This window comes from Pseudomonas sp. ADAK13 (assembly GCF_012935715.1).
Classification (GTDB): domain Bacteria; phylum Pseudomonadota; class Gammaproteobacteria; order Pseudomonadales; family Pseudomonadaceae; genus Aquipseudomonas.
The window spans coordinates 3,938,856-4,169,541 of record NZ_CP052860.1; the positions used below are offsets into that span (position 1 = coordinate 3,938,856).

Here is a 230,686-nt window from a genome sequence, read left to right on the forward strand (position 1 = left end):
GGTTTCGCCGATGCCGGTGATATGGCCGCCGGTGCCGATGCCGCTGACGAAGTAGTCCACCCGCTGCTCGCCGAAGGCACGGATGATTTCCCGAGCAGTGGTGTCGCGGTGGGTTTGCGGGTTGGCGCCGTTGCGCTGCTGGTTGAGCATCACGTAGCTGGGGTTTTCCAGCTGCAGCTCCATGCACTTTTCACCGTGGGAATTGTTGCCCAGGCGGCTGTCCGACAGCACCACCCTGGCGCCATAGAGGCGCAGCAGTTTCTGCTTCTCGGGGCTGTAGTTGTCGGGGATCACCAGCACCACTTTGTAGCCCAGCACGTTGCCGGCCATCACCAGTCCGATGCCGGTGTTGCCACCGCTGGGCTCGATAATGGTTTGCCCTGAGCCACGGATCAGAATGCCCCGGCGCTCGGCGTCGAGGATCATGCCCAGGGCGATGCGCGCCTTGTGGCTGCCGCCGGGGTTGAGGGACTCCAGCTTCGCGTAGACCTCAATGCCGAGGTCTTCGGAAAACTGTTCCAGGCGCACGATGGGCGTTTGGCCAATCGCGTCGAGTATCGAGTTATGCAACATCAAGTAAGAACCCATGGCCGCTGATCAGTACAAAGGCATGTCGGGTTCGACGTCGCGAACCCAGTGTTTCATGCCACCTTGCAGTACTTTGGTGTTGGCGAATCCGGCTGCCAGCAGGGTAGTGGCGGCTTGTTCCGCACGCGTTCCGGCGTAGCAGATCAGGTAGTGCGTGTTGTCACGGCTGAGGGTGGCGAGTTGCCCGTCGAGTTCGGCCAGCGGGATGTGCACCACGCCTGGCAACTTGCACACTTCCAGTTCGCTGGCATCGCGCACGTCCAGCAACACGTCGGCCTTGCTGTGTTGTTCGAGCAGTTGCTTGAGCACCCGTGGCTTGATGTAGCGCTCTTCGGCCAACGACGGCTGGCTCGGCACGGCATCCGCACACACGGCAGGTGCGACGGATTGGCTGTGGCGCAGTTCCGAGCAGCAAGGGCAGTCGGCGCGGCGCTTGAAGCGGATCTCGCTGAATTTCATCGCCAGTGCATCAAAACGCATCAGCCGGCCCGACAACGGTTCGCCGATGCCGATCAACAGCTTGATCGCCTCGGTGGCCTGGATCATCCCGACCACGCCGGGCAATACGCCGATGACGCCGCCGGCGCTGCAATTGGGTGCCAGTTCCGCCGGCGGGGCCTGTGGAAACAGGCAGCGGTAGCACGGCCCGCCTTTATAGTTGAGCACGCTGATCTGCCCGTCGAAACGGTAGATGGCGCCGTACACCAACGGTTTGCCCAGTTGTACGCAGGCATCGTTGACGAGATAGCGGGTTTCGAAATTGTCGGTGCCGTCGATCACCAGGTCATAGGCGCCCACCAATTCCAGGGCGTTGTCGGTGTTGAAGGCGGTGTCGTAGGTGTTGATCTGGATGTGGCTGTTCAGGTCCTGCAAGCGCCGCCTGGCGGACTCGACCTTGGGTAGGCCCAGGGTGCTGTTGCCGTGGACGATCTGGCGTTGCAGGTTGCTGCTTTCCACCACGTCGAAATCCACCAGCCCCAGGGTGCCGATACCTGCGGCCGCCAGGTACAGGCTGATGGGCGAACCGAGGCCGCCGGTGCCGATGATCAGCACGCGGGCTTTCTTCAGGTTCAGTTGGCCTTCGCGACCGACGCCGGGCAGGGTGATGTGGCGCACGTAGCGCTGCACTTCTTCGTTGCTCAGTGAGTCGACGTCCATGCCGCCGGACGTGGCCAGCAGTACTTCGATTTTTGCTTTCTCGGGCAACGGGTCGTTGGCGTCGATCAGCGCTTCCTCGGAGGTGAACAGGAAGTGTTCCTTGAGCTGGTTGTTCTCGTAGAGCAGGTGCGCCCGTAACTGCGGGTGCTCGGTGCACAGGTTTTCAATGACTTCGCGCAATGTCGATCCGGCACCCTCAAGGGTCGATGCTGGCAGCTTGGCCACGCGGACCAGGATGTCGGGGAAAGAGACAGCGTTCATGCACAACTCCGTTTGCAGGTCGTTGAAGGGGTTTTGGGCGAAGCGCTTGCCATCCCAGGCAAACAGCTTGGAACCTTGGGTCTTGCCCTGGCGAACATCCACCACCAGGTAGCTCACGGGGTAGATCGGCTCGCCCATGAAGAGGGCCTTGTCCTGGTCTTCGTCGCTGAAATACGCGCCGACGTCAGGGTGGGAGTGGTAGATCACCACCACCGGGTTATCACTGCGAAACGCCTTGTTCATCATCAGCGTGTCGGCCACCGAAAAGGTGTAGCCGTTGGCAGCACTGCGTGAATACATCTCGGGGTTCTTGCGGTGCAGTTCGTTCTGGATATTGCTGCCCAGGTACACGCTGCCATCGGCGAAAACGAAACCGCAGCATTCCTCGGGGTAGCTGCGGTCGGCGTGGGCGTAAATCTGCTCCAGGGCGCTTGGGCTCAGGACCTTCATCTCAGTTTTTCTTCGCCAGGAGCTTTTCGATGGGCAGCTTGGTAATCGCAAAACCGGCCAGCAGGATCGCCGAATACATCATCAGGTCCCTGGAAATCTGCACGCCTTCGTACCAGGCACCGATGATCACCGCGAACACCGGGAAGATGATGAACACGAAGGACAAAATGATCGGGCTCAGGCGCTTGAGCAGCATGAAATACACGATAAAACCGCCCACCGAGGCCACCAGGCCGAGGTAGAACAGCGCACTCCAGGAGCGCAGGGTGATGTCTTCGAAGGTCGGGGTTTCAAACCACAGGCCGGCGACAAACAGCATCATCCCGGCGATGCCGATGGGCAGGGTGTTGTAGGTGATCACGCTGATGGCGCTGCCTTGTTTCTTGGTAATCACGTAGCACAGGGCATGCATGATCGCGGCGGTCAGAATCGCCAGCACCCCGAAGAACTCGGCATGGTCCAGGTGCAGGCCCTGGCTCTTGATGATCATGTACAGGCTGCCGAAACCGATGGCGATACCGACCACCTGGGAAAAGTAGATGCGTTCACGCAGGAACAGCGCAGAGAAAATCAGGATAAACACCGGCATGCAACTGAACAGCAGCGCGGTGAGGCCGGACGAGACATGCATCTCGCCATAGTTGAGCAGGTAATACGGCACGCTGAAGTAGGACAGCGTCACGAATACGAAGAACCAGCGGCTTTCCCGGGGAAACAGGATCGGCTCGCGGCGCACCCAGGCAAAACACAGGAACAGCGGAAAGGCGATCAGAAAGCGCAGCCCGGCGGAGGTCAGCGGCGGCACGCTTTCCACGGCGATCTTGATGCCCAGCCAGGTGGTGCCCCAGCTCAGGCACACGATCAGGAACATCACACTGGTAATCAGCCCAGCCAACCACTGCTTGTGAGTTTTTGTTTTTTCAGCGTTTTCGAGAACGGCGGACATTGGCATCGTGACATTGCTTCCATGAGACCGAATTGACCTCTATATTGAGTGCCTTGATTCGGTGATTGAACCCGTAAAAGCACACTATTAGGGCGAATGATGGCTGTCAAAACAAATATTGACATGGTGTCAATTATGCGAGAAGGACTCTCCAGCGGGCAGGGCGTGAAGTACAAACGCCTGTCCGATGTCATGGAGCGGGGCATTCTTGAAGGCTTGATTGAACCGGGAAGAAAACTGCCGCCCCATCGGGTGCTTTCCGACAATCTGGGGGTGACCATTGGCACCATCAGTCGCGCCTACGGTGAGCTGGAACGGCTGGGGTTGGTGGTGGCGCGGGTAGGTGACGGCACCTTCGTGCGCAAGCGTGGGATGGAGCGTCAAAGGGATGAAGGCTTTCGCAACTTCAGCGACGAGCCGCGGCAATACTTTGATATGAGCCGCAACATGCATATCCCGGGGCAGGAGACCACGTTCCTCGCCCAAAGCTTCCAGACACTGGCCACCAACGCCAAGTTTTTGCAGGACATCAGCGCCTACACCCCGGACGCCGGGTTGCCGCGCTACCGTGCGGCGGGCGCGCAGTGGCTGGTGCAGCGGGATTTCCATCCGATTCCCGAGCAGGTGATTTGCGTGAACGGCGGCCAGCACGGGCTGCTGTGCGCATTGATGGCGCTATTGCGGGCCGGCGACACGGTGGTCACCGAACAGTTGACCTACCCGGGGCTGATCACCGCCGCGCGCATGCTGGGGATACGCCTGATCGGCCTGGAAATGGACGAAGAAGGGCTGTTGCCGGGGGCGCTGGATGAGGTGTGCCGCAATCACCGGGTTTCAGCGTTGTACTGCACGCCGACCATCCAGAATCCTACGACGGCGGTGCTGTCGGTCGCGCGCCGTGAGGCGCTGGTCAAGGTCTGCCGTGAACACAACCTGCTGATTCTCGAGGACGAGGCCCACGGCGTGTTGGTGGAAGATCGTCCGCCGCCCCTGAGCCATTTCGCGCCGGAACGTACAATTCTGATCAGCAGCCTGAGCAAGGCAGTGTCGGCGGGGTTGCGTGTGGGGTACGTGCATGCGCCACCGGCGCTGGTCAGCCGGATTTCCGCGGCGCTGCGCTCAACCTGCTGGATGGCCACGCCGGTGACCCTGGAACTGGCCACCCAATGGATCGAAAATGGCACGGCGGAGCACCTGCTGCACCAGCAGATCCAGGAAATCAGCCGACGCAAGGCGTTGGTGGAAGGGTTGCTGATCGGCCTGGAATATCGCACCCATCTCAATAGCCCGCACTTCTGGATCGAAGTCCCGGAGCCTTGGCGCGCGTCGGAAATCGAGGCGGAGTTGAAGCAGAATAATTACCTGATTGCCACAGCCGAAGCATTTGCGGTGGGCCAGACGGCGGTGCCGCAGTTTATCCGGGCAAGCATCTGCAACACGTCGGGGGATGATCAGCTGTTGCTGGCAGGGTTTGATGCGCTGGCGACGGCGCTGGGGCAGGGCGGGGGGAGATTCCACTTGTGAAGATAGACCCTTGTGGCGAGGGGGCTTGTCCCCCGTTGGGCGGCGCAGCAGCCCCAAACCTGCCGACGCCGTTCTGTCTGAGAGACTGCGGTGGCGTTACTGGGGCCGCTTCGCAGCCCAACGGGGGACAAGCCCCCTCGCCACAGGGGATCAGTGGTGTCTGAACAACCGGTTACTTGAACCGCCGCTCCACCCCTTTCTCCACCAGAATCTTCGCCGAAATCTCTTCCACCGAAAAATGCGTGGAATTGATGTGCGCAATATTCTCCCGGCGGAACAGATTTTCTACTTCCCGCACTTCAAATTCGCACTGCGCATAGCTGGAGTATCGGCTATTGGGCTTGCGTTCATTACGAATCGCCGTCAGCCGGTCCGGGTCAATGGTCAGCCCGAACAGCTTGTGCTGGTGCGCGCGCAGGGCGGCAGGCAGTGTCAGGTGCTCCATGTCGTCTTCGGTCAGCGGGTAGTTGGCCGCGCGAATCCCGAATTGCATGGCCATATAGAGGCAGGTCGGCGTCTTGCCGCAGCGGGACACGCCCACGAGGATCAAATCAGCCTTGTCGTAGTAGTGGGTGCGGGCGCCGTCGTCGTTGTCGAGGGCGAAGTTCACCGCCTCGATCCGCTCCATATAGTTGGAGTTGTGACCAATGGAGTGAGATTTTCCGACAGAGTATGACGAATGTTCACTTAACTCTTGTTCCAGCGGCGCCAGGAAGGTAGAGAAGATGTCGATCATGAAACCATTGGAGGTCGCGAGGATCTCACGGATGTCCTGATTGACGATGGTGTCGAAAATGATCGGACGAAATCCGTCTTTTTCGGCCGCCAGATTGATTTGTTGTACCATGGCTCGCGCTTTATCCACGCTATCGATATAGGGTCGCGTGAATTTGCTGAAGGTAATGTTTTCGAACTGCGCCAACAGGCTTTGACCCAGGGTTTCGGCTGTGATGCCGGTGCCGTCGGAGATAAAGAAAGCAGATCGTTTCATTTGAGCCTTGGGCCTTAAGCTGATGACGAATCTTGGATATGATAGGCGCGATTTTGCCGTCCCGCAGTGGGCCGCATTCTCACTTATTTTCCAGGTCCAGGCCACAAACGCCGGTAACCGCTCCTACTGAGCCGCCGGCGTCCTGAGCTTTTCCAACACAGAAAGTGGAGAGATCACCTTGGTAGAGTACGTAGTTTCCCTCGATAAGCTCGGCGTCCATGATGTAGAGCACGTAGGGGGCAAGAACGCATCCCTGGGCGAGATGATCAGTAATCTTGCGGGCGCCGGTGTATCGGTTCCAGGTGGTTTTGCCACCACCGCCCAGGCTTACCGTGATTTCCTCGAGTTGAGCGGCCTCAACGATCAGATCCATGCCGCCCTCGATGCGCTGGACGTCGATGACGTCAACGCCCTGGCCAAGACCGGCGCCCAGATCCGTCAATGGATCATGGAAGCCGAGTTCCCCGAGAAGCTCAACGCCGAGATCCGCACCGCGTTTGCCACGCTGTCGGCCGGTAACCCGGACATGGCCGTCGCCGTGCGCTCCTCGGCCACCGCCGAAGACCTGCCAGACGCCTCCTTCGCCGGTCAGCAAGAAACCTTCCTGAACATCCGCGGCGTGGAAAACGTGATCCGCGCGGCCAAGGAAGTGTTCGCCTCGCTGTTCAACGACCGCGCCATTTCCTACCGTGTACACCAGGGTTTCGACCACAAGCTGGTGGCCCTGTCTGCCGGTGTGCAGCGCATGGTGCGTTCGGAAACCGGCACGGCCGGCGTGATGTTCACCCTGGACACCGAGTCGGGCTTTCGCGACGTGGTCTTCATCACCGGCGCCTACGGCCTGGGCGAAACCGTCGTACAAGGTGCGGTGAACCCGGACGAATTCTACGTCCACAAACACACCCTTGAAGCCGGCCGCCCGGCCATCCTGCGCCGCAACCTGGGCAGCAAGGCGATCAAGATGATCTACGGCGACGAGGCCAAGGCCGGTCGCTCGGTAAAAACCGTTGATGTCGACAAGGCCGAACGTGCGCGTTTCTGCCTCACCGACGCCGAAGTCAGCGAATTGGCCAAACAAGCGATGATCATCGAAAAGCACTACAAGTGCCCGATGGACATCGAATGGGCCAAGGACGGTGACGACGGCAAGCTGTACATCGTTCAGGCCCGCCCTGAAACCGTGAAGAGCCGCACCTCGGCCAACGTCATGGAACGCTACCTGTTGAAAGAAACCGGCACCGTACTGGTGGAAGGCCGTGCCATCGGCCAGCGCATCGGCGCCGGCAAGGTGCGGATCATCAAGGACGTGTCCGAGATGGACAAAGTCCAGCCAGGCGACGTGCTGGTCTCCGACATGACCGACCCGGACTGGGAACCGGTGATGAAACGCGCCAGCGCCATCGTCACCAACCGTGGCGGGCGTACCTGCCACGCGGCGATCATCGCCCGTGAGCTGGGGATCCCGGCAGTGGTCGGTTGCGGCAACGCCACCCAACTGTTGAAAGACGGCCAGGGCGTGACTGTGTCCTGCGCCGAAGGCGACACCGGCTTCATCTTCGAAGGTGAACTGGGCTTCGACATCAAGCAAAACTCCATCGACGCCATGCCGGACCTGCCGTTCAAGATCATGATGAACGTCGGCAACCCGGACCGCGCCTTCGACTTCGCGCAGTTGCCGAACGCTGGTGTGGGCCTGGCCCGCCTGGAGTTCATCATCAACCGCATGATCGGCGTGCACCCCAAGGCACTGTTGAACTACGACGGCCTGCCGCCGGACATCAAGGAAAGCGTCGACAAGCGCATCGCCGGCTACAACGACCCGGTGGGCTTCTACGTCGAGAAGCTGGTGGAAGGCATCAGCACCCTGGCGGCGGCGTTCTACCCGAAAAAGGTCATCGTCCGGCTGTCGGACTTCAAGTCCAACGAATACGCGAACCTGATCGGCGGCAAGCTCTACGAGCCGGAAGAAGAAAACCCGATGCTGGGCTTCCGGGGCGCCTCGCGTTACATCAGCGAAGCCTTCCGCGACTGCTTCGAGCTGGAATGCCGCGCCCTCAAGCGCGTGCGCAACGAGATGGGCCTGACCAACGTCGAAATCATGGTGCCATTCGTGCGCACCCTGGGCGAGGCGAGCCAGGTGGTGGACCTGCTGGCTGAAAACGGCCTGTCCCGTGGCGAGAACGGCCTGCGCGTCATCATGATGTGCGAGCTGCCGTCCAACGCCATCCTGGCTGAAGAGTTCCTGGAATTCTTCGACGGCTTCTCCATCGGCTCCAACGACCTGACCCAGCTGACCCTGGGCCTGGACCGCGACTCGGGGATCATCGCCCACCTGTTCGACGAGCGTAACCCTGCGGTCAAGAAGCTGCTGGCCAACGCCATCCAGGCGTGCAACAAGGCTGGCAAGTACATCGGGATCTGCGGCCAAGGCCCTTCCGATCACCCCGACCTGGCCAAATGGCTGATGGAACAGGGCATCGAAAGCGTCTCGCTGAACCCCGATTCCGTACTGGAAACCTGGTTCTTCCTGGCTGAAGGTCAAGCTCAGGCGTAAGACGCAACCTCAAAAAGTGCCGGTCAATCGTTAGGGTTGGCCGGCATTTCTCATTCTGTACAGGGCGGAACTCCTTCCGGACGCCGCCCTTTTTTGTGCAAGAGCATTATGCAAAGCAGCAGCAACCTGTTTCCTGTCGCCTTGATCAGCGCTGAGCGTCGTGGCGACCTGAGTGAAGATGTGTATCGCCTCAAGCCCGGCAACAGCCCTGACGGCACCGTCGAGCTGGCCGTGACCCGCCTGGGCCTGGCCGATGTCCCGGAAAACCGGGGCGTGCCGGTGGTTTTGTTGCATGGCAGTTTCTCCAACCGACGCTTTTGGTATTCGCCCAAGGGGATCGGCTTGGGCGCTTACCTGGCGCGCGAGGGGTTCGACGTCTGGATCCCGGAAATGCGCGGCCACGGGCTGTCCCGACGTAACCACGACTACGCCAAAAACCGCGTTGCCGACTATGCTCGCTACGACTTGCCGGCCATTGCTGCCTTTGTGCGTGAGCAAAGTGGGCAGATTCCCCACTGGATCGGGCATTCCCTGGGTGGCACAACCCTGGCTGCGGCCCTGGGTGGGCAGCACCTTGGCGCGCCGGCAGTGGCCTCGGTGGCGCTGTTTGGCTGCCAGGTCAGCCGTACCCATTGGCCGTTGAAACTGCCACCGTTGGAATGGACCGGTCGCCTGCTCTTGAAACGCTTTGGCCAATTGTCTGGCTCGCGGCTGAAGCGCGGCCCCGAAGACGAACCGGCAGGTGTGCTGATTGAAGCCATGCGCTGGAATGGCCTGTTCGGCCGCTTTGGCGAAGGGAAGCAGGATTGGTGGAAAGGCCTGGCAGCGGTCGACGTGCCGCTATTGGCGGTGAGCGCTGCCGGCGATCACCAGGACCCGGACTGGGCCTGTCGCAAACTTTTCGAGCAAGTCGGCTCCGAGCATCGCCAGTACCTGTGCCTGGGGCGCCGGCAAGGGTTCAGCGGGGATTTCGGGCACGTCGAGATGCTCGTCAGCAAGGCTGCCCAGGCTGAAGTGTGGCCGTTGGTGAGGCGTTGGCTGAAAGATCCGCTTACACCTTTGGCGGGGGCGCAGTCGCAGGAACTTGCTGTGGTTTGAGCGCAAGGCTCTATCAGGGGCGTTTCGCTTGTTTGCCGTAGCGGCTAAGATATGACGCGTTGGGTGGTTCTGGTCATATTCAGTCGCGCAGTGGGTCTTGCGTTGCTGTCGGATGGGCCTGACTATTCGGCCCGGATTAAAGAACCTTCATGGCAAAGCGTTTCCAGATGTAAGTAAACAGTGGGATGTTTGACACTTTCTTTCACCTACAGGAGTTTCTCGATGAACCATTACCTTACCCCCGACCTGTGTGACGCCTACCCGGAGTTGGTGCAGGTGGTTGAGCCGATGTTCAGCAATTTCGGCGGCCGAGACTCCTTTGGTGGCGAGATCGTGACCATCAAGTGCTTTGAAGACAATTCCCTGGTCAAGGAACAAGCCGAACTCAATGGCGCCGGCAAGGTGCTGGTGGTCGACGGTGGTGGTTCCCTGCGCCGTGCGTTGCTGGGCGACATGATTGCCGAGAAAGCCGCGAAAAACGGCTGGGAAGGGCTGGTGATCTACGGCTGCATCCGCGATGTGGACGTGATTGCCCAGACCGATTTGGGTGTACAGGCCCTGGCCAGCCACCCGATGAAGACAGAAAAGCGTGGTATCGGCGATTTGAACGTGGCGGTGACCTTCGCTGGCGTGACCTTCCGCCCGGGTGAGTACGTGTACGCCGACAATAACGGTGTGATCGTCTCCCCCAGCCCGCTGAAAATGCCTGAATAAATAGCAGTAGCCGACAGGGGTGAGGATGTTCGAGGAAGAAAACGCGCAGTGGGGGCTGGTGCATGCCCTGGTGCTGGACGGTAAGGGTGGTGCGCGTTCGATTGCCCGGACAGAGCTTGATGAGCTGCAACTGCAGCCTCAGGAAAGCCTGTGGCTGCATTGGGACCGTAGCCATCCCCAGACCCAGACCTGGTTGCGCAAATCCAGCGGCTTGAGCGAGTTCGCGTGTGACCTGCTGCTGGAGGAAAACACCCGCCCACGCCTGTTGCCGCTGCCGGACGCCGAACTGCTGCTGTTTTTACGCGGTGTCAACCTGAACCCCGGCGCCGAACCGGAAGACATGGTCTCGGTGCGTATCTTTGCCTCGGCGGCGCGGGTGATTTCCCTGCGCTTGCGCCCGTTACGTGCAACGGATGAGCTGCTGGTGCAGTTGGCGGATGGCAAGGGGCCGAAAACGTCGTCGGAACTGGTCCTTTATATGGCGCAGTACCTGACCAACAAGGTCCAGGATCTGGTCAGTGATCTGTCCGAAATCGTCGATATCGAAGAAGAAAAACTGGATGCCGACGAACGGTATACCCCGGAGCATGGCAGCGTTTTGCAGATCCGTCGGCGCGCCGCCGGGCTGAAACGTTTCCTGTCGCCGCAGCGGGATATTTTTGCGCAGTTGACCCGGATCAAACTGCCCTGGTTCTGCGACGACGATGCTGACTACTGGAACGAATTGAACAACAGCCTGACCCGTTACCTGGAAGAGCTGGAATTGGCCCGGGAGCGCGTGGGGCTTGTGCTTGAGACCGAAGACCGGCGTTTGAGCCTGCGCATGAACCGCACCATGTACCGCTTCGGGATCATCACCGGGATCTTCCTGCCGATGAGTTTCCTGACCGGTTTGCTGGGGATCAATGTGGGGGGAATTCCGTTCTCTTCCAGCCCTTACGGGTTCCTGATTGCCTGCCTGATGATGGTCACGGTGGCGGTCGGGCAGTGGTGGTTGTTTCGACGTTTACGTTGGGTCTGACCTGAATGTGACCTGAACGTGGAAAGAGGTCATGTGACCCGAAGAATTTTACCCTCGTCTTTTAAATCACTTGCGAGAGGTTTTTATGCACGATCCGTTCGAACAGTCTTTGCGTGACATGCTGAATGCTTCGCCGTCCAACCGGGACGACGATGCTTGCCTGGGTCGCGTTTTGAAAACCGCCAACCGCCAGGTCGGGGCGGGGGACCTGTTCGGTCTGCTCGGCCGCTGGTTGCCGGCATTGATGATGGCCCTGAACAACGGTTCGGCCCATGTTTCACCGGTTTCCCGTCGTAAACCTCTTGCTCGCACTGCTGATAAGGCTGAATGAATATGGAACTCGATCTCTGGACCCAGAGTCTGGTAACTGCAATGACTGCGCTGTGGACCAAGGTGGCGAATTTCATTCCCAACCTGTTTGGTGCCCTGGTGGTGGTACTGCTGGGTTTTGTCGTGGCCAAGCTGCTCGACACCCTGCTCTCCAAATTGCTGGCTAAACTGGGTCTCGATCGACTGATGGGCGGTACCGGCCTGACCAAGATTCTGGGACGTGCCGGGCTGCAAGTGCCGATCTCGACATTGATCGGCAAGATCGTTTATTGGTTTGTTTTGCTGATTTTTCTGGTTTCTGCGGCTGAATCCCTTGGACTTGAGCGAGTTTCAGCTACGCTCGACATGCTGGCGCTGTATTTGCCGAAGGTATTCGGTGGCGCGCTGGTGCTGCTCGTAGGGGTTTTGCTGGCGCAACTGGCCAATGGCCTGGTGCGCGGCGCGGCTGAAGGGGTAGGGCTGGATTACGCCAGCGGCCTGGGGCGAATCGCTCAGGGCCTGGTGATTATCATCAGTATTTCGGTCGCGATCAGCCAGTTGGAGGTCAAGACTGACCTGCTGAACCATGTGATTGTGATTGTTTTGATTACCGTTGGTCTGGCCGTTGCGCTGGCCATGGGACTGGGAAGCCGGGAAATTGCCGGGCAGATTCTTGCGGGAATCTATGTGCGTGAGCTGTATCAGGTTGGGCAACAAGTGCGTGTGGGCGAGGTCGAAGGGCAGATCGAGGAGATCGGCACGGTTAAGACAACAGTGCTGACCGACGATGGCGAACTGGTGTCGCTTTCGAATCGGATCCTGCTGGAACAGCATGTGACTAGCCGCTAACCCGGCAAACCCTGCTAATGTACGCCGCCGCAAACCTGGGTATCCAGGCTGAGGCGGACATTGACCTGACTGTCGGCACGACTTGTTTTGAATAAAGCCCAAACGCTGTCCACGCGCTATGACCCCCGTGAGCTCTCTGATGAGGAGTTGGTCGCGCGCTCGCACACGGAGCTGTTTCACGTAACACGCGCGTACGAAGAATTGATGCGCAGGTATCAACGCACTCTGTTCAACGTTTGTTCAAGGTATTTAGGGAACGATAGAGATGCGGATGATGTCTGTCAGGAAGTGATGCTCAAGGTGCTATACGGCCTGAAGAACTTCGAGGGCAAATCGAAGTTCAAGACATGGCTTTATAGCATCACGTACAACGAGTGCATCACGCAGTATCGGAAGGAACGGCGAAAGCGTCGCTTGATGGACGCTTTGAGTCTGGACCCCCTTGAGGAAGCGTCTGAAGAGAAGGCGCCAACCCCGGAAGAAAAGGGCGGACTCGATCGCTGGTTGGTGCATGTGAACCCGATTGACCGGGAAATTCTGGTGCTACGATTTGTCGCAGAGCTGGAATTTCAGGAAATCGCTGACATCATGCATATGGGTTTGAGTGCTACAAAAATGCGTTACAAACGTGCTCTTGATAAATTACGTGAGAAATTTGCGGGCAGTACTGAAACTTAGTGCGTGGCAAATATCTCTTACGTGTAGGCAAGTTCTGTTAGACTTGTCGCCGAGTTGTCCCCCGGTATGTGGGACTGCTTTACAATCACCAGATGGGGATTTAACGGATGAAACTGAAAAACACCTTGGGCTTGGCCATTGGTACTCTTATTGCTGCTACTTCCTTCGGCGCTCTGGCACAAGGTCAAGGCGCAGTTGAAGGCCAGCTGTTCTACAAAAAGCAGTTCAACGATAGCGTCAAGCATATCGAAGACGGCTACAATCCTGGCGCAAGCATCGGTTACTTCCTGACCGACGACGTGTCGATCAACCTGAACTACGACACTACCAACCACACCCGTTCGAACGACGGTACCGGTAGCCAGAAGATCAAGGGTGATACCGGCAGCGTTACTGCCCAGTACCACTTCGGTCAAGCTGGTGTCGACTCCCTGCGTCCATACGTAGAGGGCGGTTTCGGCCACCAGAGCCGTACCAACGTAGAAGCTGATGGTCACAAAGGTCGCGATCAATCGACCCTGGCTATCGCTGGCGCTGGTGTGAAGTACTACTTCACCGACAACCTGTTCGCACGTGCTGGTGTTGAAGCTGACTACGCACTGGACAACGGCAAGTGGGACTACTCCGCACTGGTTGGTCTGGGCGTAAACTTCGGCGGCAACGCTGGTAAAACTGCTCCAGCTCCTACCCCGGCACCAGCTCCAGAGCCAGTTCCAGAGCCAGAAGCTCCGGTTGCTCAGGTTGTTCGTGTTGAGCTGGACGTGAAGTTCGACTTCGACAAGTCGGTTGTTAAGCCTAACAGCTACGGCGACGTGAAAAACCTCGCTGACTTCATGAAACAGTACCCACAAACCACCACCGTTGTTGAAGGTCACACTGACTCCGTCGGTCCTGACGCTTACAACCAGAAGCTGTCCCAGCGTCGTGCTGACGCTGTTAAGCAAGTCCTGGTCAAAGACGGTATTGCTCCTAACCGTGTAAGCTCGGTTGGTTATGGCAAATCCCGCCCAGTTGCTGACAACGCAACTGAAGCTGGCCGTGCTATCAACCGTCGCGTAGAAGCCTCGGTAGAAGCACAAGCAGCTCAGTAATTACTGAGTTGTAGAAAAAAGCCCGGCTTAGGCCGGGCTTTTTTTCGCCTGAAATTTGCCTCAGGCAGTCGCGCTGGCCAGAGCCTCAACCGCCTGTGCCGGCTGGACAACCTGGCCAATCACCAGGATTGCCGGGCTCTTGAGCGAAAATTCGTGCGCATCGTCCTGCATCCGGGCAAGGCTGCTGCGGCACTCACGCTGCTGTGGCAACGAGGCGTTTTCGATCATCGCCACCGGCATGTCATCGCTCATGCCACCCTCCAGTAACTGCTGTCGAATCTCCCCCAGCTTCGCCACGCCCATATAGATCACCAGCGTCGTGCCGCCCTCGGCCAGTCCTCGCCAATTGAGGCTGCTGTCGTCTTGCGTGTGGGCCGTGACCAGCGTGACGCCACGGCTGACTCCGCGCAACGTGAGCGGAATATCACAGTGAGTGGCCCCGGCCAGTCCCGCCGTAATGCCGTTGACCAACTCCACCTCCACCCCTTGTTGCCGGAGCCATGCCGCCTCTTCGCCGCCACGACCAAATATGCACGGGTCGCCACCCTTGAGCCGCACCACGCATTTGCCTTGGCGGGCATAGCGCAACATCAGGCGGTGGATAAATGCCTGGGGTGTGGAACGGCAGCCGCCGCGTTTACCCACGGTGATCAGCCGTGCAGCGGGGCAATGCTCCAGTAGCGCCGGGTTGACCAGATCATCGATCAGCACCACATCGGCTTCCCGCAGGGCTCTCACCGCCTTGAGTGTCAGCAGCTCCGGATCGCCGGGGCCTGCGCCCACCAGCCAGACTTTTGCGCTCACATGCTTTCCTCACACCGTGATTGCGATTGGCTGCGTGCCACTCGCCAACAGCCGTTTTATTTCCGGCACACAGGAGCCGCATTGCGTGCCGCAACCCAGCTCCTGTTTCAGCCCATTCAGGTCCAGGCCCCGGGCAATCCCGGCGCAGACCGCGCTTTCGCTGACGTTCTTGCAGTTGCACAACGTCTTGTGACGGGTCGAACCGCCCCCGGGTGGCGCACTCAATGGCGCCAGCAGCCAGCGTCGTAATGGGTCATCGGTACGACCCTCCAGCCACAGGCTTTGCAACCAGTGGCGAGCCAGGGTTTCGCCGGCGAGGCGGATCGCGGTGATGCGGCCCTTTTCGATTTTTACCCGCTTGCCAATGGAGCGCCGCGGGTCGTCGTAGGCCATGACCGGGCCGTCATTGAGGCCCAGCAATTGGTCGATCTGCTTAAGCAGTTCAAGGGCGGGCGCCTCGTGATGTGCTGCACGAATCAGCAGCGCGGGCCGCTCCCGGCCAGTCAGGCTCAGGCTGACGTAGGCAAAGCCCTCACACAGCGGGCGCAACGCTTCGAAGTGTTGCTGCACATCGCCTTCAATCAGCGCAAACAAATGCCAGGGCAGTTGCACCGCCTCCAGGCGTACGCCGCTGTGTTTGAGTTCCGGCTGTTTGGACAGCGGGTCGAACGCCGGCTGGGTGAGCGCATTCACACCGCCTTTGAGAAAGCGATCGCCCCAGTGCATTGGCAGAAACGCCTGGCCGGGACGTACGCTGTCATCGCTGTCGACGGCCACAATTACGCTGCCGCGCCGGCTTTTCAGGCTGATCAGGTCGCCTTCCTTCAAGCGATACCGGCGCAGTTCATCCGGGTGCAGGCTGACCAGCGCTTCACTGACATGCCCGAACAGCTGCGCAGCGGTGCCGGTGCGGCTCATGCCATGCCATTGGTCCCGCAGGCGTCCGGTGATCAGGGTCAGCGGGAAGCGCGCGTCACGCTGCTCCTTGGCGGCGCGATAAGGGTCGGCCACAAAGTGCGCGCGGCCCGTCTCGGTTGGAAAAACACCATCGGTATACAGGCGTGGGGTGCCGCTCACCGCGTTGGCTGGAAATGGCCATTGCTGCGGGCCGATCCGGTCGAGCAGGGCGTGACTGATGCCCGACAGGTCCAGGTCGCGTCCACGGGTCAGCAGTTTGAATTCATCAAAGATCTGCGCCGGCTGCTCAAAGGCAAAAAGACCCGGTTTTCCGGGACAAAGACGTCGCTCCAGGCGCTGGGCAAAATCCACTGTGATTGCCCAGTCCGGCCGAGCTTCCCCGGGTGGGGTAATGGCCCGTCGAACGTGGGAAATACGCCGCTCGGAGTTGGTGATCGTGCCTTCTTTCTCGCCCCAGCTCGCCGCCGGTAACAACAGGTCGGCGAAACGCGCCGTCTCGGTTGTACGAAAAGCTTCCTGCAGCACCACGAACGGACACGCCTCCAGGGCCTGGCGCACGCTGTTCTGGTCGGGCAGGGATTGGGCAGGGTTGGTGCAGGCAATCCACAGGGCCTTGATCTTGCCGGCCTGTATCTGTTCAAACAGCTCGATGGCGGTCAGCCCGGTGCTGGCAGGCAGTTGTTCTACACCCCAATACGCGGCCACTTCTGCCCGATGTTCCGGGTTGGACGCCTCGCGATGGCCGGGCAGTAATTTCGACAAGCTGCCGGTTTCCCGCCCACCCATGGCATTCGGCTGACCGGTCAGGGAGAAGGGACCGCAGCCGGCGCGGCCAATGGTGCCGGTTGCCAGGTGCAGGTTAATCAAGGCGCTGTTCTTCGCGCTGCCCGCCGTGGACTGGTTAAGCCCCATGCACCACAACGACAGAAAACTCGCCGAGGTGCCGACCCATTCCGCGCACAGGCGCAGTTGCTCGACACTGATGCCGCACAGCTGCGTGACCATGTGTGGCGTGTAGTCGTGAACCAGGCGTTTGAGCTCGACCAGGCCGTCGGTGTGGGCCTGGATAAAGTCGCGGTCGATCCAGTCCTCCCACAGCAACAAGTGCAAGATCCCATGGAACAACGCGACATCCGTACCCGGCAAAATCGCCAGGTGCAGGTCCGCCAAGTCGCAGGTGTCGGTGCGCCGGGGATCAATCACCAGCACTTTCATCTGTGGCCGACGGGCTTTCGCTTCTTCCAGGCGTCGGAACAAAACAGGATGCGCGTAGGCCATGTTACTGCCGACGATCATCACGCAGTCGCTCGACTCCAGGTCCTCATAGCTGCACGGCGGCGCATCGGCGCCCAGGCTGCGCTTGTAGCCGACCACCGCTGAAGACATGCACAGCCGCGAGTTGCTATCGATGTTGTTGGTGCCCACCAGCGCCCGCGCCAGTTTGTTGAAGCTGTAGTAGTCCTCGGTCAGCAACTGCCCGGAGATATAGAACGCCACGCTGTCCGGCCCGTGTTCAGCGATGGTCTCGGCGAACACATTCGCCGCGTGTTCCAGGGCGGTGTCCCAATCGGTGCGGCTGCGAGCCAGGCCTTTGCCCAGCCGCAGTTCCGGGTACAACGCGCGGGCCGCGAGGTCGCCGGTCAGGTGCAAGCTCGACCCCTTGCTGCACAGCTTGCCAAAGTTGGCCGGGTGGCTCGGATCACCGCTGACGCCGAGGATCTGCGAGCCGTCATGTTCGATCAGCACGCCGCAGCCGACCCCGCAGTAGCAGCAGGTCGAAGCGGTGGTCTGGCGGTTCATCAACCGGCGTCCCGCAGCGCCAACATCACCCGACCGTTTTCCACGCGGGCCGGGTGGTGATGGGCGCAACCAATGTCCGGTGCCTGGGCCTCACCGGACGCCAGGTCGATCTGCCAGTTATGCAGCGGGCAGGCCACGCGTTTGCCGTAGATCAGCCCTTGGGACAGTGGCCCGCCCTTGTGCGGGCAGCGGTCGTCGAGGGCGAACACTTCGTCGTCACTGGTACGAAAAATCGCGATGTCGCCTTTTGGCCCGGTGATGATGCGCGAGCCCAGGGCGTTGATTTCTTCGAGGGCGCAGATATCCAGCCAGTTCATGCCGGCACCTCCAGCAGTTTGACGGGGATGGTGTCGAATTCCTTTTTCAGCAGCGGCTGTTCCAGGCGTTCTTTCCACGGGTCCTGTTCGAACGACAGGGAGAATTGCAGGCGTTCATTGAGCGCCTGGCGCCGCGCCGGGTCTTCCAGCACGGCCTTCTTGATGTGCTCCATGCCCACCCTTTGCAGGTAGTGCACCGTGCGCTCCAGGTAGAAGGCTTCTTCCCGGTAAAGCTGTAGGAAAGCGCCGTTGTATTCGCGCACTTCTTCGGCGGTTTTCAACTTGACGAAGAACTCGGCGACCTCGGTCTTGATCCCGCCGTTACCGCCGATGTACATCTCCCAACCCGAGTCGACGCCGATAATTCCCACGTCCTTGATCCCTGCTTCCGAGCAGTTGCGCGGGCAACCAGACACCGCCAGTTTGACCTTGTGGGGCGACCACATATTGAACAGGTCGTGCTCCAGTTCGATCCCCAGTTGCGTGGAGTTTTGCGTACCAAAGCGGCAGAACTCACTGCCCACGCAGGTCTTCACGGTACGGATGGATTTGCCGTAGGCGTGGCCGGACGGCATATCGAGGTCTTTCCACACACCGGGCAAATCCTGCTTCTTGATGCCCAGCAAGTCGATGCGCTGCCCGCCGGTGACCTTGACCATCGGCACGTTGTACTTGTCTGCCACATCGGCGATGCGCCGCAGCTCCGAGGGATTGGTCACGCCGCCCCACATCCTCGGGACGACCGAGTAGGTGCCGTCTTTCTGAATATTGGCGTGGGCCCGTTCGTTGATCAGGCGCGATTGCGGGTCGTCTTTTGCCTCGCCGGGCCAGGTGGAAATCAAGTAATAGTTGAGTGCCGGGCGGCAAGTGGCACAGCCGTTCGGGGTGCGCCAGTTCAGGTAGCTCATGGTGCCGGCGATCGTCAGCAGGTGCTGGTCGCGGATGGCCTGGCGAATCTGCCCGTGGTTGAGGTCGCTGCAGCCGCAGATGGCTTTTTCGCTTTTTGGTTTGACGTCTGCCGCGCCGCCTACGGTGTTGATCAGGATCTGTTCCACCAACCCGGCGCAGGAGCCGCAGGAACTGGCGGCCTTGGTGTGCTTCTTCACGTCGTCGACGCTGAACAGCCCGTGTTCCTGAATCGCCTTGACGATGGTGCCCTTGCACACGCCGTTGCAGCCGCAGACTTCGGCGCTGTCGGCCATGCTCATGGCTTTGTCCTGGCCTTGATGGCCTACATCGCCGATGGCGTTTTCGCCAAACATCAGGTGATCGCGGATCTCGCCAATAGCGTGGTTCTCACGGATCTGTCGGAAATACCAGCCACCGTCAGCGGTGTCGCCGTATAGGCAGGCACCGACGAGGATGTCGTCCTTGATCACCAGCTTCTTGTAGACACCGCCAATCGGGTCGGAAAGGGTGATGGTCTCGGTGCCTTCGCCACCCATGAAGTCGCCGGCGGAGAACAGGTCGATGCCGGTGACTTTCAGTTTGGTCGAGGTCACCGAGCCCTGGTAGCGTGCGAAGCCCAGCTGCGCCAGGTGATTGGCGCAGACTTTGGCCTGCTCGAACAGCGGTGCCACCAGGCCGTAGGCGATACCGCGATGGCTGGCGCATTCGCCGATGGCATAGATGCGCGGGTCGTAGGTTTGCAGGGTGTCGTTGACCAGAATCCCACGGTTGCACGGGATGCCGGATTTTTCCGCGAGTTCGGTGCTGGGGCGGATGCCGGCGGCCATTACCACCAGGTCCGCCGGTATCACGTCGCCATTTTTGAATTGCACCGAGCCGACGCGACCGTTGCCAGCGTCATGCAACGCCTGGGTTTGTTCCTGCAGGCGGAACACCAGGCCACGGCTCTCCAGTTCGGTTTGCAGCAGTTGGCCGCTGGTCTTGTCCAGTTGCCGTTCCAGCAGCCACTCGCCGATATGCACCACAGTCACGTGCATGCCGCGCAGCATCAGGCCGTTGGCAGCCTCCAGGCCCAGCAGGCCGCCGCCGATCACCACGGCGTGCTTGTGGGTCTTGGCGGTGTCGATCATGGCCTGGGTGTCGGCGATGTCGCGGTAGCCGATTACACCCTGCAACGTATTGCCGGGGATCGGCAGGATAAATGGCGTGGAGCCGGTGGCGATCAGCAGGCGATCGTACTCGGCCTCGCTGCCGTCTTCGGCGATGACTTTGCGTTTGACCCGGTCGATCTGCACCACTTTGCGGTTGAGCAGCAGCTTGATGTTGTTATCGAGGTACCAGCTCAAATCATTGAGCACGATCTCTTCGAAGGTCTGCTCACCGGCCAGCACCGGCGACAGCAGGATGCGGTTGTAATTGGTGTGGGGTTCAGCGCCGAAGACGGTGATGTCGTACAGGTCGCTGCTCAGCTTGAGCAATTCTTCAAGGGTGCGAACCCCGGCCATGCCGTTGCCGATCATCACCAGTTTGAGTTTCTTCATGTCGTTCTCCGCAGTGGCTCGACAAATCGTGCGCAACAAAAAAAGGCGTCCCCGCTACGCAAGTAGCGAGGACGCCTTTGTCCTGGTCCCGTTCTCTCGGGAAGCTCGACCTTCGACGTTGAAGGCGCGGCTATATGTGTGTTGATGGGAAAGCTAATGCAGTGGTTGTGCCAAGTAGCGGTTTGGCCTGATTTGTTGAGCCCGGCGTCCAAATATCGAGGAATTTCGCCTCTTAGTGGTGCAACAGCCAGTACAACAGCACCAGATTGATCAGCAACGACAGCACGGCCAAGGTTTGCCAGACCTTGAGCGGTTCGCGCTCCAGCAGCGGTTTTGGCCGCATGCTCAACTCGCGTCGGTCTGCCTGCTCCAGCACCCGCAACCACTCCTCGGCGGTTTCGTAACGTTGTTCAGGCTGAGCGGCGACTGCGCGTTCCAGGCTCTGTTGCAACCCGTCGGGCAGGTCGGGGCGGTAACGGCTGGCGCTGACCGGCGTGGTGAACCTGGGGCGTTGGAATGCTTCGATTTCGCCGTAGGGATAATGCCCGGTCAGCAGGTAATACAAAGTCACGCCGACGCTATACAGATCCTGCTGCGGCGTAGGGCGTTCGCCATTGAAGGCTTCCGGCGCGATAAAGCTCGGCGTGCCTGGCAACAGGTGCGCGCGATCCTCGGAGAGCCCGGGGCAGTAGGCCAGGCCGAAGTCCAGCACGCGCAATTCGCCATCGTCACCCAGCAGCAGGTTTTCCGGCTTGATGTCGCGGTGCAGGATCTGCCTGCGGTGCAGCAGCCCGACCGCGCGCAACAGGCGCTCGGTCAGGGATTGCCACTGCGCCAGGGGTAATGGGCCCTGGTGTTTGAAGAGTTCGGCCAGGGTTTGCCCGGCGTATTCACGCATCACGTAGTACAAATGCTGACGGCCGCTGGCCGGATGGACTTCAGGAAACGCGCGGCCAGCGACCCGGCGCAGGAACCATTCCTCCGACAGCAGGGCCTGGGCGGCGAACACGTCGTCGTCATGGCTGACCGGCAAGGTCTTCAGCAACCAGGCCTGTTGCTGGGCGTCGCGTACCCGATAGAGCAGGGACTGACGACTTTGCCCCAGCAGCGCTTCCACCTGCCAGCCTTCGAAGTGTTGCCCGATTTTGAGGGGCGGCGGCAGTGGCCATTGCTGCAACTGCACCAGTGCATCCCCGAGGGTGGCGGCGCCGAGCTGGTCGACCCGCACCAGCACAGCGCTGGCATTGTCCTGGCTGCCCGCCAGGTGCGCGGCGCTGACCAGGGTGTTCACGGCCAGGTCCAGATTTGACTGTTCCCGCAGGATCGCGCCAATGGCGTGATCCCCCAGGGTCGCCCACACGCCGTCGCTGAGCAGCAGAAAACATTCGCCCGCCCGCAACTCGCCGTCGAGAAAATCCAGCACCAGGTGTTGATCCAGGCCCATGGCGCGCTTGAGCACATGCTGCATGCCCGGTTGTTCCCACACATGCTCTTCGCTGAGGCGTTGCAACTCGCCATCGAGCCAGCGATACACCCGGCAATCACCCACATGGGCCAGGGTGAAACGCTGCCCGCGAAACACCAGGGCGCTGAGGGTGGTGAGTAGTGGCAGGCCGCCACCGTTGGCCTGCAACCAGCGATTCTGCGCCACCAGCAAGCGCTCCAGCGCCTGGGCCACGCCCCAGGTTTGCGGCGTGGCGTAGTAGTCCAGGGCCAGGGCCTGCAAGGTCGAGCGCGCGGCCAGTCCGCCATCGGCACACTGGCTGACGCCGTCGGCGATGGCACACAGATAACCTTTGCTGGCGGCCAACTCAGGGGCGGGAGTGACCAGGCGCACGGCGTCCTGGTTTTCCTGCCGTGGGCCGGTGGCGCTGGCCTGGGCGAAGCTCAGTTGCAGGGTCATCAGACGCGTGCAGCCGTCACCGCTGCCGAGCCCCAAGTGGTTCTCCAGCGACGTTTAACGCCATACAGGCCGAACCAGGCCAGCACGCCCAGGCTGGCGAACAACCACAGCGCCAACTGATAGCTGCCGGTGCTTTGCTTGATCGCGCCCATGCCCGCCGCCAGAGCAAAGCCGCCGATACCGCCGGCCATGCCGATCAGGCCGGTCATGACGCCGATCTCCCGGTGAAAACGCTGGGGCACCAGTTGGAAGACTGCACCGTTACCGGCACCCAAACCGAGCATGGTGCACACGAAAAGCGCCAGTGCTGCGTAGGAACTTGGCAGGTTGAAACCCACCGCCGCGATGCAGATCGCTGCCACGCCGTACATGCCGAGCAGGGTGCGAATCCCGCCAAAACGGTCAGCCAGCGCGCCGCCCAATGGCCGCATCAGGCTGCCACCAAACACACAGGCGGCGGTGTAGTAACCCGCAGTCACCGGGCTCAGGCCGTATTGGTCGTTGAAGTAACCGGGCAGCGCACTGGCCAGGCCGATAAAGCCGCCGAAGGTCACGCTGTAGAAGAACATGAACCACCAGCTGTCGCGGTCGCCCAGGGCTTTGAAGTAGTCAGCCATGGATTTGGCCTTGGGCCGTTGCGGGGCATTGCGGGCGAGCCAGGCGAAGACGATCAGGGTCAGGACCAGCGGGATCAGCGCGAAGCCAAACACATTGCTCCAGCCAAACGCGGCGGCGAGCACCGGAGCCAGCAAGGCCGCAAACACCGTCCCGGAGTTGCCGGCGCCGGCGATGCCCATGGCCTTGCCTTGGTGCTCGGCGGGGTACCACTGGGACGCCAGGGGCAAGGCAACGGCGAACGAGGCACCCGCCATGCCGAGGAACATGCCCAGCAGCAGGGCTTGTTCGTAGCTGTGGATCCCCAGTTTCCAGGCGCCGAAGAGGGCGCAGATGACAATCACCTGGCCAATCAGGCCGGCGGTTTTGGGCGAGAGTTTGTCGGCCAGCATGCCCATCAGGAAGCGCAGCACGGCGCCGGCCAAAATGGGCGTGGCCACCACCAGGCCGCGTTGTTGGGTGGTGAGATGCAGGTCAGCGGCGATTTGCACCGCCAGAGGGCCCAGCAGGTACCAGACCATGAAGCTCAGGTCGAAATACAGGAACGCGGCAAACAGGGTCGGGGTATGACCGGATTTCCAGAAGCTTGATTTCATCACGCACCTCAGCGGTAAAGGGGTCTTATGAGAAGGCCTGGTGATGGAACGGCTGTGGCCGCCCCACCGGCCCCGGGCTATGGGGCCAAAACGAAAAAACGCCGCCACCGGGTTCGCGTGGGCAAACCGGATGTGCGACGTCTTTGTCGTGGATGGGGCAACCGCCGTTGGCTACCTGTGGGGATTCTTTAGCAAGAGGTGGGCCAACAGGGGTTGGGTTTTTTGATTGTGTACATATCCGTTGCTGCGGTAACGGCGGCTTATGGTTCCGCTCCACCGTACCTGCTTGCGGCCATCGTGGTTAACGGGGCCCGCAGATCAAGATCAAAAGCAGATCAACAGCACGGCGGCCTGAAAGCCGACCTGAGTGTTAAAAGCCAGATCAAAAGCCAAGGCAAGTGCAGAGCTGCTTTTCTGTGGGAGCTGGCTTGCCTGCGATGCAGACAACTCGGTACATCAGATACACCGAGGCGATGCCATCGCAGCGATGCGGCGACCCGATAAGCCAGCTCCCACATTTGGACCGTGCCCGCTGTAGATTTTGATCTTGATGTTGCCTTTGCTTCACACCACTCAAGCCGGCCTGTAGGCCGCTGTGTTCTTGATCTGCTTTTGATCTTGATCTTAGGCGCCCCGTTAAACCACGCTGGCCGAACGCAGGTAGTACGGAGCGGGTAAACCGGCAGGACGCCGGTTTAGCCGCGACGGGGCAGGGACGCCCCGTCGCGGCGGCCCGCGGAGTAGTACCGGCGTGAGGGCACACCGAGCCTGAGCGAGGTGCCGAGTGGTGGGGCAAGAGCGTTTTGCTTACTTTTGCGCTTTTCAAAAGTGAGCCGCTGTAAGAGCGGAACCAATAGTGGCCGTTACCTAAATAACGGATATACACCCCTCACCCCAACAACTCACTCATGGCAATAATCTGCTCCGCCACCTGAATCAGCTTTTGCTGCCGACTCATCGCCTGACGCCGCATCAGCGTGTAGGCCTCTTCCTCATTACACCCCTTCATTTTCATCAACAGCCCCTTGGCCGTTTCGATCCGCTTACGCTCAGCCAACTGCTGATCCCTGGCCTGCAACTGCGCGCGCATCGCCTGGTCACTCTCAAACCGCGCCATCGCCACATCCAGGATCGGCTGCAACCGCTGCGCCTGAATCCCCTCGACAATATAGGCACTGACCCCGGCCTTGATCGCCTGTCGCATCACCCCCGGATCATGCTCGTCGGTAAACATCACAATCGGCCGCGGCTGATCCCGGCTCACCAGCACCACCTGCTCCATCACATCGCGCCCCGGCGACTCGGTATCGATCAAAATCACATCCGGGCGCACCGCTTCAACCCGCGCCGGCAGATCGATCGTCAGCCCCGACTCATCGATTACTTCAAACCCGGCCTCGGTCAACGCGGCCTTGAGCCGCCCCACCTTGCGCGGCGTATCGTTGATCAACAGGATTCGCAACATAAGGTCCTCCTGTCAGCGCAAGGCTTGGCGGCTGACAACATCTGTCATGGCATGCAGGCGAAAGCTGCGGGCATACCCGGCCGGGTCCGAACCGTCCCAAACCTTTCCGTCGATCAACTGGCTGCTGCGCATGGCCTCGCCACCGGCCGGCACACCTACGGCGCTGGCCGCCTGGCGATAGATATCCAGTTGCTGCACGCGCCGGGCGACGCCGAGGTAATCCGGGTCTTCGCGCAGCAGGCCCCAGCGACGGAATTGGGTCATGAACCACATGCCATCCGACAGGTAGGGCAGGTTGACCGCGCCGTCGCCATAAAACCGCAGCGCGTGAGGATCCTGCCAGTGGTTGCCGAGGCCGTCGTCATAGTTGCCCAGCAAGCGCGGTTCGATGCAGTCGAGCGGTGCGTCGAGGTAGTGCGGGGCGCTCAGCAATTGCGCGGTGGAGCGGCGGTTTTCCGTGCTTTCTTCGATAAACCGGCTGGCTTGCAGGATCGCCATCACCAGCACCCGGGCGGTATTGGGGTACTGCTCGACAAACGCCTGGGTGCAGCCGAGGACTTTTTCCGGGTGATCCGGCCAGATCGCCTGGGTGGTGGCCAGGGTGAAGCCCTGGTTTTGCTTCACCGCACTGGCGCACCACGGCTCACCCACACAAAACCCGTCGATGCGCCCGGCTTGCAGGTGAGCCACCATTTGCGGCGGCGGCACCACCACGCTGTCGACATCCTGCAACGGATGGATGCCTTGGCTGGCCAGCCAGTAATACAACCACATGGCGTGGGTGCCTGTGGGAAAGGTCTGGGCGAAGGTGAGTTTTGTTCGGCTTTGGTGCACGTGGCGGTCCAGTGCCTCAGGACTGGTCACCCCCAACTGTTGCAGGCCACGGGACAGGTTGATGCTCTGGCCATTCTGGTTCAGGCCCATCAGCACCGCCATGTCGGTGGGCGCTACGCCGCCGATGCCCAGGTGCACGGCGTAGATCAGGCCATACAGGCTGTGGGCCGCGTCCAGTTCGCCGCTGACCAGGTTGTCCCGCAGACTGGCCCATGACGACTGGCGTTTGAGGTTCAGTGTCAGGCCATAGGGCTGGGCGAAGCCCTGGGTGGCGGCGACTACCACTGAGGCGCAATCGCTCAGGGCCATGAAGCCCAGGTTGAGGCTGCTCTTTTCCGGAGCATCACTGCCGTTGACCCAAGCCAAGGGATCATTCATCTGTATGTACCTTTCATAAAAAAACGCCGCTCCGTCGGGCCACGCACGGAGGAGGCCCGGGGTAACGACGTCTTTGTCCTGAACCCGTTCCGCCGTTGGCGCGGGCTGCGATAGGCAAGGCAAAGCAAGGCACATGCCACGCACCGGGTAAGCCCGGCAGGCCGTCAGCTTCCCGTCAGGATTGAAACCGGCCTGGCTCCCAGTATGGCCGCTCCTTGATCCCGGGCTTTGCAGGCATGTTCATCAACCGCCATCGTATTGCGACTGTGTTTTTCTGGCTGTTGGTGCTGGGCAGTCCCCGGGTGCTCGGGGAGCCGTACGAGGCCCGTGATGAGAACCTGCACACGTTTTTTACCGCGTTGTCCTTGCCGTTGGGGCAGCCGATCGTGGTCAGTCAGGCGGCGGCCCGCAAGCGCATCAGCGGGACGTTCGATTTCGATTCGGCCCAACCGCTCCTGGCGTCGGTTGCCCGGCAGCACGGTTTGATCTGGTACAGCGACGGCCAGGTGCTTTACCTGTATGACGCCGACGAGGCGAAAAGCTCGGTGGTAACCCTGCGGCATATTTCGGTCGATATGTTGCGCGGGTTCATGCGCCGCTCCGGGCTCGACGAGGCGCGCTATCCGCTGCGTGCGAGTGCGGCGCGGGTGTTCTACGTGTCCGGGCCGCCGAACTACGTCGACCATGTGCTGCGCCTGGCACAGCTGATGGACCGCCAGCGTGCGGAGCTGCGCATGGGGCCGCAGCGGATCGGAGTGGTGCAGGTGCTCAACACCCACGTTGCCGACCGCGAGTACGACATGGGGGACAAAACCGTCACGGTGCCGGGCATGGCTTCCATGATCGAAAAACTGCTGGCCGTCGAGCAGAAGAGCGCATCCCCACGGCAACCCGGATTACTCGCCGACAAGACTATTTCGGTGTTGGCGTACCCGGACACCAACAGCTTGTTGATCAAGGGCAAGCCTGCGCAGGTGAGCTTTATCGAAAACCTGGTGGCGGAACTGGACGTGCCGAAGCGTGCGGTTGAGGTTTCATTGTGGCTGGTGGATGTGGACCGCGACGAGCTCAAGAAGGTGGGCGATGCCCTGCACAATGGGCCCGACAAGCCTCCGGCAAGCCGCGTAATGGCACCCGTCGAGGACGATGTGTTCATGAAACGGATCACGGCACTGGAGCAGCGTCGACGAGCGAAGGTCACGGCGTTGCCGGTGATTCTGACCCAGGAGAATGTGCCGGCGGTTTTCAACGATAACCAGACGTCCTACCTGCCCCGGCCGGGTGAGAACAGTGATGAGTGGCAACCGGTGGTCTACGGCACACAGGTCAGTGTGCTGCCGCGCTTCGCCGAGGCGAATGAAATCGAGATGCAGCTCATCCTCGAAGATGGCCGCCAGATGGGCAAGGCCGGCAGTCGCGACAAACGCTCGGCGGCGGTGGAACGCATGGGGATCAGCACCGTAGTGCGTGTGGCTCCGGGCCGGCGGTTGCTGGTGGGGGATTTTCAGCGTGAAACCGGCGCGGCCTTGTCCGGGCGCTACTACGGGCCTATGGCCAATAGCGTGCGGCTGTTTGTCATCCAGGTTGCGCCGGTGGGTGGTGCCTCGCACACAGGTGGCGGACCGGGGCAGGCACCGCCGTTGACACCCTCCCAGCATGAGCGCGTGAAGCGGGCATTTACCCGCGTATCCGAGGGATAAACCATTGACCGTCCAATCAGGACTGGCGGTCTCGAAAAGTCTTACATAGCCCGTCTGAAAAATACCGTGCCTGTGGGCCTTTGCCTCTCCTACACGACGGGTGAGCTTTTTATAGTCGCGACCTTGCAGGAGGGCCCGTGTCGGAAATGGGGGGAGTCAGGTGCAGAGGTGTGAATGGCAGGGGTGATGGAGGGGGGAATGGCGGCGCCTATGGTCTTTGATCGGTGGACGTTGCACAGCGACGGCAGGCTGACCGGCGAAGACTCGGATATTCAACTGCCGCCCAAGGAGGGGCATGTGTTGCGCCTGTTGTTGGCGTCGGCCGGTGTGCTCGTGACCAAGGACCAGTTGCTGGAACGGGCATGGCCCCATAACGATGCCACCGAGGAGTCCCTGACCCGTTGTATCTGTTCACTGCGCAAGTATTTGAAGGAGGGCAGGGGGCTGATCAAGACGGTGTATGGCAAGGGGTATCGCGTGACCTGTTCGGTCAACGCGGCGAGCCAGGTCTGTTCCTCCTGCGGTCGGGGCCAGGCATGAAAGGCGTCTGGCGCAAGGGGCTGTTGCTGCTCACGGTCTGCTTTGGCCATGAAGCCCGGGCGTATTGCTGGGCAGAGGCCGCCAACCGATATGGCATTGAGCCGGAGCTGCTGCAGGCCATCGCTGCGGTAGAGTCGGGTTATCGCGCCGAGGCCATGAACCACGCCAACAACAACGGCACCCGTGATATCGGGTTGATGCAGATCAACAGCATTCACCTGCCGCGCCTGCTCAAGGAAGGCATCACCGAGCAACGCTTGCTGGATGAGCCTTGTTTATCGGTGGAGGTGGGTGCCTCGATCCTGGCCGAGTTTATCAAGCAGTTCGGTTACAACTGGACGGCGATCGGTTCCTACAATGTGGGGGGCGGCCCCGGGCCCCGTCGTGAAGAGCTGCGTCTTCGCTATGCGCAAAAGATTTGGGTTCGCTACGAGCAACTGATGGCGCACCGCAACTGATGATTGGACGTCACGCCTCGCATGCAGCCCGTCACCCCGGCTATAATCGCCGCCACCTTTCGCCGCCATCCGAGTCAATCCCGCCCATGTATACCCTGGCCCGCCAGCTGTTGTTCAAACTCTCTCCGGAAACCTCCCACGATCTGTCCCTGGATTTGATCGGGGCCGGTGGCCGCCTGGGGCTCAATGGGCTGGTGTGCAAGGCGCCGGCGAAAATGCCGGTGTCGGTGATGGGGCTCGATTTCCCCAACCCGGTCGGCCTGGCGGCTGGCCTGGACAAGAACGGTGCAGCCATCGACGGTTTTGCGCAGTTGGGTTTTGGCTTTGTCGAAATCGGCACGGTGACCCCTCGGCCGCAACCGGGCAATCCCAAGCCGCGGATCTTCCGCCTGCCGGAAGCCGAGGCGATCATCAATCGCATGGGCTTCAACAACCTGGGTGTGGATAACTTGCTGTCGCGGGTCCAGGCGGCGAAGTACAAGGGCATCCTGGGGATCAACATCGGCAAGAACTTCGACACGCCGGTAGAACGTGCCGTGGATGACTACCTGATTTGCCTGGACAAGGTCTACGCCCACGCCAGCTACGTCACAGTCAACGTCAGCTCCCCGAACACCCCGGGGCTGCGCAGCCTGCAGTTTGGCGACTCCCTCAAGCAATTGCTCGAAGCCTTGCGCCAGCGCCAGGAAGACCTGGCTGTGCGCCACGGCAAGCGCGTGCCGTTGGCGATCAAGATTGCCCCGGACATGAGCGATGAAGAAACCGTGCTGGTGGCCCAGGCCCTGGTGGACTCGGGCATGGATGCGGTGATCGCCACCAACACCACCCTGAGCCGCGTCGGTGTCGAAGGCCTGGCCTTTGGTGACGAGGCGGGCGGCCTGTCCGGTGCGCCGGTACGCGACCAGAGCACCCACATCGTCAAGGTGCTGGCGGCCGAGCTGGGTGGGCGCTTGCCGATCATTGCGGTGGGTGGCATCACCGAGGGCAAGCACGCGGCCGAGAAAATCGCCGCAGGTGCAAGCCTGGTACAGCTGTATTCCGGCTTTATCTACAAGGGCCCGGCGTTGATTCGCCAGTCTGTGGATGCAATCGCCGCACTGCCAAGAGGTTAATCGCCGCCCATTAAAAAGGGCTCCTTGAAGGAGCCCCTGGGCCGAAGCCCGCCGCCCGGATGGGGCGTGCGTGGTTAAGGTGTTGCGTATTCGTGGTGGTGTCGGAATTAAATGCCCTTGATTAGCCGACGGCGTGAAGTTCGTTGAGTCTGTGGATTCCCGCAGTGCCAGTCATACCGTCCCAGTTGTCGCCGCGTCCTTCTCGCCAGCCGTTGATCCAGGCTTGGCGTACCGACGGTAGAGTAAATGGGCAAAGCTCACGGGATTTGCCATGAACGCCATATTGATATCCGCGTAAAAATGCTCTTTCCAACGGATCACGCTTAAGTCTTCTCATAGGGTGTTTCCCTCACTTGTTGACTGTCTTGATATCCTTCGGCCTCGTCCGAGGCCGGGCAGAGTTTTTCTGCCGTTGGTGGGCTCGCTGCCGGCGTGGCGAGCCTATGTGTCGGCGTCGTTACGGCGCCAACCTGTGTTGAGTTCTAACCAATAGGTCACATGGATTCAATGATCGTTTTGTCATAAGCACGTAACGATAATGATGCTATAGCCATAAGCTGGGATGGCTTTTCGCCCCTTTTATTGGGCAAACCCCGCTATGATGTGCCCTTCAAAGAGGATGGGTTTAATCCTTTGGTGAGAATGCCCGTCTGTTGCAGTCGGTTATTATTCGACGAAGGGTCAGAATATTTCTTTTTGTTGCACCCAATCCATGAACTGCCCCGTCAATAAAGGCCCATAAGGCCTGTAGCCGGGGTGGAACGGCACATTCGTGCCACACGAGCGCTCTTCAAGAAAAGCGCTTGATTGAAAACCGAACGCGCGATGCGTCGCCCGTTCACTTATTGCTGAAAAGCCTGGAATGCCCCATGTCGGACCGTTTTGAACTCTTCCTCACTTGCCCCAAGGGCCTCGAAGGCCTGCTGATCGAGGAAGCCGTCGGGCTTGGCCTTGAGGAAGCCCGCGAGCACACCTCGGCCGTGCGCGGCATGGCCGACATGGAGACCGCCTACCGCCTGTGCCTCTGGTCGCGCCTGGCCAACCGCGTGTTGCTGGTGCTCAAGCGCTTCCCGATGAAGGACGCCGAAGACCTCTACCACGGCGTGCTGGACATCGAGTGGGAAGACCACATGCTTGCCGACGGCACCCTGGCCGTTGAATTCAGCGGCCATGGTTCGGGCATCGACAACACCCACTTCGGCGCGCTGAAGGTCAAGGATGCGATTGTCGACAAGCTGCGCACCCCGACCGGCGAACGTCCGTCCATCGACAAGATCAACCCGGACCTGCGCATTCATCTGCGCCTGGACCGTGGCGAAGCGATCCTGTCCCTCGACCTGTCCGGCCACAGCCTGCACCAGCGCGGTTATCGCCTGCAGCAGGGCGCTGCGCCGTTGAAAGAAAACCTGGCGGCGGCGATCCTGATTCGTTCCGGCTGGCCGCGTATTGCTGCCGAAGGCGGCGCGCTGAGCGACCCGATGTGCGGCGTCGGTACCTTCCTGGTGGAAGGCGCGATGATCGCCGCCGACATGGCGCCCAACCTGAACCGCGAGCTGTGGGGCTTCACCGCCTGGCTTGGTCACGTTCCGGCGCTGTGGAAGAAACTGCATACAGAGGCCAGCGAACGCGCCGCTATCGGCATGGCCAAGCCACCGCTGTGGATCCGTGGTTACGAAGCGGACCCTCGCCTGATCCAGCCGGCCCGTAACAACATCGAACGCGCAGGCCTCAGCCACTGGATCAAGATTTACCAGGGCGAAGTCGGCACCTTCGAGCCTCGCCCGGACCAGAACCAGAAAGGCCTGGTGATCTGCAACCCGCCGTACGGCGAGCGTCTGGGTGATGAAGCCAGCCTGTTGTACCTCTACCAGAACCTCGGCGAGCGTCTGCGCCAGGCGTGCCTGGGCTGGGAAGCGGCGGTGTTCACCGGTGCCCCGGACCTGGGCAAGCGCATGGGCATCCGCAGCCACAAACAGTATTCGTTCTGGAACGGCGCCTTGCCGTGCAAATTGCTGCTGATCAAGGTCACCCCGGACCAGTTCGTCACCGGCGAGCGTCGCACCCCGGAGCAGCGCCAGGCCGAACGCGAGCAGGCCGCCTACGATCAGGCGCCGACCGAGCCGCAAGAGCGTCAGTACAACAAGAACGGTAACCCGATCAAACCCGCCCCGGCCCCTGTGGTCGAGCAGGCGCGCTTGAGCGAAGGCGGGCAGATGTTTGCCAACCGCCTGCAAAAGAACCTGAAGCTGCTGGGCAAGTGGGCCAAGCGCGAAGGCGTCGATTGCTACCGTGTGTACGATGCCGACATGCCGGAATACTCCATGGCCATCGACCTGTACCACGACTGGGTTCACGTCCAGGAATACGTGGCGCCGAAGTCCATCGACCCGGAAAAAGCCTCGGCCCGCATGTTCGATGCCCTGGCGGCCATTCCCCAGGCGCTGGGCATCGACAAGAATCGCGTGGTGGTCAAGCGTCGCGAACGCCAGAGCGGCACCAAGCAGTACGAGCGCCAGAGCGCCCAGGGCAAGTTCACCGAAGTCAGTGAAGGCGGCGTCAAGTTGTTGGTCAACCTGACCGATTACCTGGACACCGGCCTGTTCCTCGACCATCGCCCAATGCGCATGCGCATCCAGAAAGAGGCGGCCGGCAAGCGCTTCCTCAACCTGTATTGCTACACCGCCACTGCCAGTGTGCACGCCGCCAAGGGTGGCGCGCGCAGCACCACCAGCGTCGACCTGTCGAAAACCTATCTGGACTGGGCACGCCGCAACTTCTCCCTCAACGGTTTCTCCGACAAGAACCGCCTGGAGCAGGGCGACGTCATGGCCTGGCTGGAAGCCAGCCGCGATGAGTTCGACATGATCTTCATCGACCCGCCGACCTTCTCCAACTCCAAGCGCATGGAAGGCATCTTCGACGTGCAACGTGACCACGTGCAGTTGCTGGACCTGGCCATGGCGCGCCTGGCGCCGGGCGGCGTGTTGTACTTCTCGAACAACTTCCGCAAGTTCCAGCTGGAAGACAACCTCGTCGAGCGATATGCCGTCGAGGAGATCAGTGACAAGACCATCGACCCGGATTTTGCGCGCAACGCCAAGATCCATCGGGCGTGGAAAATCAGCGCTCGCTGATCGCTGCCTGCCTGAAGCCGCAAGCTTGGATTATTCCGGCCTTGCGGCTTTTTTGCGCTGGTCAAACGCCAGTCCTGTGGCTATAACTTAAGGCCTGGCCAAAGTGACGCACCTGCACGCTGGCGTTTCGAGTCTTGTCTATGCCGCTGCACGCCGTCCGCCCGAAAATCCTAGGCTTTATCAGTGAGCAGGTGTCGGCGTGGCTGGTGGCGGTAGTGGTGTTTCTGACGGGAATCGCACTGACGGTCATCGTCGCCTGGACCGCCTCCGATCTCTATCAGCAGCAGCTGCGCCAGCGCTTCCAGTTGCTGGTCAACGAGCGTTACAGCCGCCTCCAGGAACGTTTCGAGGACCAGGAGCAACGCCTGGGCAGCCTGCGGCGGTTCTTCGTCAATTCCAATACAGTCTCCCGCGCAGAGTTCGACGGTTTCGCGCAGCCTTTGCTGCTGCGTACCCGCGCCTATGCCTGGGCGCCCCGGGTGTTGCGTGACCAACGCAGTGCGTTTGAGCAAGAGGTGACGGCTGAGCGCCGCGCGAGCTTCTCCATTCGCGAATTGAACACGGCCGGTGAACTGACCCCGGCCAGCCAGCGCGATGAGTATGTGCCGGTGCTGTACAGCCAGACCCAGAGCCTGCTTGGCTCGCCGTTGGGGTTTGACCTGCTGGCCCAGCCATTGCGGCGCTCGGCGGTGGAGCGTGCGCAACAGTCAGGGAAAATGGCCGTGTCCCAGCCCATGCAACTGGTGGGTGTGGAGCCGGCCTACGCCATGGGCGTGCTGCTGGTGGCGCCGGTCAGCCGGGCACCGACGACACAAGTGCCCGTCAGCGAACCTTACGGTTACGTGATGGCGGTGATCAGCATGCGCCAACTGGTGGCCGATGGTTTGCCCAAGGCTGACCGGGACAACCTGGTGATACAAATCGTCGACACTTCCGACGCAGAAAAACGAGTGCTGTACGAATCCAGCAATGCCCTGGCAGACAGCGACCTGGTAGCCGCACGCCGGCTGACCCTGGGTGACCACATCTACGCCTTGAGCCTGCGCCCCAGCCAGGTGTTCCAGCAGGGCAATCATTCTTCGTTGATCAGTATCCTGGTCACGGGCAGCCTGCTGAGCCTGTTGCTCAGTGCGTTGCTCTATGTGTTGGTCAGTCAGCGCCAGCGCGCCTTGAAACTGGTGGAGCAGCGCACGGCCCAGTTGCGTCAACGTGAACAGGAGCTGCGGGGCACCCATGGCCAGTTGCGCAGCGTGCTCAATGCGGCGACCCAGGTGGCGATTATTGCCACTGACCTGCGCGGCGTGATCACCACTTTCAACGCCGGCGCCGAGCAGATGCTGGGCTTTGAGGCGGACGAGGTACTGGGCCACCTGACCCTCGAAAGCCTGCACCTGGCGCCCGAGCTGGAAGCCCGCGCTGTGCAGTTGAGCGCAGCGCTGGGCAAGCGCATTCCGCCCGGCCAGGCGATGCTGGTGGACAGCGCCGATACCGTTCACGAAGCCCGCGAGTGGACGCTGGTGCGCAAGGGGGGCAGCCAACTGACGGTGAACATGCTCGCCACTGTGTTGCTGGATGAGCACGGCCTGTGGGTCGGGCACCTGGCGATCTGCCTGGATGTCACCGAGCAGAAGCGCGCCTATGAGGCACTGGCCGCACGGGATCGGCTGCTGAAGAAACTCAGTGCCCATGTGCCCGGCGGCATTTTCCAGTTCATTCTGGAGCCGAACGATGTCTCGCGTTTCATTTATGCCAGCGACGGCATTCGCGATATCTACGAAATCGAGCCGGCGCTGTTGCAGCAGGATGCGAGCAAGGTGTTCGAGCGGATTCATCCTCAGGACGTTGAACGGGTACGCGAGTCCATTCGGCTGTCTACCTTGCAACTGAGCCATTGGCGTGAAGAGTACCGGGTGCTGCTGCCCCAGCGCGGGCTGCGCTGGATTCGCGGTGAAGCGACCCCGGAAGAATTGCCCGGCGGTGGTACGTTATGGCATGGCTATGTATCGGACATTTCCGACCTCAAGCGGGTCGAGGAAGAGCTGCGGGCGTTGTCGATTACCGACTCGTTGACGGGGATTCACAACCGGCGTTATTTCCAGGACCGATTGAAGGCCGAGATGACCCGGGTCAAGCGCGCCTCGGGGGCATTGTCGGTGATCATGCTCGACATCGACCACTTCAAGCGCATCAACGACCAGCACGGCCACGCGGCGGGCGATGAGGTGCTCAAGCAATTGTGCCGGCGCATCAGCCAGCGGTTGCGACGCACGGATGTGTTTTGCCGGCTGGGGGGCGAGGAGTTTGTGGTGTTGTGCCCCAATACCGATGGCAGCCAGGCCTTCAGTGTTGCCCTGGAGTTGTGGCAAGCGTTGCGCAGCACGCCGATGGACGGTGTGGGGACGGTGACGGCGAGCTTCGGGGTGGCCAGTTGGCGCGTCGAGGAGGGCGTTGACGGCTTGTTGCTGCGGGCGGATTCGGGGGTGTATGCGGCGAAGCAGGCGGGCAGGGATAGGGTGGAGGCAGAACGGTTGCCGGCTTGAACGTTGTGGTGAGGGGACAAGCCCCCTCACCACAGTGAACGGCATTGAAAGCGCTAGAGGACCGGCGCAGCCGTCGCCAGCTTCGGCTGGCGGTACAGGTCCAGCAGCACCTGGTCCAGCACCGAAGACGCGCCCCACGGTTTCGGATCGTTGAGAATCGCCACCACCGCCCAGGTATTGCCATTGTTGTCGCGACTGAACCCGGCGATCGCCCGCACGGTGTTCAGGGTACCGGTCTTGACGTGGGCTTCACCGCGCATGGCGGTGGTCTTCAGGCGTTTGCGCATGGTGCCGTCGGTGCCGGCAATCGGCAGCGAGCTGATGTATTCCGCCGCGTACGGGCTTCTCCACGCCGCTTGCAGCATGGTCGCCATCTCACGGGCGCTGACTCGCTCGGCACGGGACAGGCCGGAGCCGTTCTCCATCACCAGATGCGGCGCGGTGATGCCTTTTTTCGCCAGCCACTGGCGCACCACGCGTTGGGCTGCCTTGGCGTCGTCGCCGTCGGCATCGGTGCGGAACTGCGCGCCCAGGCTCAGGAACAGCTGCTGGGCCATGGTGTTGTTACTGTATTTGTTGATGTCGCGGATGATCTCTGCCAGGTCCGGCGAGAACGCCCGGGCCAGCACTTTGGCGTTCTTTGGTACCGGCGCCTGGATATCGCGGCCCTGGATGCTGCCGCCCAGTTCCTTCCAGATCGCCCGAACAGCACCGGCGGTGTAGGTGGCGTGGTCCAGCAACGACAGATAGGTCTGCGAGCTGCAGCCATCCGCCAACTGGCCGCTGACGGTCACGGTGACGCTGCCATCGGCGGCGGTCATCGGGCTGTAGCGCACATCGCCCGTGCATTGCTTGGCGTTGGAAACCTTGACCTGGTTGTCGATGCGGATGCTCGCAATCGGTGGCTCCACCGAGACCAGCACTTTGCCCGAGTCATTACGGGTGACGAAGCGCAGGGCCTTGAGGTTGACCATCAGGGCATCGGGCTTGACCAGGAACGGCTTGTTCTCGTCGTTGCCGTCGTCATTGAACTCCGGCAGTTGCGGCGGGATGAAGAAGCCGCGGTCCAGTACCAGGTCGCCGGTCACTTGCTGCACGCCATTGGCCCGCAGGTCGCGCATCAGCAGCCAGAGTTTTTCCATGTTCAGCTTGGGGTCGCCGCCGCCCTTGAGGTACAGGTTGCCGTTGAGGATGCCGCCGCTCAGGGTGCCGTCGGTGTAGAACTCGGTTTTCCACTGATGGTTGGGGCCGAGCATTTCCAGGGCCGCGTAGGTGGTGACCAGCTTCATGGTCGAGGCCGGGTTGACCGATACATCGGCATTGAACACGGTAGGCGTGCCCGGGCCATTGAGGGGAATCATCACCAGGGACAAGGCGTTGTTTTGCAGCTTGGCTTTCTGGAGGGCTTCCTGGACCTTGGGCGGCAGGGAAGTGTTGATCGGGGCGGCGGTAACGGAAAAGGCCAGGGGGAGCAGAAAACCGGCCAGCAACAATGGACGCAAAGATTTGATCATAAGAATTAAAACCCTACTGCTGAGGGGTAAAAAGGCGAGGGGTATGTACGAAAAATCCCTCAATGGTCATGAAAGTGTCGGCATTATGCCCCAAGGCAGTTGCACTTGTGGCTGAACGATAGCTGCTATTCGCGGTTTTTTTTACGGGCACTCTGCCGCCCGTCCCAGAGAATCGGGCAAAGGCCGGCTTAAACTGCTAAAGTGCCGCCCGTTATTACTTAAGAGGATTGTTCCAATGGCGACTAACCGTTCCCGGCGTCTGCGCAAAAAACTGTGCGTTGATGAATTTCAAGAGCTGGGTTTCGAACTGAACCTGGACTTCAAAGAAGGTTTGGACGATGAAGCGGTTGACGCTTTCCTCGAAGCATTCCTGACCGAAGCGATGGACGGCAACGGCCTGGACTACGTCGGCGGTGATGACTTCGGTCTGGTTTGCAAAGCCACCCGTGGTTCGGTCAACGAAGAGCAGCGTGCCGCTGTTGAAGCGTGGCTGAAGGCTCGTCCAGAGCTGACCCGCGTTGAAGTCAGCGCCCTGTTGGACGCTTGGCATCCAGAAAAGCCGATCAACCCGGCAGTCTGATGTCATGAAAAAGCGACCCGCCCGGGTCGCTTTTTCGTTTCCGGGTCGTAAAAAGTCAGGCCTTGCGCCAGTTCAGAATCACCAGCGTCAACACCCCCGCCACAATCCCCCAGAACGCCGAACCGATGGAAAACAACGTCAGCCCTGACGCTGTGACCATAAAGGTGATCAGCGCGGCTTCACGCTCCTTCGGCTCATTCATGGCGATGCTCAGGCCATTGATGATCGAGCCAAACAGCGCCAGTGCCGCAATCGACAGCACCAGTTCCTTGGGCAGGGCGGCGAACAGCGCGGCCAGCGTTGCGCCAAACACCCCGGCAACCCCGTAGAAAATCCCGCACCAGACCGCAGCGGTATAGCGCTTGTTACGGTCTTCATGGGCGTGGGGCCCGGTGCAGATCGCCGCGCTGATGGCCGCGAGGTTGATGCCATGGGAGCCAAACGGCGCAAGCACCAGCGAGGCCAGGCCGGTGGTGGTGATCAGGGGCGAGGCGGGCACGTTATAGCCATCGGCCCGCAGCACCGCGACCCCCGGCATGTTTTGCGAGGTCATGGCCACCACGAACAGCGGGATGCCGATGCTGATGGTCGCCGCCAGAGAGAAGTGTGGCGTGGTCCACACCGGCGTCGCCACTTCCAGGTGGAAACCGCTGAAGTCCAGCAACCCCATCAGCCCGGACAACGCCGTGCCGATCAGCAGCGCGGCGAGCACGGCATAACGCGGCGACAGACGCTTGATGACCAGGTAAGTGAAGAACATCCCCAGTACCAGCCCGGTACGGTGCTGCGCGGCGACGAAAATCTCGCTGCCGATCTTGAACAGAATCCCCGCCAGCAAGGCCGCCGCCAGGGAAGCCGGGATGCGCTTGACGAGCTTTTCGAAGCTGCCGGTGAGCCCGCAGATCGTCACCAGCACCGCGCAGGTGATGTAGGCGCCGATGGCTTCGCCGTAACTCACGCCGCCCAGGCTGGTGATCAACAGCGCCGCGCCCGGGGTCGACCAGGCAATGGTGATCGGCGTGCGGTAGCGCAAGGACAGGCCGATGCTGCACACCGCCATGCCGATGGAGATCGCCCAGATCCACGAGGAAATCTGCGCCGTGGTCAGGCCGGCGGCTTGTCCGGCTTGAAACATCAGCACCAGGGAGCTGGTGTAGCCGGTCATCATGGCAATGAAACCGGCGACGATGGCCGAAGGCGAAGTGTCGGCCAGTGGGCGTAATCGCGCTTGGGGGACGTCTGACATGGGGCGGTGTTCCTTATGCCTGGGGCTTTTTGTAGGAGCGAATGCAGAATCAAGCCTAAACTCAAACGTAACGATTCATTGCAATACAGCCGGCGCCGCAAACAGCCGTACAGTGTGTTGGCGCAATGGGTTGTGTACAATGTGCGCTGATTTTACGCGATACTTGCCAGCGACCCTCTGTGCCGTATTACAGTCAACGTCAATTCGCCGCCGTTCTCCCGACCCGAGTGCCCATGAACGAACAGTTGCAGCCCCTCAAGAAACAACCGCGAGCCGGTAAGGCCGGTCGCAGTGGAACCCAGGACGATATCGTCTACGCGCATATCTTCGAGGCGATCCTCGAACAACGCCTGGCGCCCGGTACCAAATTGAGTGAAGAAGCGCTGGGCGAAATCTTTGGCGTGAGCCGCACCATCATTCGCCGCGCGCTGTCGCGCCTGGCCCATGAAGGCGTGGTACTGCTGCGGCCCAATCGCGGCGCGGTAGTGGCCAGCCCGAGTGTCGAGGAAGCCCGCCAGGTGTTCCTCGCCCGGCGCCTGGTGGAGCGTGCGATCACTGAGTTGGCGGTGCAGCATGCCACGGCCGAGCAACTGGCCGAGTTGCGGCAGATGGTCAACGACGAGCGCGACAGCTTTTCCCGTGGCGATCGCGGCGCGGGTATCCGGCTTTCCGGCGAGTTCCACCTGAAACTGGCCGAAGCGGCGAAGAACGCGCCGCTGATCAGCTTCCAGCGCAGCCTGGTGTCCCAGACTTCGTTGATCATCGCCCAGTACGAAAGCGGCAACCGCTCGCACTGTTCCTACGATGAGCACACCCAGTTGATCGACGCGATCGAAGCGCGGGATGCGGATCTGGCCGTGAACCTGATGATGCACCACATGGATCACATCGACAGCAAACTCAACCTCGACGAGGAAAGTGCGTCGGATGACCTGCATGCGGTGTTCTCGCATTTGTTGCAGACCAAGAAGCCGGGGCGCTCGTCTGTAAAGTTGTAAACCCGATCAAAAATGTGGGAGCTGGCTTGACTGCGATAGCATCACCTCGGTATCACTGATACACCGAGGTGTCTGCATCGCAGGCAAGCCAGCTCCCACATTTGTTTTGGGGTGTTTGCTGAATCAGCGTTGGTGCACCAATTGCCCCGCCGCATACGTCTGCAACACCGCCCGGTCATCCCCCAGCGTCATCAACACAAACAGCGTCTCGGCGATGTTATTGGCCTGCTTCAGGCGATAGCTGAGCAGTGGCGTGGCGTTGTAATCCAGCACCAAAAAGTCTGCGTCAGTGCCCGGTTGCAACGTGCCGATCTTGTCTTCCAGCCGCAGCGCCCGCGCACCGCCCAAGGTGGCCAGGTACAGCGACTTGAACGGGCTCAACCGCGCGCCTTGCAACTGCATCACCTTGTAAGCTTCGTTCAGGGTTTGCAGCAGCGAGAAGCTGGTGCCGCCACCGACATCCGTACCCAGGCCGACATTCAGCTTGTGCTTCTCGGCCATCGGCAGGTTGAACAACCCGCTGCCCAGGAAGAAGTTCGACGTCGGGCAGAACGCGACTGCCGAACCCGCTTCCGCCAGCCGTGCGCATTCGTCGTCACACAGGTGCACGCCGTGGGCGAACACCGAGCGCTCGCCCAGCAGTTTGTAATGGTCGTACACGTCCAGGTAGCCGCTGCGCTCCGGGAACAGTTCCTTCACCCATTCCACTTCCTGCAGGTTTTCACTGATGTGGGTCTGCATATACAGGTCCGGGTATTCCCCCAGCAACTGCCCGGCAAGGGTCAGTTGTTCGGGCGTACTGGTCGGTGCGAAACGTGGCGTCACCGCGTAGTGCAAACGGCCCTTGCCATGCCAGCGCTCGATCAGTGCCTTGCTTTCTGCGTAGCCGGATTCCGCGGTGTCGGTCAGATAGTCCGGCGCGTTGCGGTCCATCATCACTTTGCCGGCGATCATCCGCAGGTCGAGCTTCTCGGCGGCTTCAAAAAACGAGTTCACGGACTGCGGGTGCACGCTGCCGAATACCAGCGCGGTGGTGGTGCCGTTGCGCAGCAGTTCCTTGATGAAAATCCCCGCGACTTCTTCGGCGTGGGCCTTGTCGGCGAACTGGCTTTCACACGGGAAGGTGTAGGTGTTGAGCCAGTCCAGCAACTGCTCGCCATAGGCGCCGACCATGCCGGTTTGCGGCAGGTGAATGTGGGTGTCGATCAGGCCGGGGGTGATCAGCGCGTCCTGATAATGGGTGACCTCGATGTCGGCGGGCAGGCTGGGGAGTAATTCGCTGGCGTGGCCGAGGGCGCTGATCTGGCCGTTGTCGATCACCAGCAGGCCGTCTTCGAAATACTCGTAGGAGGCTTCGATTCCTACCTCGGCAGGGTCGGCGATGCTGTGCAAGATGGCGGCACGGTAGGCTTTTCGTGTCAAAGGCATGGTCGTCTCAGTTAGTCGCTTGGCTGCGGCGCGAAACCGGCAGCAGTTTGGCAATGGGTTCGGCGCTTGCAGTGTGCTGGCCGAAGTTGGCGTTATAGGTGGCGATGATTTCGCCGGCGATGGAGATGGCGATTTCCACAGGCAATTTGCCTTTGACCTCAGTCAGCCCCATCGGGCAATGCATGCGTTGCAGTTGCGCGGTGTCGAAACCGCGATCCCGCAGGCGATGTTCGAACTTGACGCGCTTGGTCTTCGAACCGATCAGGCCGAAGTAGGTGAAGTCATTGCGCTTGAGCAGGGCGGCGGTCAGTTCCAGGTCCAGGGCGTGGTTGTGGGTCATGACGATGCAGTAACTGCCCACAGGCAAGTTGTCGATTTCATCCACCGGCTCTTCGCTGACGATTTTACGCACGCCCTGAGGGATGTGTTCCGGGAATTCCTGTTCCCTGGAATCGATCCAGCGCACCCGGCACGGCAGGCTGGCCAGCAACGGCACCAGCGCGCGGCCCACGTGGCCGGCGCCGAACACCGCGATCTGCGCCTGCACCTGGCCCATCGGTTCGAACAACAAAACCGTCACGCCGCCGCAGCACTGGCCCAGGCTGGCGCCGAGGCTGAAGCGCTCCAGGTGGGTGTTCTGCTGGCCGCGCACGAGCATGTCCCGGGCGATCTGCATGGCCTTGTATTCCAGGTGCCCGCCACCGATGGTGTCGAACGTGTGGGCGGCACTGATGACCATCTTTGAGCCGGCATTGCGTGGCGTGGAGCCGAGCTCTTCGATGATGGTCACCAGCACGCAGGGTTCACCCTGGTTCTGCAGGTCGGCGAGGGCGCTGATCCAGTTGTTCATGTTTACCTCAGCATCTCTGTTGTCAGTTCGACCGCTATCGCAGGCAAGCCAGCTCCCACATTTGATCGGGTTCACACATCAAAATGTGGGAGCCGGGCTTGCCCGCGAAGGCAGCGCCTCGGTCTAGAGCGAAGCCAGCTCGGTTTCGGTTTCCACAGCTTTTGCGGCGGTCAGTTGGCGCATCTGCTCACAGCCCCACAACACCCGCTCCGGGGTCGCCGGTGCATCAATCTTCGGCTGATGGCGATAGTCACCCAGGCTCGCCACGGCATCCTTGATCGCACACCACGAGGCGATGCCGAGCATGAACGGCGGCTCACCCACGGCCTTGGAGTGGAACACCGTGTCTTCCGGGTTCTTGCGGTTTTCCACCAGCTTCACCCGCAGGTCCAGCGGCATGTCGGCCACGGCCGGGATCTTGTAGCTGGCCGGGCCGTTGGTCATCAGCTTGCCCTTGTTATTCCAGACCAGCTCTTCCATGGTCAGCCAGCCCATGCCCTGGATGAAGCCGCCTTCGACCTGGCCGATGTCGATGGCCGGGTTCAGCGAGGCACCCACATCGTGCAGGATGTCGGTGCGCAGCATTTTGTATTCGCCGGTCAGCGTGTCGACGATCACCTCACAACAGGCCGCGCCGAAGGCGAAGTAGTAGAACGGCCGACCGCGTGCCTGGCTACGGTCGTAGAAGATTTTCGGAGTCTTGTAGAAACCGGTGCTCGACAGCGACACCTGGGCGAAATACGCCTGCTGGATCAGCGCCTCAAACGTCAGGATATGATCGCGAACCCGCACATGCCCGTTGTGGAATTCAACGTCGGCCTCGCTGACTTCATACTTGCGCGCGGCAAATTCCACCAGGCGTTGCTTGATGGTTTCGGCAGCATTCTGCGCGGCCTTGCCGTTCAAGTCGGCACCGCTGGAAGCGGCCGTCGGCGAGGTGTTGGGCACCTTGTCGGTGTTGGTGGCGGTGATCTGCACGCGGTCGATTTCCACCTGGAATATCTCGGCCACCACTTGCGCGACCTTGATGTTCAAGCCCTGGCCCATCTCGGTGCCGCCGTGGTTCAGGTGGATGCTGCCGTCGGTGTAGATGTGGATCAGCGCACCGGCCTGGTTGAGGAAGCTGGCGGTGAACGAAATCCCGAATTTCACCGGGGTCAGCGCCAGGCCTTTTTTCAGGATCGGGCTGTTGGCGTTGTAGCGACGGATCGCTTCGCGGCGCTCGGCATACTGGCTGCTGTGTTCGAGTTCGGCGGTCATCTCTTCGAGCATGTTGTGCTCGACGGTCTGGTAGTAGTGGGTGACGTTGCGCTCGGTCTTGCCGTAGTAGTTGGCCTTGCGCACGGCCAGCGGATCGAGCGCAAGGTGGCGCGCAATGGCGTCCATCACTTCCTCGATGGCGACCATGCCCTGGGGCCCGCCGAAGCCACGGTAAGCCGTATTGGACGCGGTGTTGGTCTTGCAACGGTGACCGTTGACCGTGGCATCGCCCAGGTAATACGAGTTGTCGGAGTGGAACATGGCACGGTCGACAATCGAGTTCGACAGGTCCGGCGAGCAGCCACAGTTGCCCGCCAGGTCCAGATTGATACCGTGCAGGCGGCCGGTGTCGTCGAAGCCCACGTCGTACTCGATGTAGAACGGGTGGCGCTTGCCGGTCATCAGCATGTCTTCGACCCGTGGCAAGCGCATTTTGGTTGGCTGGCCGGTGAGGCGTGCGACCACCGCGCACAGGCACGCCGGGCTGGCCGCCTGGGTTTCCTTGCCGCCAAAACCACCGCCCATGCGGCGCATGTCGACGACGATTTTGTTCATGGACACGTCGAGGACTTCGGCCACCAGTTTCTGCACTTCGGTAGGGTTTTGCGTGGAGCAGTAGACGATCATGCCGCCGTCCTCGGTCGGCATCACCGAAGAGATTTGGGTTTCCAGGTAGAAGTGTTCCTGGCCACCGATGTGCAGGGTGCCCTGGATACGATTTTTTGCGGTCGCCAGCGCGCCGGCGGAATCACCGCGTTGGTGCGTATGGCTGTCCAGCACGAAATGCTTTTTGCGAAACGCCTCGACCACGTCCAGCACCGGCTCCAGGTCTTCGTATTCGATCACGGCGGCCATGGCGGCTTTGCGCGCGGTTTCCAGGTCGCGGGCGGCAACCGCCAGCACCACCTGGCCGACAAACTGCACAGTGTCGATGGCCAGCAGCGGGTCACCGGGCATCAGCGGGCCGATGTCTTTCAGGCCCGGTACGTCTTCGTGGGTGATGACGATGCGCACGCCGTCGAAGGCGTAGCAGGGCGCGGTGTCGATGCTGATGATCTTCGCGTGGGCGCGGTCCGACATGCGTGCATACAGGTGCAACTGGTTGGGGAATTCCAGGCGATCATCGATGTACTGCGCCTCGCCCGAGACGTGCTTGGCGGCGCTGTCGTGCTTGACGCTGCGACCGACTCCGCTGGTCAGGTCCTTGGCAAACAGTTCGGCGAGTTCGGCCTGGGATTTTTCCACGGCGTGATGGTTAGACATAAGCGGTCACCCGAGTCTGGATGTGCGGCGTTTGCAGTTCGATGAAGTATTTGCGCAGCAGGTTCTGTGCGCTGAGCAGGCGGTATTCCTTGCTCGCACGGAAGTCCGACAGCGGGGTGAAATCTTCGGCCAGCGCAGCGCAGGCTTTTTCCACGGTGGCGGAATTCCAGGTGGCACCTTTCAGCACCGCTTCGCAATTCTTCGCACGTTTCGGGGTGGCGGCCATGCCACCGAACGCAACCCGGGCGTCGCGGATAACGCCGTTATCGATCTTCAGGTTAAAGGCGGCGCAGACTGCGGAAATGTCATCGTCCAGGCGCTTGGACACCTTGTAGGCACGGAACAGCGGCACGCCTTTGGGCACGATGATTTTTTCGATGAATTCGCTGTCCTGACGCGCGGTGACACGGTAGTCGATGAAGTAGTCTTCCAGGGCCAGGGTGCGGCGGGTGTTGCCCTTGCACAGCACGATCTGCGCACCGAGGGCGATCAGCAGCGGCGGCGAGTCACCGATGGGCGAGGCGTTGCCGATATTGCCGCCCAGGGTGCCCTGGTTGCGGATCTGCAGCGAGGCGAAGCGGTGGAGCAGTTCGCCGAAGTCCGGGTATTCGTTATTGAGGGCCGTGTAGCAATCGGACAGCGACGTGGCCGCGCCGATCTCCAGGCGGTCGTCAAAGCTTTCGATGCGCTTCATTTCTTCGATATTGCCGACGTAGATCATCACCGGCAGCGTGCGGTGGAACTGGGTGACTTCCAGCGCCAGGTCAGTGCCGCCCGCCAACAGCCGGGCTTGTGGGTACGCGTCGTAAAGGTCGGCCAGGTCGGCGACGGTCAACGGCACCAGGCAACGTTTGTCGCCGCTGTTCAGTTCACCGGTTTGCGTCGGGGCGATGGCTTTCAGGCGGGCGATCGTCTCGGCCTGGCGGCTGTCGAACTGGTCTTGGGGTTTGTTGCAGCAGGCCTGTTCGGCAGCCGCGAGAATCGGGCGATAGCCGGTGCAGCGGCAGAGGTTGCCGGCCAGGGCTTCGTGGGCTTTCTGGCTGTCGGGTGCATCACTGTTCTTCTGCAGGGCGAACAGTGACATCACAAAGCCCGGGGTGCAGAAGCCGCATTGCGAACCGTGGCACTCCACCATGGCTTGTTGCACGCTGTGGAGTTGGCCCTGGTGCTTGAGGTCTTCGACGCTGATCAGTTGTTTGCCGTGCAGGGACGAGACAAAGGTCAGGCACGAGTTGAGGCTGCGATAGCGAATCTGCTCCGCGCCCTGATCGTCGGTGTGCAACTCGCCGACCACCACGGTGCAGGCGCCACAGTCGCCGCTGGCGCAGCCTTCCTTGGTGCCGGATTTGCCCAGGTGCTCACGCAAATAGTTGAGCACGGTCAGGTTCGGGTCCAGGGCGTGCTCGCTACGGAGCTCCTGGTTTAGTAAAAACTGGATCACGGAAGGCCTCGCAGACTCATTATTGTTGTTAACCGCTTTGCGCCGAATCTAGTCATGTCTGACTTTTCGGTCAACGATTTTCTGACCGAAAGGTCAAGAAAATGCGATCTCAACATCTTTAATTATGGTCCAGTTCTCTGGAACCGCCGTTTTTGGGGGCTTCTGGACTTTAACGGCTGCTTATTTCATGCCAAATTCTGGTTTGTGGGCCCAGCGCCATCAGCGGGCATTTGCGCTACACTGCCGCGCTTGTACCGATAGACGATTTTGAAGGGAAAACATGACGTTCAAGGCGCCGGATAGTCTTGCCGAGCAAATCGCTCACCACCTCGCCGAACGTATCATTCGCGGCGACCTCAAGCCTGGGGAGCGGATCCAGGAGCAGAAGGTCACACTGGCGCTCAATGTCAGCCGTGGCTCCGTGCGCGAAGCCTTGCTGATCCTTGAGCGCCGGCACTTGATCGCGATCCTGCCGCGCCGTGGCGCCCACGTCACCGAGCTGACTGCCCACAAGGTGCAGAGCCTGTGCACGCTGATGGGCGAGCTGTACATCCTGCTGGGCAACGCCGTCGCCGCCGGCTGGCAGACCCAGGCCGACATGGCGCCGTTCGTGCAGATCCAGCAGCGCCTGATCGCCAGCTTCGAGCGCCAGGACATCCGCGCCTTCGTCGAAGAAAGCTTCAACGTGATGCGCGCCGCCTATCCGTTCGCCAACAATCCGTATTTGCAGGAAACCGTCGAGAACCTGCAGCCGGCGATGAACCGCGCCTATTACCTGGCGCTGGATCAACGCAAGGCGTCCATGAGCGAGTACCTGGTGCTGTTTGAGCAATTGCTCGCCGCCGTGCTGGCCCGTGACCTGCCGCAGATTCGCCAGGTGCTCTCGGCTTACGGCGAGCGCAGCTGCTCGCTGGTCATCGCTGCGTTGGCGGACGCCTAAGCGTGCGGCTCAAGTGCATCAAACTGGCGGGGTTCAAATCCTTCGTCGACCCGACCACGGTGAACTTCCCCAGTAACATGGCGGCAGTGGTGGGGCCCAATGGCTGCGGCAAGTCGAACATCATCGACGCCGTACGCTGGGTGATGGGCGAGAGCTCCGCGAAAAACCTGCGTGGCGAGTCGATGACCGACGTCATCTTCAACGGCTCCACCAGCCGCAAGCCGGTGAGCCAGGCCAGCATCGAACTGGTGTTCGACAATTCCGACGGCACCCTGGTGGGCGAGTACGCGGCCTATGCGGAAATCTCCATTCGCCGCAAAGTCACCCGCGACAGCCAGAACAGCTACTTCCTCAACGGCACCAAGTGCCGCCGCCGGGACATTACCGACATTTTCCTCGGCACCGGCCTGGGCCCGCGCAGCTACTCGATCATCGAGCAGGGCATGATCTCCAAGCTGATCGAAGCCAAGCCGGAAGACCTGCGTAACTTTATCGAAGAAGCGGCCGGCATCTCCAAGTACAAGGAGCGCCGTCGCGAGACTGAAAACCGCATCCGCCGTACCCATGAAAACCTCGCCCGCCTGACCGACCTGCGTGAAGAGCTGGAGCGCCAGTTGGAGCGCCTGCACCGCCAGGCCCAGGCCGCCGAGAAGTATCAGGAATACAAGGGCGAAGAGCGCCAGCTCAAGGCGCAACTGTCGGCCCTGCGCTGGCAGGCACTGAACGATCAAGTGGGCCAGCGCGAAGCGATCATCGGCACCCAGGAAATCAGCTTTGAGGCCCTGGTGGCCGAGCAGCGCAATGCCGACGCCAGTATCGAGCGCCTGCGGGACGGTCACCATGACCTGTCCGAGCGCTTCAATCTGGTGCAGGGGCGTTTCTATTCGGTGGGCGGCGATATCGCTCGGGTCGAGCAGAGCATCCAGCACGGTCAACAACGTTTGCGCCAATTGCAGGATGACCTCAAAGAAGCCGAACGTGCGCGCCTGGAAACCGAATCCCACCTGGGCCACGACCGCACCTTGCTGCTGACCCTTGGGGAAGAGCTGGACATGCTCACCCCCGAGCAGGAAGTCACCAGCGCTGCCGCTGAAGAAGCCGCTGCGGCCCTGGAAGAATCCGAAACCACCATGCACGGCTGGCAGGAGCAGTGGGACACTTTCAACCTGCAATCCGCCGAGCCCCGCCGCCAGGCTGAGGTGCAGCAGTCGCGCATCCAGCAACTGGAAACCAGCATGGAGCGCCTGGCCGAGCGTCAGCGGCGTTTGGTGGAAGAGCGCGTGCTGCTCGCCGCCGACCCGGAAGATGCGGCGATCCTGGAGTTGAGCGAGAAACTGGCCGAAAGCGAAATGACGCTGGAAGAGCTGGAAGCCAGCGAAGAACAACAAGTGGAGCGCCTGGAGCAATTGCGTCAGCAACTGCAGCAAGCGACCCAGGCACAGCAGCAGGCCCAGGGCGATTTGCAGCGGCTCAACGGCCGGCTGGCCTCCCTGGAAGCCTTGCAGCAAGCGGCGCTCGACCCGGGCACCGGCACGGCGGAATGGCTGCGCGATCAACACCTGGCCGAGCGCCCGCGCCTGGCCGAAGGCCTGAAGGTTGAAGCCGGTTGGGAGCTGGCGGTGGAAACCGTGCTCGGCGCCGACCTGCAAGCGGTGCTGGTGGATGATTTTGGCGGCTTTGACCTGGCGGGGTTTGCCCAGGGCGATCTGCGCTTGCTCAGCCCGGCGGCGGACGGCACCCGTGTGCCGGGCAGCCTGCTGGACAAGGTCGAGGCGGCGATTGATCTGTCGCCCTGGCTGGGCCAGGTCAAACCGGTGGACAGCCTTGAGCAGGCCCTGGCCCAGCGCGGCCAATTGGCGGCGGGGCAAAGCCTGATCAGCCGCGATGGTTTTTGGGTTGGCCGGCACTTCCTGCGGGTGCGTCGCGCCAGCGAAGCGGAAAGCGGTGTTCTGGCCCGTGGCCAGGAAATCGTCAACCTGACCGCCGAGCGCGAAGAGCGCGAAGCGACGCTTGAGTCCCTGGAAAACCAGCTGCAAACCCTGCGCGCTACCCAGCGCCAGCAAGAGACCGGCCGTGAACACCTGCGCCGCCTGTTGCAGGACGAAGCGCGCCAGCAAGGCGAATTGAAAGCCCAGCTCTCGGCGAGCAAGGCCAAGGTCGAGCAACTGACCCTGCGCCGTACTCGTCTCGACGAAGAAGTGGCGGAGATGGGCGAGCAACGCGCCCTTGAACACGAACAAGTCGGCGAAGCGCGCCTGCAATTGCAGGAAGCCCTCGACAGCATGGCCCTGGACACCGAGCAGCGCGAGTTGCTGTTGGCCCAGCGCGACAGCCTGCGCGAGCGCCTCGACCGGGTGCGCCAGGAAGCCCGCCAGCACAAGGACCACGCCCATCAATTGGCCGTGCGCCTCGGTTCCCTGCGTGCGCAACACGACTCCACGCGCCAGGCCCTTGAGCGTCTCGAGATGCAGTCCGAACGCCTGACCGAAAAGCGCGAGCAACTGAGCCTCAACCTGGAGGAGGGCGAAGCCCCGCTGGAAGAGCTGCGCCTGAAGCTCGAAGAGTTGCTCGACAAGCGCATGACCGTCGACGAAGAACTCAAGACTGCACAAATCGCCCTGGAAGACGCCGACCGCGAGCTGCGCGACGCCGAAAAACGCCGGACCCAGGCCGAGCAGCAGTCGCAACTGATCCGTGGCCAGCTCGAACAGCAACGCATGGAATGGCAAGCCCTGACGGTGCGCCGCAAAACCCTGCAAGACCAGTTGCTGGAAGACGGCTACGACCTGCACGGCGTGCTCAATACGCTGACCGCCGAGGCCAACGAGAAAGACGCCGAAGAAGAACTTGAACGGATTGCCGCGCGCATTCAACGCCTCGGCGCAATCAACCTCGCCGCCATCGACGAGTACCAGCAGCAGTCCGAACGCAAACGTTATCTGGATGCGCAGAACGCCGACCTTGTCGAAGCCCTGGACACCCTGGAAAACGTGATCCGCAAGATCGACAAGGAAACCCGTAATCGCTTCAAAGATACCTTTGATCAGATTAATGGCGGTTTACAGGCGTTATTCCCGAAAGTTTTCGGTGGTGGCAGCGCTTACTTGGAACTGACGGGCGAAGATCTACTCGATACAGGGGTAACGATCATGGCGCGGCCTCCGGGCAAGAAGAACAGCACCATCCATTTGTTGTCCGGTGGCGAGAAGGCACTGACGGCATTGGCCCTGGTATTTGCGATCTTCAAGTTGAACCCGGCGCCGTTCTGCATGCTCGACGAAGTTGACGCCCCGCTGGATGACGCTAACGTTGGACGGTATGCCCGACTGGTTAAAGAGATGTCCCAGACGGTGCAGTTCATCTATATCACCCACAACAAGATCGCCATGGAAATGGCCGATCAGTTGATGGGCGTGACGATGCACGAGCCGGGCTGTTCGCGGTTGGTGGCGGTGGATGTCGAAGAGGCGATGGCGCTGGTGGAATCCTGAGTCGCACTCGAAGGAGGATTTTGAGCAGGACGTAGGGTGATTTACCGGTCTGGGAAAAGTGGCAAATGGACATATTTGTTCAAGGCATTTTGACAGACGGTGTAAAGTTATCTTTGGTCGTGCTAGTTTAATGTCAAATTTTCGTATGCGTGGGCAAAACGTCATTCAGAACATAGAGTTGGCGCCACGTTTTAAAGCGGTTTGCACGGTGCTAAACCCCTTATTTTTCAGCATTTTTTATTAGAGGCACGGGATTACATGGAAATCGGTCTGCGCGAGTGGCTGATCGTCATCGGCATTATTGTCATTGCCGGTATTCTTTTTGATGGCTGGCGCCGGATGCGCGGCGGCAAGGGCAAGTTGAAATTCCGCCTGGACCGCAACCTGTCCAATTTGCCGGACGACGACGGCAGCGCCGAGCTGCTGGGGCCACCGCGTGTCCTGGATAACCATAAAGAGCCGCAACTGGACGAGCACGACCTGCCGTCGATGAGCGCACCGGTGCGTGAAGCCCGCGAGCCCAAGCGCGGCAAGCGTGCTGCGGCCAGCGAACCCGCTCAGGGCGACCTGAACCTGGACTTGGACGAAGGCCCGAGCTTCAGCAGCCGTGACGATGACTTCCCGGATGAAGCACCGACCAAGAGCGCCTATAAAGAATCCGTCAAGGACCAACCGGCTGCCGAAGAGGTGCTGGTGATCAGCGTGATCTGCCGTGACGCCGCCGGCTTCAAGGGCCCGGCCTTGCTGCAGAATATTCTGGAAAGCGGCCTGCGTTTTGGCGAGATGGATATTTTCCACCGCCACGAAAGCATGGCCGGCAACGGTGAAGTCCTGTTCTCCATGGCCAACGCGGTCAAGCCGGGCATCTTCGATCTGGACGACATCGACCATTTCAGCACCCCGGCGGTGAGCTTCTTCCTCGGTCTGCCAGGCCCGCGTCACCCGAAACAAGCGTTCGACGTGATGGTGGCTGCCGCCCGCAAGCTGTCCCAGGAACTCAACGGCGAACTCAAGGACGATCAACGCAGCGTCCTGACCGCCCAGACCATCGAGCATTACCGTCAGCGCATCGTCGAGTTCGAGCGTCGCGCCCTGACACAGAAGCGCTGAGGTTCAAGCTTAAGCGTTGCCTGTAGAATCCATGCACTAACATATTGAGCAGCTTCGGCTGCTCTTTTGCTTTATGAGAGAACACCCATGACCGCCGCCCACACCCGCATCCTCGAACTGCGCGCTGAACTGGATCAGCACAACTACCGTTACCACGTCCTCGACGAACCGAGCATCCCGGACGCCGAGTACGACCGGTTGTTCCACGAGCTCAAGGCCCTGGAAGCCGAGCACCCGGACCTGGTCACCCGTGATTCACCGACGCAGCGGGTCGGCAGTGCGGCATTGTCTGCATTCACTCAGGTGCGTCACGAAATCCCGATGCTCAGCCTGGGCAACGCCTTCGATGAAAGCACCATGCTGGAATTCGATCGCCGGGTGACCGAAGGCCTGGACCTGCCGGCAGGCGACCTGTTTGGCGGTGGCGCGGCAGTGGAATACAGCTGCGAGCCGAAGCTCGATGGCCTGGCGGTCAGCCTGCTGTATCAGGACGGTGAACTGGTGCGTGGCGCCACGCGCGGCGATGGCACCACCGGTGAAGACATCAGCGTCAACGTGCGCACCGTGCGCAATATTCCCCTCAAGCTGCAGGGCAGCGGCTGGCCGGCGACCCTGGAAGTGCGCGGCGAAGTGTTCATGTCCAAGGCCGGTTTCGAACGGCTGAACGCCACGCAACTGGAAGTCGGCGGCAAAACCTTCGCCAACCCGCGCAATGCGGCGGCGGGCAGCCTGCGCCAGCTGGATTCGAAGATCACCGCCAGCCGTCCGCTGGAATTCTGCTGCTACGGCGTGACCACGGATATCAGCGACACCCACATCGGCAATCTGCAACAGCTGAAGCAGTGGGGCATGCCCATCAGCCATGAGCTGAAGCTGGCCAAGGGGATTCAGGATTGCCTCGACTACTACCGCGATATCGGTGAGCGCCGGAATGCCTTGCCGTATGAAATCGACGGTGTGGTGTTCAAGGTCAACAGCATTGCCTACCAACGGGAACTGGGCTTCCGTGCCCGCGAACCGCGCTGGGCAATCGCTCACAAATTCCCGGCCATGGAAGAGCTGACCGAACTGCTGGACGTTGAATTCCAGGTCGGCCGCACCGGCGCGGTAACGCCGGTGGCGCGCTTGAAACCGGTCAAGGTCGCCGGTGTGACCGTGTCCAACGCAACCCTGCACAACATGGACGAAGTGGCGCGCCTGGGCTTGATGATCGGCGACACCGTGATCATCCGCCGTGCCGGTGATGTGATCCCCCAGGTGGTGTCGGTGGTCACCGAGCGTCGCCCGGAAAACGCCCGCGCGGTGCAGATCCCCGAGAGCTGCCCGGTGTGCGGTTCCCACGTGGAGCGCACGCAACTGGTCAAGCGCAGCAAGGGCAAGGAAACCGTCAGCGAAGGCGCGGTGTATCGCTGCGTCGGGCGCCTGGCCTGCGGTGCGCAACTCAAGCAGGCGATCATCCATTTCGTGTCGCGCCGCGCCATGGACATTGATGGCCTGGGCGACAAGACCATCGAGCAACTGGTGGACGAGAAACTGATCGGCTCGCCGGCAGACCTGTACAAGCTCAAGTACGAGCAGATCATCGACCTGGAAGGCTTTGCCGACGTTTCCAGCAAGAAGCTGATCACCGCCATTGAAAACAGCAAGACGCCGACCCTCGCACGGTTTATCTACGCCCTCGGCATTCCCGATGTAGGCGAGGAGACCGCCAAGGTGCTGGCGCGCTCGCTGGCGTCCCTGGAGCGGGTGCAGCAGGCCTTGCCGGAAGTGCTGACGTACTTGCCGGACGTCGGCCTGGAAGTGGCCCACGAGATTCACAGCTTCTTTGAAGACAGCCATAACCAGGAAGTGATCGGTGCCTTGATCTCCAGGGAGGAGTGCGGCCTGGAATTGCAGGAGCAGGGCGAGCTCAGCGCTGAATTCGCCGCCAGCACCACGCTGGGTGGCTTGCTCGACAAGCTGCACGTGCCGTCCGTAGGCCCGGGTGCGGCGCAGAAGCTGGCAGACAAGTTTGGCTCCCTGGAAGGCGTGATCAAGGCCGATTGGCTCGACATGCGCCAGGCGTTGCCGGAGAAGCAGGCCAAGGCCGTACGGGATTTCTTCGACATCGAAGAAAACGCTAATCGTGCGCTGGCCATCGAGCAGCAGCTCAAGGACTTCGGCATGCACTGGCAGAGCGAGAAGAAGGTCGTCGAAGGCTTGCCCGAGGCCGGTCACACCTGGGTGCTCACCGGCTCCCTGGAGCTGATGAGCCGTGATGTCGCCAAGGAAAAACTCGAAAGCCTCGGCGCCAAGGTGGCGGGCTCGGTGTCGGCGAAAACCCATTGCGTGGTGGCCGGGCCGGGCGCCGGCTCGAAGCTGGCCAAGGCCAGTGAGTTGGGTTTGAAAGTGCTGGATGAAGAGGCGTTCGTGGCGTTCCTCGCCCAGCACGGCATAACCGTTGCCTGACGCTCATCCTGTAGGAGCCGGCTTGCCGGCGATGGCGTTTTCAAGATCGCCATCGCCGGCAAGCCGGCTCCTACATTCGTGGGAACGATCATCGGCAGGAAATGATCTAGTCTTGGGCAGCCCAGGGAGAGATCGCCATGTACCGCTTCTTCGAACAACTCAGTTCGCGCATTGCCGCACCGTTCATGGCCGAGACCTCGCGCAACAGCAAGGTCTGGCAGTGCCGCTGTGGGCAGTCGCTGTTCTTTCGCAACAGCCAATGCCTGGCCTGTTCGGCGCTGCTGGGTTACCAGCCGGCGCAGAGCCGCCTGTCCTCCCTGCAGCCCGGCCCGAACGCCGACACCTGGCTGCTGGACGCCGACCCTGAAGCTGGCGTATTTCGTCGCTGTGCCAACCTCGACAGCCCGGCTGCCTGCAACTGGCTGGTGCCTTCCGACAGCGGCCAGGCCTTGTGCGTGGCCTGCAGCCTGAACCGCACCATCCCCGACCTGTTGATCCCTGAAAACCCCGAGCGCTGGCGCAAGGTCGAAACCGCCAAGCGCCGTCTGGTCGCGCAACTGATCAGCCTGGGGTTGCAGGTCATCCCCAAGACCGTCGATGAAGACACCGGCCTGGCCTTCGATTTTGTCGGCATCGACCTGGAAGGCAACGCGCCCACCACCGGCCACGCCAATGGCCTGATCACCCTCGACATCAAGGAAGCCGACGACGCCCACCGCGAAAAAATCCGTGTGCAGATGCGCGAGCCTTACCGCACCTTGCTCGGGCATTTTCGCCATGAGGTCGGCCACTACTACTGGGACCGCCTGATCGCCAACAGCCACTGGCTGGAGCCATTCCGCACGTTGTTCGGTGACGAGCGCGCCAGCTACGCCGACGCCCTTGAGCAGCACTATCAGAACGGCCCGCGCCCGGACTGGCAGCAAACCTGCGTCAGCGCCTACGCCACCATGCACCCCTGGGAAGACTGGGCGGAAACCTGGGCGCATTACCTGCACATGATGGACGCCGTCGACACCGCGCTGGGCTTCGGCATGAGCGCGCGCGAAATGGACCTGGATTACCAGCCGTTTCCCGTCAGCACGCTGTATGACCCTGAACATCCCGGCGGCGCGGCGTTCCTGTCATTCGTCAATGCCTGGATCGAACTGGCCGGCATGCTCAACGAACTGTCCCGCAGCATGGGCCAGCCGGATTTCTATCCGTTCGTCCTGCCGCCGGCGGTGATTGCCAAGCTGCACTTCATTCACCTGGTGATCCAGCAAGAGGGCGGCAGGGCGGATGAGGTGCTTCAGGCCCAATAGGCAAGTGCTTGAAGCCCTTCATATTTTTAATCCCGCGCGAACGGTTGTAACTTCCGATGAGATCGGTACAATGGCCCCGCTTGCCGAGAGGCGAGCGTCGTTATGGTGACCCCATCGGTCCCCCCGCAACGATTACCCGTGAACCTGGTCAGAGCCGGAAGGCAGCAGCCACAGCGGGAACATTGTGTGCCGGGGTGTGGCTGGTGGGGTTGCCTCCATAACGCCACCCTCCTTGATTCAGAAAAATACGCTTATGAGACCCTTCGCTGACAATCGTCAAGTGCGAAGCGATTTCTGCTGTTCGTCCGTTGACAAAGCGCTCACCCGCCGCATAGCAATCGTTATCGAAAAAAGACTGTGAGTGCCCTTTCACAACTTCAAGAATCCACTCTGGACAACCCAATTTCGCCTTGTTAGTTTGCGCCAGCGACATATTTCTAAATATGTCGGCGGCCCATGGATGATATTAAAGTGATGGCGCTTTATGGCTCATTCACCCCAACTAACAAGGATGTCGGTAATGAAAAGCCTGCAAGGGTTGCCTACTCTCATCAGCGCTTCCGTCGGGGCGCCGGGCAAAGCCCGCAACTTGCCCGCCGACGTTCAGTGCGTCCAGTACTTGTTCAACTTGATCATTCCCAAGTTGGGTTTTCCCCTGGCCGAAAACGGCAAGTGCGACGGCCAACTGGTGCAGTGCATCAGCCAGTATCAGTTCCGCTACCTCAAGTACGCTCACCCGGATGGTGTTATCGACCCCACCGGGCGCACCTTCAATAGCCTGATCGAAGAGGCGGTGAAGGTGCCGGTCAAGCCGCACCCGACCCTGCGCATTCCGACCTTCCTGAATGTGTTCGGCAACACCAGCTCCGACATGGTCCAGGCGACCGTCAATAATTACCTGGACCGCATGCGGGCAATGATCGAGGCCGAGCGGCGCAACCGGCAGATGATGCTCCAGGCCACGTGCGACGGCGGGACGACGCTGACGGACACGGATTTCCAGAACGCCGCCACGCAGTTGGGTAACGGCATATCCGTCAATATCATCAAGGCCTTCGCCACGGTGGAGTCGGGCGGGCGCTCCGGCTTTGGGCCGGCAAAGTTGCCGGTGATTGCCTTTGAAGGGCACCACTTTCGCAAGTACACCCACCATAAATACGATCAGACCCACCCGCTGTTGTCGTACCCCTACGTGAAGAAGGCCGGGCCCCAGTGGAAGGCCAATAACAAGGACCAGACCAAGGCCTGGGAAACCATGGCCACCGCCTTTGCATTGGATCAGGAAGCGGCCTTGAAGTCGGCCTCCTGGGGCATGTTTCAGATAATGGGCTCCAACTTCACGGCATGCGGTTATAAAACGGTGTTTGAATTGGTGGTGGCGATGAAGATTAATGCCGGGCATCAACTGAAGGCCTTCCTCGGTTTTTGCAGCCAGAGCCCGGCACTGGTCAAGGCCATGAAGAACAAGGATTACGCCGCCATGGCGCTGAACTATAACGGCAAGGATTATGGCGACTATGACCAACGCATCAAAAAAGCCTACGAAGCACTTGAAGGGAAAAAATAGAATGCCGTTCAAACATTGCCTGTCCCGGTTGTGGGTTGCCTCTTTCGTGTGTGTGGTGGGTACGCCCGTGTTTGCCGCCACGTTGCACTCGGGCAAGTACGAAGGGCTGATGCTGGCCGTGACGCCTGAGCATCAGGTGGAAGGTTTTTATTCTGAGGAGATGGGCGAGGGCGTGACCCGCACGTGCACGTTCTTCCTGCAGGGCAAGGTCGATGGCGCGAAGGCGTCGGTGTCCACGTGGCTGGATGCGGCGTATCCGGGAACCGTCGCTGCGTCCTCGGACGGTGTGACGCTGACCGTGGAGAAGGGCCGTGAACACCCCGGCTGTGTCAGCGTGTTGATGCCCGAAATTGCCACCGGCCTGGACCTGACCCAGACGGCTGCCAAAAAGTGGATTGGCTTGGTCACTGTCTCGGCCGACAAGGCCTTCCTGCAGAAAACCCCGGACGCCAAGGCCAGTCATGCCTACGTGGTCAAGGACGATGTGGTCGCGGTGCTGGCGTTCAAGGATGGCTGGGCTCAGGTGGAGTACATCAATGGCGAGGGCCGCTCTTCCAAAGGCTGGATCAGCCAGGACCAATACGCCAGGTTGGCCCCTGCGAAAAGCTGAAGCTGTTCTGTGAGCCGCGGTGTGCCAGGCACGCCGCGGCTTTTTTATGCCCGCGAATCAGGCCTTGTTGCGGTTGAACAGTTTGCGGATGACGGCGAACAGCGCCACGACGCCGACTACCAGGAATTTCTTCGCCGCCAGCAGGAAGATGCCGATCTTGGCGAACAGCCCGGCCTTGGCGGCGATCCCGCCGGCAACCAGTGCCGCGAGGCCGTAGGTCGCGAGTTTGTCGGTCTTCGGGTTGAAGTCGGTGTACAGGTTGCCATCGGTGAAGTTGGTAAAGGCCAGGACCTTGGGCAGTTCCTGCTTGATGGTGGCCAGGTCGGACATCCCGGCGACGGCGTTGAGTTCCAGCACGCCTTCACGGCCCAGCACGCGGATGCTGTAGTTGAGGGTGGTCTGCTTGGCGTCGTCGGCCTTCAGTTCACGGGCCCAGTACATCTTGTGGGTGGTGTCGTCATAGTGCGGCGGCTCGGCCCAGCCCAGCAGGTGCAGGCCGGCGTAACCCTGTTTCTGGCGCGCCTTGTTGTCTTCGACGTCTTCTTCCTGCATTTGCTTGAGCAGTTCGGTGTAGTCGATTTTCGCGGCGTCTTCGTCCGAAATGTGCCCGTCGGCCTTGTAGCTGACGATCACGCCCCAGCCGCGCTCAGACAATGGGCTGACGGCTTTCGGCACGATCATGCCCAGGGTCTTGAAGCCCGGTGGGTTGCCCCAGCCATCGGTCAACAGGCGCTCGGTGTCTGCGGGGTCGAGGTAGTAGAACTCATCGTTGAGCTTGAGGGTCGCAATGTCGCCGGGCAGGGTGACCGTGCCGGTCTTCTGCTTGAGAGACGCCAGAAAGTGCTCGGCGGTTTCGGGAGCTTCGGCGGGGGCGGTGGCTTCAACAGGCGCCGGCGTGGGGGAGGCAAAAGCGGGTGCGACAGGCAGGCTCAGAGCGGCCGCCGCCAACACCAGGCGGAAGTAATTCATGGTAGTCCCTTACAATTTGAATTAATTTCGCGGCAGGATAGCTGAAACATGTTGCAACGGGTTAGCCGAATGTTTCCCGCAGCAGCCCGGCAAATGCATCTCGCGCCAGGTGGCGCTGGGTGTCCTTGTGCCAGAACAGCAGGTTGTCCACCGCCGCCAATTCGTCAAAACGATAGGACGTCAATTGGTTGGCCTGCTCGTAGCGCGCCAGGATGCCTTCCGGCGCCAGCGCCACGCCAATCCCTGCGCTGACGCAGCCAATGATCGTGCCCCAACTGGCATAGCTGGCGATGGCCGGCTTGATGTCGTGGGGCTTGAGCCAGTTTTCCAGGGCGGCGCGGTACGGGCAGCCGGGCGGCCAGACCAGCAACGTGCGGCCGGCCAGGTCCCGGGCATCCTCGATCGGCGCGCTGGAAGCGCTGGTGATCAGCACCAGGCGCTCGCTGTAGACCACGCTTTGTTCGAGCTTCGGGCGTTTGCCGCCGGCGGCCACCAGCGCGGCATCGATGCGGTGGTGTTGCAGGTCATCGAGTAGCTGAGCCCAGGCGCCGGTTACCAGTTCCAGCTCCACTTGTGGATAACGTCGATGGTATTCGGCCAACAACGGCGGCAACCGGCCACTGGCGCTGGATTCCACCGCGCCGATGCGCAGTTTGCCGCGGGGAATTGCGTTGCTGTCGACGGCGCGCTTGGACTCTTCCACCAACGCCAGGATGCGTTCGCAGTAGTCGAGAAACACTTCGCCGGCCGCACTGATCGCCAACCCGCGCCCGGCACGAATGAACAGCGGGGTGCCCAACTCGCTTTCCAGCTGCTTGATGCGCGTGGTGATGTTGGACGGCACGCAGTGCAATTGCAGGGCGGCCTGGGCCACGCTGCCGGTTTGCGCCACGGCTTTCACCATTTTCAGTTGGGCCAGTTCCATCGCTCAGTTCCAGTGATTACAGAAGTCAGAAACGGTTAATTGTCCTGCGCCTTGGCGGGGCCAAGACTGACGGCATTCCCACTGCTGGACGCCGTTCATGAATGCCCCGTCACCTGTAAAGCTTACGCTAGTCACTGCCAGCGTCATCCTCTGTTGGGCGTATTCGCCGATTGGTGTGCATATGGCCTTGCTCAGCTACAGCCCGGGCCAGTTAGCCTTGGGGCGGTTCTTGATTGCTTCGGTATTGATGGCCGGTGTGGCATTGGTCATGAGGATCGAGCGGCCACGCCTGCGGGACTTGCCGTGGCTGCTGGTGCTGGGGTTCTTCGGGATTTTCCTGCACCACCTGACCATCAACTTCGGCCAGCAATTTGTCACGGCTGCCGCGTCCAGTGTGCTGGCGCAGTCGGTTCCGCTGTTTACGGTGCTGGTGGCGTTTTTCGGGTTGAAGGAGCGCGTCACCGGTTGGCGCTGGGGGTGCGTGCTGTTGGGGTTGAGCGGGGTGCTGGTGGTGATCTGGGGCGAGCATGGCCTGGGCGAGATCGACCCCCGTGGCTTGATGATCCTGGTGGCGGCGCTGTCGTGGAGCCTCTACTTCACCCTTCAGAAACACTATTCCCGGCGCTACAGCCCGCTGACCACCGTGTGCTACACGGTGTGGTCGGGCACCTTGCTGCTGTGTGTCTATTTGCCGGGGTTGCCGGCGGTGGTGTCGCAGGCATCCACGCAAGCCGATTTAGCGGTGTTGTTGCTCGGCGTGTTCCCCAGCGCCATGGCTTACCTGGCGTGGGCCTATGTGTTGCGGCATGTCGAGGTCAGCCGCGCTTCGGTGGCGTTGTACCTGGTGCCACCCGTGGCGATGGTGATGGCCGCCACGTTGCTGGGCGAGCAGGTTTCGCTGCGCGTGGTGCTGGGTGGCCTGATCGTGCTGGCCAGTGTCGGCGCCATCAGCCTGGAAGGGCGCTGGCGCCGCAAGCCGCTACGGGTTCACGGTGAACACCCGCAGACGGTGACCGTCGGGATCCTGGGCGACAAAGGTGTAGCCGAAGTCCGCCTCGACCGGTGACTGGATGATGCTCAGCCCCAGGTCCGCCCAGCGCGCGTGCAGTTCATCGACCGTTGCCACATCCACCACGCAGAATCCCACCTCGCCACCGCCGACCGTGGCCTGGGCTGCGGGCTCGACGGTGTGGCGCGACCACAGGCCGAGCTTTACGCCGTTGTCGAGGATGAACAGGGCAAAGGTCGGCCCCAGTTCCACGGGCGGCTTGTCCAGCAGGCGGCTATAGAGGTTGGCACTGGTGGCCGGGCTGTCGACGTACAACAAAAAGTAATGGGCAATGCTATTCATGATGACTCCCTGGAATGGCGCAGCAATGGCGCGGCTCAGTCCCTAGTCTAAGGGGCTGTCCTGTCAGTTCATGTCAGGAGTCATCCAGCAAAGAGCAGACAGTCTCGCTGTCTGCTCTTTTTATTGCGTGCACTTGTGTTACGAGCTCTAAGGCTTGGACAAGGCCTGGTCTACCGCTGCGATCAGCTTTCCCAGATCCTTCGGGGTGGCTTTATGAATGACACCGAACAGATAAGCGCGCTGTTCCTCCTCGTCGACCAGGTCTGCGAAAAAGACTTTCAGCTTCACTCCCAGCGCCTCTGCGAACAAGAACAGAGCCTCGACGCTGGGTGTATAGGTGCCGGTTTCGAAGCGGCTGATGGTTTTAGGGTCAAAACCGGTTTTTTCACCTAGTTCAGCCTGAGTAAGCCCTGCGACCTTGCGGTAACGTCTGATGGCCGGACCCAAACTTGAAATGTGCATCGCTCAATTCCCATTTAGAATCAAGAACTTAACGATAAATCTTAAAATTAGACAACCGCACGTACCATCACCTTTTCTTGCAAAATGTGATGTAATTCGTAGAATCGGCATCTAGGACAAGTATTTGGTGGTCTCGTTTCAGAAGGCAGGTTTATGAAACAGGAAATCATTGCTTTCTCCTTACTCTCATAAATGTGCTCCTAAAACGGACGCTTGGCAGGGACCGAAATGTCGCTCGTCAGTGCCACGCATCATTGCGCCTCACGTGCCGGATACCCGAATTAAAGCCTAGTTGATCATCACTGAATGGATGGTGAATTGCTGTGCAAAATCGTGGGTTTGCGTACCTTTGCGGCCAACCAGCCGATCGACGGCGCAGCCCGACTGGAAATACGAATCCACCTGTCCTGCCTACCCGGTGGTCCAGAGAGCGATCGAATGCTGTCCATGGAGCTTTAACGTGCGTCTCAATTTGCCGGTCACTGCTGTTGAACAGACTTTTGGGGAGCAGCAACGGCTAATTTCCGCGACTGACGTCAACAGCCACATTACCTACTGCAACGCCGAGTTTGCCGCCATGAGCGGCTTTACCCAGGCCGAGCTGATCGGCAGCACCCACAACCTGGTGCGCCACCCCGACATGCCGCCCGCCGTGTTCCAGCTGATGTGGAGCTACCTCAAGGCCGGGCAGAGCTGGATGGGCGTGGTGAAGAACCGCTGCAAGAACGGCAACTATTATTGGGTCAGCGCCTATGTGACGCCGATTCTCGAAGACGGGCGCCTGACCGGCTACGAGTCGGTGCGGGTCAAGCCCACCCGCGAACAGGTGCGGCGCGCAGAGGCGCTGTACGCACGTTTGCAGGCCGGTGGTGCGGCGGTCTCGCCCGCCCGGCGCCTGGCATCGGTGGCCCGGGCCATGGCCTTGCCATTGGTGGCCGCCGTGGCCAGCCTCGCCGCCTTCCAATGGGCTCCAGGTGTGTGGGCTCAGGCGTTGACTGCCGGTTTGTTTCTCGGCGTAGGCGTCTGGGGGCATCAACGCTTGGGACTGCAGCTCAAGCGGATTGTGCAGAACACGCCCAATACCTTTTCCGACCCCATCAGCGCCATGACCTACAGCGACGCCCTGGGCCCGACCGCGCAGTTGGAAATGATCCTGATCAGCGAAGAGGCACGACTTAAGACTGCGCTTACGCGCCTCAGCGACCTGGCCAACCAGATGGCCGAAGCGGCCGCCCATTCCAGCGTGCTGTCCAGTACCACCGAATCGGCGCTGCTGGAACAGCGTGCCGAGACCGACATGACTGCCGCCGCCATGACCGAAATGGCCGCGTCCATCGCCGAAGTGGCGGTGCATGTGCAACAAACCGCCAGCGAAGCCCACACCGCCAACACCCTCGCCGAACAGGGCAGCCAGGTGGCCGGTACTTCCCGCGAGGCGATCCAGTTGCTGGCCGGCACCGTCACCCAGATCAACCAGGCCGTAGGCAACCTGGCCGGGCAGACCCAGCAGATCCAGGTGGCTGCGAGCATGATCCAGGCGATCGCCGACCAGACCAACCTGCTGGCGCTCAACGCGGCCATTGAAGCGGCCCGCGCCGGCGAGCAAGGCCGCGGCTTTGCGGTGGTGGCCGATGAGGTGCGTGCACTGGCGGGCAAGACGCGGGAGTCGACCCAGCAGATCCAGGGCATCATCCAGAACCTGCGGGCCGGTGCCGATGAGGCGGTCGAGATCGCAAGCCTGGGCATTCACGAAGCCGAGCAGGGCGTGCAGCACGTGCTTGAGGCGCAGCAGGCGCTGCAAGGCATTCGCCACGCGGTGGAACGTATTACCGACATGAGTCAGCAAATGGCTGCTGCCTCACAGGAACAATCCCACGTCGCCGAGGAAGTGTCACACCAGATCAATAACGTCGCCGCCACGGTGCAAAAGACAGCGGGCAATGCCAACGCTGCAGTCACCCGTGGCCGGGAACTCGAAAGCATCTCTTCCGGGTTGCGCGCCCTGGTCGAGCGGTTCAACCGCTAGCCACAGTGAGCCTGACTCATGGACGAGAAATACCGCAGGGCCGTGGATGCAGCCGCCATTTTCTCCGAGACTGACCTGGCGGGCTGCATCACTTACGTCAATGACCAGTTCTGCGGCATGTCCGGTTACGGGCGTGACGAGTTGCTGGGGCAAAACCACCGGATCCTCAGTTCCGGGCTGCACCCTGCGGCGTTTTTCCAGGGCATGTGGCAGGCCATCAGCGAAGGCCGGGTGTGGCGTGGGGAAATCTGCAACCGGGCCAAGGATGGGACATTGTATTGGGTCGACAGCACCATGGTGCCGCTGCTCGATGAGCAGACCGGCCGCGTGCAGAAGTACGTGTCGATCCGCTTTGATGTCAGCGAAAAGCGTCAACTGCTGCACACCCTGCAATGGCGGGTCGGCCACGACGTGCTGACCGGCTTGCCGAACCGTGCCTACCTGTCCGAGTTGCTTAACCAGTCCCTGGAATTCTCCCGTAACGAAGACATCCCGCTGGCGCTGTGCATGCTCGACCTGGACGGCTTCAAGGCGGTCAACGACGGGTATGGGCATGCCTGCGGCGATTTGCTGTTGGTGGAGGTGGCTACGCGGCTGCGGGAGATTATTCGCGGCGAGGACGTGGTCGCGCGGCTCGCCGGTGATGAGTTTGTGCTGATCCTGCGTTACGTGCGTGATATCGATGAGCTCAACGGTGCCTTGCTGCGCATCCTCAAGGCGATTTCCGAGCCGTACTCGATCCAGGGTGCCGAGCTGAACGTGTTCGCCAGCATCGGCGTCACGCTGTTTCCCCTGGATGACGAAGACGCCGACACCTTGCTGCGTCACGCCGACCAGGCGATGTACGTGGCCAAGCAGAGCGGGCGCAACCGTTACCAGTTGTTTGATGTGTCCCTGGAGCAAGAGGTCAAAGCCAGCCACCAGACGGTGGAGCAGATTCGCCAGGCCCTGGCGGCGGGGCAGTTGTGCCTGCACTACCAGCCCAAGGTCAACTTGCGCTGCGGCACGGTGGTGGGGTTTGAAGCGCTATTGCGCTGGCAGCACCCCGAGCGTGGCCTGGTGACGCCGGGGGATTTCCTGCCGCTGATCGAGCAGACCGACCTGATTGTCGACATCGGCGAATGGGTGATTGACCAGGTGTTGGGGCAGATGCACCAGTGGCAGGTACATGGGCACTGGTGGTCGGTGAGCGTGAATATCGCGGCGCGGCATTTCCAGCGCGAGGATTTTGTCGAGCGGCTGCAAGACTTGCTGGCGCACTATCCGCAGGTGGAGCCGCACCGGCTGGACCTGGAGATAGCCGAGTCGGTGGCCATCGACAATATCCAGCGCGTCACCCAGCACCTGGAAGCCTGCCAGGCCCTGGGTGTGCAGTTTTCCCTGGATGATTTTGGCACCGGCTATTCGTCCCTCAGCTACCTCAAGCGGCTGCCGACCCAGACCATCAAGATCGACAAGTCGTTCGTGCGCGACATCCTGCACGACAAGGACGACCTGGCGCTGACCAAGGCCGTGATCGGCCTCGCCCGGGCGTTTGGCCGCGAAGTGATCGCCGAGGGCCTGGAGACCCTGGAGCACGGGCAGCTATTGATGCGCATGGGTTGCGAAGTGGCCCAGGGCTATTTCATCGCCCGGCCGATGCCGGCGGTGGAGGTGCCGGGTTGGGTTGAAGGGTTTGCGCCGCCGCTGCAGTGGCAAAAGCTCGAGTGATGTTTACTGTGGCGAGGGAGCTTGCTGTGGCGAGGGAGCTTGCTCCCGCTGGGCTGCGTAGCGGCCCCAAGATCTTTGGGAGCGCTGCGCACTCCAGCGGGAGCAAGCTCCCTCGCCACAAGGTCGATCAGGTGATCTTAAGGGGCCGGGGCGCTGTTCCCGGTGTACAGCCGGATGATTTCATCGATCTCGCCGGACATTTTCATCCGCAGCAACGTGCGCAGGATCTGTTGCCCGGGCACCTGCGGGTCGTTGCGCACGTAACAGCCCAGGCTTTGTTCTTCGATCACGGCCACTGTGTGCAGGCGCTGTGTGGGCGGTAATTGCTGGTTAAAGCGGTCGAGGATCCATTCATTGCTCACCGCATAATTGAATCGCCCGGCCGCGAGCTTCTGCAACACCTGCTCCTCACTGCGGCTGTCCTCGCGGCTGAGCTGGCCCCTGGCGAAGCGTGGTTCCAGGGTCGGGTAGCTATAGCCGAGCACCGTGCCGATGTGTTGCGATGCCAGACTGTCCAGGCGCACTGACAGCGGTGGCACCTGCGCGGCGACCAGCACATTGCGTTGCACCATCAGCGGGAGGCTCCAGGTGTAGTCGCCCGACAGGTTGTTCAGCCACGCCGGCGTCACGTAGCAGCGCACATCAACGTCCCCGCGCTCCATGGCGGTGTCGATGCGCGCACGGGGCAGCACCACGAATTTCGCGGGGCGCCCGACCTGGGTGGCCAGGCTCAACATCACGTCATACAAAATGCCCTGGGTCGGCTGGCCCTGGTCGAGTTGCACCATGGGCATGGTCCAGCTGTCGGAAATGGAGAAACGCAGAGGTGCGGGGGCCGCCAGGCTGACCGTGGCAATCATCCACAAGGCGCCCAGGACTGCGCGCATAAACGCTCCGGCTTCAGCCATTTAAAGGCTTGGTTAGACCAGCTTAGTCAGATTAGACGAGCGTGCCGGATGCAATTTCCCCCTTGCTCCGCTAGCATTACCCGCTTCCGCTTCCCAGTTGCGACGGTTTTCGATGAGTTATCAGGTTCTTGCACGTAAATGGCGTCCGCGCTCGTTCCGCGAAATGGTCGGCCAGACCCATGTGCTCAAGGCTCTGATCAATGCCTTGGACAGCCAGCGGCTGCACCACGCCTACCTGTTCACCGGTACCCGCGGTGTGGGCAAGACCACCATTGCCCGTATCATCGCCAAGTGCCTGAACTGTGAAACCGGCATCACCTCGACGCCCTGCGGTACCTGCTCGGTGTGCCGGGAAATCGACGAAGGGCGCTTTGTCGACCTGATCGAGATCGACGCGGCCAGCCGCACCAAGGTCGAAGACACCCGCGAGCTGCTCGACAACGTGCAGTACGCGCCGAGCCGCGGCCGCTTCAAGGTCTACCTGATCGACGAAGTGCACATGCTCTCCAGCCACTCGTTCAACGCGCTGTTGAAAACCCTGGAAGAGCCGCCGCCCTACGTCAAATTCATCCTGGCCACCACCGACCCGCAGAAACTTCCTGCAACGATTTTGTCGCGGTGCCTGCAGTTCTCCCTGAAAAACATGACCCCGGAGCGGGTGGTCGAGCATTTGACCCACGTGCTGGGCGTCGAGAACGTGCCGTTCGAAGACGACGCCTTGTGGCTGTTGGGGCGTGCCGCCGACGGCTCGATGCGCGACGCCATGAGCCTCACCGACCAGGCCATCGCCTTTGGTGAAGGCAAAGTCATGGCGGCCGATGTGCGGGCGATGCTTGGCACCCTGGACCACGGCCAGGTGTTCGACGTGCTGCACGCGCTGATCGAGGGCGACGCCAAGGCGTTGCTCGAAGCCGTGCGCCATCTGTCCGAGCAAGGCCCGGACTGGAATGGCGTGCTCTCGGAAATTCTCAACGTGCTGCACCGCGTCGCCATCGCCCAGGCCTTGCCTGAAGGTGTCGACAACGGCCATGGCGACCGCGACCGCGTGCTGGCCCTGGCCCAGGCGCTGCCGGCCGAAGATGTGCAGTTCTACTACCAGATGGGCCTGATTGGCCGACGTGACTTGCCGTTGGCACCTGACCCGCGCGGCGGCTTCGAAATGGTCCTGCTGCGGATGCTGGCCTTCAGGCCCGCCGACACGGCGGATGCGCCGAGACAGCCGCTAAAGCCAGTGGGGATCAGCCAGGCCACAGTTGATTCCGCCAAACCAGTGGCTGGCCCGGCTGTTGTCGCGCCAGTGGTTTCGCCGCCTGCGCCGGTACCGGCCCCGGTAGTTGCCGAGCCCGTAGCGCCTGTGGTCGTGCCTGAACCGGTGGTTGAGCCGGCGCCTGTGCCAGAAGTCGACTTGCCGTGGAACGACCCGGTAGAAGCCGAAGTCGAGCTGCAGCCTGCCGTCGAGCCGGTACTGGAAACCGCCGCCGAGCAACCCGAACTGACGCCGATGCCGTCGCCAACCCCGGACAGCGTGGTGCCGGACGCTCCCGAGTGGGTGTCGGCCCCGGTGCCGGAGCCGACCGTCGCTCAAGTGGACGCCGCTACCCCTGGCACCGACCTCGACGACGAGCCGCCGCTGGACGAAGACTACATCGAGCCGGACATGGACTCGGCCTACAGCTACCTGGACGACCTGGCCAGCGAGCACACCGCCGAGCCCGCCCCGGAGCCCGAACCTGAACCCGCTGCGATGCCGGCCACCGGCCTGGCGTTGCAATGGCTGGAACTGTTCCCGAAACTGCCGATTTCCGGCATGACCGGCAGCATCGCCGCCAACTGCACGCTGATTGCCGTGGATGGCGACCATTGGTTGCTGCACCTGGACCCGGCCCACAGCGCCCTGTTCAACGCGACCCAGCAGCGTCGGCTCAACGATGCCCTGAACCAGTTCCACGGACGCACGCTGACCATCAGCATCGAGCTGATCAAGCCCGAGCAGGAAACCCCGGCCCAGGCCGCTTCCCGTCGCCGGGTCAACCGCCAGCGCGAGGCTGAAGAGTCGATCCACGGTGATCCGCTCATCCAGCAGATGATGGAGCAGTTTGGCGCGGTGGTGCGTCACGATACTATTGAACCTGTAGAAGCCCCGGTTCCCCAAGCGTCGTAAGCCGGGGCCAATAATTGATCCACGTACTTTTGAGGTGATTCCCATGATGAAAGGTGGCATGGCCGGCCTGATGAAGCAGGCGCAGCAGATGCAGGAAAAGATGGCCAAGATGCAGGAAGAACTGGCCAACGCCGAAGTCACCGGTAAAGCCGGTGGCGATATGGTCAGCGTCGTGATGACCGGTCGTCACGACATCAAGCGCGTGAGCATCGACCCAAGCGTATTGCCGGGTGTTGGCGAAGATGACCTGGAAATGCTTGAGGCGCTGTTCGCCGCGGCCGTCAACGACGCCGTGCGCAAGATCGAAGCCAACAGCCAGGACAAAATGTCCGGTGTGACCGCTGGCATGCAACTGCCACCGGGGATGAAGCTGCCGTTCTGACCGGCAAGCCCGCGACTGAAAATGCCAGGCCCCGTGCCTGGCATTTTTTTTGGGGGTAAGCTGATCGAACGCGTAACGCTTGAATGCTGTCTGCACCCTATACCGTTGAATTCAATCACCGATAGAAGGAGCCTCGCTGATGACCGAAGCATTGACCCTCAACCAGCGCATCGTGCTGGTCTCACGCCCTCACGGCGCACCGGTGCCGGAAAATTTTCGCCTGGAACGCGTCGCGCTGCCGGAACTGGCCGACGGCCAGGTCCTGCTGAAAACCCTTTACCTGTCTCTGGACCCGTACATGCGCGGGCGCATGAGTGATGCACCGTCCTACGCCGCACCCGTAGAAATCGACGAGGTGATGACCGGTGGCGCTGTCAGCCGTATCGAGCAATCCCGCAATCCCAAGTTTGAAGTGGGTGACCTGGTGGTCGGCTCCACCGGCTGGCAGAGCCACAGCATCTCCGATGGCCGCAACCTGATTCCGGTGCCCAAGGGCCTGGCCAGTCCGTCCATGGCCTTGGGTGTGCTGGGGATGCCCGGCATGACCGCCTACATGGGTCTCACGGACATCGGCCAACCCAAGTCCGGGGAAACCCTGGTGGTGGCGGCGGCTTCCGGTGCGGTGGGCTCGGTGGTCGGCCAGGTGGCGAAGATCAAGGGCCTGCGGGTGGTCGGCGTGGCCGGTGGCGCCGACAAGTGCCGTTATGTGGTGGATGAGCTGGGCTTTGATGCGTGCATCGATCACAAGGGCGACAACTTTGCCGAGGAGCTGGCCCAGGCTTGTCCCAAAGGCATCGACATCTACTTTGAAAATGTCGGCGGCAAGGTGTTCGACGCGGTGGTGCCGCTGCTGAATGCCAAGGCGCGCATTCCGTTGTGCGGCCTGATCGCCGGCTACAACGCCCACGAAGCCCCCAGCGGCCCTGACCGACTGCCTGCGCTGCAGCGCACGTTGCTGACCAAGCGTGTGCGGATCCAGGGCTTTATCGTGTTTGATGACTACGGCGATCGCCAGCCGGAGTTCCTCAGTGCCATGGCGCCGTGGGTGCGGGACGGCAAGATCAAGTTCCGCGAGGACGTGGTGGAAGGTCTGGAGCAGGCGCCTGAAGCCTTTATCGGCTTGCTGGAGGGACGTAACTTCGGCAAGTTGGTGGTGCGCGTCGCACAAGATTGAGCATTTGACGCTAATCCGGGGCGCGGGTATAAACCGCGTCTCGTTGTTTTGTCGGACCTTTCCCCATGAGCTTCAGCCCCCTGATTCGTCAACTGATCGACGCCCTGCGTACTTTGCCGGGCGTGGGCCAGAAAACCGCCCAGCGCATGGCGCTGCAACTGCTGGAGCGTGATCGCAGCGGCGGCTCCCGACTGGCCCAGGCCTTGAGCCAGGCCATGGAAGGCGTAGGCCATTGCCGCCAGTGCCGCACCCTGACCGAGGAAGAACTCTGCCCGCAATGCGCCGACCCGCGCCGCGACGACACGCTGCTGTGCGTGGTCGAAGGGCCGATGGACGTATACGCGGTGGAGCAGACCGGTTACCGCGGGCGTTACTTTGTGCTCAAGGGCCATCTGTCGCCACTGGACGGGCTGGGGCCGGAGGCCATTGGTATTCCGCAGTTAGTGACACGGATCGAAGAGCAGGGCACCTTTGTCGAGGTGATCCTCGCCACCAACCCAACGGTGGAAGGCGAAGCGACAGCCCATTACATCGCGCAGTTGCTGACCAACAAAGGCCTGATCACTTCGCGTATCGCCCACGGCGTACCGCTGGGTGGCGAGTTGGAACTGGTGGATGGCGGGACCTTGGCGCATTCATTTGCCGGGCGTAAGCCGATCGCCCTGTAACAAACACCGCAGGACAAAAATGTGGGAGCGGGCTTGCTCGCGAAAGCGGTGTATCAGTCAACAGATGTATCGACTGAACTAGCGCATTCGCGAGCAAGCCCGCTCCCACATTTGTTTTGTGGCGTTCAGGAGTCTTTCTTCTTGCTTGATAACCAAGCAAGCGCTTGGTAAGTTCGCTCCACCTTCCCGTGGAGCTTGCCGATGTCTGCCTATCAGGAATACTTCGACCCCAGCCACCAATTGGTCCGTGACAGCGTGCGACGTTTCGTCGAGCGCGAGATGTTGCCGGGTATCGAGCAGTGGGAAGAAGCCGAGAGCTTCCCCCGGGAGCTGTACCTCAAGGCTGGCGCGGCGGGGATCCTCGGCATCGGTTACCCCGAAGCCCTGGGCGGCAGCCACGAAGGTGACCTGTTCGCCAAGGTCGCGGCCAGCGAAGAGCTGATGCGCTGTGGCTCCGGCGGCGTGGTAGCGGGCTTGGGTTCACTGGATATCGGCTTGCCACCCATCGTCAAATGGGCCCGGCCTGAAGTACGTGATCGTGTCGCACCGCAGGTCTTGTGCGGCGAGAAGATCTGCGCCCTGGCCGTCACCGAGCCCGGCGGCGGCTCCGATGTCGCCAACCTGCAAACCCGCGCTGTGCGCGACGGCGACCATTACCGGGTCAGCGGCAGCAAAACCTTTATCACCAGCGGCCAGCGCGCCGACTTCTACACCGTGGCAGTGCGCACCGGTGGGCCGGGGTTTGCCGGTATCAGCCTGTTGTTGATCGAAAAGGACACCCCCGGATTCACCACCGGTACACCGCTGAAGAAAATGGGCTGGTGGGCGTCGGACACTGCCGAATTGTTCTTCGATGATTGCCGCGTACCCGTAGGCAATCTGATCGGTGCCGAGAACATGGGCTTCGCCTGCATCATGGGTAACTTCCAGAGCGAGCGGCTGGCCCTGGCCTTGATGGCCAACATGACGGCGCAGATGGCCCTGGAGGAAAGCCTGGAGTGGGCGGCCCGGCGCGAAGCGTTTGGTAAGCCTATCGGCAAGTTCCAGGTGCTCAAGCATCGCCTGGCGGAAATGGCCACGGCGGTGGAAGTTTCCCGGGAGTTCACCTACCGCCAGGCCGCCAAGATGGCCGCAGGCAAAAGTGTGATCAAGGAGATTTCCATGGCCAAGAACCTCGCCACCGATACCGCCGACCGCGTGACCTTCGACGCGGTGCAGATCCTCGGCGGCCAGGGTTACATGCGCGGCAACCTGGTGGAGCGGCTGTATCGCGACAACCGCATCCTGTCCATCGGTGGCGGGACTCGGGAAGTGATGAACGAAATCATCAGCAAGCAGATGGGCTTGTAACCCGGATCAACGGTCCGTCAGCGCAAACTGCGTCAGGCAGAACGTAGGAATGCCCATGTCTTCCAGACGCTGGGACCCACCGAGCTCCGGCAGGTCAATGATCGCTGCCGCTTCGAAAATCCGTGCGCCCATGCGCCGTGCCAGGTTGGCCGCTGCGATCAGCGTGCCGCCTGTGGCAATCAGGTCATCGAACATCAGCACCGAATCACCTTCGCACAGGCTGTCGGCGTGCACTTCCAGGAAGGCTTCGCCGTACTCGGTCTGATAACCCTCGGCCAGCACGTCAGCCGGCAGTTTGCCTTGCTTGCGGAACAGGATCAGCGGTTTGTTCAACTGGTAGGCAATGATCGAACCGATCAAAAAGCCCCGGGCGTCCATCGCGCCAATGTGCGTGAACTCGGCCTCGACGTAGCGATGAACGAAGGTGTCGGCCACCAGGCGCAAGGCCTTGGGCGACTGGAACAGCGGCGTGATGTCGCGAAAGATCACCCCAGGCTTGGGGAAGTCGATGACTGGGCGAATCAGGGATTTGATGTCGAACGAATCGAAGACCATCGTCGAGGAGTCCTGGGGCGGAAAACGGACTCGAAGTATACCTGCGACCCAGCCGATTGGCGCGGCCACAGGTGTCTGGGTCAGCCGTCGAGCGAACCGCCAGCCAAAGCGCAGAGCTGGATCGGGTCAAGGATGTGCACTTCCTTGCCCTCGGCTGCAATCAACTCGTTCTGCTGGAAGCGGGTGAATACGCGGGACACGGTTTCCACCGCGAGGCCCAGGTAATTGCCGATTTCGTTGCGCGACATGCTCAGGCGAAACTGGTTGGCCGAGAAACCCCGGGCACGGAAGCGCGCGGAGAGGTTGACCAGGAACGTGGCGATCCGCTCGTCGGCGGTTTTCTTCGACAACAGCAGCATCATCTGCTGGTCGTCGCGGATTTCCCGGCTCATCACGCGCATCAACTGACGGCGCAATTGTGGCAACTGCAGGGCCAGTTCATCCAGGCGCTCGAACGGGATTTCACACACCGAGGTGGTTTCCAGGGCCTGGGCCGACACCGGGTGAATCTCGGTGTCCATGCCCGACAGCCCGACCAGCTCGCTGGGCAGGTGGAAACCGGTGATCTGCTCTTCGCCGCCATCGCTCAGGCTGAAGGTTTTCAACGCACCCGAACGTACTGCATAAACGGAATCAAACTTGTCGCCCTGGCGAAACAGGAACTCGCCTTTCTTCAGTGGGCGACCGCGTTTAACGATCTCGTCCAGCGCTTCCATGTCTTCCAAATTCAACGAAAGTGGCAGGCAGAGGGGGGCCAGGCTGCAATCCTTGCAATGAGCCTGGCTATGAGCGCGCAGTTTAACTGGCTCGGACATTTCTTAAATCCTTGTGGGAAAACACACATAAGACGTAAGGGTAACGCACTGGGGGGCGATCAGGCCAGCGTGTACAAAAAAGCAGCAGCGGTATAAAGAAAGTTGTATCGATGTCGATACAAGGGTGTCACTCCAAGAGCCGGAGGCTCAGATCATGCTTTCCATTAGCGCAACCAACCCTGCCATTGTTTCTTCGCTAACCGTGCCTGATGCGAAAAAAGATACCGATGCAGACGATAAAGACAAATCGTCTTCTACCGATCGAGCCACTGACACCAAGCCCCAAGGTCTAGTCGTGGATATCTCGGGGGCCGGGCTGAAAGCCTCCAAGGCCAGCACTAACTCGAACAAGGACATTGACGACAGCAACCTGAAAGACAACATCAAGCAGCTGTTGAAAATGATTCGCGAGATGAGAAAGCAGCTCGCCGAGAAGATGGCTCAGCTTTCTGCTGCCATGTCCGACGCCTCCAAGACCCCGCAGGCAAGGCAGGCCAGAGTGGCTGCCTTGCAGAGTGATATCGCGTCATTGCAGGCCGGCTTGATGACGGCCCAGTCACAGTTGACGAAGGCCTTGAAAGACGAGTCTCCTGAGTCGCAGCTGGAAGCAATGGCCCTGCTGGCGAAGTAGGACAGGTTCAGATCACCCGCGAAAATCGTTGCCGATTCTGGTGTTCCAGATAGGCATCGAACACCATGCACACCGAGCGCACCAGCAGGCGTCCCGCCGGTAATACGCGGATGCCCTGTGGGTCGACTTCGATCAGCCCGTCCTCGGTCATCGCTTCCAGTTGCGGCCAGAGTTCGTCGAAATAGCCGCGAAAATCGATGTTGAAGGCCTGTTCGATCTTCTCGAAATTCAGGCTGAAATTGCAGATCAACTGCTGAATCACTTCCCGTCGCAGCCGGTCATCCGTGGTGCATAACAACCCACGGCTGGTGGCCAGTTGCGCGCCGGCGAGGGCGTTCTGGTAGTGATTCAGGTCGCTGCTGTTCTGGCAGTACAGGTCGCCAATCTGGCTGATCGCCGACACCCCGAGCCCGATCAAGTCGCAATGCCCGTGGGTGGTGTAGCCCTGGAAGTTGCGTTGCAGGGTGCCTTCTTCCTGGGCGATGGCCAGTTCGTCGTCCGGCAGGGCGAAGTGGTCCATGCCGATGTAGCGGTAGCCGGCCTGGGTCAACTGCTCGATGGTGGTTTGCAGCATCAGCAGCTTTTCGGCCGGGGAGGGCAGGTCGTCGGTGTTGATCCGCCGCTGGGGCATGAAACGCTCCGGCAGGTGCGCATAGTTGAACACCGAGAGCCGGTCGGGTTGCAGGCTGATGACTTCCTGCACCGTGCGGGCGAAATTCAACGGTGTCTGCCTGGGCAGGCCGTAGATCAGGTCGATGTTGATCGAACGAAACTGCAGGGTGCGCGCGGCGTCGATCACCGCCCGGGTTTCTTCCAGGCTTTGCAGGCGGTTCACGGCCCGCTGCACTTCGGGGTCCAGGTCCTGCAGGCCGATACTGACGCGGTTGAAACCCAGCTCACGCAGCAGGCCCATGGTCGCCCAGTCGGCTTCCCGCGGGTCGATTTCAATCCCGTAGTCGCCGGAATCATCGTCCAGCAGGTTGAAGTGCTGGCGCAGCCGGCCCATGACCTGGCGCAGTTCGTCGTGGCTGAGAAAGGTCGGGGTGCCGCCGCCAAAATGCAGTTGCTCCACCGGCTGTTTCGGGTCGAGGTGACAGGCCACCAGCTGGATTTCCTGCTCCAGGCGCTGCAGGTAGGCCTGGGCCCGCCCGCGGTCCTTGGTGATGACCTTGTTGCAGGCGCAGTAGTAGCAAATATTCGCGCAGAACGGCACATGCACATACAGCGACAAGGGCCGTGCGGCCTTGCGACTGTCGCGCAGGGCGTGGAGCAGGTCGAAAGTGCCGACCTGGCTGTCGAATTGTACGGCGGTGGGGTACGAGGTGTAGCGCGGCCCCGCCAGGTCGTAGCGGTGAATCAGATCAGCGTCCCAACGAATGGCGTCGAGCATGCGGGCGTTCCCCCGGATAGGCTAGTGGGCCGAGTCTAGGGGCTGGGTGCAGGGGCCATCTTGATTTGCATCAACGGGGAGCGGCGCTATGCCACATGGCCTTTTAATGGCCCATTAGCCAGTGCTGATGGGGGCCTGGCAGTGTCCACAGGCCAAACACAATCACCAGCAGGCCTCCGGTCATGCGCACGCTGCGTTTGCGCAACAGAGCGGTGACACGCTCGGCTGCGAGGCCGGTGGCCAGCAGCACCGGCCAGGTACCAAGGCCAAACGCGAGCATCAGCACTGCACTGTCCAGCGCATTGCCTTGGCTGGCCGCCCACAGCAGGGTGCTGTAGACCAGGCCGCACGGCAGCCAGCCCCAGAGCGCGCCCAGCAGCAAGGCCCGGGGCAGGCTGGACACCGGCAACAAACGGTTGGCAACCGGCTGGATATGGCGCCACAGGCCGCGCCCGAGGCTTTCGATGCGGGTCAGTCCGCTCCACCAGCCGGCCAGGTACAAGCCCATGCAGATCAGCAGCAGGCCGGCGAGGATGCGCATGAACATCGCGGCCGGGCTGTTGGCCACCGCCCAGCCGGCCAGGCCGATCAACAGGCCGGCGGTGGCGTAGCTGAGGATGCGTCCCAGGTTGTAGGCCAGCAGCAGGCGAAAGCGCCGACTGCGTTGCTCCTTGGGTATCGCCAGGGTCAGCGCGCCCATCAGGCCGCCGCACATACCCAGGCAATGGCCGCCGCCCAGCAGGCCGAGGATCACCGCCGAGACCAGCAGGGGCGCCAGTTCAAGCATGGGGCGGGTCTTTGGGCTTGGGCGGTTGCTCGGGGCCGTTGGTTTCATCGACGGCGGCCAGGTGATTCGGGTCCTGGTCGTCGAACAGCACGCTGTGGGCCGGGCCGTCCAAATCGTCGTACTGGCCGCTGTCCACCGCCCAGAAGAAGATGTAAATGGCGATGGCCACGATCAACAGTGCCGCCGGGATCATCACGTAAAGAGCTGGCATCTGCACTCCATGCCCGCGCGGCTCAAGCCGGCAGCGGACGGGTTACGGGGGCGGGGCTCGCGGCTGGCGTGCTCGGCATGCGAGTCAGGCGCAGGGCGTTGAGCACCACGGTCAACGAACTGAGGGACATGCCGATCGCCGCCCAGATCGGGGTGACCCAGCCGAGGGCGGCAAACGGCAACATCAGGCCATTGTACAGCCCGGCCCACAGCAGGTTTTCAATGATTACCCGACGGGTGCGCCGGGCCAGGGTAAAGGCTTGTACCAGGGCGTCGAGGCGGTTCGACAGCAGCACCGCGTCGGCGCTGGTCTTGGCCAGGTCGGTGGCCGAGCCCATGGCCACGCTGATATCGGCAGCGGCCAGCACCGGCACGTCGTTGACGCCATCGCCGAGCATCAGCACCTTGCGACCTTCCTTGTGCAGTTGTTGCAGCATGTGCAGCTTGTCGTCGGGGCGCAGGCCGCCGTGGGCTTCATCGATGCCCAGTTCCGCAGCGACACTGGCGACCATCGGCGAGCTGTCGCCCGACAGCAGCAACGTGCGCCAGCCCCGGGCTTTGCAGGCCGCGAGCAAGGCGGGCGCGTCACTGCGCAGGCGGTCGTCCAGGACAAACCAGGCCAGGGCACCTTGGGTGTCGCCCAGCAGCAGCCATTGGCCGGCGTCCTTTGGCGAGTCGGGGAGGGCACAACCACTCAGTTCACAGACAAAACCCGGCTGGCCAATGCGCAGCTGGCGTTCGCCGACGCGCCCTTCCAGGCCCAGGCCCGGTGTGCTGAGCACTTCATCTGCCGCCAGGGGGGCACGGCCGAATGCGCGGGCGATCGGGTGTTCGGAACGTTGTTCCAGCGCGGCGGCAAGGCTCAGGCATTCGTCGCTGCCCAGCACGCCCAGCGGACGAATCGCGCGCAAAGCCAGGCGGCCTTCGGTGAGAGTGCCGGTCTTGTCGAAGATCACCGTGTCGATCTGGTTCAGGCCTTCCAACACGTGGCCCCGGGTCAGCAGCAAGCCGAGTTTGTGCAGGGTGCCGGTGGCCGCCGTCAGGGCGGTGGGCGTGGCCAGGGACAGGGCGCAAGGGCAGGTTGCAACCAGCATCGCCAGGACAATCCAGAAGGCTCGCGATGAATCCAGCTCCCACCACGCCAGCCCGATGACTGCGGCCGCGATCAACGAGCACAGCAGGAACCATTGAGCGGCGCGGTCGGCGATTTCCGCCAGCCGGGGTTTTTCCGCCTGGGCCCGTTCCAGCAGGCGCACGATGGCCGACAGGCGCGTGTCGTGGCCCAACGCGCGGACTTCGACGGTCAGCGCGCCTTCCACATTGAGCGTGCCGGCGGTGACTGCATCGCCGACCTGTCGTGGTTGCGGCAGGTACTCGCCGGTCAGCAGGGATTCGTCGATGCTCGACTGGCCGTCGAGGATTATGCCGTCTGCCGGCAATACCGCGCCCGGGTGTACCAGAACCCGATCACCCAAGGCGAGCTCGCTGAGCAGGATGCGTTCACTCTGGCCATCGGCACTCATGCGCAGGCACGAGGCCGGCAGCACGTTGACCAACTGTGCGGTGGCCGCCGCCGTGCGTTCCCGGGCGCGGCGCTCCAGGTAACGCCCGGCGAGCAGGAACAGGGCAAACATGCCGACCGCATCGAAATACAGTTCTCCGGTGCCGGTGATGGCGGTCCAGATTCCGGCCAGGTAGGCACCACCAATGGCCAGGGACACCGAAACATCCATGGTCAGGTGGCGGGTACGCAGGTCGCGCATCGCGCCCTTGAAGAACGGCGCGCAGCTGTAGAACACGATCGGTGTGGTGAGAAACATCGCGACCCAGCGCAGGATCACATGCAGCTCCGGGCTCAGGTCGATATTGAATTCCGGCCACGTGGCCATCGTCGCCATCATCGCCTGGAACCACAGCAGCCCGGCCACGCCCAATTGGCGCAAGGCCAGGCGGTTTTCGCTGGCCAGCTGTTCGGCTGCGCGGTCGGCTTGGTACGGGTGGGCGGCGTAGCCGATGTGGCGCAACTCGCCGAGCAGTTGGCTCAGCGGCAATTGCCCGTCGGCCCAGCGCACGTGCAGGCGATGGTTGGACAGGTTCAGTCGCGCTTCGGCCACGGCGGGCAGGCTGCGCAGGTGTTTTTCGATCAGCCAGCCACAGGCGGCGCAGCTGATGCCTTCCATCAACAAGGTAGCTTCCGACAGATCGCCGTCGTGGCGTACGAAGGGTTTTTGCACATCCGCACGGTCATACAGCGCCAGCTCGTCCACCAGTTGCACCGGCAGCGCCTCGGGGTTGGCCGAGGCTTCGCTGCGGTGCTGGTAGTAGCTTTCCAGGCCACCGGCGACAATCGCCTCGGCCACCGCCTGGCAGCCCGGGCAGCACAGTTCGCGGGGCTCGCCGAGGATCACGGCAATGAACCGGCTGCCGAGGGGAACGGGCAGTGCGCAGTGGTAGCAAGGGGTTGGGGTGGTCATGGCTCAGTTCCGATGATCGTTCCCACGCTCTGCGTGGGAACGCCTCGCTGGACGCTCCGCGTCCGCTCTTGTGACGCGGAGCGTCACGGGCTGCATTCCCACGCAGAGCGTGGGAACGATCGAACAGGTACGGTGCTATTTTTTCAGGTCTTCAGCACCCTGCAGCGGCTCGTCGCCCAGCAGCAAGTCCTTGTCATGGCTGACCTGTTCTTCTTCAAACATGCGCCAGGTCCGGTCGCCTTCCACGCCGAGCAATTCGACGAAGCGGCGGCCTTCGACCTTATCGGTCACCTGGCCAATGTAGCGGCCGGGTTCGCTGTCGCTGCGGGTCAGGATGATCTTGCGGTCCTTCTCCGGCTGGGTCGGTGAAATCAGGTTGAGTTCCAGGGTGCCGGGCCCGCTGTTGCCGGTGAGGTGCAACTCGACCTCGCCGGTCAGTTCGTCCAGATGCACCTTGGCGCGCAGTTGCAGGGTCTGGGCCAGCAACTCGCGGTCCAGGGAGCGATTGATGCCTTTGCCGGCCTCGTAGTAGTTGTCGTTGACCAGGTTGTCGGGGTTGTTCACCGCGATGGTCACCATGGACAAGGTCAACGTTACCGAGCACGCCAGGATCCCAATGATGATCCAGGGCCAGAGGTGCTTGTACCAGGGGCTTGCGGCAGTAGCTGCGGGCATTGTTGTGCTCTCTATTAACGAACTTGTGGGCCGATGAATCGGCTCTTGGCTTCAATGTGAACGCTTTGGTCATCAGCGTCCCTGAGGATGAATTTCACCTCGTTGGTGCTCGACGGCAGTTGCTCGGGTGCGCTCGACAGCTCCACCGGCATGCTGAAGATTTCCCCGGCAGCCACCTTGATCTCGCGCCGGCCTTGCAGCTTGAGGTCTGGCAGGCCAGCGGCGTCGAGCACGTAGGTGTGGTCGCGCTGGTCCTTGTTCATGATCTTCAGGCTGTAGACGTTTTCGATCCGGCCTTCGGCGTTTTCGCGGTACAGCACGCGGTCCTTGCTGACATCGAAACCCACCAGCGAACGCATGAAAAACGCGGCCACCAACAGACTGATCATCGCCAGCAGTACCAGGGCGTAACCGATCAGGCGCGGGCGCAGCTTATGGGTTTTCTGCCCCGAGAGGTTGTGCTCGGTGGTGTAGCTGATCAGGCCGCGAGGATATTCCATCTTGTCCATGATGTTGTCGCAGGCGTCGATGCAGGCGGCGCAGCCGATGCATTCGATTTGCAGGCCGTCACGGATGTCGATACCGGTGGGGCACACCTGCACGCACATCGTGCAATCGATGCAATCCCCCAGGCCTTCGGCCTTGTAGTCGATGCCTTTTTTGCGCGGGCCACGGGCTTCGCCACGGCGCGGATCGTAGGAAACAATCAGGGTGTCCTTGTCGAACATCACGCTTTGGAAGCGCGCATACGGGCACATGTAGATACACACTTGCTCCCGCAGCCAGCCGGCGTTGCCGTAGGTGGCGAGGGTGAAGAAACCGACCCAGAAATACGACCAGCCATCGGCCTGGCCGGTGAAGAAATCGAACACCAGTTCACGGATCGGCGAGAAGTAGCCGACGAAGGTCATGCCGGTGACAAAACCGATGATCAGCCACAGGCTGTGTTTGCTGAACTTGCGCAGGAACTTGTTGGCGCTCATCGGCGCCTTGTCCAGCTTGATGCGTTGGTTGCGGTCGCCTTCGGTGACCTTTTCGCACCACATGAAAATCCAGGTCCACACGCTTTGCGGGCAGGTGTAACCGCACCAGACACGGCCGGCGTACACCGTGATGAAGAACAGGCCAAACGCCGCCACGATCAGGATGCCCGACAGCAGGATGAAATCCTGGGGCCAGAAGGTCGCGCCAAAAATGAAGAACTTGCGTTCTGGCAGGTTCCACCAAACGGCCTGATGGCCACCCCAATTCAGCCACACGGTACCGAAGTACAGGAGGAACAGACCGGCGCCACCGAGCATCCGCAAATTGCGAAACAAACCGGTGAAGGCGCGGGTGTAGATTTTCTCCCGGGACGCGTAGAGATCGACGGTGTTGTTCGAGTTTTTGGCAGGCGGGGTAACGTTCTGTACCGGTATTTGGTTGCTCATCATTGCATCCCACGGCGGTGGAGATTTGCCTCGGCCAGTACGTGCCAACCGGGGTCAAAATAGGGGTGTTGCAGTGGCGTAATGATACGCCCCTGATCCCCTTCAACGGGTGCGACCTTTGGTCGCGTTGGGGGAAATCATTTGATGGTGTACGTGATCTGGATCAATTGACTTGTGAAGTATGGACGGTTTTTGCAGCCTTACCGGTCATTCGTCCCATGGATTGATCAACGCGACACCGCTGGATTGAAAGTCACTGATGTTGCGGGTAACCACTGTCAGCCCATGAACCAGCGCGGTCGCAGCGATCAGCGAGTCACATTCGTTTGCTTGGTCTGGCACATGCAAGCTGGCACAGCGCAGGGCAACTGCTGCATCAATTGGCAGGATCCGGGCATCAAACGCCGGCATTACCTGGCGCTTGAGCCATGTGCGCAAAACCTTCCCCTGAGCGGGATCACGCCGCTCCATTCGCAGGACCCCTGTTTCCAGTTCCTTCAAGGTAATGGCTGAAATATACATCCGTGGTGCGATGACACTTTTGGCCCAGGCGACCACGTTTGCATCGGCCTGGGGTTTGCGCAGTTCAGAAATCACATTGGTGTCGAGTAGATACATCAAGAGAAGTCCACGGGTCGATGAATGATCACGGCGCGTTCGGTTTCGAACTCGATATCGGCCGCTTCTGGCATCACCAACAGGTCAACGATGTCGGCATTGAGGCCTGTCAGTTTTTGGTAGTCCTCAATGCTTAGCAGTACATGGGCAGGCTTGCCCCGATCAGTGATAAAAACCGGGCCCTGGCGGGCGGCTTTTTTGGCACCGCTTGTGTCTTGATTGAATTCACGGCTGGAGATGGTGGTGATGGTCATGGGGGCTAGCCTCCTCATGGGGTGCGAATGTAGATACGTTACTACTGAGGTTTTTCTTGATCAACCTCAAATGTAGATACGTTGCTAGGTAGCGCCGGATTTTTTGGATTGAAATCAAAAACGGCCCCGCCAATCTTCACTGGCGGGGCCGTTTTTTATTGCCTTTCTGCCTTACTCGGCTTCAGCCGCCTTATCCCCATGGGACAGGCTGTAAACATACGCCGCCAGCAAGTGCACCTTGTCATTCCCCTGCAACTGCTCCTGCGCAGGCATCTGGCCCTGGCGGCCATAACGGATGGTCTGCTGCAGTTGCGCGAAGCTCGAACCGTAGATGAACGCGCCCGGATGCGTCAGGTCAGGTGCGCCCATCGCTGGCGTACCCTTGCCCTGCGGACCGTGGCAGGCCACGCAGTTGGCGGCGAACAGTTTCTCGCCATTGGCCACGTCCGCCTTGGCACCTTCCGGCAGTTTGCGCCCGTCGAGGTTGGTCACCACAAACCCGGCCACGTCGGCCACGCCTTGCTCGCCAATGACTTCGGCCCAGGCCGGCATCACCGCGTGGCGGCCTTTCATGATGGTTTCCTTGATGGTCGCCGGCTCACCGCCCCAGCGCCAGTCGGCGTCGGTCAGGTTGGGGAAACCGTAGGCGCCCTTGGCGTCGGAACCGTGGCACACCGAGCAGTTGGAGGCGAACAAACGGCCGCCCATCTTCAAGGCTTGCGGGTCCTTGGCCACTTCTTCAATCGGCATGGCTGCGAATTTGGCGAAGATCGGCCCGAACCGGGCGTCCGACTTGGCCATTTCCTTTTCCCATTCGTGCACGCCGGTCCAGCCGGTCTGGCCGTTGGCAAACGGGGTTTGCTTGTCGTTGTCGAGGTAGGCGTAGCCCGGCAGCAGGCCTTTCCAGTTGCCCAGGCCGGGGTACAGCGCCAGGTAGCCGAGGGCGAAGATGATGGTGCCGACGAACAGCATGAACCACCATTTGGGCAGCGGGTTGTCGTACTCCTCGATGCCGTCGAACGAGTGGCCAACGGTTTCATCGGTTTGCTCGGCGCGCTGGCCCTTGCGGGTCGACAGCAGCAGCCAGGTCAGGGCGAAAATGGTACCCAGACTGAGGACTGTGACGTACAGACTCCAGAACGTAGTCATTCTTTGTTACTCCTAGACGCTTCTACGACGTGCTTGATGGCTTCGGGATCATCCGCGAAGGGCAGCAACGTCGCGTCTTCAAACTCCGACTTGCGCTTGGGGCTGAACACCCACAAGGCCAGGCCGATAAAGGCCACCATCACGACAACGGTGCCCAGGCCTCGAATCATCCCGATATCCATCCAGATCACCGTTTGCTTTTGATGATGGTGCCAAGGCCTTGCAAGTAGGCCACCAGTGCGTCCATTTCGGTCTTGCCCTTCACGGCCGCGGCCGCGCCGGCGATGTCTTCGTCGGTGTAAGGCACGCCCAGGGTGCGCAAGACTTCCATCTTCTTGGCGGTGTCCTTGCCGTCGAGTTTGTTTTCGACCAGGAACGGGTACGCTGGCATTTTCGACTCGGGCACCACGTTGCGCGGGTTGTACAAGTGCGCACGCTGCCAGTCATCGGAGTAACGACCGCCGACACGGGCCAGGTCCGGGCCGGTACGCTTGGAACCCCACAGGAACGGGTGGTCCCACACGCTTTCACCGGCCACCGAGTAGTGGCCGTAGCGTTCGGTTTCGGCGCGGAACGGACGGATCATCTGCGAGTGGCAGCCGACACAACCGTTGGCGATGTAGACGTCGCGGCCTTCCAGTTCAAGGGCGGTGCGCGGCTTCATGCCTTCCACCGGCTTGTTGGTCACGTCCTGGAAAAACAGCGGAACGATCTGGGTCAGGCCGCCGATACTCACGGCGATGACCATGAAGAAGGCCAGCAGGCCGATATTCTTCTCGACTACTTCATGCTTCATCAGTGAGCTCCCACAACGGCGATCTTGGTAGCGGCTTCGGCTTCTACAGGGTCGGAGGCACGCACGGTGCGCCACACGTTGTAGGCCATGAACAGCATGCCGCTGGCAAAGATCGCACCGCCCAGGGCGCGCACGATGTAACCCGGATGGCTGGCTTGCAGCCCTTCGACGAAGGAGTAGGTGAGGGTGCCGTCATCGTTGATTGCACGCCACATCAGGCCCTGGGTGATGCCGTTGACCCACATCGAGGCGATGTAGAGCACGGTACCGATGGTGGCCAGCCAGAAGTGCGTGTTGATCAGGCTGACGCTGTGCATCTGCGCACGGCCGAACAGTTTCGGGATCATGTGGTACAGCGCGCCGATGGAGATCATCGCTACCCAGCCGAGAGCGCCGGCGTGTACGTGGCCGATGGTCCAGTCGGTGTAGTGGGACAGCGAGTTGACGGTCTTGATGGCCATCATCGGGCCTTCGAAGGTCGACATGCCGTAGAACGCCAGGGAGACCACGAGGAACCGCAGGATCGGGTCGGTGCGCAACTTATGCCAGGCGCCCGACAGGGTCATCATACCGTTGATCATGCCGCCCCAGCTCGGGGCCAGCAGGATGATCGACATCGCCATGCCCAGGGACTGGGCCCAGTCCGGCAGTGCGGTGTAGTGCAAGTGGTGCGGACCGGCCCAGATGTACAGGGTGATCAGTGCCCAGAAGTGCACGATGGACAGGCGATAGGAGTAGATCGGACGCTCGGCCTGTTTCGGCACGAAGTAGTACATCATCCCCAGGAAGCCGGTGGTGAGGAAGAAGCCTACGGCGTTGTGGCCGTACCACCACTGGATCATCGCGTCGGTCGCCCCGGCGTAGGCCGAGTAGGACTTGAAGAAGCTCACCGGCAAGGACGCGTGGTTGACGATGTGCAGCATCGCCGTCACCAGGATGAACGCCCCGTAGAACCAGTTGCCGACGTAGATATGCTTGGTCTTGCGCTTGACGATGGTGCCGAAGAACACCACTGCGTAGGTCACCCAGACGATGGCCAGCAAAATGGCGATCGGCCATTCCAGCTCGGCGTATTCCTTGGTGGTGGTGTAGCCCAGCGGCAGGGTGACGATCGCGCCAACGATGACCGCTTGCCAGCCCCAGAAGGTAAAGGCAGCCAATGCATCGGAAATCAGTCGCGTTTGGCAGGTTCGCTGCACGACGTAGTAAGAAGTGGCAAACAGTGCACATCCGCCGAAGGCGAAAATCACCAGGTTGGTGTGCAACGGGCGCAGGCGTCCAAACGTCGTCCATGGCAGGCCAAAATTCAACTCTGGCCAAACCAGTTGCGAGGCAATGAAAACGCCGAGCCCCATGCCAAGGATCCCCCAGACCACCGTCATGATGGCGAACTGGCGGACTACCTTATAGTTATAAGCAGTCGGACTGATTGCTGTGCTCATTCTAAGGTTCCACGGTTTAGGTTTTTTTATAGGGTAAAAATCGGTCGCAAGTATGGAGAAAGCAAGATTCCATTGCAACGCAAGGTGACCTGCGTCAATGCGTTCCAAACCAGATTCTGCGCCCTTTCCATGTTTGGCGTAAGGACAAAATTCAGGGTTAAAAGCTGACGACTTGGACAGGATTTTAGAGGGGTCGAAGGTACTTGTAACTAGGTGTGTGTAAACAAGCGGCCCGGGTGACGAATGGTCAGTGGCACGACAGCCGGTAAGTACCAGCCTTTGCGCCTGTCATCGAGCAGAAATGTTTCAACCCATCGAGTGCAAGTCGGCCATCGACCGGCCAATGCCGGTCCACTGTGCAAACAAGCGTAGACCCGAATGGCAGGAGGGGAAAGTCAGCGATCGGAAGGGTGCGACAATGGGTCGCAAAAAAGCCGCACCTGAATCAGGCGCGGCGTTTGGGTATTGCTGGATTACTCGGGTTGGCTGTCAGGCGTTGCGCCATCGGCATTGTGGGACAGGCTGTAAACGTAGGCGGCCAGCAGGTGCACCTTGTCATTGCCTTGCAGCACTTCCTGCGCAGGCATCTGGCCTTGGCGGCCGTGGCGAATGGTTTGCTGCAACTGTGCCAGGCTGGTGCCGTAGATAAAGCCGCTTGGCTGCGTCAGGTTCGGTGCACCCATGGCTTCCACGCCATGGCCTTGCGGGCCGTGGCACGCCACGCAAGTGGTGCTGAACGCGACCTGGCCTGCGGCGACATCCGCCGTGCTGTCGGCTGGCAACGGCAGGCCCGCCAATTCGTGGCGCACATAGGCGGCGACGTTTTTCACACCGTCTTCACCCAGTACTTCACCCCAGGCCGGCATCGCGGCATGACGGCCATTCAGGATGGTCATCTTGATTGCATCCGCCGAACCGCCCCAGCGCCAGATGTTGTCTGCCAGGTTCGGGAAGCCGTAGGCGCCCTTGGCGTCCGAGCCGTGGCACACCGCGCAGTTGGAGGCAAACAGGCGGCCGCCCATTTTCAGCGCTTGCGGGTCCTTGGCGACTTCCTCCACGGGCATTGCTGCAAATTTGGCGAAGATCGGCCCGAATTTGGCGTCGGCCTTGGCCATTTCCTTGTCCCATTCCTTGGTCTGGGTCCAGCCGTCTTCATAGCCCGGCAACACGCCTTTCCAGTTGCCCAGGCCCGGGTAGAGGATCAGGTAGCCGACGGCAAACACCAGGGTGCCGGCGAACAGCATGAACCACCATTGCGGCAGCGGGTTGTCGTACTCCTCGATCCCGTCGAAGGCGTGGCCCATGGTCTGGTCCACGCTGCCCTTGGTCTCGCCCTTGCGGGTGCCGATCAACAGCCAGGTCAGGCCGATCAGGCTGCCGAGGGTCAGTACACAGATCCATGTACTCCAGAAGGTAGTCATGGCCGGTTGCTCCTTGTTGCAGGCTCTTCTTGAGCGTCGGGGGTTGGCGGTAGCGGTTCATCGGCAAACGGCAGCAGGCACGCCTCGGCGAACTCCGAATTGCGCCGGGCATTGAATACCCACAGCGACAGGCCGATGAAGGCGATGGCCACGACCAGCGTGCCGAGGCCGCGGATGGTTCCAGCATCGAATTCAAATCCCATGGCTCACCTCTTGCTCTTGATGGCAGTGCCGAGCACTTGCAGGTAGGAAACCAGCGCGTCCATCTCGGTCTTGCCCTTGAGGGTGGCCACGGCGCCGGCGATGTCGTCGTCGGTGTACGGCACGCCCAGGGTGCGCATCACTTTGAGCTTGGTCTCGGTGTGGCTGCTGTCGACCGGGGCGGTGACCATCCATGGGTAGGCCGGCATCTTCGATTCCGGTACTACGTTGCGCGGGTTGTACAAGTGCGCGCGGTGCCAGTCGTCCGAGTAGCGCGCGCCGACGCGGGCCAGGTCCGGCCCGGTGCGCTTGGAGCCCCACAGGAACGGGTGATCCCACACGCTTTCACCGGCGACCGAGTAGTGGCCGTAGCGCTCGGTCTCGGCGCGGAACGGGCGGATCATCTGGGAGTGGCACTGCACGCAGCCTTCGCGGATGTAGATGTCACGGCCTTCCAGTTGAAGCGCGGTGTAGGGCTTCATGCCTTCCACCGGCTTGTTGGTCACGTCCTGGAAGAACAGCGGCACGATCTGGGTCAGGCCGCCGATGCTCACGGCGAGCACCATCAGCAGCATCAGCAGGCCGACGTTCTTTTCAATGGTTTCGTGTTTCATCATCGACTCCTCAGGCCATCTGCGCGGCGTTGGCGACTTCGGCAGGCTGTGCCGAACGCACGGTGCGCCAAGTGTTGTAAGCCATCAGGAACATGCCGCTGAGGAAGATCGCGCCGCCTACCAGTCGCACGATGAAGCCCGGGTGGCTGGCCACCAGGGTTTCGACGAAGGAGTAGGTCAAGGTGCCGTCTTCGTTGACCGCACGCCACATCAGGCCCTGGGCGATGCCGTTGACCCACATCGAGGCGATGTAGAGCACGGTGCCGATGGTGGCCAGCCAGAAGTGCGCGTTGATCAGGCCGAGGCTGTACATCTGCTCGCGACCGAAGATTTTCGGGATCATGTGATACAGCGCACCGATGGAAATCATCGCCACCCAGCCGAGGGCGCCGGCGTGTACGTGGCCGATGGTCCAGTCGGTGTAGTGGGAGAGGGCGTTGACCGTCTTGATGGCCATCATCGGCCCTTCAAACGTCGACATGCCGTAGAACGCCAGGGACACCACCAGGAAGCGCAGGATCGGGTCGCTGCGCAACTTATGCCAGGCGCCCGAGAGCGTCATCATGCCGTTGATCATCCCGCCCCAGCTCGGTGCCAGCAGCACCAGGGACATCACCATGCCCAGGGACTGTGCCCAGTCCGGCAGCGCGGTGTAGTGCAAGTGGTGCGGGCCTGCCCAGATGTACAGGGTGATCAGTGCCCAGAAGTGCACGATGGACAGGCGATAGGAATACACCGGACGCTCGGCCTGTTTTGGCACGAAGTAGTACATCATCCCCAGGAAGCCCGCAGTGAGGAAAAAGCCTACCGCGTTATGCCCGTACCACCACTGCACCATGGCATCCGTCGCACCGCCGTACAGCGAGTAGGACTTGGTCAGGCTGACCGGGATTTCCAGGTTGTTGACGATATGCAGGATGGCCACAGTGATGATGAACGCACCGAAGAACCAGTTACCGACGTAGATGTGCTTGGTGTTGCGCTTCATCACCGTGCCGAAGAACACGATGGCGTAGGCCACCCAGACGATGGTGATCAGGATGTCGATCGGCCATTCCAGCTCGGCGTATTCCTTGGAGCTGGTGTAGCCCAGCGGCAAAGTGATCGCGGCCAGCACAATGACCAACTGCCAGCCCCAGAAGCAGAACTGGGCGATCTTTGGCGCAAACAGTTGCGTTTGGCAGGTGCGTTGCACCGAGTAGAAGGAACTGGCAAACAGCGCGCAACCGCCGAAGGCGAAGATCACCGCGTTGGTGTGCAGCGGGCGCAAGCGGCCGAAACTGGTCCAGGGCAAATTGAAGTTGAGTTCGGGCCATACCAACTGGGCGGCGAGAAAAACCCCGAGCCCCATGCCGACGATGCCCCACACCACCGTCATAATGGCGAATTGGCGGACCACCTTGTAGTTATAGGCGGTACTTAAAGTAGTGTTCATGGTTCCCCATCCACGGTTCAACCCAAGCAAATGCGGCACTTGGGCTGGAGTTATAGGCAGACTAAAAAGCGAGGCAAGCATGGGCAAAGAGCACAAGGCCAGTATTGACGGGGATCAATGGGCGCAGTGTGTGCGGGAACGCGGCTGGTTGTGGAATGCCGCGACAGGGTCTATCGCGCGCGCGCCGGTGACGCTGATCCTGGCCCACGGTGCAGGTGCGCCGATGGACTCGGGCTTTATGAATGACATGGCTGCACGCCTTGCCGGGCATGGCGTGAACGTGTTGCGCTTCGAGTTTCCCTACATGGCCCAGCGTCGTGTGGACGGCGGCAAACGTCCGCCCAATCCGGCCCCGAAATTGCTGGAATGCTGGCGCGAGGTGTATGCCGAGGTGCGACGTCATGTCGCTGGGAAACTGGCGGTTGGCGGCAAGTCGATGGGCGGGCGGATGGCCAGTCTATTGGCGGATGAATTGGGCGCAGATGCGCTGGTGTGCCTGGGTTATCCGTTCTATGCGGTGGGCAAGCCGGAGAAGCCACGGACCGAGCATCTGGCCGGGCTGAAGACGCCGACGTTGATTGTGCAGGGCGAGCGGGATGCACTGGGCAATCGGGCGGCGGTGGAGGGGTATGTGTTGTCGCCGGGCATCGAGGTGATGTGGCTGGTGGCGGGGGATCATGATTTGAAGCCGTTGAAGGCGTCGGGGTTTAGTCATGAGCAGCATCTGGAGGCTGCGGCGGTGAAGGTGGCCGGGTTTCTCGCGGATCTTGAGTGAAACCTGTGGCGAGGGAGCTTGCTCCCGCTGGAGTGCGCAGCGCTCCTGTTTTGGGGCCGCTACGCAGCCCAGCGGGAGCGAGCTCCCTCGCCACAATTGAATCAATTACCGGTTGAAGCGCTCTACCAGCGAATACTGGGTATTCGCCGTATGCGTCAGCTCTTCACTCAACTGTGCCGAGTTCAGGGCCTGTTCCGATGTCTGGTCCGCCAGCAGCGCAATGGTGCTGATGTTGCGGCTGATCTCCTCAGCCACCGAGCTCTGCTCTTCAGTCGCTGCAGCAATCTGCGCCGTCATGTCGGTGATGTGCGCCACTGCTTCGCTGATCCCGATCAGCGCCTGATCCGCTTCCATCACCCGCGCGACACCTTCCTCTGCCTGGCGATGCCCGGCGTCCATGGTCTGCACGGCGGCGCTGGCAGTCTGCTGCAACTTGGCGATCAGCGCATGAATCTGCCCGGTGGACTCGCTGGTGCGCTGGGCCAATTGACGCACTTCGTCTGCCACCACCGCAAAGCCCCGGCCCATCTCACCGGCACGGGCCGCTTCGATGGCCGCGTTCAGTGCCAGCAGGTTGGTCTGGTCGGCGATGCCCTTGATCACATCCACCACGCCGCCGATCTCGTCGCTGTCCTTGGCCAGTTGGGTCACGGTCACGCCGGTTTCGCCGACGGCAACCGACAGGCGCTGAATCGCCTCGCGGGTTTCACCGGCGATATCACGGCCACGCCCGGTCAGGCGATTGGCTTCCTGAGTGGCATCGGCGGTGCGTTGCACATGGCTGGCAACTTCCTGAGTCGTCGCGGCCATCTGGTTGACGGCCGTGGCTACCTGTTCAGTCTCCACCCGCTGGCGCTCAAGACCGCTGGAGCTGTTGTGCGCCAGGGTGTTGGACTGTGCCGCCTGGTCGTTGAGGTGCTCGGCGGTGTCCTGCAAGCGCGTCAGACACGTCTTCAGGCGCGCTTCCTGGCTGAGGATCGACATCTCCAGGCGCGCCTGGGCGCCGCGGCTGTCGGTGTACATCTGTGCGATCAACGGGTCGGATGTGGTCTGCTCGGCCAGGCGCAGCAAACGCTTGAGCCCGCGCTGTTGCCAGCTGAGGCCCAGCAGGCCGAGCGGCACCGAGAGCGCGGCGGCCAGGGCAAACCCCCAGTGGGAATTGAGCCAGACGCCAATCAGAAAGCTCAACTGGCTGACCAGGATAAACGGCAGCCAGTCCTGCAACACCGGCAGCCACTTGTCGCGGCGCGGAATGGCTGGCTTGCCCTGGTTGATGCGCTGGTAAAGCGCTTCGGCACGGCGGATCTGCTCGGCGGTGGGCTTGACCCGCACCGACTCGTAGCCGATCACCTGGTTGCCGTCGAAGACCGGTGTCACATAGGCGTTGACCCAATAGTGATCACCGCTCTTGCAGCGGTTCTTGACGATGCCCATCCATGGCAAGCCTTGTTTGAGCGTGGACCACATGTGTGCGAACACTGCCGCCGGAACATCCGGATGACGAACCAGGTTGTGCGGGGCACGCAGCAGTTCGTCATGGGAAAACCCACTGATCTCGACGAAAGCGTCGTTGCAGTAGGTGATCACGCCTTTGGCATCCGTGGTGGAGATCAACCGTTGCTGAGCGGGGAAGGTACGTTCGCGCTGGGTAACGGGTTGGTTATTACGCATGATTGTTCAATCCGCAAGGCTTTGACAGGTTGTCGACCGTCGCGGGGTTTTATTTAACTTATTTTTGCAACAATCGACTCAGCCTCAGCCCGCCAGCATCGGATAGGTAAACAACCCGAAATGCAGCAGGTTAAGCCCGAAGTGCGTAACGATCGCCGCGCCTAACCCGCCAAAGCGATACGCCAGGCCGTAGCCCAGGCCGGCGATGGTCGCCAACAGCGTCCACTGCCAGCCCGCGCCCAGGTGCACCAGGCCGAATAGCAGTGCTGCCAGCAGCAGCGCGAGGTTTTCACCATAGGGCAATTGCTTGAATCGCCGGCTCAGGCCGCCCTGGATATAGCCGCGAAACAGCGCTTCCTCCACCAGAGTCACCAGCAGCAGGTTGTTCAGCACCCAGAGCCACGCCTGTTCCGGCCATTTTGGCGCCCAACTGATGACGCCCAACAACGCAGCGCCACCCAGTGCGGCAATCGCAGTAAGGGTCAATGCCATCGCCGTCGCATAGATCGACAGGCGCAGGGAGCGCCGCGCCACAATCCACGGGCACGCCAGCAGCAGCCAGAAGCCGATCAGCGGCTTGTCCTGGTTCAAATACATCGAGAACGGCACGGCATCATCAGTAAAGCGCTGCGGCGCGATCCCGCGTCCGTTGTAAAAACCCGGCAACCAGTGCATTGCCAACCCCAACGCGAGCACGATAAACAAACCGTGGCCCAAATATCGCACCCAAGGGTTTCGCTGTTGGCGCACGGCAAACCCGGCCAACAGCAACATGGCGACGGACAACCCCGCCATTAAACCCAGTTGCCCGAAGCTCAAGGCAAGTACATAGCCGATGGAAAGAAGCGCCAGGTACAGCCATGGCATCGCGAGCATGGGAAATCCTTGTGACTATCAAATCTGAGGCCGGCAGTATAACGACCGTCTTGCGCCGCAAAAATGAAAACACCGCCTTTGTAGGCGGTGTTTTGTGTCGCGCGTGTCAGTTACGAGGCAATCAATTGCCGCAACACGTAGTGCAGGATCCCGCCGGCCTTGAAGTACTCGACTTCATTCAGGGTGTCGATGCGGCACAGCACCTCGACTTTCTCGCTGCTGCCATCTTCCCGGGTGATCACCAGTGTCAGGTTCATGCGCGGTTCGATCTCGGCATGGGTCAGCCCCAGGATGTCGATTTTCTCCTTGCCGGTCAGCTTGAGGGCCTTGCGGTTCTGGTCCAGCTTGAACTGCAGTGGCAACACGCCCATGCCCACCAGGTTGGAGCGGTGAATCCGCTCGAAGCTCTCGGCGATCACCGCCTTGACGCCCAGCAGGTTGGTGCCCTTGGCGGCCCAGTCGCGGCTTGAGCCGGTGCCGTATTCCTGGCCGGCGATCACCACCAGCGGGGTGCCCGACGCCTGGTACTTCATGGCGGCGTCGTAGATCGGCATTTTCTCGCCGGTAGGGATGTAGATCGTGTTGCCACCTTCTTCCCCGCCGAGCATTTCGTTGCGGATGCGGATGTTGGCGAAGGTGCCGCGCATCATCACTTCATGGTTACCGCGACGTGAGCCGTAGGAGTTGAAGTCCCGCGGTTCGACCCCTTGCTCGCGCAGGTATTTGCCGGCCGGGCTGTCGGTCTTGATGTTACCGGCGGGGGAGATGTGGTCGGTGGTCACCGAGTCTCCCAGCAGTGCCAGCACGTTGGCGCCCTTGACGTCCTCGATCACCGGCAGTGGCCCGCCAATGTCATCGAAGAACGGTGGGTGCTGGATGTAGGTGGAATCCTTTTGCCAGACGTAGGTAGCGGCCTGTGGCACTTCAATGGCTTGCCACTGTTCGTCGCCGGCAAACACCTCGGCGTATTCCTTGTGGAACATCTGGGTGCTGACTTGCGCGACGGCGTCGGCAATTTCCTTGCTGCTGGGCCAGATGTCCCGCAGGTACACCGGTTTTCCGTCGGAGCCGGTGCCCAAAGGTTCGCTGCTGATGTCCATGCGCACGGTGCCAGCCAGGGCGTAGGCCACGACGAGGGGCGGGGAGGCCAGCCAGTTGGTTTTCACCAGTGGGTGCACCCGGCCTTCGAAGTTACGGTTGCCCGAGAGTACCGAGGCCACGGCCAGGTCGGCTTTCTGGATGGCTTTCTCGATCGGCTCGGGCAGCGGCCCGGAGTTGCCGATGCAGGTGGTGCAGCCATAACCCACCAGGTCGAAGCCCAGCTTGTCGAGGTACTGGGTCAAGCCCGCCGCTTTATAGTAATCGGTGACCACTTTCGAGCCGGGCGCCAGGGAGGTTTTCACCCATGGCTTGCTCTTCAGTCCTTTCTCCACGGCCTTTTTCGCCACCAGGCCGGCGGCCATCATCACGCTCGGGTTGGAGGTGTTGGTGCAGGAGGTGATCGCCGCGATCACCACCGCGCCGTTTTTCAGGCGATAGGTCTGGCCTTCGAAGTCGTAATCGGCTTCACCGATCAGGTCGGCATTGCCGACGGCCACACCACCACCGCCTTCACTTTCCAGGCGGCCTTCTTCTTTGTTGGTCGGTTTGAATTGCAGGTCGAGGAAGTCGCTGAAGGCCTGCCCGACGTTCGGCAGAGAGACGCGGTCCTGCGGGCGTTTAGGCCCGGCCAGGCTGGCTTCGACGCTGCCCATGTCCAGGGCCAGGCTGTCGGTGAAGATCGGTTCCTGGCCAGCGTTGCGCCACAGGCCCTGGGCTTTGGTGTACGCCTCTACCAGTTTGACGGTTTCTGCAGGACGGCCCGACAGGCGCAGGTAGTCCAGGGTCACCTCATCGACCGGGAAGAAGCCGCAGGTGGCGCCGTATTCCGGGGCCATGTTGGCGATAGTGGCACGGTCGGCCAGGGGCAGGTCAGCCAGGCCATCGCCATAGAATTCGACGAATTTGCCGACCACGCCTTTTTTACGCAGCATCTGGGTGACGGTCAGCACCAGGTCGGTGGCGGTGATGCCTTCTTTCAGCTTGCCGGTGAGCTTGAAGCCGATCACTTCCGGGATCAGCATCGATACCGGCTGGCCGAGCATCGCGGCTTCCGCTTCAATCCCGCCCACGCCCCAGCCCAATACGCCGAGGCCGTTGATCATGGTGGTGTGGGAGTCGGTGCCTACCAGGGTGTCGGGGAAGGCGTAGGTGCGGCCGTCTTCATCCTTGGTCCACACGGTGCGGCCGAGGTATTCCAGGTTGACCTGGTGGCAGATGCCGGTGCCTGGCGGTACCACGCTGAAGTTGTCGAAGGCGCTCTGGCCCCAGCGCAGGAAGGCGTAGCGTTCGCCGTTGCGCTGCATTTCGATGTCGACGTTTTCCTGGAAGGCGCCGGTGGTGGCGAACTTGTCGACCATCACTGAGTGGTCGATCACCAGGTCTACCGGTGACAGCGGGTTGATGCGCTGTGGGTCACCGCCGGCCTTGGCCACCGCGGCGCGCATGGCGGCGAGGTCGACCACGGCGGGAACGCCGGTAAAGTCTTGCATCAGCACCCGGGCCGGGCGGTATTGGATCTCGCGGTCGGAGCGGCGCTCCTTGAGCCAGGCGGCAATGGCCTTGAGGTCGGCGCCGGTGACGGTTTTTTCGTCTTCCCAGCGCAGCAGGTTTTCCAGCAGCACCTTGAGGGACATTGGCAGCTTGTCCAGATCACCCAGGCTCTTGGCGGCTTCGGGCAAGCTGAAGTAGTGATAGGTCTTGTCGTCGATCTGTAGGGTTTTAAGGGTTCTCAGGCTATCAAGGGATGACATTACATGACTCCTTATGGTCCGCACGGCTACGGACCTGACGGGACGAACAGAGCTTACAAATTAGCCCTGTTTTAAGTAGCTGGCTAATTACTGGACTCTATCAATAAGTCCAAGGTTCCGAACTCGGCTATCATGCGCGCGTTTTCATGACAGGCATTGCGCTATAGCAAGCCCGTGATCCAGGAGAGTTGATGAACACCCTTTTTATGCACTGCCGCCCGGGTTTTGAAGGCGAAGTCTGTTCCGAGATCGCGGAACACGCCGCGCGCCTGAACGTTGCGGGCTACGCCAAGGCCAAGACCGGCAGCGCCTGCGCCGAATTTGTGTGCACCGAAGAAGACGGCGCCCAGCGCCTGATGCGCGGCCAACGCTTTGCCGAGCTGATCTTTCCAAGGCAGTGGGCGCGTGGGGTGTTCATCGATTTGCCGGAAACCGACCGCATCAGCGTCATCCTGGCGCACCTGCGGGATTTCCCGGTGTGTGGCAGCCTGTGGCTGGAAATGGTCGACACCAACGATGGCAAGGAACTGTCGAACTTCTGCAAGAAATTCGAAGGGCACCTGCGCAAGGCGCTGATGGCTGCCGGCAAGCTGGTGGAAGACGCCGCCAAGCCGCGCCTGTTGCTGACCTTCAAGAGCGGTCGCGAAGTGTTCATGGGCCTGGCCGAGTCGAACAACTCGGCGATGTGGCCGATGGGCATTCCCCGCCTGAAATTCCCCCGGGACGCGCCAAGCCGCTCGACCTTGAAGCTGGAAGAGGCCTGGCACCACTTTATCCCCCGTGATCAGTGGGACGAGCGCCTGCACAGCGACATGACCGGCGTCGACCTCGGTGCAGCGCCGGGCGGCTGGACCTGGCAACTGGTCAACCGCGGCATGCTGGTGACCGCCATCGACAACGGCCCGATGGCCGAGAGCCTGATGGACACCGGCCTGGTGCAGCACTTGATGGCCGATGGCTTCGTCTACACGCCCAGGCAGCCGGTGGACTGGATGGTCTGCGACATCGTCGAGAAACCGGCGCGCAACGCGGCCTTGCTGGAAACCTGGATTGGCGAGGGACATTGCCGCGAGGCGGTGGTCAACCTGAAGTTGCCAATGAAGCAGCGCTATGCGGAAGTCAGGCGCTTGCTCGACCGGATCGCGGAAGGCTTCAAGGAGCGGGGCATTCGGGTGGAGATCGGTTGCAAGCAGCTGTACCACGACCGTGAAGAAGTGACTTGCCATTTGCGTCGGCTGGATGTGAAGAAGCCAAAGGCCCGGTAAACCGCCTCCTGTAGGAGCGAGCTCGCTCGCGAAAACCTTGAGGGCGCCGCTGACTACCTGGCGCCCCGCGTTACCGTTAAAATGCCGGCCTGTTTAGGAGTAAACCATGAGCCTGACCCCTGATTTACCCGTCGATGCCGTTCTCGACGCCACCGGCCTCAACTGCCCGGAACCAGTGATGATGCTGCACCAGCACATCCGCGACCTGGCGCCCGGTGGGTTGCTCAAGGTGATCGCGACCGATCCGTCGACCCGCCGCGATATCCCCAAGTTCTGCGTGTTTCTTGACCACGAACTGGTGGACCAGCAGGAACAGGCCGGCACTTACCTGTACTGGATCCGCAAGAAGTCCGCTTAAACCCGGCGAATCCGCTTGCGTGCACTGCGCACCAGGCGGATCACCAGCATCGCCGCCGCACAGCTCAGGCCCACGATCAGGCCCTGCCACAAGCCACTCGGGCCGCCGGCCTGGCCTAGCCAGTCGGTCAGCCCCAGCGCGTAGCCCACCGGCAAGCCCACGCCCCAATACGCAAACAGCGTCAGCACCATGGTCACCCGCGTGTCCTGATAACCGCGCAGCGCACCGGCGGCCGTGACCTGGATCGCGTCCGAGAACTGAAACAGCGCCGCAAACACAATCAGCATCGCCGCCACCTGGATCACCAGCGGGTCCTGGGTGTAAATGGTGGCGATCTGTTCGCGAAACAGCAGCATCAGGCTGCAGGACAGGCAGGCGTAAACCAGCGCCGTGCCCATCCCCACACCGGCGGCGAAGCGCGCTTCACGGGGTTCGCCACGGCCCAGGGCCTGGCCCACGCGTACGGTGACCGCCATGCTCAGGGAGTAGGGGATCATGAACACCAGCGAGCTGAAGTTCAGCGCGATCTGGTGCCCGGCCACCACCGTGGCGCCGAGGCTGCCGATCAGCAGCGCGATCACCGCGAAGATGCTCGACTCGGCAAACACCGCAATTCCGATCGGCAAGCCAATGCTCAATACGCGCTTGATCACCGACCACTGCGGCCAGTCAAAGCGCTTGAACAGCTCACTGCTCTGATAGACCGGCGCCCAACGGGTCCAGGCGGCGAGGCCGAACATCATCACCCACATCACGATCGCCGTGGCCCAGCCACAACCGATGCCGCCCATGGCCGGCACGCCGAAGTGGCCGTAGATAAACACATAGTTCAGCGGAATATTCAGCGCCAGCCCGCACAGGCCCATGACCATGCTCGGCCGGGTGCGGCCCAGGCCGTCGCTGAAGCAGCGCAGCACGTAATACAGCGCAATCGCCGGCATGCCCGAGGCGATGCCGTGCAGGTAGCCCATGCACGGCTTGATCAGCTCGGGATCGACCTTCATCAGGTGCAGGATCGGTTCGGCGCTGATCAGCAACAGCAGCGCGGTAATCCCCACCACCAGTGCCAGCCACATCGACTGGCGCACCAGCGGGCCGATTTCACCGTGAGTGCCGGCGCCAAAACGCTGGGCGACCTTCGGCGTGGTGGCCAGCAGGGTGCCGGTCATCAGCAGGTATATCGGGATCCAGATGGAGTTGCCCAGGGCGACCGCCGCCAGGTCCCGGGCGCTGACACGCCCGGCCATCACCGCATCGACAAAACCCATGGCGGTGGTCGCCAGTTGCCCGATCATGATTGGCAGGGCCAGGGCCAGCAGATTACGCACCTCAAGGCTGACGCGGGCTGGGCGGGAGAGGGCGGTGGTGGTTGCGGCAGTGTTCACGTACGGATGTCCAGAGAGGCGGAGCGCAGGACGGCGCATTCTACGCCCTGACGTGTTGGTCAGGAAAAAACCTGTGTTGTGGATTTGTAAGCACAGCCCAGAGCAAATATTGCTGTTTGTGGCGAGGGAGCTTGCTGTGGCGAGGGAGCTTGCTCCCGCTGGGCTGCGCAGCAGCCCCAGGACCGGCAACCGACGTGTACCTGAAAAAACATGTTGCTTCATTTGGGAGCGCTCCGCACTCCAGCGGGAGCAAGCTCCCTCGCCACAAGGAAAACCGCTGTACACTGCTGATCCGCGAAAGGAGCCTGCCATGCTGATTGTTGCCGACGAAAATATCCCGCTGCTCGATGCATTCTTCGAAGGAATTGGCGAGATTCGCCGGGTCCCGGGGCGGTCCATCGACCGCGCAACCCTTGAGCAGGCCGATGTGCTGCTGGTGCGCTCGGTGACCAACGTCAACCGGGCGTTGCTCGAAGGCACGCCGGTGCGGTTTGTCGGTACCTGCACCATCGGCACCGACCACCTCGACCTCGAGTACTTCCAGCGTGCCGGCATCCAGTGGTCCAGTGCCCCGGGTTGCAACGCCCGTGGCGTGGTCGACTATGTGCTGGGCAGCCTGCTGACCCTGGCCGAGATCGAAGGCGCCGACCTGGCCCAGCGTACCTACGGCGTGGTGGGTGCCGGTGAGGTCGGCGGGCGCCTGGTCAAGGTGCTCAAGGCTTTGGGCTGGAACGTGTTGGTGTGCGACCCGCCCCGGCAGATCGCCGAGGACGGTGATTACGTCAGCCTGGAACAGATTGTCGAGCAGTGCGATGTGATCAGCCTGCACACGCCGCTGAACAAATCCGGCAACGGTTCGACCTGGCACCTGTTTGACCGCGAGCGTCTCAATCAGCTCAAGCCCGGCGCCTGGCTGATCAACGCCAGCCGCGGCCCGGTGGTGGACAATGCAGCCCTCAAGGACGTGCTGTTGGAGCGCGAAGACCTGCAGGCGGTGCTGGATGTGTGGGAAGGCGAGCCCCAGGTGGATGTCGACCTGGCCGACTTGTGTGTGCTGGCCACCCCGCACATCGCCGGCTACAGCCTGGACGGCCGGCAGCGCGGCACGGCGCAGATCTACCAGGCGCTTTGCCGGTATCTGGGCCAGGAGCCAACCATTCAACTCAGCGACTTGCTGCCGGAACCCTGGCTGGCTGAGGTCAGCCTTAACGCCAATACCGACCCGGCCTGGGCGCTGGCGGCCCTGTGCCGTGGCGTGTACGACCCGCGCCGTGATGACGCGGACTTCCGCCGCAGCCTGGTAGGCACCGTGGACGAACAGCGCAAGGCGTTTGACCAACTGCGCAAGCACTACCCGCCGCGGCGTGAGATTGATGGCCTGAAGGTACGGGTCAGCGGCGAGTCTGCCGCCCTGTCGAATATCGTGTCGGCGTTGGGCGCACAGGCAATCTGAAGGCATAAAAAACCCGGCCCTCAGGGCCGGGTTTAAAAGAGCGTGGGCGAATCAGCCTCGCTTGGCAGGCTTGACCAATTTCTGCTCCAGTTCTGCGCAAGCGCTCTGGATCATCTCTTCAGTGATTTGCACTTCGCGGCCTTGAGCGTCGATGTACGAGCAAGGCAACTGCTGCGGCTGGCGGATCACTTCAATCTTGGCGTTGCTGCTGTTTTGCAAGGACATGGCCCGTCTCCTCATCAGGTTGTGTACCTACTTTAAAACCCCCGCGTGACCGCGTTGTTACAACTCCTTACACGGTCAGCGGATCGAATGCCCAGTCCAGCAGAAACCGCTACGAATTTCCAGCCAGGCCTTAGACCGATAGCCTCTAGGGGCTATGTTCGGTAAGCATAATTAACCTGACTCATTGTGATTCGCCCAAGTTCCCCCCATGTAGCTATGCAGGTTCCCGTCTCCAACCCTCAGGTGAAACCCTCCATGCTCTCAGCCCGTCAACGCCGCGCGATTCGCCTGGCCAGTCGCTTTGTCGCACCCTACCGCTGGCAGGCCCTGGGGGCCTTGTTGGCGTTGATCGTCACCGCCGGCATCACCTTGTCCATGGGGCAGGGCATCCGCCTGCTGGTGGACCAGGGCTTCATGACCCAGTCACCGCACCTGCTCAACCAGTCCATCGGCCTGTTCATGATCCTGGTGATTGGCCTGGCCGTGGGCACCTTTGCGCGGTTTTACCTCGTGTCGTGGATCGGCGAGCGGGTGGTAGCAGATATCCGGCGGCAAGTATTCAACCACTTGATCTACCTGCACCCGGGTTTCTATGAAAACAACCGCAGTTCGGAAATCCAGTCGCGCCTGACCACTGACACCACCTTGCTCCAGTCGGTGATCGGCTCCTCGCTGTCGCTGTTCCTGCGCAACGCCTTGATGGTGATTGGCGGGATCGTGCTGTTGTTTGTCACCAATCCCAAGCTCACCAGCATCGTGGTGATCGCGCTGCCGTTGGTGCTGGCGCCGATTCTGATCTTCGGTCGCCGGGTGCGCAGCCTGTCGCGCCTGAGCCAGGACCGTATCGCCGACGTCGGCAGCTACGTGTCCGAGACCCTCGGCCAGATCAAGACCGTGCAGGCCTACAACCACCAGGTGCAGGACGAGCAGCGTTTTGCGCTGACGGTGGAAGAGGCTTTCACCACTGCCCGCAAACGTATCCTGCAGCGCTCGTGGCTGATTACCCTGGTGATCATGCTGGTGCTGGGCGCCGTGGGTGTGATGCTCTGGGTGGGCGGCATGGACGTGATTGGCGGGCGGATTTCCGGTGGTGAACTGGCGGCGTTCGTGTTCTACAGCCTGATCGTCGGCAGTGCTGTTGGTACCTTGAGTGAAGTGTTGGGCGAGCTGCAGCGCGCGGCCGGTGCGGCCGAGCGAATTGGCGAGCTGTTGCAATCGAGCAATGAGATCAAGGCACCCGAGGCCGGCGTGATCAAGCTGCCGGAGCGCGTCAGCGGCCGCCTGGACATCCAGGACCTGCGCTTCTCCTATCCTTCGCGCCCGGATCGTTTTGCCATCGACGGCTTGAGCCTGAACATCAATGCCGGCGAAACCCTGGCCCTGGTCGGCCCCTCCGGTGCGGGCAAATCAACCCTCTTCGACCTGTTGCTGCGTTTCTATGACCCACAGCAAGGCCGCATCCTGCTGGAAGGGCAACCGCTGACCGAGCTTGATCCGCTGGACCTGCGCCGCTGTTTCGCTCTGGTGTCCCAGAGCCCGGCGCTGTTTTTCGGCACCGTTGAAGAAAACATCCGCTACGGCAACCCGGCGGCCACCTCCGCCCAGGTCGAAGAGGCGGCGCGCATCGCTCACGCCCACGATTTCATCCTGCAAATGCCCGACGGCTACCAGACTCACCTGGGCGACGGTGGCCTGGGGCTCTCCGGCGGCCAGCGCCAACGCCTGGCCATCGCCCGGGCGTTGCTGGTGGATGCGCCGATCCTGTTGCTGGACGAAGCCACCAGCGCCCTGGATGCCCAGAGCGAACACTTGATCCAGCAAGCGCTGCCGCAGTTGATGGAAGGGCGCACCACGCTGGTGATTGCCCATCGGTTGGCCACGGTGAAGAACGCTGACCGGATTGCCGTGATGGACCAGGGGCAGCTGGTGGCGGTGGGTACGCATCAGCAACTGATCGCGAGTAATCCGCTGTATGCGCGGTTGGCTGCGTTGCAGTTCAGCGATGGCGAGTCCAGCGTCCACTAAATACCCGCCCATAAAAAAGCCCGCATATGCGGGCATTTTTATGGGGTGCGTTACTTACTGATCATCAAAATACCGCTCATGCCAATCCACCAGCGGCTGTGGTGCATTGAGCTTTTGCCCGTAGATCACCGAATACGACAGCACGTTCTGCACATACTGGCGGGTTTCGTCGAACGGAATGCTCTCCACCCACACGTCGAAACTCAGGTGGTCGGCACCGCGCAGCCATTGGCGTACACGGCCGGGGCCGGCGTTGTAGGCGGCGGTGGCGAGCACACGGTTACCGTTGAACTGAGCGTGGACCTGGCTCAGGTAGGCCGCACCGAGCTGGATGTTCTTGTCCGGGTCGAGCACCTGCTGTTGCGAGGCCAGAGGAATGCTGAACTTGCGCGCAGTCTCCTTGGCGGTGCCGGGCATCAGTTGCATCAGGCCGGTGGCGCCAACGCCGGAGCGGGCGTCGTCCATGAAGGCGCTTTCCTGGCGGGTGATCGCAAACACCCAGCTCGAATGCACGCCGCGGATCTTGGCTTCACGCACCAGGGTGTCGCGGTGGGCCATCGGGAAGCGGATGTCCAGGTCGTCCCAGTACTGCGCCTGGCTGATGGTGCGGATCGCCGGGAAGTACCACTTCATGTCATAGGCCAGCTTGGCCTGGGCGACCATTTCGTCACGGTTGAAGTGCCGGCTGACGTGGTACCACTCGCGACGGCCATCGACGATCTGGCCACGGGCGTAGAACTCCAGGGCGCGACGTACGCCCGGTGTATTACGCACCTTGTTCATCAACGCCTGGCTCATCATCAGCGGCTTGTTGTTCAACTGGTACGGCGACTGGGAACGATCCGCCGCCAGGAAGCCGTAGAAGTCACGCTCCTTGGCCAGGCCCTTGTACAGCACCAGGGCTTGCGGGTTCTTCGGCTCTGCCAGTTCCAGGCTGCGGGCCTGCCAGTAGCGCCAGCGGTTGGTGGTGGCGAGGTCCTGAGGCAGTTTACGGGTCAACTGGTAGGCGTCTTCCCAGCGGGCCAGGCGCAGCAGCAGGCGCAGGCGCCATTCGGAAACGGTGTTGTCCCGCAGTTCCGGATCGTATTTGGTCATCACGTCGAGGGCGCGCGGGTCATAGCGGCGTGCCAGGGTCAGGCCGATTTCCCGGGCGATCGACACTTTTTCGTCACGAGAGAAGTGCATGCTGCTGGCGTAACCGTCGAGCAGGGCCATGGCCTTGTCCGGGTCCTGGCGTGCCAGGCGGCGAAGCCCCAGGCCGACGGCGTCGGACATGGCTTCGTTGGCCGGCAGGAAGCGCGACGGGTCGCTGAGCATGTCGGGCTTCTGCGCCACGTCCACCATCAGGCGGCCTTGGACGCTGAGGGTCGGCAAGGTTTTTACCAGGCTGTTGGCCAGCGGGTAATTGCGGGCTTCGGCGGCGAGTTTGGCGCGGTCCCAGATTTTCTGTTCGGTCAGTTGGCCGTCAGCGGCCCACTGGCCGAACGTTGCATCACAGGCGGCAGGCTGGGACTTCCCGGTCAGCCACAGCTTCTCGGTGGTTTTGTAGCCTTCGGCTTTTTGGTTATGGGTCAGCTGGAATTGGCCATGGAGGCAGTCCAGTTCGACGAAATTGAGTTTTGGGTCGTAGTACTTTTCAAAGGTTTGCCAGTCGCCACGGTCGGCCAGCCAGCGCAACCAACGCAGTTTCATCCAGTTGGCCTGTGGCAGGTCGCCGTTCTTGGCGAGGAATTGTTCGATTTCCTCATTGCTGGCGGTTTTCAGGCGTGCGGTCAGTTCGTCGTAGGCCAGGTATGGCGTCAACGGGTAGTCGGCCAGGGCCTGGCTGTATTGGAAATACGGGCCGCTGTCGCCTTTGGCGAGGGCTCGTTTGGCTTCATCGTAATATTGACGTTGGGTGGTGAGGTCCACGGCCTGGGCGGATTGAACGGCGGTGGCAGAAAGAAGCAGACAAGATAAAAAGCTGAAAAGGCGACTGCGCATGAGACGTCCGTGCAGAGGAATCTGGACTAGTGCCGACGTCGCCGACACTGATTGCCCCTAGCTTAGCCTTTTGGTCGCGACCGGTGAAAGCTTTGCCGGTCGCTTCGTTCAAGTTCATCTCAAATGTCCAACAGAACATGTCAGCGGCGAAAATGCCGGCCGCCTCGCGCCCTAAGTCAGGTAGAATGCGCGCCCAGTTTTTGGAGAAGCGTATGACCCTGCTCAAATTCAGCGATGTGTCCCTTGCTTTCGGCGCTATGCCGTTGTTGGACAAGGTGTCCTGGCAGATCGCCCGTGGTGAGCGGGTGTGCATCATCGGCCGCAATGGCACCGGCAAGTCCAGCATGATGAAGCTGGTAAAAGGCGACCAGAAGCCCGATGACGGCTCTGTCTGGCGCGCCCCGGGCCTCAAGATTGGCGAATTGCCGCAAGAATTGCCGGTGGCCGACGGACGGACAGTGTTCGACGTGGTTGCCGAAGGCCTCGACGGCGTGGGCGCACTGCTCGCCGAATACCATCACCTGGCGCAGAACTGCGTCACCGAAGCCGACCTGGACAAGCTGATGCACGTCCAGCAAGACCTCGAAGCCCGTGATGGCTGGCGCTTGCAGCAACTGGTCGACAGCACCCTGAGCCGCCTGCAACTGCCGGCCGACAAGACCCTCGCCGAATTGTCCGGCGGCTGGCGTCGCCGTGTCCTGCTGGCCCAGGCCCTGGTGTCTGAGCCGGACCTGCTGCTGCTCGACGAGCCGACCAACCACCTGGACATCGGCGCCATCGCCTGGCTGGAAGAAGCCCTCAAGGATTTCCAGGGCGCCGTGCTGTTCATCACGCACGACCGTTCCTTCCTGCAGAACCTGGCAACCCGCATCCTCGAACTGGACCGTGGTGGCCTGATCGACTGGAACGGCGACTACGCCAGCTTCCTGGTGCACAAGGAAGCTGCACTGTCCGCCGAAGAAACCGCCAACGCATTGTTTGACAAGAAGCTGGCCCAGGAAGAAGTCTGGATCCGCCAGGGCATCAAGGCCCGCCGCACCCGTAACGAAGGTCGCGTACGTGCCCTGAAAGCCCTGCGCGTTGAGCGCAGCGAGCGTCGCGAACGCACCGGCAAGGCCAATATCCAGTTGGATACCGCCGACAAGTCGGGCAAGCAGGTGATGGTGCTGGAGAACGTCAGCTTCCATCACCCGGACGGCCCGTTCCTGATCAAGGACTTCTCGATGGTCCTGCAGCGCGGCGACCGTATCGGCCTGCTGGGCGCCAACGGCACCGGCAAGACCACCTTGCTCAAGCTGATGCTCAACGGCCTGCAACCCACCAGCGGTAAAGTGGAAGAGGGCACGCGCATCGACGTGGCTTACTTCGACCAGTTGCGTCACCAGTTGGACCTGGAAAAAACCGTGATCGACAACGTCGCCGAAGGTCGCGACTTTATCGACATCGACGGCCAGAGCCGCCACGTACTGAGCTACCTGGGCGACTTCCTGTTCAGCCCGCAACGTGCGCGTACGCCGGTCAAGGCGTTGTCCGGTGGTGAGCGTGCGCGCCTGCTGCTGGCCAAGCTGTTCAGCAAACCGGCTAACCTGCTGGTGCTCGACGAACCGACCAACGACCTCGACGTTGAAACGCTGGAGCTGCTGGAAGAGGTCTTGCTGACCTTCAACGGCACCGTACTGATGGTCAGCCACGACCGGGCATTCCTCGACAACGTGGTCACCAGCACTCTGGTCTTCGAAGGCGAAGGCAAGGTTCGCGAATACGTCGGTGGTTACCAGGACTGGCTGCGTCAGGGCGGCTCGCCGCGCCTGCTGGGCGTGACCGAGAGCAAATCCGGCAAGGCTGACCTGACTTCGGCCGTGGTTGCCCCGGTGGCTGCCGCTCCGGCGCCAGCCCAGGAAGCGCCTGCTGCGAAGAAGAAACTCAGCTACAAGCTGCAGCGTGAGCTGGAAGCACTGCCGGGTGATATCGACGCCAAGGAACAGCAGATCGCGGCCGTTGAAGCTGAAATGGCTGACGCGGGTTTCTACCTGCGTCCGGCTGCAGAAACCGCCAAGGTGATTGCCTCCCTTGAGCAGTTGAACAGTGAGCTGGAAGCACTGGTTGAGCGCTGGGCCGAGCTGGATGCCTGAGTGACACCGCAGCAATAAAAAAGCCCGGCCTCACGGATGTGAGCGCCGGGCTTTTCATATCGGTTTACTTCGGTTCTTTGACCAGTTTCACTGCCAGCACATCGCAAGGAGCGCCGTGCAGCACGTCATTGGCGGTGGAGCCCAGCAGCAGCGCCAGGCCGTGGCGGCCATGGCTGCCGACCACGATCAGGTCGCAACCTTGCTCCTTGGCCAGGTGGTGGATTTCCTGGCGCGGCTGGCCGTAGGTCAGGTGGCTCTGGTCTTTTTTCAGGGCGGGGTACTTGTTGATCAGTCGCTCAAGGCGTTCCTTGGCCTGGTCGAACTGCTGCTGTTGCAGTTGGGACAGGTCCATCGGCACGTCGCCACCAAAGGCCATGGCCATCGGTTCGACGATATGCACCAGGGACAGTTTGACTGAGTCGCCTGCAAGGCCTACGGCCCGCTTGATCACGGGGTCGCATTCTTCGGTCAGGTCCACGGCGACCAGAATATGTTCGTAGGGCATGAGGAGTTCCTCCAAAGGAAAGCGATAAGTTCAGTATGGCTGGTTTCAAGCGGATGGGGTTGCGTCAGGTCAAATCCGCTCATCAAGAAATTCGGGAGTACACATATGACGGTCTGGATAGTGGTGTCAATCCTTGCGCTGGTTTTAAGCCCTCTGGCGTGGTTGCGTCCTTCGCGCCATTCGAGCGGGCGTATGGCCCTGCGCATGGAGGCGCGGCGCATTGGTTTGGCCATGCAACTGACGCCTCAGGAGTGGCCGCACTGGCTCAAGCACGAGCCGCCGAGCCCGTGTGCGCAATACCACCGGCCACGGCGCGGCACCAAACGGGTCACCTGGAGTTATTGGCAGTTGGAACCGGGCGTTTGGGTCAATCAGTGGCAGGAAATCTGCGTCGATGAAAAGTTGTTGCCACATTTTGCGACGCTGCCGGCGAACGTCTACAAAGTCGAAGCCGACAAGCAAATGATCACCCTGTACTGGGGCGAAAAGGGCGAGTTGAGCGTGTTGCAGGACATTGATGCGGTGCTCAAGGCGCTGGCCTGAGTTTACTGCGGGCATTAAAAAGCCCGAAAGCATCATCGGGCTGGAGTTGGCCAGGCAGGCCGGTAATTCGTTAAACGTGCCGCTAGCCTAGCCGCAAATTCGGTTCTGTACAGCCCTTTAAATCAAATTTCTTATTATTGATTTCGCGAATGATTAAACATTGGCGGGGCGATGCCGGCTGCCCCGGGTTCTGAAATGACTGAAAAGTCGCGTTTTTGCGGCCCTTTCGAGCGATTGACAATTCTTCGGATTTGGCTGAAGGTGACGTACCCAAATCAAACGGGCGTATGAATTGAGCGTTTGTCTTTCAGACCGTTCGTACAGAATCCCGACTATCGCGTTGGCGGGTGTGCCTGGCAAATTGGCGTTAGCATCGACGGTAACGTCAGTGCCTACGCTGAATCCTGCGTCCGACGTGTACTGTTCAGCTTCCATATCGTGGAGATCAGTTGATGATTTACGAAGGTAAAGCCATCACGGTTAAGGCTCTTGAAAGTGGCATCGTCGAATTGAAATTCGACCTCAAGGGTGAGTCCGTCAACAAGTTCAACCGTCTAACCCTGAATGAATTGCGTCAGGCCGTAGACACCATCAAAGCAGATGCTTCGGTCAAGGGCGTGATCGTCTCCAGCGGCAAGGACGTGTTCATCGTCGGCGCTGACATCACCGAATTCGTCGACAACTTCAAGCTGCCCGATGCCGAGCTTGTGGCTGGCAACCTCGAAGCCAACAAGATTTTCAGCGATTTCGAAGACCTCAATGTGCCGACCGTTGCCGCGATCAATGGCATCGCCCTGGGCGGCGGTCTGGAAATGTGCCTGGCTGCCGACTTCCGCGTGATGTCGGCCACCGCCAAAATCGGCCTGCCGGAAGTCAAGCTGGGCATCTACCCGGGCTTCGGCGGTACCGTGCGCCTGCCGCGCATCATCGGTGCCGACAACGCCATCGAGTGGATTGCCGCCGGCAAGGAAAACCGTGCTGAAGACGCGCTGAAAGTCGGCGCCGTGGATGCCGTGGTTGCTCCCGACAAGCTGGCAGAAGCCGCACTGAACCTGATCAAAGGCGCCATCAGCGGCGAATTTGACTACAAGGCCAAGCGTCAGCCAAAGCTCGAAAAACTCAAGCTCAACGCCATCGAACAAATGATGTCGTTCGAAACCGCCAAAGGTTTCGTGGCAGGCCAGGCTGGCCCGAACTACCCGGCGCCGGTTGAAGCGATCAAGACCATTCAGAAGGCCGCGAACTTCGGTCGCGACAAAGCCCTGGAAATCGAAGCTGCCGGCTTCGTCAAACTGGCCAAGACCTCTGCTGCGCAGAGCTTGATCGGTCTGTTCCTGAACGATCAGGAACTGAAGAAAAAGGCCAAGGCCTACGACGAAATCGCCCGCGACGTGAAACAGGCTGCCGTACTCGGCGCCGGTATCATGGGCGGCGGTATCGCCTATCAGTCGGCGTCCAAAGGCACGCCGATCCTGATGAAGGACATCAACGAACACGGCATCGAGCAGGGTCTGGCAGAAGCCGCAAAACTGCTGGTGGGCCGCGTTGATAAAGGCCGCATGACCGCAGCGAAAATGGCTGAAGTGCTTAACGGCATTCGTCCTACGCTGTCCTACGGTGATTTCGGCCACGTCGACCTGGTGGTCGAAGCGGTTGTCGAGAACCCGAAGGTCAAGCAGGCGGTACTGGCTGAAGTTGAAGCCCAGGTTAAAGAAGACACCATCCTGGCATCCAACACATCGACCATTTCCATCACCTTGCTGGCCAAGGCCCTCAAGCGTCCGGAAAACTTCGTCGGCATGCACTTCTTCAACCCGGTGCACATGATGCCGCTGGTGGAAGTGATCCGTGGCGAGAAGTCCAGCGAGCTGGCGGTTGCTACCACCGTTGCCTACGCCAAGAAAATGGGCAAGAACCCGATCGTCGTTAACGACTGCCCGGGCTTCCTGGTCAACCGCGTGCTGTTCCCGTACTTCGGCGGTTTCGCCAAGCTGGTCAGCGCCGGTGTGGACTTCGTGCGCATCGACAAGGTCATGGAAAAATTCGGCTGGCCAATGGGCCCGGCATACCTGATGGACGTGGTCGGCATCGACACTGGCCACCACGGTCGTGACGTAATGGCTGAAGGCTTCCCGGACCGTATGAAAGACGACCGCCGTTCGGCGATCGACGCTCTCTACGAAGCCAAGCGCCTGGGCCAGAAGAACGGCAAGGGCTTCTACGCCTACGAGGCCGACAAGAAGGGCAAGCAGAAGAAAGTGGCCGACCCGTCGGTTCACGAAGTACTCGCGCCGGTCATCTACGAACAGCGTGAGGTGTCCGACGAGGACATCGTCAACTGGATGATGATCGCCCTGTGCCTGGAAACCGTGCGCTGCCTGGAAGACGGCATCGTTGAAACCGCCGCCGAGGCCGACATGGGCCTGGTGTACGGTATTGGTTTCCCTCCATTCCGTGGTGGTGCGCTGCGTTACATCGATTCCATCGGTGTGGCCGAGTTCGTTGCCCTGGCTGATCAATACGCTGATCTGGGCCCGCTGTACCACCCGACTGCGAAGCTGCGCGAGATGGCCAAGAACGGCCAGAGCTTCTTCGGTTAAGTGCCCAGACGACTAGAGCGAGAATATTTATGAGCTTGAATCCAAGAGACGTCGTGATTGTCGACTTCGGTCGTACTCCGATGGGCCGCTCCAAGGGCGGCATGCACCGCAACACCCGCGCTGAAGACATGTCGGCGCACCTGATCAGCAAATTGCTGGAACGCAACGTCAAGGTCGACCCTAACGAAGTCGAAGACGTGATCTGGGGCTGCGTCAACCAGACCCTGGAGCAGGGCTGGAACATCGCCCGCATGGCTTCCCTGATGACGCAGATCCCTCACACCGCTGCCGGCCAGACCGTCAGCCGCCTGTGTGGCTCGTCCATGAGCGCGCTGCACACCGCTGCTCAAGCGATCATGACCGGTAACGGTGATGTGTTCGTGGTCGGCGGCGTGGAGCACATGGGCCACGTCAGCATGATGCACGGTGTCGACCCGAACCCGCACATGTCCCTGTACGCGGCGAAAGCCTCGGGCATGATGGGCCTGACCGCAGAAATGCTCGGCAAAATGCACGGCATTACCCGCGAAGCCCAGGATGCATTCGGCCTGCGCTCCCACCAGCTCGCCCACAAGGCGACCCTGGAAGGCAAGTTCAAGGATGAAATCATCCCGATGAACGGCTACGACGAGAACGGTTTCCTGAAACTGTTCGACTACGACGAAACCATTCGTCCGGACACCACCCTGGAAAGCCTGGCGGCCTTGAAGCCTGCCTTCAATCCAAAGGGCGGCACCGTGACAGCCGGTACGTCGTCGCAGATCACCGACGGTGCTTCGTGCATGATCGTGATGTCGGCCCAGCGTGCCCAGGACCTGGGCATCCAGCCGATGGCCGTGATCCGTTCGATGGCAGTCGCAGGTGTGGACCCGGCAATCATGGGCTATGGTCCAGTACCGGCCACACAAAAAGCATTGAAGCGCGCAGGCCTGACCATCTCCGACATCGACTTCTTCGAGCTCAACGAAGCTTTCGCCGCACAGGCCCTGCCAGTGCTGAAAGATTTGAAAGTGCTCGACAAGATGAACGAGAAGGTTAACCTGCACGGCGGCGCGATTGCCTTGGGTCACCCGTTTGGGTGCTCCGGTGCGCGTATCTCCGGCACGTTGCTTAACGTGATGAAGCAAAATGGCGGCAACCTTGGGGTTGCAACCATGTGCATTGGTCTCGGCCAAGGCATCTCCACCGTCTTCGAACGTATCTAAACGTTTCGTTGACGGAAGCCGGGGCCCAGTGCCCCGGTTTTTGTTTTTTGGAATTTTTTATATTTTTTTTTAACAAATTTTGTAAGAGGGCCAGAGCATGAAAGTCGAACCAGGGCTCTACCAGCATTATAAAGGTCCCCAGTACCGCGTTTTTAATGTGGCGCGGCATTCCGAGACCGAAGAGGAAGTGGTGTTTTACCAAGCACTGTATGGCGATTACGGCTTTTGGGTGCGTCCCTTGAGCATGTTCCTGGAGACCGTCGAAGTTGACGGCGAACAGGTCCCGCGCTTTGCTTTGATCCAGGTCGAACCCAGCCTTTTTTCCGCGCAATAAAGGCAGGCCGCGCAGAATGCTGCGCTTGACCTCACCTTGTTGCCACTATATATAGCGTTGCCGCGTCAGGCGCCAACCGCCTTTCACTTCTCGAATTCAGGAATTTTCCGATCCATGGGCAAATCGCTGGTCATTGTGGAATCCCCGGCTAAGGCCAAGACCATCAACAAGTACTTGGGTAACGAGTACGTGGTGAAGTCGAGTATCGGCCATATCCGAGACCTGCCCACCAGCGGTTCGGCTAGCGCCAGCAAGGAGCCTGCCGCCAAGCGCGGCAAGGCGGCTGCGGGCGAAGGTCCGGTGCTCACGCCTAAAGAGAAAGCGCGCAAGCAGCTGGTCTCGCGCATGGGTGTCGATCCCGATCACGGCTGGAAAGCCAAGTACGAGATCCTCCCGGGCAAAGAAAAGGTCATCGAAGAGCTGCGCCGGCTCGCCAAAGATGCTGACACCATCTATCTCGCAACCGACTTGGACCGCGAAGGGGAGGCTATTGCCTGGCACCTGCGGGAAGCCATCGGTGGTGACGACAGCCGCTACAAGCGCGTGGTGTTCAACGAAATTACCAAGAAGGCGATCCAGGAAGCCTTCTCCAAGCCGGGCGAACTGGACATTGACCGCGTCAATGCCCAACAGGCCCGTCGCTTCCTCGACCGCGTGGTCGGTTATATGGTCTCGCCGCTGCTGTGGGCAAAGATCGCCCGTGGCCTGTCCGCCGGCCGTGTGCAATCGGTTGCGGTGAAACTGGTAGTGGAGCGTGAGCGCGAGATTCGTGCGTTCAACCCCGAAGAATACTGGGAAGTGCACGCTGACCTGGGTACTGCCAAGGGCAACAACGTGCGCTTCGAAGTGGCCCGCGAGAAAGGCGAGGCCTTCAAGCCGCTCAACGAAGCCCAGGCCATGGCCGCGCTGGAGAAGCTCAAGGCTTCCAGCTACAGCATCGTCAAGCGTGAAGACAAGCCCACCAGCAGCAAGCCGTCGGCGCCGTTCATCACTTCCACCCTGCAGCAGGCCGCGAGTAACCGCCTGGGCTTCGGCGTGAAGAAGACCATGATGATGGCCCAGCGTCTGTATGAAGCGGGCTACATCACGTATATGCGTACCGACTCCACCAACCTGTCGCAAGACGCGGTGGCGATGGCGCGCACTTATATTGAAAGCGAGTTCGGCAAGAAGTACCTGCCGGAGAAGCCGAACGTCTACAGCAGCAAGGAAGGCGCACAAGAGGCTCACGAAGCGATTCGTCCGTCTGATGCCAACACCGAGCCAAGCAAGCTGAGCGGCATGGAGCGCGACGCTGAGCGCCTCTACGAGCTGATCTGGCGCCAGTTCCTGGCTTGCCAGATGCTGCCGGCCCAATACCTGTCCACCACCGTCAGCGTGGGGGCTGGTGACTTCGAGTTGCGCGCCAAGGGCCGTATCCTCAAGTTCGACGGTTACACCCGCGTGATGCCGCAAATTGCCAAGCCAGGCGACGATGATGTACTGCCGGACATGGCCCAGGGCGACGTGTTGAAGCTGATCAAGCTCGACCCGTCCCAGCACTTCACAAAGCCGCCGGCGCGTTATTCGGAAGCCAGCCTGGTCAAGGAAATGGAAAAACGCGGTATCGGTCGTCCTTCGACCTACGCGGCGATCATCTCCACCATCCAGGACCGCGGCTACGTAGCGCTGCACAACCGTCGTTTCTACTCGGAAAAGATGGGCGACATCGTGACCGAGCGCCTGTCCGAGAGCTTCTCCAACCTGATGGACTACGGCTTCACCGCCGGCATGGAAGAGAACCTCGATGACGTGGCCCAGGGCGAGCGCGACTGGAAAAACGTGCTCGACGAGTTCTACGGCGACTTCAAGAAGAAACTTGAAGTAGCTGAAAGCGCCGAGAACGGCATGCGTGCCAACCAGCCAGTGATGACGGACATTCCGTGCCTCACTTGCGGCCGCCCGATGCAGATCCGTACGGCGTCCACCGGCGTGTTCCTGGGTTGCTCGGGTTACAGCCTGCCGCCGAAAGAGCGCTGCAAGGCTACCGTCAACCTGGTGCCCGGCGATGAAATCGCTGCCGATGACGAGGGTGAATCCGAGTCGCTGGTATTGCGTGGCAAGCACCGTTGCCCGATCTGCAGCACGGCGATGGATGCCTACCTGCTCGACGAGAAGCACAAGTTGCACATCTGCGGCAACAACCCGGATTGCAACGGCTACGAGATCGAAGAGGGCACTTACCGCATCAAGGGCTACGAAGGTCCGAGCCTGGAGTGCGACAAGTGTGGCAGCGAGATGCAGCTCAAGACCGGCCGTTTCGGCAAGTTCTTCGGTTGCACCAACCCGACCTGCAAGAACACCCGCAAACTGCTGAAAAGCGGTGACGCGGCGCCGCCGAAGATGGACCCGGTGAAGATGCCTGAACTCAAATGCGAGAAGGTCAACGACACCTACATCCTGCGTGATGGCGCTTCGGGGCTGTTCCTGGCTGCCAGCCAGTTCCCGAAAAACCGCGAGACCCGTGCCCCGCTGGTGCTCGAGATTGTGCCCCACAAGGACGAGATCGATCCGAAGTACCACTTCCTCTGCGAAGCGCCGAAGAAGGACCCGGACGGTCGCCCGGCCGTGATCCGCTACAGCCGCAAGACCAAGGAGCAGTACGTTCAGACCGAGGTTGAAGGCAAGCCTACCGGCTGGAAAGCGTTCTATGACGGTGGCAAGTGGAAGGTCGAGGACAAGCGCCAGGGCGCTTGATTCGATCAGCCGCATCAACAAAGGCCGCCTGTATAGGCGGCCTTTTTTTGCGCTTGCAGTGGACTTGGTTGATCCGTGACACTGTTCAGCCAGCATCACGCCTTATTCGTTGTGGAGACTGCCTTCATGGCCAACGAACTCTATACCCGTACCAACCAGAAAATTTACTTCGCGGGTTTGTCCCTGGAAGCCCTTGGCCGTGCCGAGGAAGGAAAGGAGATGAACGCTATCGCGCTGGTACAGGCCGGGCGTGAAGCCGCGCTGTTCCACCTGTACGGCGCCTTGCTCGGCCTGTGTCATGAGATTGCCGGGTTCTATCGCTTGCCTCAGGCCGGTTCGCCGCGTGCAGAGATGATCATCAACCGTGAGGTGCTGGAGGCCATGGCCATCCCGGAGTTGGCCGAGCTGGTGGAGATGGCACAGAGCCCGGACAGCTGGCTGGCGCGTTTGCTGCTGGCCCACGCTGAGATGTTCCAGCCGCCACGGGTGAAACACACGCCCAAAGGCGACGTGACCCAGCCGTTGATCGTGGCCGTGAGCCTGGACGAAGAGGGGCCTGAGCCGTTGAGCCGGGACGAGCTGGAAAGCTGGCGGCAGGAGCTGAAGAAGTTGGCCATTCGGTTTCGGGATGGGTTGAACGAGTGTTGAGGGCCCAGGCTTTTGTGGCGAGGGAGCTTGCTCCCGTTGGGCTGCGAAGCGGCTCCGAGGTTTTTCAGGGCCAGTAGTGTCAGCTGTCGGGGAGCTGCTGCGCCGCCCAACGTCGGCAAGCCCGCTCGTCACAACACTGATATAATGCCGGCCTTTCGTGGAGAACAGACTTTTATGCCAACGTCCTTTCTGGAAATTGTTGAACTGCCCGACGGCCGAATCGAGCTGCGCCGGGCTGAGGACGAGGGTTCTCTGGTGATTTTGGATTTTTCCGAGGACGCGAAAGCGTTCCTGCAAGGCCAGCACGTGGAAGTGGCAAAAGCCATGTTGAGCGTAGGCGTGCAGATGGCAGGGCGCCTGGCTGAAGGCGAGCCTGAGAAGGAAGACGGTCCGCGAATTCTTCACTGATTGTGTTGAGTGGGCCTATTGTGGTGAGCGGGCTTGCCCCGCGCTGGGCTGCGAAGCGGCCCTCAATAGAATGAACGCGATGTATCAGGTATTCCACAGTGCCTGTTTTGGGGCCGCTTCGCAGCCCGGCGCGGGGCAAGCCCGCTCACCACAATAATCCCTGCCACAAGCCCCTCCACAGGGCTGGCCAGTGGCACATCGTAGCGGCACATCGTTTTATCCCAACCGAATATTCAAGCTCTGCGCATCGCCCGTACGTGCGGCGCTGACCAACTGTTGCCTGGCCGCTGTAGTCAGAGGGTTCAACCAGCTGACCACCGTATGGCTACGGCCCAGGCGCAAGGCTTCGCAGGTCAGTTGCTGGGCGCTCTGAGCACCGCGGGGTTGCAGCAACAGGATACGCTCGCGATTCAGGCCGGCGTCCCGCAGCCAGGCCTGGGTCAGGCTGGAAGGCGGGGCAATCAGCGTCAGCCAGCGTGCATCCTGCTCCTCGCTCAGTTCGCGAAGAATCGGCGCCAGCAGGCTGAGGCAGCTCCCGGCAGCACCGCGCAACGACAGTTCACTGAACGCCTCGGGTTCGGCGCTCCAGGGCGCTTCGACCGTTTCCTTGAGGATGGGCGCAAGGGGCTGGGCCATAAAGGCCTCAAACAGCGACAGCTGAGTGTGTTGTGGGGTCTGTAGGAACTGCATGATGCCTCCGTTAGCGGCGAATTACGCCGACGCTCAAGCCTTCAATCACCAGGTCCTGATCCTTCAGGTTCACTTCAATCGGCGCGAACTCAGGGTTCTCGGCCAGTAGCCAGACCTTGCTGCCTTCGCGCTTGAAGCGTTTGACCGTCACTTCATCGCCAATACGGGCGACGACGATCTGGCCATTGCGGGCTTCACGTGTGGTGTGGACGGCCAACAGGTCGCCGTCGAAAATGCCTACGTCCTTCATGCTCATGCCATGGACTCGCAGCAGATAGTCGGCACGGGGATGGAAGAAGGTCGGGTTGATGTTGCAGGATTCCTCGACGTGCTGCTGCGCCAGGATCGGCGCACCGGCTGCGACCCGGCCGATGATCGGCAGTGTCGACTCGTCGGCCTTGGCTTCGAAGCCAGGGATACGAATGCCGCGTGAAGCACCCGGGGTCATCTCGATCGCGCCTTTGCGGGCGAGGGCCTTGAGGTGTTCTTCAGCAGCGTTGGGCGACTTGAATCCCAGTTCCAGCGCAATTTCCGCCCGGGTCGGCGGGTAGCCGTTGTCATCGAGGCAGCGCTTGATAAAAGCCAGAATCTCAGCTTGGCGTGGCGTCAGTTTTAGCATGTTGATCGCTCTGTCTTTTTATACAGTGACTGGGATTATATACAGTGGACTGCGCTTGGCAATCACCGTTTTCAGTCACTCCGCTGGACGGTCATTTGTCACCTGTCCTACAGGCTGAAGACAGCGCTGCCTACAGACCTTGGCGAATGTGATTAAATGGCCATGAAATCGGTGACCGGCCAGCCGCAAACGGACCTGCAGGCTTGACAAGACATAGCTTGAAACGTATGTTTCAAACAAGTGTTTGTCAGGCGGAGTAGCCATGGCCCAGTCGGAAACCGTTGAACGCATTCTCGATGCTGCCGAGCAGTTGTTCGCGGAAAAAGGATTTGCTGAAACCTCATTGCGGCTGATTACCAGCAAGGCCGGGGTCAACCTGGCGGCAGTGAATTATCATTTCGGCTCCAAGAAAGCGCTTATACAGGCTGTGTTCTCACGGTTCCTGGGGCCTTTCTGCATCAGCCTCGACCGTGAGCTGGAGCGTCGCCAGGCCAAGCCTGAAAACAAGCCAAGCCTGGAAGACCTGCTGGAAATCCTCGTCGAGCAGGCGCTGGTGGTCCAGCCTCGCAGCGGCAATGACCTGTCGATCTTCATGCGCCTGCTGGGCCTGGCATTCAGCCAGAGCCAGGGCCACCTGCGTCGTTACCTGGAAGACATGTACGGCAAGGTGTTCCGCCGCTATATGTTGCTGGTCAATGAAGCCGCACCGCGTATTCCGCCAATCGAACTGTTCTGGCGCGTGCACTTCATGCTCGGTGCTGCAGCATTCAGCATGTCCGGGATCAAGGCCCTGCGTGCGATTGCCGAGACCGACTTCGGCGTCAACACCTCCATTGAGCAGGTGATGCGCCTGATGGTGCCGTTTCTTGCCGCCGGTATGCGGGCCGAAACCGGTGTCACCGACCAGGCCATGGCCGCCGCCCAGTTGCGCCCGCGCAGCAAGTCGGTGCCGGCGCCGGCCAAGGTTTAACCCCTTTCGGGTGTGCGCGGCCGCTTGCATCCGCTAAGCTAGCCGCCCATGCCGATTTCAGCTATTTATCCACAGCCCGTTGCGCTCGCTGAGCGTCCGTCTCCAGATTTAATCCTGGCGATGCGATCTCGCGAGGGCTCCGGGCTGCGTGCGTTATTTAAGGAAGCTTTATGACTCAAGCCCTGCAAGGCTCTTTGATGGTGGACGTCGCCGGTACCTGGCTGACGGCTGAAGATCGTCACTTGTTGCGTCAGCCTGAGGTGGGCGGCCTGATCATTTTTGCGCGCAATATCGAGCACCCGCGCCAGGTGCGTGAGTTGAGCGCCGCGATTCGTGCGGTGCGCCCGGACCTGCTGCTGGCGGTCGACCAGGAAGGCGGCCGGGTGCAGCGTTTGCGTCAGGGGTTTGTGCGGCTGCCGGCGATGCGCGCCCTGGCAGACAATCCGAATGCTGAACAGTTGGCCGAGCAGTGTGGCTGGATCATGGCGACAGAGGTGCTGGCGGTTGGCCTGGACCTGAGTTTCGCGCCGGTGCTGGACCTCGATTACCAGCGCAGCGCCGTCGTGGGCACGCGCGCGTTCGAAGGCGACCCGGAGCGCGCCGCCGTGTTGGCGGGTGCCTTTATCCGAGGTATGAACAGCGCCGGCATGGCGGCCACCGGCAAGCACTTTCCCGGCCACGGCTGGGCCGAAGCCGATTCCCACGTCGCGATTCCCAATGATGAACGCAGCCTGGAACAGATTCGCGCCAATGACCTAGTGCCTTTCGCACGGCTGAGCAAGCAACTGGCGGCCGTTATGCCGGCCCACGTGATTTATCCACAGGTGGATGCGCAACCTGCCGGCTTCTCCCGGCGCTGGTTGCAGGACATCCTGCGGGGCGAGTTGCAGTTCGACGGGGTGATCTTCAGTGACGACCTGTCCATGGCCGGTGCGCATGTGGTCGGTGATGCCGCCAGCCGTATCGAAGCCGCGCTGACGGCCGGCTGCGACATGGGCCTGGTGTGCAACGACCGCGCCGCCGCCGAGTTGGCCCTGAGCGCGGCCCAGCGCATGAAAGTCACGCCGTCGGCGCGTATCGCGCGGATGCGTGGGCCGGCGGTGGCGTCGACCGAGTACAAACAGGATCCGCGTTGGCTGGCGGCATTGAGTGCGCTGCGGGATGCTCAATTGATTGATTAAGACCGTGTCGCGTCCATCGCAGGCAAGCCAGCTCCCACAGGGAAATGCATTCCAAATGTGGGAGCGGGCTTGCCCGCGATAGCGGTCTTAAAGTCAGCGCTTCTCTTGCTTGTGAGGCAACGGCGCAAACAACGCCTCGATGTCCTCATTCCCCAGCTTCCAATCACCCGTCGTCCGCCCATCCAGAACGCCCGCCGCCAGATCAGACTTTTCCTTCTGCAAATGCTGGATTTTCTCTTCCACCGTGCCCCGGGCAATCATCTTGTAGACGAACACCGGCTTCTCCTGGCCAATGCGATACGCACGGTCGGTCGCCTGGTTTTCCGTCGCCGGGTTCCACCACGGGTCATAGTGAATCACCGTGTCCGCTTCAGTCAGGTTAAGCCCCACGCCGCCTGCTTTCAGGCTGATCAGAAAGATCTGCAGCTTGCCGCTCTGGAAGTCTTTCACCGGCGTGCGCCGATCCCGGGTTTGCCCGGTCAGCAGCGCGTAGGCCACGCCACGCTTCTTCAGTTCGGCTTCGATCAGGCTCAGCATCGAGGTGAACTGGGAAAACAGCAGGATCCTGCGCCCTTCGGCAAACAACTCTTCGAGCATCTCCATCAAGCTGTCGAGCTTGCCCGAGCTGCTGCCCTTTGCCGGCAGGGTTGCATCATTGACCAGGCGTAGATCACAGCACACCTGCCGCAACTTGAGCAGCGCTTCCAGGATGATGATCTGGCTGCGGGCCACGCCTTTGCGGGTGATCTCGTCGCGGACTTTCTTGTCCATCGCCAAACGCATGGTTTCGTATACGTCGCGCTGGGCTTCGTTGAGGTCGACCCAGTGGATGATCTCGGTCTTGGGCGGCAGCTCGGTCGCCACCTGCTCCTTGGTACGGCGCAGCAGGAACGGTTTGATCCGACCATTGAGGTGCTGCAATCGCACGTCGCTGCCGCGCTTTTCAATCGGAACGCGGTAATCGCGATTAAAGCTTTTTACATCCCCCAGCCAACCCGGCAGCAGGAAGTGGAACAGCGACCACAGCTCGCCCAGGTGGTTTTCCAGCGGCGTACCTGAAAGGCACAGGCGCTGGCGGGCATTCAGTTCACGGGCCGCCTGGGCCGCCTTGCTGTTGGGGTTCTTGATGTACTGCGCTTCGTCCAGGATCAGCACGTGCAAGGGCAGGGCGGCCAGTTGCTCGATGTCCTTGGGCAGCAGGGCGTAGGTGGTCAGCAGCAGGTCGTAGTCCTGCAACTGCGGGAAATGTTTCTTACGCCCCGCGCCATACAGCGCCAATACTTTGAGCTGCGGCGTGAAGTGCGCGGCTTCGTCGAGCCAGTTCGGGATCAGGCTGGTGGGCATCACCACCATGCACGGCCGGTCCAGGCGCCCGGCGATTTTCTCGCTGAGAATATGCGCCAGGGTTTGCAGGGTTTTGCCCAGGCCCATGTCATCCGCAAGAATCCCGCCGACGTCGAGCTGGCGCAGGGACTGCATCCAGCTCAAGCCTTCCAGCTGGTAAGGGCGCAACGTCGCATTCAGCCCTTCGGGCGCTTCGCAGCTGAAATCCTTGATGTCCCGCAGGCGCTGGGCGAAGTTGCGGATCTTTTCGCCGCCCTCCCATTGCAGCGGCAGGTCTTCCAGCGGGTTCAGGCGAATGGCGTCTGCCTTGGCCAGGCGCAGCGCGGTGGTGCCGGGCTCTTGCAGGTAGAACTCGCCAAGGGTTGCCAACACCGGTTTCAGTCGGCCGTAAGGCAGCGCCACTTGCAGCGGGCCGTGGCCGTTGGGCAGGCCGGGGATGTTCACCAGGATCAGTTCGTCATCACGGCGCCGGGCGAGTTTTTCCGGGTTGAGGATCTCGGTGTGGGAGCGCATCAGGTTCAGCAGGATCGGCAGCAAACTCAGGCGTTCGCCGTTGACGATGATCCCCAGCTCCAGGTCGAACCAGTCGCGCTCCGGCGTTTCGTCGACGCTGGCGTACCAGTCGTCGACGGCGCTCAGGTCGAAACCGAAATCCTCATCGATCTGCAATTCCCAGCCCTGGGCACGCAGGGTCGGTGACGCGTTCAGGGTGAAGTTCAGCCAGGCGCTGTCATTGACCATTTCGAACAGTTCGCCGGCACTTTCCGGCAGGGCCTTGCTCTGGCGCGTGGCGATCTTGAAGCCCAGCAGGCGCAGCTGTTCGCGAAACTGTTGCTCCACCTCGGGGTGACGCTTGATCCGCAGGCTCTGCTGTTCCTGGCGCACGATGATGTCGGCGTTTTTCTGGCCGCTGACGTAGTTGCCCAGATAGTTGAAGGACAACGCCGCGCGATGCTGGATGTAACGCTGCATCTTGCCGTTGCGCGGTTCGAAGGCGCTGAACTCGATACTGGCCAGCCACAAGCGTGGCACCGGCTGTACGTCCTCCATCACCACTTGCGGCAGCACCACGCGGTTATCCAGCACCGCCTGGAGCTTCTCCAGCAGCTCGGCATCCTGCGCCGCCGCCGGGTAGGCCAGGGTTTCCTGGACCTTGAGCAGCACCGCGGCGATGTGTTTGCAGTTGGTGTGCACGGGGCAGGTGCAGCGGCTGTCCACGAGGATCAGCGTGCCCTTGGCGGATTCGCGCAGGGAGATGGTCTGGCGGTAGACATTGCCGCCCGAGCCTTCACAGCTGGCAATGATGGTGCTGTCGCCGGACTCGACGATGCGCACGCGGTTTTCCAGGGCGTAGCGCCGGCCGCGCTCAAGGCTTTGCTCTTTAAAGCGATTGGCCCACGAAGGGGCCAGGGGTTTGGTCAACGACGACGTCAGGGGCATGGTGCTGGATCAGTCCTGGACGTCGGGCGGTGGAGCGCTGGGCGGCTTGGCGGTCAGCGAAGTGATCTTGATCAGCAGGGCGAGGTGGCCGCCGTCCAGGTAGTTGAGCTGGTTATTCTTGGTGCGCACGTCTTGCTGGCTGAGGTGCTCGCTGGCGATGACGCTGCCGTTGGCGTCGAACTGGTTGATCCAGAAATCTGCGTCGATATCGGTAAAGCGCCCCAATTGCAGGCTCAGTGTGCCCTCGATGGGAAACTGGCCGAACTGTTCCTGACCGTCGCTGATGGCCAGTTTCACGGGTTGGTCACCGAGGTTCTGGTCCCAGGCGCGGTGCAGTAGCACAGTGTAATTACTGTCGGCGCTGAGTTTGTCGACGATGTTGCCCAGCCGCGGCGGGCTCATTTTGTCGGCCGGCAGGCGTGGCGCGCCGGCGTCCCAGTTTTCCGGCGCCGCGCGGCTATTGATCACCGGCTCGGCGTTCTGGCGCACCAGGATCATCTCCACCAGGTACGGGCTGTCGGCAAACGCCGAAGGAGCAACGACCACCAACAACAAGCTCAAAATGCGGAACAGGCGCATTGGGGCGTCCTTCAAGCAGATTTCGGGATGAGGCGCTCAAACAGCGCCTCCAGTGTATTAAAGCGTTCTTCGGCGCGTTCCATCGGCACCATGAATTTGAACAGCGTAGCCCCTTCGAACTTGTAGCGATTGGGCTGGCCCTGAATCAGCTTGATCAGCACCAGCGGGTCCACCGGCGTTTGCGCTTCAAACTCGATACGCCCGCCTTGCGGCCCGGCGTCGACCTTCTTGATACCCAGTTGCTCGGCCTGCAATTTGAGCAGGGTCAGGCGCACCAGGTTTTTGGTCGGTTCCGGCAACAGGCCGAAGCGGTCGATCATCTCCACTTGCAGGTCCTTGAGGCCGTCTTCGTCAGTGGCCGAGGCGATGCGTTTGTACAGGATCAGCCGCGCGTGCACGTCCGGCAGGTAGTCTTCGGGAATCAGCGCGGGCAAACGCAGGTTGATTTCCGGGCCGCCACCCAGCGGTTGGTCGAGGTTCGGTTGTTCGCCCTTGCGGATGGCTTTCACTGCGCGCTCGAGCATCTCCATATACAGGGTGAACCCCACGGCCTGGATCTGCCCGCTTTGGCCATCGCCCAGCAGTTCGCCGGCGCCACGGATTTCCAGGTCGTTGGTGGCCAGCACAAAGCCGGCACCGAGGTCCTGAGTATTGGCGATCGCTTCCAGGCGCTTCTCGGCGTCGGACGTGATCTGCTGGCGCGGCGGCGTCAGCAAATAGGCGTACGCCTGGTGGTGACTGCGCCCGACCCGGCCGCGCAACTGGTGCAACTGCGCCAGGCCGAACTTGTCGGCCCGCTCGATGATGATGGTGTTGGCGCTTGGCACGTCGATGCCGGTCTCGATGATGGTCGAGGCGATCAGCACGTTGAAGCGCTTGTGGTAGAAGTCGCTCATCACCTGTTCAAGTTCGCGCTCGCGCATCTGCCCGTGGCCGATGGCGATCCGGGCTTCCGGCACCAGTTCGGCCAGCTCGGCGGCGCATTTCTCGATGGTTTTTACGTCGTTGTGCAGGTAGTAAACCTGGCCGCCGCGCAGCAACTCACGCAGCAGGGCTTCCTTGACCGTGCTTTTGTTCTGCTCCATCACGAAGGTGCGCACCGACAACCGGCGCGCCGGTGGCGTGGCGATGATCGACAGGTCGCGCATGCCCGACACCGCCATGTTCAGCGTGCGCGGAATCGGCGTGGCGGTGAGGGTCAGGATGTCGACTTCACTGCGCAGGGCCTTGAGTTGTTCCTTCTGACGGACACCGAAGCGGTGTTCTTCGTCGATGATCACCAGGCCAAGGTTCTTGATCTTCACATCGTCCGACAGCAGCTTGTGAGTGCCGATCACGATGTCGATCTTGCCTTCTGCCAGGTCGGCAATCGCCGCGTTCACTTCCTTGGCCGACTTGAAGCGGCTCATCACTTCCACGGTCACCGGCCAGTCGGCAAATCGGTCGCGGAAGCTGTTGTAGTGCTGTTGGGCGAGCAAAGTGGTCGGTACGAGGATTGCCACCTGACGGCCGCCGTGCACCGCAATAAAGGCTGCGCGCATGGCGACTTCGGTCTTGCCGAAGCCCACGTCGCCGCACACCAGGCGGTCCATTGGCTTGGGCGCCAGCATGTCGGCGCGCACGGCGTCGATGGTGGTTTGCTGGTCCGGGGTTTCTTCGAAGGCAAAGCCGGCGCTGAAGGTCGCGTAGTCGGCCTTTGGGTCGGCAAACGCATAACCTTCGCGGGCGGCGCGGCGGGCATAAATGTCGAGCAATTCGGCGGCCACGTCGCGCACTTGCTCGGCGGCCTTGCGCTTGGCTTTCTGCCAGGTCTCGGAGCCCAGGCGGTGCAACGGCGCGAGGGCGTCGTCGCTGCCGGTGTAGCGGGCGATCAGGTGCAGGTTGGCCACGGGCACGTAGAGCTTGGCGCCCTCGGCGTATTCCATGGTGAGGAATTCAGCGACCTGGTTGTCGATCTCCAGGGTCTGCAGGCCCAGGTAACGGCCCACGCCGTGGTCGATATGCACCACCGGCGCGCCTTCGCGCAGCTCGGTGAGGTTCTTGATTACCGCGTCGTTGTTGGCATCGGCGCGTTTTTCGCGGCGGCGACGCTGCATCACGCGCTGACCGAACAGCGGGCTTTCGGCAATCAATGCCAGGGCCGGGTCGTCCAGCAGCAGGCCTTCGTCCAGCGGCGCGATGGTGATTGCCAGGCGATCCTTGCTCGCGACAAAGTCCGGCCAGCTGTCGACGGTTTTCGGTCGCAGCTTCAGACGTTCCAGCAACTCCAGCAGCACCTCGCGGCGCCCGGCGGATTCGGCGGTAAACAGCACACGGCCAGGGAAGTCACCGAGGAAATTCGACAGCGCTTCCAGCGGCTGGTTGGCCTTGGCTTCAATCGCCAGGTTCGGCAGCGGTTGCGCCGGGAAGCGCTCGCGGCCGGCGCCTGCATCCACGTCCTGTTGGCTGGCGACTACGCGCGGCCAGTTTTTCAGACGGGCGAAGCAGTCTTCCACCGGCAGGAACAGTTCGGCCGGTGGCAATAAAGGACGGGACGGGTCGACGCGGCGTTCTTCATAACGGTTGCGCACGTCATTCCAGAAATTCTCTGCCGCTTGTTCAGTGCCCGGCAGCGAGAACACTTGGGTGTCCTGGGGCAGGTAATCGAAGAGGGTGGAGGTTTCGTCGAAGAACAACGGCAGGTAGTACTCGATACCGGCGGGAGTAATCCCGCTGCTCAAGTCCTGGAAGATCGGGCAGCGGCGGAAGTCCACATCAAAGCGTTCGCGGAAACGTGCCTTGAAGCGCGTGACCGCATCTTTTTGCAGTGGGAATTCCCGGGCCGGCAGCAGCTTGACCGATTCCACCTTGTCGATGGAGCGCTGATTCTCAGGGTCGAAGGTGCGCAGGGTTTCGATTTCATCGTCGAACAGGTCGATCCGGTACGGCAGTTTGCTGCCCATCGGGAACAGGTCGATCAACGCGCCACGTACCGCGAACTCGCCGTGCTCGTACACCGTGTCGACGCAGCGATAGCCGCTGGCTTCAAGCCGGGTGCGCATTTGCTCCACATCGAGCTTCTGGCCGATATCCAGCACCAGGCTGCTGCCCAGCAGGAACTTGGTCGGTGCCAGGCGGTGCAAGGCCGTGGTGATCGGCACCACCAGCACGCCGTGGGCCAGTTCCGGCAAGCGGTACAGGCTGGCGATGCGCTGGGAAATGATGTCCTGGTGCGGCGAGAACAGATCGTAGGGCAGAGTTTCCCAGTCCGGGAAATGCAGCACCGGCAAATCGGGGGCGAAGAAACTCAGCTCCTGTTCCAGCCGCTCGGCACTTTGGCTGTCGGCGGTGAGCAGCAGGGTAAAGCGCTTGGCAGCGCTGGCAGCCTCGGCGATGGCCAGGCTCAGGGCGGCACCGGGCAGATTGCCCCAGTGCTGTTTACCTGCCGCAGCAGGGAGAAGCGGTAGACGCAGAACGGGCACGGAAGGTTGAGCTCCAAGCGTTGCGACAAAGTCGGTAATTGTAACGGCCCGGAGTGCCGCCTGTCAGTTGCTGACTGAGCCTATTACGGTTTGTAGGAAATGTAGTGGCTAAGACAAACAAAGGCGTCTTTTGACTCATTATGTAGTGCCGAAATCGGCGTATGTTTCGGAGGGTTACGGACACTTTGTCACATTGGCCCACAAGGGGGTGCTCTGGAAGCCACGTGTTTACTGGGCTCCAGCGGGGCGTTATTTTTTTGCAAGGGGTTTTGTTGCTGGCCGCGCATTGCTCCGAAGGCGGTCGGGCGGCATAATGTAGCCCCTTTTTTCTGCCCCTACATGTGGAAGGTTCCCGTGACTCAGAAGCCCGACCAGTGTCTTGGTGAATGGATCGACCGTGAAGCACTCGCTGAAGCGATGATTCCGCTTATCGGTCAGCTCTACCGCAATAACAACGTGGTGAGCTCGATCTATGGCCGCAGCCTGATCAACCAATCAGTCATCGCGATTCTCAAGGCTCATCGCTTTGCTCGCCATCGTTCCGCCGACGACAGCGAACTCTCCGTCCACGAAACATTCCCTCTGCTTAAAGCCATGAGCGAGCTCAAGCTCGGCGCGGCCTCGGTAGACCTGGGCAAGCTGGCCTACAAATTCCGCAAGGAGGGCGCTGGCCGTACCGCCGAGCAGTTCGTGCGTGAAGAAATGGCCGATGTGGTTGGCCAGCAAAACGCCGCAGCCCGCAAAGGCACCGACGTTGTGCTTTACGGCTTCGGTCGTATCGGCCGCCTGCTGGCGCGCATCCTGATCGAAAAAACCGGTGGTGGCGACGGCCTGCGCCTGCGTGCCATCGTGGTGCGTAAAGGCGCCGAGAACGACCTGACCAAACGCGCCAGCCTGCTGCGTCGCGACTCGGTACACGGTCCGTTCAACGGCACCATCGTCATCGACGAAGAAAACAACACCATCACCGCCAACGGTAACCTGATCCAGGTGATCTACGCGAAGAACCCGGCTGAAGTGGACTACACCCAGTACGGCATCAAGGACGCACTGCTGGTGGACAATACCGGTGTGTGGCGTGACGCCGAGGGCCTGGGCCAGCACCTGGCTTGCCCGGGTATCGACCGCGTTGTGCTGACTGCGCCTGGCAAGGGCAAGCTGAAGAACATCGTGCACGGCATCAACCACGGTGAAATCACCGCTGACGACAAGATCGTGTCTGCCGCTTCCTGCACCACCAACGCCATCGTGCCGGTGCTGAAAGCTGTAAATGACAAGTTCGGCATCGTTAACGGTCACGTTGAAACGGTTCACTCGTACACCAACGACCAGAACCTGATCGACAACTTCCACAAAGGCGATCGCCGTGGCCGTAGCGCCGCGCTGAACATGGTCATCACCGAGACCGGTGCTGCCACCGCTGCTGCCAAGGCCCTGCCTGAGCTGGCCGGCAAGCTGACCGGTAACGCGATCCGTGTTCCGACGCCGAACGTGTCGATGGCCATTCTCAACCTGAACCTTGAGAAAGCCGCCACCCGTGAAGAGATGAACGAGTACCTGCGCTACATGGCGCTGCACTCCGATCTGCACAAGCAAATCGACTTCGTCAATTCCCAGGAAGTGGTGTCCACCGACTTCGTTGGCTCGCGCCACGCCGGTGTGGTGGACGCTGAAGCGACCATCACCCAGGATAACCGCGTTGTTCTGTACGTCTGGTACGACAACGAATTCGGTTACAGCTGCCAGGTGGTTCGTGTGATGGAAGACATGGCCGGGGTTAACCCGCCAGCATTCCCGCGCTAAGCATCAGCGGTAAATGAAAAAAGCCCCGACTGGTTCGGGGCTTTTTTATGTCTGCGGGTTTTGTGTTGTTTGTACCGGCCTCATCGCAGGCAAGCCAGCTCCCACATTTGAATGTATTCACAAATCAAAATGTGGGAGCTGGCTTGCCTGCGATAGCGATCTACCGGGCGCCGCCGACTATCGAAGCCTGCGCGGTACGCAGTTCATGACGGTTGCCCTTGAACAGGATCAGTGTGGCGATCAAGCCCAGCACTGCTGCACCGCTAAGCCAGATCCCCGGCGCCGCCTTGTTGTCCAGCACGTGGATCAGGTAGGTACAGGCCGCGGGCGTGAAGCCACCAAAGGTCGCCGTCGCCAGGCTGTAGGCCAGGGAGAAACCGGTGGTACGCACTTCTACCGGCATGATTTCGGTCAGCGCTACCACCATCGCACCGTTGTACGAGCCGTACAGGAACGACAGCCAGAGCAACACGATCAGCAGATGGCTGAAGCTCGGGTTGGCCACCAGCCAGGACAGCGCCGGATAAGCCGTGAGGATTGCCAGAATCGTCGCTCCCAGCAGCAGGGGTTTACGGCCGATCTTGTCGGACACCGCGCCCATCACCGGCAGCCAGATGAAGTTGGAGATGCCCACGCATACGGTTACCAGCAACGCGTCGAAGTCCGACAGGTGCAGTTCGGCCTTGCCGAAAGTCGGGGTGTAGGCGGTGATCAGGTAGAACGACACAGTGGTCATCACCACCAGCGCCATGCCGGCGATGACGATGCCGAAGTTCTGACCGATGGAGCGCACGATTTCCTGCAGGGTAGGGCGATGTTTGCGCGCCTGGAATTCAGGGGTTTCTTCCAGGGAGCGACGAATCACGAAGATCACCGGCACGATCAGGCAGCCGATCAGGAACGGCACGCGCCAGCCCCAGTCACCCATTTCTTCCGGGCTGAGCCAGTGGTTCAGGCCCACACCCAGCAATCCTGCGAATACCACCGCAGCTTGCTGGCTGGCGGACTGCCAGCTGACGAAGAAGCCTTTGCGGCCCGGGGTGGCGATTTCCGCCAGATACACCGACACACCGCCCAGTTCCACGCCGGCAGAGAAGCCTTGCAGCAAGCGGCCAAACAGCACCAGCAACGGTGCCGCGACGCCCAAGGTGGCATACCCGGGAACGCAGGCAATCAGGATGGTGCCGGCAGCCATCAGCGCCAGGGTGATCACCAGGCCCTTTTTACGGCCGTGACGGTCGATGTAGGCACCGAGGAAAATCGCGCCCAAAGGACGCATCAGGAACCCGGCGCCAAAGGTCGCCAGGGACAGCATCAGGGAGGCAAAAGCGCTGTCGGTGGGGAAAAAGGTCTTGGCAATGGCCGTGGCGTAGAAGCCATAGACCATGAAGTCGAACATCTCGAGGAAGTTACCGCTGACAACGCGAAAGATCGCCTTGCCCTTGCCCGTTGTAGTGGACATGTCATGCACTCATTTTGGCTATCTTATTAGTAATCCCTGGTCGCAACCGTCCTTGCTGTTAAAGCCTCGGCACGAAGCTGGCGCTGAACAGTTTTGTAACCATATGTGTATAAGCCACCACAGGCAACAAAAAACCGATAGCAAGCTGGCGAATTGCCGCAGGGTGCGGGGATTAATTCAGGAGGGTATTGCGCAGGCTGTCGGACAGGCCTTTCGGTGCCAGCCAGATGCCGAGATACGCCTTGGCCAACTCGTCATTGCGACTGCTGAACACCACTGTGCCGTTGATTTCCAGGCTCAGGCCGCGCTGAGGCCGAAAATCCAGCGCATAACGGTCACCACTGCGGATATCGCGAAAACTTTTGTGCAGTTGATCCAGTTCAGGCTTCAGGCGGGCGAGGGCTGCGGGTGTTTGCTGGCGTTCAAGGGTGGCGGTGGCGGCCTTGATCACGTCGTTGCGGTCGATGTCGCGAAAGTAATACAGCTCCAGGCGCAGGTCTTTCTGCTGATCCAGGGCCTGTTTCGCGTTCAGGTCTGCCTGGGCGAACAGCGCCGCCGCATAGACGTCTGCCCACAGGTAGGTCAGGACAGCCTGGTTTTTCAGTCGCAACTGATGAGATTGCGCGGGAAAACCGGCTTGTTTGAGCCGATCCGCCTCATTCGCCAGCACCGGCACCGAAAACATCAGCAATAAACAGATAACGACATGCCGCATAATGCCCCGTCCTGAAAAGGTGCTTGCCTACAGGTTAATTCAATTTTCGACAGCGAAAGGTTTTATGGGCTGCGTGCGGCATATCTTGGTTTTATGCGGACTTGCAGCGCTGGCCGGATGCGGCGGCGATTCGCTGGAGCGCTTCGGTGGCCCGACCATGGGCAGCACCTATTCGATCCAGTATGTACGTGCGCCTGGCGTGCCCGGCCCCGCCGAGATCCAGCGCTTGGTGGAGGGCATTCTGGCCGAGGTCGACCGGCAGATGTCGACCTACCGCAGCGACTCCGACATCGAGCGTTTCAACGACCTGCCGGCCCACAGTTGCCAGCCGATGCCGGCGCCCATCCTGCACCTGGTGCGTACCGGCGAGCAGTTGTCCCAGGCCAGTGACGGCGCTTTTGACCTGACGGTCGAACCGCTGATGAACCTCTGGGGCTTCGGCCCGCAGGCCCGTGAGATAAAAGTCCCGGACGCGACAGCCCTTGAGCAGGTCCGCCAGCGCGTCGGCCATCAGTATTTGCACATCGACGGTAACCAGCTGTGCAAGGACGCTGCCGTCGCAGTCGACTTCAACAGCATCGCCGCCGGTTACGCGGTCGACCGCATTGCCGCGCAACTCACTCAGCTTGGCATTCATCGCTACCTCGCCGAAGCCACCGGCGAACTCAAGGCCGCTGGCGTCAAACCCGACGGCTCGCCCTGGCGCATCGCCCTGGAAGAGCCGCGCGACGATCAGCAGGTGGCCGAAAAAATCATCGCCGTGGATGGCGTTGGTGTATCGACATCGGGTGACTATCGCAATTATTTCCAGCAGGATGGTCGGCGTTATTCCCACACCCTGGATGCGCGGACCGGCGCGCCGATCACCCATCAACTGGCATCGGTGACGGTGTTGCACCCTTCGGCATTGATGGCCGATGGATTATCGACGCTGCTGCTGATCCTCGGACCCGAACAGGGTTGGGAATACGCCGAAAAACACCAGGTCGCCGCGTTTTTTGTGATGCGTGAGGGCGCTGGTTTCGTCACACGGAGCAACAAGGCATTCGAGCAACTGACGGCAGTGAAGCCGTAACGAACGCCGTGTAGTAAAGGCAAAACTGGCCTACGACGCGACCAAGGGTTAATGTGCGCGGCGTTAAGCCTTCTATAGACTGTGCCCCGGCTCACACACTGAGCCTATTTGATCCTTCATGACCGCTGGCCGCGGCATGATTTAGCCAGGCGCCCAACCGTGCGCCATGGCCTGTTCTGAGGAGTACGCATGGCTGTCTACAACTACGACGTGGTAGTACTGGGTTCCGGCCCTGCTGGAGAAGGTGCGGCGATGAATGCCGCCAAAGCAGGGCGCAAGGTGGCGATGGTCGATAGCCGTCGCCAGGTCGGCGGTAACTGCACCCACCTGGGTACCATCCCGTCCAAGGCCTTGCGTCACTCGGTGCGCCAGATCATGCAGTTCAACACCAACCCGATGTTCCGGGCCATTGGTGAGCCGCGCTGGTTCTCGTTCCCGGACGTGCTCAAGAGCGCTGAAAAAGTCATTTCCAAACAGGTTGCCTCGCGTACCGGCTTCTATGCCCGTAACCGCGTCGACCTGTTCTTCGGCACCGGCAGCTTCGCCGACGAGCAAACCGTCGAAGTGGTCTGCGCCAACGGCGTGGTCGAGAAACTGGTGGCCAAGCACATCATCATCGCTACCGGCTCGCGCCCGTATCGCCCGGCGGATATCGATTTCCACCACCCGCGTATCTACGATAGCGACACCATCCTCAGCCTGGGCCACACCCCGCGCAAACTGATCATCTACGGCGCCGGCGTGATCGGCTGTGAATACGCCTCGATCTTCAGCGGCCTGGGTGTATTGGTTGAGCTGGTGGATAACCGCGACCAGTTGCTGAGCTTCCTCGACTCGGAAATTTCCCAGGCGTTGAGTTACCACTTCAGCAACAACAACATCACTGTGCGCCACAACGAAGAGTACGAGCGGGTCGAAGGCCTGGACAACGGTGTGATCCTGCACCTCAAGTCCGGCAAGAAGATCAAGGCCGACGCCTTGCTCTGGTGCAACGGCCGTACCGGCAACACCGACAAGCTGGGTATGGAAAACATCGGGGTCAAGGTGAATAGCCGTGGCCAGATCGAAGTGGACGAGAACTACCGCACCTGCGTGACCAACATCTACGGTGCCGGTGACGTGATCGGCTGGCCGAGCCTGGCCAGTGCCGCCCACGACCAGGGTCGCTCGGCCGCTGGCAGCATTGTCGACAACGGCAGCTGGCGCTACGTCAACGACGTGCCGACCGGGATCTACACCATTCCCGAGATCAGCTCGATCGGCAAGAACGAGCATGAACTGACCAAGGCAAAGGTGCCTTACGAAGTCGGCAAGGCGTTCTTCAAGAGCATGGCGCGTGCGCAAATCGCCGGTGAGCCGCAAGGCATGCTGAAGATCCTGTTCCACCGTGAAACCCTGGAAGTCCTCGGCGTGCATTGCTTCGGTTACCAGGCGTCGGAGATCGTGCACATCGGCCAGGCGATCATGAACCAGCCGGGTGAGCTGAATACCCTCAAGTATTTCGTCAACACCACCTTCAACTACCCGACCATGGCTGAAGCCTATCGGGTAGCGGCCTACGACGGCCTCAACCGGCTTTTTTGAGCGGCTCCGGCCGGTGGCCTGAGCCGGCCGGGGAGACCGATTTCAGTAATTCCCGAGGGTGGCAGTGGCCAAACCGGGAAAGTCTGTAATCAGGCTATCTACGCCGAAGTCGGCGAGCCTGCGCATCAGCGCGGGTTCGTTGACTGTCCACACGGACACGTGCAAACCCTGGCGCTGGGCTTTTTCCAGACGTTCAGGGGTGCACAACGTCCAGTTCAACGCCAGAATCTCACAGCCATAGTTGGCCGCCACCTTCAACGGGTCGAGCCAGGCGTATTCGGCTACCAGTCCACGGGACAGGTCCGGAGTGAGGTCCAGCGCGGCTTTCAATACTTCCCGCGAGCTTGAGGTCACGGTGACCTTGTCCATCAGCCCGAAACGCTGAGCCATTTCACGGATGGCCAGTACGGTGGTTGCCGCACGGGTGCGCGATGCGCTTTTGACTTCCAGTTGCCAGTGGTCGAAGTCGCACTGTTCGAACAGCTCTTCCAGGCGTGGGATCGGGCAGGGGGTGACCCAGCCCGGGCCGCCTTTGCGTGCGTCCATCTTCACCAGGTCGGCGGCCGAATACTCGACGACCTTGCCGCGCCGGTCGGTGGTGCGCTTGAGGGTCGGGTCGTGGATGACCATCAATTCGCCGTCCATGGACAGGTGCAAATCCAGTTCGCAACGGCGCACGCCGTGCTTGAGGCATTCCTGGAAGCTGGTCAGGGTGTTTTCCGGTGCTTCGCCTTTGGCACCGCGGTGGCCATAAATCAGGGTCACAGTTGCTCCTTTACGCCAGGGTTCCTGGCTGGATGGATGGCGCGACGCGCCATTCAGTGTTCGTATTCAGGTGTCGGACTCTTCGCTTTTTTCCCGTGCCAGGCGCCGTTCCTGAGCCTGTTTCTGCAGGATATAGCGCGCCAGCAACTGGCGTTGGGCATCGGTCATGGCTTCGAATTCAGTGCCGACTTCAAAGCCGCCGGTCTTGGCATCGCAATGGGTGACCTTGGCCCGCAGCAGCAGGCCGAGGGCTTGTGGCATCAGCACCAGCTTGACCGCCAGGTGGCTGTCGGGCTGGATTGCCGTAGGGTTCAGGAACTCGATGCCGCCTTCGGAGATGACCACGGGCTGCGGGGTACCGATCTCGCCCAGCAGGCTTTGCGCCATGATCTGGCTAAGCAGGTCGATGCGTTTGTTCTGCACTTTGAGGAAGGCGGCCAGGGTGCGGTCCCGCTCGCCGATCTGGCGCAGCAGGTGCTGGGATTCGAATTCGCTCAGGTGCAATTCGCTGAGCAGATTGAACAGCGGGGAATCATCCAGCAACACTTCCTTGCTCAGCGCTTCCGGGCCCGACAGCGGGGTAATTTCCAGTGCGATCATGTCCTCGATACGGTAGTATTCGCGGCGATCTTCTTCATCTAATGTCGACATGGCGAACCCAAGGCAGCGGTGATGGTCTGAGTGTAAAGCTGCTTACCTGACCCCGCCACAAGGACGTCTTCTTTTCCTCCGAACAAGCCCCGACATGTTCAGACCTCTCTTCGTATTTATTGGCACGCGTTATACCCGTGCAAAACGTCGCAATCATTTTGTGTCGTTCATTTCCTTGACCTCGATTATCGGGCTCGCCCTTGGCGTTGTCGTGATGATCGTGGTGCTCTCGGTGATGAACGGCTTCGATCATGAGATGCGCACGCGCGTGCTGGGCATGGTGCCCCACGCGACCATCGAGTCGGGTGAGCCCATCAGCGACTGGCAAAGCCTGGCCGCCAAGGTCAAGCAGAACCCCAAAGTGCTGGCGGTTGCGCCTTTCACCCAGATGCAGGGCCTGTTGACCAACGACGGCAAGGTGCAGAAAGTCCTGCTCAATGCCATCGATCCGGCGCAGGAACGCAACGTCTCGATCATCGATAACTTCATGCAACAGGGCAAACTGGACGACTTGTCGCCCGGCAGCTTTGGCATTGCTATCGGCGACAAGGCCGCGGCCAAGCTCGGCGTGGGCATCGGCGACAAGCTGACCTTCGTCGCACCGGAAGTCACCGTGACCCCAGCCGGCATGTTCCCGCGCATGAAGCGTTTTACCGTGGTCGGCATCTTTCATGTCGGCGCCGGTGAGATCGACGGCTACCTGGGGTTGACCAACCTGACCGACCTGGCGCGCCTGCATCGCTGGAAGCCGGACCAGGTCCAGGGCCTGCGCCTCAAGTTCAACGACCTGTTCGACGCGCCGCGTACCTCGTGGGAAATTGCCCAGCATCTGGGTGAGAACCAGTACTACGCCCGCGACTGGACCCGGACCCACGGCAACCTGTACCAGGCCATCCGCATGGAAAAAGCCATGATCGGCCTGCTGTTGCTGCTGATCGTCGCGGTGGCCGCCTTCAACATCATCTCCACGCTGGTGATGGTGGTGAACGACAAGAAGGGCGATATCGCGATCCTGCGCACCCTCGGCGCCACGCCGGGGCAGATCATGGCGATCTTCATGGTGCAGGGCACGGTGATCGGCGTCGTCGGTACCTTGATCGGCACCGTGGTGGGGATTCTCGCCGCGCTGAACGTCAGCGCCGCCATCGCCGGGCTGGAAGTGTTGATCGGCCACAAATTCCTGAACTCCGACGTCTACTTCATCGACTACTTGCCGTCCCAGGTGCAGAGCCAGGACGTGTTGATGGTCGGCGCTTGCGCGTTGGTCCTGAGTTTCCTTGCCACCCTGTATCCAGCCTGGCGCGCGGCACGTACCCAGCCGGCGCAGGCTTTACGTTATGAGTGAATCGGGCATGAGTGAAAAAGCAATCCTGAGCTGCCGCAACCTGGGCAAATCCTACGAGGAAGGCCCGGAATCCGTGGTGGTGCTGTCCAACCTGCAGCTGGAACTGCACCCGGGCGAGCGCGTGGCGATCGTTGGCAGTTCCGGTTCCGGTAAAAGTACCTTGCTCAACCTGTTGGGCGGCCTGGATACGCCGTCCCAGGGCAGCGTCTGGCTGGCCGGCGAAGAACTGTCGGCCCTGGGCGAGAAGGCCCGCGGCCAGTTACGCAACCGCTCGTTGGGCTTTGTGTACCAGTTCCACCACTTGCTGCCCGAGTTCACCGCCCTGGAAAACGTCTGCATGCCACTGTTGATCGGCAAGACGGCGATCCCGGAAGCGCGCCAGCGTGCCAAGGCGTTGCTGGAACGGGTCGGCCTGGGCCATCGCCTGGAGCACAAACCGGCTGAGCTGTCCGGCGGCGAGCGCCAGCGTGTGGCGATTGCCCGCGCCCTGGTCAACAACCCGGGCCTGGTGATGCTCGACGAGCCTACCGGCAACCTCGACTCCCACACCGCCCAGGGCATCAAGGACTTGATGCTGGAGCTGAGCACCCAGATGCGCACCGCGTTCCTGGTGGTGACCCATGACATGAGCATGGCCCGCCAGATGGACCGCGTGCTGCACCTGCAGGAAGGTCATCTGGTCGCCATCTGACCTGTTTCAAGCCCGGCGCCTGACGCCGGGTTTTCTATTTTTTCAACGGTGCCCGCGAATGTTCAGACCGTTATCGATTTTCATCGGCACGCGCTATACCCGCGCCAAGCGCCGCAACCGTTTTGTTTCGTTTATCTCGATGACCTCGATGATCGGCCTCGCCCTGGGCGTGCTGGCGATGATCGTGGTGTTGTCGGTGATGAACGGTTTCCAGCGGGAAATGAGCTCACGCATCCTCGGCATGGTGCCCCACGCGACCATCGTTGGCGTGAAGCCCATCAGCGACTGGCAGCCGGTGGCGGATGCGGCGATGAAGAATCCGGAAGTCACGGCTGCGGTACCGTTCACACAGATGGACGGCATGCTCTCCTACAAGGGCGCGATGCAGCCGATCGAGATCAGCGGCGTTGATCCGGCCCAGGAAGGCAAGGTGTCGATCGTGGCCCAACATATTGTCCAGGGTCATCTGGAAGACCTGAAACCGGGCGAGTTCGGTGTGGTGATTGGCGAGATCACGGCCCGGCGTTTCCGCCTGAATGTGGGCGACAAGCTGACCCTGATCGTGCCGGAAATCAGCAGCGCCCCCGGTGGCATCACCCCACGCATGCAGCGCTTGAATGTGGTGGGTGTGTTCAAGGTGGGGGCTGAGCTGGACGGCTCCATGGCCCTGATCCACATGGCCGACGCCGCAGAAATTCAGCATTGGGAGCCGAACCAGGTGCAAAGCGTGCGCCTGGCGGTGAAAGACCTGTACGCGGCGCCCAAGGTGTCGGCGGACATCGCCGCCAGCCTTGGCGCCGATTACAAGGCGGACGACTGGACCCACACCCAGGGCAGCCTGTTCAGCGCGATGAAGATGGAAAAAACCATGATAGGCCTGCTGTTGCTGATGATCGTTGCCGTGGCCGCGTTCAACATCATCGCGACCCTGATCATGGTGGTGAACGACAAGGGCGCGGACATTGCGATCCTGCGCACCATCGGCGCCACGCCGCGGCAGATCATGGCGATTTTCATGGTGCAGGGCACGGTGATCGGCATTGTCGGTACATTGATCGGCGGCATCCTCGGCGTGATCGCGGCGCTGAACGTCAGTGAACTGGTGGGGTGGCTGGAGCGGGTGACCGGGCAGCATATCTTCAGTTCGGACGTGTATTTCGTCAGCAACCTGCCTTCGGAATTGCAGGGCGGGGATGTGTTGCTGATTTGCTCGGCAGGGTTTGTGTTGAGCTTTTTGGCGACGATCTATCCGGCGTATCGGGCGGCGAAGATCGAGCCGGCGCATGCCCTCAGGTATTCGTAGTTCTTAAGGCCGCTATCGCAGGCAAGCCAGCTCCCACATTTGACCGAGTTCGCCAGAACAACTCAGCTTAATGTGGGAGCCGGGCTTGCCCGCGATGAGGTCGGAACAGCTTGCATCAATGCCCCTGCGGCAACTCAATCACAAACCGCGTCCAACCCGCCGCCGACTCACAGAAAATCCGCCCGCCATGGGCCCGAACAATTGACTGGGTAATCGCCAGCCCCAGCCCCGCATGCTCGCTACTCCCTTCATGCCGCGCCGGATCTGCCCGGTAAAACCGGTCAAACAACCTTGGCAACAACGCCTCTGGAATGCCTTCCCCGGTGTTTTCCACGCTCAACCTCACGCTTTGCACACCCTCGACAATCCGTACGCTGACCTCGCCGCCCGGTGGGGTGAAGCGCAATGCGTTATCCAGCAGATTGGAAATCGCCCGGCGCAACATGCTGCGGTCACCTGAGGTATTGGCGCCGCCTTCCTGAACCAGCCGCACCTGGACGTCTTCCGCCAACGGCGCAAAAAACTCCAGCAAGGCATCCACTTCGTCCGCCAGCGCCAGGGTTTCGCGCTTGGGCACCAGCAGCCCATGGTCCGCCTTGGCCAGGTACAACATGTCATTGACCAACTGCGCCATCCATTGCAGTTCTTCCAGATTGCTGTGCAGGGCTTCGCGGTAGTCCTCCAGCGCCCGTGGCTGCGTGAGGATGACCTGGGTCTGTGTCAGCAGATTCGACAGTGGCGTGCGCAGTTCATGGGCGATGTCGGCAGAGAACGCCGAGAGGCGCTGAAAGGCATCGTCCAGGCGGCCGAGCATCGCGTTGAAGGATTGGGCCAGCTCTGCCAGCTCGGCGGGCATTTGGCCCTGGGGCAGGCGCTGGGTCAGGGAATGGGCGGACACGTTGCCGGCGACTTCGCTCATGCGCCTCAGTGGTCGCAACCCGCTGCGAGCGGCCCAGGCACCGAGCAGGGCGGTGGCCAGGGCGGATAGGCCGACGGTCAACCAGATCAGATGCTGCATGCGTTGCAGGAAGTGTTGGTGGTGGGTGATGTCGAGCATCAGCGTCAGTTGGGGCGCGTCCGCGTTCCCGGGAACGAGCGGCGCGTTGTACACGCGGTACTGGGTTCCGGCGTTCTGCACACTGTGCAGGCCAGGTGTCCGGGGCAGGGTGACGCCCGGTGCGCTGTCGAACCAGCGCTGATCGCCTGCAGTAATGCGTAGCGCGAGATCGGGCTGACGATTGAGTTCTTCCCGCAGCTTTGGTTCTTGCCGCGCAAACATGGCGGGCGTGTCGGCACCCTTTAGCGTACTGCGCAGTGCCAGCAGCTTGCCGTCGAGCAACTGTTGGTCCAGCTCGATAAAGTGCGCCTCGCTGGCGTGGTTGAACAGCACGCCGGCCAGCAATGAAACCACGGCGGTACAGCCGGCAAACAGCAGCGCCAGGCGGCTGGCCAGGGAAATCCGTTTCATCAACTGAACCGCTCCTCAAGCACGTAGCCCATGCCGCGCACCGTGTGGATCAACTTGTTGGGAAAGTTATCGTCGACTTTCAAGCGCAAGCGGCGGATCGCGACCTCGATGATGTTGGTGTCGCTGTCGAAGTTCATGTCCCACACCTGGGAGGCAATCAGCGACTTGGGCAACACTTCGCCCTGGCGGCGCAGCAGCAGTTCCAGCAGGGAAAACTCCTTGGCCGTGAGGTCGAGGCGCTGGCCGTCGCGCTCTACCCGGCGGCGGATGAGGTCCAGGCGCAGGTCGGCCAGTTGCAGGCTGGTTTCCTGGGGTGTGCTGCTGCCACGGCGCAACAGGCTGCGCACCCGGGCCAGCAATTCGGAAAACGCGAACGGCTTGACCAGATAGTCGTCGGCGCCCAGTTCCAGGCCGTGCACTCGGTCTTCCACGGCGTCCCGCGCGGTGAGGAACAGCACCGGCATGTCCAGCCCGGCCCCGCGCACGGCCTGAAGGATTTGCCAGCCATCGCGGCCCGGCAGCATCACATCGAGGATCAACAGGTCATAGTCGCCGGTCAGCGCAAGGTGCTGACCACTGGTGCCATCGGCCACCAGTTCGGTGTTGAACCCGGCCTCGGCCAGGCCCTGGCGCAGGTAGTGGCCGGTTTTCGGTTGGTCTTCGACGATCAGCAGTTTCATGGGCGGCTCATGGCGTTACGTAAACACAGACTTTATACAGCGCACACCCGGCGGTAGGCTCAAGCTGACAAAGTTGTAATCTGACAGTCAGGTGGCTGGCAGCCGTGCGTTCGTAAAGTGTCCCACAGACTGATTCCGAACCCTTGGAGTGTGAGCATGTTTTTGCGTAAACCCTGGCTGTTGGCTGGCTGCTTGATGGCGCTGAGTTTTCCAGTGCTGGCATCCCCGGCTGAAACCTTCGCCTTCGGTGAGGCTGCACCGGCGGCCAAGGCCACACGTACTGTGGAAGTGGTGCTGCAGGACATTTCCTTTTCGCCCAAGGCCATCGATGTAAAAGCCGGTGAGACCGTGCGCTTTGTGCTGGTCAACAAAGGCCAGTTGCTCCATGAGTTCAACCTTGGCGACGCCGCCATGCACGCGGCCCATCAGAAAGAAATGCTTCAAATGCAGGCCAGCGGCATGCTGACGGCCACAGGCATGGGCAAAATGGACCACAGTGCCATGGGCCACGGCGACATGGGCGGCATGAAACACGACGACCCCAACAGCGTGCTGGTAGAGCCGGGCAAGACCGCCGAACTGACCTGGACCTTTGCCAAAGCCACCGGCCTGGAGTTCGCCTGCAACATCCCCGGCCACTACCAGGCGGGCATGGTGGGCAAGCTGACGGTCAGCCAGTAAGCCACTGGGGTGCAAAGGCGGGTAGAATGGCCGCGTTTATTTAGCCAGGTTTCCGCCATGCATCCCGCAGCCGAACATTCGCCGCTGGGCAAGTCCAGTGAATACATCTCCACCTACACCCCTTCGTTGCTGTTCCCGATCCCTCGCGCCGCCAAGTGGGCCGAGCTGGGCCTGAGCGCCGAGACCCTGCCGTATAAAGGCGTGGATTTCTGGAACTGCTTCGAACTGTCCTGGCTGCTGCCATCCGGCAAGCCGGTGGTGGCCATCGGTGAGTTCAGCATTCCGGCCGACTCCCCGAACATCATCGAGTCGAAGTCGTTCAAGCTGTACCTCAACTCGCTGAACCAGACCGCGTTTGCCGATGTGCAGGGCCTTGAGGCGACCTTGCGCACCGACCTGAGTGCCGCCGCCGGCAAGCCTGTTGGCGTGCGCATCCGCAGCCTGGGCGAGGTTGAAGCCGAAGGCGTGGTTGCGTTGCCGGGTGTGTGCATTGATGACCTGGACATTACCGTCAGCAACTACGAGCACCCGCGTCCGGAATTGCTGCGTTGCGACGACTCGCGTGTGGTGGAGGAGAGCGTCCACAGCCATCTGCTCAAGTCCAACTGCCCGGTGACCAGCCAGCCCGACTGGGGCAGCGTGGCGGTGGAGTACCGCGGTGCGGCACTGGATCATGCCAGTCTGCTGGAGTATCTGGTGAGCTTCCGCCAGCACTCGGACTTCCATGAACAATGCGTGGAGCGGATCTTTCTCGACCTGCAACGCCTGCTCAAGCCGGAGAAACTGACGGTATATGCGCGGTATGTGCGTCGGGGCGGGCTGGATATCAACCCGTACCGCAGTACGGACGCTGTGCAGTTCCAGAACGTGCGTCTGGCGCGTCAGTAGCCTTCACACAAAATAAATGTGGGAGCGGGTTTGCTCGCGAAAGCGGTGTATCAGCCAGCCTATGTATCAGCTGACGGACCGCATTCGCGAGCAAGCCCGCTCCCACATTTGATAGGTGTCGGGCTATTAGATCCCGATGTTACCCAGGGTCACCACAATATTGCGCAAGGTCCCGGCAATCCCCGGGTGGTCCAACTCAAAGCGTTCCACCGCCAGGTTCACACCGTCGGCGATACTCGGATCCTGAATGGCGCCTTCCAACGGCTCCTGAACTTCCAGTTCAGCAATCAGTGTTTGCAGCTCTTCGCGCTTTTCGAGTGGCATTTCTGGATTCTGATCCAATTGCTCGCGCAAAATTTTGACCTGTTCTTGCAGTTGTTCGCGGGCAGGCATGGCGTTCTTCCTTTTATCGATAGGCACTGGCATAGACCGCGGCACGCCGTGAAAGGTCTACGGGCTGACCTGTAGATTAATCCACTGGCGCCGACTGTGCATGATCTCGATCAGGGCTTCTCGCCCTTGAGCTGGCGCAGGCTGATGTCTGCCAGGCAGGTGGGCAGTTCGCCGAGGTGGTCAATCACCGAATGCACGCCCAGGCCATAGAGCGCGACAGTGGCCTTGGCGCGCTTCTGTTCGCGCTCCTTCTCGGTGAGTGCCTGCCAGTGCGCCGGCGAAAGCCCGCACAGCGAGCCGCAGGAAGCCAGGCCGATGGTCCACAGGCCGGCGTTGAGCCCTGATTGCAGCAGGCGCGGCTCGCCACTGACCAGGACGCAGCCTTCCAGGCGTTCGATATTCAGTTCCATCAATGCCTGCCAGCACGCATGGGGCGCGGGCCAGCGGGTGGAGGAGGGCTGAGTGGCCTTGACCCAGCGGGGCAGCCCGGCGGCCAGGGGCGTGGAAACCGCCACGGGGAGTTCGTCCAGCCAGGCGCACGGGACGCGCTGTTCTTCGAGGCTGCGCAGGATCTTCAGCGCGCCGACAGTGGCGTGTGTGTCGGTTGAGGGGGCGGAGTCGGCACGGGCCTGGGAACCAAAGTCCACCAGGCAGCCACTCAGCCCGAACAGTACGGCCGTCAAGGACGGGGCGCTGGCAACAACAACTTCGGCGTGGGGCATTTCGACGTCCCTGAAATAGCAGTCACGCTAGCGGACGCCGATGACAAGCAGGTTACATCGGTTCTATTTGTAGGAATTTTGTGCATTTACCGGAATGACATTTCTGCAAGGCTGCCTAATCTGACACTTCCGTCATATACTGACGGCCACATTCAGGGCATAGCGCCCATGACAGACCATTCAAGGAGTTCAAGCTATGCGCTGGAGCCAATGTCTAGCTCAGCTATCCGTATGTGCCAGCGTATTGCTGGTTCCTTTCGCGGCCCAGGCGGCCTCGGAAGATGATCCATGGGAAAGCGTCAACCGCCCGATCTTCACCTTCAACGACACCGTTGACACCTACGCCCTCAAGCCGTTGGCTCAAGGCTATCAGTTCGTGACCCCGCAATTTGTGCAGGACGGCGTCCACAACTTCTTCCGCAACATCGGCGACGTCGGCAACTTTGCCAACGACGTGTTGCAACTCAAGCCGCACGCTGCTGGCGTCGACACTGCCCGCTTGCTGGTGAACACCACGTTCGGCGTGCTGGGCTTCATTGATGTCGGCACCAAAATGGGGCTGCAACGCAATGACGAAGATTTCGGCCAGACCCTCGGCCACTGGGGCGTTGGCAGCGGTCCTTACGTGATGCTGCCGCTGCTGGGCCCAAGCACCCTGCGTGATGCGCCGTCCAAGTACGTGGACAGCTACACCCAGCCCTACCGTTACATGAACGATATCGGCTGGCGCAACAGCACCTTCGGCCTGAATATCGTCGACACCCGTGCCAGCCTGCTGTCCTCCGAGAAGCTGATCAGCGGCGACAAATACACCTTTATCCGTAACGCCTACTTGCAGAATCGCGAGTTCAAGGTCAAGGATGGCAAGGTTGTAGACGACTTTTAAGCCTCGGGCTTAAATGAAAAAGGCGGCCCTCGGGTCGCCTTTTTCGTGGGCGGGATTCGAGGTTTATCCGTGGGTTACGTCCTTACTTTAAGTCGCGGTTTTATACGTTCTTATAACTACCGGTGATTTGCGATGTAAAGACGCCCGGCGACCATCGGCATGAGCTTGAAACCCCTGGCGGATGGGAGTACCGTCTGCGCCTTAGAAGGGCACCTCTGCTTTACCTTTGTGCATGGGCAATATCCCGGCACTTTGTAGGACAGAGAGGCTAGAAAGCGAATCCAGTAGTAAGCCCGGCCATTGTCGAGCTGCCTACGCCAACCTAATTCTGGCGCCGTTTGCCCACATGCAAAAAACCAGTGCCACGCTGCTGATAATCGATGACGACGAAGTAGTGCGCGCGAGTCTCGCGGCCTATTTGGAAGACAGTGGCTTCAGCGTCCTGCAGGCCAGCAACGGCCTCCAGGGTCTCCAGGTGTTCGAGCGCGACAAGCCCGACCTGGTTATCTGCGACCTGCGCATGCCTCAGGTCGGCGGTCTTGAGCTGATCCGCCAGGTGACCGACATTGCCCCGCAGACGCCGGTGATCGTCGTGTCCGGTGCCGGCGTGATGAACGATGCCGTCGAGGCGTTGCGCCTGGGCGCCGCCGACTACCTGATCAAGCCCCTGGAAGACCTGGCCGTGCTGGAGCACTCGGTGCGCCGCGCCCTGGATCGTGCACGGTTGCTGCTGGAAAACCAGCGTTACCGTGAAAAGCTCGAAACCGCCAACCGCGAACTCGAAGCCAGCCTGAACCTGCTCCAGGAAGACCAGAACGCCGGTCGCCAGGTGCAGATGAACATGTTGCCGGTGAGCCCGTGGAGCATCGACGAATTCAAGTTTGCCCACCAGATCATCCCGTCGTTGTACCTGTCGGGTGATTTTGTCGACTACTTCCGCGTTGACGAGCGGCGTGTCGCGTTCTACCTGGCCGACGTTTCCGGCCACGGCGCCTCCTCGGCATTCGTCACCGTGTTGTTGAAGTTCATGACCACACGGCTGTTGTTCGAATCCAAGCGCAATGGCACCTTGCCGGAGTTCACCCCTTCGCAAGTGCTGGGCCACATCAACCGGGGCCTGATCAGCTGCAAGCTGGGCAAGCACGTGACGATGGTCGGCGGCGTGATTGATGAAGAAACGGGTCTTTTGACCTACAGCATTGGCGGTCACCTGCCATTGCCGGTTTTATACACTCCAGACAGTGTGCGCTACCTGGAAGGGCGTGGTTTGCCTGTGGGCTTGTTCAATGAAGCCACCTACGAAGACCACATCCTGGAACTGCCGCCGACGTTCAGCCTGACGCTGATGTCTGACGGTATCCTGGACCTTTTGCCAGAGCCTACACTCAAAGAGAAAGAAGCCGCCTTACCCCAACGGGTCAGGTCGGCGGGCGGCAGCCTGGATGGCCTGCGGCAGGTTTTTGGATTGGCCACGCTAGGGGAGATGCCGGATGATATCGCCCTATTGGTGTTGAGCAGGAATCTTTGATGAGTACCGGAAGAATCCAGTTCGCCGAGCAAGACGGGACTTTTGTCCTTAAGTTTGTCGGTGAAGTGCGCCTGACCTTGTGTTCGGCGCTGGATGCGACGATTGAGCGGATTTTCACAGCCTTGAATTTCTCGGCGATCGTGATCGATCTGACCGAAACCCGCAGCATCGATAGCACCACCCTTGGGCTGTTGGCCAAGTTGTCCATTCTGTCTCGGCAGAAGGTCGGACTGCTGCCGACCGTCGTCACCACCCACGAAGACATCACCCGTCTGTTGCAGTCCATGGGCTTCGATCAGGTGTTCAACATCGTTGACCGCCCGATCCCGTGCCCGGAATGCCTGACCGACCTGCCGTCCCAGGACCAGTCCGAGGAAGTGGTACGGGTCAAGGTGCTGGAAGCCCACAAGATCCTGATGGGCTTGAACGACTCCAACCGCGAGGCGTTCCACGACCTGGTGAATGCGCTGGAACGGCATTGAGTTTATAGCTGCCTCTTTTAAAAAAGAGCCAGGCACGAAAAAGGGCGGTACCCGCGAGGGTACCGCCCTTTTTGCCGTCGCCCGTTTTTAGAGCTTGGCGGTCAACAGCGCTTCGAGTTTTTCCTGGTCGCGGGCGAACTGACGAATACCCTCGGCCAGTTTCTCGGTGGCCATCGCATCTTCGTTGGATTCCCAACGGAACTGCGCTTCGGTCAAGTGCACACGAGCTTCGCCCGCGTGGCCCGGCGCCAGCTTGCGCTCCAGTTTGCCGTTGTCGGCGGCCAGTTTTTCCAGCAAGTCCGGGCTGATGGTCAGGCGGTCGCAACCGGCCAGCTCCTCGATCTGGCTCAGGTTACGGAAGCTCGCACCCATCACCACGGTCTTGTAGCCATTGGCCTTGTAGTAGTTGTAGATGCGCGTCACCGACTGCACGCCCGGATCATCGGAACCGGTGTAGTCGTTGCCGTTGGCCTTCTTGTACCAGTCGTAGATACGGCCCACGAACGGCGAAATCAGGAACACGCCGGCTTCAGCGCAAGCCACGGCCTGGGCGAAGGAGAACAGCAGGGTCAGGTTGGTCTGGATGCCTTCCTTCTCCAGTTGCTCGGCAGCGCGGATGCCTTCCCAGGTGGAAGCGATCTTGATCAGCACACGGTCGCGGCCAATGCCGGCCTTGTCGTACAGGTCGATCAGACGGTGCGCGCGCTTGAGTACGGCGTCGGTGTCGAACGACAGGCGGGCATCCACCTCAGTGGAAATGCGGCCGGGCACCACTTTGAGGATTTCCTGGCCGACGGCCACCGCGAAACGGTCGCTGGCCAGGCCTACGTCACCGTTGCAGTCGGCAACAGCCTCGTCCAGCAGCTTGGCGTAGCCTGGGATCGACGCGGCCTTGAGCAGCAGGGAAGGGTTGGTAGTGGCGTCTTGCGGCTTGAGCTTGGCGAGGGTAGAAAAATCGCCGGTATCGGCTACTACAGTGGTGAATTGCTTGAGTTGTTCCAGCTTGGAAGTCATGGGCGTGCTCTGTCCTGTGGGTCTGATGACATTACCCGAGCGCTGACAGCCGCTCAAGGGCGCAAATGCATTCGATCGTTTGCGAGGGCAACAACCTGAAAACAGCCGTTTGAATCACCGGCTACTGCTGGATAGGAGGCCAAAACAGCCGGCAGGTTCAACCCAACTGCCCGATGACCACCCCGCTAAACTGTGGGAGCTGGCTTGCCTGCGATGAGGCCCTCAAAACTACACCAATCTCCCTGACACACCCCCACCCAAAATGTGGGAGATTCTATGGTTGAGGGGCAACCCTCAACCAACCTTTGGTTGGTATTCGCTTTGTCCTTTCAGCAATGCAAATACCACTCGAGCAAGCTTACGGGCCAGCATTACCAGTACCTGAGTGGTGCTATAACCCCGCGCCCGTTGTGCTTGATAAAACTCCTTCCATGCAGCCGTTCGGCTGGCCGCCATTGCTGCGTTGTGCAAAAGACGACGCGCTTCTGAGTCGCCACGCTTGCTCAAGCTGCGACGATTATCTTTCTGTCCTGACTTAGAAACGCGTAAATCCATACCCAAGAAAGCGATAAACGCGTCCGCGTTTCTAAAATCACCGCGTTGGAAGCTGGTAACCAAACGGGCCCCAGTCAAAAAGCCGATACCTTCAACTTTCAGGCAACGCTTTAGTTGATCCGATAGTCCAGCTTCTTTCAGCCGATCAGCGATCATCTTTTCAATCAGGCTTTCTAGCTTTTGCATCGACTTCATTTGCTCGGCAAAAGAGGCCTTCAGCAACGGCTCATTCGCCCAACTTTGAGTCAGGCTGACGCGTGCCTGAACCAGCGCCGCCCGGCGACGAAAAAGACTCAAAAGCTGGCGATACAGGGGAGATGGCGGCGTCCAGGGCGAAGTTCATCGGCTTCGTTTTTTAGATAGCGAGCAAGCAACTTGGCATCCTGGGCGTCGGTCTTAGCCCGGATATTCACACCTTTACGATAATGGCTGAGCTCATAACCGCCCACCATGTAGATCACGCAACCAGCTTCATAGGCCAGGTCAGCGAACTCCAGGTGATATATGTTGGTCGCTTCAATCGCAACGGACACAGCGCCCGGCAGGGCTTTCAGCCATTTTTTAATGGCGGTTTTGTTGTTGGGGATCACTTCCAACAGGTCGAGCTCGGCGTGGTAAATCACCAGCTCATTTTTAGCAACATCGACGCCAATGATCGGCTTTGAGACAGGAACTGGCATTGCCATGGGACTTCCTCCGGGCTATGGTTTTGAGCACTTGAAGGGCTCACCCAGAGGCGCAGGCTTGTTCCTATCGTCGGTCATAGCCAGATGCATTCTTTATCGGCGCTTGGGTGAAAGGAGGAGGGGCGAAATCTCCCACGGTCTGTACTGCGCCAACAGTCAGAATCGGGCTTTGTCCCTCCTCCTCCCTTCAAGTCCTAGCATACAAGCGGGCTTGCTCGCGAAAGCGTCCTGTCAGCCGCCAGATAAACCCACTGACACCCAACTCACCGCCCCTCCAACAACTCCCCCGCCTTATCCAGCAACGCCAGCGGATCACTGGCCTTATGAATATCCACCGACAACAACTGCCGAAACTTCCGAGCCCCCGGAAAACCCGTCCCCAGTCCCAGAACATGGCGCGTGATGTGATGCATCGAGCCACCTGTCGCCAGATGCTCGGCTATATAAGGACGCAACTGCGCCAACGCCTCGGCGCGCGTGATCACCGGCGCAGTGCTGCCAAACAGCTGTTGATCCACCTCGGCCAGTAAATACGGATTGTGATAAGCCTCACGGCCCAGCATCACACCGTCGAACGTCTGCAGATGCTCCTGGCACTGCTCAAGGGTCTTGATCCCGCCGTTGAGAATGATCTCAAGCTCCGGGAAATCCTGCTTCAACTGCGCCGCCACGTCGTAGCGCAATGGCGGAATGTCCCGATTCTCCTTCGGTGACAGACCTTCCAGAATGGCGATTCGCGCATGCACGGTGAAACTGGTGCAGCCCGCGTTTTTCACCTGGCCGACGAAGTCGCATAGCTCGGCGTAACTGTCCCGGCCATTGATACCGATGCGGTGCTTTACCGTCACCGGGATCGACACCGCGTCCTGCATGGCCTTTACGCAATCCGCCACCAACGCAGGGTGTGCCATCAGGATCGCGCCGATCATGTTGTTTTGCACCCGGTCGCTGGGGCAGCCGACATTGAGGTTCACCTCGTCGTAGCCGGCGTCCTGGGCCATGCGGGCACAGGCGGCCAGGTCGGCAGGAACGCTACCGCCCAACTGCAAGGCAAGCGGGTGCTCGGCCTCGTTGTGGCGCAGGAAGCGTTCGTGGTCGCCGTGGAGGATTGCGCCGGTGGTCACCATCTCGGTGTAGAGGAGGGCGTTTTTGGACAGTAGGCGCAGGAAGAAGCGGCAGTGTCTGTCCGTCCAATCCATCATCGGCGCAACGGAGAAGCGGCGGGAGAGGGGAGCTTTTTGTAGGGGCATGGGGAATCTGAGTCAGCGAGGCGAATGGTGTGCAGTTTATCAGGGAAGCATTGCGGGTGTCGGGGAGGTGTGTGATGCGCTCCTGACCACGTTGGACGTAACGTTAACGCGTGTGAAATATGCAAAGGATCAGAAGCTGGCCATTGCGCCAGATATCGGGGTCTGACCCCGATATCCCGAGCTTGAGGGAGAGTGGAAATTTTTATGAAAAGTGGTCATGGTTAAAAAGACTATATTAGAAACTGAGACGATTTTTTTGATTCTTGGGGAGGGGAAATGGAACTGAATAATCGTGAGGTTTCAATAATAATTTGGACCGTGTTGGCTATTACTGCTATGTGTCTTAAGAGGGATGTTAGGAGTAATTTACTTGAAGTTTTTAAAGCTTTTTTTAATCGTCATTTTTTAAGTTTTTTTTCGCTGGCTTCTCTATGGATGGCTGTCTGTGTTTACGGTCTGTATCGAGTTGAATTGTGGGAGTATGCAAATCTCAAAACTACCATTGTATGGGGGGTGACGTTTTCCTTCAGCTCAATGTTTAGCTTGTCTAAGATTAGATCCGACAGGTCTTTTTTTAGTGGGCTTGTTAGCGGAGCAGTAAAGCCGACGGCTATCGTGGTGTTCGTTACTAGTCTCTATTCTTTTTCTTTGTGGGTGGAGGTTTTTCTCGTTCCGCTTGTTTTATTTCTGAGTTTGCTTGGCGCGGTTTCCTCCCGTGAAGAAAAAAATGCAATACTTACAAAGTTTTTAGAACGTTTGGTTGTCGTGATAGGTGTCGCATATTTAACTAATGCGGCTTTTGAAATGGTCAATGATTTTAATTCTTTTGCAAGTGCGTCAAATTTTAAGGATTTCTTTGGTCCGGTAATTCTCACCTTTATGTTTTTTCCTTTTCTTTATTTGTTTGGGCTATACGGTGCGTACGATATCGCATTTGCTCAAATAGGATTGAGGTTGAAGGATGAGAAGACAGCGGCTTACGCCAAACGGACTGCATTGCTGTTGTTTAGAACAGATGTCGAGTTGATGCAGCAGTGGCTATTAGAACTGTATAACTGGTCCGCATCAGGCCCCGCGGAGATCAAAGCTTCAATTGTTTCTATGAAATACCGAAGAATCAGAGAAAAAAAACCTTTGCCGGTAGCTAGCGCTGATGGCTGGGGCCCTCGAGAAGCTCGAAAATTTTTGTATGGTTTTCGGTTGGAGATTGATACGTATAGACCTGCATATGGGTACGAGAATTGGTTCGGAAGCTCAAAGTATGTTGAGGTAGGTGCTAACTTTCGCTCTTCCAATATTTCCTATTATATAAGAGGTGGGGAGGGTGTCGTAAGGCACGTGAAGCTCGTGCTTAACGTGAATTCGGAAGAGGATATAGCAATTGCTGAAGATAGCTTTAGAGAGATTGCTGAAAGTTTGCTTAGGGTGGTGTTTGACTGTGTGCCGGGTTCTTTGGAAGCACCATTGAATGAGGCTGGGAATATGAGATGTGTTGTTGAGGGGCGTGGAGTGCAGTTCAGTAAGGAAATGTATGTGCGCGGAGCGCCTGGATGTTACACAAGATCTATTGGGATTTACAATGATGATGCCTTTTGTGATGAGGCGGATTGAGTTCGATTTGGTTAAAGTCGGACTCTGTAGGTTAGGCTGCTTTTCCCATAAGCATCCTTCGCTCAGTTGTAGCTTTTTCGCGTTGTCGATCAATGTAATCTGCTAGGTCTCTTATGTAAATTCAAAGTGCCGCTTTCTGGCCATCTGCGCCAAGACGAAAAATTGGTATATCAATTTCGCCATCCAAACATTTCCGCTTGAATTTTTCGCCTGTAAGGCTCATGTGGTCATTGCAAATAATGTCGAGATATGGTGGTCACGCCCCGATATGCGTTTTATTCGGGCGGGCGTCGATTAAAGCAAGTTAGATGACCGACGGGGCGTCTAACTTGAATGCATAATTAGGCAGCTGGCGCGACCCGTTTTCCATGAAGGGTTATTTGGACGTGAGGTGCCCCTTCTACTGTGCCGGATAGTGAAACGGTTCCACCTTCATAATCGATATTGCCGTTGGCATTTAAAATGTAGTTGTCAACACCTGCGACATTTGTATTGCCCGCACGCCACATGCTGACCTTAAACTGTCCAGTAAAAGATCCTGAGGTGGTCGGTACTTGTCCTTGATAAAGATAGTTGGGGTCTCCTCCATTAACGGAACCGTCTTTGATTACTACGAGACCGTCTCCGTGATCTGGGCGGTTAGATCTAAAAGCTACTGAAAAAATACCGTTAGACATTTTCATAATTCCTAGATTAATGGCGTTTTTATGCTAGCTCCCTGCTAGGAATTAGCAATTTATTAGGAAGGTTACATACGTGGAAATGTTACTTAATGTGTGTCCTGAGAAAAAAGTGGTCCGAAATTCTCAGGGAAATTTCCCACACTTTTCTCAGCTTGCCCCTCAGACCTCGCATCGCTAACCTCCTCAAACCGCTGGAAACCCAGCGGCCGGATGTGGAAGTCCGTACCAGCTAAGACGCAATCGCCTATAAACACCTACCGGCGTTTTTTTACGCCTGTATCATGTGTTATGGCGGCTGTGCGCGGGGCACTTCGGTGCGCCGGGTCCTTAGCCCTGGTCTTCCACACCTGCGTACAGCTGCCACCCTCATGTGGAAGTGAGATTGGCAGTTCCTGAATAGTTAAGGAGCTTCGCCATGTTCAAAGTCACGCCGAATCCGCCTCTCGCCTCAAATGCTGCCCCCACTGATGCCAAGCTTCAAACGGCGGCCCAGCGCGCTATCCATCATTACTTGCCGTCATCTGATGACGACGCATCCGCCGAGCAACCAAGCAGCAATCTATTCCTCGTCAGCCCCGACATAGACACCGAAACCCTCCTAGCCAACGCCGCCGAAAACCTGGAGTCCGCCAACCAAATGGCTGCAACTCTGGCTTTCGACCTCGATGAACCCCATCGCGCCATCGTCCTGGGCATCCAGCAGCTAATCGACCTGAGTGCTCTACTCGTTGACCGAGCCCTGGAGCAAGTCGCGCCTGCATCCAGTGCCGTCACAGCCTGACGCCTAACCCTGCCGCCTTACCCCAAGGCGGCAACCTGAACCCATCCTGTCACCCAGCAAAGTTTCATAATTCCCTGCGCTTTTGAGGTTTACGATCCTCTTCAAGAGAGGACCTCCGTGCCTCCATCCCACAGGGAACTGAAAAATGATCTCCAACCTCGTCAAAGTCGTGATGGTTGCCGGCGCGTTGCTGTTGAGCGCTTGTTCGACGGGTTCGTCGGACGTGAGCAGCGACCCTTGTTTCACTGGTGGATGCCAGGCCTTTGGTGACCACAGCCCCAGCAAAGCCACCAAGATGAATTTTGGGGGCAATGCGCTTGGGAGCAGTTACGGGGAGTATGGTTCGGGGTTGATGCATGATGACTGATTGAGCGGGTGGGGCGGTCATTTACTCATTGACTGACCCACCGCTTTCGCGAGCAAGCCCGCTCCCACATTGGATCGTGGGTGGGCTTTGGAGGTGTGCCGTTAGTGCCCGCCCTTCATACGCCGTGCGATCAGGTAAATACCCAACCCAACCAGCGCCGTAGCCGCGCCAATATAGCCCGTGCTGGTCCACCCATACCCCGCTGTAATCGCCATCCCACCCAACCACGGCCCCAGCGCATTCGCCAGGTTGAACGCCGCGTGGTTGGACGCCGCCGCCAGGCTCGGTGCCTCATGCGCAATGTCCATCAAGCGGATTTGCAGCGGCGCGGCCATGGCGATCATCGTGCCGACCAGGCCGATGCCCAGCAGTACGCCCCACAGCGAACTCGCGGCGAAGGTGAAGAAAATCAGCACGGCCATCGACCACACCATAATCCAGCCCACGGCGCGAAATTGCAGGCGATCAAACAGCTTGCCGCCGGCGATGTTGCCGATGATGCCGCCTACGCCAAACGCGGCCAGACCGAATGGAATCCACTGCGGCGAGACTTTGGTCACTTCGAGCATGGTCGGCGCCAGGTAGCTGAACACGCAGAACATCCCGGCAAAACCAATAGCGCCAATGGACAGCGCCATCCACACCTGGGGTTTGGTGAAAGCGCGCAGTTCTTTGCGCGGGTCGCTGCGGGGTTCGTCGTGGCGATCCGGTACGAATTGCCAGACCAGCGCGATGGTGCACACGGCGATGGCGCTGACCAGCGCGAACGCCGAGCGCCAGCCCAGGTGTTGGCCGAGGAAGGTGGCGATGGGGTTGCCGAGCAGCATGGCCAGGGTCAGGCCCATCATCACGCGGGCCACGGCGCCGGCGCGTTTGTCGTTGGGCACCATGCTGGAGGCGACCACGGCGGCAATACCGAAGTAGGCGCCATGGGGCAGCCCGCTGATGAAGCGGAAGGCCACCAGCGAACCGAAAGTCGGGGTGAAGGCGGTGGCGAGGTTGCCCAGGGCATACAGGCCCATCAGCAACAGCAGCATGTGTTTGCGCAGCAGTTTGGCGCCGAGGATGGCCAGCAGCGGGGCGCCGACCATCACGCCCAACGCGTAGGCGCTGATGGCGTGGCCGACCTGGGGTTCACTCAAGTTCAAATTGTGGGCGATGTCGGGCATCAGGCCCATGATGGCGAATTCGCCGGTGCCGATCGCGAAGGCGCCCACGGCCATGGCAGCTTCCATTTTGGCGGCGCTGCGCGCGGGCAGCACGTGCCCGGGTGTTTGCTGGATAGTCATGGGTAACTCTGTTTGGATGAAGTGCACGAAGGACAGTCGCCGATGCTACGCAAGCAGCGGCGAAGGTGTCTAGAACAGCCTTTTGCCGCAGAGTTCAGTTTCATCAAACGGCCTGTGACGCCACGTCGCGCCTGTCAGGCTTGACACTGTCGCGTTAAAACCCGCGATTTAGAGCTGTCAATTGGCCAAACAGCGCATATCGGCGGTTTGCCGTGATATTCTGCGCGCCGTCTTGGTCTAGTCTTTCTCCGGTGCGTACACCCGTATACGTCCCGGCGGTTGGCTGTCGCCCAGGTAGCTGAAGCCAATAATGATAAGAAGTCAGCGCAGAAGGGACATAAAAGTGAGGTCGATACGTCGGCCTTGTGTGCCCACCCTGCGGTCCCCGAATGAATGTGCAAACCCCGCGGTGCGTTGCCTGGCGCAGCGTGATTGAGGGTTGCCCATGATCAGGGGCAGTGGGGCGGATGGCGTTCTATCATAGGTGCTACTGATGTTTAAAAAAGTAAACACTGCCCTGCTGGGGCTGGCTTTGTCGATGGGGATCACCTCCGTTCACGCGGAAGAGGCAAAGAAAGTCGATGTGCTGCTGATCGGCGGCGGCATCATGAGTGCGACCCTGGGTGTGTGGCTCAACGAGCTCCAACCGGACTGGTCGATGGAGATGGTCGAGCGCCTGGATGGCGTGGCCGAAGAAAGCTCCAACGGCTGGAACAACGCCGGTACCGGTCACTCGGCCCTGGCTGAGCTGAACTACACCCCGGAAGACAAGAACGGCAACGTTGAAATCCCGAAAGCGGTCGAGATCAACGAAGCGTTCCAGATCTCCCGTCAGTTCTGGTCCTGGCAGGTTCAGCAGGGCGTCCTGAAGAACCCGCGTTCGTTCATCAACTCCACACCGCACATGAGCTTTGTGTGGGGCGATGACAACATCAAGTTCCTGAAGAAGCGTTATGAAGCGCTGCAGGCGAGCCCGCTGTTTGCCGGCATGCAGTACTCCGAAGACCCGGTGCAGATCAAGAAATGGGTCCCGCTGATGATGGAAGGGCGTGACCCGAACCAGAAAATCGCGGCCACCTGGACCCCAATCGGTACCGACGTGAACTTCGGCGAGATCACCCGCCAGTTCGTCGCTCACCTGCAAACTACGCCGAAGTTCGACCTGAAACTGTCGAGCGAAGTGCAGGACATCACCAAGAACGCCGATGGCACCTGGCGTGTCAGCTACAAAAACCTGAAAGACGGCACCAAGACTGAAACCGACGCCAAGTTCGTGTTCATCGGCGCCGGCGGCGGTGCACTGCACCTGCTGCAGAAGTCGGGCATTCCTGAAGCCAAGGAATACGCCGGTTTCCCTGTGGGCGGTTCGTTCCTCGTGACCGATAACCCAACGATTGCCGAGCAGCACCTGGCCAAGGCCTACGGTAAAGCTTCGGTTGGCGCACCGCCGATGTCGGTTCCGCACCTGGACACCCGCGTGCTGGATGGCAAGCGCGTGATTCTGTTTGGCCCATTCGCCACCTTCTCGACCAAGTTCCTGAAAGAAGGCTCGTACCTGGACCTGCTGACCAGCACCACCACCCACAACATCTGGCCAATGACCAAAGTCGGTATCCGCGAATACCCACTGGTCGAGTACCTCGCCGGCCAACTGATGCTGTCGGATGACGACCGCTTCAAGGCACTGCAAGAGTACTTCCCGAACGCCAAGAAAGAAGACTGGCGCCTGTGGCAAGCCGGTCAGCGCGTGCAGATCATCAAGCGTGACGAAGAACAGGGCGGCGTCCTGAAACTCGGTACCGAAGTGGTCAGCTCCGCCGACAACACCATTGCAGGCCTGTTGGGTGCATCGCCAGGCGCGTCCACCGCGGCTCCGATCATGCTGACCGTGCTGCAGAAAGTGTTCAAGGAACAGGTTGCGTCCCCGGCCTGGCAGGAAAAGCTGCACCAGATCGTGCCGAGCTACGGCACCAAGCTGAACGACAGCCCTGAAGCTGTGGCTAAAGAATGGGCCTACACCGCCAACATTCTGCAGCTGACGCCTCCACCAGCGATTCCGCAGCTGACTGCGCCTAAAGCCACCGAGGCTGCCAAGCCTGCGGCTGAGCCAAGCAAGCCCGCTTCTGACATCGCACTGTAAGACGTGGGTGAGGTCCTGACTCAGGACCCCGCCGATGTGAAAAGCCCGCTGAACCGGTAACGGTCAGCGGGCTTTTTGTTGGCTGCGGATCAAGCGTCTTCAGTCCGGTTCACGTCCAGGTAGGGCTGGATATCCACGGCATCAATCAACTCGTCGGGCAAGTAACGCCTGGCGTACTCAAGGTAGATGCCCGAGCGCAGGAACAGGTCGAAAATCTCCGGGTCGATGTGTTGGTCTTTTTTCATGCCCACCATGATCTTGATCGCCTCGGATAGCGTCTTGCCCTTTTTGTAGGGCCGGTCGGCGGCGGTCAATGCCTCGAAGATGTCCGCGATCCCCATCATGCGTGCCGGCCAGCTCATTTGCTCGCGGGTGAGGCGTTTCGGGTAGCCGTTGCCGTCCATTTTTTCGTGGTGACCGCCGGCTATTTCCGGGACGTCCTGGAGGTGGCGCGGGAACGGCAGTTTTTCCAGCATGCTGATGGTCTGGATGATGTGTTCGTTGATCTTGTAGCGCTCTTCTTCGGTCAGGGTGCCGCGGCCGATACACAGGTTGTAAAGCTCCCCGCGGTTGTAGAGGTGTTCCGGGACCTTGACCTTGAAGCCGTAGGGATTGTCGTCACCCAGGGTGTCGCGGCTGCTGCGCGGGAACAAGTGGTCGGGACGGTCTGCCAGCAAGGGCTCCATCACGGGAAGCGCTGCCTCGGCCGAGCGTTGTTTGCGGGCAGTTTCATCGTTGGAAATGCCGATACGATCCGACAGTGTCCGCCGCCACGTGCAGGTGGCCAGTTTCTGCATGCGTTCGACGCGGTCCGGCGCCATGAACTCTCCGCCGATATTGGATTGGGCAACAAAGGCGAAATCGTCATCCAGTTGCGCGAGTTTTTCAGTCAGTTCGGTGTGCAGTGTTTCGGCTGCGCCGCCGGCAGCGATGCCCTTCCAGTAATCGAGTTCGGCGTCGCGCTTGAGCACCTCGAAGCGCATCCGCACTTCATGGATGCGGTCGTACAGCGTTTCAAGTTTGGTGGCTTTATCCACCACGTATTCGGGCGTGGTGACTTTGCCGCAGTCGTGCAGCCACGCCGCGATATGCAACGCCTCCCATTGCTCTTCATTGAGTGCGAAATCCTTGAGTGGCCCGTCTTTTTCATTGCAGGCCGCGTGCGCAAGCATCTTGGTCAGCTCGGGTACGCGCTGGCAGTGGCCGCCGGTGTAGGGACTCTTGGCATCGATCGCGCCGGCAATCAGTTGGATAAACGACTCGAGTAAAGTCTTCTGCTCGTCGATCAGGTGTTGGGTGTTAAGGGCAATGGCGGCGGTGCTCGACAGTGCTTCGACGAAGGCCATGAGCGAGGGCGTCAGTCGGCGTTCGTTCTCGTCTACCAGCAACACGAGGACGCCCAGTAACAGGCCACTCCGGTCCTTCAGCGGTAAAGCCCAAAGCGTCAGTGACGTCTGGATATCCCCCAGAAAACCAAAGTGAGCCTGCAGTTGTTCGCGGCTTAACCGCTCAGGCTTCGCCTGTGGCGTATTGAGCGCCTGTACCAGTGGGTGGCTCGGGTTATCGGCCAGTTCAATCGGCTTATCCTCGGCTGTTTCCTGTAACTCATTGCCCCAACGCACTCGCGCCACTTTCAAGTGGCTGGCATTGGCATCAGCCAGATAGATCAGGCCGCCTTTAGCCCCGGTGGTCCCTTGCATTTCCATCAACAAACGCGCCAGCAGGTTCTGGAAGTTAGTCTCGCTGGACAGCACTCTCGAGAGCTCCAGAAAGTGCTGAATGGTGGATTTCATACTGTCCATGGCGTGCGCCAGGTCGATGACTTCGGCGATGTTCGATTTAACCGGGGTGGAGGCGTCGAAGTTGAATTGTTCTATCTGTGTGGCTTGGCGGGTCAACGCCGCCAACGGCCGGGATGCCGCCCGGGACATTGCCAGGGCCACAAGGATGCTCACGGCCAGAAATGCCAGGGAGATGAACAAGCCGTGATTGCGAGTGGCAATGGCACTGGCCATCAGCTCCCGATACGGCGTGGTCATCCATAATGAAAGGTTTTGCGTACCCGCCAACGGCAGTTCAACACGCATGCCTTGCCATTCGCCATCGGCGGTACTGAGGCTCAATTGGTCGCTGCGCTGTGCGGTGGCCGCTGCCACAAATTGTCGAGTCACTGGCAGGCTCAACTCATCAAGATGCGCCAGGCGATTTTCACCCTTCCCGGTGGCGATCAGCCGCGAGCCTTTTTCAGAACTGATCACCTCGTTTTTCGTATTGAGTAGGGTCAGGTGTGAACCCGGGGTTATTTTGGTCGACAGCAACAGTTGGTCGATCGAGTGCAGGCTGATGTCGATGCCAGCCACCCCGGCACCATTTTGCGTAGGCTGAGCAAAACTGACGCCCACCTCCTCGGTTCCAAAAAACGGGTAGGGCGGTGTGACATATAAGTTTCCTGCGGATTTCGCGCCTGTGTACCAGCTGCGTGTACGGGGATCGAACTGAGTGGTGGGGTCGGGCCGGCGCTCCATGACAGACAGTTCGGCATTCAGATAAAGGTACTCGCCGACGGGTCTGCCACCCTGTGCCTGTATGTTCTGCAGGGTCCAGGCGGTACCCGGTGGCGGCGCTAGCGTGGGGTCCTGTGTCGGGTTTTCATTCCCGCGGAACAACATGAAAAAGTCGCCATTGCCATACCCCATGTAAACACCCCGGACCGCCGGCTGCGCCTTCAGCATCGTCACCAGAAACGGGAGGCTGTCGAGGCGTGCATCCAGTGTGGTGGCGCTCATCAGCCGCTGCTGTGACAGCAGGCCAACGGTGAGTTCGGCGGGCCCATACAGGCTTTGCAGCTCTTTGAGGGTGAGTTGCCCGGCGATCTCAAAGCGCGAGCGCGCTTCATCGGCCATGAACCGCTTGGTCTGGAGGAATTGATAGCTGAGGTTGATCAGTGCAAAGAGCAGCAGCAACCCGACGAACAGGTAGGAAATATGCACGTAAAGGGGGACGCGACGAGATGGCATTTTGCAGCAACCCTTCGAAATTGCTCGTCGTGTGACTATAGGTCGTATTTGCGGGGCCAGGAGTGCGTGGAGGCCCGCCGAACCGAGAACGGTCGGCGGCCTTTTTTCCAGGGTTTAGCGTTTGGGCGTTTCCACGGGCGGCAACTCGACCTCCCGCTCTGCTGCCGCCAAGGCCGCTTTCAGCCCCTCTTTATCCAGCGCAACACAGTACGCAGGCTTGGCGCGTTCAAACCGCCAGCTTTCATCCAGCCCGCCGGCGTCCACCGCGTCGAAGCCAAACTCGTCCAGCAACGCGATCACTTGCGCCTTGGCGACCGGATCATCCGCCGCCACCGGGAGCGCACGCCGGTCGGGTGCGCCGCGGCTGCGGGCATCCTGGGTCAACTCTGGCGCACGGATGGCGTTGAACGCCTTCACCACTGTCGACTGCGACAGGTGCTCGGCCACCAGCCGGCTGGTGGTGGTTTCAAAACGGTCGAGCACAGGAATGCGGCCATCGCGATCCGGGTAGTAGTTGTTGGCATCCATCACGATTTTGCCTTCCAGCCACTGCGCCGGCACGCTGGGGTAATGCTCGAACGGAATGGCCAGCAGCACCAGTTCGCCAAATTCAGCCGCTTCCTGCGCCGTGCCCACTTGAACGCCACGAATGCCGCTCACCACGCTGCTCATCGTCTGGGGGCCACGGGAGTTGCTCAACATCACTTCATGCCCGGCTGCCAATGCCAATTGCGCAACGGCACGTCCGATAAAGCCTGCTCCGATGATGCCAATGTTCATGTTGGTGCTCCTGGATTGAGAGAGTGGTTATGATGATTGGCTACTGGATGAGGATAAATGGCCGTTCTGGGCTTGGTGTTGTTACTGGGAGTGGTGAATGATGGACCGCCTTTCAAGCATGAGTGCCTTTGTGATGGCTGCCGAGCTGGGTTCTTACGCCCGTGCGGCGGAGCGCTTGAGCATGTCGCCGCAGATGGTGGCCAAGCATGTGATGGCCCTGGAGCAGCGGCTGGGTGCCCGCTTGCTCAACCGCACCACCCGTCGGCAAAGCCTGACGGAGCTGGGAAGCGCGTACTACGAGCGCTGCAAACACATCCTCACAGAGGCAGAGGCGGCGGACTCCCTTGCCCAGATCATGCATGACACGCCGCGGGGCACGCTCAAGATCAGCGCCCCGGTGACCTTTGGCTCCTACAGCCTGATGCCACTGGTGACCGGGTTTTTACGGGACAACCCCGAGGTGGAAATCGACCTGCACCTGACCGACCGGTTTGTCGATCTGGTGGAGGAGGGCTACGAAGTGGCGTTCCGCATCGGCCCTCTGGCGAGCAGCAGCCTCACCGCACGGCCGCTGCAGCCCTACCGCCTGGTGGTCTGCGCGGCACCGAAATACCTGGCCGAGCGCGGCACGCCCCTGATTCCCGCAGACCTTGAACACCACGAATGCCTGGGATACGCCTACTGGTCGCGCCCGGTCGATCGCGAATGGTCGTTCTACCAGGGCGCCGTCTTGCACAAGGCGCAGGTCACCAGCCGCCTGCACGTGAATGAGAGTCGGGCCTTGATGACTGCAGCGCTGGATGGTTTTGGCATTGTGCTGGGGCCTGAGGATTTTTTACGCTCGGCCCTGAAACGCGGCGAACTGGTGCGCGTGCTGCCGGAATTTGAAGCGCCAAGCCGACAGATGCATTTGCTTTACACCGCGAACCGCCAGCGCACCGCCAAGCTGCGGCAATTCGTCGAGGCGGTACTGCTGCGTTTCGGCCCGCCCTAGACGCTGAAGCCGGTTTTGACCTGCTCATACACATGCAGCGCCAACAGGTTGCTGCTGTCGCAAAGGAGGTACAGGTTATGCACCGGCAATGGCGGCAATTCAACCCCCGCTATCTCCCGCGTCAATCCCTTGCCCATCCGGCTTTCTTCTACCAACCCCACCGCCATGCCACTGCGGATGCACGCTTCAACGGCGGGTGAGCTGGCGCTTTCCAACAGCACGCGATAGTAAGTGCCGTGCTCCTTCAGCGCCCGAATCGCCGCGGCGCGATAAGGGCAGCCGGTCAGTTGCACGGCAATCGGCAGAGGCGCCTGCGGTGGATAGCTGAAGTGTTCGGCGGCGACCCACAACGGCTGGATCTCTCCCAGGCGCTCGCCTTGTTCCAACGGCTGGGCGCTGACAACCAGGGCCAGATCCAGCTGCTGGCTGCCGAACAAGGTCAACAGTTCGCCGCTAGAGCGTGCTTCCACCTCCAATTCCAGCAGTGGGTTGTCGGCGACCAGGCGGGGCAGGAAGTCCTGCATGAAATCCGGCGCGTACGAGTCAGGCAGACCCAGGCGGATTTTGCCCTGCATGCGTTGCGGCGTGAGGGATGCCAGCAAGCGGTCATGGCTCTTGAGGAATTCGGTGGTTTCACCCAGGAGTTTCTTGCCGTACATGGTCAGCTCAACCCCTTGGTTGCTGCGGTTGAACAGGCGTTGGCCGACCTGGTCTTCGAGTTTTTGAATCTGGGTGGTCACGGTCGAGGCACTGCGGTGCACGTGGTTGGCGGCTTCGTTGAATCGCTGGAAGCGGGCCACCGCGTGGAAGGTGCGCAACAGGTCGATGTTCAGTTGCTTGCTAATAATTCCACTTTTATGGATTAGTGGTGCAGCTTATTCAAATATACAGAATCATGCGCAGCACTTAGCCTTTCGGTCAATCACGCGAACCGGAGGCTCAATGAAGCGATCGACCTTAGGGCTGCTGCTGTTACAGACAGTCTTCGTGCTGTCGTGGAGTTCGGGCTTTATCGGCGCGAAATTGGCGGCCCGGAGTGATGGGGTGTTCAACGTGCTGTTCTGGCGTTTTTTGCTGGTGTCTGTGTGCCTGGCGCTGTTTTTGAACGTGCGGCTGCTGAAGGTTTCCCGGGCCCGGATCCGCCATCACGCGGTGGTTGGTTTTCTCTCGCAGTTTCTCTATTTGACCTGTGTCTATGTGGCGATCCAGAACGGATTGCCGCCGGGGATTGCGGCGATCATCGCGGCCTTGCAACCGTTGATGACGGCGGCTTTGTCATCGGGCAGCGTGAACGAGCGCAGTGGCGGTTGGCAGTGGCTGGGGTTGATGATCGGTTTTGCCGGCGTATCGATTGTGATCTCGGGGCAATACCGCAACAGCGGGGCCGACGTCGGGTGGCTCATGTACTTATTGCCCCTGGTGTCGGCGCTGGGGCTGACTGTGGCCACGCTGTATGAACGACGGTCTGCCCAGGTTCAGTCCGGCGACCTTGCCCTGGCGTTGTTTATCCAGTCGTTATTGACCTTGATCGGCTTTGCCGCCGCAGTGTTATACACCGACACGCTGAGCATTCCCCGGGCTCCCGACGTGTTGATCTCCATCATTTGGCTGACGGTGTTTTCTACCTTCCTGGCTTACCTGAGCCTGTGGATGTTGTTGCGGGTGATGACGGCCACCCACGTGGCGGCGCTGGTGTACCTGGAGCCACCCGTGACATTGGTATGGGCCGCGCTGATGTTTGGCGACGTGATTTATGCATCCACGTATATAGGGATCGCCGTGGTGGTGGCAGGGCTGATTCTGGTGCGTCTGAAACAACCGGCCGCAGCGTGTACTTCTTGAAAAGGTCAGTTTTTCTTTACCTGCCGTCTGCCCGCGGGTTCAGCAACCTGACAGTTGGCACCTGTTAAAAAGTCTTATAGCCAAGCAGGAGCGCGGCTGGAACAAGGGGGCATTTTTTACTGGTGTAAACGCTGGGCGGTGACGCCTGAGGATTCTGTATGTTGTTACGTTATGCAGCATTGGCGGCCCTGGTCGTCGCGGCTTCCGGGTGTGTAGAGGAGCGGGTCGTGCATGATCGACGACCGGTGCAGCGTGAATATGTAGAAGTCGTGGCGCCGCAACCGCCACCGGTGCAGGTCATCGAGGTCGAGCCTGAAGGGCGGCCAGGCTACCTGTGGTCGCGCGGTTACTGGCGTTGGGAAGGCGGGCGTTATGTGGCGGTGCATGGTCACTGGGAGCCGGAGCGTCCAGGCTATCGCTATGTGCATCCGCATTGGGTACAGCGCAGTGATGGCTATCACTGGCAGGGCGGTGGTTGGGTTCGCTGACCGTATTTGCGTGGCTTAAATCGGCTTCTTCGTACCCAGAAGCCGAACTTCCCTGAGCAGCGCCGCGCCCAACTGGCCGGTGCCCAGCTCCTTGTAACCGACCGCTTTTATATCGCCGCTCTCTTCCGCCTGGATGAGGATCACCGGTGTTTCCTTGCCTGTGCCTTCGTCGACATGCATCGCGTATTGCGGGATATCCAGCTTGATCGGCGTGCCTGCCGCCTGGCCTTTCACATTGATCAGAAACGCCGCACAACCGGTATCCACATCCTGGCTGGTGGCGGAGCGGCCGCTGACGAAGCAGGTGGAGGGCAGGTCGGGCCAGGTGATGGCCTCGGCGAGGGCGAGGGAGGGCATCAGCGTCAGGAAAAGTAGCGGAAGTTCGCGCATTTTGGTTCTTCCAGATTTGGGTCAGTAGTCATGCCTATGACGTGGATAGGCCAAAGGTTACGCGAACCGTGAAAGAGAGTTCCAGCCAGCCAGGAGGATTTTGATGCCTGCTTGGCGCAGGCTTGTGTCATCTGATCAATGCTGATCGGTTTGTCGGGGCAACGAATCAGACCTTTCAGCGCTTGAACGCTGAATGTTGTTAGTTGAGGCTCAGGTTTGTTGTTCATGGATCAGGTCCCTTGGGCAAATTTTGGATGCGCTGAGTGGCGCTAGGCGGTAAAAAGATAGCCCAACCGCGTTCTTCCCGGCATCGAATACTGCTGCTCAACGAGATACAACATATGACCGACCGCCACCTCATCATCCCCACCTCCATGCAGCCCATCGTCGAGCGCGCCGGCTACGTGCCGGCCGTAAAAGTCGGCAAGACGTTGTACTGCGCAGGCCAGGTCGGCCGCACGGAAAACCTGGAAGTCATCACCGACCCCGAGGCGCAATTCATCGCCGCCTGGGAAAGCCTGCGGCTGGTATTGGAGGAGGGGGGATGTACCTTCGAAGACGTGGTCGACATGACCACTTACCACGTGAACCTGAGCGAGCACATGGCGGTTTTCCGTGAGGTGAAAAACCGCCTGTTCCCCCGAGGGTTGTGCGCCTGGACGGTCATTGGCGTATCAGAACTGGCCAATCCAGGCTTGCTGCTGGAGATCAAGTGCGTCGCGGTTCAGCGCTGACTCACTGCACCACGCGGTAGCACGGCACGTAGGCAGCGCCGCCCGGCAGTTTCATCCGGTGCTGCTCCACAAACGCTTTCAGCAACTCATCCAGCGGTTTCATGATCGCCGGGTCGCCATGAATCTCATACGGCCCGTTTTGCTCGATCAGGCGGATGCCCTTGTCCTTGACGTTGCCCGCCACGATCCCGGAGAACGCCCGGCGCAGGTTGGCCGCCAGTTCATGGGGTGGCAGGGCGTGGCTCAGTTGCAGGCTGGCCATGTTGGCGTGGGTCGGGTCGAACGGACGCTGGAAGCCTTCGTCGATCTTCAGCAGCCAGTTGAAGTGGAACGCGTCGTTGCGCTCGCGGCGGAACTGTTTGACCGCTTTCAAGCCGACGGTCATCTGCCGTGCCACTTCAGCCGGGTCGTCGATGATGATCTGGTAGTGGGCTTGAGCCGCTTCGCCGAGGGTGGCGCCGACGAACGCGTGCAACTGTTGCAGGTACGGCGCGGCGTGTTTCGGCCCGGTGAGGATCACCGGGAACGGTACGTCGCGGTTGTCCGGGTGCATCAGGATGCCCAGCAGGTACAGGAACTCTTCGGCGGTGCCAGCGCCGCCCGGGAAGATGATGATGCCGTGGCCGACACGCACAAAGGCTTCGAGGCGTTTTTCAATGTCCGGCAAAATCACCAGCTCATTGACGATCGGGTTCGGGGCCTCGGCGGCGATGATCCCCGGCTCGGTCAGGCCCAGGTAGCGCCCGCCGGTAATGCGTTGCTTGGCGTGGGAAATGGTCGCGCCCTTCATCGGGCCTTTCATCACGCCGGGGCCGCAGCCGGTGCACACGTCGAGGCTGCGCAGGCCCAGTTCGTGGCCGACTTTCTTGGTGTATTTGTATTCTTCGGTATTGATCGAGTGCCCGCCCCAGCACACCACGATCTTCGGCTCCACGCCCGGGCGCAGGGTACGGGCGTTGCGCAGCAGGTGGAACACGTAGTCGGTGATGCCCTGGGAGCTGCTCAGGTCGATGCGCTGGCTGTCCAGTTCGTTTTCGGTGTAGACGATGTCGCGCAGGGCGCTGAACAGCATTTCCCGGGTGCTGGCGATCATTTCGCCATCGACGAAGGCGTCGGCCGGGGCATTCAGCAGTTCCAGGCGCACGCCGCGGTCCTGCTGGTGGATGCGTACTTCGAAGTCTTTGTAGGCGTCGAGGATGGTCTTGGCGTTGTCGATATGCGCGCCGGTGTTGAGGATGGCCAGGGCGCATTGACGGAAGAGGGTGTAGATGCTGCCGGTACCGGCTTCGCTCAGTTGCTGGACTTCACGTTGCGACAGCGTTTCAAGGCTGCCTTTAGGGCTTACGGAGGCATTGATGACTTGTCTTTGGGGCATTCTGATTCCCTGAAAGCACAGCCACCGGACCATGGAAGGCCAGTGGCTTGAGGATAGTGCGCGCCGTTTTCGGTCGCATTGGACTGGCATTTTCCCCGGCACTGGAGCCGAGCGCAAACACCGTCGCGCACCATCATGCCGCAGAAGTTACTGAATCAGCTTCCAGTTTTTGTAGAAAAACCGCCGCAAGGTAAAGACCGCTCCGGCAAAGCCGGCGATCAGGCCGTTCAGCACGGACGGCACCAGGGTTGGCCGCACGATATCGATGAACAGGCAGTAGCGCTTGGCGTCGTTCTTGTTGAAGGAGGCGTGCATCAGCGTGTCATCGAAGATAAACAGCGGGTCATCGTGCCAGTAGTGCTTGTGCTTGCCGACCTGGATGTAGACGCCGTCGTGGTGCGGCGCCGGTGCCATGTTGTAGAGCACCCGGAACATCATGCGCAGCGGGCCGAAGTGAAACGAGGTGGAGCGGTTTTCATTGAACACCGACACGCCGATGGTTTTCACATAGGGCAGTTTTTCCCGCAGTTGCGGGATATCCAGGGTGGTTTCGATCGGGCGACCGTACCACTGGAAGAACAGCATGCCGCGCTTCTTCTCGGCCATGCGCTCATCCAGGTACTGGATGATTTCGTCCTTGTTGGCCATGGCGTCGTCGATCACCTTTTGCAGGTCTTCGCGCCAGGCCGCAGGCAAGTCGTTCATCTTGTACACGTGGCGATTGCGCTGGCTCAACAGGTCAAACAGCGTGTTGAAGGGGGCCAGCAGCCAGGTATTGCGGCCGTTGCCGATGAAATACTTCTTGATGGTCGGGCCGTCGTACAGGCCATTACGCAGGAAGTCATACAGCCCGCAGAACACCACCAGCAGCAGAAACACCAGGGTGGTTTTCGGGAAACAATAGATGAACAGCAATACGCCAAGGACCCAGGCGGCGGACGCCAGGCGTTTGCGGATGACGCTCTTACTCATGAAACTTGGCTCCATCGGGCGGTTTTCGATTGCTTCAAAACCGTCCGCGATCGACTGGCAGGCCAGGCAAAGGAGTCAGTCAACCCGTGGGGCATCATGCCCGAGCTGAAACATATCGAAATAATATGGTCATGATAGGGTGTTATCGCGCTCAGGTGGCGTTTTAAATGCTGGAAATTTGTGAAGTCACTGCACATTTTTTTACCGTTGTCCCTTTAAAACACCTCGGCTAATAGCCGGATCAGCAGTGTTGCGGATAGCATTTTGTGAACAGAAGATTTGCGACTATCGTGACGCTTCGGTTTTCCGGGCGTCTATGAACCGTACGATTGACGCTGTAATGGCCACCATTGGCCTTCAGCACCTTGGAAGAGGCAGAAATTTTATGATCATCAAACCGCGGGTTCGTGGCTTTATCTGTGTGACCGCTCACCCGGTTGGCTGTGAAGCGAACGTCAAAGAGCAGATCGACTACGTGACCGAACACGGTGCCATTGAAGGCGGCCCGAAAAAGGTGCTGGTCCTCGGGGCTTCCACCGGCTACGGTCTGGCCGCGCGCATCAGCGCCGCCTTCGGCTGCGGCGCCGACACCCTGGGCGTGTTTTTTGAGAAAGAAGGCGAAGAAGGCAAGCTGAGCTCTGCCGGCTGGTACAACAGCGCCGCCTTCGAGAAATTTGCACTGGAAAAAGGCCTGTACGCCAAGAGCATCAACGGCGATGCGTTCTCCGACGAGATCAAGCGCCTGACCATCGAAACCATCAAGAAAGACCTGGGCAAGATCGACCTGGTGGTCTACAGCCTGGCCGCGCCACGCCGTACCGACCCGCAAGGCGTGGTGCACAACTCTACCCTGAAGCCGATCGGCAAGGCCGTGACCCTGCGCGGTATCAACACCGACAAGGGCGTCGTGGTCGACACCACCCTTGAGCCGGCCACCCAGGAAGAAATCGACGGCACCGTGAAAGTCATGGGAGGCGAAGACTGGCAACTGTGGATCGACGCCCTGCGTGACGCCGACGTATTGGCCGAAGGCGCCAAAACCACTGCGTTCACCTACCTTGGCGAGAAGCTGACCCAGGACATCTACTGGAACGGTTCCATCGGCGAGGCCAAGAAGGACCTGGACAAGAAAGTCCTGACCCTGCGCGAAAACCTCGCTGCACTGAAGGGCGACGCCCGTGTGTCGGTGCTCAAGGCCGTGGTGACCCAGGCCAGCTCGGCGATCCCGATCATGCCGCTGTACCTGTCGCTGCTGTTTAAAGTGATGAAAGAGCAGGGCACCCACGAAGGTTGCATCGAGCAGGTCTACGGCCTGTTCAAGGACAGCCTGTATGGCAAAGAGCCCAAGCTCGACGCCGACGGCCGCCTGCGCGCCGACCTCGCGGAACTTGAGCCGAAGGTTCAGGACGCCGTAGCGGCGCTGTGGAATCAGGTGTCTGACGACAACGTTAATGAGATCAGCGATTTTGCCGGCTACAAGGCGGAGTTCCTGCGTCTGTTCGGTTTCGAGATCGACGGCGTGGACTACGACGCGGACGTCAATCCGACCGTGAAGATCCAGGGCCTGATTCAGGCCTGAGCGATGTGAGCAGGCCGCGACCTTGAAGAGGTGTTATCAAGGCCGCGGCTGGTTACTTCACAACCTCAGGCAGTCCGGGATGAAGAGAGGCGCGCCTGTGCCTCGCTGAACGCGGGCCGCCTGACGTTTACCACTTCTTTTTCCCACAGCGGGTTCAAGGGCATGTGGTAACCACTGTCTTTGGCTGTCCGGATCAGTTCTGCCATTTCCTTGCTGTCATTGATGATGGAGATTTCGGCGAACCGTCCGAGTTTGGCCGGCAGGAAAAAGGTCACCGGGTAGTTGGCAGCAACATCAGCCGCCGGGCTCCCTGAGTCCGTATTGTGGTGAACCACCCATTCTCCCTTCCCCACCAGCGCCTCATTGATCGCAGGGATCATGTTCGCTATTCGCGACGTGGCATTGCCGATGTTGCTGTCTTCCTTTTGATAAAAACGACCAGCGCTTTCATAGTCTTCGCGCAGTTCATTTGGCGCCTTGTATTGACTGGGATCTGCACTGCGTTGTTTGTAGCCATCAATCCGCTCCTTAAATACGCTGTGGGCGACATCCGGCACGGGTAGCTTGTCTTGCGGGCCGAGGTCACTCAGGTGAGGGCCGATCAAGTGCAAATCATAGTCAGCCGTCAGGGCTTTGCCGCTTTCGGGTTTTGCCAGCACTTCGACAGGCTTGCCTTGGTGCGTGATTTGAAAGTCGTTATCTAAGGGTGATTGGCGCTTGCCTTCGAATGCGTACATTTGCTGGCTTGGCCCCTGTGCATTGAAGCGTATGACGCCGTCAGGGGTCTCGGGTTGGAGTTGATCGATTTTGCCGAGTTTCAGCAGGTCGTCAAGGCGCTTGCTCGACACCGTCAACGGAACTGAAACCGCATAGCCATCCTGGATGCAGCCGGCGGTTTGCTCGTTGGCCTTGGCGATTTTCTGCGGATTGTTTTCAGAAAACTTCTCCAGTTTACTGAGCGCCTGGTCCACGCAGATCAGGCCCGCCTGCGGCCCCCAGTCGGCACTTTTGCCTTTGATATGAAAGTCCTTGGTGGGATGCCCCGCCTCGATCAGCCCGGTTGCCACTGGCTCGACCGCACGTACCCCTATGATGGTGTTGTGCTCAGCGGCCAGGCGCTGGAAAGGTGCAAGATGGCTTGACGCAATTCCGGTCTGGTCTTTGACCCGTTCGATAGCCGACTCCACGGAGCGCTTTTCCAGCGCGACCGATCCGCCATTCTGTTCAATTTGGCGATTTTCCAGTATTGCTCTGCTGGCGCTTGATGGAGAAATAAGAGAAGTATTAATAGTGTTCATGGGTTACCTCCAACTTCGTTGCGACGTGTCGTGAGTTTTATGGAGTTCCCTTCCAGACAAATGCGTGACCGATTGCACCGTCGACGCTAAGTAACCCGTCTAGTCCGTGCTATCGGAAATATCTGAAGTGTTCCGAGACGTATTTATGCAACCCATTGATCCCGCATCTGCAGGTGTTTGAAACGGAGATGTCCTTATGACGATTCGCGCAGTGGTCTTTGATTTCGGCGGTGTTCTGTTCGACTGGAACCCGCACCATCTTTACCGCCAGTTGATTGCCGACGACCAGGAACGCCAGCGGTTCCTGGACACGGTCTGCACCCAGGCCTGGAACACCGAACAGGACGCCGGCCGCAGCCTGGCCGAGGCGACCCGTACGCTGATTGCCGAACACCCGCAGCATGAGCCCTTGATCCAGGCGTACTACGACCGCTGGCACGAGATGTTGCGTGGCTCATTGCCTGAGGGCGTGGCGATTCTGGAAGCGTTGCATGAAGCAAAAATGCCGCTGTTCGGCCTGACCAACTGGTCCGCCGAGACCTTTCCCTATGCCCGCGCCCACTATCCCTTCCTGCAGTATTTTCGCGACATCGTCGTGTCCGGCGAAATCAAGCTGATCAAGCCCGATCCCGCGATCTACCACGCCAGCCTGGCGCAAGTACGCGCCCATCTGCCGGATATCAAACCGGCTGAGGTGGTGTTTATTGATGATGTGGCCGGTAATTCCGAGGCAGCCATTGCCCTGGGTTGGCAGGGGATTCATCACGTGTCTGCGGGGCAGACACGTCAGCGCTTGATTGAGCTGGGGGTGAACCTCTAGCGCGCCCACTTCTCCATGACGAAATCCACAAACGCCCGGAGTTTGGGCAGGCGATAGCGGTCCTGCGCGTAGAGCAAATGCATGGGGCGGCTGGGCAGTTGGTAGGACGTCAGCAATGCCACCAGTTTCCCGGCCCGCAGGTCGGGCTCGACCAGTGCGTCAGGCAGCATCACGATGCCCATGCCTTCCAGCGCCGCCTGGCGCAAGGCCTGCGAACTGTTGATGGTCAACGAGCCGGAAACGGGAATTTCCACCTCGCCCTCGGCGCCGCGCATTCGCCACAACTTGTCGGCGTTGCGCCAATCGTCGGTCGCCGGGTAAGCGAACGCCAGGCAGTCATGTTGCTGTAGATCATCGGGGCATTGAGGCGTGCCACGGCGCGCCAGATACGCCGCAGAGGCGCAGAGGGTGATGGTGTAATCCTGCATCGGTCGGGCAATCAGGCTTGGCGCGTCCAGTTCGCCCAGGCGGATGGCCACGTCGAAGCCGCTGTCGACCATGTCCATCCGCTGGTTGCTCAGCACCACGTACAGTTTGATCTGTGGGTAACGCCGGGAAAATTCACTGAGCGCCGGGGCCAGGCGTTCGGTGCCAAAGGCCGGCGGTGCGGTGATCCGCAGCAGCCCCTTGGGCACGTCGCTGTTGGCTTGCTCGGCCATCTGCTCGGAGTCGGCCACCAGGCCCAGTACCTCCAGGCAACGCTGGTAATAAATCCCGCCAAACTCGGTCAGGCTTTGCTTGCGTGTGGTGCGCTTGAGCAGGCTGACCCCCAGGCGTTGTTCCAGCGCGCGCAGGTGATTGCCGACCATGGTGGTGGACATGCCGCACGACTGAGCCGCGGCCGTCATGCTGCCGGCTTCCACCACTTTCACGTACACCGTCATCGCCTGGAACAGATCCATTATCAAGCCCTGATTTAAAGTGATCGCAGTGTTGTGCAGTTTATCCAGCTCGGGTGGCTAACGATACTGGTGCCATCACAACGATGCACTGGAGCCTGACGCCATGACCGCCGCCTGCCTGATGACCACTTATCAACCGTCGCCCCTGAGCTTTACCCGTGGCCTTGGCACGCGCCTGTGGGACCAGCAGGGCCGCGAATACCTGGATGCCGTGGCGGGTGTGGCGGTGACCAACGTCGGCCATTCCCACCCACGGTTGGTGACGGCCATCAGTGAGCAGGCGGGTTTGCTGCTGCACACCTCCAACCTCTATAGCATCGACTGGCAACAGCGTCTGGCCCTGCGGCTCACCCGGCTTTCCGGGCTGGACCAGGCCTTCTTTAATAACTCCGGTGCCGAAGCCAACGAGACGGCGCTGAAGCTGGCCCGGCTGCATGGCTGGAAAAAGGGCATCGAACAGCCGCTGGTGGTGGTGATGGAGAACGCCTTTCATGGGCGCACCCTGGGCACCCTGTCTGCCAGCGACGGGCCTTCGGTGCGGCTGGGGTTTCAAAAGCTGCCGGGGGACTTTATCAAGGTCGGCTTCGGCGACTTGAAGGCGCTGGAGGCCGTGACCGAGGCATTCGGCCCGCGGATTGTCGCGGTGCTGCTGGAGCCGATCCAGGGTGAAAGCGGCGTGCAAGTCGCGCCGCCGGGCTATCTGAAAGCCTTGCGCGAGCACTGCACCCGGCAAGGCTGGTTGCTGATGCTTGATGAGATCCAGACCGGGATCGGCCGCACCGGTCGCTGGTTTGCCTTCCAGCATGAGGGCATCGTGCCCGACGTGATGACGCTGGCCAAAGGCCTGGGCAACGGCGTGCCGATTGGCGCGTGCCTGGCCCGGGCCGCCGTGGCGCAACTGTTTACTCCCGGCAGCCACGGCAGCACATTCGGCGGTAACCCGTTGGCCTGTCGGGTGGGTTGTACGGTGTTGGAGATCATCGAAGAGCAAGGCCTGCTCGACAATGCGGCGCAGCAGGGCGAGCGGTTGCTGGCGCGCCTGCGGGTGGAATTGAGCGAACATCCCCAGGTGCTGGCGATTCGCGGGCAGGGGCTGATGATCGGTATCGAACTGGCGACACCTCAGCGCGACCTGGCCCAACGCGCGGCGCATGAGCATGGCCTGCTGATCAACGTGACACGGGGCAAGATCATTCGCCTGCTGCCGCCGTTGACCATTGACGGCAAGGAAGTGGAAATGATCGTGCGGGCGCTTTCCCGGCTGCTGCACTAAACAGGGATGAGGCCGACGCGGAGCGTCACTGGCTGCATTCCCACGCAGAGCGTGGGAACGATCAGGGGTAGCCGGAGCCCACCTGCACCCCGTTCAACCACTCCTGATTCAGGGTTTCGGTGTCCCCCAGATAGTCGAGCAACCAGGCCATGGCCGGCGACAGTTTGTTCTGCGCCCACGCCACGCACGACGGGCTGGCGGGGAAGGGCCGGGACAGTTGCAGGGCGCTCAGCTCGCCGCGCTCGATCCACGGTTGTACCAGGTGCGCCGGCGCCATGCCGACGCACAGGCCGTCCCGCAGGCAATCAATCGCCGACGCCCAGTGCGGCACCACCAGGCGGCGCTGGTTGTCCAGGGTCCAGGTGTCGCGCTTGGGCAGGTTGCGTGAGGTATCGGTCATGCACAGGGAGGCGAAGGGCCGCAATTGGTCATCGCTGAGCAAGCCTTCTGCCGCCGCCAACGGATGTCGGCTGCTGACCACGCACAGCCAGTTCAACAGGCCCATGTCGCGAAAGGTGAACTGGCTGGCCACCGGCACCGCGCTGGTGGCGCCGATCACGATGTCGGTGCGGTCATCGGCCAGGGCATCCCACACGCCGTTGTACACCTCGTAGTCCAGCAGCAATTCCACCTCCGGGAACTGGCGATAGAAATCCAGCACCAGTTGCCGGCAGCGCTGCTGTTTGACGATGGAATCCACCGCGACTTTCAGCTGGCCGCTCCAGCCATTGGCCACTTGCTGGCACAGCCTTCGGGTGCCAAGCATTTTTTTCATCACGCCGCGGGCTTCGTCGACGAACAATTTACCGGCGGGCGTCAGCTCCACGTCCCGATGACGTCGGACAAACAGCGGCACCGCCAGCCATTCTTCGATTTGCCGCACCGTGTAGCTGATGGCCGACGGCACCCGGTGCAGTTCTTGGGCGGCGGCGCTGAAGCTGCCGTGGCGAGCCACCGCGTCCACGACATCCAGGGAATATTCAGACCACATGCAGGCTGCCTTCAAAAATATTGATAAGAGAGTCCAATTATTCTCGCTTCACAGGGAAGCATCCAGCTTCATAATAGGTGCCAGTCAGCAAATAGTTTGATGGCAGGTTATACAAGGCTTCAATGAAAAACTCTTTTGGATTCACCTGGTACCTGGCGGGGCTGAGCATGCTCGGCTATCTGGCCATGGATATGTACTTGCCGGCGTTTGGCGCCATGGGCGAGCAACTGCAGATTTCCCCCGGCGCGGTGGGCGCGAGCCTGAGCATCTTCCTCGCGGGCTTTGCCGTCGGGCAGTTGTTGTGGGGGCCGCTGTCCGACCGGCTGGGACGCAAACCGGTGTTGCTCACCGGCCTTTCCCTGTTTGTGCTCGGTTGCCTGGGCATGTTCTGGGTCGAGACTGCACCGCAGTTGTTGGCCCTGCGCTTTGTGCAGGCGATTGGCGTGTGTTCCGCCGCCGTCAGTTGGCAAGCGCTGGTGATTGATCGCTACCCGGCGGACAAGGCCCATCGGGTATTCGCCGGCATCATGCCGCTGATGTCTCTGTCACCGGCCCTGGCGCCGCTGTTGGGGGCGTTGATGCTGAATCACTGGGGCTGGCAGGCGATCTTCGGCGTGCTGTTGGTGGTATCGCTGCTACTGCTGTTACCGACACTGTTTCTCAAACCATTGCCGAAACGCCTGACAACCGATGGCGAACCTTCCCGTCTCGGCTATGGGCAGTTGCTCAAGTCGCGGGTATTCACCGGCAACGTGATGATCTTTGCCGCGTGCTCCGCCAGTTTCTTCGCCTGGCTCACCGCCTCGCCGTTCATCCTCGGCGGCATGGGCTACAGCCCCAATGACATCGGCTTGAGCTACGTATTGCCCACGCTATCGTTTTTGATCGGTGGCTACAGTTGCCGCAGTGCGTTGCAGCGGTACCAGGGCAAGACCTTGTTGCCCTGGTTGCTGCTGGCGTACTGCATCAGCATGGGCGCGCTGTACCTGGTGGCCACCTTGACTGTGCCGACGCTCAGCACCTTGCTGATTCCGTTCTGCCTGATGGCGCTGGTCAACGGCGCCAGCTACCCGATCGTGGTGGCGAATGCGCTGATGCCATTTGCAGAAAATTCCGGCAAGGCGGCAGCCTTGCAGAACACGTTGCAGTTGGGCCTGTGTTTCCTCGCGAGTCTGATCGTGTCGTCGATGATTGATCAACCGCTGTTGATCACCGCGATTGTGATGCTGGCCACCGCGCCATTGGCCGTGTTGGGTTACTGGCTGGCGCGGCCGAAGGTTGATGATGCCGATGCCGACCTGGTGAGTGCGCCTTAAAACGTCACTTCCAGGTTCACCGTCGGCGTGGAGGTGCGACTGCCCCGGCCGCCGTCCACGCCGAACTTGTTATGCCAATACTCATACCCGACGCCCAGGTACAGGTTGGGCTTGACGCTTTTACCCGGGCGCACCGCCACCATCAGCGCGGTGCGCATCAGGGTTTCCGGCGCGGTGTCGCGGCCATGGAAGTCTTCGCCCTTTTCCCCGACGTGATTGATAAACCCCTGAAACTTCGCCCCATGGTTGCCGATCTCGAAAGGTCGCATCCAGGTCAGGTTGAGCATGTAGGTATCGTCGAAGGTGTGGTCGGGTTCTTTCGCGCCGGGGATGCCGGAATGGTTCCTTTCCTTGTAGTACATCAGGCTCAGGTCCAGCACGCCGACGGTGTTGAACTTCAAGGTCGGGCCAATCACCAGCGCGCGCTTTTTCGCCGACGCCAGGTTGTTGTTGCGGTTGGCATCAAAGCCGAAGGTCAGCGCGTAATCCTTGATCACCCCGGTGCCCAGCGGCACATCGAACACCCGTGAGGCGTACAACTGGTGCCGGTACACGGCATACACTTCGCTGCCGCCGTGGTCGGTGCCCTTGCGCGGGTCGCGGCTGTCGGACAGGAACACGTCGAGGTTCAGGTAATTGCTGCCGTACTGGTAACCGCTGGCGTGGGTGAAGCTGTAAATACGCTTGCTGAATTCATCCGGGTTGTTCGGGTTGGTGAACTGCTGGCCGTAGCGAAATCCCAGGCTGTTGTTCATCCATTCCAGCGCGACAGCCTCCCCGCCGCCGAACAGTGTGAGCAATACGGTTGCGCCGTGCAGTGCCTTTTTCATTGTTTTAATTCCTTTGGCGTTTTGGCTCATGGCAACCGTGCAAGGGTCGCCGGGCGCAGTATCCGCACATCCGTTGTGGGTTCCAAAGAACAGAATCTCGCCTGGGCCGATGCCGAAACGGCAGCACTGAAGCTGGCCGGAGAGTCAGGAAATACGCGGCGTCCAAGGCGTTTCCTGATGTTCGCGCAGGCTGATTTCTTCACTGAGCAGATGGGCCATGGCTTGCACCGCGATCGGCAAGTCCCGGTCTTTGCGGGCGTACAAGCCCAGGTCGCTGAAGATCCCGCCCTGGTCGCTCAGCGGGATGTGCAGGAGTTCGCCCCGGGCCAAATCAACTTCCACGCCGATGCGCGTCTGGAATGCGATGCCCAATTGCTGGCGGGCCAACTGCCGGGCCAGTTCCATGGAGTTACTGTGCAGCAGCGGCTTGTTCGCTGCCGCCGAACGCTTGTGTAGCGGTGCGATCAGGTGATGAACCGACAGCTCGCTCTTGGCCTGGATCACCCCGTGCTCGCAGCAGACGGCGTAACTCACGCTGGCCTCGCCGGCCAGTGGATGTCCCGGGGCCATCAGCGCACCGAGACGGAAATGGCCGACACAGACCTGGATGGTTTCGCTGCTGCGCGGTAATGCAAAAGCCAGCCCCAGATCAGCCTGGCCATTGACCACTGCGCCGGGAATCGACTGTGAACCTTGCACCGTGACGCCAATGGTCACTTTCGGATAGCGCTCCCGCATACGCTTGAGGGCGGCGGGCAGCAGTTCCACGGTGGCGCCTTCCACCGTGGCGATTTCCACGTGGCCGGTCTGTACCTCGTTCAAACCCTCCAGCTCGCCCCGCACGCGCTCCACATCCTGCAGCACAAAACTCACGTGGCGCGTGAGGATCTCGCCGGCTGCGGTCAGGCGCAGCCCGCCGGGCAGCCGTTCGAACAGCGCTGCGCCTACTTCGTCTTCCAGCTTGAGGATCTGCCGGTTCACCGCCGACGACGCTACGTTCAGGCGCCGCGCGGCTTCGCGGATCGAGTGGCAGCGGCGAACCATGTCGAAGTAGTAAATCGCCGGGGCGTGAATGCGCAGCTTGCGGTTGAGCATTTTTTTCGAGTCCTTGTGCGCAGCGCTTCGAGCCACGGGGCAGGGCGGCTGAATGGATTTTTGTAACGCCGTTAGTGATGGTTTTGTGAAAATGATTGTATACAACTCTATGGACATCCAATCTTTCTATTGCATACAGTGAGTGCACAACAAAAACAGAGAACCCCTCACCATGACTATCCCGAAGGCGTCACCGCAGCGGCCAGAAGACGAGAATCTCGGCGTCGCGGCCAACATGGCTTACGGCCTGCAGCATGTACTCACCATGTACGGCGGCATCGTGGCCGTACCGTTGATCGTCGGCCAGGCGGCCGGGTTGTCGCCGGCCGATATCGGCCTGCTGATCGCCGCCTCGCTGTTTGCCGGTGGCCTGGCCACACTGCTGCAAACACTCGGGTTGCCGTTCTTCGGCTGCCAGTTGCCGCTGGTGCAAGGGGTGTCCTTTGCCGGCGTGGCGACCATGGTGGCGATTGTCGGCAGCGACGGCGCGGGCGGCATCCCGGCGATCCTCGGGGCGGTGATGGCCGCGTCGTTGATCGGGTTGTTGATCACCCCGGTGTTCTCGCGAATAACCAAATTCTTCCCGCCGCTGGTGACCGGCATCGTGATCACCACCATCGGCCTGACCCTGATGCCCGTCGCCGCCCGCTGGGCCATGGGCGGCAACAGCCGCGCCGCCGATTTCGGCAGCATGCCCAACATCGGCCTGGCGGCGCTGACCCTGGTGCTGGTGTTGTTGCTGAGCAAGATCGGCAGCGCGACCATCTCCCGGTTGTCGATTCTGCTGGCGATGGTGATCGGCACGGTCATCGCGGTGTTCCTCGGCATGGCGGACTTCTCCAGCGTGACCCAGGGCCCGATGTTCGGCTTTCCCACACCCTTCCATTTCGGCATGCCGACCTTCCACCTCGCGGCGATCATTTCCATGTGCATCGTGGTGATGGTGACGCTGGTGGAAACCTCGGCGGACATTCTCGCGGTGGGCGAAATCATCGACACCAAGGTCGACTCCAAACGCCTGGGTAATGGCCTGCGTGCCGATATGCTGTCGAGCATGTTTGCGCCGATCTTCGGTTCATTCACCCAAAGTGCGTTCGCCCAGAACGTCGGGCTGGTGGCGGTGACCGGGGTCAAGAGTCGCTACGTGGTCGCCACCGGCGGGATATTCCTGGTGATTCTCGGCCTGCTGCCGTTCATGGGGCGGGTGATTGCGGCGGTGCCGACTTCGGTGCTGGGCGGGGCCGGGATTGTGCTGTTCGGCACCGTGGCCGCCAGTGGGATTCGCACCCTGTCCAAGGTCGATTACCGCAACAACATGAACCTGATCATCGTCGCCACTTCCATCGGTTTTGGCATGATCCCGATTGCGGCACCGAGCTTCTATGATCACTTCCCGAGCTGGTTCGCGACCATTTTCCATTCGGGCATCAGCTCGTCGGCGATCATGGCGATTCTGTTGAACCTGGCGTTCAACCACTTCACTGCCGGCAACTCGGACCAGCAGTCGGTGTTTGTCGCCGGGACTGAGCGCAGCCTGTGCTTCCAGGACGTGGCGGCGTTGCGGGATGGGGATTACTTCAGCGGCGGCAAGCTGTTTGATGCCGAGGGCAAGGAGATTCCGTTGCTGGAAGAAGTGCCGAAGAAAGCGGCGGTGCACGGCAGGGCGCAGACGAGCGAGGTGTAACAGCCAATCATTGTGGCGAGGGCGCTTGCTCCCGTTGGGCTGCGAAGCGGCCCCAGCTTTTGCGACTGCTTCGCAGTCGAGCGGGAGCAAGCTCCCTCGCCACATACACGGTGTTATCAGCTGACTTTTCTGTGGGGCACCGCGCACGCCTCATCCAAAAACTGCACCACCGTCCCCATGCACGCCTGCCGCTCTTCAACATGCGGCATGTGGCTGGAGTCTTCAAACAACGCCCAGCGCACATCGGCGATCTCATCCAGGAACGGCTTGACCACCAACGGCGTGGCCTCGTCATGGCGACCGGAAATCACCAGGGTCGGCACATTGACCTTCGACAGCCGGCCAATTACGTTCCAGTCTTTCAAACTGCCAATCACATGGAATTCCGTCGGGCCGCTCATGGCGTGATACACCGTCGGGTCGGCGTCCACCTGGGCGAACGTGCGGGCGACTTCTTCCGGCCATGGATTGACCCGGCACACATGCTGGTCATAGAAAATCCGCGAAGCCGCGAGGTATTCAGGGTCTTGGTAGGTACCGGCCTGTTCGTGCTTGAGCAGGGTCTCGTGTACGCCTTCAGGCAATAATTTGCGCAGGCGGTTGGCTTCGCTGACCCAGGTACGCATGCAGGTCGGCGAGTTGGCCGGGATGAACGCCCGCAGGCCCTTGGGTTGCAGGATGGCGTGTTCGCTGCCGAGCATGCCACCCCAGGATTGCCCCAGGATCGCGTAGTTGTTGCTGATTTGCAGGTGGTCCAGCAGGTTGTCCAGTTCTTCCAGGAACAAACTCACGGTCCAGAACGAAGGGTCTTTGTCAGGCAGGTGGGTGGAGCGGCCGTTGCCCAGTTGGTCGTAGTGAATGACCGCGTGGCCGCTGGCAGCCACGTCCTTGTAGGCGTCGACATAATCATGGGTACAACCCGGGCCACCATGCAGGATGACCAGCGGCGTGAGGCCGCTGTCCAGGTCGCCGGTGATCCGATACCAGGTTTGGTAGTCGCGAAAGGCCGCATAGCCTTCGCGGATTGTTTCGATGAATTCCATTTCGTGCCCTGCCCTGAGAAAAAGTGATCAGGTACACGATAGTCGGCACAGAAAGTTTAAGTAACTAGCAAAACAGCTAGGTTTTTCCTTCGGATCAATCTTCAAGCAACCGGTAGTGGGTGGCCCGTACCACCGCTTGGACCCGGTTCTTGGCCCCGAGCTTGTGCATGGCCGAAGCCAGGTGCAGGGTGACGACGGCCAAGGAACGGCTCAGTTGCGTGGCGATTTCGGCGGCGGTCAGGCCGTCGGCGGCCCATTTCAGGCATTCGCGTTCACGCTTGGTCAGGCGGATATGCGGGTATGAACGCAGCTCCTTGCTGAATAGCGGGTAGGCCGCTTCCTGCAAGGCGTGGGTAATCAGGCTGAATTCCGACAGGGTCTGGCGGGCATCCTGCAACACGGTGCTGGCCTTGCCGGTGCGCAGGCCGGTCAGTGAGGCGAAGCCGCCACGGGGCAGGTGGATCGGCACGCTGACGCCGCAGGTCATCTGCCGGTCGTGCAGGTAGCTGGATACGGGGGCGTGACACGGGTCGATGATCTTTTGCAGCGCAGTGTCGGCCTTGGCTTCGTAGGACCAGACAAACGGTGAAACCGTCGACAGTGCCAGATGCTGCACCGGATCGATCTGATAAAAGCCGGCGCTGCACCACAAGCTGTACCAGTCGGGGGGCGTATTGCGCAGTTGCAGCACAGAAGGGGTGATCAGTGCACCATTATGGTCAATGGGCACGGGGGTGTAGTCGTAGACCAGCGCATCAAAACCCAGGTTCTGGGCCAATACGAGGGTGTTGTCCATCTGTTCATCCAGGCTCCTGCCGGGGATGAGACGGTCATTAAATGCGGTTAGCCTGGCCAGCATCCGTTCTGCTCCCGAATTCGTTTGAATCTCGTCTTGCTGCAAGTAGAATGCCACGCCCCGGCGAAGGACTGCCAGACCAAACCTATAAGAATTACCAGGTTATGGACGCGCGGCATCCTCGGTAGTGTTGGCCTTTAAACGGCCACTATTCCCAGGGCCGACACACAACAAGGAATGTATGCATGTGGCGTGAAATTGCCCCCGACCAGCAGTACAACGTGCAAGTCGACGGCCACAACCTCGTGGCCTATAGCTTTGGCGAAGGCGATGAGGTGTTGCTGTGTCTCAATGGCGGCCCGGGGCTGCCTTGCGACTACTTGCGCGACGCTCATGGCTGGCTCAAGGACAACGGCCTGCGAGTGGTTGCATTCGACCAGCTTGGCACAGGCGCTTCAGCCAGACCGACCGATGTTTCGCTGTGGGAAATCGGCCGTTATGTCGAAGAAGTTGAAACCGTGCGCCAGGCCCTCGGCCTGGGCCGCGTTCACTTGCTGGGGCATTCCTGGGGCGGATGGCTGGGCATCGAGTACGCCATTCACTACCCCGACGCGCTGAAAAGCCTGATCCTGGAAAACACCGTCGGCGACATTCCGCACCTGTCTCTGGAACTGGAACGCTTGCGCGGAGCCCTGGGCAGCGAAACCGTGGCCATGATGCAACGCCATGAAGCCATGGGCACCCTTGACCACCCGCAGTACCAGGCTGCCATCACCTTGCTCAACTACCGCCACGTCTGCCGGCTGGACGAGTGGCCGGCGCCGGTCCAGCGCTCCCTTGGCGACTGGAACATGGGCCCCTACGAAACCATGCAGGGCCCCAACGAATTCCTCTACATCGGCAACCTCAAGGACTGGAACCGCATCCCCGAGATGGCCGAATTCAAGATGCCGATACTGATCACCACCGGCCAGCACGACGAGCTGACCCCGGCCTGCGCCATGCGCATGAAAAGCGCGGCCAGGCACGCCGAGCTGCACGTGTTCCCCAACAGCAGCCATATGCCGTTTTACGAAGAGCCCCAGGCTTACTTCCCGGTGCTGCTGGACTTTCTTGCTCGTCACCGAGGCTGACGGATGAACCTGGCGCGTTACCGTTTTGTGCTGTCCCGGCCGCTGCAATTGCTGCCGGTGCTGTTTGGCATCAGCCTGATCACCTTTGTGCTGGTGCGCTCGATTCCCGGCGACCCGGCGCGGGCCCTGCTGGGGTCACGCAGCACGCCGGACGCCTTGCTGAAGATTCGCGCCCAGTACGGCCTCGACCAGCCCTTGTGGCTGCAATATTTCTACTTCCTGAAAAACCTGCTCAAGGGCGACCTTGGCCAGTCGCTGCTGTACAAGGTCGACGCGCTGAAACTGATCGTCACCCGCATCGAGCCGACCCTGTTCCTGGTGCTCGGCAGTGTGCTGCTGGCGCTGTTGATCGCCGTGCCGCTGGCCACCGTGGCCGCACGGAATAAAGGCGGTTGGGCGGATAACCTGATCCGGCTGTTCACCACGGTCGGCCTGGGCATGCCGGCGTTCTGGCTGGGCTTGATGCTGATCCTGTTGCTCAGCGTGCAATGGGGATTGTTCCCGGTCTCCGGTTATGGGCGTACCTGGCTGGACAAGGCGCACCACATGGTGCTGCCGTGCCTGACCATCGCCCTGGCGTTGTCGGCGGTGCTGGTGCGCAACCTGCGGGCGAGCATGTTGATGGAGCTGCAGGCCGACCACGTCACCGCCGCCCGGGCGCGAGGGTTGTCGGAGGCGGCGGTGTTTCGTCGCCATGTACTGCCCAATTCCCTGGTGCCGGCGGTCAACCTGCTGGCCGTGAACATCGGCTGGTTGATCAGCGGCACGGTGGTGATCGAAAGCCTGTTCGCGATTCCCGGCATTGGCCAGTTGCTGGTGCGCGGGATCTTCACCCGCGACTACATGGTGGTGCAGGGCGTAGCGATGGTGCTGGCCTGCGCGACCGTGCTGGTCAACTTTGTCGCCGACGTGGTGACGGTCGCGCTGGACCCGCGAGTGAAAATGCAATGAGCAGCCGCCCGTTGATTGCCCCGTGGCGCTTGCGCCTGCGCTTTGGTTTTCGCAAAGGCCGCCTGACTGCGGTCTGGGGCCTGTTGATTCTGTTGGCGTGGCTGGCGCTGGCCGTTTTCGCACCGTGGATCGCACCCTTCGATCCGATTGCGCAAAACACCGACATCAGTTTGCTGGGCCCCAGCCTGGCCCATCCCTTTGGTACGGATAACTATGGCCGCGATATTCTTTCGAGGGTGATCTGGGGCGCGCGAATCGACCTGCAACTGGCGGTGGTCGGGGTGATCTTTCCATTCCTGATCGGCACCTTTGTCGGCGCGGTGTCCGGTTATATCGGCGGGCGGTTCGACAGCTTCTGCATGCGGGTGATCGACGTGATCCTCGCGTTTCCCTTCCTGGTGCTGATGCTGGCGATCATGGCGATCCTCGGTCCGGGGTTGAAGAGCTTTTATATCGCCATGGCGCTGGTGGGCTGGGTGTCTTACGCGCGGCTGATTCGCTCGCAGATCCTGGTGCTCAAGGAAAGCGACTTCGCCCTGGCCGCCAAGAGCCTGGGTTTTGGTCATGGGCGCATTCTGTTCCGGCATTTGTTGCCTAACGCGATGTTCGGCTCGATTGTGTTCTCGATGTCTGACGCGGTGCTGGTGCTGCTCAACGGTGCGGCGGTCAGCTACCTCGGTTTGGGCGTGCAACCACCGACGGCCGAGTGGGGCACCATGGTTGCCGAAGGCCAGGCGTTTATCACCACGGCCTGGTGGATTTGCACTTTCCCGGGCCTGGCCATCGTGACATTGGCCATGGGCTTCAGCCTGCTGGCCGATGGTGTGGCGCAAGTGTTGGGAGAACGCTCATGAGTCTTCTACAAGTGCGCGACCTGAGCGTGATCGCCAATAACACCGGGCGGGATGTGACGTTGGTGGACCGGGTGTCCTTCGACCTGGCCGAAGGTGAAATCCTCGGCCTGGTGGGCGAAAGCGGCTCGGGCAAGACCATGGCCTGTCGCGGGCTGATGCGCTTGCTGCCGTCCCCCAGCCTGCGGGTGCAGGGCGGTTCGGTGCGCCTCGCGGGCCAGGATTTGCTCGCGCTGGATAATGCCGGCATGCGCGCAGTACGCGGCGGAAAACTGGGAATGATTTTCCAGAACCCCAGCAGCCACCTCGACCCGCTGATGCGCATCGGCGAGCAGATCGCCGAAGGTATCCGCCTGCATCAGGGTGCTTCGAAAAAGGACGCACGCTTGCAAGCCATCGAGGTGCTGCGCCAGGTCGGGATTCCCGATCCGCAGGCGCGTATCGACAATTACCCTCACGAGTTTTCCGGCGGCATGCGCCAGCGGGCAATGATCGCCGTGGCCCTGGGCTGCAATCCCAGCGTGCTGATCGCCGACGAGCCGACCACCGCCCTCGACGTCACCGTGCAGGCGCAGATCCTTCGCCTGCTGCTGGACCTGCGAGACCAGCGCGGCTTGTCGATCATCATGATCACCCACGACCTGGGCGTGGTGGCGCAAACCTGTGATTCCATCGCCGTGATGTACGCCGGTCGCCTGTGTGAGCACGGCAGCAAATACGAGCTGTTGGCGCACCCGCAACACCCTTACACCGCCGGCCTGATCGAGTGCCAGCCCGCCACCAGCAGCGGCCATGCCTTGTTGCGCACTATCGCCGGGCAGCCTCCGTTGCTTGATGCATTGCCCAAGGGCTGCCGGTTCAACCCGCGTTGCCCGCAGGTCGGCAGCTTGTGCACCGAGCTGCTGCCGGTAGGCGCACGAGTTGCCTGCCACTATCCCCTGGGAGTTCGCCCATGACGCTGTTGCAGGTGAATGACCTTGAGGTGCGATTTGCCGCCGCTGGCAGCGGCCTGTTTGGCTTGAATAAACAGTGGGTGAGGGCGGTCAATGGTGTTTCGCTGACCCTGGCCGCCGGCGAAACCCTCGGTTTGGTGGGTGAGTCCGGCAGCGGAAAAAGCACGTTGGGCCGGGCGATCTTGCACCTCAACCCCATCAGCGCCGGGCAGGTGGTGTTTGACGGTATCGACATGGCCCACGCCGGGCCGGTCGACATCGCACGTCTGCGGCACGAGACGGCGATGATCTTCCAGGATCCCTACGCGGCCCTGAACCCGCGCCTGACGGTCGGTGAAACCATTGCCGAAGTGCTGCGAGTGCAGCGCAAGGTGTCGCCAGACAATATCCCGCGCCGGGTCAATGAATTACTCGACCTGGTAGGCCTGCGCCCCGAACTCGCCAGCCGTAAACCCGGCTCCCTGAGTGGTGGGCAATGCCAGCGCGTCGGCATTGCGCGGGCGCTGGCGGTGGAGCCGCGGCTGATCATCGCCGACGAATGCGTGGCCGCCCTGGATGTGTCGATCCAGGGCCAGATCATCAACCTGCTGCTGGAACTGCAACAGCGCATGAACCTGGCGATCCTGTTTATCGCCCACGACCTGGCCATCGTCCGGCGCCTGTGCGACCGGGTGGCGGTGATGTACCTGGGGAAAATCGTCGAGGAAGGCCCGGTGGAAGCGGTCTTCACCACACCGCGTCATCCGTACACGGCGGCCCTGATCCAGGCGATTCCGGAGATTGATCCGTACCGCCCGCTGCCCAGCGAACCGTTGCCTGGCGAGCCGCCGAGCCCGCTGAAACTGCCCAATGGCTGCGCCTTTCACCCGCGTTGCCGGCATGCACGCGCTGTGTGTGCCGAGGTATTGCCGCCGACTCACTTTGTGCAAACGCATCGGTACAGTTGCGTGCTTGAAGAGCCTTTGACCCTATCTGCCACTCGTGAACAACCGCCGTTATAGACAAGGAGTTATGACATGCAATCCCGTCACTTGAAGTTGCTCGCCGCCGCCACGCTCACCGCGTGGTCGCTGACCGCCGGTATCGCCCACGCGGCGGGTGTACTCACCATCGGCTGTCGCGAAGACAGCACCACGTTTGACCCGATCAAAAGTGCGCAGAACCGCGACACCTGGGTGTTCGCCAACGTCTACGACACCCTGGTGCGCGTGGATAACCTGGGCACCAAGATGGAACCGGGGCTGGCAGAAAGCTGGGACATTTCCAAGGACGGCCTGACGTATACCTTCAAGCTGCGTGCCGCAAAGTTCTCGGACGGCTCGCCGATCACCGCTGACGACGCCGCATTCAGCCTGCTGCGCATCCGCGACAACAAGGCCTCGTTGTGGAGCGACCCGTTCAGCCTGATCAACACGGCCAAGGCCAGCGACCCGCAAACCCTGGTCGTGACGCTGAAAACCCCTGCGGTGGCCTTCCTCTCGCAACTCGCTTCACCGACGGTATCGATCCTGTCGGAAAAGGCCATGACCACCATGGGCGAGGACGCCTACTCGGAAAACCCGGTGACCTCTGGCGCGTTTACCGTGGGCGAGTGGCGCAAGGGCGATCGGGTGATCCTGAAAAAGAACCCGAACTTCTGGCAGGCCGGCAAGGTGAGCCTGGATGGGGTGGAATGGGTGTCGGTCACCGATGACAATACGCGCATGCGCATGGTGCAGAACAACGAGCTGGACACAGCGATCTTCGTCCCGTTCTCCCGGGTTGAAGAGCTGAAAAAAGACAAGAACGTGGTGGTCCACTCCGACCCGTCGACCCGTGAAGATCACCTGTTGATCAACCACGCCCACGGCCTGCTGGCCAAGCCGGAGGTGCGCCAGGCGCTGGACATGGCCATCGATAAACAGTCGCTGGTGAAAACCGCCACCTTCGGTCAAGGCACCGTGGCCTATTCCTACATTCCGAAAGGTTCGCTGTACCACTACGCCAACAACCTGCAACGCCCGTACGACCCGACCGAAGCCAAGAAACTGCTGGCTGCTGCCGGTGCCCAGGATTTGAAGCTGAACTACGTGGTCAACGCCGGCAACGAAGCCGACGAGCAGATTGCGGTGATGATCAAGGATCAGTTGGCCAAGGTCGGCGTCACGGCCAACCTGCAAAAGGTCGACCCGACCCAAAGCTGGCAGATGCTGGTGGACGGCGAATACGACATTTCGGTGATGTACTGGACCAACGACATCCTCGACCCGGACCAGAAGACCACCTTCGTGTTGGGCCACGACACCAACCAGAACTACATGACCCGCTACAAGAACGACAAGGTCAAGGACCTGGTGGCAGCCGCGCGGATCGAAGCCGACCCGGTGAAGCGTGAGCAGATGTACATCGACCTGCAGAAAATGGCGAAACAGGATGTGAACTGGATCGACTTGTACTACAGCCCGTACATCAACATCTCACGCAAGAACGTCAGCAACTTCCTGCAAAACCCGTTGGGGCGCTTCACGCTTGAGGAAGTGGTGAAGAACTAAGCGTTGTAAACCCAAGTGGGGCCAGCCCTTTTGTGGTGAGCGGGCTTGCCCCGCGCTGGGCTGCGAAGCAGCCCTGAAGCCGGTCATCTCATTCTATCTGAAAGCATGCGGTGCCTTTATTGGGGCTGCTTCGCAGCCCAGCGCGGGGCAAGCCCGCTCACCACGAAAGCCAGCCAGTGTCTTTTATTGCGCGTCAAACGCTTGGCCATTGATGCCGGTACTGTCCGGCCCCATCAGGTACAGGTACACCGGCATGATGTCTTCCGGTGTCGGGTTATCGGTCGGGTTCTCCCCTGGATACGCCTGCGCCCGCATGCTGGTGCGGGTGGCGCCCGGGTTGATGCTGTTGGCACGCACCGGTGCCACGTTATCCAGCTCGTCCGCCAGGGTTTGCATCAGGCCTTCGGTGGCAAACTTCGACACCCCGTACGCGCCCCAATAAGCGCGGCCCTTGCGGCCCACGCTGCTGGAGGTGAACACCACCGATGCATCCTGGGACAGCTTGAGCAGCGGCAACAACGTGCTGGTCAGCATGAACATCGCGTTGACGTTCACGTGCATCACCCGCATGAAATTCTCACCCGACAACTGCTCGATGGGCGTGCGCGGGCCGATGATCGAGGCGTTGTGCAGCAGGCCGTCGAGGTGGCCGAATTCCTTTTCGATCATCGCTGCCAGCTCATCGTATTGATGGGGCAGGGCGGTCTCCAGGTTGAACGGAATCACCACGGGCTGTGGCTGGCCGGCCGCTTCGATTTCGTCATAGACCTGCGCCAGGTTGGCTTCGGTCTTGCCCAGCAACAGCACGGTGGCGCCATGGGCGGCATAGGTTTTTGCCGCCGCCGCGCCAATCCCGCGACCGGCGCCGGTGACCAGGATGACCCGGCCCTTGAGCAGTTCTGGACGTGCGGAGTAATCAAACATAAACAACCTCGACAAAGTTCACAGAAAATCCATGTGATTCATTGCGGCTAAGGCTTCTGTGGCGAGGGAGCTTGCTCCCGTTGGGTGCGAAGCAGTCCATCTGTTTGCGACTGCTGCGCAGTCGAACGGGAGCAAGCTCCCTCGCCACCAAGGCGCATCAACCTCAAGCATTCCCGATCAGCAGCTGCACAGCGCGCTATCCAGCACTTTGCGCAATTCCAGGGGGTGATCCACCACCACGTCGGCACCCCAGTTGCGCGGGTTGTCGTCCGGGTGGATATAGCCGTAGGTGACCGCAGCGGTTCGGGTGCCGGCGTCGCGGCCCGACTCGATATCCCGCAGGTCATCACCCACGAACAGCACGCTGGCCGGGTCCAGGTTGAGCATCTTGCACGCCAGGATCAGCGGCTCCGGGTCTGGCTTGCTGTTCTTCACGTGGTCCGGGCAGATCAACAGCGCCGAGCGTTCCGCCAGGCCCAGTTGCTGCATGATCGGTTCGGCAAAGCGCAGCGGCTTGTTGGTGACCACGCCCCAGATCAGCCTGGATTTCTCGATATCGGCCAGCAGCTCTTCCATGCCCTCGAACAGCTTGCTGTGAATCGCGCAGCCCTTGAGGTAGCGCTCCAGGAATTCCTGGCGCAGCTCTTCAAAGCCTGGGGATTCGGGGTCCATGGAAAAGGTCACGGCGACCATCGCCCGGGCGCCGCCGGAGATTTCATCGCGGATGTGCTGGTCGTTCATCGGCGCCAGGCCGCGGTCGGCCCGCATGGCCTGGCAGATGGCGATAAAGTCCGGCGCGGTGTCCAGCAGGGTACCGTCCATGTCGAAAAGAACCGCTTGCAACTTCACAGGCTTACTCCTCGCGCAGGGTCTGGATCATGTAGTTGACATCAACGTCGCTGGCCAGCTTGTAGTGCTTGGTCAGCGGGTTGTAGGTCAAGCCGATGATGTCCTTGACGGTCAGCCCGGCCTGGCGGCTCCACGCGCCCAGCTCGGAAGGGCGGATGAATTTCTTGAAGTCATGGGTGCCGCGGGGCAGCAGCTTCATGATGTATTCGGCACCGATGATCGCGAACAGGTACGCCTTCGGGTTGCGGTTGATGGTGGAGAAGAACACCTGGCCGCCGGGCTTGACCATACTGAAGCACGCGCGGATCACTGAGGACGGGTCTGGCACGTGCTCGAGCATTTCCAGGCAGGTGACCACGTCGAACTGCCCGGGCATCTCTTCGGCCAGCTCTTCGGCGGTGATCTGCCGGTATTCGACGTTCACGCCCGACTCCAGCTGGTGCAGTTGGGCCACGGCCAATGGCGCTTCGCCCATGTCGATACCCATCACGGTGGCGCCGCGCTGGGCCATGGATTCGCTGAGAATGCCGCCGCCGCAACCCACGTCCAGTACCTTCTTGCCGGCCAGGTTGACGCGCTCGTCAATCCAGTTGACCCGCAGCGGGTTGATGTCGTGCAGGGGTTTGAACTCGCTTTCGCGGTCCCACCAGCGATGTGCGAGGGCTTCGAATTTGGCGATTTCAGCGTGGTCGACGTTGCTCATGGGGAATCCTCTAAATCTGATAAAACGTTTTGCCGGCCCTGGCGTTCGTTGCCAGGGCGGGCGTTATTCGCTGTGTCCGCTGATGCGTTGGCCCCAGGCGATGGCCGTGGCGCACAACTGTTCTTCATCCAGGCGGGTCAGTTGCCGGTCGTCGAGCAATTGCTTGCCGCCGACCCAAAGGTGTTTCACACAATCGCGTCCGGTGGCATATATAAGCTGTGAGACCGGATCGTAGATCGGTTGTTGCGCCAGGCCCGACAAGTCGAAGGCCACGATGTCGGCGGCCTTGCCCACTTCCAGCGAGCCGATTTCACTTTCCTGGCCCATGGCCCGGGCGCCGTTGAGGGTGGCCATGCGCAACGCGCGGTGGGCATCCAGGGCAGTGGCCGAGCCGGCGACGGCCTTGGCCAGCAACGCGGCGGTGCGGGTTTCGCCCAGCAGGTCGAGGTCATTGTTACTGGCGGCGCCGTCGGTGCCTACTGCCACATTGACGCCGGCTTGCCACAGGCGTTCCACCGGGCAGAAGCCACTGGCCAGTTTCAGGTTGGACTCCGGGCAGTGGATCACGCTGGTGTTACTTTCTACCAGCAACGCCAGGTCGTCATCGCTGATTTGGGTCATGTGAACGGCCTGGAAGCGCGGCCCCAGCAAGCCCAGGCGACCGAGGCGTGCCAGCGGGCGTTCACCGCGCTGCTCAACGGACTGCTGCACTTCGAAAGCGGTTTCATGCACGTGCATATGGATCGACGCGTCCAGCTCCTCGGCGATCACCCGGATTTTTTCCAGGTTTTCATCGCAGACGGTGTACGGCGCGTGGGGGCCGAAGGTGATTTTGATCCGCGGGTGGTGCTTCAGGTCGCCGAACAGCTCGACGCCCTGGCGAATGGCCTCATCGGCATCACTGGCACCAGGAATCGGGAAATCAAGGATCGGGATGGCGATTTGCGCACGAATACCTGCGTTGTGTACGCGTTCGCTGGCGACTTTCGGGAAGAAGTACATGTCCGAGAAGCACGTGATGCCGCCCTTTATCTGCTCGGCGATTGCCAGGTCAGTGCCATCGCGCACGAAGGCTTCATCGACCCACTTGGCCTCGGCGGGCCAGATGTGGTTTTCCAGCCAGGTCATCAGCGGCAGGTCGTCGGCCAGGCCGCGAAACAGCGTCATCGCCGCGTGGCCGTGGGCGTTGATCAGGCCGGGGCTGAGCAGCATGCCCGGCAGTTCACGCACTTCGGTCGCTGCGAGCTTCAAGGCGGCGGCGCGTGGGCCGATAAACGCAATGCGCCCGTCGCGAATGCCCAGGCCGTGCTCTTTGAGCACTACGCCGGCAGGCTCGACAGGTACCAGCCAGGTGGGCAGCAGCAATAAGTCGAGCGGGGCGGCAGTCGGTGTCATCGAGGGCGGTTTCCCTGGCATCTATAAAGAACGGCGAAGTATACCCGAGCGTCCTGGCTGGCGGATCGCTATAATCGGCGGCTTTTGTTCATGAGTGCGGGGTGAGGGATGCGCGATCGACTGTTGGCTGCGGAGAAAGTGAGGGCCATCGAGTGGCGTGATGGCGCACTGTACCTGCTCGATCAGCGTATTTTGCCGGCTGCGCAAACCTGGGTGGCCTGTACCAGTGCCGCCGAGGTGGCCGAGGCCATTCGCTTGATGGTGGTGCGCGGCGCGCCGGCCATTGGTATCAGTGCAGCGTATGGCCTGGTGCTGGCCGCGCGTGCTCACATCGCCGAGGGCGACGACTGGCAGGCTGCCTGGGAAGAGGACTACGCGCTGCTGGCGGATACCCGTCCGACCGCGTCGAATCTTTTCTGGGCCATGAAGCGCATGCGCGATTGCCTCGATCGCCTTAAGAAACACGCCGATCCGCTGGCGGTGCTGGAGGCCGAGGCGGTGGCGATTCACCAAAGTGATCGTGAAGCCAACCTCACCATGGCGCAGTTGGGCGTGGAGCTGATCCGCAAGCATCAGGGCAACGTCCAGGCGATCCTGACCCATGGCAATGCCGGAGCGCTGGCCACGGGCGGCGTGGGCACCGCTCTCGGGGTGATTCGCGGGGCGTTCCTGGAAGGCATGGTGGAGCGGGTCTACGCCAACGAAACCCGGCCCTGGTTGCAAGGCTCGCGGTTGACGGCCTGGGAGCTGGCCAATGAGGGAATCCCGGTCACGGTGAATGCCGATTCGGCCGGCGCGCACATTCTCAAGACCAAGGGCGTGACCTGGGTGATCGTCGGCGCCGATTGCATTGCCGCCAACGGTGACGTGGTCAGCAAGATCGGCACTTATCAATTGGCGGTGTGTGCCATGCATCACGGCGTGCGCTTCATGGTGGTGGCGCCCAGTTCCACCATCGACATGATGGCGGCCAGCGGCGATGACGTACCGCTTGAAGAGCGCGATGCCCGGGAGTTGCTGGAAGTCGGCGGCACCCGTGTGGCGGCTGATGTGGACGCCTTCAACCCGGTGTTTGACGTAACGCCGGCGGACCTGATTGATGTGATTGTCACCGAAAAAGGCATCGTCGAACGTCCCGACACGGCGAAGCTGGCGCAACTGATGTGTCGTAAACGCCTGCATTAAGGCAATTTGCCCGCCAAAAACGCCTTGGATCCAGCTCTAAGGCCCTCTCGTCGCCGTCAAGCCTGTCATCCGTCAACTTACTATGCTCCATGCGCATCAGGGGGATAGGTGCGTGGCGGCGATTGTGATAACATCCGGCGGTTTCCAGGGTCACCTCAAGGGGTAACCTTTAATGCGCAGATCCGTGTCATAACTCGTTGATTTGTCGTAAGTCGTTGCCAGGCACCATGCCAGCAGCGGCGAGCTTCGTTCGTCCCATATGGATGTGACGAGGTTTCACCCGAAAAAGGAATCAGGCTTCTCATGGGCGAACTGGCCAAAGAAATCCTCCCGGTCAATATCGAAGACGAGCTGAAACAGTCCTACCTCGACTACGCGATGAGCGTAATTGTCGGTCGGGCACTGCCTGATGCGCGCGATGGCTTGAAGCCCGTGCACAGGCGTGTGCTGTTCGCGATGAGCGAGCTGGGTAACGACTGGAACAAGCCGTACAAGAAATCTGCCCGTGTTGTCGGTGACGTGATCGGTAAGTATCACCCTCACGGCGACACTGCGGTGTACGACACCATCGTTCGGATGGCCCAGCCGTTTTCCCTGCGCTACCTGCTGGTAGACGGCCAGGGCAACTTCGGTTCGGTCGACGGCGACAACGCTGCGGCCATGCGATACACCGAAGTGCGCATGACCAAGCTGGCGCACGAGCTGCTGGCTGACCTGCACAAAGAAACCGTGGACTGGGTGCCGAACTACGACGGCACCGAAATGATCCCGGCGGTCATGCCGACCCGTATTCCCAACCTGCTGGTCAACGGCTCCAGCGGTATCGCCGTGGGCATGGCCACCAACATCCCGCCACACAACCTCGGTGAAGTCATCGACGGTTGCCTGGCCCTCATCGACAACCCCGAGCTGACCGTCGATGAGTTGATGCAATACATCCCGGGGCCAGACTTCCCGACTGCCGCGATCATCAACGGTCGCGCCGGCATCATCGAAGCCTACCGCACCGGCCGTGGCCGCATTTACATGCGCGCCCGCTCGATCATCGAAGACATCGACAAGGTCGGTGGCCGCCAGCAGATCGTCATCACCGAGCTTCCTTACCAGTTGAACAAGGCGCGTCTGATCGAGAAGATCGCCGAGCTGGTTAAAGAGAAGAAGCTGGAAGGCATCACCGAACTGCGCGACGAGTCTGACAAAGACGGTATGCGCGTGGTGATCGAGCTGCGTCGTGGCGAAGTGCCTGAGGTGATCCTCAACAACCTCTACGCCCAGACCCAGCTGCAAAGCGTGTTTGGTATCAACGTGGTAGCGCTGATCGACGGCCGCCCGCGCATCCTGAACCTCAAGGATCTGCTGGAAGCCTTCGTGCGTCACCGCCGCGAAGTGGTCACCCGCCGTACCGTGTTCGAACTGCGCAAGGCCCGTGAACGCGGCCACATCCTGGAAGGCCAGGCGGTTGCGCTGTCGAACATCGACCCGGTCATCGCCCTGATCAAGGCCTCGCCGACGCCGTCGGAAGCCAAGGAAGCCCTGATCAAGATGCCGTGGGAATCCAGCGCCGTAGTGGCGATGGTTGAGCGTGCCGGTGCCGATTCGTGCCGTCCGGAGACCCTGGACCCACAATACGGCCTGCGCGACGGCAAGTACTTCCTGTCCCCGGAACAGGCCCAGGCCATCCTGGAACTGCGTCTGCACCGCCTGACCGGCCTGGAGCACGAGAAGCTGCTGGCCGAGTACCAGGAGATTCTCAACCAGATCGGCGAGCTGATCCGCATCCTCAACAGCGCCGTGCGCCTGATGGAAGTGATCCGCGAAGAGCTGGAAGTGATCCGAGCCGAATACGGCGACGTGCGCCGCACCGAGATTCTCGATGCCCGTCTCGACCTGACCCTGGGTGACATGATCCCGGAAGAAGATCGCGTCGTGACCATCTCCCACGGTGGCTATGCCAAGACCCAGCCATTGGCTGCGTACCAGGCCCAGCGTCGTGGTGGTAAAGGCAAGTCGGCTACCGGCGTCAAGGATGAGGACTACATCGCTCACCTGCTGGTTGCCAACAGCCACACCACGCTGCTGCTGTTCTCCAGCAAGGGCAAGGTGTACTGGCTGAAAACCTACGAAATCCCGGAAGCGTCCCGCGCTGCCCGTGGTCGTCCGTTGGTCAACCTGCTGCCGCTGGACAGTGATGAATACATCACCACCATGCTGCCAGTAGACGAATACACCGAAGGTCACTTCATCTTCATGGCCACCGCCAAGGGCACCGTGAAGAAGACCCCGTTGGAATCCTTCAGCCGTCAACGCAGCGTGGGCCTGATCGCCCTCGAACTGGACGAAGGCGACGTATTGATCAGCGCGGCGATCACCGACGGCGAGCGTGAAGTCATGCTGTTCTCCGACGGCGGCAAGGTCACGCGCTTCAAGGAATCCGACGTTCGCGCCATGGGCCGTACCGCCCGCGGTGTGCGCGGCATGCGTCTGCCGGAAGGGCAGAAGCTGATTTCGATGCTGATCCCGGAAGAAGGCAGCGAGATTCTCACTGCTTCGGCTCGTGGTTACGGCAAGCGTACGGCCATCAGCGAGTTCCCTGAGTACAAGCGTGGCGGCCAGGGCGTTATCGCCATGGTCAGCAACGATCGCAACGGCCGTCTGGTCGGCGCGGTCCAGGTGCTGGATGGCGAGGAAATCATGCTGATTTCCGACCAGGGCACTTTGGTGCGTACCCGGGTTGATGAAGTGTCGAGCCTGGGGCGTAACACCCAGGGCGTGACCTTGATCAAGCTGGCCAGCGACGAAACCCTGGTAGGCCTGGAGCGTGTCCAGGAGCCATCGGAAGTCGAGGGTGAGGAGCTGGAAGGTGAAGAGCTTGAGGGTGACGTGATCGCCGGTGGCGATGACAACGTCGACGAGCCAACACTCGACGCTGCCGCAGACGAAGAAGAACCGCAGGAATAAGCGGACACACAGGGGGCGGATGAAGATTCGCCCCCTTGTTGTTTGTCCCTTTTGAAATACGACGCCGCGCCGCTCTTGTAGGAGCCGGCTTGCCGGCGATGGCATCAACTCGGTTCAAGTGAAGCGCCGAGTCGTTTGCATCGCTGGCAAGCCAGCTCCTACAGGGTTCCGCGTTGCGGGATGTTGATTGCAGTCCCACCAGATCAGAGAGATTGGATGTGAGCAAGAGAGCCTATAACTTCTGTGCCGGTCCCGCGGCGCTTCCTGAAGCAGTCCTGCAGCGCGCGCAGGGTGAACTCCTCGACTGGCATGGAAAAGGCCTCTCCGTGATGGAAATGAGCCATCGCAGCGATGAGTTCGTGTCCATTGCCACCAAGGCCGAGCAGGATATGCGCGACTTGCTGGACATCCCGTCTGACTACAAAGTGTTGTTCCTGCAAGGTGGCGCAAGCCAGCAGTTCGCCCAGATCCCGCTGAACCTGCTGCCGGAAGACGGCACGGCCGACTATATCGACACCGGTATCTGGGGCCAGAAGGCGATTGAAGAGGCCTCCCGTTACGGCCACGTCAATGTGGCGGGCACTGCCAAGCCTTACGACTACTTCGCCATTCCTGGTCAGGACGAGTGGAAGCTCTCGAAAGACGCGGCCTACGTTCACTATGTGGCGAACGAAACCATTGGCGGCCTGGAGTTCGACTGGGTTCCCGAGGTGGGTGATGTTCCGCTGGTGTGCGACATGTCCTCGGACATCCTCTCGCGCCCGATCGATGTGTCCAGGTACGGCATGATCTACGCCGGCGCGCAGAAGAACATCGGCCCGAGCGGCATCCTGGTCAACATCATCCGCGAAGACCTGCTGGGCCGTGCGCGTTCGCTGTGCCCGACCATGCTCAACTACAAGGTCGCGGCCGATAACGGCTCGATGTACAACACCCCGCCAGCGTTCGCCTGGTACCTGTCGGGCCTGGTATTCGAATGGCTGAAAGAGCAGGGCGGTGTGGCTGCCATGGGCAAGCTCAACGAAGAGAAGAAACGTACCCTGTACGACTTCATCGACGCCAGCGGCCTGTACAGCAACCCGATCAACCTGACTGACCGTTCGTGGATGAACGTGCCGTTCCGCCTGGCGGACGACCGTCTGGACAAGCCATTCCTGGCCGGCGCCGACGAGCGCGGCCTGTTGAACCTCAAGGGCCACCGTTCGGTAGGTGGCATGCGCGCCTCCATCTATAACGCTGTCGATATCCACGCCGTCAGGGCGCTGGTGGCCTACATGGCAGAGTTCGAAAAGGAACACGGCTAATGTCTGAGCAAGAACTCAAGGCCCTGCGCGTGCGCATTGACAGCCTGGACGAGAAAGTCCTGGAGCTGATCAGTGAGCGCGCGCGGTGCGCCCAGGAAGTTGCACGGGTGAAAATGGCGTCCCTGGCTGAAGGCGAAGTGCCGGTTTTTTACCGTCCGGAGCGTGAAGCCCAGGTGCTCAAGCGCGTGATGGAACGCAACAAGGGCCCGTTGGGTAACGAAGAGATGGCGCGGTTGTTCCGCGAAATCATGTCTTCATGCCTGGCACTAGAGCAGCCGCTGAAAGTGGCTTACCTCGGCCCGGAAGGCACCTTCACTCAAGCTGCAGCCATGAAGCACTTCGGTCACGCCGTGATCAGCAAGCCGATGGCGGCGATCGACGAAGTGTTCCGTGAAGTGGCCGCCGGGGCGGTGAACTTTGGCGTAGTGCCGGTGGAAAACTCCACCGAAGGCGCCGTCAACCACACTCTCGACAGCTTCCTTGAGCACGACATGGTGATCTGCGGCGAAGTTGAGCTGCGTATCCACCACCACTTGCTGGTGGGCGAAAACACCAAGACCGACAGCATCAGCCGCATCTACTCCCACGCCCAGTCCCTGGCCCAGTGCCGCAAGTGGCTGGACGCGCACTATCCGAACGTGGAGCGTGTGGCGGTATCCAGCAACGCCGAAGCGGCGAAGCGGGTCAAGGGTGAGTGGAACTCGGCGGCGATTGCCGGCGATATGGCTGCCGGCCTGTACGGCCTGACGCGCCTGGCCGAGAAAATCGAGGACCGCCCGGATAACTCCACGCGCTTCCTGATGATCGGCAGCCAGGAAGTGCCGCCCACCGGCGACGACAAGACCTCGATCATCGTCTCCATGAGCAACAAGCCCGGTGCGCTGCATGAGCTGCTGGTGCCGTTCCACGACAACGGGATTGACCTGACGCGAATCGAGACTCGTCCTTCGCGCAGCGGTAAATGGACTTATGTGTTCTTTATCGACTTCGTCGGCCATCACCGCGACCCACTGGTCAAGGGAGTGCTCGAGAAAATCAGTCAGGAAGCCGTGGCACTCAAGGTGCTGGGCTCTTACCCGAAAGCGGTTTTGTGAGGCTTTAACATGAGTGGCAACTTCCTCGCCCTGGCACAGCCGGGCGTGCAACAACTGTCGCCTTACGTCCCGGGCAAGCCTGTGGACGAGTTGGCGCGTGAGTTGAATCTGGATCCATCGAAGATCGTAAAGCTGGCCAGTAACGAAAACCCGCTGGGCCCAAGCCCCAAGGTGCTGGCCGCGATTCGTGATGCGCTGGCTGAGCTGACCCGTTACCCCGATGGCAATGGCTTTGCGCTCAAGTCCCTGTTGGCGGAAAAGTGCCGGGTTGAGCTGAACCAGGTGACCCTGGGTAACGGTTCCAACGACATTCTGGAGCTGGTGGGTCGTGCCTATCTGGCGCCGGGCCTGAACGCAGTGTTCAGTGAGCATGCGTTTGCGGTCTATCCGATCGTCACTCAGGCGGTAGGGGCTGAAGCTCGCGTCATTCCTGCCAGGGATTGGGGCCATGACCTGCCGGCCATGCTGGCGGCCATCGATGACAAGACCCGTGTCGTGTTTATCGCCAACCCGAATAACCCGACCGGTACCTGGTTCAGCGCCGAGGTGCTGGACAACTTCCTCCAAGACGTACCGGAGCACGTGCTGGTGGTGCTGGACGAGGCTTACATCGAGTACGCCGAAGGCAGCGACCTGCCGGACGGCCTGGACTTCCTCGCGGCTTATCCGAACCTGCTGGTCTCGCGCACGTTCTCCAAGGCTTATGGCCTGGCATCGCTGCGGGTCGGTTACGGCCTGTCCACCGCCGTGGTGGCCGATGTGCTGAACCGTGTTCGCCAGCCCTTCAACGTCAACAGCCTCGCACTGGCGGCGGCTTGCGCTGCGGTGCAGGACGCCGAGTACCTGGAAGAAGGTCGTCGCCTCAACGAAAGCGGCATGCTGCAATTGCAGGAAGGCTTCCGTGAGTTGGGTCTGGGCTGGATTCCGTCCAAGGGCAACTTCATTTGTGTCGATCTCGGGCAAGTTGCGGCGCCGGTGTTCCAGGGCCTGCTGCGCGAAGGCGTGATCGTGCGTCCGGTGGCCAACTACGGCATGCCGAACCACCTGCGCATCACCATCGGTTTGCCTGCTGAAAACAGCCGCTTCCTTGAGGCATTGGCCAAGGTTCTGGCTCGTGGTTGATGTCACTGCATTGCAACCTGCTGTGCCTATGATCGGTCGCCTGGTGGTGGTCGGTCTGGGATTGATCGGCGGCTCCTTCGCCAAGGGCCTGCGGGAAAGCGGCCTGTGTGGCGAAGTGGTCGGTGTGGACCTGGACCCGCAATCGCGCAAGTTGGCGGTTGAATTGGGGGTGGTGGATCGCTGCGAGGCGGACCTGGCGGTTGCCTGCCAGGGCGCGGATGTCATTCAGTTGGCGGTGCCGATCCTGGCCATGGAGAAGTTGCTGGCGCTGTTGGCCGGCATGGACCTGGGCCGGGCGATCCTGACCGATGTCGGCAGCGCCAAGGGCAATGTCGTGCGTGCGGCGCGGCTGGCCTTTGGTGGCATGCCTGCGCGCTTTGTGCCGGGGCACCCGATTGCCGGGTCCGAACAGAGCGGGGTGGAGGCGTCCAATGCGCAACTGTTCCGCCGCCATAAAGTGATTCTGACGCCGCTGGATGAAACCGACCCTGCGGCATTGGCCGTGGTGGATCGGCTCTGGCGCGAGCTGGGGGCGGACGTCGAGCACATGCAGGTCGAGCGCCACGATGAAGTGTTGGCGGCGACCAGTCATTTGCCGCATTTGCTGGCGTTTGGCCTGGTGGACTCGCTGGCCAAGCGCAACGAGAACCTCGATATTTTCCGTTACGCCGCCGGTGGTTTCCGTGACTTTACCCGGATCGCCGGCAGCGACCCGGTGATGTGGCACGACATCTTCCTCGCCAACCGCGATGCAGTGTTGCGCACCCTGGATACGTTCCGCAGTGACCTCGACGCCTTGCGTGACGCGGTCGATGCAGGCGACGGGCATCAGTTGTTGGGCGTGTTCACCCGTGCGCGGGTGGCGCGGGAGCATTTCAGCAAGATTCTGGCGCGTCGGGCTTATATGGATGCTGCTGTAAACGCGGATGACCTGGTGTTTCTCGCCAGCCCGGGTGGCCGCTTGAGCGGGCAGATTCGGGTGCCTGGGGATAAATCGATCTCTCATCGCTCGATCATGCTTGGGTCGCTGGCGGACGGCATCACTGAGGTAGAAGGTTTCCTGGAGGGCGAAGATGCCCTGGCGACCTTGCAGGCGTTTCGCGACATGGGCGTGGTGATTGAAGGCCCGCACCACGGGCGCGTCACCATTCACGGGGTTGGCCTGCATGGCTTGAAGCCGGCGCCGGGTCCGATTTATCTGGGTAATTCCGGCACCTCCATGCGGCTGTTGTCCGGTTTGCTGGCGGCGCAAAGCTTTGACAGCGTATTGACGGGCGATGCCTCGTTGTCCAAGCGGCCAATGAATCGTGTGGCCAGGCCATTGCGTGAAATGGGCGCGGTAATCGAGACCGGGCCGGAAGGGCGTCCGCCGCTGACGATTCGTGGTGGCCAGACACTGAAAGGGCTGACGTACGCGTTGCCGATGGCCAGCGCCCAGGTTAAATCCTGCCTGCTGCTGGCCGGGTTGTATGCCGAGGGTAAAACCTCGATTACCGAGCCTGCGCCGACCCGTGACCATACCGAGCGGATGTTGCGTGGTTTTGGTTATCCGGTGGAGGTGGCGGGGGCAACGGCGTCGGTCGAGTCCGGTCACTCGCTGACCGCGACGCATATAGAAGTGCCGGGGGATATTTCGTCCTCGGCGTTTTTCCTGGTGGCGGCTTCGATCGCCGAAGGCTCTGAGCTGTTGCTTGAACACGTGGGGATCAATCCGACCCGCACCGGGGTGATCGATATCCTGCGGCTGATGGGCGCGGATATCACCCTGGAAAACCAGCGGGAAGTGGGTGGCGAACCGGTTGCCGATCTGCGTGTTCGCGCGGCGCCGTTGAGGGGTATCGAGATTCCCGAAGCCCTGGTTCCGCTGGCTATCGATGAATTCCCGGTGTTGTTCGTGGCGGCGGCGTGCGCGCAAGGCCGGACGGTATTGCGCGGGGCAGAGGAGCTGCGGGTCAAGGAGTCCGATCGGATCCAGGTGATGGCCGATGGGCTGCTGGCGTTGGGCGTAAAGTGTGAACCGACACCTGATGGGATTATCATTGAAGGCGGCGTAATCGGTGGTGGTGAAGTCCATGCCCATGGCGATCACCGGATTGCCATGGCCTTCAGCGTGGCTTCCCTGCGAGCGGCTGCGCCGATTCGTATCCATGACTGTGCCAACGTGGCTACGTCTTTTCCGAATTTTCTTACACTGTGTGCCCAAGTCGGCATCCGTGTTGCCCAAGAGGCTCAATTGTGAATATCAAAGCACCGGTGATTACCATCGACGGGCCAAGTGGCTCGGGCAAAGGCACGATCGCCGGCATCCTGGCCAAGCGCCTGGGCTGGTGCCTGCTGGATTCCGGCGCGCTGTACCGCTTGCTGGCTTTTGCTGCACGCAACCATGGCGTCGACCTGACCAACGAAGAATCACTGAAGCTGCTGGCTGCCCATCTTGACGTGCAGTTCGTCGGGGCGACGGAAGGTCATCCCCAGCGCATCATCCTGGAAGGGGACGATGTGACGGATGACCTGCGAAACGAACAGGTCGGTTCCTGGGCGTCTCAAGTCGCCGCCTTGCCGGCTGTGCGCGACGCTTTGCTGCAGCGCCAGCGAGCTTTTCAGGAGCCGCCGGGCCTGGTGGCTGACGGCCGCGACATGGGCACGGTGGTTTTTCCCGAGGCGCCGCTGAAGATTTTCCTGACCGCCAGCGCCGAGGAGCGGGCCCGTCGCCGTTACTTGCAGTTGAAGGGCAAAGTCGATGGTGTTAGTCTGTCGAGTCTGCTAGATGAGATCCGTGCACGCGATGAGCGTGACACCCAGCGTGCGGTAGCCCCGCTCAAGCCGGCGGCTGACGCCATACAGCTGGATTCCACGGAGTTGTCCATCGAGCAGGTGCTGGAACGCATCTTGAGTGAAATCGCCATTCGCGATATCGCCGGGTGACCAAGAAGGCCGCGGGGGACCAGTCATAGTCCTGTGGTGCTTCTTTTAATTGAAACTGACCCACACCGTCTGGGGTGTGGAGATGGGCGTATTCTTCGCCCTTATCAACAGGAATTAAAATGAGCGAAAGCTTTGCGGAACTCTTTGAAGAAAGCCTAAAAACCCTGAACCTTCAGGCAGGCTCCATCATCACCGGTGTTATCGTTGATATCGATTACCAAGCTCGCTGGGTAACCGTTCACGCTGGTCTGAAGTCTGAAGCTCTGATCCCGCTGGAACAGTTCTACAACGATGCTGGTGACCTGACTATCAATGTCGGTGACGAAGTTCACGTTGCTCTGGACTCGGTTGAAGACGGTTTCGGTGAAACCAAGCTGTCCCGTGAAAAAGCCAAGCGCGCTGAATGCTGGATTGTTCTCGAAGCAGCCTTCGCAGCTGAAGAAGTGGTCAAGGGCGTTATCAACGGTAAGGTTAAAGGCGGCTTCACTGTCGACGTTAACGGCATCCGTGCGTTCCTGCCAGGTTCTTTGGTCGACGTTCGTCCTGTGCGCGACACCACGCACCTGGAAGGCAAAGAACTCGAATTCAAGGTCATCAAACTCGACCAGAAACGCAACAACGTTGTCGTTTCCCGTCGCAGCGTCCTGGAAGCAGAAAACTCCGCCGAGCGTGAAGCTCTGCTGGAATCCCTGCAGGAAGGCCAACAAGTCAAAGGTATCGTCAAGAACCTCACCGATTACGGCGCATTCGTCGATCTGGGTGGCGTCGATGGCCTGCTGCACATTACCGACATGGCTTGGAAGCGTATCAAGCATCCATCGGAAATCGTCAACGTTGGCGACGAGATCGATGTCAAGGTTCTGAAGTACGATCGTGAGCGCAACCGTGTCTCCCTGGGCTTGAAGCAGCTGGGCGAAGATCCATGGGTCGCTATCAAGGCTCGTTACCCAGAAAGCACTCGCGTCACCGCGCGTGTTACCAACCTGACCGACTACGGCTGCTTCGCAGAGCTGGAAGAAGGCGTGGAAGGCCTGGTACACGTTTCCGAAATGGACTGGACCAACAAAAACATCCACCCTTCGAAAGTCGTACAAGTCGGCGACGAAGTGGAAGTTATGGTTCTGGACATCGACGAAGAGCGTCGTCGTATCTCCCTCGGCATCAAGCAGTGCAAATCTAACCCATGGGAAGATTTCTCTGGCCAGTTCAACAAGGGCGATAAAATCTCCGGCACCATCAAGTCGATCACCGATTTTGGTATCTTCATTGGTCTGGACGGCGGCATCGACGGCCTGGTTCACCTGTCCGACATCTCCTGGAACGAAGTTGGCGAAGAAGCTGTTCGTCGTTTCAAGAAGGGCGACGAGCTGGACACCGTTATCCTGTCGGTTGACCCAGAGCGCGAGCGTATCTCCCTGGGTATCAAGCAACTGGAAAGCGATCCGTTCTCCGAGTACGTTCAAGAGAACGACAAAGGCGCAATCGTTAAAGGCATCGTGAAAGAAGTTGACGCCAAAGGCGCCATCATCACTCTGGCCGACGACATCGAAGCGACTCTGAAAGCCTCCGAAATCAGCCGTGACCGCGTTGAAGACGCGCGCAACGTTCTGAAAGAAGGCGAAGAAGTAGAAGCCAAGATCATCAGCGTTGACCGCAAGAGCCGCGTAATCCAGCTCTCCATCAAGTCGAAAGACGATGCTGAAGAGAAAGAAGCCATCCAGAGCCTGCGCGACAAGCCAGCTACCTCTGAGCCTTCTGCTGGTCCTACCACTCTGGGCGACCTGCTGCGTGCACAAATGGAAAAGCAGAACTAAGTTCTGTCAGACCATAGAAAAAGGGCGACTTCGGTCGCCCTTTTTTGTGCCTGGGATTTGGTGTTGTGCGAACTTCATCTTGGCGTTCTGCGGCTGGGGCGCTGTGGTCTCGCTGGTAGCGCATTCGCGCTCATAGGCTCCATCAGCCAGTTATCACTCTTTAGTGGCTTCTGTGCCGTTACGCGAGGCGAGGGGCGGTGGGCTCTAAAACCGTGGCTCTGAGAGTTACTCTCCAACTCTTTGAATATAAGTCAATACTTGGGCTGTTCAAATTCCTCCGGTCATGCTAAAACCTTCGAAGCGCTTTTCCTAGCTGCTTGAAAAAGAAGGGAAAAATATGACGAAGTCGGAGTTGATCGAACGAATTGTCACCCATCAAGGGCTGCTCTCATCCAAGGATGTGGAGCTGGCCATCAAGACCATGCTTGAGCAGATGTCGCAGTGTCTCGCTACCGGCGATCGGATTGAGATTCGTGGGTTTGGTAGCTTCTCACTGCACTATCGCGCGCCTCGTGTAGGTCGCAACCCGAAAACCGGGCAGTCCGTCAGCCTCGATGGCAAGTTCGTGCCTCACTTCAAGCCAGGCAAGGAATTGCGGGATCGGGTGAACGAAGACGAGGAAGAAGGCGTCTGAGTGTTTTTGGGGTAGGAGAAGGTTTATGCGTGGGGTAAAGCGCGTTGTGTTGGTGCTGATTACTTTGGTCGTCATGGTTGGGGTGCTAGCGTTTGTGCTGGAGAATCAACAGAGCGCCGCTTTGTCATTCCTGGGGTGGGCCACTCCCCAGGCACCGATTTCCATCTTTATTACATTGGCTTTGCTTGTAGGAATGATCGTTGGCCCATTGGTGGGTTTGGCGTTTAGGTTGAATCGCTCCCCTCGGTCGAAGAGGCTGGCGCCCTGATCGATAGCTCGGTGCGCACGGGGTGCCGCGCAAGCTTTTGTAATATTTTTCAAGAAGATTGGCTTTTTCGGAACAGTCCTACAGATTGTCAAGACTTGTAATATGGCAATTAGATGGCAAAATGCTTGCTGTTCTCGAGAATAGGCAATTTTTGTGGCTCATCCCAGCAGCGACGCCGGGGGCGAGCCAGATGTTTATAATTCTAAAAAACCATGAATTGTCTGCATAACGAGCCCGCAGTTTCTCTTTGAAGGCAGGTTTTTGTTGTGAGTAGTAGTTTTAATGCCCCTCCGGTACCACCATCCGATGAAATTGATCTTGTCGCGCTTTTTCAGGCGGTATGGCAGCAGAAAATACTTATCTTGGCCACCACGCTACTTGTGGGTTTGGTTGCGGTTATCTACGTATTTTCGGTTACGCCGGAATACCAAGTCAGTAGCGTACTTCGCCCAGCCGCAATTAACGAGTTGGATGCGTTAAATCGATCCGACGTGTACAAATTACCGCCGGGTGACGCGCTCATTAAAGTGGGCGCTTCGCTAGAATCATATGACACCCGTTTGGGATTCTTTCGTGCTAACCAAACGTTATTCAAGGCATTTGAGCGTCCTGGGCGTACGCTTGAGCAGAGCTTTGAGGAATTCAATCGTAAATCGATCACTCTGGTTCTTCCAGATTCCAAAAAAGCTGACTCGTTGAGTGCCTATATCAAGCTTGGAATGGAATACCCGAAAGGGGTAGATGGGGTCGCTATTCTCAATGGTTTTATTGCCTACGCCGTCGCCATGGAGCGAATACAGATTTCTAAGGATTTGGCCGTAATCGTCAAAAACCGTTTGAATGAACTTAATGGGAAGATGAACGCGGCCCGGGCCAGTTACGAGACTGATAAAGAAGCCAAGATAGCGTTATTGACAGAAAAGGACGTGTTGAATCGCGCACTGCTGCACGATGAACTGAAAGCGTTGAGAGCTCGTCTTAAAACTCAGCGTGCAGATCGGATAACTCAGCTAAATGAATCCATCGGAATTGCCAAATCGCTGGGTATCAGGAAGCCTGCCACGCCATCTTCGCTTGGTGATTCTGATCGCGGCGCCTCTTCCAATATGATTCGTACTGAAATCAATAATCAGGCAATTCCCTTGTACTTTATGGGGGTTGAAGCGCTGGAAGCAGAGCGTGCTGCATTGGAGCGACGTAAGTCGGATGATTTCACTGAGGCTCGAATCGCTGAGATCGCCAAAGAGTTCCAGTTGCTCCAGGCGAACCGTCAGATTGAAGTTCTCAATAGTCGTGAAAATGAAGATATCTTCTTGGGCGGAGTGGAACCGTTACGTACGGAAGAGGCTCGCCTTAAAAACCTCAATATTGACATGAGTCGTTTGAAACTTGTGACCATTGATCAGCAGGCACTTGAGCCGCTGAACCCGATTTTTCCAAAAAAATCTTTGGTTATTGCCTTGGGCTTGTTTCTGGGTTGCTTGCTGGGTGTGGCAATAGCATTGGTCCGCATGGCTATTGCGAGCAGACGTAATGCAGCGGTTCGTACAGCATTTCCTACTCCTTCCGCTGCGATTGAGCAGAAAGAGAGCGAGGTCAAGGCTGGCTAGCTGTATCAGAAACAGCTCTGGTCGTTTACCGCTGTCAGTTTTTAGTCAGTGGTAAAGCTCTGCTTTCACCTCGCGTTGACGAAATTCAACCGATTTCATTCGGGTAAGGTCCGTACCGGAATGTAGTCGGTTTTTGTCATTCGAATCACGTAGTATCATTGCCGTGTTGAGGCGTCTCAGTCTGCCGTGCTGTTCTGTGAACTGTCCGGGTTGCGGTGTTATGTGATGGCTTATTGCCCTACTTCAGAAGGGTACAAATTTGTCTGAATAGGCGAGATAGGCGAGCGCGTAGGCCTAATGGCCCGCGGTTAGTAGAAAGCGTTGGTGGCGAGCGTTGCGCCCGTGTTACCGGTGCTGGTTTATGAGGTAATACCTCAATTAGCAGAACTGATGGATTAGTTGGAAGCTCGTTGCGAAATTATTGCTGCCATGATCACACCAAAGAAACCCGCAGCAGCAGCGCGTCTGAAGCACTTTTATGCTGGAAGCCGTTTCAGTAAATTTTTTTGGATTCTTTGATTACGTAGGCCTTGAATATGCAAAAACTGGAAGATATTAAGCTCGCCATTATCGGCCTTGGTTATGTTGGCCTGCCGCTCGCAGTCGAGTTTGGCAAGCACCGGACGGTGATTGGGTTTGACATTAACCAGCCTCGCATCCAGGCACTTAAGGATGGGCATGACGCTACGCTGGAGGTGAGCGATGAGGAGCTGAAGCAGGCGAGTCTTCTAAGCTTCAGCAGTGATCTCGGCGATCTGAAAAGCTGCAATACGTTTGTAGTGACGGTCCCGACCCCCATCGATGAATACAATCAGCCGGACCTCACGCCGCTTATCAAAGCGTCTGAAAGCATCGGCAAGGCGTTGAAGAAGGGCGATCTCGTTATTTATGAATCGACCGTTTATCCAGGCGCGACCGAAGAGGATTGTGTCCCTGTCCTTGAGCGAGTTTCCGGCCTGAAGTTTAACGTTGATTTTTTTGCCGGATACAGTCCGGAGCGAATCAATCCAGGTGACAAAGAGCACCGAGTCACCACCATCAAGAAAGTGACGTCTGGCTCTACGCCGGAGATCGCTGATTTGGTTGATGCTCTCTATAACCAGATCATTATCGCCGGCACTCACAAGGCCAGCAGTATCAAAGTAGCTGAGGCCGCCAAGGTTATTGAAAACACCCAGCGTGACCTGAATATTGCCCTCATCAATGAGCTTGCGATCATTTTTAACAAGATGGGGATTGATACTGAGGCTGTTCTTCAGGCCGCGGGCACCAAGTGGAACTTTCTGCCGTTTCGCCCGGGATTGGTTGGTGGGCACTGCATCGGTGTAGATCCCTATTACCTTACTCACAAGGCTCAATCAATCGGTTATCACCCCGAGATTATCCTGGCAGGTCGTCGTCTGAACGACGGGATGGGGGCATACGTTGTTTCGCAGCTGGTAAAGGCCATGCTGAAGCAGCGGATTCATGTTGACGGCGCGCGAGTATTGATTATGGGGCTGGCGTTCAAGGAAAACTGCCCTGATCTTCGCAACACCCGCATTGTCGATATAGTGCGAGAGTTGGCTGAGTATAATATCGCGGTGGATGTTTATGATCCGTGGGTCAGTGTGGCTGAGGCGGAGCATGAATATGGCATTACTCCAGTCTCCGAGCCCGGCATCAATGCTTATGATGGGGTAGTACTTGCCGTTGCGCATAATGAGTTTAGAGAGTTGGGGGCGGTCAATATTCGGAAGTTTGGTAAGCCAGAGCATATTCTTTACGACCTTAAATATTTGCTGAGCCGTGAAGAGTCGGATATCCGTTTGTAACTATTGTGTGCCCGGCTATAAGCTTGTTAAATTCAACCGACAGTGAGCTAGAATTGATGACCCGCTATGAAACGTTGCTTCAAACACTCCCATCCTCGCCAAAGACATGGTTGATTACCGGGGTAGCGGGTTTCATTGGCTCAAACTTGCTGGAAACCCTATTAGGCCTTGGACAGGATGTCATTGGACTGGATAGCTTTGCCACTGGGCACCAGCGAAATCTTGATGAGGTCCGCAGTACGGTTTCGGCTGAGCAATGGGCGCGTTTCCGCTTCCTGAAAGGTGACATTCGGAACCTGGAGAACTGTCATCAAGCCTGTGAGGGCGTTGATTATGTGCTTCACCAAGCTGCCTTGGGTTCCGTACCGCGCTCGCTGAATGATCCGATAACCACGAACGCGACTAATATCGACGGTTTTCTCAATATGCTGGTTGCGGCCAGGGACGCGAACGTAAAGAGTTTTACTTACGCGGCAAGCAGTTCAACCTATGGTGACCATCCGGGACTCCCAAAGGTGGAAGATACCATCGGCAAACCCCTGTCTCCCTATGCAGTTACCAAATACGTTAACGAACTTTATGCAGATGTTTTTGCGCGTTGCTACGGTTTTGAGACAATAGGCTTGCGTTATTTTAATGTGTTTGGAAAGCGTCAGGATCCAGACGGTGCGTATGCAGCGGTGATCCCGAAGTGGACGGCTTCGATGATAAAAAACGAAAACGTTTTTATTAATGGTGATGGCGAGACAAGTCGAGACTTTTGTTTCATTGAGAACACCGTTCAAGCGAACTTGTTGGCAGCGACGGCCACGGATGCTGCGGCACGCAATCAGGTTTATAACGTAGCGGTCAGTGGACGTACGGATTTGAATTTGTTGTTCGCCACGCTCCGTAAGTCATTGGTTAATAGCGGTGTCGTCTACGGGAAGGACCCGGTTTATCGCGAGTTTCGTGCGGGTGACGTCAGGCACTCACAGGCTGATATCACAAAGATTCAGCATCTGCTGGGGTACGCTCCCCAGTTCAGTATCCAACAAGGTATTGAAGTGGCGATGCCTTGGTATGCAGCGTTTTTGAAGTGATTTCATTGGGAGTGGGCCCTGTTTTTTCCATATAGATACTTTTTTAAAACTGTTATTTTGCGTCGATGAGGCATGTTGCAAGTGGCTTTACTGTTGCCCAGGTCATGGCACGGTCGAATCTTGTGAGCAATAGCCCCTTGTAGGGATACGGATTAATGTGTGGATTCAGCGGTGTTTTCAATGTTAAAGACGGTAACTTAGCGGACATCGTAAGCCGCATGAATACGGCCATTCTCCACCGAGGGCCTGATGGTGGTGGAGTTTGGGTGGATGAAGAGGCAGGACTCGGGCTAGGGCATCGACGCCTGGCCATTGTCGACCTTTCGGCAGCGGGCCATCAACCGATGCATTCCGACTCTGGTCGCTTTGTCATCGTTTTTAACGGTGAGATCTACAACCACACCGAGATTCGCCACGAACTTGAGCGCCAGGGATTTGCACCGCAAGGGTGGCGTGGCCATTCAGACACCGAGGTATTGATTTGCGGCTTGGCGAACTGGGGAATTGAGAAAACCTTGCAGGCTTGCGTCGGGATGTTTGCTTTCGCGCTGTGGGACACTCAGGAACGGTTATTGACCTTTGCCCGCGACCGCATGGGAGAAAAGCCCCTTTATTACGGTTGGCAGGGTGAAACGCTACTGTTTGGCTCCGAACTCAAGGCTATAAAGGCATTCTCTGGTTTTCGCCCCGAGATTGATCGTAATGCATTGACCTTATTGCTGCGTCATAACTGCATTCCCGCGCCGTACAGTATCTACAAGGGGATATCGAAGCTTGAACCCGGGCGATATGTATCCCTTTCGCTTGGGGACATTGCTGCTGCGAAAGTTGCAACTCCTCGGGCCTACTGGCGGCTTAACGATGTAGTGGCCAAGGGATTGGCTGATCCTTTTGTTGGGACGCCAGGTGAAGCAACTGACCTGTTGGAGTCGAGTCTGCTTTCCAGCATTGGTCAGCAAATGCTGGCGGATGTGCCGTTGGGCGCTTTCCTCAGCGGCGGTGTTGATAGCAGTACCATCGTTGCACTCATGCAGGCGCAGAGCACCCAACCTGTACGTACGTTTACCATCGGTTTTGATGAAGGCGGCTATGACGAGGCCGTTCACGCCAAGGCAGTCTCTCAATATCTGGGAACGCAACACACCGAACTTTATGTCAGTCCTCAGGACGCGTTGGCTGTTATTCCGCGCTTGCCATCGATGTATTGCGAGCCGTTCAGCGATAGCTCGCAAATTCCGACCTTCCTGGTTAGCCAGTTGGCCAGCCGTCAACTGAAAGTTGTCTTGAGTGGCGATGGTGGTGACGAGCTTTTTGGCGGTTATAACCGTTATTTGAGTGCGAAAAAAGTCTGGTCGAAAATGCAGTCTCTGCCGCCCGTAGCACGGCAAGCGGCTGCTCGGGTTTTGCGAGCAGTACCGCCCTCAACCTGGGACACTCTGTTTCAACTCGCAAAACCGTTACTGCCGCAACGTATGCATGTCAGCACACCGGGCGATAAGGCTCATAAGTTGGCGAGCGTACTGACGCTCGCTGATGGGCATGCGTTCTACCGGCAACTCAACAGTCATTGGACAGATCCGGGCAGCGTAGTGATTGGTGGCGAGGAGCCCGCAACGATTTTCACTGACAGTGCCCGCTGGCCGGATACCGACAATTTCGAGCACTGGATGATGGCAATGGATGCCCAGACCTACATGTCGGACGACATCATGGTCAAACTGGATCGAGCGGCGATGGCCGCCAGTATCGAGGGGCGAGTTCCGCTATTGGATCATCGCATCGTGGAGCTCGCCTGGCGCATGCCGCTCGACCTTAAGATTCGCGACGGCCAAGGTAAGTGGCTGTTGCGTGAAGTGCTTTACCGCCACGTGCCGAAGGCGCTGATTGAGCGACCGAAACAAGGTTTCGGCATTCCCTTGGGCGACTGGCTGCGCGGACCACTGCGCGAGTGGGCGGAATCACTTTTAAGTGAAACGCGGTTACGCCAGGAGGCGTTTTTCCATCCCGAGCCAATCAGGCGCATGTGGGAAGAACACCTTGCTGGCCGCGGAAGCTGGCAGCCACATCTATGGACGATTTTGATGTTTCAAGCATGGTTGGATGAACAAGCATGAGTCGTGTTCTTTTATTCATAGTCAACGACCCTGGCTTTTTCATCTCGCACCGATTGCCCGTGGCTAAAGGTGCTAGAGCTGCAGGTTATGAGGTCCATGTAGCCTGTATGTCTGGACCTGCCGTCGATACTATCGTTAAAGAAGGATTCGAATTCCACGAGTTACCTCTTTCGCGTAGTGGCAAGAACCCGGTAGCCGAGTTTGGGTTGATCTTTTCTATCTGGAAGCTGCTTTGGCGACTCAAGCCGGACCTGCTGCATTTGGTCACGATCAAGCCGGTCCTGTATGGAGGTGTTGCGGCTCGTCTTGCTCCGGTCAAGGGCGTGGTGGCGGCTATTTCCGGGCTGGGCTTCGTGTTCCTTTCGACGGGGTTCAAAGCTGCTTTGACGAGGCGTGTTGTCAGCACTTTCTACCGCCTTGCGCTTGGTAAACGTAACCTGCGTGCGATATTCCAGAATCCGGATGACCGCGATGTGTTGCTGGATATGGCGGGGCTTTCACCTTCCAAAGTCGTGATGATTCGCGGGTCCGGTGTCGATCTTTCATTGTATGCTGCCGTGCCTGAGCCGGTTGGTGTACCCGTTGTATGTCTGGCCGCGCGTCTGTTGCTGGATAAAGGCGTCGTCGAGTTTGTCGAAGCCGCCAGGATACTCAACGGGCGTGGTGTCAATGCGCGTTTCCAGTTGATTGGAGATATAGACCCGGGTAACCCGGCAACCGTTACAGCGGCACAACTTGAGGGGTGGCGTGAGGAAGGGTTGTTGGAGCTGTTTGGGTATCGCACTCATATCGAGGCCCTTTTTGCGCAGGCGAATATCGTTACATTGCCTTCTTACAGAGAAGGCCTGCCCAAGGTACTTGTGGAAGCTGCCGCTTGCGGTCGAGTAGTGGTCACCACGGATGTGCCTGGCTGTCGGGATGCCATCGACCCGGGTGTAACGGGGTTTCTGGTGCCGGTACGTGATGCTTCGGCTTTGGCGGACAGTCTCCAGGTACTCATTGAGGACCCGGCATTGCGTCAGAAAATGGGTGAGGCAGGGCGAGAGTTGGCGATGCGAGCTTTTGCAATCGAGCAGATTGTAGATCAGCATTTGGGCGTATACGCCCAGTTGGAGCGTGCGGTTTGAGCCAGCAGAAGACCTATCTTGTTACTGGCGCGACTGGCTTCGTCGGGAGCGCGCTAATTGAGCGCCTGGCAACTCAGGCGAACGCACAGGTCATGGCGTTGGTGCGACAGGATGGTGTCGCGCTCCCTGAACACGTGGTGCCCGTACGCGTCGGTGCGGACTATCTCGCCGATGGAAACCTTCCGATGGCAGGGGTTCAGGTAGTGATCCACTGTGCGGCAAGGGTACACGTCATGGCGGACAGTTCCAGCGATCCCTTGACGGAGTACCGTAAAGTCAATGTGGATGGCACCTTGAAGTTGGCAGAGCAGGCTGCTAGCGCAGGTGTTCGACGTTTTATCTTCATCAGCTCTATCAAGGTTAACGGAGAGGGGACGCCGAAGGGAAAACCCTATACGGCGGATGATGCACCTGCCCCCGTCGACGCTTACGGTATTTCCAAGATGGAAGCCGAGCAACAACTCATGTTGCTGGGGCGCAGATCAGGCATGGAGGTTGTGATCATTCGCCCTGTTCTGGTCTATGGGCCGGGGGTCAAGGCCAACTTCCACAGCATGATGAGTTGGTTGAACAAAGGGGTTCCCCTGCCGTTGGGCGCGATTCGCAATCAACGCAGTCTGGTTGCGCTGGATAATCTTGTAGATCTGATCGTGACCTGCCTGGATCACCCGGCCGCTGCCAATGAGATATTTATGGTCAGCGACGGCGACGATATGTCGACGACGGAACTGCTGATTCGCATGTGTACGGCGCTTGACAAGCCAGTGCGGCTGATTCCGGTCCCCGCGCTACTGTTGCTCACGGGCGCGTCGGTGCTCGGACGCAAGCCTGTTGCGCAACGCTTGTGCGGTTCTTTGCAGGTTGATATTCAAAAAACGCGCGCACTGCTGGGTTGGGAACCGCCCTCAACAGTCGCGCAAGCACTAAGCAAAACGGCCAAAAGTTTCCAGGGAAGCCTGAAATAGAAGTGGTCCCTACGTGGAGCTGAAATTGGAGCTGTTGATGAAAGATTTACTGTGGCTTGCGCCTTCTATTGCAATTCTGGCGCTGCTTCTTACGTGGCTGCTACGCCGTTACGCATTAGCTCGAAGCCTGATCGATATCCCCAACGCGCGCAGTTCGCATTCTGTTCCGACTCCTAGAGGCGGTGGGGTCGCGATTGTTATCAGCTTTCTGATTGCAGTACTGTTGCTCTGGGCCAGCGACGAAATTACTCGTCCTGTCATGTTGGCCTTGCTGGGCGCGGGTGCAGCAACTGCCCTGTTGGGGTTTCTCGACGACCACGGGCATATCGCCGCCCGGTGGCGCTTGCTGGGGCATTTCGGTGCTGCTGCCTGGGCTTTGTTCTGGCTCAATGGCCTCCCACCCATCATCGTGCCGGGGCTGACTGTGGATCTGGGGTGGCTAGGGCATGTACTTGCTGCGTTTTATCTAGTGTGGATGCTCAACCTTTATAACTTCATGGATGGTATTGATGGCCTTGCCAGCGCAGAAGCAGTCTGTGCTTGTATGGGGGCGTGCCTGATCTATTGGTTGGCGGGTTATCAGGATCTGGTTTCATTGCCGCTGTTTTTAAGCATGGCTGTCATCGGGTTCCTGGTGTGGAATTTTCCGCCGGCGAAAATATTCATGGGGGACGCAGGGAGTGGTTTCCTGGGAATTCTGGTTGCGGTGCTCTCACTGCAAGCTGCATGGCATTCCGCTGATTTTCTATGGGTATGGCTGATCTTGTTAGGCGTATTCATTGTTGATGCGACATTTACACTGACACGTCGCTTGGTACGAGGGGACAAGGTATACGAAGCTCACCGCAGCCATGCTTATCAATTTGCATCCCGCCAGTTTGGGAAGCATTTGCCCGTGACACTTTCGGTGGTGGTGATTAATGTGTTTTGGCTATTGCCGATCGCAATCTGTGTCGCGTTGTTCGGGCTGAACGGCTTGCTTGGATTGGTGATCGCTTATTTGCCACTTGTCTTGCTGGCCGTGAAATACAAGGCTGGCGAATTGGAAAAGGTTGTCTAGCCTCTGGGGCCGGTCGATTTAAGGGCTAGTGAAGCCACTCTGATGCTCAACCGCATAGAGTGATCATGGCGTCAGGAGTTTCAAGAGGTGCTGAAAGGGTTTATGGATACGATGCGGTCATATTTGTTAGGCCTTCCCCGCCGCAAGAAGCGGATTTTGCAAGTCATGGCTGACGTTGTCCTCGTGTGGTTGGCCCTGTGGATGGCGTTCATCGTCCGATTGGGCGTGGATGAAATGATCAACCCATTCAGCCTGCATCGGTGGTTGTTTCTGAGCGCCCCGGTTGTAGCCATCCCGCTGTTTATCCGCTTCGGGATGTACCGTGCCGTCATGCGCTACTTTGGTAATGACGCGCTGATTGCCATTGTCAAGGCAGTGAGTCTTTCATCCCTGATTCTTGGGGTCGTTGTCTATTGGTATGGGAACCAACAGAACGTTGTTCCGCGTTCCATCGTTTTTAACTACTGGTGGCTGAGCCTCATCATGGTCGGCGGCTTGCGTCTGGCCATGCGTCAATATTTCCTTGGCGACTGGTTTACGGCGGCGCAGCACGTTCCATTCACCAATCGCGAAGATGGCCTTCCCCGTGTCGCCATCTATGGTGCCGGAGCTGCCGGGAACCAATTGGTCGCGGCATTGCGCATGGGGCGGGTGATGCGTCCTGTTGCCTTCATCGATGATGACACGAGTATCTCGGACCGGGTCATCGCCGGGCTCCAGGTATACAAGCCAAAGCATATTCAGCGGATGATCGACGCCACTGGTGCGCAGGAAATCCTGCTGGCAATTCCGTCATCCAATCGCGCCCGCCGCCGCGAAATCCTGGAGGTCCTGGAAGGCCTTCCGCTGCATGTCCGCAGTGTGCCTGGCTTTATGGACCTGGCAAGTGGTCGGGTCAAGGTCGACGATATTCAGGAAGTCGATATTGCGGATTTGCTGGGGCGTGACGCAGTACCCGCCCAGGGGGAGTTGCTGGAGCATTGCATTAAAGGCCAATGCGTACTGGTGACCGGTGCAGGAGGGTCCATCGGTTCAGAGCTCTGCCGGCAGATCCTTTCTCTGCGCCCAACGACCTTGCTCCTATTCGAGCACAGCGAATTCAACCTCTATAGCATTCTGTCGGAGCTGGAACAGCGGATAACCCGCGAATCCTTACCCGTCAAGCTGCTGCCTATTCTTGGCTCTGTACGCAGCCAGCCCAAGCTGCTGGATGTGATGAAAACATGGCGAGTCAACACGGTTTACCATGCCGCTGCCTACAAACATGTGCCGATGGTCGAGCACAATATTGCCGAAGGTGTGCTGAATAACGTGATAGGCACGTTGAATACGGCCCAGGCTGCACTTCAGTGCAGCGTCGCAAACTTCGTGCTCATCTCTACAGACAAGGCTGTGCGCCCAACCAATGTGATGGGAAGCACCAAGCGCTTGGCTGAGCTCACGCTGCAGGCTTTGAGTCATGAGTTGGCGCCGGTGCTGTTCGGTGATAGTTCGAATGTCTCGCGTGTCAATAAAACCCGATTTACCATGGTTCGTTTCGGCAATGTACTGGGCTCATCCGGCTCGGTCATTCCGTTGTTTCATAAGCAGATCAAGTCCGGTGGACCGCTGACGGTTACGCATCCGAAAATCACACGCTACTTCATGACGATTCCAGAGGCTGCACAGCTTGTGATTCAGGCGGGCTCCATGGGGTTGGGGGGCGATGTATTTGTCCTCGACATGGGGGAGCCGGTGAAAATCGTCGAGTTGGCGGAAAAAATGATCCACCTCTCGGGCTTTAGCGTTCGATCTGATAAAAATCCGAATGGCGACATAGCCATCGAGTTTTCTGGCCTTCGTCCCGGTGAGAAACTCTATGAGGAGTTGCTCATTGGAGACAATGTTGTTGCCACTCAGCATCCAATGATCATGAGCGCAAACGAAGACCACCTGGATTGGGATGTGCTGAAAGCCAAGCTGACCGAATTGCTCGCTGCGGTAGAGCGAGACGATTACAACCGTGTCCGGCAATTGCTGCGCGAGACGGTCAGCGGATACACACCAGATGGTGAGATTGTTGACTGGATTTACCAGCAGCGACGATTAGAGCCATAAGTTGCGGAAAAGCTTCGCACAAGATCAAGCCCGGGCATTGCTGGGGCTTGATCACGCAAGCCTTCGATTGAATCGGCTGGCACCCTGGCCAGCCGGTCAAAGTCTATCAGGGTAAAAAACCTGTCCTGCCCCCCTCGCTCTTCCATCTCCCGCAGCTCCCAGCAGTTGCACCCTTCGCGCATCTAACCGCGCGGCGGCAATCTCAGAAAAACGCGCCTATGTGTCTCCGATCATTCGCTGGCTCGACAGAAAAATGCATCAGTGCATTAATATTTGTATAAGTGCATAAATTCATTGATTATTATTGCGCTTGTGCATAGAATTGCTTCGGACCGCACGGACAGGCTAGCTGATGGCGATAGTCGTGAATCAGTGCCGGAATGAAATATGCTTCCTCGCACAAGTGGCAAAGTGCTGCGCTGGAAATACTGAATTCAAAGGCGTGAGGTCAGAATTAATTAGCATGATCTGCGATAGCAAAGGATAGAAATATGACATCTGATATCAATAATACTCTTGAGCGGGCCCAGGAATTTGACGGGGATTCGATCATTTCGACAACCGTAGGGACTGCGTCGCTTTCGGAGCTAGTACGAACTCAGGCAATGTTCAAGGCTGAATCCATCCGCCGTAACGCGGGATGTCAACCGTGGGTTACTCTCGGCCCAGTGGATGTTTCAAAAGTTGGCGTTACTGCCGATGCTCGTACAGATGCCGCAATCATTACGATTACGTCCCAAGAGACGGCTGCTGCCTTGGCTGCAGCGGGAACGGGGACACAAGCGGACCCTTACGTTATCAAGGATAAGAACATCGCATTTGCGAGTGGCAGCCCTGGTTTCGTTTTGAATGATCCCCAGGCAACCTATTACATTCGCTTCTACAACATTCTTGCCTCGGGGGCTTCGAATGGCTCCTCGATTATCAACCTAGTCGCCTTTGGCACCCCGGTAGCATTCGAACGCTGCAAATTCCAAGGGGCAAATGGTACCGCTGATGAGTTGCTGGCCTATCTCTCCAGCGGCACACTTGAGATGTATGGCTGTGAAATCGCTGGTGTATCGAACTACTGCTTCTTTGGCGCCGGTTTGGGCGCGAAGAATGTCAAGCTGACCGACTGTATCGTGTCTGGGACTGCGAAGAATACGCCAACCAATGGTGTCTTCTATGCCTACGGCGCAGGTGCATTCAAGGTTCAGGTCGATCGTTGCCTGTTCAATTCCAGCCATTTCCACTGGCACATTGGCAACGGCTGGACGATTGAGTATTCCTTGGTTCGCAATACGGTAATCGGCGGCTGTGCAGTTGCCATAGGAGATCTGAATTACCTGAAGCCGGGCGGTGATATTTATCTCCAGATCCCGAACATGATCCAAAATAGCAACTTCAAGAATGTTCGCTTCACCTATACACCTGATGTCACCCAAACTGCGGCCTACGGCAATGGTGCAGATAATTGCGTCTTTGAAAACTGCTCGTTCGAAGGCAACGTTGCTGAACGTCGCCTCTTTGAATGGCGCCGGACTACAAATGTGACGTTGCTGCAGTGCTACTTCCACAAAACCGCCGGCACCAACAATGCGGGCAATGAGGTGTGCGAATTCTGGGAAACCTCTGGTTTGCTGGTCCGGGAGTGCTGGGCGGACGGCGCACCGGAAGACTGTTATGAGCTGGTGACTTCCTACGGCAACAACAAGTTTATTGATAACGTTGGTGACAACGTAACAGGACAGTTGGTCGATATTTTCGGGGTGGGTAGCTTCGACGTGGAAATCAATGGCGTTTACGGTGACTGCGGTGACGCAGCGGTATTGGTAACCGATGTTGATTACGTTCGGGTGTCCAATGTTTTCGTTCAGCAAACCGGTACATCAGCCCTTGGCTCTGTGGTGCTGGAGCGACGCAATGCCGCGCCGGATGTCTCGCCAAAAGGCTGTGTCGTAAACGGGTTCCTGTCCCTTCCTGAGGTGTCGAGTCAAGGCGCGCCTTTTGCTGTGGATACTACCCAGGCGTTGGTACCAGGCGGCATTGGGCAGAACTTCGCCACTTGGTGGGAGGATGGTGAGCTCAAGTTTTATGGTGAGCCCGCACTGTCGCGCATGACATTGCGCTAATAAATAAAAACCCGCTTCGGCGGGTTTTTTTACGACTTCTGTCCATATTTTCATACGCGCTCACCAAAGACGCCGGTTGGAGAGAATTATTACGTTCGCATGGCATCGCGCAGGCTCTCCGCTGGGCCTGCGCGTTGGATAGAGATTGACTAGGGATGTCTTGGGGACGCGCAGGTGATAGAATTCCAAGCTCCCAAGCGCATGCCACAGGTTTTACGAACAGACGCTTGTGTTAGCCATTCGAGGTCCTGACACACTTTGGAGCCCAACCACCGCCAGAGATACTTGCAGCGCAGCGGGTGCCGCAATTTTGGTGGATGTGCAGGCAAAGGTTGCCTTCCTGGGAAGATACAGTCGATCCAGGTGCTGAGCCAAAGATGGGTCGATCAGCAGCAATAATATGAGTGCGTGGAGACGCGTTTTTAGATAGTACGTTTACTACGTTATCACTGATATGACACGGAGGGTGAGTGGTGAGTCTTATAAAGTGGATAGATTTTCAAATTCTGGGTGATCACCGAGGAAGCCTGGTTTCTATTGAGCAAGGGAAACTCATCCCTTTCGAGATAAAGCGGGTTTACTATATATATAGAACCAGCGAAGGCGTAAGCCGTGGTTTTCATGCCCATCATCAATTAAAGCAGGTCGCCATTTGCATGGCTGGGCAATGCCGAATGGTGCTTGATAATGGAATCAGTCGCGAAGAAGTGATCCTTGACTGCCCCACCAAGGGAATTCTTATTGAAGGCTTTACGTGGCGTGAAATGCACGACTTTAGTGAGAACTGCGTACTGCTGGTGCTGGCAAGTGAGCCGTATGAAGAAAGTGACTATATTCGAGATTATAGCGAATTTGTAAAGCTGGTAAGAGAGTAACTTATGATCCAGCTAGTCGACTATGATGAAGCTTACCTTGCGCTTAGTGGCATGTGGCTTCGTGACGAAGAAATAAAAAAGTTAACGGATTCGCCTGATTTTACGGATCAGCAACAACAGGATTTTTTTCGTTCGCTTCCCGCTAGGAAAGATTACCGAATTTTCGGTATAAATTATCATGGGCGCAAGATTGGTGCCGCCGGGCTCAAGAATATTGAAGGCGAAGTGGGTGAGTATTGGGGCTATATTGGTGAAAAAGAACTCTGGGGCAAGGGCCTTGGTCAACTGATTATTGCTGAAGTTTTTATATTCGCACGCTCCATCGGTGTGAATTTCATCTTTCTCAAGGTAAGTCCCGATAATATTCGCGCTATAAAGCTTTATGAAAAAATTGGATTTAAGATGAGCGGAGATCTTGCAGGGCTGCGCCTCATGAATATTGATATAGGTGGCGAGCTCGATGTTTGAAGTCAGAAGATATAACGCCACGCTGAATTTCGAGTGGGACCAGGTTGTCAAGAGTTCAAAGAATGGTAATTTTCTGCATATGTCCCAGTATTTTCGTTACCACGAAGGTCGCTTCAACGACGTATCGTTGATTATTTACAAAAAAAATCGCCCGGTCGCAGTCTTTCCAGCCAATCTTGATGGCGGCACTGTCTACAGCCATTCGGGGTTGACATACGCCGGATTGATCTTTTCCAAGGATATTGGTTGCAGCGCGATGTTGTCTATTTTTGATGCGCTGAAAAGTTATTATAAGGAAATGGGCGCGTCAAGCCTAGTATATAAGTGTATTCCTTCGGTATTTACAACCTATCCTGCCGAAGAGGACCTGTATGCGCTGTTTAGAAATGAAGCAAAGTTGTTCCGGCGCGATGTGTCGTCAGTAGTTGAAATCTCAAGTGCGCCTAAACTGTCCGACTCCAGAAAGTGCGTAATTAGAAAGGCTGAAAAAAACGACGTGTCTTTCAGTGCTCAAGTGAGCGCGTCCGATTTTCACGCATTATTGTCAAAGGTTCTCGAGCGATTTGATTCAAAGCCAGTGCATACGCTGGCTGAACTCGAGCTTTTGATGTCGAGATTCCCTGATGAAATCAAACTGTACGGAGCGGTAAAGGACAATTCCTTGCTGGCCGGCGCGTTGGTGTTTGATTTTGGGCATATCGTACACACTCAATACCTGGCTGCCAGCGACAGTGGTAGGCAAGTAGGGGCATTGGATTTTGTCCTGAATAATTTGATAACTGACGTTTATGGTTCCAGAAAGTACTTTAGCTTCGGAATTTCTACCGAAGACGGCGGTACTGTCCTCAACGAAGGACTGGTATCACAAAAAGAAGGCTTTGGCGCACGCGCTGTTGTACATGATTTTTACCGGATGGAATTATAAATGATCAGTTTTCTTAATTTGAAAAGCTTGAATTCAGTAATGAATGAAGAGCTGCTTTCTGCCTGTAAACGTGTTGTTGAGTCAGGCTGGTACATTGCAGGTAATGAATTACTAGAATTTGAAACGGCCTTTGCTGATTATTGCGGTACTAAACACTGCATTGGTGTTGCTAATGGTCTTGATGCGCTGACGCTGACGTTGCGCGCCTGGAAGGAACTGGGCAAGTTGAAAGAGGGTGATGAGGTTATCGTCCCTGCCAATACCTATATCGCTAGTGTCTTGGCCATTACCGAAAATCGCCTGGTACCTGTACTGGTGGAGCCTGATCCGCAGAGCTATAACTTGTCGCCGGATGCAGTACGCAAGGCTATTACCTCCAAAACCAAAGCTATTCTGCCTGTCCATCTCTATGGCCAGCTTGCCGACATGCCGGCTATCCTGTCGATAGCTGAAGAGCACGGTTTATTGGTCCTTGAAGATTCTGCGCAGGGACACGGCGCCAGCATCGGTGGGCGCAAAGCAGGGAGTTGGGGCAATGCCTCCGGTTTCAGTTTCTACCCAGGAAAAAACCTCGGCGCTCTGGGCGATGGTGGAGCCATTACGACCAACGACGACGAGCTTGCACAAACACTGCTCGCCTTACGCAACTATGGTTCGCATGAGCGATATAAGAATATTTACCAAGGTGTGAACAGTCGTCTGGACGAAATTCAAGCGGCGGTTCTGAGTGTCAAACTTCGGTATCTCGATGAGCATACGCGACAGCGTAAGGCGATTTCGAATGCCTACCTTAAAGGTATCACTCACAAAGAGATCGTTTTGCCACTGGCTTCATCAATCGACGCGGAGTTATTTGAGTCGCATGTCTGGCACTTGTTCGTAGTTCGGTCTAAACACCGTGACGCACTTCAGGCCCATTTGACTGCCTGCGGCGTTCAAACACTGATTCACTATCCAATTCCTCCAAGTAAGCAGCAAGCATACCCTCAGTTCTATGAACACAGTTACCCCGTCGCTGAGTTAATACATAAGGAAGTGCTGAGTTTGCCAATCAGCCCTGTAATGACCGAAGCCGAAGTCATCGCGGTAATCGATGCGTGCAATAGTTTCACTGTCAGCGACCTGTAAGATGAATTTGATTCGGACCAGTTTGTTGAATGGCGTGGCTGTCATCATAAAGATGATAGCCTTGCTGGGTATCAATAAAGTTCTCGCTATCTATGTAGGGCCCGCTGGCTACGCCGCCGTTGGACAGTTTCAGAATGCTGTCCAAATGATAACCACCTTTGCAAGTGGAGCTATCAATACCGGTGTTACGAAGTATACTGCCGAGTACGAGGGCGATGCAGGGAAGCAGCGAACGGTCTGGCGCACGGCGGGAACTATTTCGATTGGTGCGTCAGTATTACTGAGCCTGGTGATTTTTATATTCGCAAGCGACCTGTCGCGTTGGTTTCTGCAAGATGAAAAGTTTGCCAGCGTATTTGTCTGGTTTTCTTTGGCCCTTGTATTTTTCTCATTGAACTCGCTGTTGCTCGCGATCTTGAATGGCAAAAGAGAAATAGTCCGATATGTATTCGCGAATATAACAGGTAGCCTATTTTCGCTTGTGGTGACGGCGTTACTGGCAATTCAGTTTGGCCTGTATGGTGCGCTGGTCGGGCTTGCGGTCTATCAGTCGTTGAGCTTTCTCGCGACTTTTATATTTTGCCTCCGACTGGAATGGTTCAAGGTGGGGTTGTTCTTCGGTCATATTGACGCCACCACGGCGATTAACCTGTCTAAGTACACACTCATGGCCTTGACCTCTGCGCTGTGTGTGCCGGTCAGTCATATTCTGGTTCGTAACTATCTCGGTGAGCATCTAAGTTGGGATCAGGCGGGGTACTGGGAGGCGATGTGGCGCTTGAGTGCCGCTTACCTTTTGCTGATTACCACGACGCTGAGTGTGTATTTTTTGCCAAGGCTTTCGGCAGAAAACGATAAAGCGGTTTTGAAGAAAGAAGTGCTGTCCGGCCTTAAGTTATTGGTGCCCCTGGTTGTTGTAGGGGGGGCAGTGGTATTCGGATTGCGCGATCTGGTTATTGCCCTGCTGTTCACGGGGAAATTTTCGCCCATGCGCGATCTTTTTTTCTGGCAGTTGGTGGGCGACCTATTTAAAACCTGCGGCTGGATGCTCGCTTATATAATGCTGAGTAAGCCGATGGTAAAACTTTATGTTGTCACTGAAATAATTTTCTCCCTGAGCTTTTATTTGCTAACGGTAATCTTCATTAAAGTATACGGATTTGAAGGTGTGGCGATTGCTCATGCAGTAAACTATTTTATCTATTTGGTTGTTATGTACTTTTTTGTTTTCAGGCGTTATTTGGGAGATTCACGTGTTGGATGAACCGGAGTTTGATCAGCCACTGGTAAGTATGTGTGTCCCTGTATTCAATCATGAGCATTTTGTTGAACACAGCATCAAAAGCATTATCCAGCAGTCCTATCAGAATATTGAGTTGATTATTATTGATGATGGATCCTCTGATGCCTCTACGAGTGTAATCGAAAGTCTTCTCGAGGCTTGCGAGAAGCGCTTTGTCCGATTTCGCTATATCACCCGGGAGAATAGAGGGCTGTCGAGAACCCTGAATGAGGCGCTTGAATGGTCGAAGGGAAAGTTTTTTTCTGCCTTGGCATCAGATGACCGAATTTTGCCCGAAAAAACTGCGTTCCTGGTTAACTATCTGGAAAAAAATCCCGAGTGCCTGGGTGCATTCGGGTCTGTTTACCTGATTGACAACGATGGTGCGCGAACCGCCGAACGAGTTCGCTCAGGAAAATTTCGCTTCAAGGAAATCATAACCCTCAAGGCTGAATTGCCCGCGGTATCGGGGATGCTGAGACTTGACCGGCTTTTGGCAGTGGGCGGGTTCAACGTTAATACCCGGGTAGAAGATTGGGACATGTGGTTGAAGCTGACGAGTTTTTCGGATGAGTATCTGGAAGCACTAACTGAGTTGGTTGCGGAGTACAGGCAGCATCCAGCTAATACGCTGAAGCAGCTAGACTTGATCTACGACCAGCAGTTAAAAATACTGGGGAATTATTCAGCCGTCGCAGAATTTCCGGAAGCCGAAGTTGCGCTGCGCTGTACCCGATTTAGAAATATCGCAGCCAGCAGAAAGAAAGACGCTGCTGGCCTTTTCTTGAGCTTGATGACCAAGAAGTCCGCCTACAGAGAGATTCGTTTCTATCAAGGTATCGTTCACCTCTTTCTGAAGTGGTAGTCATGCTAAGTATTCGGATTTTGTCCATCAAGAGCGTATTTGCATTACTGCTCTGTGTCTTTCTGATTGTATTATTTTCCTATATATTTTCTTGGATTGTTGATGAGAACCCTACAATCACGGATGCCCGGACCTATTATTTTTATTATGATTTGTTGGTGTCTGAAAGCGTAGGGAATTTTGCAAATTTATTGACCCTGGAAACGGGTAAAACGGAGTTGGGGATATATCTTACGATTTATGCTTTTTTTAGTTACTTTATTGCGGATCTTCAGGGTTTTGCTTTTTCATGTATTTTTCTGGTTATCTCGTTGTTGGCATTTTTTGTCTATTATTCTGCGCGGAAAGTTGATGTTGAGCCTTTGCGCTCTTTGGGACTTGTATTATTTTCAGTTTTTATCTTTGCGCTTTGGTACCCCTCGTACGCATCGGTACTTTGGGTATGGCGCTCTCACATCGCCTTTACATTGTTGTTCATCGGGATGCTCAACAGGCGCCTGTTTGTCTGTATTATTTTTTTAATTGCTTCAATTTTGTTTCATTATTCTAGTGCCTTTCTGGCAGTGGTGGTCGGCGCTATTTTTCTGCTCAATAGCCGCTTTCAAACTATTAGTGTCGGTACGAAGTTTTTCGTTTCGTTAGTGGTGGGCCTGGGTGGCTCCTTGTTGGTCGGGATCCTGAAGCAGGCTGTTGCGACAGGTGATGGTGTGTGGGAAAGTGAAACGAACACTGGTTTTTTTGTTTACATATATGTGTTCGTGTTTGTGGCCGTGCAGCTCTTCCTCCTCAATCAAAGGCGCATTTTTGACATTGACTTGTCGACGAAAGAACTCGCCATGCTTGGCCGCATATTTTGTGTCGTCTTGTTTTTCCTAGGGCTTTCTGCCACTAGCATCAACTCTCATCAGGACTTGATGAGGATCATGCAACCCGCTTTTGTAATTCTTCCCATGGCCTATCTGATTTTTCTTAACAAATCAAAATCTTACGTTCGGCTGTTACTGCTGGCGCTGCTGGCGCCAGGAATGATCATGGGTATTAAGTCGGCCTATGTTTATTGGGGTGGTGTTTAGGTTTGCTTGCAAATTTTTCGTGGTGGCTTTGTTATGGCGCTAAGTCGGATAACATGTTGTAACGTAGTGAGTTTTGACCCTCTCTAAATATCAACTAAGTTTGAAAAGCAGCTTCGGAAAGCTGCTTTCTCTTATTGATCTCATGGAGCGTCACCTATGCGTAAAACGTCTTTCTCATCTCTTGTTTTCGCTTTCCTCACCAGCATTTCGCTGGCTGCCACCGCAGCGCCTTCTTCCAACAAGCCCGAAACTCCCACGCCTATAAGCGCGCAAGTGTCCAAGGTTGAGCAATCCAGCAAAGTCAGCCTGAACTCCGCTGACGCTGAGACCTTGCGCCGAGACTTGTTTGGGATCGGAACAGCCAAGGCCAAGGCGATCATTGCCTACCGTGAAAGCAACGGCCCCTTTACCGCAGTCGATGAGTTGTTGGAGGTGAAAGGAATCGGTAAGGCTCTATTGGAGAAGAACCGTGATCGGCTGGAGGTCAATTAAGCGGTAGCGGGTGAGTCGGGAGGCTGGTCATTGACCGGTCTCTTCAATTTTACGCGATCTGCTTTTTCAAATTTCCGCGCACCATGTCGAGAATCTGCTTCGCCAACGCATTACTGTTCACACTTCTCGCCAATACCAACGCTCCCACTAGCGTCGACATCAGCACAAGGCTCTGTTCCCCGGCATTCGGGCTGCCAAGTGCCGCTTCAACCTGTTTGAGTCGGGCGTTGAGCACGTCGTCCGTCGTGCGGCTGTTCTGCCCACGCAATCCCATCTCCGACGACATCGTCGTCAGCGGGCAGCCTTGATCCGGCGAGGTCTGGTGCCATTCAGACAGGTAGCTGTCGATGAACGCCTCCAGCGGCCGCTCCTGGTTGAACAGCATTTCGCAATGCACATCCAGCTCTGCAGCTGCGGCCTGCAGTGCCTTTTCCACCAACTCATCCTTGGACTTGAAGTGCGCATAAAACCCACCATGGGTCAGGTTCAACGCTTTCATCAATGGCTGCAAACCGGTCGCACCAATACCGTCGCGGCGAAAGCGGACAGAGGCTTCCTTGATGATGCGCTGGTGGGTTTGAGCTTTGTGGTCTTGTGAATAGCGCATGGGGCGGCCTCCGAAACATCAGGCCATATTAACCAAGCTTGCCTGGGCATAGGCGGGTGTTTACAAAATTGTGCGGCCCCAGGGTGGAGCCGCTTCAGGATCAGCGATCCTGTGCGTCCTTGGCGTCCGCTTGGGCGTTGCGTTCGGCCACGCGTTGGCGTTGTTCCTCGGTCAGTTCAACCTTGTTGGCGCTGTCTCGCAGCATCAACAAACCACCGACGATCGAGCCGATCGCGACCACTAAAATCAACCAGGCATACCACGGCATAGGGTTCTCCTTGAGGCAGCAAACCGTGGAAAAATTTCCCACGGTAGTTGCTGCTTTGAGTAACGGGCTTTCTTAGTAGTTCATTGTAGGCCCGTTCCTGCGCAAGGTCTCAGAGCCCAGTCAACATCGCATCTGCCGGCGCATCGGCGCGGTCTTGTGCGGTCAGTTGGAAGTACACAAAACCCACCACCATGAAGCCCAGGAAGATCAGCCCGATCAACGCGTTGAACCACGCCATTGCCACCAGGCATACCACCGCCAGCACCAGGGCAATCCCCGGCACGACGGGATAGCCTGGGGCGCGGAAGGTGCGTTCCAGCAGCGGCTCGGTTTTGCGCAGTTTGAACAGGCTGAGCATGCTCATGATGTACATGACGATGGCACCGAACACCGCCATGGTGATCATCGCGGCGGTCAGGGTCATGCCGCCCAGGTTGATCAGTCCGTCGCTGTAGATGGCGGCGATGCCGACGATGCCGCCGGCGATGATTGCCCGGTGCGGCGTCTGGAAACGCGACAGTTTGGCCAGGAAAGAGGGCAGGTAGCCCGCGCGCGCCAGGGCAAAGAACTGGCGGGAGTAGCCCAGGATGATCCCGTGGAAGCTGGCCACCAGGCCGAACAGGCCGATCCACACCAGCATGTGGAGCCAGCCCGAGCTGTCGCCGACCACGGTTTTCATCGCCTGGGGCAGCGGGTCGTTGATGTTCGACAGGGTGCGCCAGTCACCGACGCCGCCGGCAAAGAACATCACGCCCATGGCCAGAATCACCAGGGTGAGGATGCCGCTGATGTAGGCCTTTGGAATGGTGCGCTTGGGATCTTTCGCTTCTTCGGCGGCCATGGCGGCGCCTTCGATGGCGAGGAAGAACCAGATGGCAAATGGAATGGCCGCAAACATCCCGGCGATCGCCGGCGCACCAAAGGTGTCGGAACCGGCCCAGCCGTTGAGGGCGAAGTTGCTGAAGCTGAAGGCGGGGGCCACCACACCCATGAATACCAGCAGTTCGGCCACGGCAAGTACGCACACCACCAGTTCGAAAGTCGCCGCCAGCTTCACGCCGAGAATGTTCAGGCCCATGAACACGATGTAGGCGCCGACGGCTGCGTGTTTCGGATCCAGCGCCGGGAACTGCACGTTCAAATACGCACCGATTGCGAGGGCGATGGCCGGTGGGGCGAAGACGAACTCAATCAGCGTTGCCAGCCCGGCAATCAAGCCACCTTTCTCACCAAATGCCCGACGGCTGTAGGCAAACGGACCGCCAGCGTGAGGAATGGCGGTGGTCAGTTCGGTGAAACTGAATATAAAGCAGGTATACATGGCGGCGACCATCAATGAGGTCACCAGGAAGCCCAGCGTTCCCGCGACGCCCCAGCCGTAGCTCCAGCCGAAATACTCGCCGGAAATCACCAGCCCGACGGCGATGCCCCACAAATGCAGGGTGCCCAAGGTGGGTTTGAGTTGTGTGTTCATCGTGTAGCTCTCCCTGAACGGTTTGGAATGTTTCAGGGCATTGCAGCGGGCATGCCATTCACCTGTGCCGTGTCGTAAAGGCGCCGAACTGTCGCCGAGGGGACGGTTTGGCGTTTGAATCATTTCAAGCGCTGCACCAGATGAGGGCGTTGGTGTCTGGTCTGACGCTATCGCGGGCAAGCCCGGCTCCCACATTTGAAGTGCATACCCCCTGTAAACCCCGCATAAACCCACTCTTTACGCCGTCTTTACGCCCCACCCATACCGTCGCTCTCGTTCCTTTACGCCACTCCTGCGGACAATCCTCCTACACGCGGCAGTCGCCGCACGACGGAGAAACTTCCATGAGCGTTCTGGACGGGGTGTCACTGCTGTTGGCTGTGGCGCTGTTCATTTATCTGCTGGTTGCGCTGTTACGCGCGGATCGGAACTAGGAGCAGGCTATGCACAGTTATGACTATTGGCTGATCATCGCCTTCTTTGCCTTGGTGCTGATTCCGGCACCGGCCCTGGGGCGGTTCTACTACAAGGTAATGGAAGGGCAGCGAACCTGGCTCACGCCGGTGTTCGGCCCGGTCGAGCGCGTTTGCTATCGCCTTTCGGGTGTCGATGCAGACCAGGAACAGAGCTGGCAGAAATACGCGCTGGCGTTGCTTGCGTTCAACCTTGCCGGTTTTGTGCTGCTGTTCGGCATCCTGGTGTTCCAGGAATACCTGCCGCTGAACCCGCAGAAATTGCCGGGTCAGGAATGGACCCTGGCGTTCAATACCGCGATCAGTTTCATGACCAACACCAACTGGCAGAACTACAGCGGTGAAGCGTCCCTGAGCTACCTCAGTCAGATGGTCGGCCTCACCGTGCAGAACTTCGTCAGTGCCGCCACCGGCCTCGCCGTACTGGTCGCGTTGTGCCGTGGGATCGGTCGCAAATCCACCAAGACCCTGGGCAACTTCTGGGTCGACATGACCCGCGCCACCCTCTACGGCCTGTTGCCGTTGTGCCTGGTGTTTGCGTTGTTCCTGGTGTGGCAGGGCGTGCCACAAACCTTCGCTCACTACGTTAACGCCGTGACCATGCAAGGCGTTGACCAGGTGATTCCACTGGGCCCGGCCGCCAGCCAGATTGCGATCAAGCAATTGGGCACCAACGGCGGTGGCTTCTTCGGGGTCAACTCGGCGCATCCGTTCGAGGACCCGACTGCCTGGGCCAACCTGTTTGAGCTGGGCGCGATCATCCTGATTCCCGTAGCGCTGGTGTTCACCTTTGGCCATTACGTGAAAGACCTGCGTCAGAGCCGGGCGATCCTCGGTTGCATGCTGGCCTTGTTCATCATCGGCGGTGCAACCGCGATGTGGGCCGAGTACCAGCCCAACCCCGCGCTGAACAACCCGGCGGTGGAACAGGCCGCGCCGCAGGAAGGTAAAGAAGCGCGCTTCGGCACTACCGGCACTGTGTTGTGGTCGGTGGCCACCACCGCCGCGTCCAACGGTTCGGTCAACGGTATGCAAGACAGCCTCAACCCGCTGAGCGGCATGGTGTCGCTGGTCAACATGATGGTCGGCGAAGTGATCTTCGGCGGCGTCGGTGCCGGCATGTACGGCATGTTGCTCAACGTGTTGATCGCGGTGTTCCTCGCCGGCCTGATGATTGGCCGCACGCCGGAATACCTCGGCAAGAAACTCCAGACCCGGGAAGTGCAATTACTGGTGGTGACCTTGCTGGTGATGCCGGTGGGTACCCTCGTACTGGGCGCCATAGCCGCCAGCCTGCCTGGCCCGGCCGGTGCCATCAGTAACCCTGGCCCCCACGGTTTCAGCCAGTTGCTGTACGCCTACACCTCGGCCAGTGCCAACAACGGTTCGACGTTCGGCGGCTTCAGTGCCAACACCGCGTTCCACAACCTGATGTTGAGCCTGTCGATGTTGCTGGGCCGCTTCGGCTACATCCTCCCGGTTCTGGCTCTGGCCGGCAGCCTGGCGATGAAGAAGACCGCACCGATTGGCCAGAACAGCTTCCCGACCCACGGCCCGCTGTTCGTGACCCTGTTGACCGTGACCATTTTGCTGGTGGGCGGCCTGACCTTCCTGCCGACGCTGGCACTTGGGCCTATCGCTGAACATCTGAGCATGGGCTTCTAAGGGGATATGAAAATGAATATGCCTGCAAAAAACGCGGCTCCCGTGAAAACCCAGGAGCCGGCCAAGACCGCAATCTCGGCCCTGTGGCGCCCGGCGCTGGTCCAGGCCTTCGTCAAGCTGGACCCACGCCAACTGCAACGCTCGCCGGTAATGCTGGTGGTCGAGCTGACGGCGATCCTCACCACAATCCTGTGCTTCGTGCCGGAGGTGGCCGTACCGACCTACGTCTCCGTACAAATCGCGGTGTGGCTGTGGTTCACCGTGCTGTTCGCCAACTTCGCCGAAGCCTTGGCTGAAGGTCGCGGCAAGGCCCGCGCCGACAGCCTCAAGGCCGGCAGCGAGGGCCTGAGTGCGCGCCGCAAGGAAGCCGATGGCAGCTTCAAGGTCGTGCCGGCCACCAGCCTGCGTAAAGGCGATGTGGTGCGTGTGGCCGCCGGGGAAATGATCCCGGGCGATGGCGAAGTCATCGAAGGTATTGCCGCGGTCAACGAAGCGGCCATCACCGGTGAGTCCGCCCCGGTGATCCGCGAATCCGGCGGCGACCGCTCGGCCGTCACCGGCAACACCCGCCTGGTCTCGGACTGGTTGATGATCCGCATTACCGCCAACCCGGGCGAGTCGACCCTGGACCGCATGATCGCCCTGGTGGAAGGCGCCAAACGTCAGAAAACCCCCAACGAAATCGCGCTGGACATCCTGCTGATCGGCCTGACGCTGATCTTCCTGCTGGTGGTCGTGACCCTGCAGCCGTTCGCCCACTTCGCCAATGGCAACCTGCCGCTGGTGTTCCTGGTGGCGCTGCTGGTCACCCTGATTCCGACCACCATCGGCGGCCTGTTGTCGGCCATCGGTATCGCCGGTATGGACCGCCTGGTGCGTCTCAACGTGATCGCCAAATCCGGTCGCGCGGTGGAAGCAGCGGGGGACGTGCACGTACTGTTGCTGGACAAGACCGGCACCATCACGTTCGGTAACCGTCGTTGCACCAACGTGATCGCCGCGCCCGGTGTCAGCGGCAAGGAGTTGGCCGAAGGCGCGCTGCTGGCGTCCCTGGCGGACGACACGGCCGAAGGCAAGTCCATCGTCGAATACCTGCGCGGCATGCACCCGCAAGCCGAGCCGTCGACGGATGAGCTGACCTCCGTACCGTTCAGCGCGGAAACCCGCCTGTCCGGCGTCGACTACCAGGGCCGCGTGTTCCGCAAAGGCGCGGTGGATTCGCTGCTGGCCTTCATTGGCCTGCAACGCCGCGACCTGCAACCGGCACTGTCCCGGGAAATCGAAAAGATCGCCCAGAGCGGCGGTACTCCATTGCTGGTGTGTGCCGACGGCAAGTTGCTCGGCGCGATTCACCTCAAGGACGTGGTCAAGCCCGGCATTCGCGAACGTTTCGCCGAGCTGCGCAAGCTGGGGATCCGCACCGTGATGGTGACCGGCGACAACCCGCTGACCGCTGCTGCGATTGCTGCTGAAGCCGGCGTGGATGACGTGCTGGCCGAAGCCACTCCAGAGAAAAAGCTGGCACGCATTCGTCACGAGCAGAACGACGGCCGCCTGGTTGCGATGTGCGGCGACGGTGCCAACGACGCCCCGGCGCTGGCCCAGGCGGACGTCGGCATGGCAATGAACGACGGCACCCAGGCCGCCCGCGAAGCCGCCAACATGGTCGACCTCGACAGCGACCCGACCAAGCTGCTGGACGTGGTGCAGATCGGCAAGGAATTGCTGGTGACCCGAGGCGCGCTGACCACCTTTTCCATCGCCAACGACGTGGCCAAGTACTTCGCGATCCTGCCGGCGCTGTTCGCCTCGATCTACCCGCAACTGGGTGTGCTCAACGTGATGCATCTGCAAAGCCCGCAGAGCGCGATCCTTTCGGCCATCGTGTTCAACGCACTGATCATCGTGGTGCTGATCCCGCTGGCACTGCGCGGTGTGCGTGTGCAGGCGGCGAGTGCGGCGGCGTTGCTGCGTCGCAACCTGCTGATCTACGGCCTGGGCGGGATTGTGGTGCCGTTTGTGGGCATCAAGGCGATCGACATGCTGCTGACCGCGCTGCACCTGGTTTGACCCGATGCCTGCAGGTGCCGGCAAACTGGTGCCTGCAGGTTGCAATGACCGAATTGAGGAATTTGAAATGTCCAACATGATCCGCCCGGCCCTGAGCCTGCTGGTGTTGATGTCCCTGATCACCGGCGTGGCCTATCCCCTGGTTGTCACCGGTGTCGCGCAAGTCGCTTTCCCCGACCAGGCCAACGGCAGCCTGGTACACGATGCCAGCGGCAAGGTGCGTGGTTCGAGCCTGATTGCCCAGGACTTCACCGGTGACGGCTGGTTCCACCCACGGCCATCTGCGGGTGCGTTTGCTACCGTTTCCAGCAGTGCCAGCAACCTCGGCCCAAGCAACCCGGCGCTGGCTACCCGGGTATTCGACGACGCCAACAAACTGCTGGTGCCAGGCCAGGGGCCGGTGCCCATGGCAATGCTGACTACCTCCGGCAGCGGTCTTGATCCACACTTGCCACCACAGGCAATTGCCTATCAACTGGCCCGGGTAGCCGCCGCGCGTAATCTGCCGGTGGCGACCCTGGAGCGTCTGATGGACGAGCACATCGAAAGCCCGCTGGTGGGGCCACCGGTGGTGAACGTTTTGGCGCTGAACATGGCCTTGGAAAAGTTGTAAGCAGTGGCGCCGCCAATCGCGG

General features: G+C 59.8%; 196 protein-coding genes, 1 other RNA gene and 3 pseudogenes (1 of these 200 running past the window's edge). 111 read left to right on the forward strand and 89 right to left on the reverse strand.

The features are described from left to right. The 3 genes in view from HKK54_RS18230 to HKK54_RS18240 are tightly spaced (at most 24 nt apart) and all read right to left on the reverse strand, a layout consistent with a single transcriptional unit that may run on beyond the window. A protein-coding gene (locus tag HKK54_RS18230; RefSeq protein WP_169389302.1) for a PLP-dependent cysteine synthase family protein crosses the window boundary here: on the reverse strand, positions 1–573 show its 5' portion. The gene continues 342 nt to the left of window position 1, outside the view; 573 of the gene's 915 nt are visible here — the first part of the coding sequence; it begins with the start codon at positions 571–573; the stop codon falls past the left edge of the window. Positions 574–597: 24 nt separating this feature from the next. Next, positions 598–2,457, reverse strand: a complete 1,860-nt coding sequence (gene moeB / locus HKK54_RS18235) for a molybdopterin-synthase adenylyltransferase MoeB (RefSeq protein ID WP_169387395.1) — start codon at positions 2,455–2,457, stop codon at positions 598–600. A 1-nt stretch (position 2,458) separates the two neighbouring features. Then, on the reverse strand, positions 2,459–3,352 hold the full coding sequence (locus tag HKK54_RS18240) for a DMT family transporter (RefSeq protein WP_169389303.1): 894 nt from the start codon (positions 3,350–3,352) through the stop codon (positions 2,459–2,461). A gap of 150 nt (positions 3,353–3,502) precedes the next feature. Between HKK54_RS18240 and HKK54_RS18245 the strand changes: the two genes are divergently transcribed. Beyond that, a complete protein-coding gene (locus tag HKK54_RS18245) occupies positions 3,503–4,927 on the forward strand; it encodes an aminotransferase-like domain-containing protein (RefSeq protein WP_029616139.1) in 1,425 nt (474 codons plus the stop codon). Between the two features lie 172 nt (positions 4,928–5,099). On the opposite strand, the gene ppsR is transcribed toward HKK54_RS18245, so the two are convergent. After that, positions 5,100–5,918 (reverse strand): posphoenolpyruvate synthetase regulatory kinase/phosphorylase PpsR, encoded by an 819-nt coding sequence (ppsR, locus tag HKK54_RS18250; protein ID WP_010176424.1) that lies wholly within the window; start codon positions 5,916–5,918, stop codon positions 5,100–5,102. Positions 5,919–6,096: 178 nt separating this feature from the next. Between ppsR and ppsA the strand changes: the two genes are divergently transcribed. The 8 genes from ppsA to HKK54_RS18290 all read left to right on the forward strand — a co-directional run bounded on the left by ppsA (position 6,097) and on the right by HKK54_RS18290 (position 14,232). Continuing rightward, the gene (gene ppsA, locus HKK54_RS18255) at positions 6,097–8,472 is read left to right on the forward strand and encodes a phosphoenolpyruvate synthase (RefSeq protein ID WP_003215003.1); all 2,376 of its coding nucleotides are present in this window, start codon (positions 6,097–6,099) and stop codon (positions 8,470–8,472) included. A gap of 108 nt (positions 8,473–8,580) precedes the next feature. After that, the gene (locus tag HKK54_RS18260) at positions 8,581–9,570 is read left to right on the forward strand and encodes an alpha/beta fold hydrolase (protein WP_169387396.1); all 990 of its coding nucleotides are present in this window, start codon (positions 8,581–8,583) and stop codon (positions 9,568–9,570) included. Between the two features lie 222 nt (positions 9,571–9,792). Then, on the forward strand, positions 9,793–10,284 hold the full coding sequence (gene rraA / locus HKK54_RS18265) for a ribonuclease E activity regulator RraA (protein WP_010176422.1): 492 nt from the start codon (positions 9,793–9,795) through the stop codon (positions 10,282–10,284). Positions 10,285–10,309: 25 nt separating this feature from the next. Next, positions 10,310–11,305, forward strand: coding sequence for a zinc transporter ZntB (locus tag HKK54_RS18270; protein WP_003215009.1), 996 nt, complete (start codon positions 10,310–10,312; stop codon positions 11,303–11,305). A gap of 85 nt (positions 11,306–11,390) precedes the next feature. Then, positions 11,391–11,636: a hypothetical protein gene (locus tag HKK54_RS18275; protein ID WP_003215011.1), complete on the forward strand. Its 246-nt coding sequence runs from the start codon at positions 11,391–11,393 to the stop codon at positions 11,634–11,636. A 2-nt stretch (positions 11,637–11,638) separates the two neighbouring features. Beyond that, positions 11,639–12,463, forward strand: a complete 825-nt coding sequence (locus tag HKK54_RS18280; protein WP_008432650.1) for a mechanosensitive ion channel family protein — start codon at positions 11,639–11,641, stop codon at positions 12,461–12,463. An 87-nt stretch (positions 12,464–12,550) separates the two neighbouring features. After that, positions 12,551–13,141, forward strand: coding sequence for an RNA polymerase sigma factor SigX (gene sigX, locus HKK54_RS18285; RefSeq protein WP_003215014.1), 591 nt, complete (start codon positions 12,551–12,553; stop codon positions 13,139–13,141). Positions 13,142–13,248: 107 nt separating this feature from the next. Next, on the forward strand, positions 13,249–14,232 hold the full coding sequence (locus tag HKK54_RS18290) for an OmpA family protein (protein WP_010176421.1): 984 nt from the start codon (positions 13,249–13,251) through the stop codon (positions 14,230–14,232). Between the two features lie 60 nt (positions 14,233–14,292). Here HKK54_RS18290 and cobA read toward each other — a convergent pair whose 3' ends face one another. The 8 genes from cobA to HKK54_RS18330 form a co-directional block, all read right to left on the reverse strand. Then, positions 14,293–15,036, reverse strand: coding sequence for a uroporphyrinogen-III C-methyltransferase (gene cobA / locus HKK54_RS18295; protein ID WP_169387397.1), 744 nt, complete (start codon positions 15,034–15,036; stop codon positions 14,293–14,295). A gap of 9 nt (positions 15,037–15,045) precedes the next feature. Further along, the gene (locus tag HKK54_RS18300) at positions 15,046–17,754 is read right to left on the reverse strand and encodes a nitrate reductase (RefSeq protein ID WP_169387398.1); all 2,709 of its coding nucleotides are present in this window, start codon (positions 17,752–17,754) and stop codon (positions 15,046–15,048) included. After that, positions 17,754–18,071: a nitrite reductase small subunit NirD gene (nirD, locus tag HKK54_RS18305; protein ID WP_010176418.1), complete on the reverse strand. Its 318-nt coding sequence runs from the start codon at positions 18,069–18,071 to the stop codon at positions 17,754–17,756. Before nirD ends, HKK54_RS18300 begins: the two co-directional genes overlap by 1 nt. Further along, positions 18,068–20,521 carry a nitrite reductase large subunit NirB gene (nirB, locus tag HKK54_RS18310; protein WP_169387399.1) on the reverse strand — a complete coding sequence of 818 codons (2,454 nt, stop codon included), beginning with the start codon at positions 20,519–20,521 and terminating at the stop codon, positions 18,068–18,070. Before nirB ends, nirD begins: the two co-directional genes overlap by 4 nt. Before the next feature lie 232 nt (positions 20,522–20,753). Then, on the reverse strand, positions 20,754–22,424 hold the full coding sequence (locus HKK54_RS18315) for a bifunctional protein-serine/threonine kinase/phosphatase (RefSeq protein ID WP_169389304.1): 1,671 nt from the start codon (positions 22,422–22,424) through the stop codon (positions 20,754–20,756). Next, positions 22,424–23,635, reverse strand: coding sequence for a nitrate/nitrite transporter (locus tag HKK54_RS18320; RefSeq protein ID WP_010176415.1), 1,212 nt, complete (start codon positions 23,633–23,635; stop codon positions 22,424–22,426). Before HKK54_RS18320 ends, HKK54_RS18315 begins: the two co-directional genes overlap by 1 nt. A gap of 889 nt (positions 23,636–24,524) precedes the next feature. After that, positions 24,525–25,100, reverse strand: a complete 576-nt coding sequence (locus tag HKK54_RS18325) for an ANTAR domain-containing response regulator (RefSeq protein ID WP_010176414.1) — start codon at positions 25,098–25,100, stop codon at positions 24,525–24,527. Between the two features lie 12 nt (positions 25,101–25,112). Continuing rightward, positions 25,113–26,312, reverse strand: a complete 1,200-nt coding sequence (locus HKK54_RS18330) for a CmpA/NrtA family ABC transporter substrate-binding protein (protein WP_169387400.1) — start codon at positions 26,310–26,312, stop codon at positions 25,113–25,115. Positions 26,313–26,548: 236 nt separating this feature from the next. Between HKK54_RS18330 and sctC the strand changes: the two genes are divergently transcribed. The 4 genes from sctC to HKK54_RS18350 all read left to right on the forward strand — a co-directional run bounded on the left by sctC (position 26,549) and on the right by HKK54_RS18350 (position 30,122). Further along, positions 26,549–28,012 (forward strand): type III secretion system outer membrane ring subunit SctC, encoded by a 1,464-nt coding sequence (gene sctC / locus HKK54_RS18335; protein WP_169387401.1) that lies wholly within the window; start codon positions 26,549–26,551, stop codon positions 28,010–28,012. A 174-nt stretch (positions 28,013–28,186) separates the two neighbouring features. Continuing rightward, positions 28,187–28,552, forward strand: a complete 366-nt coding sequence (locus tag HKK54_RS18340) for a winged helix-turn-helix domain-containing protein (RefSeq protein ID WP_029616138.1) — start codon at positions 28,187–28,189, stop codon at positions 28,550–28,552. Further along, on the forward strand, positions 28,549–29,010 hold the full coding sequence (locus HKK54_RS18345) for a transglycosylase SLT domain-containing protein (protein WP_010176410.1): 462 nt from the start codon (positions 28,549–28,551) through the stop codon (positions 29,008–29,010). The genes HKK54_RS18340 and HKK54_RS18345 overlap by 4 nt, the downstream gene beginning before the upstream one ends. A gap of 86 nt (positions 29,011–29,096) precedes the next feature. Then, positions 29,097–30,122, forward strand: a complete 1,026-nt coding sequence (locus HKK54_RS18350) for a quinone-dependent dihydroorotate dehydrogenase (RefSeq protein WP_169387402.1) — start codon at positions 29,097–29,099, stop codon at positions 30,120–30,122. A gap of 121 nt (positions 30,123–30,243) precedes the next feature. Here HKK54_RS18350 and rmf read toward each other — a convergent pair whose 3' ends face one another. Then, on the reverse strand, positions 30,244–30,459 hold the full coding sequence (rmf, locus tag HKK54_RS18355; protein ID WP_002553055.1) for a ribosome modulation factor: 216 nt from the start codon (positions 30,457–30,459) through the stop codon (positions 30,244–30,246). A 532-nt stretch (positions 30,460–30,991) separates the two neighbouring features. Between rmf and rlmKL the strand changes: the two genes are divergently transcribed. Both rlmKL and HKK54_RS18365 read left to right on the forward strand, forming a co-directional pair. Further along, positions 30,992–33,256 carry a bifunctional 23S rRNA (guanine(2069)-N(7))-methyltransferase RlmK/23S rRNA (guanine(2445)-N(2))-methyltransferase RlmL gene (gene rlmKL / locus HKK54_RS18360; protein WP_169387403.1) on the forward strand — a complete coding sequence of 755 codons (2,265 nt, stop codon included), beginning with the start codon at positions 30,992–30,994 and terminating at the stop codon, positions 33,254–33,256. 140 nt (positions 33,257–33,396) lie between these two features. Then, positions 33,397–35,796, forward strand: a complete 2,400-nt coding sequence (locus HKK54_RS18365; RefSeq protein ID WP_169387404.1) for a sensor domain-containing diguanylate cyclase — start codon at positions 33,397–33,399, stop codon at positions 35,794–35,796. Between the two features lie 53 nt (positions 35,797–35,849). Here HKK54_RS18365 and dacB read toward each other — a convergent pair whose 3' ends face one another. Next, a complete protein-coding gene (dacB, locus tag HKK54_RS18370; protein ID WP_010176406.1) occupies positions 35,850–37,310 on the reverse strand; it encodes a D-alanyl-D-alanine carboxypeptidase/D-alanyl-D-alanine endopeptidase in 1,461 nt (486 codons plus the stop codon). Between the two features lie 235 nt (positions 37,311–37,545). Between dacB and HKK54_RS18375 the strand changes: the two genes are divergently transcribed. Further along, entirely contained in the window at positions 37,546–37,890 is a 345-nt protein-coding gene (locus HKK54_RS18375; RefSeq protein ID WP_003219101.1) for a YggL family protein, read from the forward strand. 55 nt (positions 37,891–37,945) lie between these two features. Here the strand turns inward: HKK54_RS18375 and HKK54_RS18380 are convergent, their stop codons facing one another. Beyond that, the gene (locus HKK54_RS18380) at positions 37,946–39,136 is read right to left on the reverse strand and encodes a benzoate/H(+) symporter BenE family transporter (RefSeq protein ID WP_169387405.1); all 1,191 of its coding nucleotides are present in this window, start codon (positions 39,134–39,136) and stop codon (positions 37,946–37,948) included. Between the two features lie 233 nt (positions 39,137–39,369). On the opposite strand from HKK54_RS18380, the gene HKK54_RS18385 reads away from it, so the two are divergent. Beyond that, positions 39,370–40,134 carry a GntR family transcriptional regulator gene (locus HKK54_RS18385; protein ID WP_003219095.1) on the forward strand — a complete coding sequence of 255 codons (765 nt, stop codon included), beginning with the start codon at positions 39,370–39,372 and terminating at the stop codon, positions 40,132–40,134. Between the two features lie 123 nt (positions 40,135–40,257). On the opposite strand, the gene guaD is transcribed toward HKK54_RS18385, so the two are convergent. The 4 genes from guaD to xdhA form a co-directional block, all read right to left on the reverse strand. Beyond that, a complete protein-coding gene (guaD, locus tag HKK54_RS18390) occupies positions 40,258–41,562 on the reverse strand; it encodes a guanine deaminase (RefSeq protein ID WP_169387406.1) in 1,305 nt (434 codons plus the stop codon). A 7-nt stretch (positions 41,563–41,569) separates the two neighbouring features. Then, a complete protein-coding gene (gene xdhC / locus HKK54_RS18395) occupies positions 41,570–42,412 on the reverse strand; it encodes a xanthine dehydrogenase accessory protein XdhC (RefSeq protein WP_088424560.1) in 843 nt (280 codons plus the stop codon). A 123-nt stretch (positions 42,413–42,535) separates the two neighbouring features. Continuing rightward, entirely contained in the window at positions 42,536–44,935 is a 2,400-nt protein-coding gene (xdhB, locus tag HKK54_RS18400) for a xanthine dehydrogenase molybdopterin binding subunit (protein ID WP_010176402.1), read from the reverse strand. After that, positions 44,928–46,376, reverse strand: a complete 1,449-nt coding sequence (gene xdhA, locus HKK54_RS18405) for a xanthine dehydrogenase small subunit (RefSeq protein WP_169387407.1) — start codon at positions 46,374–46,376, stop codon at positions 44,928–44,930. Before xdhA ends, xdhB begins: the two co-directional genes overlap by 8 nt. Before the next feature lie 280 nt (positions 46,377–46,656). On the opposite strand from xdhA, the gene HKK54_RS18410 reads away from it, so the two are divergent. From HKK54_RS18410 to HKK54_RS18445, 8 genes are all read left to right on the forward strand, one after another. Further along, positions 46,657–47,316, forward strand: a complete 660-nt coding sequence (locus HKK54_RS18410; protein WP_010176400.1) for a GntR family transcriptional regulator — start codon at positions 46,657–46,659, stop codon at positions 47,314–47,316. A gap of 2 nt (positions 47,317–47,318) precedes the next feature. Continuing rightward, positions 47,319–50,807 (forward strand): chromosome segregation protein SMC, encoded by a 3,489-nt coding sequence (smc, locus tag HKK54_RS18415; RefSeq protein WP_169387408.1) that lies wholly within the window; start codon positions 47,319–47,321, stop codon positions 50,805–50,807. A gap of 258 nt (positions 50,808–51,065) precedes the next feature. Beyond that, positions 51,066–51,917 carry a cell division protein ZipA gene (gene zipA, locus HKK54_RS18420; RefSeq protein WP_169387409.1) on the forward strand — a complete coding sequence of 284 codons (852 nt, stop codon included), beginning with the start codon at positions 51,066–51,068 and terminating at the stop codon, positions 51,915–51,917. An 87-nt stretch (positions 51,918–52,004) separates the two neighbouring features. Next, positions 52,005–54,365: an NAD-dependent DNA ligase LigA gene (gene ligA, locus HKK54_RS18425; RefSeq protein WP_169387410.1), complete on the forward strand. Its 2,361-nt coding sequence runs from the start codon at positions 52,005–52,007 to the stop codon at positions 54,363–54,365. 137 nt (positions 54,366–54,502) lie between these two features. Beyond that, on the forward strand, positions 54,503–55,669 hold the full coding sequence (locus HKK54_RS18430) for a zinc-binding metallopeptidase family protein (RefSeq protein ID WP_169387411.1): 1,167 nt from the start codon (positions 54,503–54,505) through the stop codon (positions 55,667–55,669). A gap of 112 nt (positions 55,670–55,781) precedes the next feature. Then, positions 55,782–55,878, forward strand: an RNA gene (gene ffs, locus HKK54_RS18435) — signal recognition particle sRNA small type. A gap of 311 nt (positions 55,879–56,189) precedes the next feature. Beyond that, positions 56,190–57,236 carry an N-acetylmuramidase family protein gene (locus HKK54_RS18440; protein ID WP_010165496.1) on the forward strand — a complete coding sequence of 349 codons (1,047 nt, stop codon included), beginning with the start codon at positions 56,190–56,192 and terminating at the stop codon, positions 57,234–57,236. Position 57,237: 1 nt separating this feature from the next. Beyond that, positions 57,238–57,846: a hypothetical protein gene (locus tag HKK54_RS18445; RefSeq protein ID WP_169387412.1), complete on the forward strand. Its 609-nt coding sequence runs from the start codon at positions 57,238–57,240 to the stop codon at positions 57,844–57,846. A 57-nt stretch (positions 57,847–57,903) separates the two neighbouring features. Here HKK54_RS18445 and HKK54_RS18450 read toward each other — a convergent pair whose 3' ends face one another. Beyond that, complete coding sequence (locus HKK54_RS18450; RefSeq protein WP_169387413.1) at positions 57,904–58,815, reverse strand: DUF2167 domain-containing protein; 912 nt, start codon at positions 58,813–58,815, stop codon at positions 57,904–57,906. Between the two features lie 61 nt (positions 58,816–58,876). After that, positions 58,877–59,740 (reverse strand): LysR family transcriptional regulator, encoded by an 864-nt coding sequence (locus HKK54_RS18455; RefSeq protein ID WP_003219067.1) that lies wholly within the window; start codon positions 59,738–59,740, stop codon positions 58,877–58,879. Positions 59,741–59,837: 97 nt separating this feature from the next. On the opposite strand from HKK54_RS18455, the gene HKK54_RS18460 reads away from it, so the two are divergent. Further along, complete coding sequence (locus HKK54_RS18460; RefSeq protein ID WP_169387414.1) at positions 59,838–60,806, forward strand: DMT family transporter; 969 nt, start codon at positions 59,838–59,840, stop codon at positions 60,804–60,806. On the opposite strand, the gene HKK54_RS18465 is transcribed toward HKK54_RS18460, so the two are convergent. Beyond that, a complete protein-coding gene (locus HKK54_RS18465) occupies positions 60,720–61,091 on the reverse strand; it encodes a VOC family protein (protein WP_081480144.1) in 372 nt (123 codons plus the stop codon). The genes HKK54_RS18460 and HKK54_RS18465 overlap by 87 nt on opposite strands. A gap of 147 nt (positions 61,092–61,238) precedes the next feature. Next, positions 61,239–61,553, reverse strand: coding sequence for a helix-turn-helix domain-containing protein (locus tag HKK54_RS18470; protein WP_003219061.1), 315 nt, complete (start codon positions 61,551–61,553; stop codon positions 61,239–61,241). A 310-nt stretch (positions 61,554–61,863) separates the two neighbouring features. Between HKK54_RS18470 and HKK54_RS34015 the strand changes: the two are divergent. The 3 genes and pseudogenes from HKK54_RS34015 to HKK54_RS18480 all read left to right on the forward strand — a co-directional run. Next, a pseudogene (locus HKK54_RS34015) lies at positions 61,864–62,340 on the forward strand (PAS domain-containing protein); the annotation flags it as partial. 129 nt (positions 62,341–62,469) lie between these two features. After that, on the forward strand, positions 62,470–63,579 hold the full coding sequence (locus tag HKK54_RS18475; protein ID WP_442962337.1) for a methyl-accepting chemotaxis protein: 1,110 nt from the start codon (positions 62,470–62,472) through the stop codon (positions 63,577–63,579). 18 nt (positions 63,580–63,597) lie between these two features. Further along, on the forward strand, positions 63,598–65,289 hold the full coding sequence (locus HKK54_RS18480; RefSeq protein ID WP_010176392.1) for a putative bifunctional diguanylate cyclase/phosphodiesterase: 1,692 nt from the start codon (positions 63,598–63,600) through the stop codon (positions 65,287–65,289). 137 nt (positions 65,290–65,426) lie between these two features. Here the strand turns inward: HKK54_RS18480 and HKK54_RS18485 are convergent, their stop codons facing one another. Beyond that, positions 65,427–66,176 carry a substrate-binding periplasmic protein gene (locus HKK54_RS18485; RefSeq protein ID WP_169387416.1) on the reverse strand — a complete coding sequence of 250 codons (750 nt, stop codon included), beginning with the start codon at positions 66,174–66,176 and terminating at the stop codon, positions 65,427–65,429. A gap of 133 nt (positions 66,177–66,309) precedes the next feature. Here HKK54_RS18485 and dnaX point away from each other — a divergent pair, with 133 nt between their 5' ends. The 5 genes from dnaX to HKK54_RS18510 all read left to right on the forward strand — a co-directional run bounded on the left by dnaX (position 66,310) and on the right by HKK54_RS18510 (position 71,932). Continuing rightward, positions 66,310–68,358 (forward strand): DNA polymerase III subunit gamma/tau, encoded by a 2,049-nt coding sequence (dnaX, locus tag HKK54_RS18490; protein ID WP_169387417.1) that lies wholly within the window; start codon positions 66,310–66,312, stop codon positions 68,356–68,358. A 43-nt stretch (positions 68,359–68,401) separates the two neighbouring features. Further along, entirely contained in the window at positions 68,402–68,740 is a 339-nt protein-coding gene (locus HKK54_RS18495) for a YbaB/EbfC family nucleoid-associated protein (protein WP_003193199.1), read from the forward strand. A 139-nt stretch (positions 68,741–68,879) separates the two neighbouring features. Next, positions 68,880–69,914, forward strand: coding sequence for an NADP-dependent oxidoreductase (locus HKK54_RS18500; RefSeq protein ID WP_169387418.1), 1,035 nt, complete (start codon positions 68,880–68,882; stop codon positions 69,912–69,914). Positions 69,915–69,979: 65 nt separating this feature from the next. Beyond that, entirely contained in the window at positions 69,980–70,582 is a 603-nt protein-coding gene (gene recR, locus HKK54_RS18505; protein ID WP_003219049.1) for a recombination mediator RecR, read from the forward strand. Positions 70,583–70,783: 201 nt separating this feature from the next. Beyond that, positions 70,784–71,932 (forward strand): acyl-CoA dehydrogenase family protein, encoded by a 1,149-nt coding sequence (locus HKK54_RS18510; protein WP_169387419.1) that lies wholly within the window; start codon positions 70,784–70,786, stop codon positions 71,930–71,932. A 6-nt stretch (positions 71,933–71,938) separates the two neighbouring features. Here HKK54_RS18510 and HKK54_RS18515 read toward each other — a convergent pair whose 3' ends face one another. Next, positions 71,939–72,487: an adenine phosphoribosyltransferase gene (locus tag HKK54_RS18515; RefSeq protein ID WP_010176387.1), complete on the reverse strand. Its 549-nt coding sequence runs from the start codon at positions 72,485–72,487 to the stop codon at positions 71,939–71,941. An 80-nt stretch (positions 72,488–72,567) separates the two neighbouring features. Continuing rightward, the gene (gene fnr / locus HKK54_RS18520) at positions 72,568–73,302 is read right to left on the reverse strand and encodes a fumarate/nitrate reduction transcriptional regulator Fnr (protein WP_003219044.1); all 735 of its coding nucleotides are present in this window, start codon (positions 73,300–73,302) and stop codon (positions 72,568–72,570) included. A 154-nt stretch (positions 73,303–73,456) separates the two neighbouring features. Here fnr and HKK54_RS18525 point away from each other — a divergent pair, with 154 nt between their 5' ends. Further along, complete coding sequence (locus HKK54_RS18525) at positions 73,457–73,933, forward strand: hypothetical protein (RefSeq protein ID WP_169387420.1); 477 nt, start codon at positions 73,457–73,459, stop codon at positions 73,931–73,933. A 7-nt stretch (positions 73,934–73,940) separates the two neighbouring features. Here the strand turns inward: HKK54_RS18525 and hemN are convergent, their stop codons facing one another. From hemN to ccoN (HKK54_RS18605), 16 genes are all read right to left on the reverse strand, one after another. After that, positions 73,941–75,323 carry an oxygen-independent coproporphyrinogen III oxidase gene (gene hemN, locus HKK54_RS18530; protein WP_169387421.1) on the reverse strand — a complete coding sequence of 461 codons (1,383 nt, stop codon included), beginning with the start codon at positions 75,321–75,323 and terminating at the stop codon, positions 73,941–73,943. A 103-nt stretch (positions 75,324–75,426) separates the two neighbouring features. After that, positions 75,427–76,110, reverse strand: a complete 684-nt coding sequence (locus tag HKK54_RS18535) for a sulfite exporter TauE/SafE family protein (RefSeq protein WP_169387422.1) — start codon at positions 76,108–76,110, stop codon at positions 75,427–75,429. Beyond that, a complete protein-coding gene (gene ccoS / locus HKK54_RS18540; RefSeq protein WP_169387423.1) occupies positions 76,103–76,321 on the reverse strand; it encodes a cbb3-type cytochrome oxidase assembly protein CcoS in 219 nt (72 codons plus the stop codon). Before ccoS ends, HKK54_RS18535 begins: the two co-directional genes overlap by 8 nt. A gap of 22 nt (positions 76,322–76,343) precedes the next feature. Then, positions 76,344–78,794, reverse strand: coding sequence for a heavy metal translocating P-type ATPase (locus tag HKK54_RS18545; protein ID WP_169387424.1), 2,451 nt, complete (start codon positions 78,792–78,794; stop codon positions 76,344–76,346). A gap of 135 nt (positions 78,795–78,929) precedes the next feature. Further along, complete coding sequence (locus HKK54_RS18550; RefSeq protein ID WP_010176382.1) at positions 78,930–79,469, reverse strand: FixH family protein; 540 nt, start codon at positions 79,467–79,469, stop codon at positions 78,930–78,932. 14 nt (positions 79,470–79,483) lie between these two features. Further along, on the reverse strand, positions 79,484–80,899 hold the full coding sequence (ccoG, locus tag HKK54_RS18555; protein ID WP_169387425.1) for a cytochrome c oxidase accessory protein CcoG: 1,416 nt from the start codon (positions 80,897–80,899) through the stop codon (positions 79,484–79,486). A gap of 207 nt (positions 80,900–81,106) precedes the next feature. Further along, on the reverse strand, positions 81,107–81,517 hold the full coding sequence (locus HKK54_RS18560) for a type II toxin-antitoxin system VapC family toxin (RefSeq protein WP_029616137.1): 411 nt from the start codon (positions 81,515–81,517) through the stop codon (positions 81,107–81,109). After that, entirely contained in the window at positions 81,517–81,771 is a 255-nt protein-coding gene (locus HKK54_RS18565) for a type II toxin-antitoxin system Phd/YefM family antitoxin (protein WP_010176379.1), read from the reverse strand. Before HKK54_RS18565 ends, HKK54_RS18560 begins: the two co-directional genes overlap by 1 nt. 171 nt (positions 81,772–81,942) lie before the next feature. Then, the gene (gene ccoP / locus HKK54_RS18570) at positions 81,943–82,920 is read right to left on the reverse strand and encodes a cytochrome-c oxidase, cbb3-type subunit III (RefSeq protein ID WP_010176378.1); all 978 of its coding nucleotides are present in this window, start codon (positions 82,918–82,920) and stop codon (positions 81,943–81,945) included. Next, positions 82,917–83,102, reverse strand: coding sequence for a CcoQ/FixQ family Cbb3-type cytochrome c oxidase assembly chaperone (locus HKK54_RS18575; protein ID WP_008437575.1), 186 nt, complete (start codon positions 83,100–83,102; stop codon positions 82,917–82,919). Before HKK54_RS18575 ends, ccoP (HKK54_RS18570) begins: the two co-directional genes overlap by 4 nt. A 5-nt stretch (positions 83,103–83,107) precedes the next feature. After that, positions 83,108–83,716, reverse strand: a complete 609-nt coding sequence (gene ccoO, locus HKK54_RS18580) for a cytochrome-c oxidase, cbb3-type subunit II (RefSeq protein WP_003193167.1) — start codon at positions 83,714–83,716, stop codon at positions 83,108–83,110. Next, complete coding sequence (ccoN, locus tag HKK54_RS18585) at positions 83,716–85,158, reverse strand: cytochrome-c oxidase, cbb3-type subunit I (protein WP_003219015.1); 1,443 nt, start codon at positions 85,156–85,158, stop codon at positions 83,716–83,718. The genes ccoO (HKK54_RS18580) and ccoN (HKK54_RS18585) overlap by 1 nt, the downstream gene beginning before the upstream one ends. A 473-nt stretch (positions 85,159–85,631) precedes the next feature. Continuing rightward, positions 85,632–86,579 carry a cytochrome-c oxidase, cbb3-type subunit III gene (gene ccoP, locus HKK54_RS18590; RefSeq protein ID WP_169387426.1) on the reverse strand — a complete coding sequence of 316 codons (948 nt, stop codon included), beginning with the start codon at positions 86,577–86,579 and terminating at the stop codon, positions 85,632–85,634. After that, a complete protein-coding gene (locus HKK54_RS18595) occupies positions 86,576–86,782 on the reverse strand; it encodes a cbb3-type cytochrome oxidase subunit 3 (protein WP_010176376.1) in 207 nt (68 codons plus the stop codon). Before HKK54_RS18595 ends, ccoP (HKK54_RS18590) begins: the two co-directional genes overlap by 4 nt. Before the next feature lie 3 nt (positions 86,783–86,785). Then, positions 86,786–87,394 carry a cytochrome-c oxidase, cbb3-type subunit II gene (ccoO, locus tag HKK54_RS18600; protein ID WP_169387427.1) on the reverse strand — a complete coding sequence of 203 codons (609 nt, stop codon included), beginning with the start codon at positions 87,392–87,394 and terminating at the stop codon, positions 86,786–86,788. 10 nt (positions 87,395–87,404) lie between these two features. Then, on the reverse strand, positions 87,405–88,829 hold the full coding sequence (ccoN, locus tag HKK54_RS18605; protein WP_010176374.1) for a cytochrome-c oxidase, cbb3-type subunit I: 1,425 nt from the start codon (positions 88,827–88,829) through the stop codon (positions 87,405–87,407). Between the two features lie 79 nt (positions 88,830–88,908). Here ccoN (HKK54_RS18605) and HKK54_RS18610 point away from each other — a divergent pair, with 79 nt between their 5' ends. Further along, positions 88,909–89,604 (forward strand): alpha/beta family hydrolase, encoded by a 696-nt coding sequence (locus tag HKK54_RS18610; protein WP_169387428.1) that lies wholly within the window; start codon positions 88,909–88,911, stop codon positions 89,602–89,604. A 105-nt stretch (positions 89,605–89,709) separates the two neighbouring features. On the opposite strand, the gene HKK54_RS18615 is transcribed toward HKK54_RS18610, so the two are convergent. From HKK54_RS18615 to acnA, 3 genes are all read right to left on the reverse strand, one after another. Further along, on the reverse strand, positions 89,710–91,275 hold the full coding sequence (locus HKK54_RS18615; protein WP_008437582.1) for a methyl-accepting chemotaxis protein: 1,566 nt from the start codon (positions 91,273–91,275) through the stop codon (positions 89,710–89,712). Between the two features lie 84 nt (positions 91,276–91,359). Next, a complete protein-coding gene (locus tag HKK54_RS18620) occupies positions 91,360–92,151 on the reverse strand; it encodes a CPBP family intramembrane glutamic endopeptidase (protein WP_010176372.1) in 792 nt (263 codons plus the stop codon). Between the two features lie 110 nt (positions 92,152–92,261). Beyond that, a complete protein-coding gene (acnA, locus tag HKK54_RS18625; protein ID WP_010176371.1) occupies positions 92,262–95,003 on the reverse strand; it encodes an aconitate hydratase AcnA in 2,742 nt (913 codons plus the stop codon). A 191-nt stretch (positions 95,004–95,194) separates the two neighbouring features. Here acnA and rlmM point away from each other — a divergent pair, with 191 nt between their 5' ends. Both rlmM and tusA read left to right on the forward strand, forming a co-directional pair. Beyond that, positions 95,195–96,268 carry a 23S rRNA (cytidine(2498)-2'-O)-methyltransferase RlmM gene (rlmM, locus tag HKK54_RS18630; RefSeq protein ID WP_169387429.1) on the forward strand — a complete coding sequence of 358 codons (1,074 nt, stop codon included), beginning with the start codon at positions 95,195–95,197 and terminating at the stop codon, positions 96,266–96,268. A gap of 106 nt (positions 96,269–96,374) precedes the next feature. Continuing rightward, the gene (tusA, locus tag HKK54_RS18635) at positions 96,375–96,626 is read left to right on the forward strand and encodes a sulfurtransferase TusA (RefSeq protein WP_003218998.1); all 252 of its coding nucleotides are present in this window, start codon (positions 96,375–96,377) and stop codon (positions 96,624–96,626) included. Here the strand turns inward: tusA and HKK54_RS18640 are convergent. Further along, on the reverse strand, positions 96,623–98,011 hold the full coding sequence (locus HKK54_RS18640; protein ID WP_169387430.1) for an MATE family efflux transporter: 1,389 nt from the start codon (positions 98,009–98,011) through the stop codon (positions 96,623–96,625). The two genes, tusA and HKK54_RS18640, sit on opposite strands and share 4 nt — an antisense overlap. A gap of 310 nt (positions 98,012–98,321) precedes the next feature. On the opposite strand from HKK54_RS18640, the gene pdxB reads away from it, so the two are divergent. Then, positions 98,322–99,464, forward strand: coding sequence for a 4-phosphoerythronate dehydrogenase PdxB (pdxB, locus tag HKK54_RS18645; RefSeq protein ID WP_010176368.1), 1,143 nt, complete (start codon positions 98,322–98,324; stop codon positions 99,462–99,464). 51 nt (positions 99,465–99,515) lie between these two features. Here the strand turns inward: pdxB and HKK54_RS18650 are convergent, their stop codons facing one another. Next, positions 99,516–99,689: a PA1571 family protein gene (locus HKK54_RS18650; protein WP_010176367.1), complete on the reverse strand. Its 174-nt coding sequence runs from the start codon at positions 99,687–99,689 to the stop codon at positions 99,516–99,518. 216 nt (positions 99,690–99,905) lie between these two features. Here HKK54_RS18650 and HKK54_RS18655 point away from each other — a divergent pair, with 216 nt between their 5' ends. Continuing rightward, on the forward strand, positions 99,906–101,714 hold the full coding sequence (locus tag HKK54_RS18655; protein ID WP_169387431.1) for an ABC transporter transmembrane domain-containing protein: 1,809 nt from the start codon (positions 99,906–99,908) through the stop codon (positions 101,712–101,714). 54 nt (positions 101,715–101,768) lie between these two features. On the opposite strand, the gene HKK54_RS18660 is transcribed toward HKK54_RS18655, so the two are convergent. Beyond that, on the reverse strand, positions 101,769–103,697 hold the full coding sequence (locus tag HKK54_RS18660; RefSeq protein ID WP_169387432.1) for a transglycosylase SLT domain-containing protein: 1,929 nt from the start codon (positions 103,695–103,697) through the stop codon (positions 101,769–101,771). A 212-nt stretch (positions 103,698–103,909) separates the two neighbouring features. On the opposite strand from HKK54_RS18660, the gene HKK54_RS18665 reads away from it, so the two are divergent. Then, positions 103,910–105,829, forward strand: a complete 1,920-nt coding sequence (locus HKK54_RS18665; protein WP_169387433.1) for an ATP-binding cassette domain-containing protein — start codon at positions 103,910–103,912, stop codon at positions 105,827–105,829. A 64-nt stretch (positions 105,830–105,893) separates the two neighbouring features. On the opposite strand, the gene HKK54_RS18670 is transcribed toward HKK54_RS18665, so the two are convergent. Next, entirely contained in the window at positions 105,894–106,334 is a 441-nt protein-coding gene (locus HKK54_RS18670) for a universal stress protein (protein ID WP_010176363.1), read from the reverse strand. A gap of 105 nt (positions 106,335–106,439) precedes the next feature. Here HKK54_RS18670 and HKK54_RS18675 point away from each other — a divergent pair, with 105 nt between their 5' ends. From HKK54_RS18675 to HKK54_RS18705, 7 genes are all read left to right on the forward strand, one after another. Beyond that, entirely contained in the window at positions 106,440–106,877 is a 438-nt protein-coding gene (locus HKK54_RS18675) for a hypothetical protein (RefSeq protein ID WP_169387434.1), read from the forward strand. Positions 106,878–107,329: 452 nt separating this feature from the next. Next, entirely contained in the window at positions 107,330–109,477 is a 2,148-nt protein-coding gene (gene fadB, locus HKK54_RS18680) for a fatty acid oxidation complex subunit alpha FadB (RefSeq protein WP_010176361.1), read from the forward strand. 29 nt (positions 109,478–109,506) lie between these two features. Then, positions 109,507–110,682 (forward strand): acetyl-CoA C-acyltransferase FadA, encoded by a 1,176-nt coding sequence (gene fadA, locus HKK54_RS18685; RefSeq protein ID WP_010176360.1) that lies wholly within the window; start codon positions 109,507–109,509, stop codon positions 110,680–110,682. Positions 110,683–110,779: 97 nt separating this feature from the next. Next, positions 110,780–111,016, forward strand: coding sequence for a DUF1653 domain-containing protein (locus HKK54_RS18690; RefSeq protein WP_010176359.1), 237 nt, complete (start codon positions 110,780–110,782; stop codon positions 111,014–111,016). Positions 111,017–111,130: 114 nt separating this feature from the next. Continuing rightward, on the forward strand, positions 111,131–113,752 hold the full coding sequence (gene topA, locus HKK54_RS18695; RefSeq protein ID WP_010176358.1) for a type I DNA topoisomerase: 2,622 nt from the start codon (positions 111,131–111,133) through the stop codon (positions 113,750–113,752). 126 nt (positions 113,753–113,878) lie between these two features. After that, positions 113,879–114,400 carry a DUF6586 family protein gene (locus HKK54_RS18700; protein WP_169387435.1) on the forward strand — a complete coding sequence of 174 codons (522 nt, stop codon included), beginning with the start codon at positions 113,879–113,881 and terminating at the stop codon, positions 114,398–114,400. Between the two features lie 174 nt (positions 114,401–114,574). After that, the gene (locus HKK54_RS18705) at positions 114,575–114,808 is read left to right on the forward strand and encodes a hypothetical protein (protein ID WP_003218969.1); all 234 of its coding nucleotides are present in this window, start codon (positions 114,575–114,577) and stop codon (positions 114,806–114,808) included. Between the two features lie 216 nt (positions 114,809–115,024). Here the strand turns inward: HKK54_RS18705 and sulA are convergent, their stop codons facing one another. Together sulA and lexA are read right to left on the reverse strand one after the other, a co-directional pair. Next, on the reverse strand, positions 115,025–115,498 hold the full coding sequence (gene sulA / locus HKK54_RS18710) for an SOS-induced cell division inhibitor SulA (protein WP_010176355.1): 474 nt from the start codon (positions 115,496–115,498) through the stop codon (positions 115,025–115,027). Positions 115,499–115,508: 10 nt separating this feature from the next. Continuing rightward, entirely contained in the window at positions 115,509–116,117 is a 609-nt protein-coding gene (gene lexA / locus HKK54_RS18715; RefSeq protein WP_003172575.1) for a transcriptional repressor LexA, read from the reverse strand. A gap of 262 nt (positions 116,118–116,379) precedes the next feature. Between lexA and HKK54_RS18720 the strand changes: the two genes are divergently transcribed. Together HKK54_RS18720 and nagZ are read left to right on the forward strand one after the other, a co-directional pair. Next, a complete protein-coding gene (locus tag HKK54_RS18720; RefSeq protein ID WP_010176354.1) occupies positions 116,380–117,087 on the forward strand; it encodes a TetR/AcrR family transcriptional regulator in 708 nt (235 codons plus the stop codon). 182 nt (positions 117,088–117,269) lie between these two features. Continuing rightward, positions 117,270–118,268 (forward strand): beta-N-acetylhexosaminidase, encoded by a 999-nt coding sequence (nagZ, locus tag HKK54_RS18725; protein ID WP_178121032.1) that lies wholly within the window; start codon positions 117,270–117,272, stop codon positions 118,266–118,268. A 93-nt stretch (positions 118,269–118,361) separates the two neighbouring features. Here the strand turns inward: nagZ and HKK54_RS18730 are convergent, their stop codons facing one another. Genes HKK54_RS18730 through mfd form a run of 3 tightly spaced genes read right to left on the reverse strand, consistent with a single transcriptional unit; the run spans position 118,362 to position 125,092 of the window. Then, complete coding sequence (locus HKK54_RS18730; RefSeq protein WP_169387437.1) at positions 118,362–121,052, reverse strand: DEAD/DEAH box helicase; 2,691 nt, start codon at positions 121,050–121,052, stop codon at positions 118,362–118,364. Between the two features lie 9 nt (positions 121,053–121,061). Beyond that, positions 121,062–121,631, reverse strand: coding sequence for a CsiV family protein (locus tag HKK54_RS18735; protein WP_010176350.1), 570 nt, complete (start codon positions 121,629–121,631; stop codon positions 121,062–121,064). Between the two features lie 11 nt (positions 121,632–121,642). Further along, positions 121,643–125,092 carry a transcription-repair coupling factor gene (gene mfd, locus HKK54_RS18740; protein WP_169387438.1) on the reverse strand — a complete coding sequence of 1,150 codons (3,450 nt, stop codon included), beginning with the start codon at positions 125,090–125,092 and terminating at the stop codon, positions 121,643–121,645. 339 nt (positions 125,093–125,431) lie between these two features. Here mfd and HKK54_RS18745 point away from each other — a divergent pair, with 339 nt between their 5' ends. Continuing rightward, positions 125,432–126,895: a glyceraldehyde-3-phosphate dehydrogenase gene (locus HKK54_RS18745; RefSeq protein WP_029616136.1), complete on the forward strand. Its 1,464-nt coding sequence runs from the start codon at positions 125,432–125,434 to the stop codon at positions 126,893–126,895. A 160-nt stretch (positions 126,896–127,055) separates the two neighbouring features. Here the strand turns inward: HKK54_RS18745 and HKK54_RS18750 are convergent, their stop codons facing one another. Together HKK54_RS18750 and HKK54_RS18755 are read right to left on the reverse strand one after the other, a co-directional pair. Next, a complete protein-coding gene (locus HKK54_RS18750; RefSeq protein ID WP_169387439.1) occupies positions 127,056–128,357 on the reverse strand; it encodes an MFS transporter in 1,302 nt (433 codons plus the stop codon). 172 nt (positions 128,358–128,529) lie between these two features. Then, positions 128,530–129,072, reverse strand: coding sequence for a chalcone isomerase family protein (locus HKK54_RS18755; protein WP_169387440.1), 543 nt, complete (start codon positions 129,070–129,072; stop codon positions 128,530–128,532). A 64-nt stretch (positions 129,073–129,136) separates the two neighbouring features. On the opposite strand from HKK54_RS18755, the gene HKK54_RS18760 reads away from it, so the two are divergent. Together HKK54_RS18760 and sthA are read left to right on the forward strand one after the other, a co-directional pair. Then, complete coding sequence (locus tag HKK54_RS18760; RefSeq protein WP_169387441.1) at positions 129,137–130,147, forward strand: FAD:protein FMN transferase; 1,011 nt, start codon at positions 129,137–129,139, stop codon at positions 130,145–130,147. A gap of 189 nt (positions 130,148–130,336) precedes the next feature. Continuing rightward, positions 130,337–131,731: a Si-specific NAD(P)(+) transhydrogenase gene (gene sthA, locus HKK54_RS18765; protein ID WP_010176344.1), complete on the forward strand. Its 1,395-nt coding sequence runs from the start codon at positions 130,337–130,339 to the stop codon at positions 131,729–131,731. 42 nt (positions 131,732–131,773) lie between these two features. Here sthA and HKK54_RS18770 read toward each other — a convergent pair whose 3' ends face one another. Both HKK54_RS18770 and HKK54_RS18775 read right to left on the reverse strand, forming a co-directional pair. Then, complete coding sequence (locus HKK54_RS18770; RefSeq protein WP_010176343.1) at positions 131,774–132,496, reverse strand: glycerophosphodiester phosphodiesterase; 723 nt, start codon at positions 132,494–132,496, stop codon at positions 131,774–131,776. Between the two features lie 66 nt (positions 132,497–132,562). Continuing rightward, positions 132,563–133,147 carry a PilZ domain-containing protein gene (locus HKK54_RS18775; protein ID WP_010176342.1) on the reverse strand — a complete coding sequence of 195 codons (585 nt, stop codon included), beginning with the start codon at positions 133,145–133,147 and terminating at the stop codon, positions 132,563–132,565. A 94-nt stretch (positions 133,148–133,241) separates the two neighbouring features. On the opposite strand from HKK54_RS18775, the gene HKK54_RS18780 reads away from it, so the two are divergent. The 3 genes from HKK54_RS18780 to HKK54_RS18790 are packed head-to-tail and all read left to right on the forward strand — an operon-like array spanning position 133,242 to position 136,486. Then, positions 133,242–134,492, forward strand: a complete 1,251-nt coding sequence (locus HKK54_RS18780; RefSeq protein WP_169387442.1) for a lipoprotein-releasing ABC transporter permease subunit — start codon at positions 133,242–133,244, stop codon at positions 134,490–134,492. A gap of 7 nt (positions 134,493–134,499) precedes the next feature. Further along, a complete protein-coding gene (lolD, locus tag HKK54_RS18785) occupies positions 134,500–135,183 on the forward strand; it encodes a lipoprotein-releasing ABC transporter ATP-binding protein LolD (protein ID WP_017477213.1) in 684 nt (227 codons plus the stop codon). A gap of 58 nt (positions 135,184–135,241) precedes the next feature. Beyond that, positions 135,242–136,486, forward strand: a complete 1,245-nt coding sequence (locus HKK54_RS18790; protein ID WP_010176339.1) for a lipoprotein-releasing ABC transporter permease subunit — start codon at positions 135,242–135,244, stop codon at positions 136,484–136,486. 115 nt (positions 136,487–136,601) lie between these two features. On the opposite strand, the gene HKK54_RS18795 is transcribed toward HKK54_RS18790, so the two are convergent. Next, a complete protein-coding gene (locus HKK54_RS18795; RefSeq protein WP_010176338.1) occupies positions 136,602–137,954 on the reverse strand; it encodes a heavy metal sensor histidine kinase in 1,353 nt (450 codons plus the stop codon). Then, the gene (locus HKK54_RS18800) at positions 137,954–138,634 is read right to left on the reverse strand and encodes a heavy metal response regulator transcription factor (RefSeq protein ID WP_010176336.1); all 681 of its coding nucleotides are present in this window, start codon (positions 138,632–138,634) and stop codon (positions 137,954–137,956) included. The genes HKK54_RS18795 and HKK54_RS18800 overlap by 1 nt, the downstream gene beginning before the upstream one ends. A gap of 156 nt (positions 138,635–138,790) precedes the next feature. Here HKK54_RS18800 and copI point away from each other — a divergent pair, with 156 nt between their 5' ends. Together copI and queF are read left to right on the forward strand one after the other, a co-directional pair. Beyond that, on the forward strand, positions 138,791–139,315 hold the full coding sequence (gene copI / locus HKK54_RS18805; RefSeq protein ID WP_169387443.1) for a copper-resistant cuproprotein CopI: 525 nt from the start codon (positions 138,791–138,793) through the stop codon (positions 139,313–139,315). 57 nt (positions 139,316–139,372) lie between these two features. Then, the gene (gene queF / locus HKK54_RS18810) at positions 139,373–140,203 is read left to right on the forward strand and encodes an NADPH-dependent 7-cyano-7-deazaguanine reductase QueF (protein WP_169387444.1); all 831 of its coding nucleotides are present in this window, start codon (positions 139,373–139,375) and stop codon (positions 140,201–140,203) included. A 126-nt stretch (positions 140,204–140,329) separates the two neighbouring features. Here the strand turns inward: queF and HKK54_RS18815 are convergent, their stop codons facing one another. Then, positions 140,330–140,596: a DUF4404 family protein gene (locus HKK54_RS18815; protein WP_003218929.1), complete on the reverse strand. Its 267-nt coding sequence runs from the start codon at positions 140,594–140,596 to the stop codon at positions 140,330–140,332. 110 nt (positions 140,597–140,706) lie between these two features. Next, the gene (locus tag HKK54_RS18820) at positions 140,707–141,318 is read right to left on the reverse strand and encodes an HAD family phosphatase (RefSeq protein ID WP_169387445.1); all 612 of its coding nucleotides are present in this window, start codon (positions 141,316–141,318) and stop codon (positions 140,707–140,709) included. A 196-nt stretch (positions 141,319–141,514) separates the two neighbouring features. On the opposite strand from HKK54_RS18820, the gene HKK54_RS18825 reads away from it, so the two are divergent. The 3 genes from HKK54_RS18825 to rssC all read left to right on the forward strand — a co-directional run bounded on the left by HKK54_RS18825 (position 141,515) and on the right by rssC (position 144,214). Further along, entirely contained in the window at positions 141,515–142,204 is a 690-nt protein-coding gene (locus HKK54_RS18825) for an MlaA family lipoprotein (protein WP_029616133.1), read from the forward strand. Between the two features lie 346 nt (positions 142,205–142,550). Next, a complete protein-coding gene (gene rssB, locus HKK54_RS18830; RefSeq protein ID WP_003218921.1) occupies positions 142,551–143,732 on the forward strand; it encodes a two-component system response regulator RssB in 1,182 nt (393 codons plus the stop codon). Then, positions 143,732–144,214 (forward strand): anti-sigma factor antagonist RssC, encoded by a 483-nt coding sequence (gene rssC / locus HKK54_RS18835; protein WP_003218919.1) that lies wholly within the window; start codon positions 143,732–143,734, stop codon positions 144,212–144,214. Before rssB ends, rssC begins: the two co-directional genes overlap by 1 nt. A gap of 87 nt (positions 144,215–144,301) precedes the next feature. Here rssC and tal read toward each other — a convergent pair whose 3' ends face one another. The 3 genes and pseudogenes from tal to dusA form a co-directional block, all read right to left on the reverse strand. Beyond that, positions 144,302–145,228: a transaldolase gene (gene tal / locus HKK54_RS18840; RefSeq protein ID WP_010176330.1), complete on the reverse strand. Its 927-nt coding sequence runs from the start codon at positions 145,226–145,228 to the stop codon at positions 144,302–144,304. A gap of 294 nt (positions 145,229–145,522) precedes the next feature. Further along, positions 145,523–146,469, reverse strand: a pseudogene (locus tag HKK54_RS18845) (IS110 family transposase). A gap of 263 nt (positions 146,470–146,732) precedes the next feature. Then, the gene (dusA, locus tag HKK54_RS18850) at positions 146,733–147,719 is read right to left on the reverse strand and encodes a tRNA dihydrouridine(20/20a) synthase DusA (protein ID WP_169387446.1); all 987 of its coding nucleotides are present in this window, start codon (positions 147,717–147,719) and stop codon (positions 146,733–146,735) included. 276 nt (positions 147,720–147,995) lie between these two features. Here dusA and HKK54_RS18855 point away from each other — a divergent pair, with 276 nt between their 5' ends. Then, positions 147,996–149,330, forward strand: coding sequence for a hypothetical protein (locus tag HKK54_RS18855; RefSeq protein WP_169387447.1), 1,335 nt, complete (start codon positions 147,996–147,998; stop codon positions 149,328–149,330). A 31-nt stretch (positions 149,331–149,361) separates the two neighbouring features. On the opposite strand, the pseudogene HKK54_RS18860 reads toward HKK54_RS18855, so the two are convergent. Further along, positions 149,362–149,571, reverse strand: a pseudogene (locus HKK54_RS18860) (pyocin activator PrtN family protein). A gap of 100 nt (positions 149,572–149,671) precedes the next feature. Continuing rightward, on the reverse strand, positions 149,672–150,007 hold the full coding sequence (locus HKK54_RS18865) for a GrlR family regulatory protein (protein WP_169387448.1): 336 nt from the start codon (positions 150,005–150,007) through the stop codon (positions 149,672–149,674). A gap of 421 nt (positions 150,008–150,428) precedes the next feature. Between HKK54_RS18865 and HKK54_RS18870 the strand changes: the two genes are divergently transcribed. Together HKK54_RS18870 and HKK54_RS18875 are read left to right on the forward strand one after the other, a co-directional pair. Then, positions 150,429–150,794, forward strand: coding sequence for a DUF6124 family protein (locus HKK54_RS18870; protein WP_169387449.1), 366 nt, complete (start codon positions 150,429–150,431; stop codon positions 150,792–150,794). Between the two features lie 145 nt (positions 150,795–150,939). Beyond that, positions 150,940–151,161, forward strand: coding sequence for a hypothetical protein (locus HKK54_RS18875; protein WP_169387450.1), 222 nt, complete (start codon positions 150,940–150,942; stop codon positions 151,159–151,161). Between the two features lie 101 nt (positions 151,162–151,262). Here HKK54_RS18875 and HKK54_RS18880 read toward each other — a convergent pair whose 3' ends face one another. After that, complete coding sequence (locus HKK54_RS18880; RefSeq protein WP_169387451.1) at positions 151,263–152,450, reverse strand: MFS transporter; 1,188 nt, start codon at positions 152,448–152,450, stop codon at positions 151,263–151,265. 493 nt (positions 152,451–152,943) lie between these two features. Between HKK54_RS18880 and mqo the strand changes: the two genes are divergently transcribed. Continuing rightward, positions 152,944–154,590, forward strand: coding sequence for a malate dehydrogenase (quinone) (gene mqo / locus HKK54_RS18885; protein ID WP_169387452.1), 1,647 nt, complete (start codon positions 152,944–152,946; stop codon positions 154,588–154,590). An 89-nt stretch (positions 154,591–154,679) separates the two neighbouring features. Here the strand turns inward: mqo and HKK54_RS18890 are convergent, their stop codons facing one another. Both HKK54_RS18890 and HKK54_RS18895 read right to left on the reverse strand, forming a co-directional pair. Beyond that, positions 154,680–157,607, reverse strand: coding sequence for an HD domain-containing phosphohydrolase (locus tag HKK54_RS18890; RefSeq protein ID WP_169387453.1), 2,928 nt, complete (start codon positions 157,605–157,607; stop codon positions 154,680–154,682). Positions 157,608–157,721: 114 nt separating this feature from the next. Next, complete coding sequence (locus HKK54_RS18895) at positions 157,722–158,387, reverse strand: NADPH-dependent F420 reductase (RefSeq protein ID WP_169387454.1); 666 nt, start codon at positions 158,385–158,387, stop codon at positions 157,722–157,724. 97 nt (positions 158,388–158,484) lie between these two features. Between HKK54_RS18895 and HKK54_RS18900 the strand changes: the two genes are divergently transcribed. Then, entirely contained in the window at positions 158,485–159,381 is an 897-nt protein-coding gene (locus HKK54_RS18900) for a LysR family transcriptional regulator (RefSeq protein ID WP_169387455.1), read from the forward strand. Here HKK54_RS18900 and HKK54_RS18905 read toward each other — a convergent pair. Continuing rightward, on the reverse strand, positions 159,378–160,226 hold the full coding sequence (locus tag HKK54_RS18905) for a LysR substrate-binding domain-containing protein (protein WP_169389305.1): 849 nt from the start codon (positions 160,224–160,226) through the stop codon (positions 159,378–159,380). The genes HKK54_RS18900 and HKK54_RS18905 overlap by 4 nt on opposite strands. Before the next feature lie 97 nt (positions 160,227–160,323). Between HKK54_RS18905 and HKK54_RS18910 the strand changes: the two genes are divergently transcribed. Both HKK54_RS18910 and HKK54_RS18915 read left to right on the forward strand, forming a co-directional pair. Further along, positions 160,324–161,223, forward strand: coding sequence for a DMT family transporter (locus HKK54_RS18910; RefSeq protein ID WP_169387456.1), 900 nt, complete (start codon positions 160,324–160,326; stop codon positions 161,221–161,223). A 158-nt stretch (positions 161,224–161,381) separates the two neighbouring features. Then, positions 161,382–161,711: a YXWGXW repeat-containing protein gene (locus HKK54_RS18915; RefSeq protein WP_169387457.1), complete on the forward strand. Its 330-nt coding sequence runs from the start codon at positions 161,382–161,384 to the stop codon at positions 161,709–161,711. Positions 161,712–161,726: 15 nt separating this feature from the next. Here the strand turns inward: HKK54_RS18915 and HKK54_RS18920 are convergent, their stop codons facing one another. Both HKK54_RS18920 and HKK54_RS18925 read right to left on the reverse strand, forming a co-directional pair. Beyond that, positions 161,727–162,101 carry a hypothetical protein gene (locus HKK54_RS18920; protein WP_169387458.1) on the reverse strand — a complete coding sequence of 125 codons (375 nt, stop codon included), beginning with the start codon at positions 162,099–162,101 and terminating at the stop codon, positions 161,727–161,729. After that, entirely contained in the window at positions 162,074–162,328 is a 255-nt protein-coding gene (locus HKK54_RS18925) for a hypothetical protein (protein WP_169387459.1), read from the reverse strand. Before HKK54_RS18925 ends, HKK54_RS18920 begins: the two co-directional genes overlap by 28 nt. Positions 162,329–162,442: 114 nt before the next feature. Here HKK54_RS18925 and HKK54_RS18930 point away from each other — a divergent pair, with 114 nt between their 5' ends. Then, positions 162,443–162,835 carry a RidA family protein gene (locus HKK54_RS18930; protein ID WP_010176260.1) on the forward strand — a complete coding sequence of 131 codons (393 nt, stop codon included), beginning with the start codon at positions 162,443–162,445 and terminating at the stop codon, positions 162,833–162,835. Position 162,836: 1 nt separating this feature from the next. Here the strand turns inward: HKK54_RS18930 and ppnN are convergent, their stop codons facing one another. Together ppnN and HKK54_RS18940 are read right to left on the reverse strand one after the other, a co-directional pair. After that, entirely contained in the window at positions 162,837–164,210 is a 1,374-nt protein-coding gene (ppnN, locus tag HKK54_RS18935) for a nucleotide 5'-monophosphate nucleosidase PpnN (RefSeq protein WP_003218868.1), read from the reverse strand. Between the two features lie 147 nt (positions 164,211–164,357). Next, complete coding sequence (locus tag HKK54_RS18940; RefSeq protein ID WP_169387460.1) at positions 164,358–165,182, reverse strand: aspartyl/asparaginyl beta-hydroxylase domain-containing protein; 825 nt, start codon at positions 165,180–165,182, stop codon at positions 164,358–164,360. A gap of 385 nt (positions 165,183–165,567) precedes the next feature. Here HKK54_RS18940 and fabV point away from each other — a divergent pair, with 385 nt between their 5' ends. Then, the gene (fabV, locus tag HKK54_RS18945; RefSeq protein WP_010176257.1) at positions 165,568–166,761 is read left to right on the forward strand and encodes an enoyl-ACP reductase FabV; all 1,194 of its coding nucleotides are present in this window, start codon (positions 165,568–165,570) and stop codon (positions 166,759–166,761) included. A gap of 65 nt (positions 166,762–166,826) precedes the next feature. On the opposite strand, the gene HKK54_RS18950 is transcribed toward fabV, so the two are convergent. Then, the gene (locus HKK54_RS18950) at positions 166,827–168,059 is read right to left on the reverse strand and encodes a CyaA/EF/ExoY family adenylyl cyclase toxin (RefSeq protein WP_237150958.1); all 1,233 of its coding nucleotides are present in this window, start codon (positions 168,057–168,059) and stop codon (positions 166,827–166,829) included. Between the two features lie 196 nt (positions 168,060–168,255). Here HKK54_RS18950 and HKK54_RS18955 point away from each other — a divergent pair, with 196 nt between their 5' ends. Further along, positions 168,256–168,879: an HAD family hydrolase gene (locus HKK54_RS18955; protein WP_010176255.1), complete on the forward strand. Its 624-nt coding sequence runs from the start codon at positions 168,256–168,258 to the stop codon at positions 168,877–168,879. Here the strand turns inward: HKK54_RS18955 and HKK54_RS18960 are convergent. Continuing rightward, on the reverse strand, positions 168,876–169,781 hold the full coding sequence (locus HKK54_RS18960; RefSeq protein WP_010176254.1) for a LysR family transcriptional regulator: 906 nt from the start codon (positions 169,779–169,781) through the stop codon (positions 168,876–168,878). The two genes, HKK54_RS18955 and HKK54_RS18960, sit on opposite strands and share 4 nt — an antisense overlap. A gap of 103 nt (positions 169,782–169,884) precedes the next feature. Here HKK54_RS18960 and HKK54_RS18965 point away from each other — a divergent pair, with 103 nt between their 5' ends. Beyond that, the gene (locus HKK54_RS18965; RefSeq protein WP_169387461.1) at positions 169,885–171,054 is read left to right on the forward strand and encodes an aspartate aminotransferase family protein; all 1,170 of its coding nucleotides are present in this window, start codon (positions 169,885–169,887) and stop codon (positions 171,052–171,054) included. A gap of 61 nt (positions 171,055–171,115) precedes the next feature. On the opposite strand, the gene punR is transcribed toward HKK54_RS18965, so the two are convergent. Beyond that, positions 171,116–172,045: a DNA-binding transcriptional activator PunR gene (punR, locus tag HKK54_RS18970; protein ID WP_169387462.1), complete on the reverse strand. Its 930-nt coding sequence runs from the start codon at positions 172,043–172,045 to the stop codon at positions 171,116–171,118. A 122-nt stretch (positions 172,046–172,167) separates the two neighbouring features. Here punR and punC point away from each other — a divergent pair, with 122 nt between their 5' ends. Further along, positions 172,168–173,361: a purine nucleoside transporter PunC gene (gene punC / locus HKK54_RS18975; RefSeq protein ID WP_169387463.1), complete on the forward strand. Its 1,194-nt coding sequence runs from the start codon at positions 172,168–172,170 to the stop codon at positions 173,359–173,361. On the opposite strand, the gene HKK54_RS18980 is transcribed toward punC, so the two are convergent. After that, on the reverse strand, positions 173,358–174,191 hold the full coding sequence (locus HKK54_RS18980) for a hypothetical protein (RefSeq protein WP_010176250.1): 834 nt from the start codon (positions 174,189–174,191) through the stop codon (positions 173,358–173,360). The two genes, punC and HKK54_RS18980, sit on opposite strands and share 4 nt — an antisense overlap. A 144-nt stretch (positions 174,192–174,335) precedes the next feature. Next, positions 174,336–175,286 carry a LysR family transcriptional regulator gene (locus HKK54_RS18985; RefSeq protein WP_169387464.1) on the reverse strand — a complete coding sequence of 317 codons (951 nt, stop codon included), beginning with the start codon at positions 175,284–175,286 and terminating at the stop codon, positions 174,336–174,338. Between the two features lie 172 nt (positions 175,287–175,458). On the opposite strand from HKK54_RS18985, the gene HKK54_RS18990 reads away from it, so the two are divergent. Further along, on the forward strand, positions 175,459–176,970 hold the full coding sequence (locus HKK54_RS18990; RefSeq protein ID WP_010176247.1) for a nucleobase:cation symporter-2 family protein: 1,512 nt from the start codon (positions 175,459–175,461) through the stop codon (positions 176,968–176,970). A 116-nt stretch (positions 176,971–177,086) separates the two neighbouring features. Here HKK54_RS18990 and HKK54_RS18995 read toward each other — a convergent pair whose 3' ends face one another. Further along, positions 177,087–178,013 carry a proline iminopeptidase-family hydrolase gene (locus HKK54_RS18995; RefSeq protein WP_169387465.1) on the reverse strand — a complete coding sequence of 309 codons (927 nt, stop codon included), beginning with the start codon at positions 178,011–178,013 and terminating at the stop codon, positions 177,087–177,089. 94 nt (positions 178,014–178,107) lie between these two features. Beyond that, the gene (locus HKK54_RS19000) at positions 178,108–178,872 is read right to left on the reverse strand and encodes a LuxR family transcriptional regulator (RefSeq protein ID WP_010176245.1); all 765 of its coding nucleotides are present in this window, start codon (positions 178,870–178,872) and stop codon (positions 178,108–178,110) included. Positions 178,873–179,054: 182 nt separating this feature from the next. On the opposite strand from HKK54_RS19000, the gene HKK54_RS19005 reads away from it, so the two are divergent. The 6 genes from HKK54_RS19005 to HKK54_RS19030 are packed head-to-tail and all read left to right on the forward strand — an operon-like array spanning position 179,055 to position 185,228. Then, on the forward strand, positions 179,055–179,942 hold the full coding sequence (locus tag HKK54_RS19005) for a proline iminopeptidase-family hydrolase (RefSeq protein WP_010176244.1): 888 nt from the start codon (positions 179,055–179,057) through the stop codon (positions 179,940–179,942). A 3-nt stretch (positions 179,943–179,945) separates the two neighbouring features. Further along, the gene (locus HKK54_RS19010; RefSeq protein WP_010176243.1) at positions 179,946–180,893 is read left to right on the forward strand and encodes an ABC transporter permease; all 948 of its coding nucleotides are present in this window, start codon (positions 179,946–179,948) and stop codon (positions 180,891–180,893) included. Further along, the gene (locus tag HKK54_RS19015) at positions 180,890–181,747 is read left to right on the forward strand and encodes an ABC transporter permease (RefSeq protein WP_169387466.1); all 858 of its coding nucleotides are present in this window, start codon (positions 180,890–180,892) and stop codon (positions 181,745–181,747) included. The genes HKK54_RS19010 and HKK54_RS19015 overlap by 4 nt, the downstream gene beginning before the upstream one ends. Then, entirely contained in the window at positions 181,744–182,700 is a 957-nt protein-coding gene (locus HKK54_RS19020) for an ABC transporter ATP-binding protein (RefSeq protein WP_169387467.1), read from the forward strand. The genes HKK54_RS19015 and HKK54_RS19020 overlap by 4 nt, the downstream gene beginning before the upstream one ends. Next, a complete protein-coding gene (locus HKK54_RS19025; protein WP_169387468.1) occupies positions 182,697–183,698 on the forward strand; it encodes an ABC transporter ATP-binding protein in 1,002 nt (333 codons plus the stop codon). Before HKK54_RS19020 ends, HKK54_RS19025 begins: the two co-directional genes overlap by 4 nt. 15 nt (positions 183,699–183,713) lie before the next feature. Further along, complete coding sequence (locus HKK54_RS19030; protein ID WP_010176238.1) at positions 183,714–185,228, forward strand: ABC transporter substrate-binding protein; 1,515 nt, start codon at positions 183,714–183,716, stop codon at positions 185,226–185,228. A 183-nt stretch (positions 185,229–185,411) separates the two neighbouring features. Here HKK54_RS19030 and HKK54_RS19035 read toward each other — a convergent pair whose 3' ends face one another. The 4 genes from HKK54_RS19035 to HKK54_RS19050 all read right to left on the reverse strand — a co-directional run bounded on the left by HKK54_RS19035 (position 185,412) and on the right by HKK54_RS19050 (position 189,099). Next, positions 185,412–186,152 carry a YciK family oxidoreductase gene (locus HKK54_RS19035; RefSeq protein WP_010176237.1) on the reverse strand — a complete coding sequence of 247 codons (741 nt, stop codon included), beginning with the start codon at positions 186,150–186,152 and terminating at the stop codon, positions 185,412–185,414. Positions 186,153–186,329: 177 nt separating this feature from the next. Continuing rightward, positions 186,330–187,001, reverse strand: a complete 672-nt coding sequence (mupP, locus tag HKK54_RS19040) for an N-acetylmuramic acid 6-phosphate phosphatase MupP (RefSeq protein ID WP_010176236.1) — start codon at positions 186,999–187,001, stop codon at positions 186,330–186,332. 4 nt (positions 187,002–187,005) lie between these two features. Continuing rightward, on the reverse strand, positions 187,006–187,704 hold the full coding sequence (ubiG, locus tag HKK54_RS19045; RefSeq protein ID WP_010176235.1) for a bifunctional 2-polyprenyl-6-hydroxyphenol methylase/3-demethylubiquinol 3-O-methyltransferase UbiG: 699 nt from the start codon (positions 187,702–187,704) through the stop codon (positions 187,006–187,008). A gap of 63 nt (positions 187,705–187,767) precedes the next feature. Then, a complete protein-coding gene (locus HKK54_RS19050) occupies positions 187,768–189,099 on the reverse strand; it encodes a TRZ/ATZ family hydrolase (RefSeq protein ID WP_010176234.1) in 1,332 nt (443 codons plus the stop codon). A gap of 108 nt (positions 189,100–189,207) precedes the next feature. Between HKK54_RS19050 and mtnA the strand changes: the two genes are divergently transcribed. The 27 genes from mtnA to HKK54_RS19185 all read left to right on the forward strand — a co-directional run bounded on the left by mtnA (position 189,208) and on the right by HKK54_RS19185 (position 223,494). Beyond that, a complete protein-coding gene (gene mtnA, locus HKK54_RS19055) occupies positions 189,208–190,284 on the forward strand; it encodes an S-methyl-5-thioribose-1-phosphate isomerase (protein ID WP_010176233.1) in 1,077 nt (358 codons plus the stop codon). A gap of 303 nt (positions 190,285–190,587) precedes the next feature. Then, on the forward strand, positions 190,588–193,242 hold the full coding sequence (gene gyrA, locus HKK54_RS19060) for a DNA gyrase subunit A (RefSeq protein WP_010176232.1): 2,655 nt from the start codon (positions 190,588–190,590) through the stop codon (positions 193,240–193,242). Between the two features lie 218 nt (positions 193,243–193,460). Continuing rightward, positions 193,461–194,546, forward strand: coding sequence for a 3-phosphoserine/phosphohydroxythreonine transaminase (serC, locus tag HKK54_RS19065; protein WP_169387469.1), 1,086 nt, complete (start codon positions 193,461–193,463; stop codon positions 194,544–194,546). Continuing rightward, positions 194,546–195,640, forward strand: a complete 1,095-nt coding sequence (gene pheA, locus HKK54_RS19070) for a prephenate dehydratase (RefSeq protein WP_003218812.1) — start codon at positions 194,546–194,548, stop codon at positions 195,638–195,640. Before serC ends, pheA begins: the two co-directional genes overlap by 1 nt. A gap of 9 nt (positions 195,641–195,649) precedes the next feature. After that, a complete protein-coding gene (hisC, locus tag HKK54_RS19075) occupies positions 195,650–196,762 on the forward strand; it encodes a histidinol-phosphate transaminase (RefSeq protein ID WP_010176229.1) in 1,113 nt (370 codons plus the stop codon). A 28-nt stretch (positions 196,763–196,790) separates the two neighbouring features. Then, positions 196,791–199,001, forward strand: a complete 2,211-nt coding sequence (locus HKK54_RS19080; protein ID WP_237151087.1) for a bifunctional prephenate dehydrogenase/3-phosphoshikimate 1-carboxyvinyltransferase — start codon at positions 196,791–196,793, stop codon at positions 198,999–199,001. Beyond that, positions 198,998–199,687, forward strand: a complete 690-nt coding sequence (gene cmk / locus HKK54_RS19085) for a (d)CMP kinase (RefSeq protein WP_003172653.1) — start codon at positions 198,998–199,000, stop codon at positions 199,685–199,687. The genes HKK54_RS19080 and cmk overlap by 4 nt, the downstream gene beginning before the upstream one ends. Positions 199,688–199,806: 119 nt before the next feature. Next, complete coding sequence (gene rpsA, locus HKK54_RS19090) at positions 199,807–201,501, forward strand: 30S ribosomal protein S1 (protein ID WP_003218806.1); 1,695 nt, start codon at positions 199,807–199,809, stop codon at positions 201,499–201,501. A 337-nt stretch (positions 201,502–201,838) separates the two neighbouring features. Beyond that, positions 201,839–202,135, forward strand: coding sequence for an integration host factor subunit beta (ihfB, locus tag HKK54_RS19095; protein ID WP_003218804.1), 297 nt, complete (start codon positions 201,839–201,841; stop codon positions 202,133–202,135). Positions 202,136–202,160: 25 nt separating this feature from the next. Beyond that, on the forward strand, positions 202,161–202,403 hold the full coding sequence (locus HKK54_RS19100) for a lipopolysaccharide assembly protein LapA domain-containing protein (protein WP_010176226.1): 243 nt from the start codon (positions 202,161–202,163) through the stop codon (positions 202,401–202,403). A gap of 266 nt (positions 202,404–202,669) precedes the next feature. After that, complete coding sequence (locus HKK54_RS19105) at positions 202,670–204,013, forward strand: Wzz/FepE/Etk N-terminal domain-containing protein (protein ID WP_169387471.1); 1,344 nt, start codon at positions 202,670–202,672, stop codon at positions 204,011–204,013. 536 nt (positions 204,014–204,549) lie between these two features. Beyond that, positions 204,550–205,827, forward strand: a complete 1,278-nt coding sequence (gene tviB / locus HKK54_RS19110; protein WP_169387472.1) for a Vi polysaccharide biosynthesis UDP-N-acetylglucosamine C-6 dehydrogenase TviB — start codon at positions 204,550–204,552, stop codon at positions 205,825–205,827. A gap of 56 nt (positions 205,828–205,883) precedes the next feature. Further along, positions 205,884–206,909: an NAD-dependent epimerase/dehydratase family protein gene (locus HKK54_RS19115; RefSeq protein ID WP_169387473.1), complete on the forward strand. Its 1,026-nt coding sequence runs from the start codon at positions 205,884–205,886 to the stop codon at positions 206,907–206,909. Positions 206,910–207,064: 155 nt separating this feature from the next. Then, entirely contained in the window at positions 207,065–209,023 is a 1,959-nt protein-coding gene (asnB, locus tag HKK54_RS19120; RefSeq protein WP_169387474.1) for an asparagine synthase (glutamine-hydrolyzing), read from the forward strand. Continuing rightward, the gene (locus HKK54_RS19125) at positions 209,020–210,150 is read left to right on the forward strand and encodes a glycosyltransferase family 4 protein (protein WP_169387475.1); all 1,131 of its coding nucleotides are present in this window, start codon (positions 209,020–209,022) and stop codon (positions 210,148–210,150) included. Before asnB ends, HKK54_RS19125 begins: the two co-directional genes overlap by 4 nt. Beyond that, positions 210,147–211,115, forward strand: a complete 969-nt coding sequence (locus HKK54_RS19130; protein ID WP_169387476.1) for a UDP-glucose 4-epimerase family protein — start codon at positions 210,147–210,149, stop codon at positions 211,113–211,115. Before HKK54_RS19125 ends, HKK54_RS19130 begins: the two co-directional genes overlap by 4 nt. A gap of 37 nt (positions 211,116–211,152) precedes the next feature. Continuing rightward, on the forward strand, positions 211,153–212,175 hold the full coding sequence (locus tag HKK54_RS19135) for an MraY family glycosyltransferase (RefSeq protein WP_169387477.1): 1,023 nt from the start codon (positions 211,153–211,155) through the stop codon (positions 212,173–212,175). Between the two features lie 102 nt (positions 212,176–212,277). Continuing rightward, positions 212,278–214,272: a polysaccharide biosynthesis protein gene (locus HKK54_RS19140; protein WP_169389307.1), complete on the forward strand. Its 1,995-nt coding sequence runs from the start codon at positions 212,278–212,280 to the stop codon at positions 214,270–214,272. 491 nt (positions 214,273–214,763) lie between these two features. Then, positions 214,764–216,386 (forward strand): hypothetical protein, encoded by a 1,623-nt coding sequence (locus HKK54_RS19145; RefSeq protein WP_169387478.1) that lies wholly within the window; start codon positions 214,764–214,766, stop codon positions 216,384–216,386. 473 nt (positions 216,387–216,859) lie between these two features. Then, complete coding sequence (locus HKK54_RS19150; protein WP_169387479.1) at positions 216,860–217,261, forward strand: sugar 3,4-ketoisomerase; 402 nt, start codon at positions 216,860–216,862, stop codon at positions 217,259–217,261. 3 nt (positions 217,262–217,264) lie between these two features. Further along, a complete protein-coding gene (locus tag HKK54_RS19155) occupies positions 217,265–217,729 on the forward strand; it encodes a GNAT family N-acetyltransferase (protein ID WP_169387480.1) in 465 nt (154 codons plus the stop codon). After that, a complete protein-coding gene (locus HKK54_RS19160; protein WP_169387481.1) occupies positions 217,722–218,654 on the forward strand; it encodes a GNAT family N-acetyltransferase in 933 nt (310 codons plus the stop codon). The genes HKK54_RS19155 and HKK54_RS19160 overlap by 8 nt, the downstream gene beginning before the upstream one ends. Continuing rightward, positions 218,655–219,782 (forward strand): DegT/DnrJ/EryC1/StrS family aminotransferase, encoded by a 1,128-nt coding sequence (locus HKK54_RS19165; RefSeq protein WP_169387482.1) that lies wholly within the window; start codon positions 218,655–218,657, stop codon positions 219,780–219,782. Between the two features lies 1 nt (position 219,783). Beyond that, entirely contained in the window at positions 219,784–221,046 is a 1,263-nt protein-coding gene (locus tag HKK54_RS19170; protein WP_169387483.1) for an O-antigen translocase, read from the forward strand. Further along, complete coding sequence (locus HKK54_RS19175; RefSeq protein ID WP_169387484.1) at positions 221,036–221,929, forward strand: glycosyltransferase family 2 protein; 894 nt, start codon at positions 221,036–221,038, stop codon at positions 221,927–221,929. The genes HKK54_RS19170 and HKK54_RS19175 overlap by 11 nt, the downstream gene beginning before the upstream one ends. Positions 221,930–221,931: 2 nt before the next feature. Continuing rightward, the gene (locus HKK54_RS19180) at positions 221,932–223,002 is read left to right on the forward strand and encodes an EpsG family protein (RefSeq protein ID WP_169387485.1); all 1,071 of its coding nucleotides are present in this window, start codon (positions 221,932–221,934) and stop codon (positions 223,000–223,002) included. 156 nt (positions 223,003–223,158) lie between these two features. Next, positions 223,159–223,494: a ComEA family DNA-binding protein gene (locus HKK54_RS19185; RefSeq protein WP_169387486.1), complete on the forward strand. Its 336-nt coding sequence runs from the start codon at positions 223,159–223,161 to the stop codon at positions 223,492–223,494. Positions 223,495–223,543: 49 nt separating this feature from the next. On the opposite strand, the gene HKK54_RS19190 is transcribed toward HKK54_RS19185, so the two are convergent. The 3 genes from HKK54_RS19190 to eat all read right to left on the reverse strand — a co-directional run bounded on the left by HKK54_RS19190 (position 223,544) and on the right by eat (position 225,843). After that, complete coding sequence (locus HKK54_RS19190) at positions 223,544–224,101, reverse strand: TetR/AcrR family transcriptional regulator (RefSeq protein WP_169387487.1); 558 nt, start codon at positions 224,099–224,101, stop codon at positions 223,544–223,546. Positions 224,102–224,201: 100 nt separating this feature from the next. Then, positions 224,202–224,369, reverse strand: coding sequence for a DUF2897 family protein (locus HKK54_RS19195; RefSeq protein WP_010176203.1), 168 nt, complete (start codon positions 224,367–224,369; stop codon positions 224,202–224,204). A gap of 109 nt (positions 224,370–224,478) precedes the next feature. Next, the gene (eat, locus tag HKK54_RS19200; protein ID WP_169387488.1) at positions 224,479–225,843 is read right to left on the reverse strand and encodes an ethanolamine permease; all 1,365 of its coding nucleotides are present in this window, start codon (positions 225,841–225,843) and stop codon (positions 224,479–224,481) included. Between the two features lie 344 nt (positions 225,844–226,187). Here eat and kdpF point away from each other — a divergent pair, with 344 nt between their 5' ends. The 4 genes from kdpF (at position 226,188) to kdpC (ending at position 230,664) form a co-directional block, all read left to right on the forward strand. Beyond that, positions 226,188–226,277: a K(+)-transporting ATPase subunit F gene (gene kdpF / locus HKK54_RS19205; protein ID WP_003218754.1), complete on the forward strand. Its 90-nt coding sequence runs from the start codon at positions 226,188–226,190 to the stop codon at positions 226,275–226,277. 9 nt (positions 226,278–226,286) lie between these two features. Continuing rightward, a complete protein-coding gene (gene kdpA / locus HKK54_RS19210) occupies positions 226,287–227,981 on the forward strand; it encodes a potassium-transporting ATPase subunit KdpA (RefSeq protein WP_169387489.1) in 1,695 nt (564 codons plus the stop codon). 12 nt (positions 227,982–227,993) lie between these two features. Further along, complete coding sequence (gene kdpB, locus HKK54_RS19215; RefSeq protein WP_178120985.1) at positions 227,994–230,051, forward strand: potassium-transporting ATPase subunit KdpB; 2,058 nt, start codon at positions 227,994–227,996, stop codon at positions 230,049–230,051. A gap of 67 nt (positions 230,052–230,118) precedes the next feature. Then, positions 230,119–230,664 carry a potassium-transporting ATPase subunit KdpC gene (gene kdpC, locus HKK54_RS19220; protein ID WP_010176199.1) on the forward strand — a complete coding sequence of 182 codons (546 nt, stop codon included), beginning with the start codon at positions 230,119–230,121 and terminating at the stop codon, positions 230,662–230,664. Positions 230,665–230,686: the final 22 nt, after the last annotated feature.

Excerpts from the sequence above, each read along its gene's own strand:
- HKK54_RS18615 (WP_008437582.1), bottom strand. The coding sequence starts at position 91,275 with ATGCGTAATAACCAACCCGTTACCCAGCGCGAACGTACCTTCCCCGCT.
- hisC (WP_010176229.1), top strand. The coding sequence starts at position 195,650 with ATGAGTGGCAACTTCCTCGCCCTGGCACAGCCGGGCGTGCAACAACTG.
- HKK54_RS18940 (WP_169387460.1), bottom strand. The coding sequence starts at position 165,182 with ATGAGTAAGAGCGTCATCCGCAAACGCCTGGCGTCCGCCGCCTGGGTC.
- HKK54_RS18330 (WP_169387400.1), bottom strand. The coding sequence starts at position 26,312 with ATGAATGATCCCTTGGCTTGGGTCAACGGCAGTGATGCTCCGGAAAAG.
- lolD (WP_017477213.1), top strand. The coding sequence starts at position 134,500 with ATGAGTGAAAAAGCAATCCTGAGCTGCCGCAACCTGGGCAAATCCTAC.
- HKK54_RS19035 (WP_010176237.1), bottom strand. The coding sequence starts at position 186,152 with ATGTTTGATTACTCCGCACGTCCAGAACTGCTCAAGGGCCGGGTCATC.
- HKK54_RS18525 (WP_169387420.1), top strand. The coding sequence starts at position 73,457 with ATGCTTTCCATTAGCGCAACCAACCCTGCCATTGTTTCTTCGCTAACC.
- HKK54_RS19005 (WP_010176244.1), top strand. The coding sequence starts at position 179,055 with ATGTGGCGTGAAATTGCCCCCGACCAGCAGTACAACGTGCAAGTCGAC.
- HKK54_RS18750 (WP_169387439.1), bottom strand. The coding sequence starts at position 128,357 with ATGTCCACTACAACGGGCAAGGGCAAGGCGATCTTTCGCGTTGTCAGC.
- tviB (WP_169387472.1), top strand. The coding sequence starts at position 204,550 with ATGCAAAAACTGGAAGATATTAAGCTCGCCATTATCGGCCTTGGTTAT.
- ccoO (WP_169387427.1), bottom strand. The coding sequence starts at position 87,394 with ATGAAACACGAAACCATTGAAAAGAACGTCGGCCTGCTGATGCTGCTG.
- HKK54_RS18700 (WP_169387435.1), top strand. The coding sequence starts at position 113,879 with ATGGCCAACGAACTCTATACCCGTACCAACCAGAAAATTTACTTCGCG.
- HKK54_RS18950 (WP_237150958.1), bottom strand. The coding sequence starts at position 168,059 with ATGAACACTATTAATACTTCTCTTATTTCTCCATCAAGCGCCAGCAGA.
- HKK54_RS19170 (WP_169387483.1), top strand. The coding sequence starts at position 219,784 with ATGAATTTGATTCGGACCAGTTTGTTGAATGGCGTGGCTGTCATCATA.
- HKK54_RS18350 (WP_169387402.1), top strand. The coding sequence starts at position 29,097 with ATGTATACCCTGGCCCGCCAGCTGTTGTTCAAACTCTCTCCGGAAACC.
- HKK54_RS18345 (WP_010176410.1), top strand. The coding sequence starts at position 28,549 with ATGAAAGGCGTCTGGCGCAAGGGGCTGTTGCTGCTCACGGTCTGCTTT.
- HKK54_RS19050 (WP_010176234.1), bottom strand. The coding sequence starts at position 189,099 with ATGACACCGACTGCCGCCCCGCTCGACTTATTGCTGCTGCCCACCTGG.
- ccoO (WP_003193167.1), bottom strand. The coding sequence starts at position 83,716 with ATGAAGCATGAAGTAGTCGAGAAGAATATCGGCCTGCTGGCCTTCTTC.
- ccoN (WP_010176374.1), bottom strand. The coding sequence starts at position 88,829 with ATGAACACTACTTTAAGTACCGCCTATAACTACAAGGTGGTCCGCCAA.
- HKK54_RS18875 (WP_169387450.1), top strand. The coding sequence starts at position 150,940 with ATGATCTCCAACCTCGTCAAAGTCGTGATGGTTGCCGGCGCGTTGCTG.
- HKK54_RS18440 (WP_010165496.1), top strand. The coding sequence starts at position 56,190 with ATGAAAAGCCTGCAAGGGTTGCCTACTCTCATCAGCGCTTCCGTCGGG.
- guaD (WP_169387406.1), bottom strand. The coding sequence starts at position 41,562 with ATGCCTTTGACACGAAAAGCCTACCGTGCCGCCATCTTGCACAGCATC.
- HKK54_RS18410 (WP_010176400.1), top strand. The coding sequence starts at position 46,657 with ATGACGTTCAAGGCGCCGGATAGTCTTGCCGAGCAAATCGCTCACCAC.
- ccoP (WP_010176378.1), bottom strand. The coding sequence starts at position 82,920 with ATGACTACGTTCTGGAGTCTGTACGTCACAGTCCTCAGTCTGGGTACC.
- HKK54_RS19195 (WP_010176203.1), bottom strand. The coding sequence starts at position 224,369 with ATGCCGTGGTATGCCTGGTTGATTTTAGTGGTCGCGATCGGCTCGATC.
- nirD (WP_010176418.1), bottom strand. The coding sequence starts at position 18,071 with ATGAACTGGCTGGATATCTGCGCCCTCGAAGAAATCAACGCCCTGGGC.
- HKK54_RS18610 (WP_169387428.1), top strand. The coding sequence starts at position 88,909 with ATGGGCAAAGAGCACAAGGCCAGTATTGACGGGGATCAATGGGCGCAG.
- HKK54_RS18500 (WP_169387418.1), top strand. The coding sequence starts at position 68,880 with ATGACCGAAGCATTGACCCTCAACCAGCGCATCGTGCTGGTCTCACGC.
- ppsR (WP_010176424.1), bottom strand. The coding sequence starts at position 5,918 with ATGAAACGATCTGCTTTCTTTATCTCCGACGGCACCGGCATCACAGCC.
- HKK54_RS18760 (WP_169387441.1), top strand. The coding sequence starts at position 129,137 with ATGGGCTGCGTGCGGCATATCTTGGTTTTATGCGGACTTGCAGCGCTG.
- fnr (WP_003219044.1), bottom strand. The coding sequence starts at position 73,302 with ATGTCCGAGCCAGTTAAACTGCGCGCTCATAGCCAGGCTCATTGCAAG.
- HKK54_RS18690 (WP_010176359.1), top strand. The coding sequence starts at position 110,780 with ATGAAAGTCGAACCAGGGCTCTACCAGCATTATAAAGGTCCCCAGTAC.
- HKK54_RS18260 (WP_169387396.1), top strand. The coding sequence starts at position 8,581 with ATGCAAAGCAGCAGCAACCTGTTTCCTGTCGCCTTGATCAGCGCTGAG.
- pdxB (WP_010176368.1), top strand. The coding sequence starts at position 98,322 with ATGCTGATTGTTGCCGACGAAAATATCCCGCTGCTCGATGCATTCTTC.
- HKK54_RS18535 (WP_169387422.1), bottom strand. The coding sequence starts at position 76,110 with ATGCTTGAACTGGCGCCCCTGCTGGTCTCGGCGGTGATCCTCGGCCTG.
- HKK54_RS18650 (WP_010176367.1), bottom strand. The coding sequence starts at position 99,689 with ATGTCCTTGCAAAACAGCAGCAACGCCAAGATTGAAGTGATCCGCCAG.
- HKK54_RS18315 (WP_169389304.1), bottom strand. The coding sequence starts at position 22,424 with ATGACCCTGCAACTGAGCTTCGCCCAGGCCAGCGCCACCGGCCCACGG.
- dnaX (WP_169387417.1), top strand. The coding sequence starts at position 66,310 with ATGAGTTATCAGGTTCTTGCACGTAAATGGCGTCCGCGCTCGTTCCGC.
- rlmKL (WP_169387403.1), top strand. The coding sequence starts at position 30,992 with ATGTCGGACCGTTTTGAACTCTTCCTCACTTGCCCCAAGGGCCTCGAA.
- HKK54_RS18870 (WP_169387449.1), top strand. The coding sequence starts at position 150,429 with ATGTTCAAAGTCACGCCGAATCCGCCTCTCGCCTCAAATGCTGCCCCC.
- HKK54_RS18910 (WP_169387456.1), top strand. The coding sequence starts at position 160,324 with ATGAAGCGATCGACCTTAGGGCTGCTGCTGTTACAGACAGTCTTCGTG.
- fadA (WP_010176360.1), top strand. The coding sequence starts at position 109,507 with ATGAGCTTGAATCCAAGAGACGTCGTGATTGTCGACTTCGGTCGTACT.
- ligA (WP_169387410.1), top strand. The coding sequence starts at position 52,005 with ATGACCGCCGCCCACACCCGCATCCTCGAACTGCGCGCTGAACTGGAT.
- HKK54_RS18780 (WP_169387442.1), top strand. The coding sequence starts at position 133,242 with ATGTTCAGACCTCTCTTCGTATTTATTGGCACGCGTTATACCCGTGCA.
- HKK54_RS19155 (WP_169387480.1), top strand. The coding sequence starts at position 217,265 with ATGATCCAGCTAGTCGACTATGATGAAGCTTACCTTGCGCTTAGTGGC.
- mqo (WP_169387452.1), top strand. The coding sequence starts at position 152,944 with ATGTTTAAAAAAGTAAACACTGCCCTGCTGGGGCTGGCTTTGTCGATG.
- HKK54_RS18925 (WP_169387459.1), bottom strand. The coding sequence starts at position 162,328 with ATGAACAACAAACCTGAGCCTCAACTAACAACATTCAGCGTTCAAGCG.
- HKK54_RS19080 (WP_237151087.1), top strand. The coding sequence starts at position 196,791 with ATGATCGGTCGCCTGGTGGTGGTCGGTCTGGGATTGATCGGCGGCTCC.
- HKK54_RS18670 (WP_010176363.1), bottom strand. The coding sequence starts at position 106,334 with ATGCCCTACGAACATATTCTGGTCGCCGTGGACCTGACCGAAGAATGC.
- HKK54_RS18380 (WP_169387405.1), bottom strand. The coding sequence starts at position 39,136 with ATGTCAGACGTCCCCCAAGCGCGATTACGCCCACTGGCCGACACTTCG.
- eat (WP_169387488.1), bottom strand. The coding sequence starts at position 225,843 with ATGAACACACAACTCAAACCCACCTTGGGCACCCTGCATTTGTGGGGC.
- HKK54_RS18990 (WP_010176247.1), top strand. The coding sequence starts at position 175,459 with ATGACTATCCCGAAGGCGTCACCGCAGCGGCCAGAAGACGAGAATCTC.
- dusA (WP_169387446.1), bottom strand. The coding sequence starts at position 147,719 with ATGCCCCTACAAAAAGCTCCCCTCTCCCGCCGCTTCTCCGTTGCGCCG.
- HKK54_RS18985 (WP_169387464.1), bottom strand. The coding sequence starts at position 175,286 with ATGCTCAACCGCAAGCTGCGCATTCACGCCCCGGCGATTTACTACTTC.
- ppnN (WP_003218868.1), bottom strand. The coding sequence starts at position 164,210 with ATGCCCCAAAGACAAGTCATCAATGCCTCCGTAAGCCCTAAAGGCAGC.
- HKK54_RS19000 (WP_010176245.1), bottom strand. The coding sequence starts at position 178,872 with ATGCTGGCCAGGCTAACCGCATTTAATGACCGTCTCATCCCCGGCAGG.
- kdpF (WP_003218754.1), top strand. The coding sequence starts at position 226,188 with ATGAGCGTTCTGGACGGGGTGTCACTGCTGTTGGCTGTGGCGCTGTTC.
- sulA (WP_010176355.1), bottom strand. The coding sequence starts at position 115,498 with ATGCAGTTCCTACAGACCCCACAACACACTCAGCTGTCGCTGTTTGAG.
- HKK54_RS19010 (WP_010176243.1), top strand. The coding sequence starts at position 179,946 with ATGAACCTGGCGCGTTACCGTTTTGTGCTGTCCCGGCCGCTGCAATTG.
- HKK54_RS18275 (WP_003215011.1), top strand. The coding sequence starts at position 11,391 with ATGCACGATCCGTTCGAACAGTCTTTGCGTGACATGCTGAATGCTTCG.
- HKK54_RS18495 (WP_003193199.1), top strand. The coding sequence starts at position 68,402 with ATGATGAAAGGTGGCATGGCCGGCCTGATGAAGCAGGCGCAGCAGATG.
- fadB (WP_010176361.1), top strand. The coding sequence starts at position 107,330 with ATGATTTACGAAGGTAAAGCCATCACGGTTAAGGCTCTTGAAAGTGGC.
- HKK54_RS18280 (WP_008432650.1), top strand. The coding sequence starts at position 11,639 with ATGGAACTCGATCTCTGGACCCAGAGTCTGGTAACTGCAATGACTGCG.
- ccoN (WP_003219015.1), bottom strand. The coding sequence starts at position 85,158 with ATGAGCACAGCAATCAGTCCGACTGCTTATAACTATAAGGTAGTCCGC.
- kdpC (WP_010176199.1), top strand. The coding sequence starts at position 230,119 with ATGTCCAACATGATCCGCCCGGCCCTGAGCCTGCTGGTGTTGATGTCC.
- fabV (WP_010176257.1), top strand. The coding sequence starts at position 165,568 with ATGATCATCAAACCGCGGGTTCGTGGCTTTATCTGTGTGACCGCTCAC.
- mtnA (WP_010176233.1), top strand. The coding sequence starts at position 189,208 with ATGCGCGATCGACTGTTGGCTGCGGAGAAAGTGAGGGCCATCGAGTGG.
- HKK54_RS18560 (WP_029616137.1), bottom strand. The coding sequence starts at position 81,517 with ATGTATCTACTCGACACCAATGTGATTTCTGAACTGCGCAAACCCCAG.
- HKK54_RS18755 (WP_169387440.1), bottom strand. The coding sequence starts at position 129,072 with ATGCGGCATGTCGTTATCTGTTTATTGCTGATGTTTTCGGTGCCGGTG.
- kdpA (WP_169387489.1), top strand. The coding sequence starts at position 226,287 with ATGCACAGTTATGACTATTGGCTGATCATCGCCTTCTTTGCCTTGGTG.
- nirB (WP_169387399.1), bottom strand. The coding sequence starts at position 20,521 with ATGAAGAAACTCAAACTGGTGATGATCGGCAACGGCATGGCCGGGGTT.
- HKK54_RS18445 (WP_169387412.1), top strand. The coding sequence starts at position 57,238 with ATGCCGTTCAAACATTGCCTGTCCCGGTTGTGGGTTGCCTCTTTCGTG.
- HKK54_RS19125 (WP_169387475.1), top strand. The coding sequence starts at position 209,020 with ATGAGTCGTGTTCTTTTATTCATAGTCAACGACCCTGGCTTTTTCATC.
- HKK54_RS18375 (WP_003219101.1), top strand. The coding sequence starts at position 37,546 with ATGGCGACTAACCGTTCCCGGCGTCTGCGCAAAAAACTGTGCGTTGAT.
- rssB (WP_003218921.1), top strand. The coding sequence starts at position 142,551 with ATGCAAAAAACCAGTGCCACGCTGCTGATAATCGATGACGACGAAGTA.
- HKK54_RS18865 (WP_169387448.1), bottom strand. The coding sequence starts at position 150,007 with ATGTCTAACGGTATTTTTTCAGTAGCTTTTAGATCTAACCGCCCAGAT.
- HKK54_RS18795 (WP_010176338.1), bottom strand. The coding sequence starts at position 137,954 with ATGAAACGGATTTCCCTGGCCAGCCGCCTGGCGCTGCTGTTTGCCGGC.
- tal (WP_010176330.1), bottom strand. The coding sequence starts at position 145,228 with ATGACTTCCAAGCTGGAACAACTCAAGCAATTCACCACTGTAGTAGCC.
- rmf (WP_002553055.1), bottom strand. The coding sequence starts at position 30,459 with ATGAGAAGACTTAAGCGTGATCCGTTGGAAAGAGCATTTTTACGCGGA.
- gyrA (WP_010176232.1), top strand. The coding sequence starts at position 190,588 with ATGGGCGAACTGGCCAAAGAAATCCTCCCGGTCAATATCGAAGACGAG.
- HKK54_RS18655 (WP_169387431.1), top strand. The coding sequence starts at position 99,906 with ATGCAGGTTCCCGTCTCCAACCCTCAGGTGAAACCCTCCATGCTCTCA.
- HKK54_RS18325 (WP_010176414.1), bottom strand. The coding sequence starts at position 25,100 with ATGTTGCGAATCCTGTTGATCAACGATACGCCGCGCAAGGTGGGGCGG.
- recR (WP_003219049.1), top strand. The coding sequence starts at position 69,980 with ATGAGCTTCAGCCCCCTGATTCGTCAACTGATCGACGCCCTGCGTACT.
- HKK54_RS19115 (WP_169387473.1), top strand. The coding sequence starts at position 205,884 with ATGACCCGCTATGAAACGTTGCTTCAAACACTCCCATCCTCGCCAAAG.
- copI (WP_169387443.1), top strand. The coding sequence starts at position 138,791 with ATGTTTTTGCGTAAACCCTGGCTGTTGGCTGGCTGCTTGATGGCGCTG.
- HKK54_RS18465 (WP_081480144.1), bottom strand. The coding sequence starts at position 61,091 with ATGAATAGCATTGCCCATTACTTTTTGTTGTACGTCGACAGCCCGGCC.
- HKK54_RS18675 (WP_169387434.1), top strand. The coding sequence starts at position 106,440 with ATGACGGTCTGGATAGTGGTGTCAATCCTTGCGCTGGTTTTAAGCCCT.
- ccoP (WP_169387426.1), bottom strand. The coding sequence starts at position 86,579 with ATGACTACCTTCTGGAGTACATGGATCTGTGTACTGACCCTCGGCAGC.
- HKK54_RS18290 (WP_010176421.1), top strand. The coding sequence starts at position 13,249 with ATGAAACTGAAAAACACCTTGGGCTTGGCCATTGGTACTCTTATTGCT.
- rssC (WP_003218919.1), top strand. The coding sequence starts at position 143,732 with ATGAGTACCGGAAGAATCCAGTTCGCCGAGCAAGACGGGACTTTTGTC.
- HKK54_RS18485 (WP_169387416.1), bottom strand. The coding sequence starts at position 66,176 with ATGCGCGCAGTCCTGGGCGCCTTGTGGATGATTGCCACGGTCAGCCTG.
- pheA (WP_003218812.1), top strand. The coding sequence starts at position 194,546 with ATGTCTGAGCAAGAACTCAAGGCCCTGCGCGTGCGCATTGACAGCCTG.
- queF (WP_169387444.1), top strand. The coding sequence starts at position 139,373 with ATGCATCCCGCAGCCGAACATTCGCCGCTGGGCAAGTCCAGTGAATAC.
- HKK54_RS19165 (WP_169387482.1), top strand. The coding sequence starts at position 218,655 with ATGATCAGTTTTCTTAATTTGAAAAGCTTGAATTCAGTAATGAATGAA.
- ubiG (WP_010176235.1), bottom strand. The coding sequence starts at position 187,704 with ATGAGCAACGTCGACCACGCTGAAATCGCCAAATTCGAAGCCCTCGCA.
- HKK54_RS18955 (WP_010176255.1), top strand. The coding sequence starts at position 168,256 with ATGACGATTCGCGCAGTGGTCTTTGATTTCGGCGGTGTTCTGTTCGAC.
- HKK54_RS19135 (WP_169387477.1), top strand. The coding sequence starts at position 211,153 with ATGAAAGATTTACTGTGGCTTGCGCCTTCTATTGCAATTCTGGCGCTG.
- HKK54_RS18965 (WP_169387461.1), top strand. The coding sequence starts at position 169,885 with ATGACCGCCGCCTGCCTGATGACCACTTATCAACCGTCGCCCCTGAGC.
- HKK54_RS18455 (WP_003219067.1), bottom strand. The coding sequence starts at position 59,740 with ATGGAACTGGCCCAACTGAAAATGGTGAAAGCCGTGGCGCAAACCGGC.
- HKK54_RS18855 (WP_169387447.1), top strand. The coding sequence starts at position 147,996 with ATGGAACTGAATAATCGTGAGGTTTCAATAATAATTTGGACCGTGTTG.
- HKK54_RS18720 (WP_010176354.1), top strand. The coding sequence starts at position 116,380 with ATGGCCCAGTCGGAAACCGTTGAACGCATTCTCGATGCTGCCGAGCAG.
- HKK54_RS18595 (WP_010176376.1), bottom strand. The coding sequence starts at position 86,782 with ATGGGATTTGAATTCGATGCTGGAACCATCCGCGGCCTCGGCACGCTG.
- HKK54_RS18300 (WP_169387398.1), bottom strand. The coding sequence starts at position 17,754 with ATGAACCGCCAGACCACCGCTTCGACCTGCTGCTACTGCGGGGTCGGC.
- asnB (WP_169387474.1), top strand. The coding sequence starts at position 207,065 with ATGTGTGGATTCAGCGGTGTTTTCAATGTTAAAGACGGTAACTTAGCG.
- HKK54_RS18775 (WP_010176342.1), bottom strand. The coding sequence starts at position 133,147 with ATGTCGACATTAGATGAAGAAGATCGCCGCGAATACTACCGTATCGAG.
- ccoG (WP_169387425.1), bottom strand. The coding sequence starts at position 80,899 with ATGAGCAACCAAATACCGGTACAGAACGTTACCCCGCCTGCCAAAAAC.
- HKK54_RS19180 (WP_169387485.1), top strand. The coding sequence starts at position 221,932 with ATGCTAAGTATTCGGATTTTGTCCATCAAGAGCGTATTTGCATTACTG.
- HKK54_RS18510 (WP_169387419.1), top strand. The coding sequence starts at position 70,784 with ATGTCTGCCTATCAGGAATACTTCGACCCCAGCCACCAATTGGTCCGT.
- HKK54_RS18565 (WP_010176379.1), bottom strand. The coding sequence starts at position 81,771 with ATGACCATCACCACCATCTCCAGCCGTGAATTCAATCAAGACACAAGC.
- HKK54_RS19015 (WP_169387466.1), top strand. The coding sequence starts at position 180,890 with ATGAGCAGCCGCCCGTTGATTGCCCCGTGGCGCTTGCGCCTGCGCTTT.
- HKK54_RS18660 (WP_169387432.1), bottom strand. The coding sequence starts at position 103,697 with ATGCGCAGTCGCCTTTTCAGCTTTTTATCTTGTCTGCTTCTTTCTGCC.
- HKK54_RS18550 (WP_010176382.1), bottom strand. The coding sequence starts at position 79,469 with ATGCCCGCAGCTACTGCCGCAAGCCCCTGGTACAAGCACCTCTGGCCC.
- HKK54_RS18665 (WP_169387433.1), top strand. The coding sequence starts at position 103,910 with ATGACCCTGCTCAAATTCAGCGATGTGTCCCTTGCTTTCGGCGCTATG.
- zipA (WP_169387409.1), top strand. The coding sequence starts at position 51,066 with ATGGAAATCGGTCTGCGCGAGTGGCTGATCGTCATCGGCATTATTGTC.
- lexA (WP_003172575.1), bottom strand. The coding sequence starts at position 116,117 with ATGCTAAAACTGACGCCACGCCAAGCTGAGATTCTGGCTTTTATCAAG.
- HKK54_RS18930 (WP_010176260.1), top strand. The coding sequence starts at position 162,443 with ATGACCGACCGCCACCTCATCATCCCCACCTCCATGCAGCCCATCGTC.
- HKK54_RS18980 (WP_010176250.1), bottom strand. The coding sequence starts at position 174,191 with ATGAAAAAGGCACTGCACGGCGCAACCGTATTGCTCACACTGTTCGGC.
- rlmM (WP_169387429.1), top strand. The coding sequence starts at position 95,195 with ATGAACACCCTTTTTATGCACTGCCGCCCGGGTTTTGAAGGCGAAGTC.
- HKK54_RS18620 (WP_010176372.1), bottom strand. The coding sequence starts at position 92,151 with ATGCTCGCGATGCCATGGCTGTACCTGGCGCTTCTTTCCATCGGCTAT.
- HKK54_RS18820 (WP_169387445.1), bottom strand. The coding sequence starts at position 141,318 with ATGCCCCACGCCGAAGTTGTTGTTGCCAGCGCCCCGTCCTTGACGGCC.
- HKK54_RS18920 (WP_169387458.1), bottom strand. The coding sequence starts at position 162,101 with ATGCGCGAACTTCCGCTACTTTTCCTGACGCTGATGCCCTCCCTCGCC.
- hemN (WP_169387421.1), bottom strand. The coding sequence starts at position 75,323 with ATGCTCGACGCCATTCGTTGGGACGCTGATCTGATTCACCGCTACGAC.
- HKK54_RS18790 (WP_010176339.1), top strand. The coding sequence starts at position 135,242 with ATGTTCAGACCGTTATCGATTTTCATCGGCACGCGCTATACCCGCGCC.
- HKK54_RS18320 (WP_010176415.1), bottom strand. The coding sequence starts at position 23,635 with ATGAAATCAAGCTTCTGGAAATCCGGTCATACCCCGACCCTGTTTGCC.
- HKK54_RS18825 (WP_029616133.1), top strand. The coding sequence starts at position 141,515 with ATGCGCTGGAGCCAATGTCTAGCTCAGCTATCCGTATGTGCCAGCGTA.
- punR (WP_169387462.1), bottom strand. The coding sequence starts at position 172,045 with ATGTGGTCTGAATATTCCCTGGATGTCGTGGACGCGGTGGCTCGCCAC.
- kdpB (WP_178120985.1), top strand. The coding sequence starts at position 227,994 with ATGAATATGCCTGCAAAAAACGCGGCTCCCGTGAAAACCCAGGAGCCG.
- HKK54_RS18895 (WP_169387454.1), bottom strand. The coding sequence starts at position 158,387 with ATGAACATTGGCATCATCGGAGCAGGCTTTATCGGACGTGCCGTTGCG.
- HKK54_RS18800 (WP_010176336.1), bottom strand. The coding sequence starts at position 138,634 with ATGAAACTGCTGATCGTCGAAGACCAACCGAAAACCGGCCACTACCTG.
- HKK54_RS18245 (WP_029616139.1), top strand. The coding sequence starts at position 3,503 with ATGGCTGTCAAAACAAATATTGACATGGTGTCAATTATGCGAGAAGGA.
- HKK54_RS18545 (WP_169387424.1), bottom strand. The coding sequence starts at position 78,794 with ATGACCACCCCAACCCCTTGCTACCACTGCGCACTGCCCGTTCCCCTC.
- dacB (WP_010176406.1), bottom strand. The coding sequence starts at position 37,310 with ATGATCAAATCTTTGCGTCCATTGTTGCTGGCCGGTTTTCTGCTCCCC.
- HKK54_RS18480 (WP_010176392.1), top strand. The coding sequence starts at position 63,598 with ATGGACGAGAAATACCGCAGGGCCGTGGATGCAGCCGCCATTTTCTCC.
- topA (WP_010176358.1), top strand. The coding sequence starts at position 111,131 with ATGGGCAAATCGCTGGTCATTGTGGAATCCCCGGCTAAGGCCAAGACC.
- HKK54_RS19185 (WP_169387486.1), top strand. The coding sequence starts at position 223,159 with ATGCGTAAAACGTCTTTCTCATCTCTTGTTTTCGCTTTCCTCACCAGC.
- HKK54_RS18365 (WP_169387404.1), top strand. The coding sequence starts at position 33,397 with ATGCCGCTGCACGCCGTCCGCCCGAAAATCCTAGGCTTTATCAGTGAG.
- HKK54_RS18890 (WP_169387453.1), bottom strand. The coding sequence starts at position 157,607 with ATGCCATCTCGTCGCGTCCCCCTTTACGTGCATATTTCCTACCTGTTC.
- sthA (WP_010176344.1), top strand. The coding sequence starts at position 130,337 with ATGGCTGTCTACAACTACGACGTGGTAGTACTGGGTTCCGGCCCTGCT.
- HKK54_RS19100 (WP_010176226.1), top strand. The coding sequence starts at position 202,161 with ATGCGTGGGGTAAAGCGCGTTGTGTTGGTGCTGATTACTTTGGTCGTC.
- punC (WP_169387463.1), top strand. The coding sequence starts at position 172,168 with ATGAAAAACTCTTTTGGATTCACCTGGTACCTGGCGGGGCTGAGCATG.
- HKK54_RS19030 (WP_010176238.1), top strand. The coding sequence starts at position 183,714 with ATGCAATCCCGTCACTTGAAGTTGCTCGCCGCCGCCACGCTCACCGCG.
- HKK54_RS18385 (WP_003219095.1), top strand. The coding sequence starts at position 39,370 with ATGAACGAACAGTTGCAGCCCCTCAAGAAACAACCGCGAGCCGGTAAG.
- HKK54_RS18470 (WP_003219061.1), bottom strand. The coding sequence starts at position 61,553 with ATGCACATTTCAAGTTTGGGTCCGGCCATCAGACGTTACCGCAAGGTC.
- HKK54_RS18880 (WP_169387451.1), bottom strand. The coding sequence starts at position 152,450 with ATGACTATCCAGCAAACACCCGGGCACGTGCTGCCCGCGCGCAGCGCC.
- HKK54_RS18515 (WP_010176387.1), bottom strand. The coding sequence starts at position 72,487 with ATGGTCTTCGATTCGTTCGACATCAAATCCCTGATTCGCCCAGTCATC.
- HKK54_RS19160 (WP_169387481.1), top strand. The coding sequence starts at position 217,722 with ATGTTTGAAGTCAGAAGATATAACGCCACGCTGAATTTCGAGTGGGAC.
- HKK54_RS19145 (WP_169387478.1), top strand. The coding sequence starts at position 214,764 with ATGACATCTGATATCAATAATACTCTTGAGCGGGCCCAGGAATTTGAC.
- HKK54_RS18340 (WP_029616138.1), top strand. The coding sequence starts at position 28,187 with ATGGCAGGGGTGATGGAGGGGGGAATGGCGGCGCCTATGGTCTTTGAT.
- rpsA (WP_003218806.1), top strand. The coding sequence starts at position 199,807 with ATGAGCGAAAGCTTTGCGGAACTCTTTGAAGAAAGCCTAAAAACCCTG.
- ccoS (WP_169387423.1), bottom strand. The coding sequence starts at position 76,321 with ATGCCAGCTCTTTACGTGATGATCCCGGCGGCACTGTTGATCGTGGCC.
- HKK54_RS18745 (WP_029616136.1), top strand. The coding sequence starts at position 125,432 with ATGTGGAAGGTTCCCGTGACTCAGAAGCCCGACCAGTGTCTTGGTGAA.
- HKK54_RS18270 (WP_003215009.1), top strand. The coding sequence starts at position 10,310 with ATGTTCGAGGAAGAAAACGCGCAGTGGGGGCTGGTGCATGCCCTGGTG.
- ihfB (WP_003218804.1), top strand. The coding sequence starts at position 201,839 with ATGACGAAGTCGGAGTTGATCGAACGAATTGTCACCCATCAAGGGCTG.
- xdhB (WP_010176402.1), bottom strand. The coding sequence starts at position 44,935 with ATGTCTAACCATCACGCCGTGGAAAAATCCCAGGCCGAACTCGCCGAA.
- moeB (WP_169387395.1), bottom strand. The coding sequence starts at position 2,457 with ATGAAGGTCCTGAGCCCAAGCGCCCTGGAGCAGATTTACGCCCACGCC.
- HKK54_RS18450 (WP_169387413.1), bottom strand. The coding sequence starts at position 58,815 with ATGAATTACTTCCGCCTGGTGTTGGCGGCGGCCGCTCTGAGCCTGCCT.
- HKK54_RS18900 (WP_169387455.1), top strand. The coding sequence starts at position 158,485 with ATGATGGACCGCCTTTCAAGCATGAGTGCCTTTGTGATGGCTGCCGAG.
- HKK54_RS19140 (WP_169389307.1), top strand. The coding sequence starts at position 212,278 with ATGGATACGATGCGGTCATATTTGTTAGGCCTTCCCCGCCGCAAGAAG.
- HKK54_RS18995 (WP_169387465.1), bottom strand. The coding sequence starts at position 178,013 with ATGGAATTCATCGAAACAATCCGCGAAGGCTATGCGGCCTTTCGCGAC.
- HKK54_RS19190 (WP_169387487.1), bottom strand. The coding sequence starts at position 224,101 with ATGCGCTATTCACAAGACCACAAAGCTCAAACCCACCAGCGCATCATC.
- HKK54_RS19025 (WP_169387468.1), top strand. The coding sequence starts at position 182,697 with ATGACGCTGTTGCAGGTGAATGACCTTGAGGTGCGATTTGCCGCCGCT.
- HKK54_RS18915 (WP_169387457.1), top strand. The coding sequence starts at position 161,382 with ATGTTGTTACGTTATGCAGCATTGGCGGCCCTGGTCGTCGCGGCTTCC.
- sctC (WP_169387401.1), top strand. The coding sequence starts at position 26,549 with ATGTTCATCAACCGCCATCGTATTGCGACTGTGTTTTTCTGGCTGTTG.
- HKK54_RS18815 (WP_003218929.1), bottom strand. The coding sequence starts at position 140,596 with ATGCCTGCCCGCGAACAACTGCAAGAACAGGTCAAAATTTTGCGCGAG.
- HKK54_RS18475 (WP_442962337.1), top strand. The coding sequence starts at position 62,470 with ATGGCCTTGCCATTGGTGGCCGCCGTGGCCAGCCTCGCCGCCTTCCAA.
- xdhC (WP_088424560.1), bottom strand. The coding sequence starts at position 42,412 with ATGAACAACTGGATCAGCGCCCTCGCCGACCTGCAGAACCAGGGTGAA.
- HKK54_RS18430 (WP_169387411.1), top strand. The coding sequence starts at position 54,503 with ATGTACCGCTTCTTCGAACAACTCAGTTCGCGCATTGCCGCACCGTTC.
- HKK54_RS18730 (WP_169387437.1), bottom strand. The coding sequence starts at position 121,052 with ATGCCCCTGACGTCGTCGTTGACCAAACCCCTGGCCCCTTCGTGGGCC.
- acnA (WP_010176371.1), bottom strand. The coding sequence starts at position 95,003 with ATGTCATCCCTTGATAGCCTGAGAACCCTTAAAACCCTACAGATCGAC.
- HKK54_RS18705 (WP_003218969.1), top strand. The coding sequence starts at position 114,575 with ATGCCAACGTCCTTTCTGGAAATTGTTGAACTGCCCGACGGCCGAATC.
- HKK54_RS18960 (WP_010176254.1), bottom strand. The coding sequence starts at position 169,781 with ATGGATCTGTTCCAGGCGATGACGGTGTACGTGAAAGTGGTGGAAGCC.
- HKK54_RS18460 (WP_169387414.1), top strand. The coding sequence starts at position 59,838 with ATGAATGCCCCGTCACCTGTAAAGCTTACGCTAGTCACTGCCAGCGTC.
- tusA (WP_003218998.1), top strand. The coding sequence starts at position 96,375 with ATGAGCCTGACCCCTGATTTACCCGTCGATGCCGTTCTCGACGCCACC.
- HKK54_RS18575 (WP_008437575.1), bottom strand. The coding sequence starts at position 83,102 with ATGGATATCGGGATGATTCGAGGCCTGGGCACCGTTGTCGTGATGGTG.
- HKK54_RS18735 (WP_010176350.1), bottom strand. The coding sequence starts at position 121,631 with ATGCGCCTGTTCCGCATTTTGAGCTTGTTGTTGGTGGTCGTTGCTCCT.
- HKK54_RS19020 (WP_169387467.1), top strand. The coding sequence starts at position 181,744 with ATGAGTCTTCTACAAGTGCGCGACCTGAGCGTGATCGCCAATAACACC.
- rraA (WP_010176422.1), top strand. The coding sequence starts at position 9,793 with ATGAACCATTACCTTACCCCCGACCTGTGTGACGCCTACCCGGAGTTG.